168 protein-coding genes and 12 pseudogenes (1 of these 180 only partly in view) are annotated in these 186,441 nt (G+C 73.0%); 77 read left to right on the top strand and 103 right to left on the bottom strand.

Annotated features, from left to right (window positions below):
• The first annotated feature begins 103 nt into the window (after window positions 1-103).
• A complete protein-coding gene (locus AB0G56_RS13805; RefSeq protein ID WP_360968411.1) occupies window positions 104-301 on the top strand; it encodes an alpha/beta hydrolase fold domain-containing protein in 198 nt (65 codons plus the stop codon).
• Between the two features lie 4 nt (window positions 302-305).
• On the opposite strand, the gene AB0G56_RS13800 is transcribed toward AB0G56_RS13805, so the two are convergent.
• From AB0G56_RS13800 to AB0G56_RS13780, 5 genes are read right to left on the bottom strand one after another with little or no spacing between them, the layout of a single operon-like run.
• Window positions 306-1,970, bottom strand: coding sequence for a ricin-type beta-trefoil lectin domain protein (locus tag AB0G56_RS13800; RefSeq protein WP_360968366.1), 1,665 nt, complete (start codon window positions 1,968-1,970; stop codon window positions 306-308).
• A 57-nt stretch (window positions 1,971-2,027) separates the two neighbouring features.
• Entirely contained in the window at window positions 2,028-4,118 is a 2,091-nt protein-coding gene (locus tag AB0G56_RS13795; RefSeq protein ID WP_360968364.1) for a sugar-binding domain-containing protein, read from the bottom strand.
• A gap of 57 nt (window positions 4,119-4,175) precedes the next feature.
• Entirely contained in the window at window positions 4,176-5,117 is a 942-nt protein-coding gene (locus tag AB0G56_RS13790; RefSeq protein WP_360968361.1) for a carbohydrate ABC transporter permease, read from the bottom strand.
• A 2-nt stretch (window positions 5,118-5,119) separates the two neighbouring features.
• Window positions 5,120-6,052 (bottom strand): sugar ABC transporter permease, encoded by a 933-nt coding sequence (locus tag AB0G56_RS13785; RefSeq protein ID WP_360968358.1) that lies wholly within the window; start codon window positions 6,050-6,052, stop codon window positions 5,120-5,122.
• Window positions 6,049-7,410 carry an extracellular solute-binding protein gene (locus AB0G56_RS13780; RefSeq protein ID WP_360968355.1) on the bottom strand — a complete coding sequence of 454 codons (1,362 nt, stop codon included), beginning with the start codon at window positions 7,408-7,410 and terminating at the stop codon, window positions 6,049-6,051. Before AB0G56_RS13780 ends, AB0G56_RS13785 begins: the two co-directional genes overlap by 4 nt.
• 276 nt (window positions 7,411-7,686) lie before the next feature.
• On the opposite strand from AB0G56_RS13780, the gene AB0G56_RS13775 reads away from it, so the two are divergent.
• Window positions 7,687-8,712, top strand: coding sequence for a LacI family DNA-binding transcriptional regulator (locus tag AB0G56_RS13775; protein WP_360968408.1), 1,026 nt, complete (start codon window positions 7,687-7,689; stop codon window positions 8,710-8,712).
• A 21-nt stretch (window positions 8,713-8,733) separates the two neighbouring features.
• On the opposite strand, the gene AB0G56_RS13770 is transcribed toward AB0G56_RS13775, so the two are convergent.
• The 4 genes from AB0G56_RS13770 to AB0G56_RS13755 all read right to left on the bottom strand — a co-directional run bounded on the left by AB0G56_RS13770 (window position 8,734) and on the right by AB0G56_RS13755 (window position 11,903).
• A complete protein-coding gene (locus tag AB0G56_RS13770) occupies window positions 8,734-9,282 on the bottom strand; it encodes a hypothetical protein (RefSeq protein ID WP_360968352.1) in 549 nt (182 codons plus the stop codon).
• A 64-nt stretch (window positions 9,283-9,346) separates the two neighbouring features.
• The gene (locus AB0G56_RS13765; protein WP_360968349.1) at window positions 9,347-10,528 is read right to left on the bottom strand and encodes a DUF2306 domain-containing protein; all 1,182 of its coding nucleotides are present in this window, start codon (window positions 10,526-10,528) and stop codon (window positions 9,347-9,349) included.
• Window positions 10,529-10,665: 137 nt separating this feature from the next.
• A complete protein-coding gene (locus tag AB0G56_RS13760; RefSeq protein WP_360968347.1) occupies window positions 10,666-11,208 on the bottom strand; it encodes a PadR family transcriptional regulator in 543 nt (180 codons plus the stop codon).
• 125 nt (window positions 11,209-11,333) lie between these two features.
• Complete coding sequence (locus AB0G56_RS13755; RefSeq protein ID WP_360968344.1) at window positions 11,334-11,903, bottom strand: TetR family transcriptional regulator; 570 nt, start codon at window positions 11,901-11,903, stop codon at window positions 11,334-11,336.
• A gap of 37 nt (window positions 11,904-11,940) precedes the next feature.
• Between AB0G56_RS13755 and AB0G56_RS13750 the strand changes: the two genes are divergently transcribed.
• The 7 genes and pseudogenes from AB0G56_RS13750 (at window position 11,941) to AB0G56_RS13720 (ending at window position 18,216) form a co-directional block, all read left to right on the top strand.
• Window positions 11,941-13,188 (top strand): epoxide hydrolase family protein, encoded by a 1,248-nt coding sequence (locus tag AB0G56_RS13750; protein ID WP_360968342.1) that lies wholly within the window; start codon window positions 11,941-11,943, stop codon window positions 13,186-13,188.
• 97 nt (window positions 13,189-13,285) lie between these two features.
• Window positions 13,286-13,843, top strand: a complete 558-nt coding sequence (locus AB0G56_RS13745; protein ID WP_360968339.1) for an MOSC domain-containing protein — start codon at window positions 13,286-13,288, stop codon at window positions 13,841-13,843.
• Window positions 13,844-13,973: 130 nt separating this feature from the next.
• The gene (locus AB0G56_RS13740; protein ID WP_360968336.1) at window positions 13,974-14,786 is read left to right on the top strand and encodes an isocitrate lyase/phosphoenolpyruvate mutase family protein; all 813 of its coding nucleotides are present in this window, start codon (window positions 13,974-13,976) and stop codon (window positions 14,784-14,786) included.
• A 183-nt stretch (window positions 14,787-14,969) separates the two neighbouring features.
• A complete protein-coding gene (locus tag AB0G56_RS13735; protein WP_360968333.1) occupies window positions 14,970-15,914 on the top strand; it encodes an amidohydrolase family protein in 945 nt (314 codons plus the stop codon).
• Between the two features lie 298 nt (window positions 15,915-16,212).
• A pseudogene (locus AB0G56_RS13730) lies at window positions 16,213-16,623 on the top strand (phosphotransferase); the annotation flags it as partial.
• 62 nt (window positions 16,624-16,685) lie between these two features.
• Window positions 16,686-17,210 (top strand): MarR family transcriptional regulator, encoded by a 525-nt coding sequence (locus tag AB0G56_RS13725; protein ID WP_360968330.1) that lies wholly within the window; start codon window positions 16,686-16,688, stop codon window positions 17,208-17,210.
• A gap of 106 nt (window positions 17,211-17,316) precedes the next feature.
• Window positions 17,317-18,216: a LysR family transcriptional regulator gene (locus tag AB0G56_RS13720; protein ID WP_360968328.1), complete on the top strand. Its 900-nt coding sequence runs from the start codon at window positions 17,317-17,319 to the stop codon at window positions 18,214-18,216.
• Window positions 18,217-18,350: 134 nt separating this feature from the next.
• Here AB0G56_RS13720 and AB0G56_RS13715 read toward each other — a convergent pair whose 3' ends face one another.
• From AB0G56_RS13715 to AB0G56_RS13700, 4 genes and pseudogenes are all read right to left on the bottom strand, one after another.
• A complete protein-coding gene (locus tag AB0G56_RS13715; RefSeq protein ID WP_360968326.1) occupies window positions 18,351-19,127 on the bottom strand; it encodes an SDR family oxidoreductase in 777 nt (258 codons plus the stop codon).
• A gap of 447 nt (window positions 19,128-19,574) precedes the next feature.
• Window positions 19,575-19,928: a beta/gamma crystallin domain-containing protein gene (locus tag AB0G56_RS13710; protein WP_360968324.1), complete on the bottom strand. Its 354-nt coding sequence runs from the start codon at window positions 19,926-19,928 to the stop codon at window positions 19,575-19,577.
• A gap of 257 nt (window positions 19,929-20,185) precedes the next feature.
• Window positions 20,186-20,466, bottom strand: a pseudogene (locus AB0G56_RS13705) (ATP-binding cassette domain-containing protein); the annotation flags it as partial.
• A 143-nt stretch (window positions 20,467-20,609) separates the two neighbouring features.
• Window positions 20,610-21,605 carry an MBL fold metallo-hydrolase gene (locus tag AB0G56_RS13700; RefSeq protein WP_360968321.1) on the bottom strand — a complete coding sequence of 332 codons (996 nt, stop codon included), beginning with the start codon at window positions 21,603-21,605 and terminating at the stop codon, window positions 20,610-20,612.
• 349 nt (window positions 21,606-21,954) lie between these two features.
• Between AB0G56_RS13700 and AB0G56_RS13695 the strand changes: the two genes are divergently transcribed.
• Both AB0G56_RS13695 and AB0G56_RS13690 read left to right on the top strand, forming a co-directional pair.
• On the top strand, window positions 21,955-22,842 hold the full coding sequence (locus tag AB0G56_RS13695) for an AraC family transcriptional regulator (protein ID WP_360968318.1): 888 nt from the start codon (window positions 21,955-21,957) through the stop codon (window positions 22,840-22,842).
• Window positions 22,843-23,028: 186 nt separating this feature from the next.
• The gene (locus tag AB0G56_RS13690; RefSeq protein WP_360968316.1) at window positions 23,029-24,843 is read left to right on the top strand and encodes a VCBS repeat-containing protein; all 1,815 of its coding nucleotides are present in this window, start codon (window positions 23,029-23,031) and stop codon (window positions 24,841-24,843) included.
• A gap of 139 nt (window positions 24,844-24,982) precedes the next feature.
• On the opposite strand, the gene AB0G56_RS13685 is transcribed toward AB0G56_RS13690, so the two are convergent.
• Window positions 24,983-25,516, bottom strand: a complete 534-nt coding sequence (locus tag AB0G56_RS13685) for a MarR family transcriptional regulator (RefSeq protein WP_360968406.1) — start codon at window positions 25,514-25,516, stop codon at window positions 24,983-24,985.
• A 72-nt stretch (window positions 25,517-25,588) separates the two neighbouring features.
• Here AB0G56_RS13685 and AB0G56_RS13680 point away from each other — a divergent pair, with 72 nt between their 5' ends.
• From AB0G56_RS13680 to AB0G56_RS13670, 3 genes are read left to right on the top strand one after another with little or no spacing between them, the layout of a single operon-like run.
• On the top strand, window positions 25,589-26,422 hold the full coding sequence (locus AB0G56_RS13680; protein WP_360968314.1) for an alpha/beta fold hydrolase: 834 nt from the start codon (window positions 25,589-25,591) through the stop codon (window positions 26,420-26,422).
• Window positions 26,419-26,979: a cysteine hydrolase gene (locus AB0G56_RS13675; protein ID WP_360968311.1), complete on the top strand. Its 561-nt coding sequence runs from the start codon at window positions 26,419-26,421 to the stop codon at window positions 26,977-26,979. Before AB0G56_RS13680 ends, AB0G56_RS13675 begins: the two co-directional genes overlap by 4 nt.
• A gap of 36 nt (window positions 26,980-27,015) precedes the next feature.
• Complete coding sequence (locus AB0G56_RS13670; RefSeq protein WP_360968309.1) at window positions 27,016-27,351, top strand: lysine transporter LysE; 336 nt, start codon at window positions 27,016-27,018, stop codon at window positions 27,349-27,351.
• Between the two features lie 88 nt (window positions 27,352-27,439).
• On the opposite strand, the gene AB0G56_RS13665 is transcribed toward AB0G56_RS13670, so the two are convergent.
• From AB0G56_RS13665 to AB0G56_RS13640, 6 genes are all read right to left on the bottom strand, one after another.
• Window positions 27,440-27,985 (bottom strand): AAA family ATPase, encoded by a 546-nt coding sequence (locus tag AB0G56_RS13665; protein ID WP_360968307.1) that lies wholly within the window; start codon window positions 27,983-27,985, stop codon window positions 27,440-27,442.
• 184 nt (window positions 27,986-28,169) lie between these two features.
• The gene (locus tag AB0G56_RS13660; RefSeq protein ID WP_360968403.1) at window positions 28,170-28,403 is read right to left on the bottom strand and encodes a DUF6234 family protein; all 234 of its coding nucleotides are present in this window, start codon (window positions 28,401-28,403) and stop codon (window positions 28,170-28,172) included.
• On the bottom strand, window positions 28,403-28,915 hold the full coding sequence (locus tag AB0G56_RS13655; RefSeq protein ID WP_360968304.1) for a flavin reductase family protein: 513 nt from the start codon (window positions 28,913-28,915) through the stop codon (window positions 28,403-28,405). The genes AB0G56_RS13660 and AB0G56_RS13655 overlap by 1 nt, the downstream gene beginning before the upstream one ends.
• Entirely contained in the window at window positions 28,912-31,071 is a 2,160-nt protein-coding gene (locus AB0G56_RS13650; RefSeq protein ID WP_360968301.1) for a tetratricopeptide repeat protein, read from the bottom strand. The genes AB0G56_RS13655 and AB0G56_RS13650 overlap by 4 nt, the downstream gene beginning before the upstream one ends.
• Complete coding sequence (locus tag AB0G56_RS13645) at window positions 31,068-32,267, bottom strand: hypothetical protein (RefSeq protein WP_360968298.1); 1,200 nt, start codon at window positions 32,265-32,267, stop codon at window positions 31,068-31,070. The genes AB0G56_RS13650 and AB0G56_RS13645 overlap by 4 nt, the downstream gene beginning before the upstream one ends.
• Window positions 32,268-32,339: 72 nt before the next feature.
• The gene (locus tag AB0G56_RS13640) at window positions 32,340-32,465 is read right to left on the bottom strand and encodes a hypothetical protein (RefSeq protein ID WP_360968295.1); all 126 of its coding nucleotides are present in this window, start codon (window positions 32,463-32,465) and stop codon (window positions 32,340-32,342) included.
• Window positions 32,466-32,742: 277 nt separating this feature from the next.
• Between AB0G56_RS13640 and AB0G56_RS13635 the strand changes: the two genes are divergently transcribed.
• The 6 genes from AB0G56_RS13635 to AB0G56_RS13610 all read left to right on the top strand — a co-directional run bounded on the left by AB0G56_RS13635 (window position 32,743) and on the right by AB0G56_RS13610 (window position 39,322).
• Entirely contained in the window at window positions 32,743-33,216 is a 474-nt protein-coding gene (locus AB0G56_RS13635; protein WP_360968292.1) for a helix-turn-helix domain-containing protein, read from the top strand.
• A 45-nt stretch (window positions 33,217-33,261) separates the two neighbouring features.
• Window positions 33,262-33,861 carry a ParH-like protein gene (locus AB0G56_RS13630; protein WP_360968290.1) on the top strand — a complete coding sequence of 200 codons (600 nt, stop codon included), beginning with the start codon at window positions 33,262-33,264 and terminating at the stop codon, window positions 33,859-33,861.
• On the top strand, window positions 33,854-35,107 hold the full coding sequence (locus AB0G56_RS13625) for an MAB_1171c family putative transporter (protein WP_360968287.1): 1,254 nt from the start codon (window positions 33,854-33,856) through the stop codon (window positions 35,105-35,107). The genes AB0G56_RS13630 and AB0G56_RS13625 overlap by 8 nt, the downstream gene beginning before the upstream one ends.
• 466 nt (window positions 35,108-35,573) lie before the next feature.
• Window positions 35,574-36,452, top strand: a complete 879-nt coding sequence (locus tag AB0G56_RS13620) for a hypothetical protein (protein WP_360968285.1) — start codon at window positions 35,574-35,576, stop codon at window positions 36,450-36,452.
• Window positions 36,453-36,543: 91 nt separating this feature from the next.
• Window positions 36,544-37,278, top strand: coding sequence for a trypsin-like serine protease (locus AB0G56_RS13615; protein WP_360968282.1), 735 nt, complete (start codon window positions 36,544-36,546; stop codon window positions 37,276-37,278).
• Between the two features lie 517 nt (window positions 37,279-37,795).
• Window positions 37,796-39,322, top strand: a complete 1,527-nt coding sequence (locus tag AB0G56_RS13610; protein ID WP_360968279.1) for an SDR family oxidoreductase — start codon at window positions 37,796-37,798, stop codon at window positions 39,320-39,322.
• A gap of 49 nt (window positions 39,323-39,371) precedes the next feature.
• Here AB0G56_RS13610 and AB0G56_RS13605 read toward each other — a convergent pair whose 3' ends face one another.
• Complete coding sequence (locus AB0G56_RS13605) at window positions 39,372-40,328, bottom strand: helix-turn-helix transcriptional regulator (protein WP_360968277.1); 957 nt, start codon at window positions 40,326-40,328, stop codon at window positions 39,372-39,374.
• Between the two features lie 187 nt (window positions 40,329-40,515).
• Between AB0G56_RS13605 and AB0G56_RS13600 the strand changes: the two genes are divergently transcribed.
• Window positions 40,516-40,923, top strand: coding sequence for a cupin domain-containing protein (locus AB0G56_RS13600; RefSeq protein ID WP_360968274.1), 408 nt, complete (start codon window positions 40,516-40,518; stop codon window positions 40,921-40,923).
• 166 nt (window positions 40,924-41,089) lie between these two features.
• On the top strand, window positions 41,090-41,416 hold the full coding sequence (locus tag AB0G56_RS13595; protein WP_360968272.1) for a carboxymuconolactone decarboxylase family protein: 327 nt from the start codon (window positions 41,090-41,092) through the stop codon (window positions 41,414-41,416).
• An 88-nt stretch (window positions 41,417-41,504) separates the two neighbouring features.
• Here AB0G56_RS13595 and AB0G56_RS13590 read toward each other — a convergent pair whose 3' ends face one another.
• A complete protein-coding gene (locus AB0G56_RS13590) occupies window positions 41,505-42,695 on the bottom strand; it encodes a YbfB/YjiJ family MFS transporter (protein WP_360968400.1) in 1,191 nt (396 codons plus the stop codon).
• 133 nt (window positions 42,696-42,828) lie between these two features.
• Between AB0G56_RS13590 and AB0G56_RS13585 the strand changes: the two genes are divergently transcribed.
• Together AB0G56_RS13585 and AB0G56_RS13580 are read left to right on the top strand one after the other, a co-directional pair.
• A complete protein-coding gene (locus AB0G56_RS13585) occupies window positions 42,829-43,680 on the top strand; it encodes a LysR family transcriptional regulator (RefSeq protein ID WP_360968269.1) in 852 nt (283 codons plus the stop codon).
• A 113-nt stretch (window positions 43,681-43,793) separates the two neighbouring features.
• Window positions 43,794-44,360, top strand: a complete 567-nt coding sequence (locus AB0G56_RS13580) for a MarR family transcriptional regulator (protein ID WP_360968265.1) — start codon at window positions 43,794-43,796, stop codon at window positions 44,358-44,360.
• A gap of 87 nt (window positions 44,361-44,447) precedes the next feature.
• Here the strand turns inward: AB0G56_RS13580 and AB0G56_RS13575 are convergent, their stop codons facing one another.
• From AB0G56_RS13575 to AB0G56_RS13525, 11 genes and pseudogenes are all read right to left on the bottom strand, one after another.
• Complete coding sequence (locus AB0G56_RS13575) at window positions 44,448-45,479, bottom strand: aromatic ring-hydroxylating dioxygenase subunit alpha (protein ID WP_360968262.1); 1,032 nt, start codon at window positions 45,477-45,479, stop codon at window positions 44,448-44,450.
• A gap of 1 nt (window position 45,480) precedes the next feature.
• On the bottom strand, window positions 45,481-45,717 hold the full coding sequence (locus AB0G56_RS13570) for a recombinase-like helix-turn-helix domain-containing protein (protein ID WP_360968397.1): 237 nt from the start codon (window positions 45,715-45,717) through the stop codon (window positions 45,481-45,483).
• A 23-nt stretch (window positions 45,718-45,740) separates the two neighbouring features.
• A complete protein-coding gene (locus AB0G56_RS13565; protein WP_360968259.1) occupies window positions 45,741-46,691 on the bottom strand; it encodes a PDR/VanB family oxidoreductase in 951 nt (316 codons plus the stop codon).
• Between the two features lie 213 nt (window positions 46,692-46,904).
• On the bottom strand, window positions 46,905-48,539 hold the full coding sequence (locus AB0G56_RS13560) for a thiamine pyrophosphate-binding protein (RefSeq protein WP_360968256.1): 1,635 nt from the start codon (window positions 48,537-48,539) through the stop codon (window positions 46,905-46,907).
• Between the two features lie 11 nt (window positions 48,540-48,550).
• On the bottom strand, window positions 48,551-49,342 hold the full coding sequence (locus AB0G56_RS13555; RefSeq protein ID WP_360968253.1) for an SDR family oxidoreductase: 792 nt from the start codon (window positions 49,340-49,342) through the stop codon (window positions 48,551-48,553).
• 38 nt (window positions 49,343-49,380) lie between these two features.
• Window positions 49,381-50,157 carry an SDR family oxidoreductase gene (locus AB0G56_RS13550; protein ID WP_360968250.1) on the bottom strand — a complete coding sequence of 259 codons (777 nt, stop codon included), beginning with the start codon at window positions 50,155-50,157 and terminating at the stop codon, window positions 49,381-49,383.
• Entirely contained in the window at window positions 50,150-50,671 is a 522-nt protein-coding gene (locus AB0G56_RS13545; RefSeq protein ID WP_360968248.1) for a cupin domain-containing protein, read from the bottom strand. Before AB0G56_RS13545 ends, AB0G56_RS13550 begins: the two co-directional genes overlap by 8 nt.
• 5 nt (window positions 50,672-50,676) lie before the next feature.
• Window positions 50,677-51,501, bottom strand: a complete 825-nt coding sequence (locus tag AB0G56_RS13540; protein WP_360968245.1) for an alpha/beta fold hydrolase — start codon at window positions 51,499-51,501, stop codon at window positions 50,677-50,679.
• On the bottom strand, window positions 51,498-52,301 hold the full coding sequence (locus AB0G56_RS13535) for an aspartate dehydrogenase domain-containing protein (protein ID WP_360968242.1): 804 nt from the start codon (window positions 52,299-52,301) through the stop codon (window positions 51,498-51,500). The genes AB0G56_RS13540 and AB0G56_RS13535 overlap by 4 nt, the downstream gene beginning before the upstream one ends.
• Window positions 52,302-52,531: 230 nt before the next feature.
• Window positions 52,532-53,476: pseudogene (locus tag AB0G56_RS13530) on the bottom strand (VOC family protein); the annotation flags it as partial.
• Between the two features lie 23 nt (window positions 53,477-53,499).
• Window positions 53,500-54,987 carry an aldehyde dehydrogenase family protein gene (locus AB0G56_RS13525; RefSeq protein ID WP_360968239.1) on the bottom strand — a complete coding sequence of 496 codons (1,488 nt, stop codon included), beginning with the start codon at window positions 54,985-54,987 and terminating at the stop codon, window positions 53,500-53,502.
• Between the two features lie 472 nt (window positions 54,988-55,459).
• Between AB0G56_RS13525 and AB0G56_RS13520 the strand changes: the two genes are divergently transcribed.
• Complete coding sequence (locus AB0G56_RS13520; protein ID WP_360968237.1) at window positions 55,460-56,959, top strand: MFS transporter; 1,500 nt, start codon at window positions 55,460-55,462, stop codon at window positions 56,957-56,959.
• 162 nt (window positions 56,960-57,121) lie between these two features.
• Here the strand turns inward: AB0G56_RS13520 and AB0G56_RS13515 are convergent, their stop codons facing one another.
• A complete protein-coding gene (locus tag AB0G56_RS13515) occupies window positions 57,122-57,727 on the bottom strand; it encodes an epoxide hydrolase N-terminal domain-containing protein (protein ID WP_360968234.1) in 606 nt (201 codons plus the stop codon).
• Window positions 57,728-57,875: 148 nt separating this feature from the next.
• Window positions 57,876-59,081, bottom strand: coding sequence for an erythromycin esterase family protein (locus tag AB0G56_RS13510; protein WP_360968231.1), 1,206 nt, complete (start codon window positions 59,079-59,081; stop codon window positions 57,876-57,878).
• 68 nt (window positions 59,082-59,149) lie between these two features.
• On the opposite strand from AB0G56_RS13510, the gene AB0G56_RS13505 reads away from it, so the two are divergent.
• Window positions 59,150-59,938: a TioE family transcriptional regulator gene (locus AB0G56_RS13505; RefSeq protein WP_360968228.1), complete on the top strand. Its 789-nt coding sequence runs from the start codon at window positions 59,150-59,152 to the stop codon at window positions 59,936-59,938.
• Window positions 59,939-59,995: 57 nt separating this feature from the next.
• On the opposite strand, the gene AB0G56_RS13500 is transcribed toward AB0G56_RS13505, so the two are convergent.
• From AB0G56_RS13500 to AB0G56_RS13480, 5 genes are all read right to left on the bottom strand, one after another.
• Entirely contained in the window at window positions 59,996-61,195 is a 1,200-nt protein-coding gene (locus AB0G56_RS13500; protein ID WP_360968226.1) for an MAB_1171c family putative transporter, read from the bottom strand.
• Window positions 61,185-61,529 carry a hypothetical protein gene (locus AB0G56_RS13495; protein ID WP_360968223.1) on the bottom strand — a complete coding sequence of 115 codons (345 nt, stop codon included), beginning with the start codon at window positions 61,527-61,529 and terminating at the stop codon, window positions 61,185-61,187. Before AB0G56_RS13495 ends, AB0G56_RS13500 begins: the two co-directional genes overlap by 11 nt.
• Window positions 61,530-62,000: 471 nt before the next feature.
• Complete coding sequence (locus tag AB0G56_RS13490; protein ID WP_360968220.1) at window positions 62,001-62,477, bottom strand: hypothetical protein; 477 nt, start codon at window positions 62,475-62,477, stop codon at window positions 62,001-62,003.
• 157 nt (window positions 62,478-62,634) lie between these two features.
• A complete protein-coding gene (locus tag AB0G56_RS13485; protein WP_360968218.1) occupies window positions 62,635-64,065 on the bottom strand; it encodes an MFS transporter in 1,431 nt (476 codons plus the stop codon).
• 32 nt (window positions 64,066-64,097) lie between these two features.
• On the bottom strand, window positions 64,098-64,511 hold the full coding sequence (locus AB0G56_RS13480) for a RidA family protein (RefSeq protein WP_360968215.1): 414 nt from the start codon (window positions 64,509-64,511) through the stop codon (window positions 64,098-64,100).
• Between the two features lie 300 nt (window positions 64,512-64,811).
• Here AB0G56_RS13480 and AB0G56_RS13475 point away from each other — a divergent pair, with 300 nt between their 5' ends.
• Window positions 64,812-65,582: a winged helix-turn-helix domain-containing protein gene (locus AB0G56_RS13475; RefSeq protein ID WP_360968212.1), complete on the top strand. Its 771-nt coding sequence runs from the start codon at window positions 64,812-64,814 to the stop codon at window positions 65,580-65,582.
• Window positions 65,583-66,015: 433 nt separating this feature from the next.
• Here AB0G56_RS13475 and AB0G56_RS13470 read toward each other — a convergent pair.
• From AB0G56_RS13470 to AB0G56_RS13455, 4 genes and pseudogenes are all read right to left on the bottom strand, one after another.
• Window positions 66,016-67,420 (bottom strand): annotated as a pseudogene (locus AB0G56_RS13470) (FAD-linked oxidase C-terminal domain-containing protein).
• Between the two features lie 247 nt (window positions 67,421-67,667).
• A complete protein-coding gene (locus AB0G56_RS13465) occupies window positions 67,668-68,666 on the bottom strand; it encodes a hypothetical protein (protein ID WP_360968210.1) in 999 nt (332 codons plus the stop codon).
• A complete protein-coding gene (locus tag AB0G56_RS13460) occupies window positions 68,663-69,544 on the bottom strand; it encodes a ThiF family adenylyltransferase (protein WP_360968207.1) in 882 nt (293 codons plus the stop codon). Before AB0G56_RS13460 ends, AB0G56_RS13465 begins: the two co-directional genes overlap by 4 nt.
• A gap of 112 nt (window positions 69,545-69,656) precedes the next feature.
• Window positions 69,657-70,835 carry a CapA family protein gene (locus AB0G56_RS13455; RefSeq protein WP_360968204.1) on the bottom strand — a complete coding sequence of 393 codons (1,179 nt, stop codon included), beginning with the start codon at window positions 70,833-70,835 and terminating at the stop codon, window positions 69,657-69,659.
• Between AB0G56_RS13455 and AB0G56_RS13450 the strand changes: the two genes are divergently transcribed.
• The 6 genes from AB0G56_RS13450 (at window position 70,834) to AB0G56_RS13425 (ending at window position 79,050) form a co-directional block, all read left to right on the top strand.
• Window positions 70,834-71,022: a hypothetical protein gene (locus AB0G56_RS13450; RefSeq protein ID WP_360968201.1), complete on the top strand. Its 189-nt coding sequence runs from the start codon at window positions 70,834-70,836 to the stop codon at window positions 71,020-71,022. The genes AB0G56_RS13455 and AB0G56_RS13450 overlap by 2 nt on opposite strands.
• Before the next feature lie 186 nt (window positions 71,023-71,208).
• A complete protein-coding gene (locus AB0G56_RS13445) occupies window positions 71,209-71,397 on the top strand; it encodes a hypothetical protein (protein WP_360968198.1) in 189 nt (62 codons plus the stop codon).
• A 104-nt stretch (window positions 71,398-71,501) separates the two neighbouring features.
• On the top strand, window positions 71,502-74,627 hold the full coding sequence (locus tag AB0G56_RS13440) for a lantibiotic dehydratase (RefSeq protein WP_360968195.1): 3,126 nt from the start codon (window positions 71,502-71,504) through the stop codon (window positions 74,625-74,627).
• Complete coding sequence (locus tag AB0G56_RS13435; RefSeq protein ID WP_360968192.1) at window positions 74,624-76,015, top strand: lanthionine synthetase C family protein; 1,392 nt, start codon at window positions 74,624-74,626, stop codon at window positions 76,013-76,015. Before AB0G56_RS13440 ends, AB0G56_RS13435 begins: the two co-directional genes overlap by 4 nt.
• Before the next feature lie 607 nt (window positions 76,016-76,622).
• Window positions 76,623-76,769, top strand: coding sequence for a hypothetical protein (locus AB0G56_RS13430; protein WP_360968189.1), 147 nt, complete (start codon window positions 76,623-76,625; stop codon window positions 76,767-76,769).
• Window positions 76,770-76,917: 148 nt separating this feature from the next.
• Window positions 76,918-79,050 (top strand): FG-GAP-like repeat-containing protein, encoded by a 2,133-nt coding sequence (locus tag AB0G56_RS13425; RefSeq protein WP_360968186.1) that lies wholly within the window; start codon window positions 76,918-76,920, stop codon window positions 79,048-79,050.
• Window positions 79,051-79,186: 136 nt separating this feature from the next.
• Here the strand turns inward: AB0G56_RS13425 and AB0G56_RS13420 are convergent, their stop codons facing one another.
• Complete coding sequence (locus AB0G56_RS13420) at window positions 79,187-80,404, bottom strand: MFS transporter (RefSeq protein WP_360968183.1); 1,218 nt, start codon at window positions 80,402-80,404, stop codon at window positions 79,187-79,189.
• Window positions 80,405-80,507: 103 nt separating this feature from the next.
• Here AB0G56_RS13420 and AB0G56_RS13415 point away from each other — a divergent pair, with 103 nt between their 5' ends.
• The gene (locus AB0G56_RS13415) at window positions 80,508-81,341 is read left to right on the top strand and encodes a helix-turn-helix transcriptional regulator (protein WP_360968181.1); all 834 of its coding nucleotides are present in this window, start codon (window positions 80,508-80,510) and stop codon (window positions 81,339-81,341) included.
• Window positions 81,342-81,359: 18 nt separating this feature from the next.
• Here AB0G56_RS13415 and AB0G56_RS13410 read toward each other — a convergent pair whose 3' ends face one another.
• Window positions 81,360-81,695, bottom strand: a complete 336-nt coding sequence (locus AB0G56_RS13410) for a hypothetical protein (RefSeq protein ID WP_360968179.1) — start codon at window positions 81,693-81,695, stop codon at window positions 81,360-81,362.
• Window positions 81,696-81,949: 254 nt separating this feature from the next.
• Between AB0G56_RS13410 and AB0G56_RS13405 the strand changes: the two genes are divergently transcribed.
• Both AB0G56_RS13405 and AB0G56_RS13400 read left to right on the top strand, forming a co-directional pair.
• Window positions 81,950-84,118, top strand: a complete 2,169-nt coding sequence (locus AB0G56_RS13405; protein WP_360968176.1) for a hypothetical protein — start codon at window positions 81,950-81,952, stop codon at window positions 84,116-84,118.
• 5 nt (window positions 84,119-84,123) lie between these two features.
• Window positions 84,124-85,743, top strand: a complete 1,620-nt coding sequence (locus AB0G56_RS13400) for an amino acid ABC transporter substrate-binding protein (protein ID WP_360968173.1) — start codon at window positions 84,124-84,126, stop codon at window positions 85,741-85,743.
• A gap of 23 nt (window positions 85,744-85,766) precedes the next feature.
• On the opposite strand, the gene AB0G56_RS13395 is transcribed toward AB0G56_RS13400, so the two are convergent.
• The 4 genes from AB0G56_RS13395 to AB0G56_RS13380 all read right to left on the bottom strand — a co-directional run bounded on the left by AB0G56_RS13395 (window position 85,767) and on the right by AB0G56_RS13380 (window position 90,134).
• Window positions 85,767-86,465, bottom strand: a complete 699-nt coding sequence (locus AB0G56_RS13395) for a DUF4097 family beta strand repeat-containing protein (protein WP_360968170.1) — start codon at window positions 86,463-86,465, stop codon at window positions 85,767-85,769.
• 302 nt (window positions 86,466-86,767) lie between these two features.
• On the bottom strand, window positions 86,768-88,534 hold the full coding sequence (locus tag AB0G56_RS13390; protein ID WP_360968167.1) for an amidase family protein: 1,767 nt from the start codon (window positions 88,532-88,534) through the stop codon (window positions 86,768-86,770).
• A 137-nt stretch (window positions 88,535-88,671) separates the two neighbouring features.
• The gene (locus tag AB0G56_RS13385; protein ID WP_360968165.1) at window positions 88,672-89,286 is read right to left on the bottom strand and encodes a TetR/AcrR family transcriptional regulator; all 615 of its coding nucleotides are present in this window, start codon (window positions 89,284-89,286) and stop codon (window positions 88,672-88,674) included.
• Window positions 89,286-90,134 carry an oxidoreductase gene (locus AB0G56_RS13380; RefSeq protein ID WP_360968162.1) on the bottom strand — a complete coding sequence of 283 codons (849 nt, stop codon included), beginning with the start codon at window positions 90,132-90,134 and terminating at the stop codon, window positions 89,286-89,288. Before AB0G56_RS13380 ends, AB0G56_RS13385 begins: the two co-directional genes overlap by 1 nt.
• Before the next feature lie 414 nt (window positions 90,135-90,548).
• Here AB0G56_RS13380 and AB0G56_RS13375 point away from each other — a divergent pair, with 414 nt between their 5' ends.
• Entirely contained in the window at window positions 90,549-91,058 is a 510-nt protein-coding gene (locus AB0G56_RS13375) for an N-acetyltransferase (protein ID WP_360968159.1), read from the top strand.
• 27 nt (window positions 91,059-91,085) lie between these two features.
• On the opposite strand, the gene AB0G56_RS13370 is transcribed toward AB0G56_RS13375, so the two are convergent.
• The 4 genes from AB0G56_RS13370 to AB0G56_RS13355 form a co-directional block, all read right to left on the bottom strand.
• A complete protein-coding gene (locus tag AB0G56_RS13370) occupies window positions 91,086-91,838 on the bottom strand; it encodes a glucose 1-dehydrogenase (RefSeq protein WP_360968156.1) in 753 nt (250 codons plus the stop codon).
• A 91-nt stretch (window positions 91,839-91,929) separates the two neighbouring features.
• Entirely contained in the window at window positions 91,930-92,361 is a 432-nt protein-coding gene (locus AB0G56_RS13365; RefSeq protein ID WP_360968394.1) for an Rrf2 family transcriptional regulator, read from the bottom strand.
• A 231-nt stretch (window positions 92,362-92,592) separates the two neighbouring features.
• A complete protein-coding gene (locus tag AB0G56_RS13360) occupies window positions 92,593-93,951 on the bottom strand; it encodes an APC family permease (protein ID WP_360968153.1) in 1,359 nt (452 codons plus the stop codon).
• Entirely contained in the window at window positions 93,944-95,635 is a 1,692-nt protein-coding gene (locus AB0G56_RS13355) for an amidohydrolase (protein ID WP_360968151.1), read from the bottom strand. The genes AB0G56_RS13360 and AB0G56_RS13355 overlap by 8 nt, the downstream gene beginning before the upstream one ends.
• Window positions 95,636-95,765: 130 nt before the next feature.
• On the opposite strand from AB0G56_RS13355, the gene AB0G56_RS13350 reads away from it, so the two are divergent.
• From AB0G56_RS13350 to AB0G56_RS13340, 3 genes and pseudogenes are all read left to right on the top strand, one after another.
• Window positions 95,766-96,365 (top strand): TetR family transcriptional regulator, encoded by a 600-nt coding sequence (locus AB0G56_RS13350; protein WP_360968149.1) that lies wholly within the window; start codon window positions 95,766-95,768, stop codon window positions 96,363-96,365.
• A gap of 75 nt (window positions 96,366-96,440) precedes the next feature.
• Window positions 96,441-96,788: pseudogene (locus AB0G56_RS13345) on the top strand (GNAT family N-acetyltransferase); the annotation flags it as partial.
• A 4-nt stretch (window positions 96,789-96,792) separates the two neighbouring features.
• Window positions 96,793-97,065: pseudogene (locus AB0G56_RS13340) on the top strand (hypothetical protein); the annotation flags it as partial.
• Between the two features lie 36 nt (window positions 97,066-97,101).
• Here the strand turns inward: AB0G56_RS13340 and AB0G56_RS13335 are convergent.
• The gene (locus tag AB0G56_RS13335; RefSeq protein WP_360968146.1) at window positions 97,102-98,229 is read right to left on the bottom strand and encodes an ABC transporter substrate-binding protein; all 1,128 of its coding nucleotides are present in this window, start codon (window positions 98,227-98,229) and stop codon (window positions 97,102-97,104) included.
• A 397-nt stretch (window positions 98,230-98,626) separates the two neighbouring features.
• Here AB0G56_RS13335 and AB0G56_RS13330 point away from each other — a divergent pair, with 397 nt between their 5' ends.
• The gene (locus AB0G56_RS13330) at window positions 98,627-99,388 is read left to right on the top strand and encodes an SDR family NAD(P)-dependent oxidoreductase (RefSeq protein WP_360968144.1); all 762 of its coding nucleotides are present in this window, start codon (window positions 98,627-98,629) and stop codon (window positions 99,386-99,388) included.
• A 309-nt stretch (window positions 99,389-99,697) separates the two neighbouring features.
• Here AB0G56_RS13330 and AB0G56_RS13325 read toward each other — a convergent pair whose 3' ends face one another.
• Window positions 99,698-100,219, bottom strand: a complete 522-nt coding sequence (locus AB0G56_RS13325) for an adenylate kinase (RefSeq protein WP_360968141.1) — start codon at window positions 100,217-100,219, stop codon at window positions 99,698-99,700.
• A 164-nt stretch (window positions 100,220-100,383) separates the two neighbouring features.
• Window positions 100,384-101,463: an alkene reductase gene (locus AB0G56_RS13320; RefSeq protein WP_360968139.1), complete on the bottom strand. Its 1,080-nt coding sequence runs from the start codon at window positions 101,461-101,463 to the stop codon at window positions 100,384-100,386.
• 131 nt (window positions 101,464-101,594) lie between these two features.
• Here AB0G56_RS13320 and AB0G56_RS13315 point away from each other — a divergent pair, with 131 nt between their 5' ends.
• Window positions 101,595-101,969, top strand: coding sequence for a MerR family transcriptional regulator (locus AB0G56_RS13315; RefSeq protein ID WP_360968136.1), 375 nt, complete (start codon window positions 101,595-101,597; stop codon window positions 101,967-101,969).
• A 36-nt stretch (window positions 101,970-102,005) separates the two neighbouring features.
• Here AB0G56_RS13315 and AB0G56_RS13310 read toward each other — a convergent pair whose 3' ends face one another.
• Window positions 102,006-102,575, bottom strand: coding sequence for a GNAT family protein (locus AB0G56_RS13310; protein ID WP_360968134.1), 570 nt, complete (start codon window positions 102,573-102,575; stop codon window positions 102,006-102,008).
• Window positions 102,576-102,787: 212 nt separating this feature from the next.
• On the opposite strand from AB0G56_RS13310, the gene AB0G56_RS13305 reads away from it, so the two are divergent.
• Both AB0G56_RS13305 and AB0G56_RS13300 read left to right on the top strand, forming a co-directional pair.
• Entirely contained in the window at window positions 102,788-103,066 is a 279-nt protein-coding gene (locus AB0G56_RS13305; protein WP_360968131.1) for a hypothetical protein, read from the top strand.
• Window positions 103,066-103,464 (top strand): hypothetical protein, encoded by a 399-nt coding sequence (locus AB0G56_RS13300; RefSeq protein WP_360968129.1) that lies wholly within the window; start codon window positions 103,066-103,068, stop codon window positions 103,462-103,464. The genes AB0G56_RS13305 and AB0G56_RS13300 overlap by 1 nt, the downstream gene beginning before the upstream one ends.
• A gap of 15 nt (window positions 103,465-103,479) precedes the next feature.
• Here the strand turns inward: AB0G56_RS13300 and AB0G56_RS13295 are convergent, their stop codons facing one another.
• Window positions 103,480-104,592 carry an ADP-ribosylglycohydrolase family protein gene (locus AB0G56_RS13295; protein WP_360968126.1) on the bottom strand — a complete coding sequence of 371 codons (1,113 nt, stop codon included), beginning with the start codon at window positions 104,590-104,592 and terminating at the stop codon, window positions 103,480-103,482.
• Between the two features lie 477 nt (window positions 104,593-105,069).
• Between AB0G56_RS13295 and AB0G56_RS13290 the strand changes: the two genes are divergently transcribed.
• From AB0G56_RS13290 to AB0G56_RS13280, 3 genes and pseudogenes are all read left to right on the top strand, one after another.
• The gene (locus tag AB0G56_RS13290) at window positions 105,070-105,714 is read left to right on the top strand and encodes a dihydrofolate reductase family protein (RefSeq protein ID WP_360968123.1); all 645 of its coding nucleotides are present in this window, start codon (window positions 105,070-105,072) and stop codon (window positions 105,712-105,714) included.
• A gap of 293 nt (window positions 105,715-106,007) precedes the next feature.
• A complete protein-coding gene (locus AB0G56_RS13285) occupies window positions 106,008-106,535 on the top strand; it encodes a hypothetical protein (RefSeq protein ID WP_360968120.1) in 528 nt (175 codons plus the stop codon).
• Between the two features lie 86 nt (window positions 106,536-106,621).
• Window positions 106,622-106,741, top strand: a pseudogene (locus tag AB0G56_RS13280) (nuclear transport factor 2 family protein); the annotation flags it as partial.
• 224 nt (window positions 106,742-106,965) lie between these two features.
• On the opposite strand, the gene AB0G56_RS13275 reads toward AB0G56_RS13280, so the two are convergent.
• A complete protein-coding gene (locus AB0G56_RS13275; protein WP_360968119.1) occupies window positions 106,966-107,385 on the bottom strand; it encodes a hypothetical protein in 420 nt (139 codons plus the stop codon).
• Between the two features lie 609 nt (window positions 107,386-107,994).
• Between AB0G56_RS13275 and lanKC the strand changes: the two genes are divergently transcribed.
• Window positions 107,995-110,652 carry a class III lanthionine synthetase LanKC gene (lanKC, locus tag AB0G56_RS13270; RefSeq protein ID WP_360968116.1) on the top strand — a complete coding sequence of 886 codons (2,658 nt, stop codon included), beginning with the start codon at window positions 107,995-107,997 and terminating at the stop codon, window positions 110,650-110,652.
• Window positions 110,653-111,183: 531 nt separating this feature from the next.
• Here lanKC and AB0G56_RS13265 read toward each other — a convergent pair.
• From AB0G56_RS13265 to AB0G56_RS13255, 3 genes and pseudogenes are all read right to left on the bottom strand, one after another.
• The gene (locus AB0G56_RS13265; RefSeq protein ID WP_360968113.1) at window positions 111,184-113,874 is read right to left on the bottom strand and encodes a YfhO family protein; all 2,691 of its coding nucleotides are present in this window, start codon (window positions 113,872-113,874) and stop codon (window positions 111,184-111,186) included.
• Window positions 113,875-114,236: 362 nt separating this feature from the next.
• Window positions 114,237-115,580: a polysialyltransferase family glycosyltransferase gene (locus AB0G56_RS13260; protein WP_360968391.1), complete on the bottom strand. Its 1,344-nt coding sequence runs from the start codon at window positions 115,578-115,580 to the stop codon at window positions 114,237-114,239.
• Between the two features lie 768 nt (window positions 115,581-116,348).
• Window positions 116,349-116,690: pseudogene (locus AB0G56_RS13255) on the bottom strand (glycosyltransferase family 2 protein); the annotation flags it as partial.
• A 509-nt stretch (window positions 116,691-117,199) separates the two neighbouring features.
• Here AB0G56_RS13255 and AB0G56_RS13250 point away from each other — a divergent pair.
• The 5 genes from AB0G56_RS13250 to AB0G56_RS13230 all read left to right on the top strand — a co-directional run bounded on the left by AB0G56_RS13250 (window position 117,200) and on the right by AB0G56_RS13230 (window position 123,160).
• A complete protein-coding gene (locus AB0G56_RS13250) occupies window positions 117,200-118,807 on the top strand; it encodes a helix-turn-helix transcriptional regulator (protein ID WP_360968110.1) in 1,608 nt (535 codons plus the stop codon).
• Between the two features lie 13 nt (window positions 118,808-118,820).
• A complete protein-coding gene (locus tag AB0G56_RS13245) occupies window positions 118,821-119,576 on the top strand; it encodes a TIR domain-containing protein (RefSeq protein WP_360968107.1) in 756 nt (251 codons plus the stop codon).
• 167 nt (window positions 119,577-119,743) lie between these two features.
• Entirely contained in the window at window positions 119,744-121,567 is a 1,824-nt protein-coding gene (locus AB0G56_RS13240) for a hypothetical protein (RefSeq protein ID WP_360968104.1), read from the top strand.
• Window positions 121,564-122,673, top strand: coding sequence for a hypothetical protein (locus tag AB0G56_RS13235; protein WP_360968101.1), 1,110 nt, complete (start codon window positions 121,564-121,566; stop codon window positions 122,671-122,673). Before AB0G56_RS13240 ends, AB0G56_RS13235 begins: the two co-directional genes overlap by 4 nt.
• Window positions 122,663-123,160 (top strand): hypothetical protein, encoded by a 498-nt coding sequence (locus AB0G56_RS13230; protein WP_360968098.1) that lies wholly within the window; start codon window positions 122,663-122,665, stop codon window positions 123,158-123,160. The genes AB0G56_RS13235 and AB0G56_RS13230 overlap by 11 nt, the downstream gene beginning before the upstream one ends.
• A gap of 16 nt (window positions 123,161-123,176) precedes the next feature.
• On the opposite strand, the gene AB0G56_RS13225 is transcribed toward AB0G56_RS13230, so the two are convergent.
• The gene (locus AB0G56_RS13225) at window positions 123,177-123,560 is read right to left on the bottom strand and encodes a helix-turn-helix domain-containing protein (RefSeq protein ID WP_360968095.1); all 384 of its coding nucleotides are present in this window, start codon (window positions 123,558-123,560) and stop codon (window positions 123,177-123,179) included.
• A 93-nt stretch (window positions 123,561-123,653) separates the two neighbouring features.
• On the opposite strand from AB0G56_RS13225, the gene AB0G56_RS13220 reads away from it, so the two are divergent.
• The 5 genes from AB0G56_RS13220 to AB0G56_RS13200 all read left to right on the top strand — a co-directional run bounded on the left by AB0G56_RS13220 (window position 123,654) and on the right by AB0G56_RS13200 (window position 131,151).
• On the top strand, window positions 123,654-124,493 hold the full coding sequence (locus AB0G56_RS13220) for an NAD(P)H-binding protein (protein WP_360968092.1): 840 nt from the start codon (window positions 123,654-123,656) through the stop codon (window positions 124,491-124,493).
• A gap of 1,393 nt (window positions 124,494-125,886) precedes the next feature.
• Window positions 125,887-126,198, top strand: a complete 312-nt coding sequence (locus tag AB0G56_RS13215) for a hypothetical protein (protein ID WP_360968089.1) — start codon at window positions 125,887-125,889, stop codon at window positions 126,196-126,198.
• A 23-nt stretch (window positions 126,199-126,221) separates the two neighbouring features.
• The gene (locus AB0G56_RS13210; RefSeq protein WP_360968388.1) at window positions 126,222-128,186 is read left to right on the top strand and encodes an ABC transporter ATP-binding protein; all 1,965 of its coding nucleotides are present in this window, start codon (window positions 126,222-126,224) and stop codon (window positions 128,184-128,186) included.
• A 256-nt stretch (window positions 128,187-128,442) separates the two neighbouring features.
• On the top strand, window positions 128,443-129,918 hold the full coding sequence (locus AB0G56_RS13205; RefSeq protein WP_360968086.1) for a methyltransferase: 1,476 nt from the start codon (window positions 128,443-128,445) through the stop codon (window positions 129,916-129,918).
• 30 nt (window positions 129,919-129,948) lie between these two features.
• Window positions 129,949-131,151, top strand: a complete 1,203-nt coding sequence (locus AB0G56_RS13200) for a bifunctional class I SAM-dependent methyltransferase/NUDIX hydrolase (protein WP_360968083.1) — start codon at window positions 129,949-129,951, stop codon at window positions 131,149-131,151.
• Between the two features lie 87 nt (window positions 131,152-131,238).
• Here AB0G56_RS13200 and AB0G56_RS13195 read toward each other — a convergent pair whose 3' ends face one another.
• Window positions 131,239-132,336, bottom strand: a complete 1,098-nt coding sequence (locus tag AB0G56_RS13195) for an FAD-dependent monooxygenase (protein WP_360968081.1) — start codon at window positions 132,334-132,336, stop codon at window positions 131,239-131,241.
• 277 nt (window positions 132,337-132,613) lie between these two features.
• Window positions 132,614-132,982, bottom strand: a complete 369-nt coding sequence (locus AB0G56_RS13190) for a VOC family protein (RefSeq protein WP_360968078.1) — start codon at window positions 132,980-132,982, stop codon at window positions 132,614-132,616.
• Between the two features lie 63 nt (window positions 132,983-133,045).
• Here AB0G56_RS13190 and AB0G56_RS13185 point away from each other — a divergent pair, with 63 nt between their 5' ends.
• Entirely contained in the window at window positions 133,046-133,504 is a 459-nt protein-coding gene (locus AB0G56_RS13185; protein ID WP_360968075.1) for a MarR family transcriptional regulator, read from the top strand.
• A 57-nt stretch (window positions 133,505-133,561) separates the two neighbouring features.
• Here AB0G56_RS13185 and AB0G56_RS13180 read toward each other — a convergent pair whose 3' ends face one another.
• The 5 genes from AB0G56_RS13180 to AB0G56_RS13160 all read right to left on the bottom strand — a co-directional run bounded on the left by AB0G56_RS13180 (window position 133,562) and on the right by AB0G56_RS13160 (window position 139,712).
• Window positions 133,562-134,740, bottom strand: coding sequence for a PP2C family protein-serine/threonine phosphatase (locus AB0G56_RS13180; RefSeq protein ID WP_360968073.1), 1,179 nt, complete (start codon window positions 134,738-134,740; stop codon window positions 133,562-133,564).
• 157 nt (window positions 134,741-134,897) lie between these two features.
• A complete protein-coding gene (locus AB0G56_RS13175) occupies window positions 134,898-135,386 on the bottom strand; it encodes a GNAT family N-acetyltransferase (protein WP_360968070.1) in 489 nt (162 codons plus the stop codon).
• Window positions 135,387-135,705: 319 nt separating this feature from the next.
• Entirely contained in the window at window positions 135,706-136,899 is a 1,194-nt protein-coding gene (locus tag AB0G56_RS13170) for an anhydro-N-acetylmuramic acid kinase (RefSeq protein ID WP_360968067.1), read from the bottom strand.
• Window positions 136,900-137,013: 114 nt separating this feature from the next.
• Complete coding sequence (locus AB0G56_RS13165) at window positions 137,014-138,585, bottom strand: sodium:solute symporter (RefSeq protein WP_360968064.1); 1,572 nt, start codon at window positions 138,583-138,585, stop codon at window positions 137,014-137,016.
• A gap of 2 nt (window positions 138,586-138,587) precedes the next feature.
• Window positions 138,588-139,712, bottom strand: coding sequence for a BadF/BadG/BcrA/BcrD ATPase family protein (locus tag AB0G56_RS13160; RefSeq protein ID WP_360968061.1), 1,125 nt, complete (start codon window positions 139,710-139,712; stop codon window positions 138,588-138,590).
• 211 nt (window positions 139,713-139,923) lie between these two features.
• Here AB0G56_RS13160 and AB0G56_RS13155 point away from each other — a divergent pair, with 211 nt between their 5' ends.
• Window positions 139,924-140,865 carry a MurR/RpiR family transcriptional regulator gene (locus AB0G56_RS13155; RefSeq protein WP_360968058.1) on the top strand — a complete coding sequence of 314 codons (942 nt, stop codon included), beginning with the start codon at window positions 139,924-139,926 and terminating at the stop codon, window positions 140,863-140,865.
• A 91-nt stretch (window positions 140,866-140,956) separates the two neighbouring features.
• On the opposite strand, the gene AB0G56_RS13150 is transcribed toward AB0G56_RS13155, so the two are convergent.
• From AB0G56_RS13150 to AB0G56_RS13135, 4 genes are all read right to left on the bottom strand, one after another.
• Window positions 140,957-141,259, bottom strand: coding sequence for a hypothetical protein (locus tag AB0G56_RS13150; RefSeq protein ID WP_360968055.1), 303 nt, complete (start codon window positions 141,257-141,259; stop codon window positions 140,957-140,959).
• 624 nt (window positions 141,260-141,883) lie between these two features.
• On the bottom strand, window positions 141,884-142,546 hold the full coding sequence (locus AB0G56_RS13145) for a response regulator transcription factor (protein ID WP_360968052.1): 663 nt from the start codon (window positions 142,544-142,546) through the stop codon (window positions 141,884-141,886).
• Window positions 142,543-143,730, bottom strand: coding sequence for a sensor histidine kinase (locus AB0G56_RS13140; RefSeq protein ID WP_360968049.1), 1,188 nt, complete (start codon window positions 143,728-143,730; stop codon window positions 142,543-142,545). Before AB0G56_RS13140 ends, AB0G56_RS13145 begins: the two co-directional genes overlap by 4 nt.
• 209 nt (window positions 143,731-143,939) lie before the next feature.
• Window positions 143,940-144,749 (bottom strand): helix-turn-helix transcriptional regulator, encoded by an 810-nt coding sequence (locus AB0G56_RS13135; protein WP_360968046.1) that lies wholly within the window; start codon window positions 144,747-144,749, stop codon window positions 143,940-143,942.
• 82 nt (window positions 144,750-144,831) lie between these two features.
• On the opposite strand from AB0G56_RS13135, the gene AB0G56_RS13130 reads away from it, so the two are divergent.
• On the top strand, window positions 144,832-145,548 hold the full coding sequence (locus AB0G56_RS13130) for an SDR family oxidoreductase (RefSeq protein ID WP_360968043.1): 717 nt from the start codon (window positions 144,832-144,834) through the stop codon (window positions 145,546-145,548).
• A gap of 138 nt (window positions 145,549-145,686) precedes the next feature.
• Here the strand turns inward: AB0G56_RS13130 and AB0G56_RS13125 are convergent, their stop codons facing one another.
• The 3 genes from AB0G56_RS13125 to AB0G56_RS13115 form a co-directional block, all read right to left on the bottom strand.
• A complete protein-coding gene (locus AB0G56_RS13125) occupies window positions 145,687-146,409 on the bottom strand; it encodes a hypothetical protein (protein WP_360968041.1) in 723 nt (240 codons plus the stop codon).
• A gap of 321 nt (window positions 146,410-146,730) precedes the next feature.
• Window positions 146,731-147,942 carry a SpoIIE family protein phosphatase gene (locus AB0G56_RS13120; protein ID WP_360968038.1) on the bottom strand — a complete coding sequence of 404 codons (1,212 nt, stop codon included), beginning with the start codon at window positions 147,940-147,942 and terminating at the stop codon, window positions 146,731-146,733.
• Window positions 147,939-149,660: an ATP-binding protein gene (locus AB0G56_RS13115; protein WP_360968035.1), complete on the bottom strand. Its 1,722-nt coding sequence runs from the start codon at window positions 149,658-149,660 to the stop codon at window positions 147,939-147,941. Before AB0G56_RS13115 ends, AB0G56_RS13120 begins: the two co-directional genes overlap by 4 nt.
• A gap of 120 nt (window positions 149,661-149,780) precedes the next feature.
• Between AB0G56_RS13115 and AB0G56_RS13110 the strand changes: the two genes are divergently transcribed.
• Together AB0G56_RS13110 and AB0G56_RS13105 are read left to right on the top strand one after the other, a co-directional pair.
• Complete coding sequence (locus AB0G56_RS13110; protein ID WP_360968033.1) at window positions 149,781-150,140, top strand: hypothetical protein; 360 nt, start codon at window positions 149,781-149,783, stop codon at window positions 150,138-150,140.
• Between the two features lie 3 nt (window positions 150,141-150,143).
• Window positions 150,144-150,575 (top strand): response regulator, encoded by a 432-nt coding sequence (locus AB0G56_RS13105; protein WP_360968031.1) that lies wholly within the window; start codon window positions 150,144-150,146, stop codon window positions 150,573-150,575.
• A 43-nt stretch (window positions 150,576-150,618) separates the two neighbouring features.
• Here AB0G56_RS13105 and AB0G56_RS13100 read toward each other — a convergent pair whose 3' ends face one another.
• From AB0G56_RS13100 to AB0G56_RS13090, 3 genes are all read right to left on the bottom strand, one after another.
• Window positions 150,619-151,515, bottom strand: a complete 897-nt coding sequence (locus tag AB0G56_RS13100; protein ID WP_360968028.1) for an AraC family transcriptional regulator — start codon at window positions 151,513-151,515, stop codon at window positions 150,619-150,621.
• A gap of 152 nt (window positions 151,516-151,667) precedes the next feature.
• Window positions 151,668-152,366 carry a metal-dependent transcriptional regulator gene (locus AB0G56_RS13095; protein WP_360968026.1) on the bottom strand — a complete coding sequence of 233 codons (699 nt, stop codon included), beginning with the start codon at window positions 152,364-152,366 and terminating at the stop codon, window positions 151,668-151,670.
• An 8-nt stretch (window positions 152,367-152,374) separates the two neighbouring features.
• Window positions 152,375-152,914, bottom strand: a complete 540-nt coding sequence (locus tag AB0G56_RS13090; RefSeq protein WP_360968386.1) for a YbhB/YbcL family Raf kinase inhibitor-like protein — start codon at window positions 152,912-152,914, stop codon at window positions 152,375-152,377.
• A gap of 143 nt (window positions 152,915-153,057) precedes the next feature.
• Between AB0G56_RS13090 and AB0G56_RS13085 the strand changes: the two genes are divergently transcribed.
• Window positions 153,058-153,786 carry a GntR family transcriptional regulator gene (locus AB0G56_RS13085; RefSeq protein WP_360968023.1) on the top strand — a complete coding sequence of 243 codons (729 nt, stop codon included), beginning with the start codon at window positions 153,058-153,060 and terminating at the stop codon, window positions 153,784-153,786.
• Between the two features lie 24 nt (window positions 153,787-153,810).
• Here AB0G56_RS13085 and AB0G56_RS13080 read toward each other — a convergent pair whose 3' ends face one another.
• The 3 genes from AB0G56_RS13080 to AB0G56_RS13070 form a co-directional block, all read right to left on the bottom strand.
• Entirely contained in the window at window positions 153,811-154,821 is a 1,011-nt protein-coding gene (locus tag AB0G56_RS13080; protein ID WP_360968020.1) for a hypothetical protein, read from the bottom strand.
• Between the two features lie 303 nt (window positions 154,822-155,124).
• The gene (locus AB0G56_RS13075; RefSeq protein WP_360968018.1) at window positions 155,125-155,514 is read right to left on the bottom strand and encodes a darcynin family protein; all 390 of its coding nucleotides are present in this window, start codon (window positions 155,512-155,514) and stop codon (window positions 155,125-155,127) included.
• A 10-nt stretch (window positions 155,515-155,524) separates the two neighbouring features.
• Window positions 155,525-156,418, bottom strand: a complete 894-nt coding sequence (locus AB0G56_RS13070; protein ID WP_360968016.1) for an NAD(P)H-binding protein — start codon at window positions 156,416-156,418, stop codon at window positions 155,525-155,527.
• A 139-nt stretch (window positions 156,419-156,557) separates the two neighbouring features.
• Here AB0G56_RS13070 and AB0G56_RS13065 point away from each other — a divergent pair, with 139 nt between their 5' ends.
• The 3 genes from AB0G56_RS13065 to AB0G56_RS13055 all read left to right on the top strand — a co-directional run bounded on the left by AB0G56_RS13065 (window position 156,558) and on the right by AB0G56_RS13055 (window position 158,899).
• Entirely contained in the window at window positions 156,558-157,568 is a 1,011-nt protein-coding gene (locus AB0G56_RS13065) for a LysR family transcriptional regulator (RefSeq protein WP_360968014.1), read from the top strand.
• Window positions 157,569-157,734: 166 nt separating this feature from the next.
• A complete protein-coding gene (locus tag AB0G56_RS13060; protein WP_360968011.1) occupies window positions 157,735-158,370 on the top strand; it encodes a class I SAM-dependent methyltransferase in 636 nt (211 codons plus the stop codon).
• Between the two features lie 28 nt (window positions 158,371-158,398).
• A complete protein-coding gene (locus AB0G56_RS13055; RefSeq protein ID WP_360968009.1) occupies window positions 158,399-158,899 on the top strand; it encodes a DinB family protein in 501 nt (166 codons plus the stop codon).
• A gap of 23 nt (window positions 158,900-158,922) precedes the next feature.
• On the opposite strand, the gene AB0G56_RS13050 is transcribed toward AB0G56_RS13055, so the two are convergent.
• Complete coding sequence (locus AB0G56_RS13050) at window positions 158,923-159,717, bottom strand: SDR family oxidoreductase (RefSeq protein WP_360968006.1); 795 nt, start codon at window positions 159,715-159,717, stop codon at window positions 158,923-158,925.
• On the bottom strand, window positions 159,714-159,944 hold the full coding sequence (locus AB0G56_RS13045) for a hypothetical protein (protein ID WP_360968003.1): 231 nt from the start codon (window positions 159,942-159,944) through the stop codon (window positions 159,714-159,716). Before AB0G56_RS13045 ends, AB0G56_RS13050 begins: the two co-directional genes overlap by 4 nt.
• A 21-nt stretch (window positions 159,945-159,965) precedes the next feature.
• Here AB0G56_RS13045 and AB0G56_RS13040 point away from each other — a divergent pair, with 21 nt between their 5' ends.
• Complete coding sequence (locus AB0G56_RS13040; protein ID WP_360968000.1) at window positions 159,966-160,580, top strand: TetR/AcrR family transcriptional regulator; 615 nt, start codon at window positions 159,966-159,968, stop codon at window positions 160,578-160,580.
• A gap of 42 nt (window positions 160,581-160,622) precedes the next feature.
• Here the strand turns inward: AB0G56_RS13040 and AB0G56_RS13035 are convergent, their stop codons facing one another.
• The 3 genes from AB0G56_RS13035 to AB0G56_RS13025 all read right to left on the bottom strand — a co-directional run bounded on the left by AB0G56_RS13035 (window position 160,623) and on the right by AB0G56_RS13025 (window position 162,610).
• Window positions 160,623-161,129: a DUF4232 domain-containing protein gene (locus AB0G56_RS13035; protein WP_360967997.1), complete on the bottom strand. Its 507-nt coding sequence runs from the start codon at window positions 161,127-161,129 to the stop codon at window positions 160,623-160,625.
• A gap of 249 nt (window positions 161,130-161,378) precedes the next feature.
• A complete protein-coding gene (locus tag AB0G56_RS13030; protein ID WP_360967995.1) occupies window positions 161,379-161,954 on the bottom strand; it encodes a TetR-like C-terminal domain-containing protein in 576 nt (191 codons plus the stop codon).
• Between the two features lie 53 nt (window positions 161,955-162,007).
• Complete coding sequence (locus tag AB0G56_RS13025; protein WP_360967992.1) at window positions 162,008-162,610, bottom strand: TetR/AcrR family transcriptional regulator; 603 nt, start codon at window positions 162,608-162,610, stop codon at window positions 162,008-162,010.
• A 213-nt stretch (window positions 162,611-162,823) separates the two neighbouring features.
• Here AB0G56_RS13025 and AB0G56_RS13020 point away from each other — a divergent pair, with 213 nt between their 5' ends.
• Together AB0G56_RS13020 and AB0G56_RS13015 are read left to right on the top strand one after the other, a co-directional pair.
• Window positions 162,824-163,987, top strand: a complete 1,164-nt coding sequence (locus tag AB0G56_RS13020) for an NAD(P)/FAD-dependent oxidoreductase (RefSeq protein WP_360967989.1) — start codon at window positions 162,824-162,826, stop codon at window positions 163,985-163,987.
• A 43-nt stretch (window positions 163,988-164,030) separates the two neighbouring features.
• On the top strand, window positions 164,031-164,903 hold the full coding sequence (locus AB0G56_RS13015) for a helix-turn-helix transcriptional regulator (RefSeq protein ID WP_360967986.1): 873 nt from the start codon (window positions 164,031-164,033) through the stop codon (window positions 164,901-164,903).
• Between the two features lie 22 nt (window positions 164,904-164,925).
• Here the strand turns inward: AB0G56_RS13015 and AB0G56_RS13010 are convergent, their stop codons facing one another.
• A complete protein-coding gene (locus AB0G56_RS13010; RefSeq protein WP_360967983.1) occupies window positions 164,926-165,660 on the bottom strand; it encodes an SDR family oxidoreductase in 735 nt (244 codons plus the stop codon).
• Window positions 165,661-166,072: 412 nt separating this feature from the next.
• Window positions 166,073-166,672 (bottom strand): annotated as a pseudogene (locus AB0G56_RS13005) (LysR substrate-binding domain-containing protein); the annotation flags it as partial.
• A 45-nt stretch (window positions 166,673-166,717) separates the two neighbouring features.
• Here AB0G56_RS13005 and AB0G56_RS13000 point away from each other — a divergent pair.
• Window positions 166,718-167,644 (top strand): class I SAM-dependent methyltransferase, encoded by a 927-nt coding sequence (locus AB0G56_RS13000; RefSeq protein ID WP_360967981.1) that lies wholly within the window; start codon window positions 166,718-166,720, stop codon window positions 167,642-167,644.
• On the opposite strand, the gene AB0G56_RS12995 is transcribed toward AB0G56_RS13000, so the two are convergent.
• From AB0G56_RS12995 to AB0G56_RS12975, 5 genes and pseudogenes are all read right to left on the bottom strand, one after another.
• Entirely contained in the window at window positions 167,614-170,370 is a 2,757-nt protein-coding gene (locus AB0G56_RS12995; protein ID WP_360967978.1) for a bifunctional YncE family protein/alkaline phosphatase family protein, read from the bottom strand. The genes AB0G56_RS13000 and AB0G56_RS12995 overlap by 31 nt on opposite strands.
• A gap of 4 nt (window positions 170,371-170,374) precedes the next feature.
• On the bottom strand, window positions 170,375-171,778 hold the full coding sequence (locus AB0G56_RS12990) for an ABC transporter permease (protein ID WP_360967975.1): 1,404 nt from the start codon (window positions 171,776-171,778) through the stop codon (window positions 170,375-170,377).
• Between the two features lie 170 nt (window positions 171,779-171,948).
• Window positions 171,949-172,881: pseudogene (locus AB0G56_RS12985) on the bottom strand (ABC transporter ATP-binding protein); the annotation flags it as partial.
• A 112-nt stretch (window positions 172,882-172,993) separates the two neighbouring features.
• Window positions 172,994-173,359 (bottom strand): WhiB family transcriptional regulator, encoded by a 366-nt coding sequence (locus AB0G56_RS12980; RefSeq protein WP_360967972.1) that lies wholly within the window; start codon window positions 173,357-173,359, stop codon window positions 172,994-172,996.
• 184 nt (window positions 173,360-173,543) lie between these two features.
• Complete coding sequence (locus AB0G56_RS12975; protein WP_360967970.1) at window positions 173,544-174,428, bottom strand: alpha/beta hydrolase; 885 nt, start codon at window positions 174,426-174,428, stop codon at window positions 173,544-173,546.
• Between the two features lie 368 nt (window positions 174,429-174,796).
• Here AB0G56_RS12975 and AB0G56_RS12970 point away from each other — a divergent pair, with 368 nt between their 5' ends.
• Window positions 174,797-176,806, top strand: coding sequence for a BTAD domain-containing putative transcriptional regulator (locus AB0G56_RS12970; RefSeq protein WP_360968383.1), 2,010 nt, complete (start codon window positions 174,797-174,799; stop codon window positions 176,804-176,806).
• 76 nt (window positions 176,807-176,882) lie between these two features.
• Here AB0G56_RS12970 and AB0G56_RS12965 read toward each other — a convergent pair whose 3' ends face one another.
• Window positions 176,883-177,734, bottom strand: a complete 852-nt coding sequence (locus tag AB0G56_RS12965; protein ID WP_360967967.1) for a helix-turn-helix transcriptional regulator — start codon at window positions 177,732-177,734, stop codon at window positions 176,883-176,885.
• A 126-nt stretch (window positions 177,735-177,860) separates the two neighbouring features.
• Complete coding sequence (locus AB0G56_RS12960) at window positions 177,861-178,379, bottom strand: MarR family transcriptional regulator (protein WP_360967964.1); 519 nt, start codon at window positions 178,377-178,379, stop codon at window positions 177,861-177,863.
• Window positions 178,380-178,511: 132 nt separating this feature from the next.
• Between AB0G56_RS12960 and AB0G56_RS12955 the strand changes: the two genes are divergently transcribed.
• Window positions 178,512-178,754, top strand: a complete 243-nt coding sequence (locus AB0G56_RS12955) for an SgcJ/EcaC family oxidoreductase (protein ID WP_360968380.1) — start codon at window positions 178,512-178,514, stop codon at window positions 178,752-178,754.
• A gap of 181 nt (window positions 178,755-178,935) precedes the next feature.
• Here AB0G56_RS12955 and AB0G56_RS12950 read toward each other — a convergent pair whose 3' ends face one another.
• On the bottom strand, window positions 178,936-179,706 hold the full coding sequence (locus tag AB0G56_RS12950) for a sulfite exporter TauE/SafE family protein (protein ID WP_360967962.1): 771 nt from the start codon (window positions 179,704-179,706) through the stop codon (window positions 178,936-178,938).
• 171 nt (window positions 179,707-179,877) lie between these two features.
• Entirely contained in the window at window positions 179,878-180,909 is a 1,032-nt protein-coding gene (locus tag AB0G56_RS12945) for a GntR family transcriptional regulator (RefSeq protein ID WP_360967959.1), read from the bottom strand.
• A gap of 263 nt (window positions 180,910-181,172) precedes the next feature.
• Between AB0G56_RS12945 and proS the strand changes: the two genes are divergently transcribed.
• Window positions 181,173-182,585, top strand: a complete 1,413-nt coding sequence (gene proS, locus AB0G56_RS12940) for a proline--tRNA ligase (protein WP_360967956.1) — start codon at window positions 181,173-181,175, stop codon at window positions 182,583-182,585.
• 137 nt (window positions 182,586-182,722) lie between these two features.
• Here the strand turns inward: proS and AB0G56_RS12935 are convergent.
• The 3 genes and pseudogenes from AB0G56_RS12935 to AB0G56_RS12925 form a co-directional block, all read right to left on the bottom strand.
• Window positions 182,723-182,967: pseudogene (locus AB0G56_RS12935) on the bottom strand (hypothetical protein); the annotation flags it as partial.
• A gap of 538 nt (window positions 182,968-183,505) precedes the next feature.
• A pseudogene (locus tag AB0G56_RS12930) lies at window positions 183,506-184,112 on the bottom strand (AAA family ATPase); the annotation flags it as partial.
• A 2-nt stretch (window positions 184,113-184,114) separates the two neighbouring features.
• Window positions 184,115-184,573 (bottom strand): Lrp/AsnC family transcriptional regulator, encoded by a 459-nt coding sequence (locus AB0G56_RS12925; RefSeq protein ID WP_360967953.1) that lies wholly within the window; start codon window positions 184,571-184,573, stop codon window positions 184,115-184,117.
• Between the two features lie 62 nt (window positions 184,574-184,635).
• Here AB0G56_RS12925 and AB0G56_RS12920 point away from each other — a divergent pair, with 62 nt between their 5' ends.
• From AB0G56_RS12920 to AB0G56_RS12910, 3 genes are all read left to right on the top strand, one after another.
• Window positions 184,636-185,379, top strand: coding sequence for an AzlC family ABC transporter permease (locus AB0G56_RS12920; protein ID WP_360967950.1), 744 nt, complete (start codon window positions 184,636-184,638; stop codon window positions 185,377-185,379).
• On the top strand, window positions 185,372-185,701 hold the full coding sequence (locus AB0G56_RS12915; protein ID WP_360967947.1) for an AzlD domain-containing protein: 330 nt from the start codon (window positions 185,372-185,374) through the stop codon (window positions 185,699-185,701). The genes AB0G56_RS12920 and AB0G56_RS12915 overlap by 8 nt, the downstream gene beginning before the upstream one ends.
• 96 nt (window positions 185,702-185,797) lie before the next feature.
• Window positions 185,798-186,441, top strand: the 5' portion of a protein-coding gene (locus tag AB0G56_RS12910) for a hypothetical protein (RefSeq protein WP_360967944.1). The gene runs 145 nt beyond the window's last position; 644 of the gene's 789 nt are visible here — the first part of the coding sequence; the start codon lies at window positions 185,798-185,800; its stop codon lies beyond the right edge, outside the window.

The following is a 186,441-nucleotide window of genomic DNA, read 5'->3' as shown; positions in this document are numbered from 1 at the left end:
CGGATCAACGTGCTGTTCGCGATGCTCCGCGACGGCACCTTCTACGAACCCAGAACCCCACGCCTCGCTTGACGAAAGACATAGAGGCACCCCCCCCGCCGTCATCGCCACCGCCGAACTCGACCCCCTGCGCGACCAGGGCGACCACTACGCCCGCGCACTGGCCGGCGCCGGCGTGCCGGTCCGGCACCTCCCCGTCGAGGGCGCCGTCCACGGATTCCTCTCCTTCACCGGATCCGTGCGACTCTCCCGGGACGTGCTGAACCAGCTCGCCGACGCCCTGGCCGCGGCCTTCGAGTGACCTGTTACGCAGGCAGGTTCCACTTCTGGGTGCCGAGCCCGTTGCAGTCGTAGATCTGCAGCTTCGTGCCGTTGGCCGTGGCGCCGGACGGGATGTCCAGGCAGCGGCCGGACTGCGGGTTCAGCAGCGAGCCGTCGGGCTGGTGGCGCCACTGCTGGCCGCCGACCCCTGGCGCGCAGTCCCACAGCTGCACCTTGCTGAAGTTGGCCGTGGCGTTGGCGTCGATGTCCAGGCACTTGCCGAACGCGCGCAGGGTGCCGTCCGGGGCGACGGACCAGCGCTGGCCGGTGGCCGTGTTGCAGTCCCACAGCTGGGCGGCCTTGCCGTTGCCGTTGGTGTTGGTGTCGACGTCGAGGCACTTGCCCGCCGTCCACGGCGTCGTGACCCGGCCGACCGGGCCGCCGAGCGCACCGGTCCCGAAACGGACCTGGCACTGGTTGCCGGTGCCGAGCCAGGTGGCACTGAGGTACAGGAAGGACGTGCCGTCGGCGCCCGGGACGATCGGTGAGCTGTAGCCCGGGCAGGAGGGCTCACCACTGTTGTAGCCGCCGGTCGGCGCGGTCAGCACCGGGGCCTCGACCTCGGTCCACTCCCCCTTGCCCAGGCCGGTGTTGGCGAACACCACGGTGCCCGACTCGGCCATCACGGCCTTGTTCCCGGTGGGCCCGGTGACGACGCGCTGCCCGGACAGGAGCAGGGTGCCCTGCGGTCCGCCGCCCGGGGTCCAGGCCAGGTAGGGGGTGTGCAGCAGTTGCCGTCCGTCGGCGGTCTGCACCAGGGTTCCCGGGTTGTCGGCGGGCGCCCAGTTCAGGCCGTCGGGGCTGGTCTTGGTGTACACCTCGCAGGCGTGGTCGGCGTCGGTGGCGTCCCGGCACATCTCGTACGCCATCATGTACGTCCCGTTCGGCAGCGGGACGACGACGGACATGCCGGGCCGGGCGAGGTTGTCGGCGGGGAAGGCGACGTCCTGGGTGAGGGCGCCGCTCCAGGTGTGTCCGCCGTCGGTGGAGGTGTAGTGCCCGATGACCTGGTTGTTGGTGGGGCTGTTCGCGGGCCGCTCGTCGGAGATGAAGCAGGCCAGCGTGTTGTTCGGGGCGAGCAGGAACCAGGGCTCCCAGATGCCGTGCCCGATGGTGTTCGGCAGGCCGCTGGTGCGGGTGCAGTCGGACAGGTACTGCCAGCTCTGCCCGTGATCGGTGCTCTTGAAGACCTCGATCTTCTGCGTGGTGTAGTCGCCGGCCTTCCAGGCGGTGCCGGCGGCGAGCAGGTCGCCCTGGTTCAGGCCGTTCGCGGTGCGCGGTACCTCGTACAGGACGGGCGCCTCGATGTCCCATCCGGCGGTGTGCGAGGTGATCGTGGAGATGGGTGCGGCGCTCCAGGTGCGGCCGCCGTCGGTGCTGCGGTGGATCGGCAGCACGTTGACGGCGCCCTGCTTGCGCTGGGCGTAGGTGGCCAGCATGGTCCGGCCGGACGAGCCGTCGTGGTCGAGGCGGACGGCGCGCGGGTAGCTGTCGTCGCCCTGCGGGTGTGCCGCCAGGTCGGGGGAGGCCAGTATCTGGCCGGCGGGGGCGGCCGAGGCGGGCTGCGCCCACAGGGACAGCAGTGCCACGAGCAGGGCGAGGACGCCGAGCAGGGCGGGTGATCTGCGTCCGGGTGACTGCGTACGCACGGATCGACTCCTTTCGGGGGTGACGGATGGTGTCGGGTGGTGCTGGATGGTGCCGGGTCAGCCGTCCGTTCTGGCGGCCGGGTCGTCGCCGATGTGCGGCTCGGTGCGGATGTCCACGTCGACGGCGGTGCGGGCGGCCACGGTGCCGTCCACGACCAGCGCCAGGTGCAGACGGCCGCTGGTCCAGCCCTCGGGCAGGACGGCGGGCACGGTCACGGGTGCGCCGAGGACGTACGGTTTCGCCTCCGCGCGGCAGCCGGGGACGGCGCCGCCCGGGTCCTGGGGGGCCGGCGCGTACACCGGGGTCCAGGCGGTGTGCACGGCGCCCTCGACCGGGTCGCCGCCGTGGTGCGAGACGCGCAGGTCCACCGTGAAGTCGGGCGCGGGGGTGAGCAGGTCGCGGCCAGGGGCGACCGGTGTGACGTCCAGGACGAGCGTGGTCGGCGCGTTGACGTGCGCCGGGTCGACGCCGGCCAGGTCCTTGGCGGCGCGCTGGAAGTCCCACAGGCCCGCGCTCTCGTGCTCGATGTCGTACAGCTCCGTGTAGACGTAGCCCGCGAGCCGGTCGTGGCGGCGCAGTTCCTGGGTCTGCCAGCGCAGGTGCCAGGCGCGCTCCAGGCCGGTGAAGCCGCCGCCGTACTCGCTGTTGAGGTTGGGCAGGCCGCGCAGCGGCTGGGTGGGGACGGCGAGTTTCTTGTGGACGACGTAGTCGGGGCCGAGCTTGACGGGGAAGTCGTCGCGCGCGCCGGAGAGCAGGTCGGCGACGGTGGTGGCCCAGGAGGCGGCGCTCTCGTCGTAGTAGTGCCAGTCCAGCAGGTCCGTCTTGACGTGGGTCCAGCCTGAGTTGTCGACGACCGGCCGGGTGGGGTCGAGGGCCTTGATCCGGTCGTAGGCCTCGGCCGTGGCCCGCTGCTTGGCCGCGTCGCCGGGGATGTCCCAGTCCAGGCCCCACTCCTCGTTGTACAGGCCCCAGATGACGATGGCGGGGCTGTTGCCGTCGCGTTCGACCATCGGCTCGATCTGTTCGGCGAACGCGGTGACGGAGGCCGGTGAGAAGTGTCCGGGCGAGGCGGGTTCGGCCCACAGGAGCATGCCGAGCGTGTCGGCGTGGTGGACGAAGCGGGGGTCCTCCAGCTTGAGGTGCTTGCGTACGAGGTTGTAGCCGGCCTCGGCGGCGAGTTCGAGGTCGCGGCGCAGTGCCGTGTCGTCGGGGGCGGTGATGCCGGTGTGCGGCCAGTAGCCCTGGTCGAGGACGCCGCGCACGAACAGCCTGCGCCCGTTGAGGTACAGGGTCTCGCCGTCGACGGTGATGGTGCGCAGACCGGTGTAGGAGGCGACCCGGTCGGTGCCGTCGGCGGAGGTCAGCTCGGCGTCGACGTGGTAGAGGTGCGGGTCCTCGGGCGACCACAGGCGGGGGGCGGCGAGCGGGAGTTCGGCGCGCAGCCGCCCGTCGGGGCCGGCGGTGGCGGTGACGGCGGTGGCCTCGCCGCGCACGCGCAGCTCCAGCGACGCGCCGCCGGCGGCCGGGCCGTCTACGGCGGCCTCGACGTCGATGCCGGTCAGGTCGTGGTTGGGGCGCAGCCGCAGGGAGGCGAGGTGGGTGGCGGGGCGGGCCTCCAGCCAGACGCTCTGCCAGATGCCGGAGGACGGGGTGAAGCAGACGCCGTCGTAGTCGGTGCGCGGCATGCTGCGCTGCTTGCCGTGGGCGATGTCCCGCTTGTCGGCGGGCGCGTGGACGCGCACGGTGAGCAGCTGCTCCCCGTCGGTGAGGGCGTCGCTCACGTCGGCGGAGAAGGGGGTGTAGCCGCCCACGTGGTGGGCGACCTCGGTGCCGTTCACCCAGACCGTGGCCTCGTGGTGGACGGCGCCGAAGTGCAGGACGACGCGCTGCCCGGCCCAGTCGGCCGGCACGGTGAACGTGCGCCGGTACCAGGCGGCCCGCAGCCAGTGCGCCGCGATGCCCGAGGCGGCGGACTCCCAGGCGAAGGGGACGGTGATCCGCTGGTCGTAGCCGTCACCCGAGTCGGCGCCGTGCCGCCCGTCGGGGTCGGCGCGGAAGTCCCAGGTGCCGTTGAGGCCGAGCCAGGCGTGGGAGCGGTCGAAGTGCGGGCGGGGGTACTCGGGACGGGGGATGCCGGGGGTGGGCATGGGGTGGGTGTGCTCCGATCGGTGCGCGGGGGCGGGGGGCGGTGGGCGAGGAGGCGGTCAGCCCTTGACGCTGCCCGCGAGGATCCCGTTGATGAAATGGCGTTGCAGCAGGACGAACACCACGAGCACGGGCAGCATCGCGATGCTGCCGGCGGCGAGGAGTTCGCCCCAGACGGTCGCGAAGTCGGCGCCGACGCGGTTGCCGGTGACGTTCTGCGCGAGGGTGGACAGGACGACCTGGAGGGTCTGGTGCCGCTCGTCGTTGACGGCTACGACGGGCCAGACGAAGTCGTTGTAGATGTTCATGGCGGTCAGCACGCCGAGGGCGGCGATGCCGGGCCGGATGACGGGCGCCACGATCCTGGTGAAGATGCGGAACTCGCTCGCGCCGTCGACACGTCCGGCGTCCAGGAGTTCGTCGGGGACCGCGGCGATGGTCTGCCGCATCCAGAAGATGCTGAAGGCGTCGATGCTGCCGGGCAGGATGAGCGCCTGGTAGGTGTTGACCCAGCCGAGCTGGCTCATCTCCAGGAGCAGCGGGATGATCAGCACCAGCGTCGGCAGCATCAGGGTGAGCATCAGGACGCCGAAGAGCAGGTCCTTGCCCGGGAAGCGGTACTTGGCGAAGGCGTAGCCGGCCAGCGGGCAGAAGAACATCGTCATGGCGCCCTTGACGGCCACGACCAGCACGGTGTTGAGGAATCCGGTGCCGATGGGCACGTCGGCGAACATGGCCCGGTAGTTGTCGAGGGTCAGGGAGCCGAGGGAGAAGTGCAGCGGGTCGCTGACGATCTCGGCCGGCGGCTTCAGCGAGGAGCTGACGGCCCAGAAGATGGGGTAGACGAACACCACGGCCAGGACGCCGAGGACGACGTACTGGAAGGCGCTGGGCCGGGGCCGGGAAAGGCTCTTGCGCGGCTCGCCCCCGGCGCCGTCGCCGTTCTTGCCGCTCGCGCGTTCGCCGGTCCGCCCGGTCGCGGTCACTGTCTGGCTGGTCATGGTCACTCGTCCCGGGAGCGCAGGAGACGCACGGACACCAGGGACAGGGCGAACACCAGCAGCACCAGCAGGAAGGAGTTCGCGGCGCCGGTCCCGAGGTCGGACGTCGTGATGTGGTTGTAGAGGTACAGGCCGCCGGTCGTGGTCGAGCCGTACGGGCCGCCCTGGGTGACGACGTGGGGCTCGGCGAACATCTGGAACACGGCCAGGGTCTGCACCACGACGAGGAAGGCGATGCTGCGCCGTACCAGGGGCAGGGTCAGCGACCAGAACTGGCGGATGCGGGAGGCGCCGTCGAGGGCGGCGGCCTCGTACACGTCGGAGGGCACGGCCTGGAGTCCGGCGAGCAGGATGATGATCGCGAAGCCGGTGGTCTTCCACAGGAACAGCAGGGCGAGCGTCGGTTTGGCCCAGGCGGTGGACTGCAGCCAGTCGATGTCAGGCAGGCCCACCAGGCCCAGCAGGTGGTTGACCAGGCCGTAGTCCTTGTCGAAGGCCACGATCCAGACCTGGGCCATCGCCACCAGCGGGGTGACGAACGGCGCGATGAACGCGACCCTGAACATGCCGCGCAGCCGCAGTCTGGCGTTGGCCAGCAGCACCGCGGCGGCCAGGCCGCCGACGATCTGCACGGGCACGATCAGCAGCCACATCACCGCGCTGTTGCCCAGGGAGGACCAGAACTCCTCGCTGGTGAGCAGGTAGGTGTAGTTCTCCAGCCCGATGAAGCGCGCCGCGCCCGCGCCCTTCCAGTCGGTGAAGCTCAGCTGGAGGGCGAAGACGAGCGGGTAGAGGCCGAAGGCGGCGAAGACGACGTAGAACGGTGCGACGAACAGGTAGGGCGCCAGGAAGGGCCTGCGGCGGGTGCGGCCGGGGCGCGGCGGCGCCGTGGCCCGCCGCTCCCGGCGGGCCGGCGTGAGGAGCGTGGGTGTCATGCGCGGTCCACCAGGTTGCGCTGGATCTTCTTCGTGGAGTCGTCGATGACGTCGTCGGGCGTCATCTTCCCTTCCATCAGCCGCTGGAGGTTGTCGCCGAGGTAGTCGACCGACTTGTTCCACCAGGCCGGGATCGGTGCCGCGGCCGGCACGGACGCGGCGGCGTCCACGGCGACCTTCCACAGGTCCTGGCCACCGAGCGCGGCCACGGGCTTGATCAGCGGCTTGTCGGGCCGCAGGGCGGGTGTGTAGCTGGGTACGGAGGTGGTCAGTCCGCCGGGGTAGATGTCGCTGGGGCCGTAGACCGCGCTGTAGCCGGGCTCCTTGAAGCACAGGAACTCATACAGCAGCCAGGCCAATTCGGGGTTCTTGGCCTTGGCCGGGATGATGAAGCTGCTGCCGCCCATGGCGCCGCTGCGCGCGCCGCCCGGAGTCCAGGCCGGCAGGGGCGCGGCCCGCCACTTGCCCTTGGTCTTCTTCAGCAGCTGCTGCGGCGCGAAGGACCACCACACCGCCCAGGGGACCAGGGCCTGCTGGCCGTTCTCCAGGGCGGCGAGGTCGGCCTGCTTGAGGTATTCGGCGTGGGTGACCAGGTCGTCGTCGACGGCGTCCCTGATCCAGTTGAGGATGGTGCGGTACTCCTTGGAGTCGAGGCGCACCTTGCCGTGCGCGTCGGCGAGGCTGGTGCCCTGCTGGCCCGCGAGCATCTCCAGCCACAGCTGTCCGAGGAAGGGGTCCTTCTCCATGTGCAGCGGGCGGGCGGCGGGGTTCTTCTCCCTGAGCGAGCGGGCCGCGTTCAGCAGGTCGGCGTAGGTCTTCAGGCCAGCGGGGTCGACGCCCGCGGCCTCCAGCAGGTCCTCGCGGTACCAGAGCAGGCCGGGGTCGAGGTCCCACGGCACGCCGTAGATGCGGCCGTCGACGGTGTTGACGGAGAGTTTGTACGCCGAGGTCTTGTCGCGGTAGGGGGCGATCAGGTCCGTCAGGTCGTACAGGTGCTCGGCCTGGCTGCCGATCTTGGCGTCGTCCCAGAAGCTGCCGTCCGGCAGGTCGGTGCCGCTGATCAGCGTGTTGGCGAGCTTGTTGTCGATGTCGACGGCCTGGTGGTTCACCTTGACGTTCGGGTACGCCTTGCGGAAGGCGTCGATGGCCGTGTCGAAGACCTTGAAGAGGTCGCCCGAGCGGTTCCAGATGGTGATCTCGCCCTTGGCCGAGGCGCCGGGCGTACCGGTGAGTTTGCGCGGTGCGGACGCCGAGGAGCCGGGGGCGCAGGCCGCGAGGGGGCCTGCGGCGACGGCGAGTGCGCCGGCACCGAGGGCGCCGCGCAGGACGCTGCGGCGCGGGACGGACGGTCTGGACATGTGTCGGCTCCTGGTGTCGGAAGTGCGGGAACGCGGTCGCGGGGGGCCGGCCGGGCCGGGACGCGTACGCGGCGGACCCGAACGCGCGCAGGCGTCATCGGCACGGCAGCCCGCGGTCGCCGCCAACTGCTCTGCAACGATGCAGAGATGATGCTGCGCATCTTGCAACGATGCAATACCTGAGTAACATCAACCTGCGTCAGCGGTGGTCCGCACCGGTGCCGACCAGCGATACTGCCGAGGGAAGAGCCCGTGAGGGCTGTGAGGGGGAACTGGATGGCCGGCTCCACGCTCCGCGACGTCGCCCGACGCGCCGGGGTCTCGATCCGCACCGTGTCCAACGTGGTCAACGGCTCGGTGCCCGTCTCCGACGAACTGCGCACACGGGTGCAGGCGGCGCTGGACGAACTCGACTACCGGCCGAACCTGGTGGCCCGCAACCTGCGCCGGGGCCGGAGCGGGATGATCGCCCTCGTCGTACCGGAACTCGACGTGCCGTACTTCGCCGAGCTGGCCCGGGAGGTCATCACCGCCGCCCGCGCCCACGGGTACGTCGTCATGCTCGACCAGACCGACGGCGACGGACAGCGCGAACGGGAGCTGCTGGGCCGGGAGTCGCGCGCCACGATGTTCGACGGTGTGCTGCTGAGCCCGCTGACCATCTCGGCGGAGGAACTGCGCAGCCGCACAAACCGGGTGCCCATGGTCCTGCTCGGCGAGCACATCTTCAACGGCAGCTTCCACCATGTCGCGATCGACAACATCGCCGCGGCCCGGGAGGCGACGGAGCACCTGCTCGGTCTCGGCCGGCGGCGCGTGGCGGCCATCGGCGACCAGCCCTACAGCACCGGCGAGACGGCCCAGTTGCGTACGATCGGGTACCGCCAGGCGCTGGAGCGGGCCGGGCTCGCCGTCGACGAGGAGCTGATCGTCCCCACCCAGCGCTTCCACCGCCACCTCGGCGCGCAGGCCGTGGAACGTCTGCTCGCCCTGCCCGAGCCGCCCGACGCGGTCTTCTGCTACAACGACCTGCTGGCCATCGGGGCGATGAACGCCCTGACGCGCGCGGGCGTACGAGTGCCCGACGACATCGCCGTCGTCGGGGTCGACGGCATCCAGGAGGGCCGCTACAGCTCGCCCTCCCTGACCACCGTCGCCCCGGACAAGACCGAGATCGCCCGCAGTGCCGTCGGCACGCTGCTGGGCCTCATCGACGGTTCGGCCCCGCCGCCCGCCGACACGAGGGCGCCGCACCGGCTGCTGGTGCGGGAGAGCACGGTCGGGGCGGACGCGGGGAGTTGAGCGCGCGCCCCGGCCACCGGGTCATCGTTCGCGTACCAGTTGGTAGGTGTCGTCCGCGAGGTGCAGCCGGTCCTTGTGGTCCACGTGGCAGTCGAGGCGTTCGGGGAGGCTGCGCAGGTAGGCGACGGCGGCGCCGGTCAGGCGGAGCCGGCCCTTGCCGAGGTGGGTGACGCCGCCGGGCTCGTCGAGGTTGGCGAGCCAGACGGCCTGGTCCCGGTCCACCGTGGCGGTGTAGGTCGTGGCGACGCCCGACGCGTCTTCCAGGTCGGCCATGATGTCCCCGTAGTGGGCGTGGTCGAGGACGGCACGCAGGGCGTCCTCGACGCCGGGCAGCCCCGCGGCCACCTGCTCGGTGCCGAAGGGACTGTCGGGGCGCACCCGGGCGAACGCGAGCCACGCCACCCCTCCGGCCACCGACGTGACGTGCCCCACCGGGAACCCGCCCGGGTGCCCGTCGTCCACGCACACGTACACGATCTCCCCTGTGCGGTCGGTCCGTTCCGTCTTGAGGAAGAGCTTCCGTCGCTTCAGCAGCTTGCGGACGGAGCCGTCGATGGCGTCCGGGTTCATGTGCGCTCCTCGAGAGGGACGTTTCGGGTTCGGGATCAGGCGGGTTCGGGATCAGGCCTTCGGGTCACGCCGTGGGAGAAGGGGCACGGGAGCCGGGGTGCGCGGCGGGGACGGTGGTGGTCCTGCGGCGGACGGCGCGGGCGCGCAGGAGGCGGAGGGCCACCACCGAGGTCGCCGCGGTGGCGAGCACACCGCAGCCGATGGAGACGCCGGCGGTCAGCGCGGTGGCCCGGTCGAGACGCAGGGTGTGCTCGAACGCGGGGGCCGCGCCGGCTGACAGCACCGGGGCCAGGCACAGGGCCGTCAGGTGCAGCCGCCACTCCTCCCGGGCCCAGGCACGCCCCTGCCGCCCCGCACGCCGGGCGCCGGCGGCCATGACGGCGTAGGAGACGGCGTAGGGCAGCAGGTACGCCGTCAGCAGTCGCCGGCCGGCCGCTCCGGAGCCGAGGTAGAGGTGCACGATCCAGGTCAGGGCGGCCGCGCCCGCCACATGGGCCGCCGCCAGCACCGGCGGCGGCGCCCAGGATCCGCTCATCCCCGTGATCGTCCTGCGCCGGTCCCGGCCGCGCGAGGCGACGAGCGCGCCGAACACGGCCACCGACCCCAGGTGCGTGAGGGCCACCTGGTTGATCTCGGCCATGGAGAGTCCCGGCAGCAGCCGGGGCAGGCCCGCCCACTCCAGTCTCAGCAGGGGCGCGGTCAGCAGGAACGCGTAGCACAGCATCATCCACCGCTGGTGCAGGTCGGGGAAGCCGCGGACGGCGGCCAGGATGCCGCAGGTGACGCTCGCCACGGTGCCCACCAGCAGGGTGGCCAGCACGATCCAGAAGGCCGCCCCGCTGAAGGCGTCCGCGGGAGCGGTACGCGCCAGGTAGAGGCCCGCGCCCGCCATCGAGGCGTACACCGTGACCGCGAAGGCCACGCCGAGCGCGCGGTGCAGACGTGGGCGCCGCCGCGCCGCGGTCAGCAGTTGCGCGGGTCCGAGGAGCATGAGCAGGCCGCCGAGTACCGAGTGCAGGATCATCGGCAGCAGGGTGTGCCGGTAGGGCGCGATCCGGCCGGCCAGGGCCTCGGTGGCGTAGCGGGGCGAGACGGCGCGGGACAGCAGCCATTCGCCGAACGCCGGGGCGCCGGGGCGCGCGTAGGGCCACAGCCCCGTCATCGCGACCGGCGCGTAGGCGACGCAGACGACCGCCACCGTGATCGCGGCGCCACGACGCCAGTTCCTGCTCGTCGGACGACGCACGGCGACCTCCTCCTGGTGGCCGCGCCGGTGACAGCGACACGGCCGGCGCGCCCGTCACTCGCCGGCGCCCCATAGTCCAACCTGGACTATGGAGACGGTAGAGCGGACCGCTGCCGGGGTCAACGGTCCGTCTCGGATCAGGAGTCGCCGGCGGCCGGGGCGCGGAGGTCCTCCCGGCTGCGCACCCACGTCCAGAAGTCGAGCATCATCTGTTCGTACCGGATGCCGAACTCCAGCGCCTCGCGCTGCCCCGGGGTCAACAACTCGCCCACTTCCTCGGCGAGTTCGGCGTACGAGCGCAGGGTGCCGCGATGCGCTTCCAGCTGCGCCGGGGCCAGCACCTGCGGCCGTCCCCCGAACCACAGCTTGAGGATGCCGCGCTCCCTGGCCTCCACCGGTACGAACTCCGGGTCACCGAGCCACGCGCGCAGGGCGGTCCGGCCCTGCTCGGTCAGCGCCAGGACCCTTCGGTTGCGCCCGCTCTCCTGCCGTACCTGCGCCAGCAGCCCCGCCGCCAGCAGCCGTTCGCACTGCGCGTACACCTGGGCGTGCGGCACCGACCAGAACGGCGCCACCGTCGCGGCCGCCTCCACCTTCACGTCATAGGCACTGGCCTCGCCGAGTTTGTCGATGATCCCGAGGACGAGGTAGGAGGAGGTCGTCAACCGCACGTCAGCCATGGGGCGACGCTACCGCCCCCGGTCGCGGCGGCGGAGGCGGGAGTCCGGGGAAGGGGGCGTACGCCCCACGCCGCTCGACCGGCGTGCATGGCCGGCGACGGACTCGTCCTTCCTGCCGCCGCGGGTCACCCGTCGGCGAGGCGCTGGATGGTGGTGCTCAGCCAGGCCTCGAGTTCGGCGGGGTCGCCGAGTTCGTCCCGCAGGACCCGGCGGCGGGTGGAGACGCCGAGCACGAAGGCGTCGATCGCCGCGGCCCGGCTGCGGGCGTCCGCGTCGTCGAGGCCGCTGTCGCGCAGGTAGCGGTGGAGCGGCTCCAGCGAGTTCGTGTCGAGGAAGGAGGCCAGCGCCTCCGCCGCCTCCGGGCGTTCGCCGGACGCCCGTTGCAGCACGAGCAGCGGATCCTCGCCGGCCTCGCCCGGGGCGCCGAACCAGCGCCGCACGATGCTCGCCGCCAGGCGCGCGCCCAGCGTGGACCGGTCACCGTCGAAGGAGTCGGCGACCGGGATCTCCACCTGGGTCGCCGCCAGGAACAGCCCGTCCTTGCCGCCGAAATAGCGCGTGATGAGGTTCGGCGACACCCCGGCGGCGTCGGCCACGCCCTTGACCGTGGTCGCCGCGTACCCCTGCTGGGCGAGCCGGCGTTGCGCGTGCTCCAGGATCCGCCGCCTGGTGGCGGCCGCGTTGCGAGTGGTCATGTGTACGAGCATACACATTATGTGTACGCTGATACACATGACGGGCGGAACGAGGGGCGACGAGGCGATGGACGAGAAGGCACTGGGCGCCGAGACGACGAGCGGCGAGGCGATGTCCGACGGGGCGACGGACGACGGGGCAGGAGTCGCCGAGACGGAGGGCGGCAAGACGGAGAGCGGCAAGACGGGGAGCTGCAAGGTGGAGGGCGACAAGGTGGGGAGCGGCGAGGAATCGGCCCGTGACCTGCGGGAACGGCTCCGGCGGACGCGGCGTGTCGCGACCCCGTGGAAGGACGACGGGGCGCGCGGCATCCGCGGCACCCACCTCGACGAACTGCTCGAACTCTGGGCGGACGGATACGACTGGGCCGTGCACGAGCGCCGCATCGGCGCGCTCCCCTGGGAGACCGTGCCGGCGGGCGGCACCGAGCTGCGGGTGATCCACCAGCGGTCCGCGGATCCCGGCGCCCCGGTCGTCGTCCTCCTGCACGGCTGGCCGGACTCGGTGCTGCGGTTCGAGCGCGTCCTGCCGTTGCTCGCGGACCTGAACGTGGTGGTCCCCGCGCTGCCGGGCTTCCCGTTCGCGGCCCCGCTGACCGAGCCCGGCATGTCGGCCGACCGGATCGCCGGGATCGTCGCGGAGGCCCTCGCCGCGCTCGGGTACGCGCGGTACACGGTCTCCGGCGGTGACGTGGGCGGCACCGTCGCCGAACTCCTCGCGGCCCGGCACCCGGACCGGGTGGCCGCCCTGCACCTCACGAACGTCGCCCCGCAGCGTGCGCTCACGGCGGACCCGGCCCGGCTCGCGCCCGACGCGGTGGCCTACCTCGGCCGGGCGGCGCGGTGGTTCCGGGCCGAGGGCGGGTACATCGCGGAGCAGTCGACGCGGCCGAACACGCTCGCCGTCGCCCTCGGTGACTCACCCGCCGGCCTCGCGGCGTGGATCGTCGAGAAACTCAAGTCCTGGTCCGACGAGGCGGCCTTCACCCCGGACGAGCTCCTCACCTGGGTCAGCGCGTACTGGGTCACCGGCACGATCGGCACCTCCTTCGCCACCTATGCCGAACCGGTCACCCTCCCGCACCGGATCGACACGCCGACCGTGTTCTCCGTGTTCCCGCGCGACACCAAACCGGAGCCGCGGAGTTACGCCGAGGCGTTCCTGAACGTCCGCGACTACGTGGTACACGGGGCCGGCGGCCACTTCGCGGCCTGGGAACAGCCCGGGGCCTACGCCGACGACGTACGTCGTGCCGTCAAATTCGGTGGACCGCAAGGGACTTGACGCGCGTGCGGCCTGCCCCGTCGGCGCCGTGAGTGCGCGGAGCAGCCCATCGGCTAGGGTCGTGGCTGATCGACGTCACCGAAGAGGGGATCGGGAGATGAGCGGGACCACGCCGAGCGGGACGGTGGCCGCGGTCAGCAGCAACGGCGAGTACTCCTTCACCAAGCCGAACCGGGGCAGCATCACACTGCTCGCGGGGCTCGGTGTGGACGGTGACGTCCACGCCGGTGTGACGGTCAAGCACCGCTCACGAATGGCGCAGGACCCCACCCGGCCGAACCTGCGCCAGGTCCACCTGATCCACGAGGAACTCTTCGCCGACGTCAGCGCGGAGGGGTTCGAGGTGACGCCCGGCGACCTCGGCGAGAACATCACCACCCGGGGCATCGACCTGCTCGGACTGCCGGTCGGCACGTTGCTGCGGGTGGGGGTCGACGCGGTGCTGGAGGTGACCGGCCTGCGCAACCCCTGCCTGCAGATCGACGCCTTCCAGGACGGGCTGCTGAAGCAGGTCGTCGGCCGCGACGAGGCCGGGAACATCGTGCGCAGGGCCGGAATCATGAGCATCGTGAAGGCGGGCGGCGTGGTGCGCCCCGGCGATCCGATCGAGGCGGAGCTTCCCAGCGGGCCGCACCGGCCCCTGGACCGGGTCTGATCTCCTCGCGGCGGCCGGGGGTCCCGGTTGTGTCCGCGCCGTTCGCCCGCGAGGATTGCGATGTCGCCGTCCGCTCACGCCGCGGCCGGGGCCCGGCCCCGGCCCGTACGACCGAAGGGGTTGCGCCGACGTGTCGTCGTTCCATGAGCTGCACCGCGCCGGCGAGGTGCCGTTCCTCCTCCCCAACGCGTGGGACGTCGGATCGGCTCTCGCCTTCGTCGAGGCGGGTTTCCCCGCGCTCGGCACCACCAGTTTCGGGATCGCCGCCGCGGCCGGCAGTCCGGACGGCCGGCACGCGACACGTGAGGCGACACGTGATCTCGTCGCCCGGCTGCGCGCGCTGCCGGTCCACGTGTCCGCCGACATCGAGGACGGTTACGCCGAGGACCCCGAGCAGGTGGCGGCCTACGCGGCGGGCCTCGGAGCGGCCGGTGTCAACATCGAGGACAGCACCGCCGACCGCCTCGTGCCCGCCGACGTGCTGGCGGCCAAGGTGGCCGCGGTCAAGCGACGGGCGCCGGGGCTGTTCGTCAATGCCCGGGTGGACACCTACTGGGTGGGTGAGGACGCCACCGTCGAAGCCACCCTCGCCCGGGCCCGCGCCTACGTGGCGGCCGGCGCCGACGGCATCTTCGTGCCGGGTGCCACCGACCCCGGCGACGTGCGCGCGTTCACCTCGCAGCTCCCGGTCCCGGTGAACGTGCTCGCCGTCCCGGGTGTCCCGCTCGAGGAGCTGGGCCGGCTCGGCGTCCGGCGGGTCAGCACCGGTTCCCTGCCGTACCGGGCGGCGGTCGAGGCGGCCGTGGCCGTCGCGGAGGCGGTCCGCGACGGGGAGCAGGTCCCGGCGGCGACCCCGTACCGGGACGCCCAGCGGCGCCTGTTGGCGTACGAGGCGCGCCTCGGCGGCGCTGGTACCGCGCCGCCGGCCGGCCCTGTCGCCTGACGGCTCGTCAACACCGACCCGTAACGCCGGGCAGGCGCCCGTGCGCCGCCGCGGGCCGCCCCCCGAGACCTGCCCGCGCGCCCGCCGACGGGACGACGAGACCACCGGGTTGCCCCACCCCTGCCCCTACTGTTAGCTTACTAAGGAAGTAATTAGCTCGCTAACCTTTAGAAGGCTAGGATCATGGACGCTCCCGCCCGTATCGACGTCCACCAGCACATCGTTCCGCCGGTCTGGGCCGACGCCCTCGCCGCACGCGGCCTGGACTCCGGCGGCTGGGCCATCCCGGCCTGGAGCCCGCGCAGCGCGATCGCGATGATGGACCAGCAGGGCATCGCCACCGGCATCCTGTCCGTCACCGCGCCCGGCGTGCACCTCGGCAGCGACGGTGCCGCCCGCGACCTCGCCCGCGCCGTCAACGAGTACGGCGCCGAGGTGGTCAAGGACAACCCCGACCGCTTCGGCCACTTCGCCGGCATCCCGCTGCCCGACATCGACGCCGCGGTGGCCGAAGCGGTGCACGCACTGGACACCCTGCACGCCGACGGCGTCGCCCTCATGTCCAACACGCACGGCCGCTATCTCGGCGACCCCGGCTTCGAGCCGCTGTGGGCCGAGCTCGACCGCCGCGCGGCGAACGTCTTCGTCCACCCCGCCCAGCCGCCGATGGCCCTGCTGCCCGGCACCCCCGCCCCGCTCGCCGACTACGTCTTCGACACCACCAGGACCGCCCTCGATCTGGTGCTCAACGGTGTCATGAGCCGCTACCCGAACGTGCGCGTGATCCTCTCCCACGGCGGTGGCTTCCTCCCCTACGCCGCCTACCGCTTCTCCGGCCTGACCTCCACCGTCGTGGACCCCGACCGCACGGCCGAAGACATCCTGCGCGACCTGAGGCGCTTCTACTTCGACACCGCCCTGTCCGCCAGCCCCAGCGCGCTGCCCGCCCTGCTCGCCTTCGCCGAACCCGGCCACATCCTCTACGGCAGCGACTGGCCCTTCGCCCCGCAGGCCGCCGGCACCTACTACAACAGCTACCTGGGGACGTACCCGGATTTCGCGCCCGGGCAGGCGGAGGCCGTCAACCGTGACAGCGCCGAGTTCCTTTTCCCCCGCCTCGCCCGCTGACTCCCGGCCCGTCACACACGCACGCGGGGCACGGGCGGCACCACCACCGGGTCCACACCGCCCGGACCCGGCCGCGCACCTTGGCCCCGCACCCGCCTCCCGCGACCCGGGACCCGAAGCCGGGGCCCGACGGCCGCACCACGCCCGTGCTGCGCCGTCACTCCCCTCTCCGGCGGTTTCCGCCGCCTCCGCCAGGGCCCTGGCCTGCCGTCCCGACGCTGCGACCGTTCCGTCACGGACCGGCCGTTGACGTCGCCCGGAAACCCACAGGCCACCCCTCCCCCTACCGTTGCCGCGCATGACAGCCACCGAGACAGCCGGTGAGAAGGACATCACGGAGGAGTTGATCCGGGCTCCGCTGCGCGAGCAGCACCCCGACCTGGCGGACCGCCCCCTGAAGCTCGGAGCGCTCGGCTGGGACAATCAAGTGTGGCGGCTCGGTGACGACCTCGCCGTCCGCTTGCCGTGGGCGACGCGGTCCGCGGACGCGCTGCTGCGCAAGGAGCACGCCTGGCTGCCCCACCTCGCCCCGCGTCTTCCGCTGCCCGCCCCCGTCCCGCAGCGCCTCGGTGAGCCCTCCGAACGGTTCCCCCGGCCCTGGCTCGTCACCACCTGGGTCCCGGGCGAGCCCGCCGACCGCGCCCCCGCGACGCGGCCCGCGGAGGCGGCCACCGCCCTGGCAGCCTTCCCGACCGCTCTTCACCGCCCACGCCGCACTGCGCCACCTCACGGGCACGGCACGGCCAGCAGTCGTTTAGTAAGCTAACAGTCATGAAGGAGACACACGCGTCCGAGACTCGTGGCGCCCCCCGGCCGCGCGTCGAGCCCGGGGTCGAGGATCTGGCGCAGGCTGCCGATCGGCTCTTCTACGCCATGCGCCGCTCGCGGGCCGCCACGGTGGGGCGGTCCGGGGGTGGGTTGTCCATGTCGCAGCTGGCTCTGCTCACCGCGCTGGGTGCGGACGGCCGGGGCGAGGGGCTGCCGGTCAGCCGGCTCGCCGCCCACGCCGAGGTGAGTGTTCCCACCGCCACCCGTATGCTCCAGCAGCTGGAGGGCAGGAACGTGGTCACCCGGCGGCGTGCTCCGCACGACGAGCGCCAGGTCCTCGTGCGGCTCACCGAGGAAGGAGCGGAACGCCTCGCCGCCATGCAGAGCGAGCTGCGCGCACGCCAGTACGCCGCCCTGTCGCACTTCGCGCCGCGGGAACGGCGGGAACTCGCCGCGCAGTTGCGCCGTCTCGCCGGCGTCATCGACGAGGCCGTTCCCGGGGCGGGCGGGCCGGCGGGCGAGGGCTGACCAGCCGGGGCCCGGCGGAACGGGGTCCGGACGACGGCAGCGGGCCAGGGGGCTCCCCCGCGTCTCGCCTACCATCACGAACGATGAACGAGAGGGGGCGGGGCCGATGAGCCTGCGTCAGTTCGAGTACGCCCTGGCCGTTGCCGCGGAGGGTTCGGTGACGGCGGCGGCCGAGGTGCTGCATGTCGCCCAGCCGTCGGTGTCCCAGCAGATCCGCGGCCTGGAGCGGGAACTCGGCGTGGAACTGTTCGCCAGGACTCCGACCGGGCTGGTGCCCACCGCGGTCGGCCGCGCGTTCCTGCGGGAGGCCGAGGCCGCGGTGAGCGCGGCACGCAGGGCTCGGGCGACGGCCCGGGCCGGCGCCGAGGAGCTGGTCGGCGAGCTGGTCGTCGCGGTGCAGATGGGCTTCGGCACCCGCCAGCTGCCGGTCGCGCTGGACGCGCTGCGCCGCCGTTACCCGCGGCTGGAGGTCACCGTCTTCGAGGAGCCCAGCTCCGCCGAGCTGGACCGGCTGTGCCGCCGGGGCGTCCTGGACCTCACCCTGATGGCGGCGTGCGAGCAGAGCCCCGCCGACGCCCACCACCTGGGCGACGAGGAGTTCGCCGTGGTGCTGGGCGCCGGGCACCGTCAACTCGACGCCGAACGGGTCGAGTTGCGTGAGCTGGAGGGCGAGCCGTGGGTGCGGTTCGACCGTGACAGCGCGCTGGACGGCGTACTGCTGAACGTGCTGCGGGAGAACGGCCTGACGCCGGCCACGGCCGCCCGGGTGTCCCAGACGGCCACGGCCGTGCGCTGGGCCGCTCACGGGCTGGGGGTGACGCTCGTCCCGGCCTCCGCGGTGCCCGACGGTCACGAGCACCTCGTCCGCCCGGTGTTCCCGGTCGTGTCCCAGCCCGTCATCGCCGTGCTCCGGCGCGGTGCGGGCCCGGCGGAGACGGCCCTGCTCGAACTCCTGCGTCAGCAGAACTGGTCGTCCGGCTCGGCTTCCGTCTCATCGGTTTCCTGACGGCGCACGGCGCACCGGGAAGGAAAATGAGGCGGGGCCGTCTGCATTCTTCCCGTCAAACCGGAACCGGAACCGGAAATAGGAATAGGAATGGGAATGGGATTCGCGATCGGCGTCGTCGGGTTCCGTCGGCGTCAGCCCCTCGGGAATTCACCGCCGTCCACGATGACGTTGCTCCCGGTCAGCCAGCTCGCCCGGTCGGACACGAGGAACAGCACCGCCTCGGCGATGTCCTCGGGTCGGCCGTCGCGCCCTAGCGGGGTCGTGTCGTCGGCGTTGACCTGGGCCGGGCCCCCGGCAAGGCGCGCCCACTCCTCCCGCGTCGCTTCGCCGCCGGGAGTTGCGACCCGGCCGGGCGAGACGGTGTTGACCCGGATCCCGAACGGCGCCAGCTCCAGGGCCAGGCCCTTGCTGTAGTTCTCCAGCGCCGCTTTCGCCGCCGTGTAGTGCAGGAACGGCCCGATGGGGGTGAGCACCGCGGCAGAGGAGACGTGCACGATCCTCCCCGAACGCCGTTCCCGCATTTCCGGTGCCAGCAGCGCGTCCAGACGCACCGCCGCGAGGTAGTTCAGTTCCAGCGCATCCTGCCACTCCTCGTCGGGGATGGCCGAGGCGTCCTGGTGGGGTCGCGCGCCGCCCGCGTTGTGGACCAGGATGTCCACCCCGCCGAGCGCCTCCCGCGCCGCCGCGGCGAGCGCCTCCGCTCCCGCCCGTGTCCGTACGTCGGCCTCCACGAAGGCGGCCCCGTCCGGCACCGCGCTCGTCGCCGACCTGGCGGTCGTGAGCACCTCGGCGCCCGCGTCCAGCAGCCGGCGTACGACGGCCGCTCCGATGCCGCGAGAACCACCTGTGACCAGGGCCCGCTTTCCCGCGAGTTCCCGCGTTGCCGGTTCGTTCTCGATCGTGGTCATGCCACTGTTCCTCTCGGTCGTGCGATCGTGCGATCGTGCTCGGTCATTCGTTCACCCGCTCGACGGAATGAAGAATTGCGTGCGCAGGTGCGTATGCACGGACGTACGCGCGGAAGGGCGCAGAGCTTGAATATCCGGGATTTGCCTTTGGGGATATCGCGCTGAGCACCTTGTCGGGCGGTTTCACGGTAGGGCCGGGAAACGACGAGAGGCAAAGACGTAATGCGAGCAGGGGCCATAGGGGTTTCCTATGGGCTCGGCCGTTGCAGACGCTCACGAGGGCGATGCCGGCTGCCGGGAGTCGCCGGTGCCGGGTCACGTCCCCGGAAGGAGACGTGACCCGGCGGGCCCCACCGGTCGGCCGGGGGCGGCCGGAGCGCAGGGCCGCCGGCCCGCCGGGCCGTTGGAGCGCCGGGGCAGCGCCCTCGTCGGCCGACCGTCAGGCGGTCACAGGATCTGGATGGCGGCGACCCTCGGCGGGCGGTTCGGGAAGGTGATGTCGTGCCAGCGTTCGATCTTCACCGAGTCGCCGTTGACGTCGTAGTAGATCAGGTCGTTGTTGCCCGTGGAGATCCGGTCGACCCACCATCCGCCGAAGTCGGTCCGTCCGGCGTTCGCGTAGCAGTCAACGCTGTCGCGGCCGTCGAGGTGCGACCAGATCTTCAGGAAGTTCTCGCCGCCCACGCACTGGACGTGGTCGATGGCGAAGGCGGTACCGCTCGGCACGCTGACGGTGAACGCGGCTGCGGCGGCGAGCGCCACGGCCACGGAACCGAGGGCCCTCTTGCTTTTCGAGATCACGGATTCTCCTCGCGTCGGAAATGCTGCGCGCCGACGCTCCCACAGCGGAACGATTCGCCGCCTAGAAGAATTTGATGCGTGATCGCGTTCTTTGTCCGAGAAGGCGCGTTTGGTCGATGTGTGGCGCGCCCGGGCTGGGCCGACCCGGCTCAGCGGTTCGGCGAGGTGACGTGAACGGAAGTCCCCATTGTGAGTTGTCCACCGTGATCACGTTGACGGGACGCGGTGAGCGTGGCGCCGGGGCGGGGCGTCGGCGTCTCCGTACCGCCCAGGCGTACGGAGCCGGACGACGGCCGGTCGAGACCGGCGGCGCACTGGAGGAAGGTGGACTTGCCGGAGCCGGAGGGGCCGAGGGGCCCGTCACGGGGGTGAACGTGCCGCGTGGCAGGGCGAGATCGATACCCGCGAGGGCGTGCACGGCACCGGCGCCGCGACCGTACCGCCGCCGTACTCCGCGCAGTTCGACGGTGAGGGCGGGGGTGCCCTGCACCTCCGGCCGGTCGTCCGCCGCCTGCCGCTCGCCGCCGCGCAGCCTCATGGCCCGTCCTTTCACGATCCTTCCCAGCCGATGACTCGACGCTACGGATCGCGGCCCTCGCGGAACATGGTGGCTGCCGCCGGACCCGGGGCGGGGGTGTCCCGAGGGCGCCGATCACGGCGGCTCGCGCGGAGAACGGCCCGTCAGGGGCGGAGGAACGGCCGGCCGAGGTGGGCGGTCGCCAGGAGGTGCCCGTGGTCGCGGGCTTCGTCGAGGACGTTCTGACGGGTGCGGCGGGCCGTGGCCTGGTCGCTCTCCAGGCGGTACGCGACGCTCGGCGCGGCCAGTTGGACGGCGTGCACCAGGACATCACCGGTGATCATGATGCGTCCCCGGCCGCCGCCCTCGACGAGCACGGACTGGTGTCCGGCGGTGTGCCCGGGTGTCGGTACGGCGGTCAGTGAGGAGTGGCCGGGACCGCTCTGCACCCTGACCCGGCCGTCGATCAGGTGCAGCAGGCCGGCCCGGCGCAGCGGCTCGACCACGTAGGCCGTGGCGCTGTCGTCGGCGGCCAGGGCCTCGATCTCCGCCCGCTGCACGACATGGCGGGCGTTGGGGAAGAACGGGGTGCCGGTGGTGTCGACCGTCCAGCCGTAGTGGTCCTCGTGGAGGTGGGTCAGCACGACGGTGTCGACGTCGTCCCGCTCGATGCCGGCGAGCCGCAGGACCCTGGGCAGGTGGCCCGGCACCGGGGCCCAGCTCGCTGCCGGGCTGCCGACCGGGCCGATGCCGGTGTCGACCAGGGTGATCCGGCCGCCGGGCCTGCGGACGGCGTAGCAGCGGAAGTCGAGTTCCCATGTGTCGTCCGGGCCGAAGGCGGCGGGGTCGAGCCGCTGTGCCCGCGCCCAGTCGGAGTCGCCGGCGTCGGGGAACCAGTCCTGCCGCTTGCCGGGGAAGGTCCCGTGGGCGTCCCGCAGCGCCATCACCTCGTAGGGGCCCGCACAGCGGGAGACGATGCGGGCGGTGCCGGCGCCGCCGTGGGAGGCGGCCGCGGCGGGGGTGCCGCCCGTGCCGGCCCAGGCGGTGAGCGCGCCCATGCCCACGGTGGCGGCGCCCCGCAGGACGCTGCGGCGGCTCGGCGGGGCGTCCGTCGCCGGAACACCGGACGGAGCGGGGCGAACCGGGTGAACGGGATGCACGGGATGCACGGGATGAACGAGGTGAGCGGCACGGTGGTGGGTCATGGTCTCCCCCTGCGTCGTCGGTGGTGGCTGGTGTCCACCACCATGCGGGGGCCGGCACGCCGGGGCTTGTACTTTCGTGTCCACTTCGGGAAGGCCCCGGCAAGAGGTGCGACCAAGAGGTGCGACGAGACGCGCCTGAGGGTGCGCCGAGGGGCCGACAAGGCAGGAGGTCCCACAAGGGCCTTCAAGGAGGCCCTTGTGGGGGTTCGCAAGGGGCCCGCGTGGGAGGTTCGCAAGGGTGCCGGGGCCGGGGACCGGGATCCGCACCGGGTCCGACGCGGGCCCCGGCGCCTACGATGGGCGCATGGCCGACGACCGCAGGGTGTACCTGAGCGAGGACGACGTCCACCTCGCCGACGTGCGCTGCGGCAGCACGACACGCGGCTGGTCGCAGCCGCGGCCCGCTACCGTGTTCGGCCTGGTGCTGCTCAGGGACGGCGTGCTGCGCGGCCGGGTCGACGGCGTCGAGCACGTGCTGGACGCCGCCAGCGTGCTCGTCGAACGCATCGGCACGGAGCAGCAGTTCGCCCATCCGCAGGGGCCCGACACGTTCACCGAGATCGTCCTCTCCGAGCCCCGCGTCGCGGACCTGCTGGGCGGTGACCCCACGGTTCCGGAGGGTCTGGTCATGGTGACGCCGCAGCTGGCCCTCACCCACCGGATGCTGCTCTCGCGCGCCCGCCAGGGTGCTGACGACTTCGAACTCGGCGAGTACACGGCCCGGTTGGCGGCCGACGTCTTCGCCCGGCTCGCCCCGGCCCGCGTCGCCTGCGGCCGTCCCGCCTCCGCCGCCGCTCGCCGGCGCCTCGTCGACGACGCGCGGGCCGCGCTGGCCGCCGAACCCACCATCGGGCTGGAGGCGCTGGGCCGGGCCGTGGGCGCGTCCCCGCACCACCTGAGCCGGGTCTTCACGGCCGTCACCGGAACCACGCTCTCCGCCCATCGCGGCCGGCTGCGCCTCGCCCGCGTCCTGGACCGCCTCAGCGAGGGCGAACGTGATCTCGCGGGGCTTGCGCGCGAACTCGGTTACACCGACCAGTCCCACATGACCCGCGCCGTCCGCCGCGCGGCGGGGCTCCCTCCGGGCCGCCTGCGCGCCCTGCTGACGTCACCGGGACCGGCGGCCGGGACGAACGCGCGCGCCCTCGCGGACCTACGTCTCACCGCCGAAGGACGGGGCAGCGGTTCCTGATCCGCGGCGCCGGGCCGGGTGATCGCACCGGGACGCGCCCGACTCGTCGTGGAACCGTCCGCCGTCGCCGGGAGGCCGCCGCGGACCGCCACGGTTCCCGTACAACCCATTCACCCGCCCGGTGGTCGCACTCGCGGGGGGCGCACGTGGGGCGTCCCAGCCCGTTCGTGCAGGAGGAGACGTTACTTGCTGTCCCGACACACCGGCCGGCGCCGTCTTGGCACCGCCCTCGTCACTGTCCTGGCCGTCACTCTCGGCGCGGGCGCGCTGACCGCCGCCCCGGCGGGTGCGGCTCCGTCCTCCGCCGGGGCGGCGGGGGCGAGCGATCTGCTCCCGTCGGTGCCCGCCGCCCGGCTGGCATCCGCGGGTTCGCTCGGCTTCATCACGTACGTCCCGCACGACGAGGAGGAGGCGAAACTGCGGTGGACCCCGTACGCGGGCGGTGCCACGCGCGACACGCTCTACGACACGATCGACGGGCTCGCCGAGACCTCCGGGGACACGGTCGTCCTCACCACCGGCAACACGTACGGTACAAGGGTCCTGGACATGTCCACCGGCACCGAGTTCGGCATGCGGGAGATCGACGACGGTCTGGACACCTTCTACTCGGGCGTGGCGGGTTCGGCCCTCTTCATCCGCGGGGCCACGAAGCTGTGGCTGAAGACCAAGGACGCCGAACCCCGGCCCGTTCAGGGCATGCCGGAGGGGGCCTCCTACGACCGGGTGCGGCCGGGGGACGCCACGCACGGCCTGCTCAGCGTCCGGACGGCGCAGGGCGAGCAGCGCGCCGGCCTCATCGACCTGACCGACGCCACCCTCGCCTTCCCCTACCCGCAGCAGGCGCGGAACCCCGTGGTCTCCGGCAACCGCCTGGCCTGGGTCGAGGACGACACCGCCACGAACACCCTGCGTGTGGTCGTCCGCGACCGGACCACCGGCGCCGAGACAGCCGTTCCCGTGCCGGGGACCACGGCAGGCGCGGACCTGGAGATCGGGCTGCTCGGCGGCTGGGTGACCTACGGGACGACGGCCCTGCACATCAGCACCGGCGAGAAGGTCCGGTTCCTCGACCGCGCGGACATCTCGTCCGCCACCCCCGACGGCGCCGCGCGGATCGTCCAGGGCAGCAGCTCCGCCCAGGGCAGGGGCTTCTACCGCGTCTTGCTCGGCGCGGACGGCCGACCGGCCGTGCGGCTCCTCGCGCACGCCGGCACTCCCACCTCCGCCCTCCACGACTTCGACTACGACGGCCTCCCCGACCTGCTGGGCCGGGACGCCTCGGGAGTGTTGTGGCGGGACAGCGCCGAGGACGGGCGCCCGCGGGCGCGGATCGGCGGTGGCTGGCAGACCTACGACAAGATCGAGACCGTCGGGGACGTCGCGGAGCCGAGGATCCCCGGCTCCACGCCGGAGCTGATCGCCCGTGACATGGACGGGGTGCTCTGGCTCTACTCGGGCCAGGAGGACGGCAACTTCTCCCGGCGCGTGCGGGTCGGCCCGGGCTGGCAGACGTACGCGCACATCACCGGCGGCAGCGACCTCACCGGTGACGACCGCTCCGACGTGGTCGCCATCGACAAGAGCGGTATCGCCTGGCTCTACCGCGGCACCGGCAGCGTGGCCCGCCCCTTCCAGGCCCGCGAGCGCATCGGCCACGGCTGGGACGTCTACAACCAGCTCGTCGCCGTCGGAGACCTCGCCGGAGGGCCCGCCGGCGACCTCGTCGCCCGCGACCAGGACGGCGTCCTGTGGCTCTACCTCGGCAAGGGCGACGGCACCTACGCGCAGCGCACGCGCATAGGCGGTGGCTGGCAGGCGTACTCCCAGCTCGTCGGCGCCGGCGACGTCGACCATGACGGCAAGGCCGACCTCTTCGCCTACCAGCCGGGCACCAAGACCGTCTACCTGTACTCCGGCACCGGCGATCCCTCGCGCCCCTTCGAGGCCCGCACGGTCTCTGACGCCCACACCGGCAACGCGTACAACAACGTGAGCTGAACGCCGGAGAACGCCGTCGCTCCGGGCCCGGCACCTGCCGCGTCCGGAGCCGCGGCGAGGTCGGGAGCGGCGGTCGGGACCATGAGCGGCGCTCGGGGGCGCGGGCGGCGGCCGGGGGCGCGGGCGACGCGGTGCTCGCTCAGTCCACGTCGACCTCGGCATCGGCATCGGCATCGACGTCCACCGCCACGTCCACGTCCACGTCGCCGAAGAGCGCGTGCATCGCGCCGAGTACGCGCAGGCAGGCGTCGATGTCCGTCGTGGTCAGGTCGCCGTCCACGCGGCGCAGCAGCGCGAGTTCCCGGGCGCGTACGGCGCTGATCGCGGCCCGGCCCTCCGCGGTGAGCCGGATGAGCAACGAGCGGCGGTGGGCGGGGTTGGCCACGCTCTCCACCAGGCCGTGGCGCGCGGCGTCGTTCACCATGCGCTGCACGAACTGCCTGCTGAGCGCCTGCGCGCGTCCCATCTGCGGCACCGTCATCGGACCGTGGGCGCGCAGGAGGTCGAGCACCGCGCGCACGCCGACCGACAGGCCCTCGATCGGCGCCGTCTGCTCCACCTTCCGGTGGACCCGCCGGTAGAGCGGGCCGACCAGGTCGAAGACCTCCATGAGGCGTTCGGCCGGCGCGTCCTGGGGAGGCACGGGAGGCACATCCGCGCTCTCGCCCGCCATACTCTCGTCCGTCACCCCTCCATCATGACACCTCGGTTGCCAAGTCACTCCGATAATGACACCTTGGTTGTCATGAAAGTCGATCTCGCATCGCTTCCGATCCGTTCCCTGCGCACCGACGGCGGCCGGCTCGCCTACCGTGAGGCCGGTTCCGGGCCGCCTCTGGTGTTCCTGCACGGCGGCTTCGTCGATCACCGCATGTGGGAGGAACAGCTCCCGGTGTTCGCCGCGCGCCACCGGGTCCTCGCGTACGACGCCCGCGGGCACGGCGGCTCGGACACCGCGACCGGTCCGTTCCGGCCCGCCGACGACGTCGCCGCACTGCTGCGCGGCCTGGACGCGGCCCCGGCCGTGCTCGTCGGCGTCTCGATGGGCGGGGCCACCGCTGTCGACTGCGCGCTGGAACACCCCGAGTCGGTCCGCGCGGTAGTGGTGAGCGGGGTCGGCACCAGCGAGCCCGTCTTCGAGGACCCGTGGGCGCTGGACGTCCTGGCGGCCCAGGGCCGGGCGCTGGCCGCGGGCGACGTGACCGGCTGGGTCGACGCGTTCCAGCGGTTCACCGCCGGCCCGCACCGCGACCTCGCCGACGTCGACCCCGAAGTGGTGCGGCGGGTGCGGGAGATGGTGCTCGGCACGCTCGCCAAGCACGCGCCCGGTGAAGCGGACCACCGGGTGCCGGTCACGGCCACCTGGGAGCGCGCGCCCGGGATCTCCGTCCCGGTGTGCGCGATCAACGGCGCCCTGGACGCCCCGGACCACCTCGCCATGGCCGAGCGCCTGGTGCGTCTCGTCACCGACGGGCGCACCGTCACCGTGCCGGGCGCCGCGCACTACCCGAACATGGAGAACGCGGCCCGCTTCGACACGGAACTGATCTCGTTCCTGCGGACGTTGGAGAGGGTATGAGCAGCGCACTCCTCGTGATGGACGTACAGCGGGACGTCGTGGACATCGCCGACGACGGCTCCGGCTACCTGCCGCGCCTGCGCCGGGCCATCGACGCCGCGCGGGCCGCCGGCATCCCCGTCGTCTACGTGGTCATCGCCTTGCGCCCGGGTTACCCGGAAGTCGGCCCGCGCAACAGGGCGCTCACCGCCGTCGCGCGCGCCGGACTCCATGTCGAGGGCGACCCCGGCACCGAGATCCACCCCGATGTCGCGCCCCTTCCGGGCGAGGTGGTGGTCACCAAGAGACGCGCGAGCGCCTTCTCGGGCAGCGACCTCGACATGGTGCTGAGGGCACGCGGCATCGACAGCCTGGTCCTCACCGGCATCGCCACCAGCGCCGTGGTCCTGCACACCCTGTGCCAGGCCAACGACCTGGACTTCGGCCTCACCGTCCTCGCCGACGCCTGCCTGGACCTGGACCCCGGGATCCACCGGTTCCTCACCGATACGCTGTTCCCGCAGTGGGCGGACGTCGTCACCGTCGACGACTGGACGAACGCGCTCACCCCGCGGTAGGGGCCGGGGAGCGTGAGGGGCTGAAGGAGGAGCAGGGTGAGGCTCCGCAGCACGGCGAAACACGTCGGCGACTTTCTGATCGAGTCGGTCGGAGAAACCGTCGGCGAGGCGATCCTCACCCTGCTCGCCTGCGCCTTGCTCGCCTTCCTGGTGCTGATCGCCTACCTGAGCTGGTCCTTCAGCCCGCGCCTGACCGTCGCGGGAGCCGCACTGGTCAGCCTCCTGCTCGCCCACGGCGCCTGGCAGGCGTTCCGCTCCCCCGCGCGGGGCCGCCGCCGGGGCCTCGCCGCGGTGACCGCGGCCGTCTTCACGCTGACGACCGCCACGGCCGGCCTCCTGCTGTTGTACGCCACCGACTGCCACTGCCTGTGAGCACGCTGTCCGGAACCACTGCTGCTGGAGGAGTGGCGGCCCCGGAAGCGTCGATACGTGGCCGAAGGGGCCTGCGCCGCCTTCCTTTTCACCGGTGCGCTACCGCACACGCCCTCGTGAGCACGGCCTCCGCCAGTTCGCTCGGCGGCAGTTCGCCGTCCAGGAAGACGGTGTCCGGCGGGAGTACGTCAGCGGCCGCCAGGCAGGCGGGGATGCGGGACTTGCACCACGCGCGGATCCGCTCGTCCCGTGCCGGATCGTCCGGGGTGAAGCTCCGGCCGTCGATGCGCTCGACCAGCACGTCCCGCGGTACTTTCAGGAAGAAGTGGAGGACGTCCACGCCCGCGTCCGCGAGTACGCCGAAGATCTCACCGAGATACGCCGGATCCACCAGGGTCATGGGCACCAGGACCGGCCGTCGGTACTCTTCGACGAGGTCGACCGCCATGGCGGCCACCTGACGGCGCCACAGCCGCAGGTCCTGGAAGTCGCCGGTCGGCACCTCCACGATCTTCCGGAGCACGAATCCGACCAGCTCCGGGTCGAACACCAGCGCATCCGGCCGGCGGGACCGCAGTTCCTCCACCAGGGTGGTCTTGCCACTGCCGAACGCGCCGTTCACCCAGACGAGCACAGGCCTTCCTCTCATCGGCTCGCAGCAGCGCGGTGGCAGGACCCGCCTGGCACCGCTGGGGTCGGGGACAGTTCACTTCGGCCGGCCACCCTCCCCATCCTGCCATCCGCCGGCGGCCATGCGCAGGGCACCGGTCACAGCCGACCCGGCCAGCTCCGTGCCCTGTCGGCGAGTTGCGGCCTTCTCAGCAGTTCGCGCTGTAGCGGACACATCCGGGCGGCGGGCGGTGGCTGTGGTCCCCGTCGTGCCGGACGGCCGCCGGCACTCCGCCTGCCAGGAGTGCCACGAGCAGGTGTGCGGTCACCGTCCAGGGGGCGCGGAAGACGGCCGCGAGGAGCGACGGGCGCTTGGCGGGGCGCTGCGGCGGACGGGGCCGGTCTCCGGCGGCAAGGCGGGCCCTGCCGCCGGCCGGCGGGATCAGGAGAGCCGGTGGTAGCGGCCGTCGTGGTGGACCAGCGGTGTGCCGCCGGTGTGGCCGGCGTCGACGACCTGGCCGATGACCAGCACGTGGTCGGCGACGGGCTGGGTGGTGAGGGGGCCGAGGACCAGCCAGGCGAGGACGCCGTCGAGCAGGGGGAGTCCGAACGGGCCGGGGCGCCAGGCCACCGGGGGCGCGAACTTGTCCCCGCCCGGGCGGGCGAAACCCCGTGCCAGGTCCTCCTGCCCGTCGGCGAGCAACTGGACCAGGAAGTGAGGGGAGTTGTGCATGGCCGCCCAGGAGGACGAGCGCAGGCCGACCGCGAAGGAGACCAGGGGTGGGTCCGCCGAGAGGGAGGTGACGGACGTGGCGCAGAAGCCGACGGGCCGGCCCGGGTGGGCGGTGATGACGGCGACGCCCTTGGCGTGGTGGCGCATCGCCGCCCGGTAGGTGTCCGGTGCCAGCAGGCGGGCCGTGCCCTCGCCGCGGAGCTGGTCGGTGACCGCGGTCACGCCGTACGCTCCAGGTCGATCTCTGCGGCGAACGGCGACACCTCACCCGGGCCGTACGCCGCGAGGTGCGTGCGCCAGTCCGCGTCGGCTCCGTCGAGGTCGCCCAGCGCCCGCCGGCTGGCACCCCGCCGGTAGAAGAGGTCCGGGTCCTCGTCCCCGAGCGCGGCGATCGCTATGTCCAGGTCGGCCAACGCCCGCCCGTGGTCGCCGAGTTCCTGGAGCGCGAGGGCGCGGTTGGCGTGCAGGGCGGGGTCGGGGTCCAGGGCGATCGCCCGGTCGAGGTCGCCGGCGGAGTCCGCGGGGCGGCCGGCGGTGTAGTGCAGGACGGCGCGGTTGGCCCAGGCCGCGGTGAGCGTGGGGTCGGCGTCGAGGGCGGCGGTGAAGCTCGCGAGGGCCGCGTCGGAGTCACCGGCCTCCGCGAGCAGCGCGCCCCGGGCGGCCAGCAGCCGCGCGTCGGCGGGTTCCAGGGCCAGTCCGGCCGCGATGTCCTCGGCCGCCCGGTCGAACAGGCCGAGGTCGAGCAGCAGGTCGGCCCGGTTGGTCAGGGAGTCCAGGTGGGTGGGGTCGAGGAGGACGGCGTAGTCCAGGTCGCGCAGGGCGCCTTCGTGGTCCCCGAGTTCGCGCAGCAGGTCCGCCCGGTTGAAGTGGGCCTGGTGGAAGGGCAGGCTCAGCCGGATCGCCTCGGCGTAGTCCGCCAGGGCGTTCTCGGGGCGGCCGAGCGCGCGGTGTTCGGCGGCCCGTTCGAAGTAGTAGTCGCCGTAGTCCGGGTCGCGGCCGATCAGCTCGTCGTAGTCGCGCAGCGAGTCCTCGTGCTGCCCGAGGTTGGCGAGGATCTGCGCCCGGTTGTACAGCAGGACGGAGCGGTGCAGGAGCTGCTCGTGGTCCTCGAGCCCGGTCTCGACGCGTTGCATGGCCTCGTCGACCAGGGCCAGCGCGCGGGGCACGTCCGCGCGGTGCAGCTCGATCAGGGCCCGCGCGTTGCGCATGAACGCCCCGAAGAAGGCGCGCTTGTGAGGGTCGGGGTCGCGGTCGGCCAGGGCGATCGCCGTGTTGATCCACTCCACCGCGCGTGTCTCGTCGTGCTGCTCCTTGGGCAGGTGCCGGGTGTAGAGCATCGCCATGTTGTAGCAGGTGTTCATGTGGATGACCGGGTCGGTCGTCCCGGCCCGCAGCTCGGCGAAGCAGCCCTCGCTGTCCTCGCCCTGGCGCAGGTAGGACAGGCAGGTCCCGGCGAGGATGGTGAACGTCCAGTAGTGCTTGGGCCGTGCGGTGCCGAGGGCGGCCCGGCCGCGCAGGCAGTAGTCCAGGGCGGCCTCGTAGAAGCCGCGCAGGAAGGCGGTCTCGGCGGCCTCGGCGAGGGCGTCGGCGCCGGCGCCCGCCGGGTCGATGCCGCGCTCCAGGTGGTAGGGCAGGGCGCCGAGCCGTACGGCGGGCCCGTCGGCGGCGGCGAGGCGGGCGGCGCGTTCCTCGTGGAGCCGGGCCCGTTCGTCCGCGGACAGGGCGTCGTAGGCCGTACGGGCCGCCGCGTCCCGGCTGGTGCCGTCGGAGTCGACGAACAGCCGGGCCGGATCGGGTCCGGCCGCTGTCGCGGACGCGGCGCCGGGCTCCGCCGGGTGGGGCCCGTCTGTCCCATCGGTCCCGTCGGCCACGTCCGTCACCTCGGTCACGTCGGTCACGTCGGTCACGTCGTCCATCACGACGGCCACGTCCGTCACGTCCGTCACGTCCGTCACGACGGTCAGGACGGCCGGGTCGCACCTGCGTCGCAGCACGTCGACCAGTTCGTGGTCGGTCGGATCGGCGTCGTCGAGTTCCCGCAACGCGACGACCGCGCCGCCGGGGTGGCACACCCGGGCCCAGTCGAGCAGCAGTTCGGCGAGGCTGTGGGCGAGGCGCCGGGTGCGGGAGACGGAGTACAGCCGGGTGCGTTCGCCGCGTTCGGCGGAGTTGGTGAGCGTGCGCGGCGCCGTGCCGGCCAGGTGGGCCAGGTCCGGGGCGATGGCGACCACGGCGTGCGCCCGTGCCGCCACGGCCTTCGGGTCCCGCTCGGCCAGTTCCGGTACGACGCTGCGCAGGAGCGCGCCGCCGCCCGTGTACGGTCCGCGCAGCCGACGGTGGCAGCGGACGGTGAGGTGGGGCGTCGGTGACGTGGTCATCCAAGGGCTCCTTGTGGTGAGGTGCGGCCGGCGCGCCGGTCCCGTACGGCGATGTAGCCCAGCAGCCCGAACTGCAGTGCGGTCAGGCCGAGGAAGCTGACGGCGTCCACGACGCCGGAGGTGGAGGCCCCGCCCCGGAACCGGTCCACGAGCAGCGTGCCGAAGTGCACGGTGGCGGGGAGGGCGGCCCACAGCAGGCTGCCCAGGGAGAAGCCGTAACCGGCCACCAGGAACGGCGCGTACACGCGCGCCATGGCGCGGTCCCGGTCGGTCCACTGCTCGTCGGGTTCCGCGACCGGGCGGCGCAGCAGCCGCCGCAGGAGCGTGCGGAGGTAGGACCGGGTGGCGTTGTGCAGGTCGGAGCAGCGCAACGCGTTGGCCATGACGAAGTAGAGGTCGGTCTGCAGGTAGAACATCAGCTGCCAGAGCAGGCGCAGCACGCAACTGAAGGCCGTGGCCAGGCAGAGCGCCGGGCACCAGGCGGGCAGGGCGGTGCCGCGCAGGGCCGGGGCGAGGAGGGTCATCGCACAGATGATCAGGACGTCGGCCAGCATCCCGGCCAGGAAGGGCAGGTAGCGTCGCCTGCGCGGCACGCTGAGGAGCGAGTCGAGCCGCGTCTCGGCGACGATGAAGTACAGGCGGCGGCTGATCCGGAGCGTGGAGGGCAGGCCGAGCCGGCGGCCGGCCAGCGCGTGGAAGGCCTCGTGCACGAGGATGCACGGGATCTGCACCGCGGTCATCGTCAGGGGGATCAGCGCCAGGTGGTCGGTGAAGAACACCTGGTGGTAGGAGGGGCGCAGCGAGTCGTCACGCGCCATCGCGACGACGGCGGCGACCAGCAGCGCGACGTAGCACAGCCAGGCCGGCCCGGAGAAGGTCCAGCGGCCGAGCCGTCGCCAGCGCACCCGTGGCCGAGTCGGCTCGGGCTCGCCCTCGGCCCGCAGGAAACCGAGTTCGTCGAGCGTGCCGAGGAAGTCGTCGACGTCCAGCGTCTCCTCGCAGGTGTGCCGGTACCACTCGGCCACCGCGGCGACGGTCGCGCCGGAGTCCAGCATCCGTAACGCCTCGGCACCCTCCGGTGGGAACAGGGCGTACGAGGCGGTGTCCGGCCGGCCCACCATGACACCGTCGTCCTCGTCGATCATCGTCAGCCGGTGCAGGCGGACAACGCCGCCGCCCGATGCGGTCGCGGTCATGCGGCGAGCTCCCTGGGCGCGAGCGGTGGGAGCCGGTCCGGCGCACGGCCCGGCTCCCACCGCGGCGGGTTGCTAGTTGGCGAAGCAGCAGTAGTAGCTGGCGCAGGCCGAGGTGAGGCGGATGGGGCCGGCCTTGCGGATCGACATCTTCTTCATCGTGATCCCTCCTGAGCAGCGATGGACAGCGGTGTACCTCATGGCAGCTGACGCGTCTGCGAGTCACATTCACCTCAGCTGACGAGGAGTCTGCGGCAGGGCTTCGCGCGGTGTCAACTGAGATGAATGAATTGCGTTTCGCTGCACACCTGAGCTGATCATCCGAGGGTGTGGGCAGCGGTGCCGAGACCGGCTCCGGGACGGGAGAAGGCTGCCTGGCCCACCGCACAGAGGTTCCGACAAGGGGTGCACAGGGGCAGCTAGGATGTATCCGAATGCGGTACGTTCCCACATCGGCTCATGGAAGGGGAGGGCGCGGATGACCGGTTCCGAGACCGCTCCGTCAAGCCTGGCCGACAAGATCGAGGCCTTGTTCCGGATCGTACGGCGGCCCAACCGGGAGCAGTTCAGCAACGAGGAGGTCGCCCGGGCGTGCCGGGAGACCACCGGGGCCAGCTTCTCGGCGACGTACCTGTGGCAGCTGCGCACGGGACGGCGGGACAACCCGACCAAGCGTCACCTGGAGGCACTGGCCCAGTTCTTCGACGTGCCGGTGGCGTACTTCTTCGACGAGGAACAGGGCAAGGCGATCGCCAAGGAGCTGGAACTGCTCGGCGCGCTGCGGGACGCGGGGGTCCGCAACGTGGCGCTGCGCGCCGTCAACCTGTCTCCCGAAGGGGTGAGCACGATCAGCGACATGATCGACGTGCTCGCCCGCCGCGAACAGGCCGCCGGCAGTCACCGTGACCGGGGTGGCACCGCGCCGGACGCCGGGGACGGCACCAGCGGCTGACCGGCCGCGACGTACCGCATCGACTGACGCGAGAAGGGGTGGCTCGTGGGGGCTGATCGGAGTGCGAGACGGTTATGGCGGCGATGTTCCCGCCTGGTCGACGGGCTCGACCTGCCCGCCCCCTTCGACGCCGGCGCCTTCATCGCGCTGGTGGCCAGGACCCGCGGCCGGGACATCCAGCTCATGCCGGTCGCCTACCGCCCGCACACCCCGTGCGGACTGCTGATCACCACCGACCACGCCGACTGCATCCTGTACGCGGCGGACACCACGCCCCTGCACCAGCAGCACATCCTGCTGCACGAGGCCGCCCACCTCGTCTGCGGGCACCACGAGACCTCCCCCGCCGCCTCGGCCGCCGCCGAGCTGTTACTGCCGCACCTCCCGTCCGACCTGGTCAGACGTGTCCTGGGCCGCACCGTCTACACACTGCCCCAGGAAGCCGAGGCGGAACTGGTCGCCTCCCTGATCCTCAACCGCGCCAGCCGGCTGCAGCGCACCCAGGACAGCGCGCCGCCACCCGGCCAGGACGAGGCCCGGCTGCGGTCACTGTTCGGCACGCCGCCACCCGCCCCACCCGGCGACACGGCCGGCGCCCGGCCCGGGCGGCAGCGCCGCACGCCGGACGGTTCCACCCGTGGCTGACCTCTCGGCCTACCTCGCCGCGGCCGTCCTCCTGGTCTTCGCCGGGCACCGGCTCATGATCACGCGCGGCGACGGGGCCGACCCCGCGCAGCGCCACGTCGCCGGGTTCGCGCTCTGCCTCGGCACCGCGCTGCTGTTCAACGCCCGCGCGACCCTGGCCACGCTGGACCGTCTCCTCCCGCCCCGCTACGGGGACCTGCTCGTCACGCACGAACTGAAGACCGCCGCCCTGACCTTCCTGGTCCTCGTCGCCCACGCCCTGACGCCACCGGCCTGCGACCCGGACAGGACGCGGCGCGGCAGGCGGCGGCAACTCCTGCTCGCGGTGGGTGTCCAGGCGGTGTCGGCCGGTCTCTTCCTCGTCGCGGGCGTCACGGCCGACGACGCACGGGAGACGGTCCGGGCCGACCGCGGCTGGGCGCTCGCCGCGTACAACGCCGTCTTCGCCTGCTACGGCTGCTTCTGCCTGCTGGTCCTGGTCCGCGCCCTGGCCCGCCACGCCCGCCGCACCACCTCGGGGCAACTGCGGGCAGGCCTGCGGATGATGATGCTGGCCGCCGCCTCCGGCGCCCTGTGGACGCTGTGGGCGTTCAAGGACGTCGCCACCGACCTGTCCCGGGGAGAACAGGGGCTGGGCGAGGACCTCGTCTCCGCCGTACTGGGCGCCGTGACCGCGCTGCTGGCCACCGGAGGTGCCACCACCAGCCTGTGGGGCAGCACGCTGGCCGCCCCGCTGCGCTGGCTGCGCGCCCACCGCACCTACCGGGCGCTGGAACCGCTGTGGGCCGAACTGCACGCCGTGCTGCCGGAGATCGCGTTGGGCCGGTCGGCCGCCGCCTGGCGCCGGGGGCCGCGGCACGCGGAGTTCGCGCTCTACCGGCGGGTCATCGAGATCCGCGACGCGCACCTGGCGCTGCGCCCGTACCAGGAGCCCGATGTGCCCGACCGGGTGGTCCGCGCCCTGGCACGGGCCGGCGGGCCGGATGCCACCGATCGGCACGCCGTCGTGGAGGCCGCGGTCATCGCCGTGGCCCTGGAGAACAAGCGGGCGGGCCTGCGGCAGGCAGCAGCCCGGGCGGGCGGCGCCACGCCGGTGCCGCTGCCCCGGACCGTCGAGGCCGAAGCGGCCTGGCTGCTCAAGGTCACCGGCGCGTTCACACGGTCGCCGACGGTCGCCCACATCCGCGCGGGAGCCGGCGCCGGCGCCGACACTCACATTGCCGCGCCCGCGTCGACGGCCGAGTGAACTGCCTTGGCCTGAAAGGGAGTTGTATTGCCGGACCTACCGGTGGTGTCGCGTGGGCCCCGGCTCCGTCAGAGCGGTCCGCTCGACTGGACGCACTCGGCTCCGAGCGCGTCGAGCAGCGCGGGCGCCTCGGCGCCACGGGACCCCGCAGGGGCCGTGCGGAGCACGAGGCGCTGGTCGCGGTCGGTGAGCGCCGGCGAGGCGCCGAACCCCCGCGAGTCGCCGAGGTGGCCGCGTGCCTGCTCAGCGACCGGGCGTCGGTGGTCACCGGGGCGAGCGTGCCGGTGGACGGAGGCGCCGGTGCGTGAAGGGGCCGCCGTCGGCGGCCCGGAAGACGTCGCTGCCGCCCGGAAGACGTTGCGGTGACTCGTAAGACGTTGCGGCGACCGGAGGGGGGATGTTTCATGTCAGTCACAGATCCCGCCCGGCCGGGAGAAGCGCCGGGCCAGGACATCACCATGATCTGGTGGAGATTGCCGAGCTGGTGCTCAAGTACCTGCAAACCCTGGCGTGGCCCGCGGTCGCGTTCGGTGCGCTCTGGAGTCTGCGCGTCCAGTTACGGGCGGCCGTGGCGCGGATGACGCGTGTGGAGACTCCCGCGGGTTCGATCGAGTTCGCCGCGGAGGTCCGGGACGTGCTGCACCAGGCCGAAGGCGCCGCGACCGGCGCCAGGTCGCCGCTCCCGCCCCCTCCCCCGCTTGCGGACATGCCCCCCGCGGACTCGTGGGGGCGGCCCGCATCGCCGTGGGACACGGGCACCGGCACTACGGCGGGGGCATCCGCCGACGAGGACGAGGCGCCGGACCCGGAGCCGGCGTACGCCGCACCGGGTGACGGGACCGCGTACGACCCCACGGCCCCGCCCGTGTCCGCGGTACCCGCGCCCCGCACCCCGGATCACGGGGACCACTGGGGGCCTGCCCTTCCTTCGCTGCCCGGGCCGGCCGGGCCGAGAGGCGGGGGCGCGGAGGGGACCGGCCCCACCGTCTCGCAGCGGCTGGAGCGTCTGCGCTACGTGCGGGACACGGCCGATTCCTCCCCTCGCACGGCGATCAGGACGGCCTGGCTCCTCCTCTCCGGTCTCTGCGAGGACGTGGTGGGTCCGCTCGTGGACGGCAGGGCGTTCGGGCCGCCCTACTTCGCCGGCGGCGCCGAGGCCGGGTTCAGCCTCCGCCTGGAGCGGATCGGATTGTCGCCCGGTTCGGTCGTCGCCTTCGACCGGCTGCGGAAACTGCACGACCGGGCCGGCACCGGCGACACCGGAGTGACCCCTCTCGCCGCTCGCGACTTCGTCGACAGCTGCCTGACCCTGGCCCGCGAGATCGCGGCGCTCGCGAACCACTGAGGACACCGGTGCCCCCACGTGGAACCGGCCGGCGCGGCGCGCCATCTCACCAGGCGGACGGCCCGTGCGCCGACGAGAGGAGCTGTTCGCGATGGTGCGTCGAGTTCGGGTGCTGCTGCTGAGTGCCTTGCTGCTGGTGACGGGTGCGGCCATGTCGACCGCGCCGGCCTCCGCCGTCATCGGCGGGTCGAAGAGCGGCTACGGCCCGTGGGCGGTGCGCATGCTCGTCGACGGCAGACCGGAGTGCACCGGGACGGCGGTCACCTCCCAGTGGATCATCAGCGCGTCGCACTGCTTCTTCGAGCAGGGGCAGCCGATCGCCGACAAACGGATCTCGTTCCGGGTGGGCAACCTCGACATGCGCAAGGGGACCACGGTCCGCCCGGTGCCCGGCAAGCGCGTCGGGAGCGCCCGCGCCGACATGATGCTGATCAAGGTCCCGCCGATGAAGGTCCGCACGGCGCGCCTGGCCACGGCCCACGTCCGCCCGGGCCAGGTCGTGCGGCAGTACGGGTGGGGCGCCACCTGCACCGGGGACGAGAACACCTGCCAGTCGCCCGTGCTCAAGCAGTCGGACCTGCGGGTCGTACGGCCGGACGACCCCCGGTGCGACGGCTACACCGCCCCGGGCGGCTCGGACTTCTGCATGGCGAAGGTCTCCGGGATCCCCGCCGGCGGTGACTCCGGCGGCCCGGTGATGAGCATCGCCCCGCGCGGTACGGAAACCCTCCTCGGCGTCTTCGACGGCTCCGACCGGCAGGACATCGCCGAGGCGGGGGAGGTCGCCCGGCAACTCACCTGGATCCGCTCGGTCGTCCGGCGATAGCCGCCGACCGCCTCGGTGTCCGCCCGTCAGATCTCCGGCGGTCCCTGCCCGTCACCTTCCCGGCGGCCTGCCCGTCGGTCCGTCCGCTGGTGCTGTGGCCGGAAAGGTTTGCTCTACCAGGTCCGGCGGACGCCGGTGCGAGCGGCGGACCGCCCGGGCCTTCACCCCGGCCGGGGCGCGGGCGATGGCCGCTGCACCGACCGACGCGGCCGGACCGACTGCGGGCGCACCACCGCCGCGAGCGGTTCGGCCACCGCCGGTGCGGCGGCGCCGGCCGGCACCCCGCTCGGCGCGCCCGGCGCGGCCGCCGCGGCCCGTTCCACGACGCATCACCCGATCGCCCTGACCGGGCACCGCTCCCGCCCCGGGAAGCGCCTGCTGGTCGCGTCGCGGCAGGCACCGGCGCGCCTTTGAGCCGATGATCGAAGGAAAGGGCCGGACATGCGGCAGAGCGTGTCATCGGACAGCACGTCGTCGGACAGCACGTCGTCGGACCGACCGGTTGGGAGCTGCGCGCGTGAGTGAGGACGGACGGCGAAGCGGAGAACGCCTGCACTGCCTGGTCACCGGGGCGTCCGGGTACGTGGGCGGGCGGCTGGTGCCGGAACTGCTGGAGGCGGGCCACCGCGTCCGCTGCCTGGCCCGCTCCCCCGGCAAACTCCGTGACCACTCCTGGGCGCGGGACGCCGAGACGGTCCGCGGCGACGTCACCGAGGCCGCTTCCGTCGCCTCGGCCATGCGCGGCATCGATGTCGCCTACTACCTGGTGCACGCGCTGGGCACGGGCTCCGGGTTCGAGGACAGGGACCGTCGCGCGGCCCGGATCTTCGCCGAGCAGGCCCGGATCGCCGGGGTGCGGCGGGTCGTGTACCTCGGGGGGCTCACCCCGCGAGGTGTCGCGGAACGGGACCTGTCCCCGCACCTGCGGTCCCGCGCGGAGGTCGGACGGATCTTCCTGGAGGGGCCCGTGCCGGCCACCGTGCTGCGGGCGGCCGTCGTCATCGGCTCGGGCTCGGCCTCGTTCGAGATGCTGCGCTACCTCACCGAGCGGCTGCCGGTCATGGTGACCCCCAGCTGGGTGCACACCCGCACGCAGCCCATCGCGATCCGTGACGTGTTGCGCTACCTCGTCGGCTCGGCCACCATGCCGCAGGACGTCAACCGGGCGTTCGACATCGGCGGTCCCGACGTCCTCACCTACCGCGAGATGATGGGCCGGTACGCGGCCGTCGCGGGGCTGCCGCGCCGGCTCGTCCTGCCGGTGCCGGTGCTCACGCCCCGGCTGTCCAGCCACTGGGTCGGCCTGGTCACGCCGGTGCCCGCCTCGATCGCCAGGCCGCTGACCGAGTCGCTGCGCCACGAAGTGATCTGCCACGAACACGACATCGCGGCCCACGTACCCGACCTGCCGGGCCGGCCGCTGCCCTTCGACGAGGCACTGGCCCTGGCGCTGCGGCGGGTGCGGGAAGCCCAGGTCGCCACCCGGTGGTCGTCCGCCGGGGTGCCCGGGGCGCCCAGCGACCCGCTGCCCACCGACCCGGACTGGGCCGGCGGCAGTCTCTACCAGGACGAACGGGAGCTGCCGGTCGACGCGGACCGGCAGGCGCTGTGGAAGGTGATCGAGGGCATCGGCGGCGACAACGGCTGGTACTCCTTTCCGCTCGCCTGGGCGGCGCGCGGCTGGCTGGACCGCTTCGTGGGCGGTGTCGGCCTGCGCCGGGGACGACGCGACGCCGAGCACCTGCGCGTCGGCGACTCCCTCGACTTCTGGCGGGTCGAGGAGATCGAGCCCGGTCACCTGCTGCGGCTGCGCGCCGAGATGCGGCTGCCCGGCCTCGCCTGGCTGGAGATGTACGCCGAGACGGACGGCGCGCAGCGCACCCGCTACCGGCAGCGCGCCCTGTTCCACCCGCGCGGCCTGCTGGGCCACGCCTACTGGTGGTCGGTCTCCCCCTTCCACGCCGCCGTCTTCGGTGGCATGGCCCGCAACATCACCCGGGCCGCGTCGCGGGGCGGGAGCGCGCGGGCCGGCGTCCCGACCTGACGCCGTCGCCCCGCACGCTCCCCGGTGCTCATCGGTCCTGCCGGTTCCGTCACTCGTGCCGGTCCTGCCGGCCGGAGGGGCGCCCGGCGGGCTCGGTGTCCTCGGCGTTTCCGTTGTCCTCGGCGATTCCGTCGTCCTCGATGTTCGTGTTGTCCTCGATGTCCTCCGTGGCGGCCCAGGCGGCGAGGAGTTGGAGGGCGTCGTGGTCGGCGGTGGCCGGGGCGGCGCTGTAGGCGGTGAGGGTCAGTCCGGGCTGGGCGGGCAGGTCCATGGCGTCGAAGTCGAGGGTGAGGACGCCGACGTCCGGGTGGCGGAAGGACTTGCGGCCGGTGTGGTGCAGGCGCACGTTGTGCTTGGCCCAGGCGATGCGGAACTCCTCGCTGCGGGTGACGAGTTCACCGATGAGCCCGGTCAGTTCGCTGTCGTGCGGGGCGCGGCCGGCCTCGGTGCGCAGCAGGGAGACGGTGGTGTTCACCGACTCCTCCCAGTCGGGGAAGAAGTCGCGGCCGTCGGGGTCGAGGAACTGGAAGCGGGCGATGTTGGGCGTCCTGGTGGCGCTGTCGGAGAAGAGGGGCGAGTACAGGGCGCGGCCGAGGCGGTTGACGGCGAGCAGGTCCAGGCGGCCGTTGCGGATGAAGGCCGGGGAGTCGGTCATGGACTCCAGGACCCGCAGGACGCTCTCGGGCAGCGGTCCGCGGCGCCTGGCCCGGCGGACCGGCCGCTTGGCGGCGGCGCGCGCCAGGTCGTGGAGGTGGGCGCGTTCGGCGTCGTCGAGCTGGAGGGCGTTCGCGACGGCGTCGAGGACTTCCTCGGAGGCCCCGGCCAGGCGCCCGCGCTCCAGCCGGACGTAGTAGTCGATGCTGACACCGGCGAGGAGGGCCACTTCCTCGCGGCGCAGGCCAGGCACGCGCCGGTTGCCGCCGTAGGCGGGCAGTCCCGCCTGCTGCGGGGTGACCTTGGCGCGGCGGGAGGCCAGGAACTCGCGGATGTCGCTCTCGGTGCTCACACCTTCAAGGCTAGGCGGCCTGGGAGTCGGCCGGGGGGCCCTGGCAGTACCTGTAACGGCAGGCCCTTCTCCAACCCTCCTGCCCGCGGTTTCCTCGGTAGCGAGGCGTTCGGCACGGCACGGGGCACACCCGGACCCACGCCCCGCTCACCCTCCGATCCCTGATCAGAGAAGGACACGAGGACCCATGGAATTCGTCAGGCAGCAGGCCACCGTCAAGGCGCCCGCGCACTGGTTCACCGGAGACGTCTGGTTCGACGTGCTCTACGCGGGCAAGGAGCCGTCCCGGATGCGGGCCAACATGGTCCGCTTCTCTCCCGGTGCCCGTACCCACTGGCACTCCCACGTGCTGGGCCAGACCCTGCACGTCGTCTCGGGCATCGCCCTGATCGGCACCCGTGACGGCACGGTCCTCGAAGCCCACCCGGGCCGGACGGTCACCTGTCCGCCGGGCGAGGAGCACTGGCACGGCGCCGCCCCGGACCGCTTCATGGAGCACATCGCCCTGTGGGAGGGCGAGGGCGCCGGCGGCGAGGAGACCACCTGGAACGAGCCGGTCACCGACGAGCAGTACCAGCGCCCCCGCACCCGCTGACTGCCTGATCTACCTGATCTACCTCACGGGCCTCACGGGCCTCACGGGCCTCACGGGCCTCACGGGCCTCACGGGCCTCACGGGCCTCACGGGCCTGACGGGCCTGACGGGCCTGACCGAACCGGATACGAGCGAGCCGCACCGCGGCGGACCGAAGGGACCATCCATGACCGACCAGCCGAAACAGATCGGCGGAGGTCGCCGCGCCATCGGCGACTTCGCGCCCAAGCTCGCCGAGCTGACCGACGACGTCTTGTTCGAGGACGTGTGGAACCGCACCGGGCTGGCCGCCCGCGACCGCAGCCTGGTCACCGTCGCCGCCCTCGTCACCGGCGGCGACGCCGACCAGCTCCGCTTCCACCTCGGACGGGCGAAGGAGAACGGCGTCACCGAGACCGAACTCGTCGAGGCGATCACCCACCTCGCCTTCTACGCCGGCTGGCCCAAGGCCATGACGGCGATCACCACCGCGAAGCAGGTCTTCGCCGCGTGAGCCGGACCTGAAACCGGACCTGAACCGGGCCTGAACCGCCTCGACCCCGCCGCCTCGACCCCGCCGCCTCGACCCCGCGGCCTCCGCGTCAGGCCGCCGCCGAGGCGGCGGGGTCGAGGTGGTGCGGGAAGCGGACGCACACGGCGGCCGACGCGAGGGCGGCGAGGAAGACCATCGCACTGCCCAGCAGCAGCGCCGGGTGGTAGCCGTGCCGGAGCAGGGGGGCGGCGAGCAGCGGGCCGAGTATCTGGCCGGCGCTGTATCCGGCGGTCAACAGGGCGACGGCGCGCGGCACTTGCAGGTGCGCGCCGATGGACAGTGCCATCGTGCTGACCCCCATGAAGGTGGCGCCGAACAGCACCGCGGACACGAGCGCGGGCGTGGCGCCGCCGAGCAGCGCCGGCAGGGCGATGCCCACGGCCTGGAGGATCAGCGAGGCCAGCAGCAGGGCCGGGCGGGACCAGCGGTGGCCCAGCCTGGTCCACAGGGCGCAGGAGGGGAGCGCGGCGAGACCGACCACGATCCAGGCCCCCGAGCCGAGCCAGCCCCGGACACCCTCCTGGATCGCGGCGACCAGGAAGGTGCCGGCGATGATGTAGCCGATGCCCTCGAAGGTGTAGCTGGCGAGCAGCGCGAGGAACCAGCGGTGCGTACGGGGCCGTTCGGTCCGTGTGTCCGTCTCGGCGGCCCCGGGTTCCGGCTGCGGGGCCAGCGGCCAGGCGACCGCGGTGAGCAGGGCCGCGAGGGCGGCGCAGGTCCACCAGGCCGCCTGCCAGTCGGCCACGGCCTGCACGGCGACGACGAGCAGCCCGGACAGGGCTATGCCGGCGCCGACGCCGCCGAAGGCCCAGCCGACCAGGTGGTGCGCGTGCGCGCGCAGGCCGGAGAGCATGGCGCTGACGGCGATCACGAAGGTCAGCGCGCTGGCGGCACCGGCCACCAGGCGCAGCAGGAACCAGAGGGTGCCGTCGTGGGTGGCCGGCATGAGCGCGAGGGTCGCCACCAGCACGACGAGGGAACCGCGCAGGGCGGTGGCCGACCGTACGACGGCGGGTGCGGCGATGCCGGCCAGTGCCCCGGCGAGGTAGCCGATGAAGTTGGCGGTGGCCAGGCGCGCCCCGAGCGCCGAGGTGAGTCCGGCCTGGGTGTGCATGAGGGGGAGGATCGGGGTGTAGACGAACCTGCCGATCCCCATTCCCGCGGCGAGTGCCGCCGCCGCACGGGCGACGATGGTCCAAGGGGAGTCCGCTCGTGCGCGGGGCGGGGTTGATGACTGCACGGTCCTGGGTGCCTTCCGGGTCGCGTCCATGGGGCCGCTTCTCACGCTAGGCAGCGCGGGTGCGCCTGGGAAATGCCGGTTAAGCTGGGGCTATGCGTGGCCGGCATGGATGGGGTCCGGAGATGTGAGGGGCATGGACGTCGAACTGCGCCACCTGCGGGCCTTCGCGTCGGTGGCCCGCTGCCGCTCGTTCTCCAGGGCCGCGGAGGAACTGCTGATCACGCAGCCCGCGCTGAGCCGTACGATCGCGCAGTTGGAGGACCGGCTCAGCGTCCGTCTGCTCGACCGGTCCTCACGGCACGTCGAGCTGACCGCCACCGGGGCCGGGTTCCTCGTCCACGCCGAGCGGGTCCTGGCCACCATGGACCAGGCCCTCGCCGCCGTGAGCCGCCGGGTCAGCCTGCGGCTCGGCTTCAGCTGGCTGCTGCCCGACCCGTGGGCCCAGCGGACGATCAGCCGGTTCGAGGAGAGCACCGGCGCGTCGGTCGCCCTGGTCCGCACCGACGATCCGCTCCAGGCGCTGCGGCAGCGCGGCGTCGACATCGCGCTGGTCCGCGGGGACGTCGACGTGCCGGAAGGGGCGCGGGTCGTGCCGCTGGCCGACGAGCCGCGCGTCGCCGTCTGCTCGGAGAACTGCGAGCTGGCCCGGATCGGCCGGCTGGCGTGGACGGACGTCCACCGCTGGCCGCTGGTCGTCAACACCGTCAGCGGCACCACCGGCCCCTGGTCGTGGCCCGCGGACCGGCGTCCGGACCGGATCGTCAAGACGGCCAACTACGACGAATGGCTGGAGACGGTGGCCGCCGACCGCGGGATCGGCATCGTCCCCGAGGTCGCGCGGCGCCGTACCCGGCATCCCGCCCTGCGCTTCGTCCCGCTGACCGGTGCCCCGCCGAGCCCGGTCGGCCTCGTCCACTTCCCCGACGCCCCCGGCGCGCTGGTCCGCCGGTTCCTGGAGGCCGCCGTGGCGGAGCTGCCACGGTGACGGCCGGGGTCGCGGCCGGGGCGCGGTCCGGGCTTGTCTCAGGGCTAAGATTTCAGCGGGTGCGCGGATACGGAGCCCGTGTCTCGCGACGAAACGAGCCGCGAGGGGATGACATGACTCAGCGCAGGGCGGGGCGGCGGCCGGACGCCGTGGCGGGGATCGTCGAGGACTGGGCGCGCGAGCGGCCGGGTCTGGACACCGCACCGCTGGAGGTGCTGGCCCGGCTGCACCGGGCGTATCTGCAGTACCACTCACGGCTGACCGCGCAGATCGAGCGGCACGGGCTGTCCGTCGCCGGCTTCGACGTGCTGACGGCGCTGCGCCGCTCCGGGGCGCCGTACCGGCTCACCGCGGGGCAGCTGGCGGCGTCGGGCCTCATATCGTCGGCGGGTGTCACGCTGCGGCTGGACCGGCTGGAGAAGGACGGGCTGCTCGTGCGGGAGCGGGACGCCGAGGACCGCCGTGTCGTCTATTCGCGTCTGACCGAGGCCGGGCTGCGGAAGGTCGACGAGGTGTTCGGCGCGCACCTGGAGAACGAACGGCGGATGCTCGGCGGGCTCTCCCCCGCCGAGCGCCGCCAACTGGCCCGGCTGCTCTCCTCTCTGGAGCGCTCCATCGTCGAGTCCGACGAGGCGGCGCCGGATGCGGAGGAGGCGGCGCGGCGGGCGGAGGCCGGTTGAGCGGCGGCAGCTGAGCGAGAGCCGGCCCGAGCGGGGGCAGGCTGAGCGAGGGCCGGGGCGGCGGTGGGCGCGCCGCGGCCGGCGCGGTCACGCCTCCCGGTTCGTCCCTCCCGCCGTGGACTGCTGCTCGGCCTGCGCCTGGTAGAGGCGGCGCAGGCGGACCACGCCGAGGTCGTGCTGGTAGAGGTTCTCGCGCTGGTCGGCGTCGGCGGGCATGGCCTCCAGCATGACCCGGTCCTGCTCCAGGACCTCCCAGTGGCGTTCCTCGATGAGGGTCCTGTAGAGGAAGTGCCAGGTGTCGCGCTGCCAGCCGGAGACGTTCCGGTAGCGCCAGAAGAAGACGCCGGTGCGCCCGGCGTCCACCGGGCAGGCCATGCCGACGATGCCGAACGGGCCGCCCGGTCCGGCCGACGGCGGGTACGGGATGGACAGGTCGACCCAGTCGACGCCGGTGCGGCACAGTTCGACCCAGTCGAAGTTGACGCCGCGCTGGTCGGTCTTCTCGAAGAAGTAGCCGCGGTCGGTCTCGCGGATGCGGAACTTGGCCGTGGTGTCGCCGTCGTACATGGTGTGCGACTCGTGGTGCAGGAACGCGCCGTGCATGGGGTCGAGCAGGTTCTCCATGGCGTAGCGCCACGGCACGTTCCACTCGGCGTAGCACAGGATCGCGGAGGTGCCGGGGTCGGTGAGGGGTTCGGGCAGGGTCAGGTCGGCCGGCTCGGGGTGCTCCTCGTCGCCGAACCAGGCCAGGATCGCGCCGCCGACCTCGCGGACGGGCAGGGAGGTGACGAGCTTCTTGCCCTCCAGGTTGCAGCCGGGCAGGCCGGGTACGGAGGTGACCGTGCCGGAGCCGTCGACCTCGACGCCGTGGTACCAGCAGGCGATCCGGTCGCCGAGGTGTTTGCCGAGGGAGAGCGGGGCGCCGCGGTGCGGGCACCGGTCGGCGAGCATGGACAGGGTGCCGTCGGCCCGGCGGAACAGCAGCCAGCTCTCGCCGAGCGCGGTGACCTTGCGCAGGCCGCCGGGCTCGACGAAGTCGGAGGGCACCACGGGGTGCCACTGGTTGCGCAGGCCGTGGGCGAGGATGTGGGCCGCACTGTCGCGGGTGGAGAGGGTCATGTCAGGCTCCCAGGCGGTGCATCTCGGCGCGGAAGGTGTCCTCGGTCCACGGCTCGCCGCCGGGGGTGTGGACCTGCCGGGTGTTCAACCCGGCCACGACGTCGGCCAGTTCGTGGCCGTCGTGGGTGAAGATCTCCTCCAGGGTGCGGGCGAGCTTCAGCTCGTAGGGGGTGGGTGTGTGGTTGCGGCTCTGGTGCGGGTCGAGGTACGGCCGGCTGGTGGTGGCGTCGGTGGGCATGGGTGTCTCGCTCTCGGTGGGGGTCACAGGTCCAGGACGAGGCGGTCGGAGGCGCACCGGGAGACGCAGATCATCATCGTCTCGCCGGCGGCGCGCTCGGCCTCGCTGAGCAGGTGGTCGCGGTGGTCGGGGGTGCCGGCGAGGACGCGGGTCTCGCAGGAGCCGCAGATGCCGTCGCGGCAGGAGGAGGTGACGGCGAGGCCCGCGTTCTCGGCGGCTTCGAGGACGGAGGTGGCGGCGTCGACGGTCAGGGTCACGCCCGACGCGCGGCACTCGACCTCGAAGGCGGTGTCGTCGCCGTCGCGTGCGGGGGCGGCGGGCGCGGCGAACCGTTCGACGCGCAGTCGGCCCGCGGGGCAGGCCTCTTCGGCCGCGTCGAGCAGCGGTTCGGGGCCGCAGCAGTACACCAGCGCGTCGTCGCGGAGGTCCCGCAGGGCGGCCGCCAGGTCGATGTGGCCCTGCTCGTCCTGCGGTACGAGGGTCACCTCGCCGCCGGTCAGCGCGGTCAGCTCGGCGCCGAACGCCATGGTGGCGCGGGACCTGCCACCGTGCACGAGCCGGTAGGGTACCCCGTCCCGGGCGGCCTGGCGGGCCATCGCCAGGATCGGGGTGATGCCGATGCCGCCGGCGAGGAAGACGTAGAACGCGGCGGGCTCCAGGGCGAAGTGGTTGCGCGGGCCGGCCACGCGGACGCTCTGGCCGGGGCGCAGCTTGCTGTGCACGTGCCGTGAACCGCCGCGTGAGGACGGTTCGTCGAGGATGCCCAGGCGGTACGTGGTCGGGTCGGCGGGGTCGCCGCACAGGCTGTACTGGCGTACGTGCCCGCCCACGTGCAGGTCGAGGTGGGCGCCCGGCGTCCAGGCGGGCAGTGGTTTGCCGTCCGGGTGGGCCAGGTCGACGGAGAGGACGCCGTCCGCCTCCCAGGTCATGCGGCGGACGAGAAGGTCGAGTTCGTGCTCGCGGTCGGCGGTCATGGCGGTGGCCTCCTCAGGGCCTCTCGTTTGGATCATGCCGGGCTCGCGGGCCCTGGCACGCGCATCTGCGGCGTTGTCGTCGGTCGCCGACTCCCCCAAGCTCTCGACTTCACTCGAGCAGGGGGACCCCCATCGCGTCGACTCCCTCCTCCGCCTTGCAGCTGCACGCACCAGACCCCGCTCCCTGATCCGGCCTGATCCAAACGAAAGACCCTACGCCGTGGGGATCGTGACGGGCGGGGTGAACGGGTTCTTCATCGGGCCGAGCGCGTCGAGGTCGACCTCGACGAGGGTCGGTCCGTCGGAGGCGAGGGCGGCCTCAAGGACCGGCGCGGCGTCCGCCTCGGCCGCTATGCGGGCGTAGGGCAGGGCGCAGGCGGCGGCGAGCGGCGCGAAGTCCGGGGTGAACAGGTCCACGCCGGAGCGGCGTTCGCTGTACTTGTCCTGCATGTTGCGCAGCACCCCGTAGCCGCCGTCGTTGAAGACGATCAGGGTCAGGCGGGGGCGTTCTTGGCCGACGGTGAGGAGTTCGCCGAGGTGCACGGCGAGGCCGCCGTCGCCGGCGATGACGACGGTCGGCTCGTCCGGCCGGGCGAGCGCGGCGCCGATGCCCATGCCGAGGCCCTGGCCGATGCCTCCGCCGCGCGGGAAGACGTTGGCGCGCGGGTCGTGGATCGGCAGGAGCCGGTTGCCCCAGGACGAGGACGGGATGGTGACGTCGCGGGCGACGACAGCACCGCGCGGCAGGGCGGCGGCGAGCGCGTCGCAGACGGCGGCCTGGGGGCCGATGTCGCCGTGCCAGGTGGCGCGTACGTCCTCGCGTACGGCGGTGACCCGGGCCGACCAGGCGGCGTCGGCGGGTACGGCGGCCTCGGTCAGGGCGGGCAGGACGCCGGCCGCGTCGCAGTGCAGGGCGTGCCGCGCCGGGTACACGCGGCCGAGCGCGGCCTCGTCGAGGTCGATCTGGATGTGGGCGGCGGGGAGTCGCAGCGTGTAGTCGGCGGTTTCGTTGGAGCGGAAGTGGGTGCCGATGGTGAGGAGCACGTCGGCGTCGGCGAGGAGGGCGCGGCCGGGTGGGGTGGTGGTGAAGTTGCCGATGACCAGCGGGTGGTCCTCGGGGACGCTGCCGCGGCCGGAGTTGGAGGTGAGCAGCCCGGCGCCGGTGGCCTCCAGCAGGGCGAGCAGTTCCTCGCGGGCGGTGTTCGCACCGCCGCCCGCCCAGATCAGGGGGCGCCGGGCCGAGGCGAGGAGTTCGCGGGCGGCGGCGAGCGCGGCGGGGTCCGGTTCCGGTGCGGCGGCGGCCGGGGCCTGATCGCCCTCGTCGTGCTGGGCGGCGTACTGGAGGTCGACGGGCCACTCGATGCTCGCGGGGCCGCCCGGTGCGGTGAGGGCGGCGGCCGACGCCTCGCGCAGCAGCCGTCCGGCGTCGTGCGGGGAGGTGACGGTGGCCGCGTACGCCGACACGGCCCGCAACATGCCGAGCTGGTCCTTGGTCTCGTGGATGAATCCGCGTCCGCTGCCCAGGTAGGCCGACTCGACCTGCCCGGTGACGTGCAGGACGGCCGTGCCGGACGCCAGTGCCTCGATCAGGGAGCCGGCCGCGTTGCCCGCGCCCGTGCCGGTGGAGGTCAGGGCGCAGCCGATCGAGCCGCGGGCGCGGCCGTAGCCGTCGGCGGCGCTCACGGCGGTGGCCTCGTGGCGCACCGGAACGAACCGCAGCTCGCGGTCGACCGCCTCGACGAGCGGCAGGTTGTGCACCGACACGACGCCGAAGACGGTGTCGATGCCGAGGGACTTCAGGTGGGCGACGAGGAGGTCGCCTCCGTTGTCGTACTGCCCGTGGTGCATGGGGAGGCTCCTCACAGGATGCCGCGGCCGACTCCGCCGCAGACGTCGATGCTGGTTCCGGTGATGTAGGAGGCGCGCGGGGCGAGCAGCGCGACGACGGCGTACGCGGCCTCCTCGGCGCGGCCGAGCCGGCCGAGGGCGATGCCGCGGTCGGCGGCCAGCTCGGCCTGCCACTCCTCGTAGGTCAGGCCGCCGTCCGCGGCGGCGTGCCGGCGCGTCCACTGGCCGGTGTCGATCAGGCCGAGGCAGACGGAGTTGACGCGGATGCCGTCGGCGGCGAGTTCGCGGGCGAGGGACGTGGAGAGGTTGAGGATGCCGGCGCGGGCGGCGCTGGTGGTGATGAGGCGGGGGTCGGGCTGCTTGGCGAGCACCGCGTTGATGTTGACGACCGAGGCGGCGTCCGAGGCGCGCAGGTGACTGCGGGCGGCGGCGAGGGGGTTGAGGACGCCCGCGAATTTCAGCTCCAGCTCGTCGCGCCAGTCCTCGGGTGTCGTGTCGTCCAGGCGCTTCATGCGGGACTGGCCCGCGTTGTTGACCAGGCCGTCGAGCCCGCCGCCGAAGTGGGTGGCGGCGGCGTCGGTGAAGCGGCGTACGGCGTCGGCGTCGCGGACGTCGCAGGCGCCGGTGAACAGCCGCTCCGGGCCCGCGCCGAGCCGGGCGGCGGCCTTGGCCAGGCGTTCGGGGTCGCGTCCGCAGGTGGCGACGCGGGCGCCCTCGTCCAGCAGGGCGCGGACCGTGGCCAGGCCGACACCGGAACTGCCTCCGGTGACCAGTACCGTGCGGTCGGCGAGGCCGAGATCCATGACGTGCTCCTTGCAGATCCAGTGGTGCGGTGCGGGGTTCAGTGCATGGTGAAGCCGCCGTTGACGGCGATCACCTGTCCGGTGAGGTAGCGGGACTCCTCGCCGAGCAGGAAGGAGACGAGGCCGAGGAGGTCCGCGGGCTGCTGCGGCCGGGAGATCGCCCGGGTGGCGGCGTAGAGGGCGTGGCGCTCGGCCGGTACGTTCTCGGTGGCCTCGACCTCGGTGAGGCCGGGGGCGACGGCGTTGACGGTGATGCCCCGCTCCCCCAGCTCGCGGGCCATGCCCCGGGTGAGGGCGATGACCGCGCCCTTGGACGCGATGTAGTGGGCCAGGCGCGGGGAGCCGTACAGGGCCGCGTCGGAGGCGATGTTGACGATGCGGCCGGGGCGGCCCATCAACGGCAGCAGGTGCTTGGCGACGAGCCAGGGCCCGCGCGCGTTGACCGCCATGAGCCGGTCCCAGACCTCTACGTCGATGTCCTGGAACTCCTTGCCGCCCACCCCGTCGGCGAGGGCCGCGTTGTTGACCAGGCCGTGGACGGGGCCGGTGGCGGCCAGGCGGTCCGCGAGCGTGGCCACCGACGCCGGGTCGGCGACGTCCACGGGGACGAACTCCGCCTCGCCGCCCGCCGCGCGGATCGACCCGGCGGTCCGCTCGCCCCGGACGGCGTCCAGCTCGGCGACGACGACCCGGAACCCGTCCGCCGCCGCCCGGCGGGCCATGGCCTCCCCCAGGCCACGGCCCGCCCCCGTCACGACGACGGTGCGCCGGGCGGACGGCGCGGCCGGCGCGACCGGTCCCGACGCCTCAGTCACGGGTGACGCCGTACAGCGGCGAGTACTCCGGGTAGGTGGGCACCTGCGGCTTCTGCGTGCCGATGATCACGCAGAACAGTGCGTCGGTGTCGCCCTCGTTCTTCAGCGAGCGGGTGACGCCGGCCGGTACCACGATCATGTCGCGGTAGCCGAGGGTCCGGTACTCGACCTCGTCGGGGCCGCGGTGGACGCCGACGCGGACCTGGCCCTCCAGGACGAAGAAGGCCTCCTCCACGTCGTGGTGGGTGTGGGCCGGGCCCTCGGCGCCGGGCGGCAGCAGCATGTTGGAGAAGGTGAAGCCGCCGGAGGGGATGATCCGGTTGTCGCCCTCGTGGTTGCCGGTGGCGCCGGAGCCGACGTAGCGGATCTGCGCCCGCCGGTACTGCGGGCCGGCCTTCTCCTGGAAGGACAGGGTCTTCCAGTCGGGCTCGCGGGAGTCCTTGGTGGCGATCAGGGAGTCGGTGTACCGGGCGAGGTCGCCGCCGTTGTCGTACTCGGTGGTGGTGACAGGCATGGTGGTCAGCCCTTCGTGCGGGGTGTGCGGGGGTCGGGTGTGCGGGGGTCGGTGGCGATGTGCAGGTGGGACAGGAGCCAGGCGTTGACACGCTCGGGCTGCTCCTGGTTGGCCAGGTGACCGGCGTCCTTGACGATCACGTACGCGGTCCTGTGCAGACCGCCGGCCAGGACCTGTGAGCTGTCGGGACCGGTGACGCGGTCCTGGTCGCCGCACAGGACGAGGGTGGGCGCGGTGACGCGGTGCAGTTCGCCGCGCAGGTCGGTCGCGGCCATGGCCTCGGCCGCGTGTGCGTAGCCGGGCAGGCGGACCGAGGCGGCCATGGTGGCGGTGACGCGCTCGACGAGGTCCGCGGGGGCGTCCGGGGAGACCAGGCGCGGGGCGCGGGCGGCGGCGAAGGCGTCCGGGCCGAGCCGGGCGAGTTCGGCGGCGCGGGCGCGCATCCCGGCCGCCTTCTCCGGGTCGGTGCCCGAACCGGACGTGGAGTCGAGGACCATCAGGGAATCGACGAGGCCCGGGTGGCGCAGCGCGAGCCGGAGGGCGATCACGCCGCCCCAGGAGACGCCGAGGACGTGGGCGCTGCCGCCGTACGCCCGGATCACCTCGGCGGCGGTGTCGGCGTAGTCGTCCATCGACAACGGGCCGTCCGGGTCCGCGGACTCGGCGTATCCCGGCGCGTCCCAGGCGACGACCCTGAACATGTCGCTGAGAGCCGCGAGTTGGGGTGCGAAGGCCGCCGAGGACGATCCGATGCCGTGCAGGCACAGCAGCAGGGGGCCGCTGTCGCCGGCCCGTTCCAGGTGGAGGCCGGAGAGGTCGTAGGCGCTCACAGGATCTGCCCCGTCCGTCCGGCGAGTGCGGCGAGGGAACGCAGTACCGCGTAGGGGACGACCTGGCTGGTGGCCGGGTTGGCGGCATCGGGCAGGTGGCGTACCTCGAAGCGGTAGGCGCCGTGCGGGCCGCTCGCCTCGATCACGTGCGAGGTGTGCCGGGCCGCCGGATCGGCGACGACGCTGACGCGGACCGCGTCGGGGTCGCCCACGGCGAGGGCGACGGAGGCGGCGACGTTGGTCGACCTGGGGAACCTCACCGGCACGTCCCGGGCGGTGCCCGCCATCACCTCGACCGGTCCGGTGGCCGATCGCATCCGGGTGAGCAACTCCTCGTCCATCCAGGGCTGTTCGAGGGTGGCGGGCAGTTTCGTGGTGGTCAGGCGGACCTCGTCCAGGGGGCCCATGGCGCGTACGGCCTGAAGGAGGTCGAGGCCGCCGACCGCACCGCCGGTGAAGTAGACGCGGCCGGGACCGGCGTGCAGCAGCCGCTTGGCGAGGTCGTCGTCGGTGAGGGCGCCGGTGGAGGCGACGAGCAGGTCGGTGCCGGAGCCGAGAACGCTCTCGCCCCACTCGCGCACGACGCCCTGCCCGGCGGCCTCGACGATCAGGTCACAGTGGCGCAGGGCCTGTTCGACGGTGTACTGCGGCACGGGCGCGGAGTTCCCGAGGGGCCGGTTGTCGACGACGCACACCAGCTCGGCGCCGGGGATCCCGCCGGCCGCCAGCGCGCCGCCGACGACGCGGCCGATGGCGCCCCAGCCGATGAGACCGACGCGGCGGGGGGTGTCCGTGCTCATGCGGGGACTCCTTCGGCGTCGGCGGCGGCTCGCGTCCGGGCTCCTGTCCGGGCCTGGGCTCGGGCTCCTGTTCGGGCTTGGGTTTGCGTTTCGGTTTCGGCTTCTGTTCGGGCTTGGGCTTGCGCTTCGGTTTCGGCTTCTGTTCGGGCTTGGGCTTGCGCTTCGGTTTCGGCTTCTGTTCGGGCTTGGGCTTGCGCTTCGGTTTCGGCTTGCGCTTCGGCTGCGGCTTGGGCTTCGGCGTCGAGGGGCGGGGCTACGGGCCTGCCGTCCGGGGTGCCCGCCATGTGGGCGCGGATCAGCTGGGAGGGCGGCCCGGCGGTGCCCCACAGGTCGGACAGTTCGGGGACGCGCCGCCACACCTTGCAGATCCAGGCGTCCTCGACGACCTGGGCGACCTCCGAGGTGTACTCGCAGACCAGGCCGGTGGGATCGGTGAAGTAGGAGAAGGTGTTGTTTCCGGGCCCGTGCCGCCCCGGCCCCCATGCGGGGGTGATGCCGTGGTGGCGGAGGCGCCCGAGGCCGCGCATGAAGTGGTCGACCGAACTCATCTCGTAGGCCACGTGGTTGAGGGACACCCACGGTGCCTGGTTGAACGCGACGCAGTGGTGGTCGGTGTTGCAGCGCAGGAACGCCATCTGGTGCTCGGACCAGTCCGAGACGCGCATGCCGAGGACGTCCCTGTAGAAGGCCACCGAGGCGTCGATGTCCGGGGTGTTGAGGACGGCGTGGGTGACACCGACCGGCACGGCGGCGTCACGGCCGCGCGGGGCGACCGCCCAGGTGTCCGCGGACAGTTCGATCAGCCGGCCGTCCAGGTCGTGGAACCGCAGTCCGTAGCCGCCGCCCACCTGGTCCAGCGGTCCGGGTCCCGCGACCGGGGTGATGCCGCGTGCTTCGAGCCGGCGGGCCGCCTCGTCGATCTCGGCGGGGGTGGCCACGGCGAAGGCGAGCCGGCCGAGGCCGATGCGGTCGGCGCGGGTGAGCTGGAGGGCGTGGTGCTGCTCGCCGGTGCCGCGCAGCCAGCTCGCGCTGTGCCCGGACTCGACGACCTCCAGTCCCCATGCCTCTTCGTAGAAGTCGGCGGCCTCGGCGAAGTGCGGGGTGAGCAGTTCGACCGAGCGCAGGGCGCGCAGCCGGGCGATCGGCGGACCAGGGGGGCCAGGGGGGTGTGTCATGGTGAGGGCCTTTCGGGAGTGGGTCAGTTGGCCCAGGGCAGGGGGGTGGCGTCGGTGCCCCAGTACAGGGACTTCTGCCGCTGGTAGGCGCGGATGAGGTCGCGTCCCTTCTCCGTGCCGAGGCCGCTGTCCTTCATCCCGCCGAAGGGGGTGGAGATGGAGAACTGCTTGTACGTGTTGATCCAGACCGTGCCGGCCTCGACACGCCGGGCCAGCCGCCAGGCGGCGCGGGCGTCGCGCGTCCAGATGCCGCAGGCCAGCCCGTACACGCTGTCGTTGGCCTGGCGTACGAGGTCGTCCTCGTCGTCGTACGGGAGGGCGACGAGGACCGGGCCGAAGATCTCCTCCTGGCAGGTCCGGGCGGAGTGGGGCAGCCGGTCGATGACGGTCGGCAGGTAGTAGGCGCCGGCGGCGTACTCCGGGCCCTCCGGTACCGTGCCGCCGCACAGGACGCGTCCGCCCTCCGTGCGGGCGAGGTCCACGTACGCGGCGACGGCGTCGCGGTGCCGGTGGTGGACGAGCGGGGCGACCTGCGTGCCGGGGTCGGTGCCGGGTCCGAGGCGCAGTTTCCGTACCCGTTCGACGAGTTCGCCGAGGAAGGAGTCGTACAGCGACCGCTGCACGAAGAGCCGTGAACCGGCGATGCAGGACTGGCCGCTGGAGGAGAAGATGCCGAACATGACCCCGGCGAGGGCCTGTTCGACGTCGGCGTCCTGCCTGACGATCGTCGGGGACTTGCCGCCGAGTTCCAGCGAGGCGGGGACGAGTTTGCCGGCGGCGGCGCGCGCGACGGTGCGGCCGGTGGCGGTGCCGCCCGTGAATCCGATGCGCCGCACGAGCGGATGGCTGACGATGGCGTCCCCGACCACGCTGCCCTCGCCCGGCAGGACGGACAGCAGCGCGGTCGGCAGAGCGGCCTCGGTGAGGGCCTGGTGGACCAGGCGGCCGAAGGCGAGTGAGACCAGCGGTGTCCACTCGGCGGGTTTGAGCAGGACCGCGTTGCCGCCGGCGAGGGCCGGGGCGGTCTTCTGCGCGTCGGAGGCGATCGGCGAGTTCCACGGGTTGATCGCCCCGACGACGCCGATCGGTTCGTACACGCTCATCGTGACGTACGGGCCGCGGGCGGGGGTGAGGGAGTCCTCGGCGGTCTCCAGCGCGGCGGCCGTGTAGCGGAAGGTGCCGGCGGCGCTGTGGGCGAGCGCGCGGGTCTCGGTGAGGGTCTTGCCGGTGTCGGTGGTCTGCAACGCGGACAACTCGGCCGCGTGCTCCTCGATCAGGTCACCGATCCGGTACAGGAGGCGGGCGCGCTGATGGGGCAGCAGGTCGCGCCAGGCGGGGGTGGCCGCGGCGTCGGCGGCGGCGCGTGCCGCCTCGTCCACGTCGGCGGGAGAGGCGGCGTGGACGGTGGTGATCAGGGTGCCGTCGGCCGGGTTCACGGTCCGGATCGGGCCGCCCGCGCCGCGCCTGGAGCGGCCCGCGATGAGGATCTCGTCGGCTGGGATGCGCGGCATGGCGGAACCTCCGGGCGTGAGGGGTCGGGAGAGATCTCCGCGGGCGGCCGGGGCACGGACCCGGGGGCCCGCTCCGGGATGAGCCCGGGATGGCGAAGTGCTGGAAATCTAAGGGCTTAAATATCTACCCCGCAAGGGGTCGGGCCGCACGACTTTTTCCCGCCGGTCGGCGCCGAACCCTTGACGGCCCCCGACGCGCAGGCGGTAGAACCTAAGCACTAAGAGATTCAGCCCTTGTCCGAATCGGGCCGGAGCGGTGAGACCTGCCGACACGGCGGTTGTGCCGGCACGCTCGCCTCTTCCCTCTCCTTCCGCCCCCCTCGCCCCTCCCACCCCCCGCCCTTGCCGTCCTGCCGTCCCTCACCGCCCTGCGTGCGTGGAGCCGTCCGGCCCCGCGCGGCACGGCCCGAACCCTCCCGTGCGCGCCGGCCGGTCCCTCGGTCCGGGCGCCCGGGAGCCGGAGGACCTCTCCATGACGATCGACGCCCCTCGTGCCGGCGCGGCCCACCGCCCCGGTACCGCGGCGCTCGCCGCGGCCATCGGCGCCCGCTTCGAACGCCTCCCCCTGTGCCGCTGGCACGTCACCGTGCGCCTCGTCATCGGCGCGGTCACCTTCTTCGAGGCCTTCGACCAGCTCCTCATCGCCTACGCGCTGCCCCAGTTGCGCGCCGCATGGCACCTCGGCACGGGGCAGACCACCGCCCTGATGACCGTGGGCTCGGTGGGCATGCTGGCCGGAGCGCTCCTGTCCGGCCGCCTGGCCGACCGCTACGGCCGGGTCAGGGTCATCGCCGTCTGCATCGGCGTGTCCAGCCTGTGCAACCTGGCTCTCACCCTGTGCACCTCGCCGGCGCCGTTCATGGCCGCGCGGTTCCTCCAGGGCCTGGCCATCGGCGGAGAGGTGCCGGTCGCGGCCACCTTCATCGCCGAGATCACCCGCACCCACCAGCGGGGCCGCTTCGTCCTGCTGTACGAGCTGGTCTTCCCGGCCGGCCTGACGGCGGGCGCGCTGCTCGCCGCGTGGCTGGTGCCGCTGCTCGGCTGGCGCTGGATGTTCGGCCTCGCCGCGATCCCCGGCGTCCTGTGCCTCGTCATCGCCCGGTACGTGCCCGAGTCGCCACGCTGGCTGGCCGACCACGGCCGCCACGAGCAGGCGCTCGCCACCATGGCCGCGATCGAGGAGAAGGTCGAACGGATCACCGGCGAGCCGCTGCCGGACCCGGCCCCCTCAGCGCCGCCCGCCCCGAAGGCCACGGGCAGGGACGCAGGTGGCGGCGGGCTGGAGGACGGGCGCGGAGGCACAGGTGGCGGCGGGCTGGAGGACGGGCGCGGAGGCACAGGTGGCGGCGGGGGCGGTCTGCGGGAGCTGCTGTCCGGTCGCTACCGCAGGCGCACCCTGGTCGTCGGCGTCCTGTGGTTCACCGGCTACTTCGTCAACTACGGCATCACGTCCTGGCTCCCCACCATCTACGGCACCCGCTTCGGCCTGGACCTGTCCACCGCCCTCGGCTACTCGACGGTCACCTCCTGCGCGGGTCTTGTCGGCTGCCTCGCCGTCGCCCTGACCGTCGACCGCGCCGGCCGCCGCCGCACCGTCATGGGGTGCCTGGGCGGCTCCGCCGTCGCCCTGCTGCTCCTCGGCCTGTTCTCCGGCGGCTCCGCGACCGGTGTGCTGGCCTGGACCTCGCTGGCGAGCGTCTTCCTCTTCGGCGCCAACATCTGCCTGTACCTGTACACGCCCGAGCTGTTCCCCACCCGGATGCGGGCCCTGGGGTCGAGTGTCGGCGGCGCCATGAACCGCGTCGGCGTCATCCTCGGCCCGATCGTGGTAGGCGCGGTCTACGCGGACGGCGCCGACGGCGCGCTCGGCACCGTCTTCGTGACGCTCGCGGCCGTGGCCCTCGTCGGCGCGCTCACGGCGGTGGGCGCCGAGGAGACGAGCGGGCGGCGGCTGGAGGACGTGGCCCCGTAGGCCCTGCCGGAGCCGCGCGGACGGCTCCGGCCGGCCGGCAGCCGGCGGCCGCGGGAAGAAGGGGCGGGGCGGTCGGATTCGAACCGGCGTCCTCCGAGATGATGTCGCGGCGCACTACCTCTGTGCTACGACCCCGCCTTGCCGTTGATCACAGTCCCCCGGTCACGGCATGCGCTCCCCTGCCAGGCGGCCGGCCCCGAGTGACGTCACGCCGCGGGGCGGCGGTGGTCGCGGAAGAACTCGGCCATGTCCTCGGCGAGCAGGCCGGGTTCCTCGTGGGCGGCGAAGTGGCCGCCGCGCGGCATGTGCGTGTAGCGCGTGACGTGGTACGTGCGCTCGGCCCAGCTCCGGGGCGGCCGGCTCAGGTCGGCCGGGAACAGGGCGACGGCCGTGGGCCGCGTAGCGCTCGAAGCCGAGTTCGTCGCGCATCAGGCGGTGCCAGAGGTCGTGGGTCTGTTCGGCGCCGGTGAGCGTGGGCCGCTGGGGGGAGAAGGCGAAGCCGGGCAGGGAGGGGACGATCACGGTGAAGGCGCCCTCGGGGCGTCCGCCGTGGCACGACGGGTTGACCAACCGCTCGGCGAGATCGGTGAGTTCAAGGACCGTGCTGGGCCAGCCGTGGGTGAGCACGATCGGCAGGGCGTCCGGGTGTTCGCCGTCGTAGCGGAGGTAGTGCACGGGCGTGCCGTCGATGTCGGCGAAGCGGGAGGGCAGGGCGTTGACGGCGGCCTCGCGGCCGCGCCAGTCGTAGCCGGAAGCCCAGTAGGACACGAGGCGGCGGAGCCTGCTCGTTCGGCGTGGCGTCCAGGTGGCTCCCGCCGCCGGGGTACGGCGGCGGTGCCGGCCGCGGTCGGGCAGGCCGGGCGAGAGCGCGAAGAACCCTGCTCCGGCGGCAATGCGGCCGGGCCACCGCGCCGGTCTATGCCGCGACGGCGTCCTTGACGAACACGATGCCGTCCGCGTCCGTGAGGTGGGCCGGGTCGAGCGGGGCGTAGCCGAACCAGGGGGACACGCGGGGCGTGGGCCGCGGGTCGCCGAGGGCGGTGGCCAGTTGCCGGGGGTCGATGACGCAGCGGTCCTCGGGGAGTGCGTACAGGAGCCCTTCGAGGGTGTCCGGCGGCGGCGTGTCCACCCCCTGGTGCCGGATCGTGCCCAGCGCCGTGGCCATGAAGGCGTACTCCGCGCCGAGCCGGGCGCTCACCAGCGCACCGGCGCCCCACCACCGCACCGGCCCCTCCCACATCCGCACGGTGCTCTTCGCGCGCTGGAGGTGGGAGTTGTGGGCGTGGACGAGCGCCGGTCCGCGCGCGGCAACGGCGAGGAGGTTGCCGGCCATCATCGCGGCCCGCAGTCCGCCGAGCCGGGCCGTGCGGACCGGTGAGGTGTCGGCCATCCAGTAGTGGTAGCGCAGCAGGCCGGTGGCGGTACGCCCGTACAGGCACGCACGCTCCCAGTCGTCCCGCGGGGCCGTCGCGAGCAGGTGCGGTGTCTGTTCGTCGAGCAGCGCCACGAGTTCGTCGGCGAGCAGTCGCAGCTCCGCGGCCCCGGCCGACCGCCCCACGGACCGGGCCGGGTCCAGCATGGCCGCGGGATCGGTCCACCGGTCGTCGGCGCCGAGCAGCCGGTCGAGCGTTTCCGCGGTGCAGGGGAGCAGGGCCGCCTCGCCCCGGGCCGACAGGTAGCCGTGCAGGGCGGTGAGGGCCTGCCGGGGGCTCTGGGCCTCGGTCATCTCCAACGGGCCGTCGAAACCGGCGAAGCGGAGCCGGTCGGACGCGGGCCGGCCGTCGTTCCAGGCGCGCATCCATTGCACCAGTTCACGGTTGGGCTCGGACGCGTTGAACCACTCGTGGCTGAAGCCGCGTCGCATGACCTCGTCGAGGGTGCCCGTGCCCGAGGTGACGTAGTCGTCCACGAGCAGGCCCCGCACGCAGTCGCTCTCGATCGCGATCGTCCGGTAGCCCTCCTGCTCGACGAGTTGCCGGAAGAGTTCGTTGCGCAGGCCGAGCAGGGTGTCCTCACCGTGGGCGGGCTCGCCCAGGGCGAGCAGCCGGGGCCGGGCCGGGAGGAGTTCCACGAGGGCGGCGGGGTCGACGGGACGGGCGGTGTCCCTGAGGTCAGTGGCCATGGATTCAACGGTATCGTTGATGCTTCGGTTGAAACTTTTTCGCGATACGGGCAGGAGTACAGCGCTTCATGGCGCGGAACCCTCAAAGTACCCACCCGCAGCGGGCTGATCGGCTCAGGCCGGTCGATCTGGCTCGCGGGCACGGGCTGTCGACCCAGGCCGTCAGGAACTACGAGGAGGCCGGCATCCTTCCGGCCGCCGAGCGCACACCCCACGGCTACCGCGTCTACACCTCGCTGCACGCGGGGGCCCTGCGCGCGTTCCTCGCCCTGGCACCCGGCCACGGCCACCGTTCGGCCGCGTCGGTCATGCGGGCCGTGCACCGCGGCGCGGCCGACGAGGCGTTCCGCCTCATCGACGAGAGCCACGCCCGACTCCTCGACGACCGCAGGACCCTCGATGCCGTGGAGAAGGCCCTCCGCGACCTGGCACGCGCCCCCGCGCACGACCACCTCGCCCCCGCGCACCACCCCGCCGCCACGCACCACCCCGGCACCGCACCCGGGCCCGGCGGCGGCACGTTCATCGGGCCGCTGGCGCGGCAGCTCGGGATCCGGCCCGCGACGCTGCGCGCCTGGGAGCGCGCGGGACTGGTGCGGCCGCGCCGCGATCCGCACACCGGGTACCGGGTCTACGACGACGCCGACGTACGGGATGCCCGGATGGCCGGTCAACTCAGGCGCGGGGGTTACCTGTTGGAGCAGATCGCCCCGCTGATCGCCCAGGTCCGGTCGGCCGGGGGGCCGAAGCCGCTGGAGGCCGCGCTGGGCGACTGGCGCGGCCGGCTGTCCGAGCGCGGGCGGGCGCTGCTGGCGGGGGCCGCCGAGCTGGAGGCGTACCTGCGCGAACGCGGGTGAGGCGCCCGGCCGCCCCGCCGCGCGGAGACGGCCCGACGCGGACGTGCACGGCCGGCTTCACGCGGCGGGGCGGCTCGCGGCCTGTGCCGGCAGGGGGTGCGGCGGGACCGGCCGGCGGTAGGCGTCGGCGACCCTGGTCAGGAAGTCCGTCTCCGCCGCCACGTCCGCGCAACTGGGCTGGGGCAACCGGCCGGAGTGCCGGTGCGGCGGGCGGCCCGCGAGTTTCGCGCGCCGGGCGGTGTGCAGCATGCGTGCGACGGCGACCGCCTCACGGTCCCCGCCGGACGGGAGGGGCCTGCGGGCGCCTCGGGGGGCCGGGGTCTCGCGGTCCCCGGGCGGCACGAGTCCGTCCTCGGGGACGTACGCGCGCAGGACGAGGATCGCGTCGCGGATCTCCACGATCTGCCGGTAGACCATCAGGTCCCTGGGGCCCCGCGGCCAGAGCGTCTCCAGCAGGGGGTGACGCGGCGCGTACAGGGCGACGGAGGGCACCGCGTCGATCAGGTCCCGCCACAGCGGGGCCAGCCTGCGCAGCACCTTGATGTCGGCGGCGGCGCGGCGCGCGTCGAGGAGCGTGGGGACGACTATGGAGGCGGCGCGCAGCAACCCGTGCAGGCCCATCGTCACACAGAGGCATGCCGGGATCCACGGTGAACGCACCTGGATGTACAGGAGGTCCGCGATCCAGAACAGGCCGGCGAAGGCCGTGCCGATGCTGAACAACGCCAGGCTCGTGCGGGACGGCCCGGCGTTGCCCCGCAGGCTGTAGCGCCAGCACACCACGACACAGGTGCCGTCGGCCGCGAGGTGCATGGACACCAGCGTGAGCCAGAAGACCAGGGAGGGCTCGGGTGCGCCGTGCGGGCCGATGACGTCCTGGGAGTGCGCCGGTGCCGAGACGTCGAGGGCCAGCAGCGTCAGCAGGCAGAACACGCCGCCGATGTGCAGCCAGGGCCGGGGCGGGCCGCCGCCCGTCACGGTCAGGACGAAGTCGAGGACGACGATGGCGGAGAGCGCGCCCAGCAGGTGCATGGCCAGTTGGGTGGCGCGGGGGTCGCCGGTGAGGAGGTCGATGGCCTTGGCGACGGGGCCCAGGCGCAGGGCCATGGCCGCCGCGGCCGCGGCGACCGCCAGGCACAGGCCGCGCTGGCGGCGGTCGCGCCGGGCCGCCGGTATCCGCAGCAGGACCGCGATCCAGACGGCCGCCGTACCCGCGTCCTCGACGAGGCGGGCGGCCCCGGTCAGATCAGTGCGCATGCGGACCGCCGACCCCGAGGGCTGCCTCCAGGTTGCCCAGCACTCCCGTCGGCGGCGAGCCGCCCTGCCGCTCGGTGGCGGTCCTGATGAGGCTCGCCAGCATCTCGGCCTCTTGCTCCTGGACCGTCGTGTAGCTGGTGCGGCCCAGGAGCCGGCGCACGGTGGCCGGACTGAGGTCGGTGAACAGGTGCGTCAGGTCCACCGCCAACGAGGCCTGCGAACCGTGGTCGAAGAGGAGATGGGCGATCTCGTGGAGGATGATGTGTTCTTGATGGAGCGGTGTGGTGTGCGTCTCGAAGAAGATGTGGTCGCCGGTTTCGGTCGCGAGCCACATTCCGCAGGCTGTCTGGCCCGAAGCCGCCGGCGGAAAGGCGTGCAGACTGATCGGGCGCCGGCGTTGCCGGGACAGGTGCGCGCAGAAGGATTCGGGGGAGAACGGCCGAGGAAGGTCCAGGTCGTCGACCACTGCTTGGCAGCGGCGGCGCAGTGTACTGAAGTAGTGCGGCATGGGGGTGTCTTCACCTCGTGGGGGGATGATGACGAGAAGCGTGCACTCTCCGGGTCGCTCGTCCTGCAAAACGTCAAGGCCGCACATGCTTCGGCACGGCACCGAACCGGGTCAACCGAGTGATCACCGTTGCGGTGGGATTCGGCCAACCGGCGACGGGTCCTGGCCCGCTGCGACCGGACCGGACGTGACCGCACCTGCGGCTCACGTCCGGCTGCCCGGGTCTGATCCGGCCTGTTCCCGCCGCAGGACCGGGAGCGGGACCGGGACCGAGCCCTAAGGCCCTTCTGACGGGCCCTAGCTGTCCGGCTCCGCCTCGCCCGGCGCGGCGACCTCCGGCAACTGCTGGATCCTGCGGGCCTCGTTGACCATCGTGAGCAGGGCGTCCAGTGTCTGGGGGGAGAGCCCGTCGGCGCGCATGGCCAGGTTGCGCACGCGGGCGTCCCGCAGTGCGGAGGCGAGCTTGAGCTGCGCCCTCACACGTTCGGCGGCCTCGTCGTCGAAGAAGTACTCCGGCGGTACCCCGAAGAACTCGGCGAGGACGTCGAGTTGCTCCACGGTGAGGTTGCGCTTCTTGCCGGTGGCCAGCTCCCACAGGTAGGTCGCCGAGATCGTGCCGCCTGTGCTCTGTCTGATCTGCGCGGCGAGTTTGGCGTACCCCGGCCGCTGCCGCTCGTCCGGGTAGAGAGCGACGATCAGGGCGCGCAGACGCTCGCCGAACTGGGCGAGCAGCGGGCGCCCGCCCTGCCCGCCGGGGAGGTCGCTCTCCTTCATCGGCCGTCCTCTGCTGGAGACCCGGCCCCGGGCGGGGCCGTCCGCTGTACCGATCGATGCTACCGGTCGGCGGAGGGACGGTGCCTCGGTGACGGACAGGACGACCGGTGGCGGCGGCCTTCCCGGTCCACGGGCCGCGGCTGCCCAGGGGCGTGGGTCAGACGGCGCTCACCTGTTCCTCGGGCGCCCGCCCCACCGCCGTCACGGCGACCAGCACGCCCGCCAGGAAGCAGCAGGCGCTGATCACCGACCCCACGCGCATGCCGGTCTCGAAGTGTGCCTGGGTGGCGACGAGCGAGCCGAGCAGGGCCACTCCGATGGCGCTCCCCACCTGACGGCTGGCGTTGAGCACGCCCGAGGCCACGCCCGAACGCTCCGGTGGCGCCGATTCCACGACCGCGGCCACGGCCGCGGGCATGGTGAACGCCGTACCGAAGCCGATCGCGGCCAGGGGCAGCACCAGCACCCAGTACGGGGTCGAGCCCCCGGCGGCCAGCAGGGCGAAGAAGCCTGCCGTGCCGACCAGCAGGCCCAGCGTCATGGGGGTCCGCGGGCCGGTGCGGGCCGTCATGCGTCCGCCGAGGGCGGAGGCGAGGCCGGCCATGGCGGTCTGCGGCAGGATCGCGAGCCCGGCCCACAGCACGGCGTAGTGCCGGTACTGCTGGAAGTAGAAGGTGACCACGAACAACTGCCCGTAGAAGCCGATGTTGAGCAGCAGGCCCACGGCCGTGGCGCCGGAGAAGGAGGGATGGCGGAACAGGGACAGCGGCAGCATGGGGTTGCGGACGCGTCCCTCGACCAGCAGGAACGCTGCTCCGCACCCGGCGAACAGGACGAAGGCGGCCACGACCAGGGGGGCCGACCAGCCGCGGTGGCCGCCCTCGATGATGGCGAGGGTGAGGGCACCGAGGGCCAGGATGCCGAGGACCTGGGCGGGCAGGTCCAGGCCGCGTTCGCCGCTCGGCCGCGGCGCGCGCACGTGCCGGGCGGTCAGGTACATGCCCAGCAGCCCGAAGGGAAGGTTCACGTAGAACACCGAACGCCAGCCGAAGGCCGCGACCAGCAGCCCGCCGAGCACCGGCCCGGACGCCGCCGCGATGCCGCCGATGCCTCCCCACGCCCCGATGGCGCGCGCACGGTCCTCCTTGCGCGCGTACGAGGCGTGGATGAGCGCCAGCGACGTGGGAACGACCAGCGCCGCGGACAGGCCCTGCAGCAGGCGCATCACGACCAGGAACCACAGGGACGGCGCGATGCCGCAGCCCACGGAGGTCAGGACGAACAGGCCGAGCCCGGCCTGGAACACCGGTTTGCTGCCCAGCCGGTCACCGACCGACCCCGCCGAGAGCAGCAGCCCGGCGAACACGATGGTGTAGCCGTCGGCGACCCACTGGGCGCCGGTCAGGTCTCCCCCGGTGGCGAACTCCTTGCCGATCGGCGGCAGCGCGACGGTCACGATCGTCGCGTCCAGCATGACCATGAAGAAGCCCAGGCAGAGCGCGATCAGCGGCAGCCGGGACGCGGTCCCCGGCGTCCGGGGAGCCTCGCTCGCCACCGCGGCGGAAGAATTGACGTCGTCGAGGGACATCGGCGTTCCTTCGTTTCGTTCCGGGCCCGGCATCAGGCCAGTCGTGCCTTCACCTCGGCCGAGTCGCGCACGGCGATCGCATCGAGTTCCACGGCCGCGCCCAGCGGCAGCCGCTCCACCATGAAGGCCGTACGGGCGGGCGGGTCCGTCTCGAAGAACTCGCCGTACACGGCGTCGAAGGCCGGCATGTCGTCGTACGTGGTGAGCCACACGCGCATGCTCACCACGTCCGCGAGGCCCATCCCGGCCGCCTCCAACGTGGAACGCAGGTTCTCCAGTGCCCGGCGCCCCTGCCCGGCCACCTCGTCCGCCACCAGTTTCCCCTCGCCGTCGACGCCGAAATGACCCGCCAGATAGGCGGTGTCACCGACTACGACACCCGGCGAATAGCGGTAGCCGGGTACCTTTCCCCGGACGATCAGCTCGCGGCCCATCAGCACCTCCACGAATAGACGGTGATACCCCGCGGACCAGGGCCCCGGCCTGCCGGGGCGGTCCGCACGAGGGGGGATGCGGTCGTTCGCCAATCTAGTCCCCGAAAGCTTCGGGCCGGGTCGAAATGTGCTGGCAGAGCGTGTCTCACGCCTCGCCGCGGGGTGTGGCGGCGCGGCGGGCGCACCGTGCTCGGGCGCGGCGGAAGGCGGCGCGAAATCGACGCGGAGAACGCGGCGGCGGGTCGGCTGTCCGCGGATCGGTGACAGCATGGAGAGACGTGAAGGCCACTGCACCGACCATTCGGGAGAGTCATGCGCGACTTGGCGGGAGACGCGAACTTCCTCACTCCGGCCTCCCTCATCGGGGACAGGACCAGGGCCCGGATCCTGCTCGCCCTCCTGGACCAGCGGGCGCTTCCGATGACGATGCTCGCGGCGGAGGCCGGCGTGGCACCGTCGACGGTCAGCGGCCACCTGGCGCAGCTGGTCGACGGCGGACTGCTGACGGTCCGCCGGCAGGGCCGCCACCGCTACTACAGTCTCGCCTCGGCCCAGGTCGCCCACGCACTGGAGTCCCTGGCCACCCTGGCGCACCCGTTCACCCCGCGGTCCCTGCGGTCCGGGACGCGGGCCGCCTCCCTGCGCCTGGCCCGCACCTGCTACGACCACCTGGCGGGCCATCTCGGGGTCGGCCTGATGGGTTCCCTGCTCGAACGGCGGGCCCTGGTCGGCGGTGACGGGCTGCACGACCCCGCCCATTCGGTCCGCGACCGGCTGTCCGCGCCGGGCTGGGACCTCACCTACGAGGTCACGAAGGACGGTTGGCGGACCCTGGACGAGGTCGGGGTGAAGCCACCGCGGACCGCCCGGCCCACCGTGCGCTACTGCGTCGACTGGACCGAACAGCGCCACCATCTGGCGGGCGCGGTGGGCGCCGCGCTGCTCAGCCGGCTCCTCGAACTCGGCTGGGTCGTCAGGGCCTCCGGCAACCGGGTGATCAGGGTTCCGGAGGAAGGGGCGCGCGGCTTGCGGGACTGGCTGGGCCTGGACCTCCAGGAACTCCGCACCCGCGCGGCGGCCTGAGGCTGCGCCCGGCGGGGCGACCTGAGGCTGCGCCCGGCAGGGCGGGGCGGTCCCGGGGGGCGTCGGGGCGGAGGAGCGGCGGCTCGCTGCGTTGACGCACCGGGGGCGGCGCCTTGTCAGGGCGGCGACGCGCCCGGGGCCGCGGCTCGATCCGGCGCCGCGGCATGTTCCGGTCCGGAACGGGCCGCCGGCTCCGGATCAGGCCGCGCCGGTGTCATGGGACGGCGCCGGGGGCGGTTGACGGGTTCCGGGTGTGCGGCGCGCAGGGCCGCGCGGGCGACGGCGGCCGCGTCGCCGAGGAGCTGCGAGCCGGTCCCGGGGCGGCCGGCCTCCGCGGTCAGCCGGTGCACGCCTGCCTCCACAAGCGATCGCAGGCGAACGGCGGGAACACCGGGGCCGGCGCCGGCGCGACGGAGCACTGGCTGACGGGACGTCAGTTCGCTTCGGCAGCCAGTACCTTGCCCGGGTTGAACAGGCCCCGCGGATCCAGTGCGTGTTTCACGGCGTGCTGCAGCGCGAGGGAGGCAGCGCCGGACTCGCGCCGCAGACCACCGCGTTTGAGCAGGCCCACGCCGTGCTCGGCGGTCACGGTGCCGCCCAGGCAGAGGGCGGCGTCCATCAGCTCCTCGAAGACGCCGTGCACCCTCGCCAGGGCCGCGTCGTCCGTGCCGGGCACGATGATCAGGGGGTGCAGGTTGCCGTCCCCGGCGTGCGCGATGTTGGCCACGGGGACGTCCCGGGCGGCGGAGATCCCGGCGATGCGCTCCAGCATCTCGGGTACGCGGCTGCGGGGCACGCACACGTCCTCGGTGAGCACGGGCCCGCGGCGGGCCAGTGCGGGGTAGGCCAGGCGCCGGGCCTCGAAGAGGGCGTCCGCCTCCACCGGGTCGGTGGACACGTCGGCCCATGTGGCGCCCGCGCCCCGGAAACAGTCCAGCAGTGCCAGGCCCTCCTCCTCGGCCGCACCGCCGGACGCGTCGCTGCGGGCGAGCAGCAGGGCCGCGGCACCGGGCCGCAGGCCCATGCGCTTCCACTCGTCCACGGCCTGGAGGCAGTGCCGGTCGACGAGTTCGAGGGCCATGGGGGTCAGCCCGCGGGCCGCCACCGACGCGACGGCCCGTCCGGCCGCGGTCAGCTCGTCGAAGAAGCCGACCACGGTCACCGGCGGCTCGGGCCTGCGGGCCCGCAGCCGCAGCGTCACCTCGGTGATCACCCCGAGGGTGCCCTCGGAGCCGGTGAACAGCCCGCGCAGGTCGTACCCTGCCACCCCCTTGACGGTACGGCCGCCCAGCCGCACGGCCGTACCGTCGGCGACGACGGCTTCCAGCCCCAGCACGTAGTCGCGGGTGACCCCGTACTTCACACAGCAGATGCCGCCGGCGTTGGTCGCGACGTTGCCGCCGATCGTCGACCACGCGGAACGCCGGGTCGGGCGGGTACCACAGGCCGTGCTCCGCGCAGACCCGCTTGAGGTCGTCGTTGACGACACCCGGCTGCACGGTGGCCGTGTGGTCGTCCACGTCGACGGAGAGCACCTGGTCCATCCGTTCGGTACCGAGCACCAGACAGCCCTCGACGGCGTTGGCGCCGCCGGACAGCCCCGTGCCCGCGCCGCGGGGAACGATCGGCACGCCCAGTCCGGCGCAGGTGCGCACGATGGCGCACACCTCCGAGGTGTCCCGGGGCAGGGCCACTGCCCGGGCCCGCCCGAAGGGCGCCCCGGCCGCCTCGTCGCGCAGGTGGCCCTCGGTCACCTCGTCGCCGGTCAGGACGCGGCAGCGCGGGGCGCCGGCGCGCAGCTCCGCCACCAGAGCATCGCCCAACGGGTCGTCGGACATGGGGAGTTCCTCCTGTTCGAGGGGCCGAAGCGGCAGGCACGCGGGAGCGGTACCGGCGGAGCCGTGCCGATGGAGCCGTACCGGTGGAGCCGTGCCGACGGGCCGTGCCGGTGGAGCCGTGCCGACGCGCCGTGCCGACGGAGCCATGCCGACGCGCCGTGCCGGTGGACCCGTGCTGGGGCGGGCGGCCACGGCACGGCCCGTCGGTGCTCCGTACCCACGCCGGCGGCATGTGCCGCGCGGCGCGCTACCGGCGGCGGTGTTCGGCGAGCAGCTCGGCCAGCAGGGCCGCACGGAGGTAGACGCCCTTGGTGACGCCCTCGAAGTAGTGCACGTTCGGCACGTCGTCCGTCTCCGGTGGCAGCTCCGGGCCGCGGGGCCCGGTGTGGACCACCGGGACCCCCGTACCCGTCCGGCTGAGCAGCGCGCCGTCGAACACGAACCGTTCGTCGAGCCGTGCCGACCGGCTGTGGGAGCGTACGGCGCTCTCGTGGAAGTCGGACAGCTCGAACGGGATGATGGTCACCGCGTCGACGCCGCGGAGCAGTTCCGTGGCCGACCCCGCCGTGCGCCGCGTCATCCCGGCCCGGGCCAGGGTGCGCTGCACGTCGCCCGGGACCTTGGCCCCGTCCGGGGAGAGGAAGACGATCCCCGCGGCGTTGAACGCGGCGAGCCCGTGCACGAGCGAGCGGGCGTAGCGACAGGCCGGGTCGCCGACGTAGCCGACGGTGACGCCCGTCAGGTTGCCCAGCTTGGAGCGGAGCACCCACAGGTCGAGCATGGCCTGGGTCGGGTGCTCCCGGTCCCCGGTGCCGGCGCTGATGACCGGTACGGGGGAGACGGCCGCCGCGCGCTCCGCCGCGTCGTCGTCGGTGTGCCGCAGCGCCAGGACGTCGGTGTAGGAGCCGACGACGCGCACGGTGTCCTCCAGGGACTCCCGGTAGAAGTCACCGGCTCGTGTGGTCGTCGCGTCGGAGAAACCGACGGACGAGCCTCCGATGCGGCGGGCCGCCACCTCGAAACTGAGCCGGGTGCGCGTGCTGTTCTGGTAGAAGAGCACCCCGAGCAGTGTGCCGGGGGCCGTGCGGGCCAGGGTCTCGGTGGAGCTGCCCAGCATCCACTCGGCCCGCTCCCACACCCGCTCGTAGTCGCCGCGCCGCCAGGAGGCCAGTGACACGGCGTGGCGCGGCAGGCCGGTGCCCGCGGGTGCGGACGGCCGGGCGGGGGACATCGTCTGCTCGGTCACCACCACGGGCCCTCCACCGTCTTCGCCACCCACTTCTGTGTGTCGAGCATCGCGTAGCCGGGCATGACGGGCAGGGGCGTGGAGCCGGGCAACTGGTCGAGGCCCGTGATGGCTTGTCCCAGCCGGGAGGCGAGCATGCCCTGGGCCAGCGGCGGAGTGCCGGCGAAGATCGGGCACTCGCGCTCCTTGACGAACCAGTCGTCCAGCACGGAGCGGTCCGGGTAGTCCGGCATTTCCGGGATGAACCTGCTGATGAGCTGCTCGGCGTTCTTCTCGTTCATCTCCTCGCCCTCGGGCACGCCGAAGTACTCCTCGGCCGTCATGGACTCCCGCGTCCACTTGAAGAAGAACGTGCGGTGTCCGAACACCGGGGTGCACATCATGAACCGGCAGCGTTCGGAGCGGCGGAAGGCACGGTGCAGCGTGTAGCGGGCCTCGACCTCGTACAGCTCGATCTTGTCCAGGACGTAGTCGCAGCCCTCGAAGAACTCGTCGACGACGTCCTCCGTGATGCCCTCGGGGTACACGTCGATGTTGACGTCACGGGTGGTGTTGTAGACGGCCTCGGCGACGACCTCGGCCTTGTTGCGGCCGACGGTGTCTATGCTCGCGCCGTACTGGCGGTTGATGTTGGAGACCTCGAAGGTGTCCGGGTCGGCCAGCTTGAGGTTCTGCACCCCCATGCGGACCAACCGGTCCGCCGTGGCCCCGCCGATCCCGCCGACGCCGGCGATGCCGATGACCGCGTTCTTCAGCTTGAGCTGGCGTTCCTTCTGCTCCTCCAGTGTGTTGCCCAGCCAGCCCAGGTTGCGGCGCACGCGTTGCCAGTAGTAGTCCTCGCCGGTTTCCGTGGCGGTGTAGCGCTTGCGATCCGACATGGATGACCTCTCTCGTGTCCGTGTCCGTGTCCTGCGGACCCGCGCCGCGGCGCTCGGCCGGTGCGGGTCGGAGGTGGTGCGGTGCGGGTCGGAGGTGGTGCGGTGCGGGCGGTCAGTCACCGGGCCGTACGGCGGTGACGGGGATGCCGTGGAAGGTGAAGGCGTCCCGTTCGAAGCGCGTGGGCAGCTCCTCGTATGCGCAGGCGCGCTCCAGGTAGTCGATGACCTCCTTTCCTTCGGGGGTGGAGGCGGCCACCGGGCGGGGGCTGTTGTCCGGGCCGAGGACGCACGGGGCGAACCCGGCACGGACGGAGCCGCCGGCCCACCCGAGGAGGGCGAAGCCGGTGAGCCGGCCGTCGGGGTGGAAGGGGAGCAGCGGATGCCCCTCGCGGGGGCCGATACGGAACTCACCGAAGCGGCGGGCGCTCTCGCGGCGCAGCCTCGCGTCACCGCGGCCGAGATAGGCGGACTTCCGCAGCCGTTCCTCAAGGCCGGGCAGGTCGAACGCGAAGTGCCCGAGACCGTAGAAGATGGGCCTTCCGTGGTGGAACTCGATCCCGCGCAGCAGGTGGTGGTGGTGGCCCAGGACCGCGTCCGCGCCGGCGTCGATGGCGGCGCGGGCGGTGCGCACCTCGTGGTCGGTGAGGACGTAGGGCCGGGTGAAGTCGCCCCAGTGGAAGCTGGCGAGCACCACGTCCGCCCGGTCCCGGGCTCGGGCGATGTCCTCGCGCAGCGCCTCCATGTCCCCTTCGTCGGGGACCGTGGTGACCCGGGGCAGCAGGCCCGGGTTCCGCTCGTTGGTCTCCCAGGGGGCGTAGAGGGTGCTCGCCCGCAGCGGGGCCAGCCCCGGCACCCCGGGGCGGGCCTCGTACCCGCAGGGGAAGACGGAGGCGTAGGCGAGGACGGCGACGCGGCCCCGGCCGGTGTCGAGCACGGCCGGCCGGTGCGCGTCCTCGGCGTTCTCCCCGGCTCCCGCCGTCGCCACCCCGGCGCTCCGCATCAGCTCGCGGGTCTCCAGCAGGGCGAGTGTTCCGCCGTCGAGGCTGTGGTTGTTGGCGAGCGAGACGACGTCGAAGCCGGCGTCGGGGATGCCGCGCGCATGGCGGGGATCGGCGATGACGGGGACGCCCGCGCTGGGGGCACGCTCCTGGGTGGTGCAGTAGACACCCTCCAGGTTCGCGAACGTCGTGTCCGCCTGCCGGAAGGCGCCGCTGACATGCTGGAACGCTTCCTCGGGTTGTTCACGGTGCACGAAGACGTCCCCTACGGCGACGATCTGCAACTCGTCCATGGACGGCACGGCCCCCTTGACCATTTCGGCGTGGTGTTCGCTGACCATTGGCGTGGCGTTCGCTGACCATTTCGGCGTGGTGTTCGCTGACCTTTCGGCGTGGTGTCCGCCGGGCGTTCGCCAGGTACTCGATGAGTGCGCGATGAAGTCGACCGCCAAGTCGACCGCCATTCGCTATAGCGGATGACGCTGAGGGCGAGCATAAGCACGACCCAGCCACCGCTGGCAACAACGGCAGGCGACTTCCGGGAACTTGGCGCAAAAGGTATCCACTCCAGCGGATGGAACACACTTCGGCCCGGACCGAAGCCGAAGCTTCCTAGCATCGCTGTCACTCGATCCGAGATTTCAGGAATCTCAGGAAGGAGACGACATGGCCCGCACAGTGAGCCCGGAGGCCGGCATGGTCCGGGACGTCGGCCAGGACATCGACCTGGACCTCGACATCGACCTGCGGCTGGACGTGGAGGCGGAGGACGTGGCCGGGCCCGGCCCGCAGCCCGCGACCTCCACCGGCACGGGCACCTGCCTGCTCTGCCCGCCCACGTACTACCGCTGCTGAACCCCGCGTAGAGCCCGATGGGGGGTGGGTGCCGGACGCCGGTGCCCACCCCTCCCGCCGGTTCGGCGGTTCTCCCCCGACCAGGATGGAGGCAGACCCCACCCATGGGCCACATCACCGTGTTCGAGGCCGGGAGCGGCATCCTGCTGCGGGCCGCGGCGCTCCCGCTCCCGCTCCCGCACCGCGCGGGGACCACCTGCGAAGACCTCGACGACCCCGCCGCTCTGCGCACGCGGCTCGCGCGGCTGGCCGGCGATCCGCTGTTCGCCGCGGCGGTCCGGCTGGCCAGCCCGAGCCTCGCCGACGACCTGGCGAAGAGCGCCACGCGGGAGGCGGTCGCGCCCCGCAAGCTGCGGCGGACCCTGCTCTCCGCACTCAAGTACCACCTGCGCATGACCCATCGCCCCACACCTTTCGGCCTGTTCGCCGGTGTGGCACCCGCCTCCCTCGGACCGGCCCCCCACCAGGCGGTCGGCACCGCGCACCACGCCGTCAGCCGGCCCGACGCCACCTGGCTCGACACCGTCCTGGACGGCCTGCTCGACTCCCCCGGCCCCGTCGCCCGCTCGCGGCTGGTCACCAACCCCCTGCACGTCGTCCGCGACGGCCGGGTCGTCCTCGTCGACCACCACGACGCGGACGGCACCCGGCGCCGCGCCCACTCCGTGCGCCACACCCGGCTCGTCGGCAGCGCCCTGCACCACGCCGCCGCACCCCTCGCCTTCCCCGCCCTCGTCCGGCGGCTCCACGAAGACTTCCCGGGGGCCACACGCGAGGGGATCGGCCAGGTCCTCGGCCGGCTCGTGGCGGGGCGTTTCCTGCTCTGCGACCTGGTTCCGCCGCCCGACTGCCTCACCCCGCTCGACCACCTCGTGGAACGGCTCGTCGGATCCGGCCACCCTCACGCCGAGGCCCTGGCCGGTGTGCGCACCGCGCTGCGCGCCCTGGACACCGCCCCGCTCACCGAACACGGCCCGCAGGCGGCCGAGGTGACCGACCGCATGCGCGCACTGGCGCCGTCCGGCCACCTGATCCAGCGCGACCTCGCCTTCGACGCGCGGCTCGTGCTGCCGCACGTGGTGGGAGAGGAGGCCGAGCGTGCGGCGACCGTCCTGTGGCGGCTCACCCGCAACCCGCCCGGCATGGCCGCTCTGCGCCCGTACCACCGGGATTTCCTGGAGCTGTACGGCACCGACCGGGCCGTGCCGGTGCGCGAACTCCTCGACGAGGCACGCGGACTCGGCCTGCCCGCCGCCTACCGGACGGGCGCCGGCACCGAGATCCCACAACCGGCCGCCCGCGACGGGGACGGCCGGAACGCAGCCGCGCGGGACGGGCTTCTCGGTGAACTCCTGCTGGCAGCCGCCCGCTCCGAGTCCGACGACATCCTGCTCGACGACGTCACGGTCGCCGCCCTCGCCCCCGACCGGCCCCACCAGCCACCGCCCTCCATGGAGTTGGGCGCCGAGATCGCGGCCACCGGATGGGACGAACTGTGCGCGGGCCGGTTCGCGCTCGTGCTCGGCGCCCATCTTGGCTCCCCCCGGGCCGGCGCCACCTCCGGCCGCTTCGTCCCCGCCCTGGAGGGCGGGGAGCCGGCCGTCCGGCACACCGTCCTGCGCGGCGAGGCGACGACCTGCTCCCAGGAGCCCGTGCCCGAGACACCGGCGGTCGTGGCCTACCGCCCCCGTGTCGTACGGTCCGGCAACGTCACCGCCGTACCCCAGTGGCTGCCGCACCGCATCCCCCTCGGCGTCGGCCCGGCCGCGGCCCACGTCACCGACCTGCGACTGGAGGATCTGGCCGTGTACGCCGACGGCGACCGCCTCCGCCTGGTCCACATGCCGACCGGCACCCTCGTACGGCCGGTCTCGTACTCGATGCTCAACCCGGCCTCCGGCCACGTACCCGCCACGGCCCGCTTCCTGCTGGACCTCGGCCACGAGGGTCGCGGCTGGTGCGCTCCCTGGGACTGGGGCCCCTGGGCGCAGGCGCCGGCCCTGCCGCGCGTCCGCCACGGACGGACCGTGCTCTGCCCGGCGCGCTGGCTGCCGGACCGGGCGCTGCGCGAGAGCGCCCGCCGGGACGAGGGCACCGGCGTCCGCTGGCACCGCGAGGTCGCCCGCTGGCGCGAACAGTGGCGCGTCCCCCGCCACCTGCGGCTCACCCGCGCCGACCACCGCCTGACCGTGGATCTCGACGACCCGCTGCACCTGCTCCTGCTGCACGAGGAGCTACGGCGGCCCGCACCGGCGCCGATGACCGAGTGGTACGGAGGCCCCGCCGGCTGCCGCTGGCTCCAGGGCCCGAACGGAGCGCACGCGGCCGAGCTGACCCTGCCGCTGTTCGCCCGCCGGCCCCGTCCGGAGCCCCGCCCTGAGCCCCCTCCCGCGGCGACGTCACCCGCGCCGCCGCCCACCCGCCGCGTCCCGCGCCCCCCGGCCGGCGGGGGCGCCGAACTGCCGGGCGGGGAATGGCTGTACGCCAAGCTGTACGTGCCTTTCGCCCTCCAGCGACACGCCCTCACCCGGCACCTGCCCACGCTGCTGCGACCGGACCTGCTCGACGAGGCCGGCGCCGACCGGTGGTTCTTCCTCCGCTACGCCGACCCGGACCCGCACCTGCGCCTACGGGTCCACGGCACACCCCAGGGCCTGTGGCCGGTCTTTTTGCCCGCGCTGCGGACCTGGGCCGGGAGCCTGCGCGAGGCCGGGCTCATGGACCGCCTCGTCCTCGACACGTACGACCCCGAGACCGAACGCTACGGCGGTCCGAGGGCCCTCACGGAGGCGGAGCGGGTCTTCGCGGCGGACAGCGCGGCCGTTCTCGGCCAACTCGCCACGCCGGACGCCGGATCCGACGCCGCCCCGGGCATCCTCCACATCCTCACCTCCCTGGGCACCCCGCAGGAGGCACTGGACTGGCTGAGCGTCCCGGAGATCCTCGCCCGCCGCTCCGGCGTCTCCCGGACCCGCAAGGAGGCCGTGGCATCCGCCCTCACGCCGACCGGTACCCCGCACGCGCCGACGCCGTGGAGCGGCCGTTCCGCCGCACTGCGCCGCCTGCGGGCGGCGCTCGCCCCCGAGAGCCGGGCGTCCGTCGCCCTCAGCCTGGCCCACCTGCACTGCAACCGCCTGCTCGGCACCGACCGCGACGCGGACCTGCGCGCACACGCCACGGCCCGCGAAGGACTGCGCCTGCGCCTCGACCGGACCCGGCACGGCCGATGACGCCGTCCCGCCCCAGCCGCCACCTCGGCGAAGCGGCACTCGACACCGCGCACCGGGTCGCCCGCGCCCTCCGCGACCCTCTCCACGCCGCGGCCCGCACCCGCGCGGGTCTCGCCGCGCTGCCCGCGGACCTGATGCTCCCGGCCTGGCAGGGCTCCTCGGTCCTCCTCGGTCACAGCGGGGTCGCCCTGCTGCAACTGCGCTGCGCCCGGCACGACCCGGCCGCGCTCGTGGCCGCCCGCGCCCACCTCGTGGCGGCGGCCACGGCCTGTCCGGGCGCCGGGGCCGCCTCGGCGGGCGACCTGGTCCTGCCCGCCCTGCTGTACCTGCGGCACACGGGTGCGGGCGGGAAGCTGCCCGCCCAGGCCATGGACGCGCACACCGCGGCCCTCGTCTCGCGCACGTCCCGGTTGCGGGCACCCACCGACCGACGACGCGACGGACCGGCGTACCACCACTACGACGCGATCACCGGCCTGTCCCGGCACGGCCGGATCCTGCTCCTGGCCGCCGCCACCGGCCATGCCCGAGCCTCCCGTGTCCTGGCCGACGTCCTCACCCACCTGGTCGAGCTGACCCGGCCGGCCGAGGTGGACGGCATACCGGTCCCAGGCTGGTGGTGCGCCCCGGAGCACTACCTGGTGCCGCGCGACCGGGAGACCTTCCCGCGCGGGGATTTCAACACCGGTGCGGCACACGGCATCTGCGGCCCCCTGGCGCTGCTGTCCCTGGCCAGACTGGCCGGGTACGGAGTGCCGGGCGACGCGGACGCGATCCGGCGCGTGGTCGACTGGCTCGCCGAGCACACCCACCGCGGCCCCGAGGGCGAACCGGCGTGGCCGGGACGGATCTCCTACGAGGAGCAGACCGCCGGCCGAGCCGGACGGCCACGTGCCCTCGCCTCCGCCGGGTCGGCGCACCCCGCCCGGATCCGGCCCGGCTGGTGCTACGGCACCTCCGGCGTCGCCGGGGCCCTGCACCTGGCCGGCCGGGCCCTCGCCGACCCGGCCGTGACCCGGACGGCGGCACGCGCGCTACGGGGCCTGCTGCGCAGGTCACCCGAGGAACTCGCCGCCGACCAGGACCCCGGCCTGTGCCACGGACTGGCCGGCATCCTGCACGCCACCACGCTCATGGCCGCCGCGACCGACGACCCGGCCCTGTGGAACGGCGCCGACCGCCTGGCCGACGCGCTCCTGGCCGCCTACTCTCCCGACACCGCCTTCGGCTACCGGCGTCCCGTCCAGGGCACCACGCCCCTGACGCGCCTGGACAGTTGCGCCCTGCTCGACGGCGCCACCGGCGTCGCCCTCGCCCTCGCGTCGTACGCCGAGCCGTCTCGCCCCGCCGACCCGCCCGGCTGGGACGCGGCACTGCTGATGAGCTGACCTGTGGCGGCTCTCGGGCCCGAGCCCGCCCGGCACGCCGACTGCCGAGCGTGCGGCCCGTGCGGTGCCGGGCGTGCGGCAGTGGGTGCGGTCGTCGCCGCCCCGCCGCGCGGAGACCGGACGGAGACCGGACGGAGTACGGTCGCCCCCCGTGCCGGAGGCCCGGTCCGGGCGGCCCTACGCGCCAGGCGTCTTCCCGTCCGCGTGCGCGCCCGCCCAGTCCTGTGGAGTGAGCGGGACATCGCAGGCCAGGGCGTCACTGAGCCGGCCACTGCACGCCACGGCCCCACCCGGTGCAGCGCCGCGATCTCCTCCGAGAACAGCAGCGTGCCGGGGGCCTTATCCCGCTCGGCATTCGGTCCATCCTTTCCCGGCGCGCGGCCGGTCATGCATACGGGGCGCAGGTTCGGCGGTGCCGGCCCGGCCGGGGTGGTCCCGGCGGTGCGCAGGTCGGGGCGCGGGGAGCCGTACGGTCATGTCTTCGCTGGTGAAAGGGGTTGAGTCACCTTCACGGGATTCACCCATGTGCTTTACTTTCGCCCGGCGAGGCCCTTGCGTCTCGCGGTGCCCGCACTCCGCTCCCTCTCGGCTCCGAGAAAGGAATCACATGGCGACAGGTCGTGCCTCCGGGACGCTGCTGCCCGGCTCCGCCTGCGTTCTGACGGAGTGTCCGAAGGCCACCGGCCGGGCCACCGGCGATGCCCGCGGCTCCGGGCGGCGCCCCGTCCTCGCCGAACTCAGCGCCACCGGCTGACACATGCGCCTGCGCTGAGCCCCGCCGAGGTGCTCCAGGGCAGGTCCGCCGTCGTCATCCGCCTTCTCGCGCGGCCGGTTCCACCAGCCTGCTCCGGTGTCCTGGCCGGGCCGCCCGCGCACTGCGACCCCAACGGGAGAGGTTCATCGTGTCAAGACCCCGCTCAACCTCCGCGAGGAGCGCCGGCCTGCTGGCCGCCGCGGTCCTCGCGGCCGGCTGCCTGACCGTGTCGGAGGCACACGCCGTCACCGGCCCCGCCGTCACCGACAACGGGTTCGCCTTCGCCGCGCGCCTGGACATCGGCGACGGGCAACGTGCCTGCTCGGCGGCGCTGGTGGCCCCGCAGTGGCTGGCCGCGTCCGCGCACTGCTTCGCCGATGACGGTGCCGCCCAGGTGCCCGCGGGCAAGCCGAAGTGGAAGACGACGGCCACCATAGGCCGCACGGACCTGACGAGCACCGCCGGTCAGGTCCGTGAGGTCGTCGAGCTGGTTCCGCGCAGCGACCGCGACCTGGTCCTGGCGCGGCTCTCCTCGCCTGCCACCGGCATCACCCCGGTGGCGCTCGCCTCGACGCCGCCGGCCGCCGGTGACGAGGTCACGGTGGCGGGGTTCGGCCGGACCAAGGACGAGTGGGCGCCGCTCAAGCTGCACACCGGGACCTTCAGCGTCGACTCGGTGAACGGCGGCACGCTCGCCCTGCACGGCAAGACCGCGGCGGACGCCGTCTGCGCCGGTGACGCGGGCGGCCCCATCGTGCGCCAGAAGGACGGGAAGACGGAGCTGGTCGCCGTCAGCAGCCAGTCCTGGCAGGGCGGTTGCTTCGGCACCGACCCGGCCGAGACCCGCAACGGCGCCGTCTCCACCCGCCTGGACGACGTGGCCCGCGGCAACGTCCTCGCCTCCGGCGGCGTCCTGCTGCCCGGGGACACCCTGACGTCCAACTCCGCACGTCTGACCATGCAGGACGACGGCAACCTGGTCGTCGTCTCCGACTCGGGCCAGACCCGGTGGTCGACGAAGACCGGCGGCCACCCGGGCGCCCGTGCGCGACTGGACGCGAACGGCGACCTGGCCGTGGTCGACAGCGACGGGACCACCGTCCTGTGGCACACCGGCACCAGTGCCGCCGGCGGCTCGCTCGTCCTCCAGGACCGCGGCAACCTCGTCCTGCGCAACGCCAAGGGCGAGGCGCAGTGGGCCGCGGGCACGACGGTCCGTCACGACTACAACGGCGACGGCCGCAGCGACATGGCCGACTGGTACGACTACGCCGACGGTCACGACACGGTGCACACCTTCCCGGCGAAGGCGGACGGCGGCTTCGACAGCCCGGCCGAGGGCTGGTCCACCGCGGCCGGCAACTACTGGGCCGAGAACATGAAGCGCTTCACGGGCGACTTCAACGGCGACGGCATCGCGGACGTGGCCACCTTCTACGGCTACTCCACGGGCGAGGTCGCCCTGATCACCTGGCTCGGCAAGGGCGACGGCACCTTCTCGGCCCCGCAGCGCTCCTGGAGCGCCGCCACCGGCTGGACGTTCTCGCGGATGACCGTGAACGCGGGCGACTTCAACGGTGACGGCCGCGACGACGTCTCCGTCTGGTACGACTACGCCGACGGCCACGACACGCTGCACACCTTCCTGGCCCGGCCCGACGGCGGCTTCGCCAGCCCCTTCACCTCCTTCGACCGCGCCAGCGGCAACTGGGACGTCAGCCACATGAAGTTCACCACCGGTGACTACAACGGCGACGGCCGCGACGACCTCGCCGCGCTCTACGGCTACGCCACCGGCGAGGTCAAGCTCTTCACCTTCCCGGCCAAGCCCGACGGCGGGTTCGCTGACCCGGTGGCCGGCTGGAACTCGCCCACCGGCTGGGAGTTCGCCCGCGCCACCCTCGTCTCCGGCGACTTCGACGGCGACGGCCGTGACAACGTCGCCGCCTGGTACGACTACGCCGACGGCAGCGACAAGCTGATCGGGTTCTCCCCCAGCGGCCCCAACGGTGTGTTCGGCAACCGCACGGAGCTGTGGGCCACCCCGGCCGGCAACTACTACCGCGAGAACATGCAGCTCGTGACCGGTGACTACAACGGCGACGGCCGCGACGACCTGGCCACGTTCTACGGCTACTCCGACGGCAGCGTGAAGACCATCACCTGGACCGCGAAGGCCGACGGCACCCTCGACGCCCCGGCGGGCAGCTGGTCGGCGGCGAAGGGCAACTGGACCTTCAGCCGCGCCCACATGATCGAGCGCTACAACAGCCCCTCCTAGCAACGGCTGTCGACCGGCGGGCTGCCCCGCCCGCCGGTCGGCCCGCCCCATGACGCCAGGGCCTCTTGACAGCTCGCGGACATCGAGTCCGGCGAGTCGCAAGAGGCCCTGGTGTCGTATGCCCGCCCGGGTGGCGTCAGTTGCCGGGCTCGGTGGCCGGGCGGGGGATCAGGGCGTGCACGACGCCGGCCACCACGGCGATGCCGACGCCGGTCAGGCACAGGGCGCGGGCGGTGATGTCGTGGTCGACGAGGATGCCGCCGAGGGCCGCTCCGAGGGCCTGGCCGAGGTAGATGCCGGAGGAGTTGAAGGAGATGACGACACTGGGCAGCGTCGGCACCAGCTCGGTCAGCCGGTGGTTGTTCGGAGTGGCCACGGCCCAGCCCGCGGCGCCGTTGAGCGCCATGACGATGACGACGGGCACCAGGGAGGTGCACACCGTCAGCAGGGCGAGCGTGACGATGAGCAGGGCGACGGCGCAGGTGAGGGTGCGGGCCGCGCCCAGCCGGTCGGTGAGGAAGCCGCTGCCGAAGGAGCCGAAGATGCCGCCGAAGCCCCAGGCGAGCAGCGCGGCCGCGAGTGCGGTGCCGTGGATGCCGGCGATCTGGGCGAGCACGGTCGCGGTGTAGGTGTAGACCATGATGCTGGCGCCGCTGGCCAGGAGCATGAAGACGACCATCACCACGACCCGGCGGTTGGCCAGGACGGCGAACCGCTGCGCGAGCGGGATGGACGGCGGGATCGGCAGACCGGGCAGCACCAGCAGCACACCGAGCAGCGCGACCGTGCCGACGGCCGCGACGAAGACGAGGCTGGCCTCCCAGGACACGTGCTGGCCGATGGCCGTGCCGACGGGCACACCGAAGACGGTGCCGACGGTCAGGCCGCCGAGGATCACCGAGAGGGCGCGTCCGCGGGCCGCGGGCCCGGCGAGCGCCGCCGCCGCGGCGGAGGCGTTGGGCGTGTACAGGGCCGCTCCCAGGCCCGCGACGACCCGCGCCACCAGCAGCAGCGGCAGGTTCGGTGCGGCGGCGGAGGCGAGGTTGGCGAGGACGAACAGGGCGAGCGCGACGGCGAGCAGGGGCTTGCGGGGCAGCCGGCTGGTCAGTACGGCCAGGAAGGGCGCCGCCAGGCCGTAGGTCAGGGCGAACGCGGTGATGGTCTGCCCGGCCTCGCCGGTGGAGACGTGCAGGCCGCCGGCGATCTGGGGCAGGATGCCGGCCAGGACGAAGGAGTCCGTGCCCATGGCGAAGGAGCCGAGGGCGAGGACGGCGACGGGCCTTCCCCAGGCGGGTGCGGCCGGCTGCGCCGCGGTGGGGCTGTTCGTTCCCGTGGTGGTCGATTTGGTGGTCACACAAGAAGAGTGCGGCTTCGCGCGAAGGGGGTACAGAGGGCCAATCATGCTGGTGTAATGACCACCAGGACACGGCCCGGAAGGGGATGCTTGGATGGCCGGCATGCAGCGAGAGCTTCTGGCGGCGTTCCTCAGGTCCCGGCGGGAGTCGCTCTCCCCCGAGCGGCTCGGACTGAGCCCGGGACCGCGGCGCCGCACCCCGGGACTGCGCCGCGAGGAGGTCGCCCAGCTCTCCGGGGTGAGCCTGACCTGGTACACGTGGCTGGAGCAGGGCCGGGACATCCGGGTGAGCCGGCAGGTCCTCGAAGCCCTCGCCCAGACGCTCCAGCTGACCCCGGCCGAGCGGCGGCACCTGTTCACCCTGGCGGAGACGGCGCTGCCCACCGAGCCGGCGCGGCCGGCGGCGGTGAACCCGACCCTGCGCAAGCTGGTGGAGACCCTCGACCCGAACCCGGCGCACGTCATCAACGACTGCTGGGACGTGCTGGCCGCCAACCGGGCCTACGCCTCCCTGGTGGGCGGCCTCGAACAACTGCCGCAGGAGGAACGCAACAGCATCTGGCTGCTGTTCACCCGCCCGCAGATGCAGTCGCTGCTGGTCGACTGGCAGCACGAGGTCCGCGACATCCTCGGCCAGTTCCGCATCGCCGTCGGCCAGCACCCCGACGATCCGCGGACCACCGCGCTCATCGACACGCTGACCAGGTCGAGCAGCCAGTTCCGCGCCCTGTGGTCCGAGCATCCCGTGCGGGCGTTCCGGCCGACCATGAAACGCTTCAGCCACCCGGCGGCCGGGCGGCTCGACCTGAACTACACCAAGCTGGACGTGGCGGAGGCGCCCGACCAGCATCTGGTGGTGTTCATGCCCGCCTCCGAGACGGACGAGCGCGCGCTGGCCCGCCTGGTCGCCGAGTCCCCGCAGGAGGCCCTGCTGTAGTCCGGGGCCGGGCCCGGATCACTCCGGGTGCCCCAGGGCCTCCTTCTGCAGGCGCACCGCCGCGAGCAGACTCAGCTGCGGCTCCGCCTGCCGCAGCGCCTTCAGCGCGGCCATGGACGCGAGGTCCCCGGTGAAACCGGCCTCGGCCAGCCGGGAACGCACCCAGTCGGCGCGCAGCCCGCTCTCGGTGGCGGCGGCGGTGGACCGGACGAGCGCTGCGGCTCGTTCCAGGCCCGGGCGCTCCTCGGCAGACGCCTCGGCCAGCGCCTGCCGCAGGGCCGCCGCGACCACGTCGGCGTCCCGGATGACCAGCACGTAGTCGTGCTTCTTGTTCAGTCCCGCGAGTGCTGCCATGCGCATCACCGTGCCGGTCGCACGCGCCCCGCGGCAAGCCACTTGAGGATTTCCAGAGGCTCGGTCCGCCCCGCGCCTCCGGCCGCCCGTTCCCAGCTGTCCGTTCCGCGCCGCCCCCGCGGTTTCCAACCCCCCGTCACCTTCGCATCGTTACGTGACTTTGTCCGTGCGGATGGCCCGGTATTCCAGTAATCTCCTTCCACCACAACGATCACCGCCCTGCCGCGGGGAGCATCCATGGGGGATCCGGATCAGTGTGCGAGGACCTGGGGTTCGAACGACTCCTGGACGAAGAAGGCTTCTTCGCGTCCCTGCTCGGCCGGTCGGCCTCGGGTGCCGGCCGGGAACCGCTGTACGGCCCCGATCTTCCCGTCGTGCTGCTCACCGGCGGCCCCGGCATGGGCAAGGGCCGGCTGCTGCGCGCCGTACGGGACCGTTTCGGCGGCAAAGTGCCGGTGATCTACCTGGACTGCGGCTCGCCGGTGTACGCGGACCGGGCCGAGCCCGAGCCGGACGCGCGCTCGGCCGCGACCGAGCTGCTGGCCGAGACCGCCCGGCGGCTCACCACCTGGCACGGCACGGGCGGCTCGTTCGCCTTCCCCCGTCTCTTCGCGGGCCTGGCGATGCTGGCGACGGGCATCGCGGACGGCAGCCCCGCCGCGGTCGCGGAGGAGGTCGAACGGTACGAGGAGTTACCGCAGCGGCAGCGCCTGCGCGGCCTGGGAACCGGCGACTTCTGGCGCGGCGCGCTGCTCGGCGCCGGCCACAACCTGCTGACCACCCTGGCCGGGCGCGCCCTCGACCCGTACTCGGCTTCGGTGAGCACCGCCCTGCTGGACGCCCTCTTCGCGAACCTGGCGCCCCGCGGCCGTACGGAGCTGGCACGGATCTACGGCGCCTATCCCGGCGCCGCCGGCCAGCCCGAGCACGGGCTGCGCGCCCTGGCCGCCGACTTCCAGGCCGGCGGGGAGGACCGGGAGCTGGCGGAGAGCTTCCTCTTCCGGGCGCTGCGCGAGGACCTCGAAGCGGCGTACACGGGCATGGTGGGCTGGCTGCGCCGGGTCGGCCGCCCGGCGGTCCTCCTCGACCGCGCCGAACAGCCGCTGGGCGAGCAGTTGCTGCGGGCCGTGCTCGCCGACCGGCGGGGCGGGCAGCGCGACCGGGTGGTGATCGTGGCCACGGCCCGCCGTGCGGACGGCGGCGCCTTCCTGTACGGGGGGCTGCCGCGCGAGGAGGTGTCGCCACCGGCCGAGTTCCGGCCCGCCGACGGCGTCCCCGACCGCTGGGCCCGGCGGGCGGACCCGCAGCCCGAGCGGGCCCCGCTGGCCGACGGGGTGCTGCTGCTGCGCATGCCCTTCCTCACCGGTGACCAGCTCCGCCAGGAGATCCAGCGCGGGCGGCGGCGCACGGACGCGGAGGGCGGGGCGCACCGGCGCCGGATCGACGCCGCCGTGGCCCGGCTCAGTGGCGGACGGCCGTACACGGTGATCCGGCTGGCGGCCGCCGCCGCGGCGTTCCGGATGCCGGCGGACGCCAACGACCGGGACATCCTGGACGCCCCGCTGCGCCTGCCGGACGACGGCGAGCGGGAGCGCCCGGTGGCGGAGGCGCTGCTGCGGGGCCTGGTGCTGGACCAGTTGCCGGTGCGGTTGCCGGGCGAGCACCACGACCAGTGGCTGGACCTGCTCACCCATCTCTCGGTGGCGCACGACGCCGAGTGCGCGGACGTCCTGCTCCGTCACCACCAGGCCTCCCGCGTACACCGGCTGACGGTACATCAGATCACGCAGTTGCTCGTCGACACCGGGTGGCCCGGCTGCGAACGGCACTTCATCGGGGACTTCGGGCTGCGCCAGCTGCTGGTGCACCGGTTGTACGGGCTGCGGCCCGACGGCGCCGCCTGGTACGCCGACCAGCGGTTGCTGTGCGACCACTACACCGCGCGCACGGCGCAGGAGGGGGCGGCGGCGGGTGAGGCGTTCCGTTCGGTCACGGCGCACCGGATGAACCACCACCTGGTGTCCGGCGGCGTCGACGACGTGGTGCGCCACCTGGCTGCCACGCTGCCCGGCCGCCCCCGGCAGTGGTGCGCGGAGCTGCTGGAGATCGCGCAGGCACCCTACCCGGGCGGGGCGGACACCCGCCGGGACCGCGCGCAGGGCCTGGTCGCGGTGGACGGTCCCGCGCTGCGCCGCACGGTCGACCAGCTGCTGCACGCGGTGTGGCTGTGCGAGGAGCGGACCAGGCCGACCGGCCGGGAGACCGCCCGCACGCTGGCCAAGCTGCTGGACCTGCTGTCGATCATGGAGTTCGACGGCGCGGGGGAGCTCGGCAGGACGGCCACCGACTGGAGCGGCCTCGCGGAGAACGAGCAGCCGCTGCTGCGGTGTTCGTGCACGGACCAGCTCGGACGGAGGAGGTAACCGGGGTGCCCAGGTGGAAGAAGATCCTCTACACGCTGCTGGCCACGGCGCTCGTCGTGGCCGCGGCCCTGTACGGCGTGTACGTGCTGAACCGGCCGGACACCTGCGCCGCGGGGGTCGAGCGGATCGGCGGCGAGTGCGTCGGTGTCAACGCGACGGGGTACGACTTCGGCACCCCGGAGATCAAGGCCGTGGCCGAGGCCATCCGGCAGGAGAACGAGAAGATCGCCGGCCAGCCGCACGTGACGGTGGCGGTGATGCTGCCGCTCCAGTCGGACACCCCGGCGCTGCGGCGGGAGATGCGCGCCGATCTCCAGGGCGCCTACCTGGGGCAGCTGAAGGCCAACGCGGGTGAGGGCGAGCCGCCGAAGATACGGCTCGTGCTGGCCAACCCGGGGCGGGAGTACGGCCATCAGGCGAGCGTCGTCGACACCCTGCTGCGCATGGCGGCCTCCGCCACGGACCGGCTGCGTGCCGTCACCGGGATCAACCTCAGCCTCGACGAGACCCAGGACGCGGTGCGGCGGCTCACGGAGCACAAGGTGCCGGTGCTCGCCTCCCGGATCACCGGGGACCAGATCGCGAACGAGGACACGGCGGACCGTACGGCGAAGCCGCGCTATCCCGGCCTGGCCCGGATCATCCCGACCAACCACGACGTGGCCCAGGCGCTGGCCGCGTTCAACGGTGCGCAGGGCCGGGAGGACCGCAGGACGGTACTGGTCTACGACAGGCGCCCGGACAGCTACAACCAGTCGCTGGCCAAGGCGTTCAGCGGGATAAAGGAGACCGGCCCGCCCGGTCCCGACGCGATGCCCTTCACCTCGCCCGCGATCGACGAGGCCGGGTCGACCGGCAATCAGTTCACGCAGATCGCCAACAACATCTGCGGCAGTTCGGCCGACACCGTCTACTTCGCGGGCCGCAGCCTGCACCTGAGGCTGTTCGCCCTCAAGCTCGCCCAGATGGACTGCGGCAACCGGCACTACACCGTCGTCAGCGGCTCCGACGGGGCCTCGTTGCGGCAGAGCATGTCCCAAGCCGACTGGAAGCAACTGCGCGACGCGGACGGCAGCGCGAAGGTCACGGTGCAGTACGGCGCCCCCGCGCATCCCGACTCCTGGGCCGCCGAACTGGCCGCCTGGACGAAGCGGTGGACGTCGGCCCACCACCGCGCGCCCGCCGCCGCGGACCTGCCCCAGTACCTCACCGAGCCCGAGGCGGCCCTGAACTTTCTGAAGGCGCTGATCGAGACCACCCGCCACGACGGGACGGGCCTTGGCGCCGCGCCCGACCTGGAGGACTCTCGCACGATGCTCGTCTACGACGGCCTGGTCACCATCGGCACGGCCCTGCACCAGGTGCAGAACGGCGACGCGGGCACGATCCCCACGCTGGAGGACGTCGGCACCGAATGGTCCCAGTTGCAGTCCACGCACCGGGTGCCGGGCACGAGTGGCCTGATCTGCCTGACCGCCGCCGGGAACCCGTACGACAAGCCGGTCGCGGTCGTCGAACTGGATCCCGGCCAGGCGGGCCAGGGCAGGCTGCGGTTCGTCGGCCTCGGCTGGCCCACCGGCCACCCGCAGCCGGTGAACTGCGTGATCCCGAGCCGCTCCCGCTGACGGGCGCCGTCCCGCAGGACCGGCTAACCTGCCCGCTTCACCGTCAGGTCGCCGTTGGTCGTCGACAGGTCGAGGCGGTACGTTCCCGAAGGGTCGTTCTCGAAGGCCACTTTCCGATGGCCGTTGGAACTGTCCGCCGAGACCTGGTACTTGGCGGTCGGCGCGGTGACGTCGAGGCCGCCGTTCGTCGTACGGGCCTTGATGTTCTGCGGGGTGGCCGTCTCGATCGACACCTCGCCGTTGGAGGTCTGCGTGTCGATGCCGCCGCCCTTGACGTCCTTGACGCGGACGCCGCCGTTGGACGTGCGCAGCTTCACCGGTCCCCTCGCGCCGTCCACCGTGATCCGGCCGTTGCTCGTGTGCACGTCGACCGCGCCCACGCCGGTGAGGGTGAGGCCGCCGTTGGACGTGCCCCCGCTCACCGGGAGCCCGGCGGGCACGGTCACGGCATAGTCGATGCCGCAGTTCTTGCCGCAGCCGGACAGGGTGAGGACGCCGTTGTCGACCCGGACGGACGTGCCGCCCGGCTTGTCGCCCCGGTAGCTGACCTTGCGGTGCACCGAGACGGCGGAGGCGTCCGCCGAAGTGCCCACCTCGACCGTGCCGTCGCTGTTGTCGAGGCGGACCGAGGTGACCTTCTGGGACACCTCGGCATCGTCCTCGAAACTCTTCTGTTCGATGACCGAGCAGGCGGAGAGCCCGCCGGCTGCTGTCGCGGCCAAGGCCACTGCTGTGACGGCGTAAGCCGGTCGGCGTCGCATGGAATCCCCCGTACGGAGCGAATCGGATCGATGATCAGTGCCCGTGACCGGCCATCGGTGCCCGGTGGTCGGTGACCGGGGACCGATGGCCCGTGATCGGTTCCCGTGATCCTACGCAGCGACGGAGCCGCGTCCCATGGGGAAAACCCCCGAGTCAGGGGCGGCAGGGTACGCGTGCCCGGACTGGTTCCGTGTGCGGCGGGGGGCCGCGCCGTGGCCGACGCCCGGTGTCCGTGTCCGGGCGCGGCCTCGGCGTGCGCGGCTCAGCGGGAGTGGGAGCGGGAGGCGGCGGGCGGGGACGTGGGCAGGTAGCGGGGCGCCCGGCGGGCGTCCAGGCGGTGCTCCACGGCCGCCCCCAGCGACAGCAGTTCGGCGTCCTGGTGATCGCCGCTCATCAGGAGCAAGCCGACCGGCAGTTCGCCCACGAACCCGGCGGGCACGGACAGGGACGGGTAGCCGGCGACGGCGGCCGGGGTGGAGGACGGGATCACGTCGTTGTCACCGCGCGCGCAGTCGGTCGTCCACGCGGGCGGGTTCGTCGGGGACGCGATCGCGTCCAGGTGGTGGGCGGCCAGGGTCTCGTCGATGGAACGCCGGGAGAGGTCCTTCAGTTCGGCACGCATGGCCCGGTACCCCGGGTCCGTGGTCGCCGGCGCGGCCAGCGCCTCCTCGAAGAGTTCCTGGCCCGCGAAACAGGTCCGCTCGGCCGCGTGCGTACGGTTGAAATCGATCAGCCCGGCCAGGTCCCGCGGTCCCTGGCGGGTGGCGAGGTAGGAGTCGATGTCCCGGTGGAACTCGCTCAGCAGCGCCGGGAACTCGAGTTCTGCGAGGCGGTCCTGATAGGGCGGGGTCACCTCGACGACCTGCGCACCCGCGGCGCGCAGCCGCGCCGCCGTCCGGGTCATCAGGGCATCCACGTCCGCGCCGAGCGAGGGCAGCCGCCACAGGCCGATCCGCTTGCCGCGCAGCGCGGCGGGCCGCAGCGCCGCGTCCGTGAGGCGGGCGGCGTCCGCGGTGCGCGCGGCGTGGGCGGTGTCGCGGCCGGAGGGTCCGGAAATCCCGGAGTGTGCGGAAATCCCTGAGGGTCCGGAATTCCCGGGGAGTTGGGAGAGCACGGAGAGGGTGAGCGCGACGTCGGTGACGTTGCGGGCCATGGGGCCCGCCGTGTCCTGCTCCGCGGAGATCGGGACGACGCCCTTCTGGCTGACCAGGCCGAGGCTCGGCTTGTGACCGACCACCCCGTTCATCCCGGCCGGGCACACGATGGAGCCGTCCGTCTCGGTGCCGATCGCCACCTGGGCCAGCGACGCGGCGAGGGCGGCGGCCGACCCCGAGGACGAGCCGCAGGGGTTGCGGTCCAGAACGTAGGGGTTGTGGGTCTGGCCGCCCACCGCCGACCAGCCCGACGTGGGTTTCGCCGCACGGAAGTTGGCCCACTCGGACATGTTGGTCTTGCCGAGGATCACCGCGCCCGCCGCCCGCAGCCTCTGGACGAGGACCGCGTCCGCGCCCGGCGGCTTCCCGGCCAGCGCGAGCGAGCCCGCCGTGGTCGGCATGTCGCGGGTGTTCACGTTGTCCTTGAGCAGGACGGGGATGCCGTCGAGCGGCCCGCGGGCCGCGCCCCGGCGGTGCCGCACGTCGCTGGCAGCCGCCTGCCGCAGGGCCGTCGGGCTGGTCCGCAGTACGGCGTCGATCTTCGGATCGACGGCCTTGATCCGGCGCAGGTACGCCCGGGTCAACGCCGTCGAGGTCAACGACCCGTGCTGCATGCGTGCCTGTAATTCGGGGATGGTCACCGTGTCGAGATCGACGCCATCGACGCGTGGGGCCTGGCGGGGTGACGGTGCGTCGGCGGAGGGCGGGGCTTCGTGGAACAGCGAGGCGGCGAGGGCCGGCGGTGCGTCCAGGGAGGGCGGTGCGGCGCCACCGCCCGGTTCGGCGGCTTCCGCCCGCTGTCCCTGCGCGCCCGCCGCCAGGAGGGGCGCCATCGTCAGGGCCGCGGCCAGCGCCGCGATGCTTTTCCTTCTCATGCCCGACAGCCCACTACAGGCGCCTCACCCCCCGCAAGCCCGCCCCCGCCCGCCCGCTGCTTTCGGCCGGTCGCGGAGCGGCGAACGGCTGGAAATCCCAGCTCGGTTCCTGGGCTTCACCGTCGGTGCCAGATGTGTCAGGCGGTCAGACCGGCGCTGGTCAGCCAGATGTGTTCGCAGGTCGAAGATGCTTTTTGCAGCTCCTCGCGGGAGACTTGCGAGGCGTGGTAGAAGGTCCGCTCGATCATCCAGCACAGGGCGCGGGCCATCGCCGGAGCTTGCTCCGGTTCGGTGCCGGCCCGCACGCCGGCTCGTTCCAGGACAGCGGTGATGGCCGTGATGAACAGGTCAGCAGTATGACTCCACAACTCACCGATCTCCGGCACGGTCAACGACAGGTCGATCGCCGTACGCATGACCAGGCCGTGCTCGTTCCACAGCTCGACCGTGCGCCGCATCGCCTCTGCGATGGCCTGGCGCGGCTCGTCGGCCTGCGCGGTGGCCCGGGACCGCTCCCACAGGTGCTCGACGGTCCGGGCCACGAGCGCCGTGACCACTTCCTGCTTGGAACCGAAGTAGAAGTACAGGGCGCCGCGCGTGATGCCGGCGCCCTGGGCGAGGTCGCCGACGGTCATGGCGTCGTAGCCCTTCTGCGCCAGCAGGGCTTCGCAGGTGTCCAGGATGGCCCGCTCCCTGACATCGCCCTTGCGTTCGGTGGCGCGCCGGCTCCGCGCGGGGTGGTGGCCCGGCATCAGAGCTGGGCCCCCTCGGCGAAGTCGGTCGTACGGGAGAGCGTCTCCCACGCGCGGATGTCCTCGTCCACGGCCGTGCGTGCGGCGGTGACCAGCCGCAGCGCGTCCGAGCCGAGGACGAGGTGGGCCGGCGGCTGGTCGACCGACGCGATGTGTACGACGGCGTCCCCGGCCTTGGCCGGATCGCCCAGCTGGTTCCCGCTGGCCTTCTGCCGCGCTTCGCGGATGGGGGCGAACAGCTCGTCGTAGTCGTCGACGGACCGCGCGGCGCGTGTCATGGACCGTCCGGCCCAGTCGGTGCGGAAGGAGCCGGGCTCGATCGCCGTCACGTGGATCCCGAACTGTGCGACCTCCTTGCCCAGCGCCTCCAGGATGCCCTCCAGGGCGAACTTGCTGCCGCAGTAGGCGGACATGCCGGGCACGGCCATGAGCCCGCCCATGGAGGTGACGGCCATCAGGTGTCCGCGGCGGCGCCGGCGCATGTGGGGCAGCGCCGCCTGGAGGGTGGCCACCGCCCCGAACACGTTGACCTCGAACTGCCGCCGCACCTCGGCCAGCGGTGTTTCCTCGAAGGTGCCCTCCAGGCCGTAACCGGCGTTGGCGATGACGACGTCCAGGGGGCCGACGCTCCGCTCCGCCTCCGCGACCACGTGCGAGACGGCGTCACCGTCGGTCACGTCCAGGATGCGGCCGTGAGCGTACCCGGGTTCGAGCTCTTCGAAGGCCCGCAGGTCATCCTCGGAGCGGACGGTGCCGACGACGGTGTGCCCGGCCGCCAGAGCGGCTTGGGCGAAGGCACGCCCCAGGCCCGTACTGACGCCGGTGATGAGCCACTTCTGTTCCTGCACTGCTCCTCCAGGGAGTACTCGAAGGGAGCTGGAGCGCCCCCCTGGAAAAACTCTACACGACGTCGATTTTTACCATCGCCGTGTAGGTTCTGGCGGCCCCACGGCCCCACGGCCCCACGTCTCCGCGGCCCCGTCGACCGCCCCACGCCGGTCTCCCCGAGCGCGATGCGGTGAACGGGGCGGTCCCGGACGAGTCATTGCGCTATGGTGTCCGGCGTTCGTGTCCCAACCGGATCGAGAAAGTCGGGAGGTGAGGGTCGATGACCGCGCTCAAGGCCACTGCCCTGTGCTCCGCCCGGACCACCCTCACGTCCCGGGCCGTGGCCTGACCTCGTCCGAATTCGCCTCGCTGGGAGCGTGAGCTCGCGAGGCGACACCGATACGAACCAGCCATGGAACGGATCTCCATCCATCGTGAGCATCGACTGGATCACGCGCGCTGAGACCAGCGCCGACATCTCCACCATCCGGGACATCAGCCTCGCCGCGTTCGGCACTCCCTCGGAGGCCGACCTCGTCGACGCCCTGCGCGCCGACCCCTCATGGATCAACGGACTGTCCGTCGTCGCCGCCGGCCACGACGGCAGGCTCGTCGGCCACGCGCTGCTGACCCGCTGCCACATCGACGACACCCCGGCCCTGTGCCTGGGTCCCGTCGCCGTCCGGCCCGAACACCAGAGGACCGGCGCCGGCTCCGCGGCGATCCGCGCCTCGTTGCGGGCCGCCGAGAAGCTTGGCGAGCACTTCGTCACCGTCCTCGGACACCCGGCGTACTACCCGCGGTTCGGCTTCACTCGCGCTTCCGAGCACGGCATCGGACTCGGCATCGACGTCCCGGACGAGGCCATGATGGCCCTCACCCTCGACGCCGGCCGCCCGCTGCCCAGCGGCACGGTCCATTACGCCGCACCGTTCGGCATCTAGGGCCCTTCTGGTGGACTCTGGTGGACCCTAGAGCTGCGTGGCGCCGCCGTCGACGAACAGTTCCGCGCCGGTGGTGAAGGTGCTTTGGTCACCGGCCAGGTAGAGGGCGGTGGCGGCGACCTCGTCGGGACGGCCGACGCGGCCGAGCGGGGTCGGTGGGGCGGGCTCGGCGGCGGTGGTCCGATCGCCGTGCGGGAAAGCGGCGCGGAGCTCGTCCCCGCCCGGGGTCTCGACAGGGCCGGGAGTGAGGGTGTTGACGCGGATTCCCCGGCCGGCCAGTTCGGCGGCCCAGGTGCGGGCGAGGCTGCGGATCGCGGCCTTGGTGGCGGCGTAGATGCCCAGGCCCGGGACGGACCGCAGGGCCGCGCTGGAGGAAAGGAGCACCACCGAGGCGCCGGCCGTCAGCAGCGGCAGCGCCTTTTGGACAGTGAAGACCGTGCCCTTGAGATTGATCGAGGTAGTGCGGTCGTACTCCTCCTCGGTGATCTCGCCCAGCGGGCCGTAGTCGCCGACCCCGGCGTTGGCCACCACGATGTCCAGGCGGCCACTGCGGTTCGCGACCTCGGCGAAGAGCCGGTCGAGGTCGCCGAGGTCCGAGGCATCGCCCTGGACGGCGATGCCTCGGGCGCCGACCTGCGCGACGGCGGCGTCCAGCGCGGCCTTGCGGCGCCCGGTCAGGTAAACGGTCGCCCCCTCGGCGGCGAAACGGCGGGCGATCGCCAGGCCGATGCCGCTGGAGGCGCCGGTGACGAGAGCGGTCTTGTCGTCCAGCTGTCCCATGAGACTCTCCGTTTCTTGATGTAACCATTTTTGTTACATCGATGGGTGCGGAATGCGATCCCCTCGGTCAGGGGAAGTCGACGGTCCGAGGTCAGGCGGCTTTCAGGACGTCCCGCAGCACGTCCTCCAGCGTGGTCTTGGCCAGCTCCCTGCGCAGGGCGGCCTCCACATCGTCGTACACGGCGGACATCGCCGGCCCGATGCCGTGGCCCACGACGCACTCGGGGTCCGGTGTGGCTCGATGCAGGGCGAAGACGGGGCCCGGTTCGATCGCCTGGTAGACGTCGAGCAGGGTGATCGCCGCCAGGTCCCGCGCGAGCCTCCAGCCCGCCCCCGCCCCCCGCCGTGAATCGGCCAGCCCCGCCTTGCTCAGCTTGGCCAGCAGGCGGCGGATCACCACCGGGTTGGTGTTGACGCTCGTCGCGATCTGCTCGGAGGTGGCGACCTCGTGGCCACGCCGCTGATACAACCCGATCCACGTCAGGGCGTGCGCCGCGATGGTCAGCCTGCTGTTGGCACTCACGCCGGACTCCACCTCCCTCACCCCTCGGTTCTTGTCGTAACGATAGTTGTTACAACTGCGCGCGGCAAATACTGCGGGGCCTGCCGGGGCAGGCGGCGGCGTCAGCTCGAACATCGCGGCGATCGCCGCCGCCGGCTCGTCCCGGGTCGCCACCGCCTCGCGGGTGTCCGGGGTGTCCGGGGAGCCGCCCCCCCGTGGGGCGGTCCCCTGAGTCGTTCCGGGCGCCCCCGCTCACTCCTCCAGGTTCAACGTCCGCGCCGGCCTGCGGAATCCGCTCGTACGGAAGGCGAGGACGGTCACACCCGCCAGCGCCCAGACGACGCCCACCACCTTGGCCGGGGTGTCCAGACTGATCCACAGGGCCACGTTCACGAGGAACCCGAGGGCCGGCAGCAGCACCTGCAGCACGGCCGCGACAGGGCCCCGGGCCTCCGCCCGCCCCGCGCGCCGGTCGCGTACCCAGAAACCGATCACCGCCAGGTTCACCGCGGCGAAGGCGACGTAGGCGCCGAAGTTGATCAGTGAGGCCGCGCTGCCGAGGTCGAGGAAGACGGCGGAGGCGGCGACGAGGCCCACGAGGAGCACGTTGAGGGCGGGGACACCGGTGCGCGGGTCGAGCCGTCCGAAGACCGCGCGCGGCAGCATGCCGTCGCGCCCCATGGCGAAGAGCAGCCGTGCCGCACTCATCTGCTGGGTCAGACCGCAGCCGAGCACCGCCGTGAGGTAACCGCCCACGAACACCGACTGGAACGCGGCACCGCCGATGTACTTGGCGATCTCCGGTGAGGCGCCCACGATGTCGCCCACGGCCGACACGTCGGGGAACAGCGTCTGCATGGCGTAGGTGACGGCCAGGAAGAACACCCCGGCGGCGACCACGATGAGCAGGATGGCCCGTGGGATGTCCCGGCGCGGCCGCTCGGCCTCCTCGGAGAGCGTGGAGACGGCGTCGAACCCCAGGAAGGACAGCGCCAGCAGCGACGCGCCGCCGAACAGGTCGGGCAGCGACACCGTGGCCGGGTCCAGACCGGTCGTCCCGAAGGACTCACCATGGGTGAGGACGGCCCGCACCGCGAACACGAGGAACGCGAGGGCCACACCGGCCTGGATGACGACGAGGGCCACGTTCACCTTGGCGGCCATCTTCACGCCCACCAGGTTCAGCGCCGTGCACACCACGACGGTGGACAGCACCCACACCCACGCCGGGACGCCCGGGAGCACCGCGCCCATGTAGATCGCGGCCAGCAGGGCGTTGAGCATGGGCAGCAGCACGTAGTCCAGCGTGGCGGACCAGCCCACCAGGAAACCCACGGGCGACCCGAGCGCCTTGCCGGCGTAGGTGTACACGGATCCGGCTGAGGTGATGCGGCGGGCCATCCGCGCGTAGCTGAGCGCGGTGAGTCCCACCGCCACGAGGACGGCCAGGTAGGCGAGCGGCACGTGGCCGTCGGTCGCCTCGGAGACCAGGCCGAAGGTGTCGAACACCGCGAGCGGGGCCATGAAGGCCAGGCCGAGGAAGACGATGTGGCGCAGTTTCAGGCTGCGGCGCAGCCGTGCGCCGCCCTCGCCGGGAGAGAGGTCAGGCATGGGCATGGCCGCCTTCGGCGTGGGCGGAGCAGGAGGTGAGCGCACCGTGGTGGCCGGGGGTGGCGCGCGCCGTGGCGGCCTCGTGGACGACCTCGCCGCCCACCCAGGTGGTCTCGGCGCGCTGCTCCAGCAGGGCAGCCGGGTCCGCTTCGAGCGCGTAGAGGTCGGCGGACCAGGCGACGAGGTCGGCCTTCGCTCCCTCGCGGACGACGCCGTACTCGCCCTCCCGGTGCCAGGCCCATGCGCCCTCGGCGGTGTAGCCGCGCAACGTGTCGTCGAGTCCGATGCGCTCCTGCGGGGTCCAGGCGTCCTTGCCGTCGAGGCCGGCCCGGGTCAGGGCCGAGTAGAACCCGACGAGGGGGTCCATCTCGCCCACCTGCCAGTCGCTGGAGAGGGCCACGTGGGCGCCGGAGGCCATGAGCGAACGCAGTCGCCAGGCGCGGTCCCAGCGGGCCTCGCCGATGTTCTCCATCCAGGTGCCGGCCACGAGGTCCGGGGAGCAGTGGCGCGGCTGCATGGCGGCGGTGACGCCGAGCCGGGCGAAGCGCGGCAGGTCCTCCGGCGCGAGGCACTCGACGTGCACGATGCCGTGCCGGCGGTCGCGGGTGCCGTTGGCGCGGGCGGCGTGTTCGATCGCGTCCAGGGCGAGGCGGATGCCGCCGTCGCCGGTGGCGTGGGTGTGGGTCTGGAAGCCGAGGCGGTCCAGTTCGGTGATGACCTGGGTGAGTTCGCCGAGGGGCGCGGAGGGGTGGCCGCGGTGTCCGGGCCGGTTGGCGTAGTCCGCGAGCATCCAGGCGTTGTGGGGTTCGATGACGTCGTCGGCGTAGAGCTTGACGGGGCCGAACGCCAGGCGGTCGCCGCTCGGGGCGGCGTCGGCCGCCGCGCGCAGCCGCTGCCGGAAGGCGCCGTCGGACCCCATGGGGTGGAAGAGCGCCGCGACGACGCGGGAGCTGAGGCGGCCTTCGTCCCGGGCGCGCCGGAACAGGTCGATCTCCGCGAGCGGGACCTGGGGCTCCACCACGGTGGTGATGCCGGCGGCGGTGGCCATCTCCAGGCTGCCCAGCAGTTTGCGGTAGCGCCGCTCGGGCGAGTACATGGGGATGTCGCGCTGCAGGCCGGCCAGGCCCGCCGTGGTCATGGCGCTGGTGTAGAAGTCGGTGACCCACCCGGTCGCGTGTCCGTCGGCGTCCCGCTCCGGGCGGCCCCAGGGGATGTCGCCGCCCTCGTCCAGGCCGAGTGCGCCTACGGCGGCGTCGTTGAGCCACACCGAGTGCTGGTCGTAGGTGGTGACGAAGACGGGGCGGGAGGTGAGTCCTGCCAGGTCGCGGGCGGCGGGGCGGCGGCCGGGGACCACGGAGTACACGGCGTTCTCGGCGCAGATCCAGGTCAGGTCGGGACGGGCGTCGGCGAGTTCGGCGATGCGGCGGCGGACCTCTTCGAGGGTTTCGGCGCCTTCGAGGCTGACGGCGTCGGGGTCGAAGCCGAGGAGCAGGTGGTTGTGGCTGTCGATGATGCCCGGGGTGAGGAGGCCGCCGTCCAGGCGGCGGTGCTCGCGGGCCGCGGGGGCGTCCGCCTCCTCGCCGACGAAGGCGATGCGACCGCCGGTGATGCCGACGGCGCCGGCCCAGGGCCGGGCGTCGTCGAACGTGCGCACACGAGCGCCGGTGATCAGGGTGTCGAGCATGGTGGGTCCTCGGTTCTGGGGGCACGCCACGTGGGGGTGGCGAAGGCATGCCGAGACGGTGCGCGCGTTATTTGTCATCGGCGTCAAAGAATGGGTCGAGTCTCATGAGGATCTCGGCTACTGTCAAGGCATGGCCCGCCCCAAGAACCAGGACGAACGCCGCGCCCACCTCATCCAGGCGGTCATCGACACGACCGCCACCACCGGGCTGCGCTCCCTCTCGCTCGCGGACGTGGCCCGCCGGGCGGGGCTGACCCGCGGGGCCGTCCTGTACTACTACGACGACCTGGACGCCCTGCTCAGGGAGGCCTACCGGGCGGGCATGGAACGCTTCTGCGACCGGCGGGACGCGCTGCGGGGCAGCATCGAGGACCCCGCGCGGCTGCTGGGCGAGACGATCCGCGCGGGGCTGCCGACGGGTCCCGACGACGCGCTGATGCGCCTGCTGTACGAGTTCGACGTGGTGGCGGGAACCTCACCGCTGCACACCACACTGGTCGAGTCGATGTACGAACGGCAGTTGGCCACGTACCGGACCGTGCTGGAGCACGGCGTCGACACCGGCGCCTTCCGCCTGACGCTGGACACGCCGACGGCGGCCCTGAACCTCGTGGCGCTGGAGGACGCCTACGGCCTGCACATCGTGGCCGGCAACGGTCAGATCAGTGTGCGGCGGGCCGTCGAGGCGATGTTCGCCGCGGCAGGGGCGTTCGGCGCACCGGCCGCGTGAAGGGTCTGCAAAACGGGCCGGTGGACGGGCCGGTGGACGGGCCGCGGCGCCGTCGCCGGCAAGCCCGGTACCTACGTCATCTCTGACAAGGAGACCGACCGGCTCCTCGGGACCCTCGTGCTCGACCGACGCACGGCCGACCTGCCCGGACACGTCACCGCGGAGGGCGGCGAGCTGGAGCTGTCGTACCTTCTGCGGCACAGCAGCCAGGGCGCGGGGCTGGCCTTCGAAGCCACCACGGCCGCCCTGCGTGCCGCCGCCGCCGAACTGCCCGACCAGCCGGTCCTGCTGGTGACCCGGACCGCCAACTCCCGCTCCCTCCGACTGGCCGCCCGCCTGGGCTTCCGACGTGTGGGCACCTTCGAGGCGTACGACGCGGAACAGACCCTCGCGGCGGCCGAGCTGCACTCGTTCACCACCTGAAGCCCAGATCGGTTACCTACGTGCGGCAGGCCGATGGGCCGTGAGCGAGGTCAGCAATCACTCGACCGGCTACTGCCCGGACGTCAGCTCCTGGTCGACGGTCGCCCGTGCGCTGGACGGCGCCGGGCTCGGGCGGCCGTCCGGCTTCACCCATCAGGTGGTCTTCCGACGGTGTCCTGACTGCCAGGAGCACGACATCGTGCGCGAGCACCACTTCGTCCGTGTCTTGTGCGGCAGCGATCTGCCTGAGGCGTGGAACGTGGATCCCATCGCGTGACCACGCTCAGGTGAATGACGGCCGGCCTTCATGTCGTCATGGAGTCCGCACGGGGACGTGACGGGTTCGGAAGCGGTCAGGTCGTGTGGGGTCCCGGTCGACGACCTGAACCGGGGCCCCGGCCCACTGCCACACGCTGATGCCCGGGACGCGGGAGAAGCGGACCGGCCCGCGGGTGCCTTCTACTGCGACGCGCGTCCAGGAGCCGGCGGTGCGCGTGCCGTCCGGGCCGTGCGTACGCAACACGTCCGCGAGGACGGCGATCGTGTCGTAGCCCTCGAAGGCGACGAAGGAGGGTGCTTCGGCCAGCCGCTCACGCAGGGCCGCCCCGACCCGTTCGCCCAGTGGACCGAGGCGCTCGGGCAGGTAACGCAGGAACGGGACCTCGGCGCCGTCGGCGCCCAGCAGCGTCGCCCATTCGGCCAGCTCCGGCTGCCCGGCCGGAGCGCCGATCAAGGTGTCGGCCAGGCGTTCGTCGCGGCGTACGGCCTTGACGATCGAGACCGCCGGTTCCGGGTGGCCGACCAGCAGCAGGAGGGCCGTCGCGCGATGCTCGACGAGCGCGTCGCACACCGCCGCGGGTGTGAGCGCGCCCATGTCGAGTTCTACGACGCTGCCACCGCGCGGAGCGAGGTGGTCGCGCAGGATGCGGGTCCCCGACGCCCAGTAGACGCTCGGTACGGTCGCCACGGCGATACGGCTGTGGCCCGCGCCGAGCAGGAAGTCCGCGTAGATCTGCCAGCCGCGGGACTGCGGCGGGGCGAGGCGCGCGACGTGGTCCGTCGGCTGTTCGGTGAGCGCGTCGAGAACCGCCGAGGAGCAGAGGAACGGCAGGCCGAGGGCGTCGGCCCTGGCCGCGGCGGCGCGGGCGACGACGCTGTGGTATTCCCCCGCCAGGGCGGCCACGCCCAGGTGAGCCAGTTCGTCCACGGCCACCGCGGCCCGCTGCGGGTCGGCCGCGGTGTCCCGGACCACCAGCTCCAGTGCTCTTCCGTCGACCCCCCCGGAGTCGTTGACGTCGCGCACGGCCAGTTCGAGTCCGGCCAGCAGGTGTCGACCGGCCTCGGCCCAGCCGGGCCGGGTCAGCGGCACGAGAGCGCCGATCCTGACGGCCGATGCCTCGGTCCGCTCCGCTCCGGACGGTGGCGATGCTGGCCTGTTCATGTGTCGGCGTCTCCCGGGTGGCGATCCGGTCGCAGCCCGACCGGATCGCTGAGTTGACATCAGTGGCGCCGAGAGTAGCCGAATCGAGGACGACCGCCCCGGCCGCGGGGGTGCCGCCCGGCACCGCACACAAAGAACGTGCAGGGGGACGGATACGGAGACCACATATGAGGGAGGCGGTCCCTTGAGTCCCTTGAGACCCTTGAGGCGAGTACGGACGTCGTACGTGTCGGTCGGTGAACGGCACCGCGTCGGCAGGGTGGCCCTGCCGGACCCCCGGGAGGCGGGGGCCCTGCCTCCGGCCGGAGAACAGGTCCACGCTGAGGAACGTCACCCGCACTCATCGACCGCGGCCACCGGTTCCTCGCGGCCGGCGGCCCCAGCAGGAGCACAGCCCATGGACATCACCCACCGCACCGTCTTCATCGCCGGCGCCACCTCCGGCATCGGCCTCGAACTCGCGCGCCGCTTCGCCGCGGCCGGCAGCACCGTCATCATCGGCGGACGGCGCACCGACCTGCTCGACCGGCTCGCGGCCGAGGGGTTCGGCACCGTTCCCCTCGACGTGACCGACCAGGACAGCGTCGGCCGCGCCCGCGACACGGTCCTGGCCGGCCACCCCGATCTCGACACCGTCGTGACCATGTCCGGCGTCATGCTCCCCGAGGACCTGCGCGACCCCGCGCACTTCAGCGTCACGGAGCGGACGGTCGACACCAACCTCCTCGGCACCATCCGCGTCGTCGACGCGTTCACCCCGCACCTGATCGGACGCGGCGCGGGCACGGTCGTCACGGTGACGTCGGGCATCGGGTTCCTGCCGTTCCCGCTCCTGCCGACCTACGCCGCCTCGAAGGCCGGCGTGCACGCCTACTCCGAGGCGCTGCGCGCCCAACTGGACGGCACCGGCGTCGAGGTCTGCGAACTCGTCCCCCCGGCGGTCGCCACCACGCCGGAGCAGGCACGGCTCAACCCCCGTGCGCTCGGGCTCGCGGAGTTCGCCACCGAGGTGATGGACCTGCTCCGCGGCGAGCCCACTCCGCGCGAGGTGCTCGTCAAGGGCGTCCTGATGCACCGGTGGGCCGAACGCGACGGCACCTACGAGGAGTTGGTCGCCCAGCGCTCACAGGCGCTCGCCACGCTCCCGAGCCGCCGGTAACGCGGCCGGCAGCCGCCGACGAAGCGGCTCGGCAGCCGATGGTGCGGCGGCTCGGCAGCCGCGGGTGCGGCGGCTCGGCAGTCGACGGTGCGGCGGCTCGGCAGTCGACGGTGCGGCGGCTCGGCAGCCGCGGGTGCACAGACCCGGCCGCCGCCGCTGAACCGGCTCGGCGCGAGCGCGGCTCGGCGCTGACGCGCGCCGACGCGTCCCGCTGCTCCTCTCGCTCGAAAAACAGACCCGCGGTCCGTATCTTCAAACCAGACCAACGGTCCGAATTTCCCGTGAGGAGCTTGCCGGCCGGCCTCCCCCTCAGCGGACGGAGGCCAGCCAGGCCGCCGTGTCCTGGGGGCGGCCGAAGCGGCGGGTTTCGAGAGAGGCGAAGCGGGGGTCACGGAGGCGGAGCGCGATGTCGCGGCGGCGGGTCCGGTGCTGGGACCAGGACCACCAGACCGGGTGCTCCCGGCTCAGCCAGCCCACCCAGGTCTCCCTGTTGCCGCCGAAGACGACCTCGCGGGTGACGGTCCGCCGGACGGAACGGCGCAGGACGCGGGGCATGATGACGCGCCTGGTGTAGTCCAGCCATATCACCGTGTCGGCCCGGCCCCACAGCAGGTCGCGGACTTCCGGGTGGCCGAGGGAGTCGATGATCCAGCGCGGCCCGGCGGTGACCCGTGCCACGTCTTCGACCAGCCGGTCGTTGACGGCCCACCCCGGGCCGTTGAAGTACAGCGCGTCCATCTCGTGGTAGGGCAGCCCCAGACGGCTGCCCAGGGCATGGGCGAGCGTGGACTTGCCCGCACCCGTGGCACCCACCACCAAAACCCGTTCCATGAGTGCACCTTAACCCGCGCCGCCGCCGAACTCCCGCGCCGGACAGTGTCGCAGTCGGCACTGACAGCCGCCGCGACGAACGCGGCGCTGACAGATCACATCACTGAGGCGCCCGGCTCCTCCCCCGGCCCGCCCCCGACGCGCCCGCTGTCGCCGGGCACCGCTCAGGCCGTGTGCGCGTACCGGTATGCCGGGTACGTCAGGTATCCGGCGTCGCCGCCCTGGTAGTACGTGGCCTCGTCGACGGGGGCGAGGGGGACACCGGTGCGCAGGCGCTCGACCAGGTCGGGATTGGCGATGAAGCCGCGGCCGAAGCTGATGAGTTCGGCGCCCAGCCCGAGCCAGTGGTCGGCTTCGGCGCGGCCGGTCTGCTTGGGGCCCATGGGCAGCACGGGGTTCATGATGAGGGTGCCCGGCCACGTGCGGCGCAGGCCGACGAGGACGTCCTCCCCGACGGTGGCCTCCAGGTGGACGTACGCCACTTCGAGGCGGGCCAGTTCGGTCAGGAGCGCGGTGTAGAGCGCGGGGACCTCGCTCTCCTCGACTCCCCAGAAGCCGCCGCCCGGGGAGAGGCGGATGCCGGTCCTGGCGGCGCCCACCGCGTCGACGGTCGCGGCGGCCGCCTCGACGGCGAACCGGATCCGATTGGTCACCGAGCCGCCGTAGCGGTCCGTGCGGAGGTTGGCGTTGGAGGAGAGGAACTGCGAGATCAGGTAACCGTTGGCGCCGTGGAGTTCGACGCCGTCGAAGCCGGCCGCGACGGCGCGCCGGGCCGCCTCGGCGTACGCCCGGGCGTGCTCGGGCACTTCCGCGGTGTCCAGGGCGCGCGGGGTCGGCGCGGGCTGGGGCCCGCTCGGGCTGAACACCTCGCCGACGGCGGGGACGGCCGACGGTCCGACCGGCCGCATGCCGGTCGTGTCGGGGTGCGAGACCCGTCCGCCGTGCATGATCTGGGCGAAGATCCGGCCGCCGTTGGTGTGCACGGCGGCGGTCACGGGACGCCAGGACGCGACCTGCTCTTCGGTGTGCAGTCCCGGCGTGCCCGGATTCGACTGACCGACGGGACTCGGCTGCACGCCCTCGGTCACGATCAGCCCCGCCGTGGCCCGCTGGGCGTAGTACGTCGCCATCGACGGTGTGGCCAGACCGCCCGCGGCGGCCCGGACCCGCGTCATCGGGGCCATCACCACCCGGTTGGGCAGCGTCAGGTCCCCGAGCCGATAGCTGTCGAAAAGGGTTGTCACGTCAGGACTCCATCGTGTTCTGCCGTACCCGGATCTCGGGCACGGCAGTTACGCTAAAACCTCACATAGGTGTCAGAGGCAAGCTCTGCGCCGCAGGATTCCTGTGGCGCAGGTCATATTCGGGAGGACGCATGCGGATCGGTGCACTCGCGTCGCGTACGGGGGTCAGCGTCAGATCCCTGCGTTACTACGAGGAGCAGGGGTTGCTCCGCAGCGCGCGCAGCCCCAGCGGGCAGCGGCACTACACGGAGGAGGATGTCGAACGGGTCGCGTTCATCCAGCGGCTGTACGCCGCGGGCCTCTCCAGCCGCACCATCATCGACCTGCTGCCGTGCGTCGACATGCCCAGCGAGGAGACCTCCGACGCCGCGCTGGAGCGGATGGCCCAGGAACGCGACCGGCTCTCCGAGCACATCACCGACCTGCTCCGCACCCGGGACGCGCTCGACACGCTGATGACCACGGCCCGGCAGTACCGGGAGTCATTGCGGTCGACGGCCGCCTGACGATCGCCGGGGGGACGGAACGGGGAGGCGAGCCCGTCAGCCCGGGGCCCCTTCGGTGTCGTCGCGGATCCGGGCATGGAGGTGTTCGTCGTGCCAGCCGTCGGCGTGGAGCAGCGCGCTGCGCATGGTCCCTTCCAGCGCGAAGCCGGCCGCTGTGGCTACGTGGCAGGAGGCCGTGTTGGCCACGGAGTGCGTGATGCGCAGGCGGTGGAGCCCCAGGCTGTCGAAGGCCCACCGGCTGACGGCCACCGCGGCGTGTGCCATGACCCCGCGCCCGCGGCCGGCCGGCAGCAGCCAGTAGACGAACTCCCCGCTGCCGCCCCGCAGATCCAGGTCGGCGAGGCCGATCAGCCCCCTCGGTACGTCGTCGTCCTCGGCCACGACGGCCCAGACGGCGGCCTCCTCGTTCTCCCAGCGCTGTTCCCAGCGCGCGATCCGCTCGCGGGCCGCCGCCTCGGTGGTCAGCCGGCCGGGGCGGTTCCAGTACTGGATGTCCGGGTCGAGACACGACCGTACGAGGACCGGCGCGTCGCCCTCCCGCCAGCGGCGCAACCGCGTGCGCGGGTGCCCGGGGAGCGCGAGGTCCGGCTGCCGGCTCCGTCTCATCCGGCCGGGCGGCACCACAGGACCTGTCGGATCGATCACCAGGTCATCATGCCCACGGAAACGGCCGACCGGTACCTCCCTCTGCCCACCCCCTGTCCGGTGCCTCCCCTGCGACCCCCCTGTCCGGTGCCTCCCCCTGCGACCCCCCTGTCCTGACCGCACCGCAACCGCTTCCCTCTACCACGAGTAGAGGAAAGCGGTACAGTCGGAACATGGCAGCAGCAGACGAGACGAGCATCAAGGTGAGCACGGCCGCGCGGGACCGGCTGGCCCGGCTGGCCGCCGAGCACGGCACGACCATCCGGAGCCTGGTCGAGGAACTGGCACAGGGCACCCCGACCCAGGCCGAGTACGCCGAGCGCGCCGAGCTGGCCCGCGCCGAACTCGCCTCCGCCCTCGGCAGCACGCCGAGCCCCGAGGCCGAGGCGCGGGCCCGGGCCCTGCTGGAGCGTCTGGGAGCAGGCCCGCACAGCCCGCGGGCCGCCGCGTAGTGGCGGCGATCGCGGTCGTCCTGGACCACACCACCGCCACCGCCCTGTACGACCCGAAGGACCCGTTCAACGAGGCCGTCGCCGCGTTCTACGTGCAGGCCTCCGGCGGGCTCGGCAGCCTCTACGCGCCGGTGCTGTCGCTGACGGCCGGCGATGCCGAGCGGCCGGGCCTGTTCAGCTACATCAAGGGACTGCGGTTCATCCGGCTGGAGGCGTTCGACACCGACGCCGCCGTCACCGCCACCGAGCTCCTGCGCTTCGGCCACTCCTGGGCCACCGTCCACGCCATCCACGCCGCCCGGCCGTCGGCCGCCCACCCCACCGGCCGCTTTCTGCTGACGCTGACCCCGAAGGCGTACGCGGGCACCGGCGTGCAGGCGGTCCACCCCGGCGCGTGATCGCCGGCCGGGACGTCACCAGCCGGGATAGCGGTTCCACCACTGCGGGTCCCACCCCTGGACGTACTCGCTGCCGCTGGGCGAGTCGTCGAGTTCCGTGACCAGGTCGCGGGCCAGCGTGTCGAGGGCCCACGCCAGTTCGTGGCGAGCGACCAGGTCCACGGGCAGTGCCTCGGCCCCGTGGACCGCACCGAGCAGCGCGCCCGCCACACAGGCGACGGAATCGCCGTCCGGTGCGCCCGCCGCGAACTCCAGGGCGGCACGGAACTCGGCACGCCCGGGGAAGGAGGCCGCCGTGTAGAGGCCGCCGAGCAGCGCCGAGGGCGCGGTGGCATCCGGCGCCAGGCGGGCCAGCCGTGCCGCGTCCCCGGGCTCCTCCTCCGCGTGCCGCAACACCGTCACGAGTCGGCGGTGCTCGTCGTCGGTGATCGGCCGGCCTACGGACGGCAGGTCCGCGACCCCGGCGCGCAGCGCCGACCGGGCCGATCCGCCGGGCCGGGAGCGCGGGCCGTTCCCCGCCGCGGGATGTGTCAGGCAGTGGTGGGCCAGTACGGCCGCGTGGACGGTGGCGGCCTGGGCGGCGGGATCGCCGTGCGTGAGAGCGGCGACCGCGGCGGCCTGGGCGATGCCGCTGATCCCGGTGACCGCGATCGGAAGGCCCCGGGTCAGGGCGTGACAGCCCCGGCTCGCGGTGGCCATCCGCTCGTAGCCCTCCTCGATCCGGGACAGGGCCGCCACCGTGGCGGGGGCGCTGCCGCGCCGCTCGGCCAGGGCGGGCACGGCGGCGAGCCAGCCGTCCGGCCACGGCGTGCTGCCACCGCTCCACCAGCGGCGCCGCATCTTCGCCGTCTCGATGCCCTGCAGGAAGGCCCACCGGCAGTAGGCGTGCAGCACCACGCCCGGCGCGTGGCAGATGCCCTTGTGGTTTCCGCGGACCTGCGCGCGGATGATGCCCTCCGCGGTGAAGCAGGCCAGCTGCGTGCTGACCCCGGCCCGCAGCGGGCCGCCGGCGGGCAACCCGCCCCGGGCCGCGCCCAGGGTGTCCCCGAGCGCCAGGCCGAGCATCAGCCCGCGGACCCGGGACTGCCGTCCCAGCAGCTGCCTCTGGTGATCCTTCGCATGGGGCACGTCAGCGGACCTTTCACAGATGTTCGGGCAGGAAGCGGGTCTCATGATGCCGTGCCCGGTGCGGCGGGGAGTCCGACGCCGGTCGTCGGCCGCCCCGTCGCCTTGGCGTCCCCGGCGGCTCACCCCCGTCGCTGGGCGTCCCCGGTGGCTCGGTCGACCCTGGTGGCTCAGCGCCCCCGGTGGCTCGGGCGACCCTGGTGGCTCAGCGCCCCCGGTGGCTCGGGCATCGGCGGCACCGGTGAGGAGCCCCGCGCACGGCTGGTGCCCCTCGCCAACGGCTCCGGCCGATGAGTTTTCCCGGCACGAGGAGTCTCCCCCCTGTCAGCTCTCATCCCTCATCCCTCATCCCTCATCCCTCACCCCTCACCCCTCACCCCTCATCTCGCATCCTTCACCCCTCATCTCGCATCCTTCAGTCCCCGTCCGCATCCCTCATCCGCATCTGTCATCGCATCGTCGCCCGCACAGGAGGAGCACGTGGCCCAACTGCTGAGAGTCCAGAACTTCAACGTCTCGAGTGACGGCGTCGCCGCCGGGGAGGACCAGAGCTTCGAGCGGCCGTTCGGGCATGTCGACCCCGAGAGGCTGTTCGCCTGGGCCGGTGCCACGGCGAGCTGGCCCATGCGCACCGATCCCGGCGGCAGCCGGGGCCTCGACGACTACTTCACGCGCGACTACGCCCGCGACATCGGTGCGGAGATCATGGGCCGCAACAAGTTCGGGCCCCAGCGCGGGCCCTGGCAGGACCATGAGTGGCTCGGCTGGTGGGGGGACGAACCCCCGTTCCGTACGCCGGTGTTCGTCACGACCCACCACCCGCGCCCGTCGTTCACGCTCTCCGACACCACCTTCCACTTCGTCGACGGCGACCCGGCCGCGGTGCTCGCGCGGGCGCGGGAGGCGGCCCGGGGCAAGGACGTACGGCTCGGCGGCGGGGTCAGCACCATCCGGCAGTTCCTCGACGCCGGTCTCGTCGACACCCTGCACGTGGTGGTCTCGCCGGTGAAGCTCGGCTCCGGGCTGCGCCTGTGGGACACGCCCGACGAACTGCTCGACCGGTACCACCTGGACGTGGTGCCCAGCCCGAGCGGCGTGACGCACCACCTGTTCTGGCGGAAGTGACCGGCGTTCCGGTGGAGTGACCGGCCGGCCGGACCGCCGCTCGTCCTGTACGAGGTCGCCGCGCAGCCGCTCGTACGCCACGCGGGCCGGGGCCGGCCGGCCCCGGCCCTGGGCGCCCGTACCTCGCTCGGCGCCCACCGGGCTAAGAGACATCCCCGCGCAGTTCAGGTAGCGTATTTGCGGCCGGGAAGGTGGATCTTCCCGGCTCCTTCGCGCGGTGCGGCGGAGGGGGGACCTGATCGTGCGACGTGTGATGCGGCGGCGGTGCCGTCGTCGGGGGAAGTGAGCAACCCATGGCCATGGTGGGCCTGTTCTGGATCGCCGAGGGCGACGTGTACGTGGGGGCGAAGCCGTCCGGTCTGGCGCCAGGGGTCCGACTGACCCCCGAGGGCGTGATGGCCCTGGGTGACGGCCAGGCCGCCCTCCACCTGTGGGAGGACGTACGGGCGCTCACGGTCGCGGACGTCCCCGTGAAGTCCCTGATGCGGCAGGTCGGCGTGGTCAAGGACCTGGCCGTGGACACGGTGATGAACCTGGCGCTGTCCCTTCACCCCGGCCGGGCGGACGAGGCGCCCTCGATGATGACGGTGCGCGTGGAGTCGTCCGGCGGCGAGCACGAGCTGGCGGCCTACGTCGCCGCGGCCGTCGGCTACTCCGCGACCGAGGTCGACCTCTCCCGCGCCCTTCTCTCCCGCCTCACGGAGGGCGCCGCGACCATGGCCACGACGCTGGCGGCGATGTCGCAGTGGGGCCGCAGCCAGGCGAGCGGAACACCGCGCGGCGCGGAGCGGGAGCGGCTGCTGCGGGAGTGGATGGGCTAGATCCTGTCGCGGAAGTGCCGACAGGGCAGCACAACGATGTCTGATTGCCGCCGGCAAGGTCCTGCTCCGGCGCTGATGCTGACGACATGACGGTGTCAACCACTGAAGAGTCGGTGAGAGTCCTCACCGGCATGTACGCGGCTGAGGCGGAGTACCTGGCGGCAGGAGGACCTGGCGAGGCTTCGTTCGACCTGCTCGCCCCCTTCTGGACTTCGTCCTCCACCCAGCGCCGTAGGCGACGCGTCCTGCCGAGCCGGTGGTGCGACGTGCGGTACGCCGCCGGGTCGGCGGCGATCCACGGCCGGAACCCGGGCCGGGTGCGGTGGACACCCACCCCACAAGGCCCGGGGCATGGCTGATGTCAGCGCACGTGTGACGTCACCCCTACGGCCGGTTCCCGCACACGTGTGACGTCACCCCGGCTACGGTGTCAGCGAACCTGGACCTTCACCACTTCCGACGTCCTCCACCGCTTGGGGTGGTGGTCGTGCGGGCCGGTCAGGCTGTACATCACCGCGCGGAACTCGAACGTGCGGTGGTGCCTGCTCTTCAGGCGGACCGTGGCCCGCGCGTCCTTGCCCGTGTCCCTGGCGACCGTGGCGCCGCACGCCACCTGGTGCCACGCGTGCCCGGCGGTGCGCTCCTGCAGACATATCCGCTGGTAGACGGCGTCGTCGTCGGACCCGTGCGCGGAGACCGTGAAGGTCTTGCCCACGCCCGCCTTGTGCGGCGCGGTGATGTCGATGTCGCCCTTGGCGTGTGCGGGCACCGCGGCGAGCGCCAGCGAGGCCAGCCCCAGCGCGCCGGTCACGGCCAGCCGGCGTCGGCTCAGCCCCTTGGTCCTGGTCATGGACGTTCCCTTCCGTGGATCTCCCCCAAGTGACATCCACTGGCCATGTGTCGTCGATCAGTCACTGTGTGGCGGGTGCGTGCTCAGCGGCTCTCGTGAGCGTCCCCCGCGGCCCGCCAACCATCCAGATGGGCGGATCGCCCCACGGGTTGCGTCCGGCGAACACTGTTACGTTGTCACGTCTTCTTGACTGCCGTGACGATCACACCAAGTGCGAGGCCTCCCCCGTGCCCACCGCGAAGGACGCCCGGGCGACCGCGATTTGGCTGGATCTGAACCACCTGGGCGGAGTCGTGGGTCGCGGCCCGCGGTGACCGCGCGGGACAGGTCCCGGCGCCGGCCGCCGCCGCGGCCCGCCGGAGACCGCTGTACGCGGCGGGAATCCCCGTCGGGGCGGCGGCCGGGCACGGCGTGCCCGGATGGTCTGCGTCGGCCGCCGGTTGCGCGGTATTCGGGCAGACGTATCCGATTTCCGGGACATGCGGCGCCGCGCGATAGCCCATGGGCCGGGCCGACGCAAGATCTTGTCCCTCCCGGGCGGCCAGGCATAGAAATCTCCACGCCGCTCACCGGCATGGACGTATGGCGATCCTGGGAGGGGATGGCGGAGTGCGACCGCAGGACTATGAGGCGTACTGCCGGGTCGATCCCGTCTTCTACGACGAGCCCGGCCGCTGCGAGGAATCGGGGGACCTCTTCGAGGCGGCCCGCAAAAGCGTCCCGGACGGCTGGCGCCGGAGCCGGGACGGCGTGTGGGTCTACCTCCACCCCGACGGTGTCGAACTCCCCGAGCAGGGCTGGAAGATCCACGTCTCCGGCGCTCTCGACGAGGCCGAGGCGGTCATCGGCAAGGTGCTGGGCCACTGCCGTGACCACCGGCTGTCGGTGAAGTTCCTGCGCGGCCCCGCCACCGTGCTGGCCGCGAACTCCAAGTACGCGCCCCGCGCCTCCAGCGGGAAGCTGCTCACCCTCTACCCCCGCGACGAGGCGGAGCTGCGCCGCACGCTCACCGCGCTCGCCGCCCGCCTGGCCGGTCACCGCGGCCCGTACATCCTCAGCGACCTGCGCTGGGCGGACAGTGTGCTGTACGTGCGCTACGGCGCGTACCGCCAGATGTACTGCGTCAACGCGGCCGGGGAGACGGTCTCCGCGCTGCGCGACCCGGCCGGCGTGCTCGTCCCGGACCTGCGGCAGCCCGTCTTCTCGGTGCCCGACTGGGTCGAGGTGCCCGACTTCCTGGCCGAGCAGGTCGCCGCCCGCGCCGGTGGACGGCCCGAGGACTTCCCGTACGACATCGAGCGGGCCCTGCACTTCTCCAACGGCGGCGGCGTCTACAAGGCCCGCGACCGCCGTGACGGGCGCGGCGTCGTCCTGCGCGAGGCCCGGCCGCTCGCCGGGCTGGACGACCGCGGCACCGACGCCGTCACCCGCCTGCACCGGGAACGCGGCATGCTGCGCCGCCTGGCGGGACTGGACTTCGTGCCGCGCCTGTACGACCACGTGACGGTGTGGGAACACGAGTACCTGGTCGAGGAGTTCATCGAGGGCGAGAAGCTGGAGCGGCACCTGTTCAACGGGGCCCATCCGCTGCTGTCCGCCGACCCGGACAAGGCGACCCTGGACGCCTACGTACGTACCGCGCTCGACTTCTCCGACCAGCTGACCGCGATGATCGCGGAACTGCACCGGCGCGGTGTGGTCTTCGGTGACCTGCACCCGGGCAACGTGATGGTGCGCCCCGACGGGCGCCTGGCCCTGGTCGACTTCGAGCTGGCCTTCGACGCGGCAGGCGGATCCGCCTGCGGTCTGGGCGCGCCGGGCTTCGTCTGCGCCACCGCCCGGGAGGGCACGGCCGTCGACGACTACGCGCTGGCCTGCATGCGGCTCTTCTTCTTCCTCCCGCTCACCTTCCTCATCGAACTGGACTCCCGCAAGGCCGCGCAGCTCGCGCGGGCCGCCGCCGACCGGTTCGGGCTGGGCACCGGTTTCGCCGACGCGATCGTGCGCGACCTGCGGCGGGCCGCGGGTGGTGCCCTGCCGACCGGACGGATCGAACGCGCCGCCGCACCGCCGCCGACAGCCAGTGCGCCGAAGGCCGGGGGGCTGCCGCCTGTGACGGCGGGTGCCGCACCGGGCGGCGGGGAACCGGCGGACCTCACCTCGCCGGAAGACATACGGCAGGTCATGGACTCGCTGGCCGCCGGCATCGTGGCCGCGGCCACCCCCGAACGCACCGACCGCCTCTTCCCGGGCGACCCCGAGCAGTTCCGCCGCCCGGCCGGCCTGGACGTGGCGCACGGGGCCGCCGGTGTGCTCTACGCCCTGGAGGCCGCCGGTTACCCCGTGCCCGCGGAACACGTCGCCTGGCTGGTCCGGGCCACCGAGGCCCCGGGGGCCACCCGCGCCGGCCTCTACGACGGCCTGTACGGTGCCGCGGTCGTACTGGACCGCCTCGGGCAGCCCGAGGCCGCGCGCCGCACCCTGGCCAGGGCGGGTCAGGTGGCCGGGGAACGCGCCGCACGCGGCATCCTGACCACGGACCTGTCCGGTGGCACCGCGGGCGCCGGGCTGGCCCTGCTCCACTTCGGCCTGCTCGACGAGGCGGCCGGCCTCGGCAGCGCGCTGGCCGAGCGGCTGGGCGCCACGGACCGCCCGCCCGGCCGGCGCCCCGGGCTGCTCCACGGGGCCTCGGGCGCCGCCCTGTTCCTGGCCCGGCTCCATGAGCACACCGGTGAGGAACGCTGGCTCGACCTGGCGGGCACGGCGCTGGCCGAGGACCTCGCCCAGGCCTCGGTCGACGCCAAGGGCATGCTGTTCCGCAACGGCGGGCACCTCACGCCCTACCTGGCCAACGGCAGCGCCGGTGTGGCGCTCGCGGCCCGCGCGGTGCTGCGCCACCGCGACGACGCCCGGTTGCGGCAGGCGGTGGAGCAGATGGAACGCGCGTGCGCGGCGGAGTTCACGCTGATGCCGGGACTGTTCGAGGGCCGCGCCGGGCTCATCTGCTCCCTCGCCGCCGCGCCCGCGCCCGACGCGCCGGACGACGCCCCGGCCGCCGCGGCACGCCACCAGGCGGTCCGGCTCGGCTGGCACCTGCTGCGCCACCGCGGCCACGCGGCCGTCCCCGGCCGGCACATGTTCCGCCTCTCCGCGGACCTCGCCACCGGAGCCGCCGGTGTCCTGCTCGCCCTGCGGGCGGCGCTGGACGGCTCGGGCACGGGACTGCCCCTGCTCGACCCGTTCCCGGCGGACACGGCCCGCCACTGACGGGAGACCGCATCCCGTCACCCACCAGATGTCCCCGGCCGACCCGGTCCGGGGCGCAACCCACCACGAAGGAGGTACGCCCATGTCGTTCATCCTGGACCTGCAGGCGATGCAGGAGGAGTCCGAGTCGATCGTCGAGTCGCTGTGGTGCAGCCACTGGTCCACTCGGGCCTGCATGTGACACCCGGGGTGCCCGCCCGGCCCCCCGGACCGGACGGGCACCCGCCCACCGCACGAACAGACACCACGAGCCGTTCTTCGGCCTCTCGGTGACGCGGGACGGTGCCGAGCAGTACGCCCTCACGTACGCCGGACGGAGAGATCCGCGAGAGCGGGGAGATACCCGGGAGGCGGTACGCCTCCTCGCTCACGCTCTCGCTCTTCCTGCAAAGGCGTCCTCGATGCCCGTCGACCGACCAGCCGCCGGCGCCAGTCGAGCGGGGTGACGTGAACGGCCCGGCCCGGGTCGCCGTTCCAGGCGGTGGGCAGGCCGACGGTTCTGGGCACCCGACAGGTCACACGTCCGGCAGGTCACGGCTCCGACCGCAGTGCCTCCTGCCGCCGGCGGGTGCGCCGGTACCAGAACGCGGTGGCCGCGAGACAGACCAGGGCGGCCACGCCGATCGCTTGGCCCCGCAGGAGACCGGGCGGGCGGAAGTCACAGCTGACGGAGGTCGCCGTGCCGTCCAGGGGCACCGCGATCAGGCCCAGGTAGTTCTTGGCGGGGTGGGCGGGGCCGGCACCGGCCGCGCACGTCCAGCCCTGGATCCGCGGAATCGCGAGGACCGCGGTGCCGGTGCTGCCTGCCGGTATGCGGGCGGTGACGGAGTGCCCGCCGACGTGGACACCGGTGGCGCCCTCGGCGCTCAGGTGCCGTACGGCCTGTTCCAGACGGCTCGCGACCAGGCAGCCGATCGGCTGCCTCGGCAGGTCCAGCCACCCGGTGTGGCGCAGTTCGACCCGGACTTTCCCGGAGGCCGGCACGACGCCGATGTCCTGGAGAGGTGGCCGGACGGAGGGCAGCTTGCCGGTGAAGGCCACCGGACGGCCGCCGTTCATGGTCGCCGTGCCGTTGAACGTCAGCGCCGACAGATAGGCCCGGCTGCCGGGCGTGCAGGTGGTGGAGACGGTGACCGCACCCTTGCCGTGGCGGGTCTTGGTGGTGCGGGCCGGCGGGTCGTACACACGGGCGCCGAGCAGCATCTCCTGGTTGGCGAAGACGGACCCGCCGAAGCGCGCCGCGTTGTGCGACAGGCGCAGCTTTGGCCGGACGGTGACCAGCGGCGGTACGGCGGTGGTGGTGGCCCGTGGCACCTTGCCGCCCCCTCCCGACGGGTCCGGTACCAGGCGGATCCGGGTGCCGATGGAGAAGACGGCGTCGGTGACGGGGTTGTCCAGGCTCATCAGGCGGCGGCCCTTGGCGTAGTAGCCGTAGCCCAGCGCGGTGAGGGTGGTGTAGGTGGTCTGGGCGGTCAGGCTGCTGTAGTAGTTGCCGCCCTGGCCGCCGACCACCATGGGGGCGTTGCGGTCGGAGCCCGCGCCGGGATCGGTGCGCGAGCGCGGCCAGTCGTCCTCGGCGGTGACGAGGGCCGCCGTCTCCCGCACTTGACGGCCCAGCCGCGGCGACAGGGACCTGTTCTGACGCTCCAGCTGCGAGACCCGCATCGCGGCCACCGCCGTCTCGCCCGCCTGGGCGGTCACCAGGAGGGCCACGGCCAGCACCGGCAGGACCCGGGCACTGTTCCAAAAGTTCTGCAAGCGGGGTGCGACGAGCACGGCGGCAGCCGCCAGCACACCGAGGAGCAGCGCGACGGCGAAGAGGGGGTACGACCACCGGTCGACGGCGTACGTGCCATGTGCCGCCAGTACCAGCGCGGCCAGGACCGCCAGGCCGGCGGCGAGCGCGGGCGGCCGGGGCAGCCCGTCGGCGGTGGACAGCCAGGCCGCGATCAGCAGCAGGCCGCACAGCACGAAGGCCTGGCGGTCGGTGACGCCGTTGGGCTCGGCGCCCGCGTGCCAGAGCAGATGGGTGGGCCGCCAGTGCAGCGAGAGCGCCACGAGGCAGATCGCGGCCGGCCAGCCGAACCGTGCCGGGGCGGGCAGGCGGCGGTTGAACGGCATGGTCAGCGCCAGTGCGAGCGCCGGGGTGCCGATGTACAGCGCGGGTGACTCCGTGCTGCTGGTGGCGGGCAGCAGCCGCGCGAAGACGTCCGGCCAGGTGGCCGGGGAGAAGATGACGGGCGGGGTGGGATGGGCGGCCTTGGTGGCCGAGTAGACCACCAGGACCAGCGGGGCGGCCAGCCCGACACCGATCAGGACGCTCCGGGCGGCGTGCAGCACACCGGTCAGTACGCTTCGGGCGGTGGGCAGCATGCCCGTCAGTGCGTTCCGGGCGGCGGGCAGCGCACCGGTCGGCCGCCGGCGGTTCTCGTCGTCGGTGAGCAGCCGTACGAGCAGCACGATGCCCGCGCCGATGGTGGCCATGTAGGCGGTGTAGAAGTTCGACACCCACGCCAGTGCCACGACTACCGGCCCGAGCACAGGGCGCCGTCCGGTGCGCGCCCACTCGCCGACCAGGCAGAGCAGCGGGAAGGCGAGCAGGCCGTCCAGCCACATCGGTACGTAGGTGCCGTTGTCGAGCGTCCAGCCGCACAGCGCGTACCCCGACCCCAGCACCGCCGCCACCGGCCACGGACCGCGGCGCAGCCTCAGCAGCAGGACCGCCATCGCCGCCCCGGCCGCGGTGATCTTCGCCGTGCTGATGACGTAGAGGGCGAGTTCGACGTGGTCGGCCGGGAAGAGCACCACCATCAGGTCGAAGGGGCTGCTCAAGTAGGTGCCGATGTCGGCGAGGAAGTCGGACCCGAAACCGGAGTTCCAGTTCATGAACAGATCGCCGTCGGCGCCGCCGAGCAGTGCCTTGCGCCAGTAGGCGTGGAAGGGCACGTACTGCGTACCCATGTCGACGACGTTGCGGCTGTGCGGTCCCAGCGGGTAACTCCCGGCGAGCAGGCTGCCCAGGCAGAACACCAGGCACGACAGCACGCCGGCGCCGAGGGCCGCGCGCAGCGGCACGCTGCCGCGTGACCAGGCCGCCAGCGTACGGAGCGGGGCGAGGACGCGGTCGGCACGGACGCGGCCGGCGCGGACGCCACCGGTTGCGGTGTCGCCGGCGCCATCGGGTGCGGTGGGGCCGGGCCGGGGCCTGACAGGAGCGGGCACGATTCCTCCGGGGTCTGGGGCAGGCCGCCTCGTACGGGGGTGGGGACTGGGGGGCGGCCGGAGCAGGCGAGCGGGTTCGGCCGCCCACTGACGACAGCCGCCGGTATTCCGACACCCGGCCCGGTCGTCAGTGGCATGACCCGGGCCGTTGGTCACGGGCCCCGGGCGTAAGTGACATGACCGGGCGCGAATGAGCGGCCCCGGGCGTGAGTGACATGAGCGGGCCCGAGTGGGCGGCCCCGGGCGTAAGTGACATGACCGGCAGCGAGTCGTCGGGTCGGCCGCAAGTGGCATAACCGGGACGGGAGTTGCCTGGTCGGCTGCAAGTGACATGACCGGGGCGCGAGTTACCGGTCCGGTCGTCAGTGCCGGGACGCCGTCTCGCGCCGGCCGCGGGAGAGCACCTGCCGCACCAGGGTTGCGCGCCGTTTCCGGCCGCCGGGCAGATCCAGCTCGGTCAGCCGCTCGGTGCCGAAGTACGCGGCGTACGCCCCGTCCCGGTCGGCGCCCGGGTCTCCCGTGACCCGCGCCAGCACCTGTTCGGCGTCGGTGCGCAGCCAGGGGTACCGGGCAAACTGCATGCAGTACCCGACCGCACGCAGCAGCGGCTGGAGGGTGGGCGGGGCTTCGGGCCGCTGTGGAGTCGCCCCGGCTTCGAGGTCGGGGACGACGTGGTCGACGATCACCAGCGGTACGCGGTTGCTGTTCTCGTAGGGTGTCAGCTGGTGCAGCACCGTCCTGGTACCGACGCGGGCGGTGGGGATGCCGTAGTACGCCGCCGCGGTGAGCATCGCGGTGGAGAAGCAGCCGACCACCAGTTCCAGCGGCAGGCGGGCGTAGAAGACCTCGGCGAGCAGCGTTCCGCCGAGTGTCGTCAGCCGTACCCCGGCTGTGGCGGCCTCGCGCTGGAGGGCTTCGCTGTAGCGGTCGGGTGCGGTGGGGTGCGGTTTGAAGGCGACCGAGCGGTGACCGGCCGCGGCGGCGGCGCGCAGCATCCGCACGTGCAGGTCCTCTTCCTCCTCGGCGGTGAGGATGTCCAGCGCCGCCAGGTACTGGCCGAGCAGCAGCGCGCTGGGCGCCGCCTCGGCCGCCCGCGCCGGCTCCGGGTCGCCGGCGGCGGCCAGGGACAGTTCGGACAGCACGGCGCGGAAGGCGTCGTGCGGGACGAGTTCGGGTTCGACGCCGAACTCGGAGAGCAGCAGCGGGCGCAGTCCCGGCACCAGGTCCAGGTGAAGCAGCCGTTGGACGCGGACCGCGACGGAGTGCGGCGGCTCGTCGCGGGTCGGTCCGTAGCTCATCAGGCCGTCGGCGTACACGTGCACCGGAGCACCGGCGAACACGGTGGCGAGGCTGCGGGCCGGGCTGACCTGGATCGACTCCACGACGAGCGTCACCGCTCCGGTGCCGAGCGCCCACCTGGTGCGCAGTACCCGCTCCCACAGGGGCGCGTCGTCCGGGCGCGGCTGCCAGCCGGCCGGGTGGTGCGGGGCGATGGCCTCGTTCCAGTCCTCGACCTGGTCGAAGCGGGTGGCGATCTCCTGGAAGCCCGTCATGTCGGACAGGCGCGGCGCCACCTCGGGGACGGCCGCGTTGTTGGTGATCAGCAGCACGCGCCGGGCCTGGGCGGCGGGACCGAACTGGCCGGCGTCCAGGGCCGCGGCCAGCGTCGCGGCGCCGTACAGCGTGGATGCCTGGAAGATCTGCACCGGTCGCGGCCGGGGCGCGGTTCCGGTTCGGGACCGGTCGGCGGAGTCGGGGGCGCTCGCGGGGCGCGGGGCGGGGCGGGCGGCGGCCGTGGTGCGCGGTGTGCGGAAGACCGGGGGCCCGACCACCGCGGGGGCTGTGCGGGCCGGGTGGGCCTCCCCCGCGTCGCGCAGGCGACGCAGCAGCGTGCTGCGGGCGGTGTCCATCGTCGCGAGGGTCTCGTCGAGGACATCCTGGGGCATACGGTGCAACGCTGCCGTCGACTCGACCTTGAGCTGCCTGGCCACCGAACTCTCGTACTGGTCCGCCTTGTTCATGTGGAAGGCGATCATCGCGCAGTAGGTGCGGACCGCCTTCGGCATGAAACGGTCGCCCTCCGGATCGGCGGCCACTTCCCGCAGGACGGTGTCATAGGCGGGGATGAAATCCAGCTGGCGGGTGTCGGAGATCTGGGTGAGCGATGTTTCCACGCCCCGCCGGTAGAACGCCCCGTGCAATCCGAGGGCCGCGTAACTGCGGGCCCGCAGGTGCAACCGCCACACCCACAGGCGGTCCTCGGCGGTCCGCAGCCGCGTCTCGAACCTGCCCTCGCCGTCTGCGAAGAGCCGGGAACTGTAGACGCCGAAGGGAACGAAGGGGTAGTCCACCATGGTGGCCATGTGGGCGGGCGCGATGCCGTCGCGCGGGTCCATCACGACGTCCCGCAGCGGGGCGGGGGCGTACCGGATCTGCCGCTTGCGGCCGGTGGCCAGCACGTGGTCGGTGCGGGCGAAGTCGCAGTCGAGGCGGGATATGCGGTCCACCATGGCGCGCAGGTGGCCGGGGGCGTACCAGTCGTCCCCGTCCAGGAACGTCACGTAGTCGCCGCTCGCCTCGTCCAGTCCGGTGTTGCGGGCCTGGGCCACACCTTGGTTGGTCTCGTGGTGGATCGCCCGCGCGTTCGGCAGCGTGCCGGTCATGTCCTCGATGATCTGCCCGGTGCGGTCGGTCGAGCAGTCGTCGATGAGCAGGAACTCGAACTCGGGGTCCGCGTTGACAGCCAGACTGCGCACCGTTTCCGCGACATATGCCTCGACATTGTGGCACGGGACGATGACGGAAAGTGTGGACATGTGCGGGTCCCCCCGGGGATTTTCATTCCAAGATCCCGCGCATGCTATCCGCCTCCGAAGTTTTTCCATGGCCTGGAAGTGAACGGCCACGGACCCGAGGGTGAACAGTGCTGGGACCGCGGCGAGGGACGGTGGTCGATGTGAGCAGACGTCACACCTCGGCCCCGGCCAGTGGCGCGCCGGTGGCGATCCGGCGATCAGGCGTCCGCACAACGACCGATGGTCACGCGGTGGCCGCCGCCGGCCCCGCGGATGGTCTGGGGCCCGGCGGGGCCCGGTCTCGCCGGTCGCTCCGGCCTGGGAGACGGAGAGGCCGCCAGTCACACAGGACGTCCACGAAGGGGAAGCCGGTGCGTCGCGCAGGAGTCCGTGGCCAGGGCGCCTCGGCCTTTGACAAGGTGATCGCGCCGGAAGACGTCGCCGGACCCGAGTAGCCGGTGAGGCCGTCCAGCGGGACGCCGCGGGCGAGAACAGGCGACGCCCGGTCCACCGGCCCCGAGCCGCGCCAGGTGCGCGAACCGGCCCAGAACGCAAGGCCCGGTTCCGGCATCCAGCGGCTTCGTCGGCCCATGGACCCTCACCTTCACGTCACGGCTCCAGTCCGGTCGGCCACCGGGCGACCGGTCGACGGCGTCGCAGCGCGGCCGGTGGGGCACGTCACGGCCAGCTCTGTGTCCGGAACGAATTCCAGCGCCCATGAATGCGGCGCCCCGCCGTCGGAGAAGGAAACGGGAAACGACATCGATCTCCTTGTCCGCCCGGAGGACATGCCGCACTCTTTCCTGCAGCGGCAACTCGCCCGGACGGTCAGGTGCTTGGAGGTTTCCGTGCCGCAGCCGTCCGTCGAGTTCGGCGAGGAACTGAGGAAGCGGCGACTGGCGGCGGGGCTGAGCCTTACGGCCTTGTCCGCAGCCGTGCATTACAGCAAGGCGCAGTTGAGCAAAGTCGAGCGAGGCCTCAAGGCGCCCAGCCGTGACCTCGTCCGACTGTGCGACGCCGCCCTCGGTGCCGACGGAGCACTGACTGCCCTGGTCCCCCGGACCGTTGCCGCCACACCCGCCGAACCAGCACTGGGCCACGTCGACGAGGAGGACTGGGTCATGCAGTTGTCACCGGACGGCCCGAACCGATTCCAGCCCGTGGGCCGGCGGGAGGTGATGGGGGCCGGCGTCGCGTCTGTCATGGCGTGGCGGTCGGACGGGGCCCCGCCCTCCCCCGCCGCGGGTGCCGACATGCTGGAGGCCTCCCGCTCACTGTTCACGCATTACCGGAAGCTGGGCCAGACCGTGGAGCCCGGTCTGCTCCTGCCCGTCCTGATCGCACAGACGCACACGCTGCGGGAACTGTCCGCGCAGACCGACACCGGGACATGTAGGCAACTACTGACCCTCGGCTCCCGGTACGCCGAGTACGTCGGCTGGCTGGTGCAGGAAACCGGGGACGAACGCGCGGCACTGTGGTGGACGCAGCGCGCGGTCGATCTGGCGGCTGCCGGCGGCGACCCGGCACTGGCAGGCTACGCCCTGGTCCGCAGAGCACTGGTCACGCTCTACCGGGACGACGCCGAGCAGACGGTCGCCCTGGCCCGCCGCGCACAGAGCGGCACACTGCCATCACGCATCCGCGGGCTGGCCGCACAGCGCGAGGCGCAAGGGCACGCGCTCGCGGGTGATCTCCGTGCCTGTCTGCACGCCTTGGACCGCGCTCGCACGCTCCTCACCCGCCAGGACAAGGACTCCGACGAGCCGGTGATCGGCACCATGCACCTTCCCGACCCGGTCGGCATGGTCACCGGGTGGTGCCTGGTCGACCTCGGCCGGCCGCGGCAGGCGGCCGAGGAACTCGACCGGCAACTCGCCCTGGTCGGCCAGGACGCGGTGCGTACACAGGTGCGGTACGGCGTGCGGCGTGCGCTCGCCTATGCGTCGGCCGGAGAGATCGACCACGCATGCGCGCTGACGGCACCGCTGCTCGACAGTGCGGCGGCAGTGCGCTCAGCGACCGTCACATCCGATCTGCGACGACTGGCACGGGTCCTCGCCCGCCATTCGGATCACCCTTCGGTACTCCGACTGGGGCCACGGCTCGGCACGTTGGCACATCTGTCCATTTCCTGAGGGAGGCACCACCATGCGCGAGGTATTTATCAACTACCGCACCGGCGACGGGGAGAAGACCGCCGCCCTGCTCGACCAGGAGCTGTCGCGCCGCTTCGGCCCGCAGCACATCTTCCGCGCGTCGAAGTCCATCGCTCCCGGCGAGGCATATCCCGAAAAACTGCTGGCCGCGCTGCGGGGCAGCGCCCTTCTCCTGGCCGTCGTCGGGCCGGACTGGACGAACTTCCGGACCCGGCTGAACGACCCGGAGGACTGGGTGCGCAGGGAGATCGAGGAGGCGTTCGCCTGCGAGGTTCCGGTCGTTCCCATCCTGGACGGCCGGAAGACGAACCGGCTGAACAAGGCCCACCTGCCGAGCGAACTGGCCCGGCTCGCCGACCTCCAGTCCGTCCCGTTCGACACCCACGACACCGCGGCGGGTGTCGGACGCATCGGCGACCTGGTGGCTGAAACGGTCCCCGGCCTGCGCGACCTGAGCAAGGACGAAGCGACCCCGCGGGCCCAGGACACCGTGACCAACTCGATCGGCGACGTGAGCGGGACGGCCGTGCAGAGCCGTGACTTCACCGGAGACGTCGGCGGTACCGTCATCAAGGGCTCGCACGGCCCCGTGCACACGGGCCATGGGCACATCTACCAGAACTCCCGCCATGTGTCGGGCGGCCGGCACATCTCGGGCGACGGCACGATCTACTTCGAAGGCGACCACCACGGCAACATCCAGCACCGGTTCGGTGAGCCGGACCAGCGGGAGGACGACGGCCGGTGAGCCCGTACACCAGCACCCGAGTGGAGAACCCTCAGGGCGTCACACACACGGGCTCGGGCGACATCTATGTGGGCGCGCACTCACCGGAGTCCGACAGGCCGACCTTCCGGCGGATCGCCGAGGACGAACTCCGTTGGCTACGCCGTGTGTTGGTCGCCCCGGAAAACATGGGAAAGGCTCGCGCCACGCTCGCGGACACCGGCACCGTCATTCTCGACGGCACGCCGGGCAGCGGGCGAACCGCCGCGGCTCGGGTGCTCCTGCGCGAATACCACCAGGCAGGCGGTGTCTTCCATGAACTGCTGCCGGACGAGGAGGACGAGCTGCCTCTTCACGATCCGGCATTGGTCGAAAACGGCGACCAGCTGCTGCTGGACCTGTCCGCCGCCGACGACACACAGTGGTCCACGGCACGGGCCGGCCTCTCGGCCCTCCGCAGGACCGTCCATGAACAGGACGCACACCTCGTGGTCGTCATGCCACACGACGCCACCCTCGACCCCGGTCTCCAGCACTACCGGGTCGAGATCGGACCGCCCGACGGCCGGCACGTGCTCAGGCGGCACCTGCGCCTGCACGGTCTGCCGTACGAGCACTACATGCGACACGACATCACCGTCGAGGAGTTCCTGGACGAGCCGAGACCGATACGTGAGATCGCGGACTTCGCGGACCTGGTGCGGCGTGCCCGTGAAGCCGCTCGGCCCGACGAGGGGTTCGCCCAGTGGTGCCTTGCAGCCAGGAGAGCGCGCAACGACCGGCGGCGGGAGGTCGCCAGACTCGTCGCCGGGCTGCGCGAGGCACCTCAACGGGCCCTGCTGATCGCCGTATCCCTGCTCCACGGGGCGCACGCCGACGTCATCCACTGCGCTGCCCGCCTCTTGCTGGACACGGTCGACCCCTCGCCGGAAGAGGTCCCGCTGCTTCGGCACAAAGACCTGGCCCAGCGACTCGACGAGGTATCCGCCCGTACCGGACCGGGCGGACACGTGCGTTTCACGGAGCTGGCTCTCGACTCCGCCGTCCGCGCACACTTCTGGGACCACATGCCCGACCTGCGGCCCCACCTCGGTACTTGGGCCGCCGACGTCGTGAGTTCGACCGAGCCGCACCTCACCCGTGCCGTCCGGGACGATCTGGTGACCCGTATCGCCGGTCAGTACCTGCGGACCGGCCGCGCGGAGGGGCTGGCGTCACTCGCCGAGCGGTGGAGTTCCGGAGCGGTGAGCAGGACACGGCTGGAAGCCGCAGCTGTGCTGGCGCTCGCCTGTGGGCTCAATGATCCGGCGCACGGCAGGGAGTTCCGCGAACGTATCTACCAGTGGTGTGCCTACCGGCGCCTCACGGAACCCTTCGCGCAGGTCCTCGTCCAGGTCTGCGCGGATGTCCTCGCGGCCAGTCACCCGGACCAGGCCCTGCTCAGGCTGTACTACCTGGCCCGGCGGGAACGCGGCACCACACGCGCCCTGCAAGCCTTGAAGGTTCTGGTGGTCGGCAGTCGCCGACTGCGCCGACGACTCCTCGACCGGCTGGCGCGCTCCGCTTTGTCGCCGCCCGACCTGGAGATCTTCCTCGGCGTCTGCGATCCGGAGCCGCTGACGGACCCTTCCGGCAGCCCACGCGCGCTGGTGGAGGAGCCCGGTGTTCAACGCTCCCTGACCACGTGCTGGCAGGCGGTGCTGGCCGACCTGCCGCGCCCGACGTGGCAACCACAGGCGGAACGCTGGCTCCACTGGGCGGCGGAGGACGCCGGAGGCCTCCGGGACGTTCTGCTCGACCTGCTCGTCGGTGCGGCCGGACGGTGTGGGGACGGACGGGGCGAGGCCTTCGCCGCGCTGTACGCGAGTGCTCGCGAAGCCGAGCGCACCGCGCCCGACGCCCCCACACGCAGCGCCGAAGCCACCGAACTGCTACTCCACAAGATCAGCGTGGCGCAGGGCATCGGCCCGGCCACCCCACCGCCGGCACCAGCCAGGGGGAAACGACCGTGACGACCGCGCGAAAGACCACAGCCGTCTTCCTCACCGTCCTGTGCGGCCTGCTGCTGACCATCGTAGGCCTGACACAACGGTGGCCCGCATGCGTGTGGCCGGCCCTTGCGGTACTCCTCCTCCTCGTCCCCGCAGCCGCCTTCCGGATCGCCTCGTCGCGCCGCGGCCCGATACCGGCCGGCTTCGAGGAACAACTCACGGCTCCCCCAGTGGAGCGCACGGAGTGCCGTGTCAGCCAAGTGGCGCTGCCGAGCCTCTGGGACGACTACGACTTCGTCTTCTCGGCGACCGTACGGTGGTATCCCGTCGAATCACCCGCCGTCTCCTCCGTCCTCAACCCGGCGGGCCTGGCCGTCGAGGCCGTCCTGAACCGGGCCCGCGCCATCACCGAGAAACGTGAGCCGGGCCAGGCCTCGCTCGTGCAGCACGAGCTCGGCGGCAACCTCAGCCGTATGCTTCTCGACCCCGCGGGGCACCTCCAGGCCATGGCGGAGGACATCAGCCTCACCTTGCTCGACCAGGACCAGCAGCGTTTGGACAGGCTCGCCGACGTCCGCAAGGACAAGGCGGTCTGGGAACACCAACGCACCTACGAGCAGAGCAGACGCCAGTACCTGGGCGAGGACGTGCTCAAGGATACGGGGAGCGCCGTAGTCTGGTGGCTCGCCAAGAACGACGAACATGTGGAGAGGACGGTGGCGGACCTCTCCCTGCTCGCGCAACTCACGTCCGCGGCCAACGACACCGACATCCCCGAGCGGCTTCAGACCCTCCTGCCAGGGCAGTTGGGCGAGCCGACCGCTACGGAGCACCCGCAGGAGGACTGCGCTTCCGCTCCCCCCGAACGCACAGCCGCAGACCATCTCTCGGGTTTCTTCGACGCCTTGGGCTTCCCCGAGGGGGATGCCAGGCGAGCGATGGTGGCCAGGCAGTTCTCCCACATCATCAAACAGCAGAATCGCCACGAGTCGGCCGAGGACCTGCTACGCCGATTCGACCCGCCGACGACCTCCGCCCCCGACGATGAGGAGTCGCATCCCCCCGCCGGCGCTCCCGACAGGGCATCCGGCGTCGCGGCCGATTCGAAGGGCAACCATGGACAGTGAATTGGCCACACTCGCGGCGTCGGGGGCAACCACCTTGGTCTCCCTCATGGTCACCGACTCATGGACGCATGCTCGCGACCTCGTAGGACGAGTGCTGGCACGGACCGGTTCGCACCCCGCTGCGCTGGCCGACCTGGACGACGCCAGGAACCGCCTGCTCACCGCCGAAGCCGCGCAGGGCGAGCAGGCCGCCTCCGACGTCACGGCCCAGTGCCAGGCGCAGTTGCGCCGGCTCGTCGCGGCCGGGCAGGCCACCGGAGACGACCTGCGCGCTCTGCTCACCTCCCTGCGACAGCTGTCCGACGCCTCGGCTGCGCGGGGCGACACCACGCACAACCACATAAGCGGTGGCGTCCAGCACGGCCCCGTCATCCAAGCAGGCCGCATCACCGAACTCACCTTCCACACTCACCGATCCGCGGACCGCGCCGAGGGTGGAGGAAGGGCAGGACACCGAACGGATCAAGTAGCAGAGCCCGACGGGTGAACCGTGCCGCCTGCTCTCAGCGGTCCGGGGTGCCCTTGAGGCCAGGGGGCAGCCGCCGCGTGATCCGGTCGAACAGTTCCTCGAGCGGCTCACCGACGTCCCGGCCGAACTCGGTGAGCCCGTAGGTGACCTGGGGCGGCGTCGCCGGTTCGACCTCGCGCCAGACCAGGCCGTCCTGGACCAGCGCGCGCAGGGTCTGGGCGAGCATCTTCTCGCTGATGCCCTGGATGCTTTCGCGCAGTTCGTAGAACCGGAGGTTGTTGCTCCGCAGCGAGATCAGCACCCAGATGCCCCACCTGCTGGTCACGTGGTCGACCACATCGCGCGCGGGGCAGTCCGTGTGAAACACGTCATACCGCTCCGCCGCGTCGGCCCGTCTGTGCTGCACGCCTCCCGCCACGTCATGAGCTTACCTGAAGGTATGTCCTTACCAGGAGTTAGCCCGTGCTCCTAGCGTGAAGGCCCACAGAAGACATCCGACAAGGAGCAGCTCATGATCGTGGTGACCGGGGCTACCGGGAACATCGGCCGACCGTTGACGCAGGCGCTGGCCGAGGCGGGCCAGCACGTGACGGCGGTGTCACGGCGCCCGGCGGCGGTGCCGGACGGCGTCCGCCACGTGGCGGCCGACCTGGCCGAGCCGGTCGGCCTCAGGCCCGCGCTGGCCGGGGCGAAGGCGCTGTTCCTGCTCTTGTCCGGCGACCTGCACGCCGCTGGAGCCGACCCTGCCGCCATCATCGGCGAAGCCGCGGGCAGCGGGGTCCGCCGAGTCGTCCTGCTCTCCACGCAGGGCGTGGTGACCAGGCCCTTCGGCCCGACGCGAAAGGCGATGCGCGCGCTGGAGGACAAGCTGCGGGGGTCGGGCCTGGAATGGGCCATCCTGCGGCCGGGCGGATTCGCCTCCAACGCCCTGTGGTGGGCCGAGTCCGTCCGCAAGCAACAGGTCGTCGCCGCACCCTTCGGTGACGTCGGCGTGCCGATCATCGACCCTGCGGACATCGCCGCGGTCGCGGCGGCCTGCCTGCTGGATGACCGGCACACAGGCGCCGTGTACGAGCTGACCGGCCCGGAGCTGATCACTCCGCGCCGGCAGGCGGAGGCCATCGCCGCCGCGCTGGGCTCACCGGTGAGGTTCCACGAGCTCACTCGCGACGAAGCCAAGGCCGCCATGACCCAGAGCATGCCGGCGGAGCTGGCCGACGACACTCTGGACATCCTCGGTTCCCCGAACCCGGCCGAGCTGCGCGTCAGCCCGGACGTCCAGCGGGTCCTGGACCGCGCCCCACGTCCCTTCGCCGACTGGGCCGTCCGCAACGCAGCCGCTTTCCGCTGAGCCCGGTCGACACCGCCGGAACCGCTCCCGGTGCTCGGCGATCCGCTGCTGACGAAGGGAGGAACATCAGCCGAAGCCGACGCTGACATGGCCTCCGGCCGGGCCCCGCCCGGCCCTGCAACCGCACTGAACGGCCGAGCAGCCCAACCCTGTCGGCCCGACGAGTCCGGGGACCTCACGGACTGCTCCCCTCCCCGTGGGCGAACGAGCCTGGTCCACCCGCAGGTCTGGACCGACCAACAGTCGGCCCCCCGGCAGAGCCTCGCCCTGGCCGAAGCCGGGGGCGACGCCCCGGGCACCTTCGTGGAGGACGCGGGCACGTCCGGCCACATCCCGGCCCCGAAACCCCACACGGGCCGCCCCGCGCGCCTGGGCGGCGGCCACCCCCTCGGCGGCGCCCAGGGCGGCCCGCCGGTCCCGGCGCGGCGCGAGCACGCCGCGAGTACGCCGCGAGTACGAGGGCCGCGTCAGCGCCCTCGCGGTCACAGCCCGGCCTTGACCCGGTTCAGGGGCCACCGCCGATTCCCCTTCGGATACTCCCGGAGTGCCGTCCCCGCGATGCGGCGCGCCTCATGGGACGCGGACGGCGTCCACCGCCCCGCCGCCGAAGCGGGCTGAGCCGGCTCGTCGCCGAGTTTCGAGGACATCGGCCGGACCGTGTCGTCGATACCGCTGGTCGCCCCCTCCCCGCTGCCGCTCCGCGGCGGCCTCGGCGAGGCCGCCCGTCCTGGAACAAGGGCGCGATCCGGCCTTCTCCACACCTTCGGCGAGGTGCCCCGGCGGACCGTACGCGGGTCCCCTGCTCGACGCCGTCGCCGCCGTGACTTCGACTCGGCGCCTACGCCGGGCGCGAGGGCCGCCCGCGCCGTACCGCCACCCGACCTGCCCTGAGCGCTGCCCGAGCGGGCCCCTCGACGCGGCAGGCGATCACGGGCGACGGGATCGGGGCCCGGCGTCCTGCTCATCGTCGGCCCGCAGTCGCTGTCCAAGCCCGTCGCGCTCGCGGAGACTGGGCTGAAGCGTCCGTTGCTCAACGTCAAGGCGGTACCCGGCAATCCCCCGGAAGAAGTACCGCAACCCACAAGAGTGATCGAACACAGCATCACGGCACGGCATACGCGGCCACACAAGGAGAGAGTCCGGTATTCGAAATCGGGTTCTAGATTTCGCCCGCGCGCACCCGTTACGGCGACAGCAGAACCCCCGTTGTCCGATCGCCTGTCCGCATTCCACACCGAGGAGTCCCCATGCATCCCGTAGGCCGCTCCGCGCTCGTTCATCCTGCGTTCGAAAATCCTGCTGTCTCCTCGGACACCACCACCGCCGCCCGCCCTGCCGCCGACCGTGCGGTACCCGTCGCCGACGGGGCATGCCCGGATACGAGGTACCCGGCATGACGGACTCCGCTCCCCCTCTTCCGCGTTCCCTCGCCTCCCGGGTGGAGCGGGTCCGGCGCACCGTGACCGCCCGCCGTGCAGCCGTTCCTCACCTCGGCACCCGCGACACCTCACCCGCGCGGCGCCGCGTCGCCCACCGCCCAGGACCGCACATCGCCGAACCGGACGGGCAGGAAAGGCTGTTCGGGGTACCGAGGGAGAAGTCCCGGCCGGACCGCCACCCCTGCGCCACCGTCGTCTTCCGCATGCTCGCCCACGGCCCGTCACACCGGGCCCTGAACCGGCCCACCCCAGGAGGCGCCCGGTGAAGAGGTTCTTCGGACCGGTGAAGATGGCCGAACCCCGCGTCTCGGACGCCGAGCAAGAACTGTTCGGCGGACCGCTGCGCTACGACCTGGGCTGGGCTCAGCACGAGCACGCGAGCCTGGACCTGACCATGATGTCCGCGCTGCGCACCATGCCCGCCCTCGTCGGCGCCACCCTGCGCATGGCGTGGCAGGCCGACCGGCGCGCCCTGCTCACCGTAGCGGTCAGCGAACTCGGCCAGGGCATCGCCGCCGCCATCGGCCTGCTCGCCATCAACGCCGTCATGCACGCCCTGCTCGCCGGAACCGGCACCGCCGCCCAGAGGCTTCACGCGCTCTTACCCGGACTGCTGGCCGCCGCCGCCATCGCTGTTGCCAACTCCGCGCTCTCCGCATGCTCCACCTCGCGCGCGGGACGCCTGGAACCGAAGGTGGAACGGATCGCCACCACCCAGTACCTGGCCGCAGCCGCCGACGTGGAGCTGGAGGCCATCGACGACCCCGACTTCCGCCGGCTCGTCGACATCGCCCAGCACGGCCCCAGCTCCGCCCGCCGCATGATCGGCGCCTGCGTCGCCGCCCTGAACGGCCTCATCTCCCTGGTCACCACCGCCGGCGTCCTAGCCGTGCTGCACCCCCTCCTGCTCCCCATGCTGATCCTCATCGCCGCCCCGCGCGGCTGGGGCGCCATGCGCGTCGCCCAGGAGCGGTACGTGTCGGGGATGAGCTGGATCGAGCACGTACGAGCCAGCCGCCTCATCGGCAACCTGCTCACCGAGCGAACCGCCGCCCAGGAGGTCCGCCTCCACGCCGTCGGCGCTTTCCTCCTCAGCCGCTACGAGCGCATGGCCGAGAGCGCCGAAGCCGAGCAGGAGCGCCTCGCCTCCAGCAAGTCGACCACCGAATGGGTGGCCTCCGCGCTGTCCGGTCTGGCGATGGCCGCGACCTACGGGGCCATGTTCTGGCTGATCACAGCCGGGCACATGAGTCTCGCCATCGCCGGCACCGCCGTGATCGCGGTACGGACCGGATCGGCGAGCCTGGGCGCGCTGGTGATGAACATCAACCAACTGCACGAGGAGTCCCTCTACGTCCGCGACCACGGCCGGTTCCTGTCCCAGGCAGCGCAGCGCACCCTCCCCACGGGGGGCGACCCGGTGCCGGAGCGGATCAAGGAGGTCGTCCTCGAAGGCGTCACCTACCGCTACCCCGACCGGGACACGGCTGCCTTGGAACAGGTGTCCCTGACCCTGCCGATGGGGTCGGTCACCGCCGTGGTCGGTGAGAACGGTTCCGGCAAGAGCACACTGATGAAGATCCTCTCGGGCATGCTCCTGCCGCAGACCGGCTCGCTGCGCTGGGGCGAGGCGGACATCACCGGCCTCGACCGATCGCAGGTCTTCGAGCGTGTCTCCCTGCTCACGCAGGATTTCCAACGCTGGCCCGTGACCGCCGCGATGAACATCCGTCTCGGCCGCCCCGCCCACGCCGCCACACCACAGGACCTGCGGCCGTCGGTCGAATACGCCGGCGCCGGCCCGGTCGTCGCCAGACTCCCCGACGGCCTGAACAGTCTGCTGGCCCGCATGTTCCGCGGTGCCGTCGAACTCTCCGGCGGCGAATGGCAGAAAGTGGGTCTGGCCCGCACCCACTGGCGCAGCACGACCTCGCAGGCGGACAGCGTCCTCATCGTCGACGAACCCACCTCGGCCCTCGATCCCGAAGCCGAGATCGAAGCGTTCGACCGCATCCGCCGCCTCGCCGCACCCCACCGGGCCGTCGTCCTGGTCACCCACCGCATGTCCGGCGTCCGCCATGCTGACCGCATCTACGTCCTCAACGCGGGACACCTCGTCGAAAACGGAACACACGACGAACTCATGGCCGTCCAGGGGCGGTACGCCGCGATGTTCGACGCGCAGGCCGCCCAGTACGCCCCCACCGCCGGCATCCCGAACCCCACCGCCCCCACCGTCGCGGATCCCGCGTGACCCGCCCGACGGAGAGGCACTCCGTGAGGCACCTCCTCCCGCCGAACTCGACGAAGCAGGCACACCGCGGCACCAGCTGACCGACCGGCTCGCCGAGGCCGACCACATCCGGACCCCCGCGGTCGGCCTCGGCGCCCTGGCCGCAGGCCGACCCGCTGGAAGCCGTCCGCCTGGAGCCCGGCGACCGCGGCCTGGAAATCGGCTCCGGCGGCTGCAGAGCCCGAACACCGACATCGAGAAGGGCGTACTTCCACCCATGTTCACCACGCAGGAAGAATGGGACCGCGGCTACGCGGAAGGACGGCGTTACCGGCCGCTCACCGACGCCGAACGCTCGCTGCTCGCCGCACATGTGCCTCCCGGTGCCGACGGATGGGCTCTCGACGTCGGGTGCGGGACCGGCGAACTCGCCGCACACCTGTCCTCGGCCGGGTACACCGTGGACGCCGTCGACTGGTCCGAGACCGCGCTCGCCGAGGCCTGCTCCCGGCACGGTGCCGCCGCTCGATGGCTCCGTATCGACGTCGAGGAGGACGACGGGGCCGCACTGCGCGGCCACGGCTACGACCTGATCACTCTGCGATTCGTCGCCCCGTTCCTCACCTGCCGCGACCGTACCCTGGACGCGCTGGGCCGGCGGCTGCGGCCGGGCGGCGCCCTCGTGATCATCACCCCGCTCGCCGCCGACACCCCCGCCGACCGGCGCGGTATCGCCCTGGCCGAGGACGAGCTCGCACGCCTGCGGAGCCGGTGGACGGCGTCGGAACGGCATGACGCCGACGGGCTGGTATTCCTCGTGCTGCGCGGCCCACGCCGGCACCGGACCGCCCCGCACGTCGCAGCACAGCGCACACCGTCCAATGCGCCCGGCGCGGAAGAGGTCATCCCCCGGCGCCCGCATCACTTCCACCTCTCGGGGCGCTGCTACGGGCAGGTGGAGTCAGGGCGCAAGACGATCGAGGTCCGCGTCGCCACGCCCGAGAAGGCGGCCGTCGAAGTCGGGGACACCATCGTCTTCCACGACCGGAGCAGCGACCGGGAACTCGACATCGTCGTACAGCGGATCACCCCGTACGCCTCGTTCGAGGATCTGCTCGAAACGGAGGATCCCGGCCGCATCGACCCGGACGGCTGGCCCGACGCGCTGCTCGTCAGCCTCCGCGACATCTACCCGCCGGCCAAGGAGGCGCTCGGTGCGCTCGCCTTCGAGTTCGACCATCGCACCGCACGGCCCGGACGTCCCATGCCGATGACACCGTCGCAGTACGCGCGGACCGTTCCCCACCACGCGGTGTACGGCTGCCTGTACGTCCGCGACGAGCACGACCGGCCGGTACAGCTGCGCTCGGTCTACGGATCCCGGCTCTGGCAGTTCCCCGGCGGCAACCTCGACGCGTACGGGGAGGATCCACTCGGGACCGCCCGACGCGAAGCGGTGGAAGAGACCGGTCTCGAACTCGGCCTGGGGACACCGAGACTGCTGCTGACCCACTTCCTGCACGCCGGGCCCCGGACGCCCCTGAACAAGGTGGGGTTCATCTTCGACGGCGGTCGGCTCACCACGGACCAGCTGCGCCGGATCCGCCTCGATCCCGCGGAGCACGACATGTGGGCCGTCCACGACCTCGCCGGCTGGCAGGAGTTGATGGCGCCCCGGTCCTTCGCCCGTCTGGACGCCACCGAACGAGCCCGTCGCGGCGAAGGCCCGGCCTACCTCGTCACGCACACCTGATCCGCGTCGCGCCACCACCGAGGAGACACCGTGTCCGCCGACGACATCAACACCCGAGCCTGGACCGTCTACGGCCGACGCCGACTGGCTCACGCCTACATGCCACCCGTCCCCGACCACCTGGCCTGGACGCCCTGGGAGGGGGTCGGGCCGGGTGCCGAAGTCCTCGGTGACATCACCGGACAGCGTGTACTGGACATCGGCTCCGGGGCCGGCCACCACGCCGTTCATCTCGCCCAGGCCCACGGCGCTCACGTCACCGGGATCGAACTGTCGGCCACCCAGTACGAACGCGCGGCCTCCACGCACGCGAATGTCCCCGGCGTGGAATTCACGCAGGGGGACGTCGTCGAATTCCTCGCCGGCGCCGAGCCGTTCGATGCCGCGTACGCCATCGGCACCCTGGCGTTCATCGACCCGCACCGCGTGCTGCCCGCACTGCGCGACGGCCTGTGCCCTGGCGCGCCGCTGATCCTTTCGCTCCTGCACACTGATCTGCGAGGTCGCGGCCCGTCCACGGAAGTGGCACCGCGTGAGCAGATGATCCTGATGCGCGAGGAACCACCCCTGCCGACCCGGATGTGGGTTCTGGCACCGCAGCTGTGGGAGGACCTGCTCACCGAGTACGGGTTCCGCGTCGAAGCCATCGATCTGCTGCGCCATCCCGAGGAGAGTGTCCCGGTCGTCCAGCAACTCATCCGGGCCCGCCGCCTGCCCGGCCGACCGCTGCGGGTTTCCAGCCGCCCCCGCGGCGCCGAGCCCCCTCTGGCGCACGCGGCCGTGGGCGTCGGCGCGATCCTCCTCGGTGAGCAGGGGCTGCTGCTGGGCCGCCATCGTCATGGCACCCTCGAACTGCCCGGGGGAACCGTCGAGGCCGGGGAGTCCTTCGCGGCCGCCGTGGTCCGCGAACTCGGTGAGGAGACCGGTCTGATCGCCCGCCCTGCCGATGTCACGCTCCTGGGAACGCTCGTCGACCACGTCGAAGGCACTCTGCGGGTCACGGTGGGCGCGCTCGTCCATGCCTGGCGTGGCCGGCCGGCCACGCGGCCGGGCGAAAGCGTCGGCGACTGGGCCTGGCATCCACTCGATCAGCTTCCCGGCGGTCTGTTCGTGTGCAGTGCGCAGATCCTGACGGCCTGGCGCCCCGGCCTGCCCATCGACCACACCCCCGCGCACTTCACGCCCTTCGCCTACGACCCACCGCCCTCGGCATCGGTGGACGGCATGGCATGACACCCCGCAAGCCCCCGGCCCCCCGGGCGGGAACCTGGCGTCGGCGCCATGACCTCGGCTGCCGCGGATGACGGTCCTGGGCAGGGATCAGGCAGTGGGCGCGGTGGTGATCATCCAGTGAGTGAAGGCGGCGTAGCGCTCGGCGGACTCGGCGGCCCCGTCGGCGTGCTCGACGGCGGCGGAATGCTCGCGCACCTGCTCGAACCGGAGTCGGCGGGCGCTCTCGTAACGGGCGAGGGCGGCGGGTGTGGCGGATCCGCTCGCCAGTTCGGCGCGCAGCACTCCGGCGTCCTCGATGCCCAGGGTGCCGCCCGCCGCGATGTGCGGGGACAGGCCATGCGCGGCGTCCCCGATCAGCGCGACCCGGTCCGTGGTCCAGCGCGGCAGCTCAGGGACGAGCATGATCTGATTCTCCAGGATGGACTCCTCCGGCGTGGCGGCGATCATGTCCAGAAGCTCGTCGTGCCAGCCGGACTCGGCCACGTTGCGGGCTCGCCGCAGCGCCCGGTCCTTCTTGCTGCCGGCCAGTTCACCGGCGTCGAACTGGCCGACCCACCACATGGTCCGGCCGTGTGCGACTCGTGTGTAGCCGCCTCGGGTCCGCGCGGTGCCGATCGTGACGACTGTGCCCTCCGGCCGCTCGTTCCCGGAGGGCAGCACGGCCCGCCAGGCGTAGTTGCCGGCATGCGCGACCGCCGCGCTGCCGGGCACCAGGGCGGCGCGCACGTCGGAGTACACACCGTCCGCCCCGATCAGCAGATCCGCCTGCAGCGGGGCACCGTCGGCGAGGTGCACCTCCACGTGTGTGTCGTGTTCGGTGAAGCCGGTGACGTGTGTTCCCAGGTGGATCCGGTCCCTGCCGAGGGTGTCGGCGAGGAGGTTGTTCAGGTCCGGCCTCGGCACCATCAGGAACTGGTGAACGGCCGGGTCGTAGCCGGCGGCGCGTGTCGGGTGTCCGGCGGCGTCGAAGTACCAGGCGTCGACGTTCTTGCCCATGCGCCGGACGTCGTCGCCGATACCGAGGGCGTCCAACTCCCGTAGCGCGTTGGGCCACAGGGCGATGCCGGCCCCGGCGGCCCGCACCTGCGGTGCGTGTTCCAGCACGATGACCTCGTGCCCGATCGACCGCAGCGAAGCCGCGGTGGTGAGCCCCACCAGGCCCGCTCCTACGATCACAGTGCGCATCGTTGCTCCCCTTGCCGTCCGGTGCGGTGGTGAGACCAGCCGACGACGGGAGACACCAACCGGGCGCAGGACCGTCGGACTCGGCGAAGCTCACTCTCTTCACACAGCCAACGTAACACTAACCGTTAGTCTTTACTAACCGATTCAATTTCTTATCCGTTAGTGCTGTGGCGGCTCGGCTTCCGCCGTTCCCCGGGCGTGGAGCAGGTGGACATCACCAGCACGCAGCACTCTGCGGATGGCGGTCTTCGGGGGAACGTCGATCCTCGGGGGCTCGTCAGGTGCGGTCGTGGAGAGTGACGTGGTAGCCGTCCGGGTCGGCGAAGGTGAACGTCCGGCCGAAGGGGCCGTCGATCGGCGCGGAGACGATGGTGTGACCGTCGGCGACGAGGGCGTCGTGGATGGCCTGGACGTCGGTGGCGTGGAGCCAGATCGCGGCACCGATGCCGGGCCGGGCAACGGATGCGAGATCGGTGCCGGGAACCACCTCGCGGAGCGCGAACGCGATCGGCTTCGTCTCGAAGACGACGGCGTGCGCAGGTCCGGCCTGCGAGCGGACGAGGCCGAGGTACTGCTCGTAGAACGCCTGCGAAGCGTCGAGGTCGCGCGCCTGGAGCGAGATGAAGTCGGGGCCGGTGACGGGCATGGTGATGCTCCTTCCCTTCGTGTCAGATTCCTGACACGGGCCAAGGTATGTCAGAATCCTGACATGAGTCAAAACGGTGTCGGTGTCGACCTGGACAAGTCCCTGGGCTACCTGCTGAAAGAGGCTTCGAGCGCCCTGCGCGCAGCCATGGAGGAGGTGCTGCGGCCACTCGGGATGAGCGTGACGCACTACTCCTGCCTCGAACTGCTGGCTCAACGGCCGGGCTTGTCGAACTCCGAGCTCGCGCGTGGCGCGTTCGTGACACGGCAGTCGATGAACGTGCTGCTCCAGACCCTCGAACGAGAGGGCTACGTGACCAGGCCCGCGGAGGCGCCCGTCGGGAAGGCCCTTCCCGCGCGGCTCACGCCTCGGGGCCGACGGAGCCTGGAGAAGGCGACCGTAGCGGTCCGGTCCGTCGAGGTCAGAATGCTGGCCGGCATGACCGGGACCGAGCAGTCGGACGCGTTCCGGATCCTGCAGAGCATGATTCGTTCGCTGCGCGACGGCCCCGACGGTGCATAGCTCGTTCCTCGGCGCACGTCCCGGCGCGCCCGGACAGGTTGATCGGCGAACCGGGCTCTACCCGTCTTCGCGCCGCGGACCGTGCCAGTCCAGGATGAGGACAGTGGCATCGTCCCTGAGCTTTCCCCGACAGGCGTCCAGCACCGCGGTGGTCAGGCTGCGCACGGCTTCCCTGGGATGTGAGGTGCGGGTGTCCCACACGAGGGATGCCAGGTCGACGGTTCCGGCACCGCGTTCCTGCATGCCGTCGGTGAGCAGAACCAGACGGTCGCCGGGCAGCAGCTGGAGTTCCTGGACACGGTAGGAGGTGGGGGCTGCCACGCCGAAGGGGAGGTTGACTGCGAGCTGGAGCTCTTCGGCCTCCGTGGCGCCTCTGCGCAGGCGCAGAGGCCGGGGATGGCCTGCGTTGACCAGTTCGCAGGTGCCCGTCGCGAGGCCGACGCACAGCAATTGTCCCGTGGCCAGACCGCGGCTGTGGGTCAGCAGGGCGTCGTGGGCGCGTTGCGCCTGCCGGAGTGCGTCACAGCCGCTGCGGCGGGCGCCGCGCATGGCGCCGACCAGGAGCGTGGCCAGCAGCGCGGAGTCGGTGTCGTGGCCCATGGCGTCGGTGATGGACAGGTGCAGTGTGTCGCGATCGAGTGTGTAGTCGTAGGTGTCCCCGCCGATGTCGTCGGCCGGCACCAGCCCTGCCGCGAGGGTGAACTGGGGAGCCTCGCAGCAGGCGGCCGAGGGAAGCAGTTGGTGCTGGATCTCGGCGGCCAGGCTGGTCCGGGTGGTGCGCCGGCCCGCGTGGTAGAAGTCGGTGAAGCGGCGGTCCGTGACGATGATGTAGGCCAGTGCGTGCGCCGCGTCCTCGATCTGCGCGAGCACGGTGTCGTCGGCGTTCTGCATCGTCGCCTCCAGCAGACCGATGCAGTCGCCGCGGTTGGTCACCGGTGAGATCACGCGCCGCCCGCCTTGGCCGTCCGGTTCCACGTGCTGGCGCTGGCTGCGCAGGACTGCGTCGTAGACGCTGCCCTCCAGGTCGATCCGCTCGGGAGCGCCCCCCATGTCATCCTCGGCCTGTGTGGTCAGGCGCAGCAGCCGCCGGCCCACGAGGTCGACGAACAGGAACGACACACGCTCGGCCCCGAAGCGCTTGCGCAGGTCGTTCGCGAGTACCTCGACGGACTCTCCGGGCGGTGCCGCCTCGGCGGCGGCCAGAAGCTGCCCCAGTTCCAGATCCCCGCCACTCATGACAACCTCCTGTCGGTTGCCGCTCCTTCTTCCCCGTGTTCGCCCCTCTTCACCTGGTACATCCATCACGCCCGCTCGCGGTTCTCTCTTCCGGCGAGGTTCCTGCTTCCGGCCGCCAGGCAGGCGCAGCCGGTGCCCTGTGAACCGGCGCGCCGCGTCATTCCGAAGGAATGCGGAACTCGAATTCGGGACGGTCCCACAGTACGGCGGGCGGAATCGCGAGCGCTGTCCCGATCCGCACCGCACCGACGCGGTGGTAGAAACCCTCGGCGGGAGGATGCGACACGACCTTGACCCGGTCGAGCCCGGCGGCACGGGCCTGGGACTGCATGTGCGCGACGAGGAGTCGTCCGATGCCCCGTCCCTGCGCTTCGTCGGCGACGAACAGCAGGTCGAGCTCCGGCGGAGCGAGGACGAGCGAGTAGAACCCGAGGACCCGGCCCCCATGCTCGTCGGCGTCCACGGCCACGAAGGCGCGATGGGCCTCGATGTAGTCGGGACCGACCCGGTAGCCCGCGACTGCGGCTGCGTACTTGCCCTCGTAGGCGCCTGAGCCACGCACGAGCCGCGTGAGCCGTTTGGCATCCCTCGCGACGGCCCTCCGTATCGTGACCGGCTGGCTGATCGGGGAGGTGCGTGAACCCATCGGGAGAGTATTTCGCACCGGGAGGTGCCTCCGTACGGCGGGTCGGCTGCTCGGGGAGGCGTTCCTGCACCGCTCCGGGGAGCCACTCGCCCAGGCACCTGTGGACGACGTCGCTGCCGCCCGATGGGTCGCCCGCCGGCGACCTGGTCGCCGTCGAACCGGACGGAACCACCTCCGCGCGGGCGGCCGCAGACCGGCAGCGGGCGCCGTCCGCCTGACCACCCGTCCCCGTCCGAGGGCTCCGTCCGCTGACAGCACCGTCCCCGCCTCGGGGGAGTTCGTGGCGGCGCGGGGCAGACGTTGATTCGACGCCCAGCGCCTACGGGGTCACCGGTCGGCGTACGGGGCCCGTGACGCGCAGCCGGTGCGGGGGCCGGGGCGCGGGGTCGGGCAGGCGCAGGGGTCCGCGGCCCGGGGTGATGCTGCCGAGGAGCGTGGCCCGGCGGGCGCCGGTGCCCGAGGGGAGGGTGCCGGGCAGGCCGTTGACGGTGAGGTAGCCGAGGACGGCGAAGGCGAGGGCCTCCTTGGCGTCGGAGGGCAGGCCCAGGGCGTCGCTGGGGCGCAGGCGTACGCCGGGCAGTTCGTCGCCGAGCATGCGCATCAGGACCGGGTTGCGGATGCCGCCGCCGGAGACGACGAGTTCGGTGACCCGGTGGGCGCGGCACGCGTCGGCCACGGTGACGGCGGTCAGCCGGGTCAGGGTGGCCAGGACGTCGTCGGCGCGGGGGGTGGGCGCCGCCTCCAGCGCCCGCTGGAGGTAGGGCAGGTGGAAGTGTTCCTTGCCGGTGGTCTTCGGGGCGGCCCTGCGGTAGTAGGGGTCGTCGAGGAGGACGCGGAGCAGTGCGGGGCTGGTGCGGCCGGCGGCGGCCCGGCGGCCGTCCTCGTCGTAGCCGGCGGCGCCGTCGGTGAAATGGCGTACGGCCGCGTCCAGCAGGGCGTTGGCCGGGCCGGTGTCGAAGGCGAGGGGTGCGGCGCCGGGGGCGACGACGGTGACGTTGGCGATGCCGCCCAGGTTCAGGGCGGCGGGTGTGCCGGGCAGGGCGCGCAGCAGGAGGGTGTCGGTCATGCCGACCAGGGGTGCGCCCTGGCCGCCGGCCGCCACGTCCCTGCTGCGCAGGTCGGAGACGACCGGGACGCCGGTGGCCTCGGCGATCCAGGCCGGCTGCCCGAGCTGGAGCGTGCCGCGGACGGTGCCGTCCTCGACCCAGTGGTGCATGGTCTGCCCGTGCGAGACCACGAGGTCGGCGGCGCCGTCGCACAGCTCGCGCAGGGCCCGTACGGCCGCGTCCGCGAAGGCCTGGCCGATGCCGGTGTCCAGGGCGCAGACGGCCTGGCTGGTCGTGGCGGCCGGCGGCAGGGTGGCCGCGATCAGGTCCCGCACCTGCCGCGGGTAGGGGAGCGAGAGGTGCCCGAGGGGCCGCAGGAGCAGGGTGTCGCCGTCCAGGGCGAGGTCCGCGGCGGCGGCCTCGATGGCGTCGTAGGAGGTGCCCGACATGAGGCCGATCACCCGCACGACGCCTCCCGGCGGGGGTTTGGCCGCGCGGACGGGGAGGCGGACGGGGGCGGCGCCGGGTGGGGGTGCGGCATGGCTTCTCCTCGTGGGTGGTGGGGGCCGGGGGGTGTGCTGTCACTCCCGGCCGGCGGCTGTCGTGAGGCGGCCGGTGCCGGCGTCCGGCTCGTCGTCGTCCGCGGTGCCGTGCTGGAGGTCGGGAGCGCGGTGGAACAGGCTCAGCACCCCGCCGACGGCCAGTGTGATCACCACGCCGAGCGGCACCAGCCACTGGGCGGCGATGGACGTCGGCACGGTGGTCCCGGCCGTGGTGACGTCGATCTTCACCTCGCGCACGACGTACGTCATCACGCCGACCGTCACCAGGAACGCCACGATCGAGTCCGTCTCGCCCGCGCGCCTGACGAGCCGTCCGAGCAGGAAGGCGCCGAGCAGGGCGCCGTAGGTGTAGCCCGCGATGGTCAGGCCGGTGAGGTACACGTTGCCCGTGCTGGTGCTGAAGGCACAGGCGAAGACGGCCATGAGCACCGCCCAGACGAGCGTCATCACCCGTGCGAGCTTGAGCAGGGTCTCCTCGGAGGGCGCGGTGCGGAAGAAGCTGTGGATGATGTCGGCGACCGTCGAGTTCGACATGGAGTTCAGGGCGGAGGACAGCGAGCCCATCGCGGCACCGAGGATGCCGGCCACCATCAGGCCGGAGATCACCACGGGCAGGCCGTGCAGGATGAAGTCCGGGTAGAGGTTGTCGGAACTGGCCAGGCCCAGGTCCGTGAAGCTCCTGCCCTGGTCGTACGACCACAGCAACGCGCCGACCAGGGAGAAGGCGGCGAACTGGAGGGTGACGAAGACACCCGAGGCGATCATGGCCTTCTGGCCGTCGCGCAGGGTGCGGGTGGCCAGGATGCGCTGGACGATGAGCTGGTCGGAGCCGTGGCTGGCCATGGCGAAGATGGCGCCGCCGATGATGGCGGTGGGCAGGGCGAAGGGGCTGGTGAGGATGTGTGCCAGGCCGAAGTCCGTGTCGAACAGCCGGAACCGGCCCGCGTGCAGGGCGTCCGCGAAGCCGGCGCCGCCGACGTGGGAGGACAGCACCGCGAGGGCGAGGACCGCGCCGCCCAGGTAGAGGGTCATCTGGATGGCGTCGGTCCAGATGACGGCCTTGATGCCGCCGAGGTAGGTGTAGACGACGGTGATGACGGTCAGCACGACGATGATGGTGCGGAAGCTCGCGTGCACGCCGAACTCGTCGAGCAGCAGCTTGATCGGGATGGCGGAGGCGAACAGCCGCACGCCCTCGGCGAGGAGCCGGGTGAAGACGAAGGTGACCGAGGCCAGCCCCTGCAGCTTCAGTCCGAACCTGCTTCCCAGGTACTGGTAGGCGCTGACGAAGCCGCCGCGCTTGTAGAGGGGGATCAGGACGGTGGCCACGACGACGCGGCCTACGACGTAGCCCAGCGCGAGTTCCACGTTGCCGAAGCCCTGGCCGCTGTAGGCGCCGCCGGGGACGCTGATCACGGTGAGCACGCTCGTCTCGGTGGCCACGACCGAGAAGGAGACGGTCCACCACGGCATGTGGCCCTCGCCGACGAAGTAGTCCTTCGACGTTCTCTGCCGGCCGGCCAGCCGCAGTCCGATCACGGCGATGGCGACCAGGTAGACGACGACCACCACGAGGTCGAGTTGGCGCACGCTCACTCCTTGGCAGGGGCCGGTGGGGTCACCGCCGGCCGGGTGGGGGCGGTGGGCAGGAGCGTCGTCCGCCGTACGCGGGCGACATGGGGTTCGTGCGGTGCGGCGGCGTCCAGCGCCAGCAGGCGTGCGCCGTCCAGCGGGTCCCCGAGCGGGGGCCGCAGGTGCAACGGACGGGGGGCGGCGGCGAGGGCCGACCGCAGCGGGCCGAGGAGCGGTTCGCCCAGCCCCGTGAGCCCGCCGGTGACGGCGACGGTGAGCGGGAGGGCGCGGCGGCCGCCGGAGCCGCCGGTTGTACCGGTCGGGCCGGTCGCGCCGGTCGTGTCTGCCGGGTGGGCGGCGCGGTCCGTGGCGTCGCCGGCCGGACGGGCCTCGGCGTCGATGCGGTGGGCGGCGGTGAGGACCGCCTCGCCGAGGGCCGTGGCGGCGGCCCGGACGATCGCGCCGGCGGCGGGGTCCCCCGCGGCGGCCGTGCGCGCGACGTCCGGGGCGAAGGAGGCGGCGGTGCGCGCCGGGTTGCCCTCGCGTCCGAGGGCCCCGGGCAGCCGGTCGGGGTCGCCGAAGCGTTCGACGGCGGCGGCCAGCAGCGCGGTGTCCGGGCCCCGCCCGTCGTGGGCGCGCAGCGCCGCCCGCAGCCCGGCGGCACCGATCCAGGCGCCGCTGCCCTCGTCGCCGAGCCAGGGGCCCCAGCCGTCGACGCGGGCGTACGATCCGTCGTCCCCGATGCCGATGGCGACGGAACCGGTGCCGATCGCGAGGACCACTCCCGGGTGCCCGCCGAGAGCGCCGGCGTGCGCGGTGACGGCGTCGCTGGTGACGGCCACCTCGTCGGCGGGAAGGTCCGCAAGGAGGAGTTCGGCCAGGGCGCGGGCCGCCTTTGGGGCGGAGGCCGCCCCGGCGGCCCCCACGCAGACGGCCGCCGCTCTCGTACGGGGCTGGCGCCCCAGCAGGGGGAGGACGGCGGCCAGTACTGCGGCGCGGGCCGCCGCCACTCCGCCGTCGGCGGCGAGGCCCGGGGCGCCTGGCACCTCGTGGACCCCGGGGGCGTCCCCGGCGGGACCGGCGCTGTCCCACAGGACGGCACGGCAGCCGGTCTTGCCGAGGTCCACGGCCACTGCTGATGTCATCCAACACGCCTTCGTGTCTGCGGGATCCGTCGCGTCGGACGGTCACGGACGGCCACAGGGCCGGTGATCGGCGCGGATCGCGGTCCAGCGAGTATCAGAAGGCCGCCCTCCACATGTCAATAAGTAACCTCACGCAACTGAACCCGTAACTTTTTGACGCGCCGCCCGGGCGTGCTTACCCTGTGGCCATCCGCTGAGGAGGCAACGGCCCATGGCCCGTTCGAAGTCGACCTGCGCACCGGTGGCGCAGGACGCGTCACCCGCCGCGATACTCGCGCGCATCCGCACGTCGCTGCCGTCCCTCGCGCCCTCCGAGGGTCGGGTGGCCGACGCGGTGCTGACCGACCCGGCGCAGGCGGCGGAGCTTTCCATCAGCGCGCTGGCCCGTCGGGCCGACACCTCGGTCGCCACGGTCATGCGCTTCTCCCGGGCCATCGGGATCCCCAACTACCCCCAGTTGCGCCTGGCCCTGGCCGCGGCCGCGGCCCACGAGCACGCCCTCGGCGGCGAACGCCGGGTGCCGGCCGGCGACATCAGCCCGACCGACACGCTGAGCGAGATCGTCGGCAAGGTCGTCTACAACGAGGTCCGCGCCCTGGAGGACTCCGGGGCCGGGCTGGACATCGACGTGCTGGAGCGTGCGGTGGACGCCGTGGCGGGGGCCCGGCGGATCGACGTCTTCGGTGTCGGCGCCAGCGCGTTCGTCGGCCAGGACCTGCACCAGAAGCTGCACCGCATCGGCCACATGGCGTTCATCTGGACCGACCGGCACGCCGCGCTCACCGCCACCGCGCTGCTCGGGCCCGGTGACGTCGCCGTGGCCATATCCCACTCCGGGGAGACGGAGGACACCGTCGAGCCGCTCCAGGCGGCCGCCGAGCGGGGCGCCACCACCATCGCCCTCACCAACTTCGCGCGTTCCAGTCTGGCGCGGAGCGCGGACCTCGTGCTCACCACCCGCGCCCGGGACGCGCCCTTCCGGTCCGGCGCGACCGTCAGCCGCATCGCCCAACTCGCCGTCGTGGACTGCCTGTTCGTCGGCGTCGCGCAGCGTTCCTTCGACGCCACCACCGCGGCGCTGCACAAGACCTACGGGGCCGTCCAGCGTCACCGGCGCCCGCAGCAGGGCCACCGCACGCCGCCCGCCGAGTGATCAGACGGCCTCTGTGGTGGTCCTGGCGGCGATCGTCGCGGGGCTGGGCCGGCCGGCCGTGCCGATCGCCCTGAAGAAGTGAGGTGACGGCTCACGTGCCGCCCGCCGCCGTGGACGGCTGCGGCACCGGGCCGCCCTCGCCTCCTGCCGCCTGGCACTCGAAGTCGTAGAGCAGGCAGCTCGCCTCCGGCGTCGGCACCGCGGGCCGGCCGGTGGGGCGGGAGGACGGTCCCGAAGCGGGCCCGGGCATCGGTGCGCGGGACGGTCCGGGCTGCGGGGCGGCACGACCTCCGGCACCGCCGGACGTGAACGCCACGACCCCGGCGGCGACGAGGACGGCGAGGACGCCGACGGCTGCGGTGACGATACGCGGAAAGGGCGCGGGGGCGCTCATGAGGCGGGCTTCCTTCCGGACGGGAGCGGCCTAACGCCGCCCGCCGCCGCGCGGTCACGCCCGCGTCAACCTCCCGTGCGCCGCCGCCCGGCTCTTCACCTGATGGAGCGGCAGAGGCGAGGAACGGGAGAGGCGGCGTGGAGGGAGGCGTCGTGGAGGAGGGAAGCGGGCCACTGGTGCCGCTCGTCACGGCTTCCCGGAGTCCCGCTGCTCCTGGCGCCACCGACTGTCCGCGCTCCGTGGGACACGGAGCGGTCACCGTCGACGTCGGTGGTCACGACCGCTCCTGCGGGCCGGCCGCGACGGCCGCGTACCGGATGCTCGGCCTGGTGGTGACGGCGTCTCGGTGGTGCGCGCCGCCGGCGAGGAGTCCGCGGTGGTCGCCGGCCACGGCTGGGACGCCCGTCTTCGCCGGGCTGGGCGGCGACCTGGACGTCCACGCCGGCGCGTTCGAACGGACCGGCCGGCCCCGAGCGCTCAGCCTCTACCAGCCCATGGACCGCGGCTGGGCCGGGCCGGCCTCGCCTCGCCGCCCACCACCACGCCGCCCTCCCCCAGCCGTCGCTGCTCGTCCGACCGGCCGGGCCGCGGCCCTGCCCGCCTGGCGCACGGCGGTTGGCCGGTTCACTCAGGCGGCCCGACCAGTCCCGTCTCGTAGGCGGTGATCACGAGCTGCACCCGGTCCCGGGCGCCCAGCTTGGTGAACAGCCGTGACACGTGCGACTTGGCCGTGGCCACGGTGATGGAGAGGTCCTGCGCGATCTCGGTGTTGGACCGGCCGCGGCCGACCAGGGTCAGCACCTCCCGTTCCCGTTCGGTCAGGCCCTCGACCGCACGGGCGGGGCGCCGCGGTGCAGCGGCGGGGCGGCCGGCGAAGTCCGCGATCAGACGGCGCGTCACGCTCGGCGCGATCAGTGCGTCGCCCGCCGCGACCACGCGGATCGCCGCGAGGATGTCGTCGAGCGCCATGTCCTTGACCAGGAAGCCGCTGGCACCGGCCCGCAGGGAACCGTAGACGTACTCGTCCTCGTCGAACGTGGTGAGGACGAGCACGCGGGTCGTCCCGGCGCCTGCGGTGATGCGGCGCGTGGCCTCGATGCCGTCCATGCCGGGCATGCGGATGTCCATCACCACGACGTCGGGCACGAGGTCGACGGCCAGCCGGACCGCCTCGGCGCCCGTGGCGGCCTCCCCGGCGATCTCCAGGTCGGGGTGGTCGGCCACGAGCACGCGCAGTCCCGACCGCACCAGCGGCTGGTCGTCGGCGAGCACGATACGGACGGTCACGAGGCCGCCGCCGCCCGGACCGCGGCGGGTTCGGGCAGCGGCAGCCGGGCGGCCACCCGGAAGCCGCCCTCGGGGCGCGGCCCGGCGCTGAGCCGGCCGTGCAGCAGGCCGACCCGCTCGCGCATGCCGACGAGACCGAAGCCGTGCGCCGGGCCGTCCCCGGCGGCGCCGCGCCCGTCGTCGACGATCTCCACGGACAGCTCCTCGTCCCCGTAGTCGACGGTCACCCGGCAGCTCCCGGTGCCCGCGTGGCGGACCACGTTGGTCAGCGCCTCCTGGACGATACGGTAGACGGACAGGTCGATGTCGGCGGGCAGGGGGCGCCGTTCGCCGCTGCGGCGCACCTCGACGCGCACGCCCGCGTCCGCGGTCGCCGCCGCCAGCTGTTCGAGGTCGTCGAGTCCGGGTGAGGGCGCGAGCGCCGCCCTTCCCGGCGCCGCCCCGCCCGGGTCGGCCAGGTCGGCCCGGCGGAGCGCCACCAGGGTGCGCCGCAAGCCCGACAAGGTCTCCCTGCTGGTGGTCTCGATGGCGCGCAGCGCTTCGCGGGCCGCCGCGGGCTGTGTCCGGATGACCCGGTTCCCGACCCCGGCCTGGATGGTGATGATGCCGATGCTGTGCGCGACCATGTCGTGCAACTCCCGTGCGATCCGCAGCCGTTCGGCCGTCACCGCCTCGGCCACCTCCTGCGTGCGCAGCGCCACCGCGTGTGTGCGGCGCTCGCGCACCAGCAGACCGACCATGCAGGACGCGGCCAGGGCCAGCAGGGCGATCACGCCGTCGGCGAGCAGGTCGTTGCCGTGCGCATAGCCGCTGACCAGGGCGGCCTCCATGAGGAACGTCACGGTCACGGCGGTGGTCGACGCCCGCCTGGTACGGGTGGCGACGATGAACGCCAGGACGAGGTCGACCGCGAGGAAGGACAGGAACCGGGCCTGGAACGCCACCTCGTGGCTCGCCCGCAGGGAGCCGACGGGGCCCGCCAGCACGGCGACCGACCCCAGGAGCGTCAGGGCCAGGGCCAGCGACGGCATGCGGCGTACCGTGCCGGCGAGCAGGGTCGCGGCGAGCAGTGCCCCGACGGCGTGGGCGACGCCCGAGGCATGTGTCGCCCCTCCCACGAGCAGGGTCATCAGGAGGAAGTACAGCACTCCGCCCGCCCAGGCCATGGCCTTCGAACCGGTCATCGGCGGTGCGTCTCCTCGGCGGGCAGAGCGCGGGGCGCGGGGCCGCCGTGCGGTGCGGGGCACGCGGACGGCGGCGTTGTCGGTGTGGCGTCCATGCCGTCAGGCTAGCCAGCCGCCGACGCGGCGGCATCGGCCCGGGGACGTACGCCCGGGGGTTGAAGGACGCCGGGCCGTGTCGCAGGAATCGGGGACGTGCGGCCGGAGCGTGTTCAGTGTGCGGCCAGCCTGCTCAGGGTCCGGGCCGAGGGGGAGCCGGGGTCGGCGGTGATCAGGACGACCTCCTGGTCGTCGTCGGGGACGAGGAGGACATCGCAGTTCAGACGCAGCCGGCCCGCGGTCGGGTGGTCGAGGACCTTGGTGCGGTGGCCCGGGGCGTGCACCGGACGCGTCTCCCACAGGTGACGGAACTCCTCACTGTCCGCCTGGAGTCGGTCCAGCAGGGCGGCGAGCCGCGGATCGTGCGGGTAGCGGTCGGCGGCCCGGCGCAGGCGGGCGACCACGATGTGTCCGAACTCCTCCTCGCTGGAGCTTTCGCGCGCCGGTCCCTCGGCGAGGAACCGGCGGCGGGCCAGGTTCACCGCGCCCGTGGCGAGGTCGCCGCCCAGCAGGGCCTGGGCCAGCGGGTTCCAGGCGACGACGCCGTAGGTGGCGTCGGTGACGATCGCGCCGGTGTCCGGCAGGCGCCGGAGCATCCGGGCCACGTGCGGGCGCACGCGCCGTACGGCGCCGGTGGCGGGCGGCGGCGCGCTCGTGCCGGCCAGGCGGAACAGGTGGCTGCGTTCGGCCGGTGCGAGGCGGAGGGCCTGGGCCAGCCCGTCGAGGATGCGGGGCGACGGGCGGGGGCCGCGGGCCTGTTCGAGCCGCGTGTAGTAGTCGACGGACATGTGGGCCAGCTCCGCCACCTCCTCGCGGCGCAGCCCCGGGGTGCGGCGCGGGAGCCCGGCGGGCAGGCCCAGCTCGTGCGGGCGCAGGGCCGCGCGGCGCTCCCGCAGGAAACGGGCCAGTTCCTGTCGCGCCATGACCGCTCCTCCCGCTCGCCCGGTACAGCCTGGTACAGGTTGTCCCTGGCACGGCGGATGCCGCCGGGGGACCGTGGCTGTCATGAACGATCGCACAGCACTGGTCACCGGTGCCAACAAGGGCATCGGAGCGCAGATCGCCCGGCTGCTCGTGGCGGAGGGTTTCGCCGTGTACGTGGGTTCCCGCGACGCCGGGCGCGGGCGGCGGGCCGTCGAGGAGATGGGGGGCGCGGCGCGGCTGCTGGTCCTCGACGTGACGGACCCGGACAGCATCGCCGCCGCCACGGGAGAGGTGGACCGCCTCGACGTACTGGTCAACAACGCGGGCATCTCGCCCTCACCGGCCCCGCCGACCGAGACCGGCACGGATGAGTTCCGGCGTACGTACGAGGCCAACGTGTTCGGGGTCGCCGCGGTCACCAACGCCTTCCTGCCCGCCCTGCGCCGCTCCCCGCACCCCCGGATCGTCAACGTGTCCAGCGGGACCGGGTCACTGACCTGGAGCACGAACCCGAACCCCCAGTTCGCCCCGGGCAGCGGCGGCGCGGCTGCCTACCGGTCGTCGAAGACCGCCCTCAACGCCCTCACCGTCCTGTACGCCCAGACGCTGGCCGGGGAGGGTTTCAAGGTCAACGCCCTCGCCCCCGGCCTGCGGGCCACCGACCTCAACGCCCGTGCGGCCGCGGCCGGCGGGGATCCGGCGGAGGCCGCTCGGGGTGCCGTACGGCTGGCGCTCCTGCCGGACGACGGCCCGAGCGGCGCGTTCTTCTCCTGGGACGGAACGCCCGTGCCGTGGTGACCACCTGCTGGTCACCACGGCACGGGCGGGCCCGGTACGCGATCCCGCGGGCGTGACCGGGCCGGGCCCCCTCGGCTCGGGCGAAGCAGGGGGCCGTACCCGGCCGGTGCCCGGTTCAGGCGCGCGGTGCGCCACGGGTCACTTGACGCAGCCGGGAGCCGGGAATGCGGTCGTGGTGGCGGGGTGGCCGCCGCCCTCCATGTTGGTGACGAGCTTGGGCGCCGGGCCGTTGGGGTCGACGATGCGGGCGAGGAACCCGGCGCTCTTGGGCAGGGCGGGGTGGCTGCGGTCGACGACGCCGGCGAACCGGGTGTGGTCGTCGGCGTCCTCGAAGAAGGCCCGCGGGCCGGCGGGGCCGTTGCTGAGCACGGCGAGGGTTCCGGCGCCGATGGACGCCTCGTGGACGATCGTGCAGCCCCGCGCGTCGGGCGAGCCGACCTTGGGGAGCGCGTAGGTCTTGGTGGCGCCCTTGTCGCTGTGGACCTGCAGCGCGGGGGCGGAGCCGCCCACGCCGGTCAGCTTCAGCGACAGGTTGCCCTGCTTGGCCGTGAGGTGGCCGCGGTCCAGTTCGGTCAGGACGCGGGACATGTAGGCGTCACCGGGCTTCCAGTTCGCCGAGACCGCGCGGATCCACGCCTCGGGGCCGCCCGCCTTCGGGTCGTTGCGCAGGACGGCGACCAGGTTCGGGCCGATGGAGACGGCCTTGCCCGCGTAGCGGGCGCCCGGGTCGGTGCTGACGGCGGCGTGGGCGGTCCGGCCGGCGGCCGCGGCGGAGGCGGCCGGGAGGGCGGCGGTGGCGCCGAGGGCGGTGGCGAGGACGGCGGCGGCGAGGACGGAACGGCGCGCGAACACGGTGGGCATGAAAGTGGCTCCTGGAGACGCAGACGGAGAAGGTCGAAGGACTTCATGCCGCTTCTCACCGGTCGGTGTCCGGTGGTCGGTGAGGGTGGGGGGCGGCGACACCTGAAGCATAGGCAGCCTGCTTCGACGGTTTGTCGCCCGAACTGTCACGGGAGTGCGACAGGAAACGGAACGAGGGCTTCGCCGGAACCGGATCACACCGGTGACCAGCGGCTCCCCCGTGCCCCTCGTACCCCCGGCCCCCAGTGTCTCGTCTCCCTCAGCGCCCTCGGCGCCCTCGGCGTCCTCAGCCCCGTCGGCGCCCTCGTCTCCCGCCCGTCGCTACCGCTCGGCGCGCCAGGTGCCGCTGCGGAGGCCGGACGCGGTGAGGTCCCAGTCCAGGCGCAGGACGGCCAGGTCGTCGGTGTGCCGGTCGGCGTTGAGGGTGCGGGTGCGGGCGATGAGCTGGTCGAGGTGGGTGCCGGGGTCGGGCGCCTGGAGGGTGTCGATGATGCCCAGCAGGCCCTCGACGCCGAGCCGTTCGTCGGTGCTGTCGGCGAATCCCTCGATGAGCCCGTCGGTGTAGGCGACGAGCGCTCCGCGGGCGGGCAGCGCGAGGGTGGTGGCGGCCCACTTGCCCACTCCGGGCGCGATGCCGAGGGCGATGCCGTGGGCGGCGGTCACCTGCCGGGTGCCGTCGGCCGTGACGAGGAGGGGTTCGTGGTGGCCGGCCAGGTGCAGGGTGACGGTGCCGGCGTCCGCGTCCAGGGTGATGAGGGTGCAGGTGGCGAACAGGTCGCTGCCGGTGCGTTCGGCGATGTGGATCTGTTCCAGCAGGTGGAGCAGGTGCTGGTCACGGTGGCCGCCGAGGGTCAGGGCGCGCCAGGCTATGCGCAGGCAGACGCCGAGCGCGGCGGCGTCGGGACCGTGGCCGCTGACGTCCCCGATGATCGCGTGGACCTGCCCGTCGTCGGTCTGGACGACGTCGAGGAAGTCTCCTCCGAGCAGGGCCTGAGCGCGGCCCGGGTAGTAGCGGGAGGACGCGGTGACGGCGGTGGAGGACAGCAGGGGTTCGGGCAGCAGCCCGCGTTCGAGGCGGGCGTTCTCCTCGGCGCGCAGGCGTCCGATCTGGAGGGCGGCGTTGGCGCGCTCGGCCTGCTTTCGCTGGATGGCGTAGCGGACGGCGCGCTGCATCAGGTCGGGGTCGACCTTGCCCTTGACGAGGTAGTCCTGGGCACCGGCGGCGAGGGCGTCGACCCCGGCGCGGGGCTCGTCCAGTCCGGTCAGGACGATGATGGCGGCCCGGGTGTCCGCCTCGATCGCGTGGACCGTCTCCACTCCGGTCGCGTCGGGCAGGTGCAGATCGAGCAGGACGCAGTCGGCGGGGCGGGTGGCGAGCGCGGCGCGTGCTTCGGCGGCGGTGCGGCAGCGTGTGAGGGTGTACGACAGGTCGGTGTCGTAGAGGAGTTCCTCGACCAGGAGGGCGTCGCCGTCGTCATCCTCCACGAGGACGATGCTGAACCGGTCCGCGCGGCCCGTGGCTTGGTCGGTCACGGCTGCGTCCCTCTCTCCACGGACGCGGTCCCGGTCTCGTTCTCCGAGGCGGCCCCGGTCTCGGAAGCGGTACCGGCCTCGGATGCGGTACCGGTCTCGGCACCGTTACCGGCCTCGGCCTCGGATGCGGTACCGGCCTCGGCACCGTTGCCGGCCTCGGCACCGGCCTCGGTCTCGGTCTCGGCGACCGGGAGGGTGAAGACGACGCGGGTGCCCAGCTTGTAGGCGGGGTCGATCCCGATGCTCCCGCCGTGGAACTCCACGACCTTCTTGCACATCGCCAGGCCGATGCCGGTGCCCGGGTAGGCGTCCTTGGTGTGGAGGCGCTGGAAGATGATGAAGACCTTCTCCTGGAACTCGGGAGCGATGCCTATGCCGTTGTCGCTGACGGCGAACTCCCAGGTGTCGCCGTCCCGTGCGGCGCTGATGTGGATGTGCGGCGTGTGGTCGGGGCTGCGGAACTTGATGGCGTTGGACAGCAGGTTCTGCCAGAGCGTGCCCAGTTGGGTGGAGTCGCCGACGACGGTGGGCAGGGGGTCGTGCGTGATCTCGGCGCCGGTCTCCTCGACGGTCACGCTGAGGTCGTCGAGCGTCCTGCCCACGATCTCCTCCAGGTCGACGGACCGGTGGTCGTTGTGCACCCGGCCGACCCGGGAGAAGGCCAGCAGGTCGTTGATGAGGTTCTGCATGCGGTTGGCGCCGTCCACGGCGAACCCGATGTACTGGTCGGCCCGGTCGTCCAGCTGCCCTCCGTACCGGCGTTGCAGCAGCTGTGTGAAGCTGGACACCTTGCGCAGCGGTTCCTGCAGGTCGTGCGAGGCGACGTAGGCGAACTGCTCCAGTTCGGTGTTCGACCGCTTCAGGTCCTCCGCCTGTTCGTCGACCAGCTGCCGGGCCTCCTCGCTGACCTGGAGTTCCTCCACCAGGCGGCGGCGCATGGACTCCACGTCCGCGGCGAGCCGGCGCAGGTCGGCGGGTCCGGTGCCGGTGAGGGAGAGGTCGAAACGGCCCCGCGCGACGTCACGGGCGTCCGCGCCCAGCCGGCTGAGCGGGCCGGTGATGCCGCGGCGCAGCCCCTCGAAGACGAGGACGGCGAGCAGCACGATGAGGACGGCGATGACGGCGAACATCCAGTTGCGCAGCGTCTCCGCCTGCCGCAGCTGCCGGGCTTCAGCCGCGCGTTCGCCGTCCAGATGGGCCTGCTGACCGGCCATCGCGCGCCGCAGCGAGTCGAACGAGGTCTTGCCCTCCGCCGCCCGGTCCGTGGCGAGTCTCACCGCGTCCGCGGCGGAGGCGCCCGAAACGGGGTCGGCGATGCGCCGCTGCCAGGTCCCGGCCAGTTTCTCGACCTCGGCCAGGTCGGCGGCGGCCCGGGGGTCGCCCTCGACGAGGGGCCGCAGCCGTCCGAGGGCGGCCTTCTCCTCGCTCAAGCCCTGGGCGTACGGCTGGAGGAAGTCCGCGCGGCCCGACAGGCCGTACCCCCGCACCCCGGTCTCCTGGTTGACGAGTCCCTGTTCCACGCGCATGGCCTGGATCAGGGCGGCGGAACGCCGGTCGACCAGGTCGGCCGTGATCTGCGACGTGCGCCACATGGCCCAGCCGCCCAGCGACCCCAGCACCGCCAGGACGATCGACGCGGTGGCGACCCCTGTCCGCAGCCAGCGCCGGGTGGTCCAGCCGGCGAACGCACCTCCGGTGTCGGTCGGCTTGCTTCGCATCCCGGTTCGTGTCTCTCCCTCGGTCGTCCCGGCCCCGGTCAGGCGCACGGCAAGCTCACTGTACCCAGGGTCCGACAACGTATGTTGTCCCAGGGGAGATCAACGCCGTAGCCTGGGCCCATGCCCGGTTCCGTCCCCCCTCCCCAGCCCTCCGGAGAGACGGTCGCGCTGGTGACTCAGATGGTGGACGAACTCGCCCGGCATCTGGCACCGGACACCGTCGACCCGCCGGCCGAGCCCCTCGACGCGGCCCAGTCCCGCAGCCGGGCGCTCGAACGTCTGCGGGTGCTGAGCGGCGTCAAGGAGGCCGTCCGGCGTCTGGAGGACCAGGCGGCGCTCACCGCGGCCGCCAGCGGAGCCGGTTATCCCGAGATCGGCCGGGCCGTCAGCATCAGCAGGCAAGGAGCCCGGCGCCGCTGGCCCGGGCTGATCACCACCAGCGCACATCCCGCCCACCGTCCCACACCCCGGAGCTCGTGAATCATGGCTGCCGCCGCAACCCGCCCCTACGACGTGCTGCTGGTCGAGGACGACGTCGCCGACGCGATGCTCATCCAGGACGCCCTCGCCGAGCGAGGCACCCGCAACCTCACCCAGGTCCCCGACGGCATCGCCGCCCTGGACTACCTGCGCGACCCGGGCAACGAACGCCCCGATCTGATCGTGCTCGACCTCAACATGCCGCGGATGAACGGCCGGGAGTTCCTGGCCGTCGTCAAGGAGGACGCCGACCTGCGGACGATCCCCGTCGTCGTCCTCACGACGTCCGCGGCGCCCGACGACGTCACCGGCGCCTACCACCACCACGCCAACGCCTATGTCACCAAGCCGGTGAACCTGGAGGAGTTCGAGGCGGCGGTTCGCAGCATCGACGCCTTCTACCTGGACATCGCCGTCAAGCCCCCGAAGGAGTAGGCGGGGAGCACGGGGGAGCACAGGAGCGCGGCCGTCGGTCCGGTCACAGGTCCCGGCGGTACGCCGCCGGCCTGACGCCCACATGGGTCAGGAACGCCGAGGACAGGCTCCCGGGACCGGAGAAGCCGCAGCGTTCGGCGATCTGCGCGACGGTGAGGCCGGTGTCGGCCAGCAGCCGCCGCGCTCGTTCGATCCGCAGCCCGGTGAGGTACCGGTGCGGTGTCTGACCTGTGGCGTCGCGGAAGACGCGGACGAAGTGGTAGACGCTCAGGTGCACTTCGCCGGCGATGTCGGCGAGGGTCAGCGGATCGGCGAGGCGCTCGCGCATGATCGCGACGCCTTCGCGGACGGCCCTGTGCTCGGGCCCCGGGACGCGGTGGTCCCGGCCGCGCGCCAGCAGGTGCGTCACGAGGAAGGCGGCGGCCGACTCCGCGTACAGGTCACCGGCGTGCGCGGCGGCCGGCAGCGCGCGCACGACCTGTTCGACGACCTCGTCCCCCGCTGACAGCGAGGCGCGGATCGCCGCGAAGTCGGGCGCGGGGCCGCCCAGGTGTGCCACGGCCCGCTCGACCGCGGCCCGCGGTATGTGCACCTGGACGCTCCGCATCGCCGAGACCGCACGGTAACTGCGGGTGGTGGGGCGGCCGGGGACCATCAGCTCCAGGCGGCCGGGGGCCCAGCGGCGCCGGACCGCTCGCCCGCCGCCGGTGCCGTCGCCGTCTCGCACCCGCATCACCGCGTCCCCGCCGACGGCCAGCACGAGGTGCAGGTCCGCCACTCCCGGGAGTTCGAAGGAATCCGCTTCCCGGGCGTGGGTGAAGCACTGGACGAGCATCGACCGCCATCCCCCGGTGTGCCAGCTGCAATGGGCGCGCCGTACGAAGCCGCCGGTGTCGAGATCCGCGTACGGCGCCAGGTCGAAGTCGGGCGAGTCGAACACCCGGCCAGCCTATGTCCGCACGCACCACGACCGCACGCACCACGACCGCACGCACCACGACCGCACGGACCGCGGTGACGGCCCGGTGTCCGGTCGGCGTCCGGTCGCAGTCCGGTCGCCGGGCCGTCACCGGGCCGCCACCGGGCCGGGTCTCACCGCGCGGCCACGAAGACCTGCGCGGCGGTCCGCGTGGTGAGTTCGGCGATCTCCCGGCCGCTGCCGACCGCCACGCCCGCGGGCGAGGACGTCACGCGCACGACCGCGCCGGGCCGCACCCCGGCGTGCCACAGGGTGCGCAGCAGCCGGGGGTCGGTCTGGGCCGGCTCCCCGATCCGCCGTACTACCGCGCTCGCGCCGCCTGGTCCCGGTGCGAGCGCGCTGAGACTGACCACCCGCTCGCCGGGGCCCGGCTCGGCGGCGGCGCCGCGCACGTCGCCGAGTTCTTCCAGGCCGGGGATGGGGTTGCCGTAGGGCGACGTCGCCGGGTGCCGCAGCAACCGCACGAGGTGCCGTTCGACGGCCTCGCTCATCACGTGCTCCCAGCGGCAGGCTTCGGCGTGGACCTGCTCCCACTCCAGCCCGATCACGTCGACGAGCAGGCATTCGGCGAGCCGGTGCTTACGCATCACCCGCGTGGCGGTCCGCCGGCCCCGCTCCGTCAGTTCCAGGTGCCGGTCGCCAGCGACGCGCAGCAGGCCGTCGCGTTCCATGCGGGCGACGGTCTGGCTGACGGTGGGGCCGCTCTGGTCCAGGCGCTCGGCGATGCGGGCGCGCAGCGTTACCACGCCCTCTTCCTCCAGCTCCAGAACGGTGCGGAGATACATCTCCGTGGTGTCGATGAGGTGCGACATGCGGTCCGTCAGGCGGGGGTCTCGGCGGTGGCGGTCAGCACCGCGCGGCCGAGTATGTGCCCGGCCATGGTGAAACCGAGGACGGCCGGGGTGGCGTCGGCCGGGACGCCGATGGACTCGACGTCGAGGGCGTGCACCACCACGAAGTAGCGGTGCGGGCCGTGCCCGGCCGGCGGGGCGGCGCCGATGAAGCGGGCGGCGCGGGCGTCGTTGGGCAGTTGGAAGGCGCCGTCGGGCAGGCCCGAGCCCGTCTCGTCGCCGGCGCCCTCGGGCAGCTCGGTGACGGCGGCGGGGATGTCGGCGACCGCCCAGTGCCAGAACCCGGAGCCGGTGGGGGCGTCGGGGTCGTAGACCGTGACGGCGTAGCTCTTGGTGCCTTCCGGGGCACCGCTCCAGGTCAGCTGCGGGGAGAGGTCCTTGCCGCCGGGGACGCCGAAGACACCCGAGTACTGCTCGGGCGGCCAGGGGGCGCCGTCGGTGACGGTGGTGCTGGTGACGGTGAAGGACGCCGCCTCGGGGAGACGTGCGAAGGGGTCGTTGGCGCGCAACGCGTTGTTCCTTTCGGGTGTTTCAGGCATACGGGATGTTCCAGAGGTTCGTACTGTTTCTGCTATTTCGGCCGTTTCCCGTACCTGCCAATCGACAGTAACACCTAAAATCGATTATCTCCAGGATCGTCTATGCTGAGGGCATGAACGAAGCGGCACACACCTCGGGCTCGCCATCGGGCTCGGCCTCGGGCTCGCCGGGGAAGCGGATGCTCTCCGAGCAGGTCTACGCACTCCTGCGGGACGCGATCATGCGCGGGGACCACGCCCCGGGCGACGCCCTCAAACCGCAGGACATCGCCAGGGAACAGGGCGTGAGCCTGGCCGTCGTGCGCGAGGCGCTCGTGCGGGTGGTCGGCGAGGGCCTGGCCGACCGGCTGCCCAACCGCGGTTTCGCCGTCCCGGCCTTCTCCGACCGCCGCTGGCAGGAGATCGCGGAGGCCCGCCGGACCGTCGAACCGGTCATGCTGCGCATGTCCGTCGAGCGTGGCGACGTCGACTGGGAGGCCCGGGTCCGGGCCGCCCACCACCGCCTCGCCCGCACCCCGGCGTTCGCACCGGAGGAGGGCGAGCACTACACCGCCGTCTGGGCCGAGGCCCACCGGGTCTTCCACCGCACCCTGTTGGAGGGATGCGGCAACCCCGTCCTCATGGAGACCTTCGACCGGTTGTGGACCGCGAGCGAACTCGCCCGCCGCTGGTCCGCCCAGCGCGACCCGCACCGCGACGGCGCCGACGAGCACCGCCGGCTGGAGGAGGCGGCGCTCGCCCGCGACGCCGACACCGCGGCCGCGGTACTGATCCGGCACCTCACCCTGACCGCGGCCGCGCTCAGCGGACGCGCCGGCCACGCCCCGGAGCGGGAAACCTGAGCCCCGGGGCCTCCCCCGTCCGGCTCAGGTGGACGGGGCCTCGTAGGTCCGTACCGTGGCGGCGATCTTCCGTACGGTCGCCTCCGGCACCTCGCCGGACACGCCCTTCGCGGCGAAGAACGACCAGGAGGCGAGGTCTCCCTGGGCGTCCTTGAAGGCGAACGTCCACGCCTTGCCGTCCGTGGAGCACTTCTTCGACCTGTTCACGCCGACCGACCAGGCGCTGCCGAGGCTGCCCTTGATGCCCGAGGCGGTGGTGAACGGTTGCACGGGGCCCGACTTCACCTTGGTCCTGTCGGGCTGGGTGTACTGCCCGTACACCCACGTCCTCGGGTCGGTGGAGGCGATGTCCTCGGTGCTCTTGGCGCCGTTGTTGCGCCGGGAGCCGGCCGCGGCCAGCGGGGAGTGGTCCGGTCTGCCGTCCTTGTCGTCGTCCGAGGAGCACCACTGCTCCTTCAGGAAGGCGGGGGCGCGCATGGCGATCAGGGGCTTGTCGTCGGGGTCGTCGTTGTCGGCCACGTAGGTGACCCAGCCGGTGGAGCGGAGCGCCCACTGCGGTGGTACGTCGAACTTGATCCCCGCGCTCGGGTTCACCACGACCTTCCAGCCCTCGACCGTGGCCGTGCCGGTGTCCGCGGCACGGGGGTTGTCCTGGCTCTGGGACGCCGACGGGGAGGAGGTGGGTGCGGGGTCGGGGCCGGCCTTGTCGTCCTCGCCGCCGCCGAGCAGGGCGTAGCCGGTCACGCCCGCGGCGACCACGACGACCGCCGCCACGGCGACGGCGACGAGCCCGGCGCGCCCGCGGCCCCCGCCCGGAGCCGGCGGCACCGGCGCACCGGACCGCTCGGCCGGCACGGTCCAGGGCTGGGGCTGGGGCTGGGGCTGGGGCTGGGGCTGGGGCCGGCCGTACGGGTTCGGCTGCTGGTACGGGCCTGGCTGCTGGTACCCGGGCTGGTGGGGACCGGGTTGCGGGTACCCGGACTGGTGGGGTCCCGGTTGCTGGTACGGGTTCGGTCGCTGTTGCTGCTCCGGCACCGGCTGCCCGTACGGGTTCGGTTGCGCCCCCGGTACCGGCTGCCCGTACGGGTTCGGTTGCTGCTCCGGCACCGGCTGCCCGTACGGGTTCGGTTGCGCCCCCGGTACCGGCTGCTGCGGATTCTGCCCGCCCCCTGGCGGCTGCTCTCCTGGCCACATGGGCGGTAACCCTATGCGAGGGCGGCTCCGGTCCGTGGTGCGGGGCGGCAGGGGGCGGGACGCCGGTAGGGGGCCGGGCGGTGCCTCGCGGACGCGAGCGCCCGGAAGACACCGGTCCCGTGCCGCCCGTGCGGTGACGGGCCGTCAGGTGGCGATGGTGGCCACCGCATCGACGCCGTACGTGCGGGCGTAGCCGTTCTCGGTGCCGACGAGGAGGTCGACGACCTCGAAGTAGCGGTCCCAGAACGGGGTTTCGCGCAGCGCGTCGATGAGGCGCTGGTAGGCCTGGTGGTCGTCGGCCTCCCACACCCAGACGTCGGTGACGCGGGCGGAGTAGAACTCCGTGTCGTAGAAGCGCGACCGTACGCCGCTCGTCCGGGCCTCGATCGCGGGGACGACCTGGGTGGTGAAGGCGTCCACGCGTTCCCCGGGAGTCAGGGCGAGCCACTCGGGTGTGGTCTTGACGAGCAGGAACGCGGTGACGGGCGGTTCGGTGTTCCCGGTGGTCGTCGGTTCGGTGTTCTCAGAGGTCATGAGGGTGCTTTCAGGAGAGTACGGCGGGCTTGAGGGTCCGGGCGCACCACTGCTCGAAGGTGGTGGCTCCGGTGGTGTCCGGGGTGCGGGTGACTCCTGCGTCGAGTCCGTCGTCCTTGGCCTGTTTCATGTCGGCGATGCCTCGGACGAACGCCTCGTCGAGGCCGTAGCCGACGAGGGTGGTGCGCAGGTCGTCGAGGGACTGGCGTTCGTAGCGGACGGGCCGGCCGAACTGCTCGGTCATGATGCGGGCCAGGTCATCGGGGGACAGGTCCTGCGGTCCGAGGACCGGGACGCTGCCGTTGCCCGTCCAGGAGCGGTCCAGCAGCAGGCGGGCCGCGGCGGCGGCGATGTCGGCGACGGCCACCAGGGGAGCCTTGCGGTCGGCGGCGACGGCGTCGGTGAAGACGCCCTTCTCGCGGATCGAGTCGGCCTCTTCCAGAAGGTTCTCGAAGAAGGAGGGGTTGGCCAGCGCCCGGTAGGCGACGCCCGTCTCCGCGATGAGGTCGTCCATGGCGAGGGAGGCGGTGACGAGACCCGCGCGGTAAGCGACCGGGGTGCCGCGGCCGAGTGCGGAGACACCGACGACGTGGCCGACGCCGTGGGCGGCGAGCGCCTTCGCGGCCGGGCGGGTGAAGCCACTGTAGGCGTCCTCCGGGGTCAGGGAGGCGTCCGGCGGGACGAGCCAGAAGACGGCGTCCGCGCCGTCGAAGGCCCGGTCGACGACCTCGGCGTCGCCGTGCGAGCCGGTGATCACCTCGACGCGTTCGCGTACGGCGCCGGAGAGGCGGGCGGGGTCGCGCACGATCACGCGCAGCCGCTCACCGCGGGCGGGGGCGGAGTCGAGGAGCAGCGGCAGCAGGTTGCGGCCGATGTTCCCGGTGGGGGCAGTGATGACGATCATGAAAATCCTCGTGGATCGTGCCGGATTCGGTACGTCCTCATCCTGCGGAAGGGCAAGACGTTGCCACAATAGGAACTTCGGCATGGAATCATTGCCAGTACTGGAATAACCCAGGTGACCTGGAACGGAACGCCTTCTGATGAACAGCCCCGACTCCCCCGACTCCCCCGACTCCCCCGGCCACCCGGATCACCCGGACCCCCGGGCGCGCCCGGACCACGCGGGCATCGATGCCAACCTCGCCGTCGCCCTGGACGCCCTCCTGACCGAGCAGAGCGTCACCCGCGCGGCCGCCCGGCTGCGCACCTCGCCGGCCGCGATGAGCCGCACCCTGGGCCGCCTCCGCCGCATCCTCCAGGACCCCCTCCTGGTACGGGCCGGGCAGACCATGGTCCCCACGCCGCGCGCCCTGGCCCTGCGTGACGAGGCCGCGGCGGTGGTACGCCGCCTCGGAGCGCTGCTGACCCCGGGCACCGGGGCCGACCCCGCCACCCTGCGCCGCACCTTCACCCTCCAGACCGCCGACCTGGTGGGCGCGGCCCTCGCCCCCGGGCTGCTGCTCCTGGCCCGGCAGGAGGCGCCGGGGGTGTCGCTGCGGTTCCGTACGGAGGAACTGGAGGCCCAGCCGGCGCTCCGCGACGGCCGGATCGACCTGGAGATCGGTTCCATCGACCACGTCGATCCCGAGACCCGGGTCGAGGAACTGGTCACGTTGAGGATGGTGGCGGCCGTGCGGCCCGGCCACCCCCTCACGGAGGGCACCCTGACCCCGGCCCGGCTCGCCGACGCCGACCACGTCACGGTCAGCCGCCGCGGCCGGTTCACCGGCCCCCTCGACACCGCGCTGGCCGAGCACGGTCTGCGCCGTCGGGTGACCGCGGCCCTCCCCAGCCACCTGGCCGCGATGACCCTCGCCGCCCGCGGCGACGTCGTCTGCCTCATCCCCGCCGCGCTCCCGGGCGCGGCGCCCTCACCCCTCACCGACGCCGCCACCACCCTCGGCCTGCGCCTCCTCGACATCCCCCTGCCCCTTCCGCCCCTGACCATCGGCATGGCCTGGCATCCCCGCCACGCCGCGGACGGAGCCCACCACTGGCTCCGCACGGCCGTACGCCGGGCGATCCGTACCCCCGGGGGCCTGGGCCGGTGAACGGGTCAGGGCGGCCGCGGCCGGGGCGGCGCGGACCGTGGTGAACTCCCGGCCCCTCCGCGTGTCTTGCGGAAACGGCAAGATCCCGTGCCAGGTCGCGGCAGGCCGGTCAAGACTCGGACGTGTTCCCCGATGTCCATGTTTCCCCGACCACAGGAGCACCTCGATGAGCACCGACAACGCGGTCACGTTCTGGGACGGCGTCTACGCGGCCCGCCCGGCGGCCACCGATCCGCGCCCGAACGTACGCCTCACCGAGACGGTCACGGCCGGCGCGGGGCTGCCGCACGGCGACGCGCTCGACCTGGGATGCGGCGAGGGCGGCGACGCGCTGTGGCTCGCCCGCCAGGGCTGGCGCGTGACCGCCGTCGACGTCTCGGCCGTGGCGGTCGAACGGCTCACCGGCCTCGCCCGCTCTCGCGGCCTGGGCGACCGGATCACCGCCGCGCGGCGCGACCTGCGCACGTCGTTCCCGCAGGGCGCGTTCGACCTCGTGTGCGCCCACTACCTGCACACCCCCCTCGACCTGGACCGGGCGACCGTCCTGCGCTCGGCGGCCCACGCGCTGCGGCCGGGCGGGCGACTGCTGGTCGTCGACCACGGATCGACGGCTCCGTGGTCGTGGGACCAGGACCCGGACCTGCGGTACCCGACCCCGCGCGAGGTCGCCGCTGACATCGGCCTGGACCCGGCGGCGTGGCCGGTCGAGCGGGCCGCCACGCCCCGCCGCACCGCGACCGGCCCGGACGGTCGCACCGCCGAGGTCACCGACCACGTCCTGCTCATCCGCCGCACCGTCTGAACCGGCCCGGCACCGCGAGGAGTCACCCATGTCCACCGCCCCCCGCCGCGGCCGCCGCGGCGACGCCCCGCCGCCCCGGACCGGGAACAGCGAGACCGAGGTCCTGCGCGGCTTCCTCGACTACCTGCGGGACTCGGTCGCCGCGAAGGTCGAGGGCGCCCCCGAACCGGCGGTCCGGACCGCCGGGGTTCCGTCGGGTACGAACCTGCTCGGCCTGCTCCACCACCTCACGTGCGTCGAGCGGTGGACGTTCCTCGGGGAGCAGGTCACCGACTGGCCGGCGACCTTCCACGCCGCGCCGGAGCACACCGGGGCCGACGTCGTCGCCCGCTACCGGACGTCGGTCGCGCGGGCGAACGACGTACTCGACACGTGCGCCGACCTCGGCGCCCCGGTGCCCCGTCCACGGCTGAACGGCCCCGCGCCGAGCGTCCGTTGGGCACTCACCCACCTGATCGAGGAGACCGGCAGGCACGCCGGCCACGCGGACATCCTGCGCGAGCTGATCGACGGTTCGACGGGCCGCTGACCCCCGGCGTCACCGCTCGGGGATCAGACGAGGCTCTCACCGCCGTCGAGGGTGAGGATCTGGCCGGTCATGTAGTTGTTGGACATGAGGAAGAGGGCGGACGCGGCGGCTTCCTCGGCGGTGCCGAAGCGGCCGAGCGGGGCGGCCGAACCGGCGGCGGCGACCGCGCCGTCGGAGTCCAGTCCCGGCCGCGAACGCAGGAGCGGGGTGTCGATCCGGCCGAAGCGGACGGTGTTCACGCGCAGGCGGGCGGGGGCGAACTCCACGGCGAGGGCCCTGGTGAGCGTCTCCACGGCGCCCACGACCGACAGCGGGGCGGACAGGCCGGGCAGGGGGCGGGTCACGAGGATCCCCGAGGTGAAGGTGAGCGAGCCACCGGCGGGAACCCGGGTCGCCACCGCGCGGGCTGCGGTGAAGGCCGTCTGGAGGCGGGATTCGAAGGACGTACGGAGGTCGTCGGCCGTCAGCCCGGTCACGGGCCCGATGCCGGCCAGGCCGCCCGCGGTGACGAGTACGTGGTCGACGTGGCCCGCCTGGTCGAAGGCGTCGCCGAGGATGTGCTCGTCGGCGCCGTCGCCCGCGACGCCCAGCACGGCGCCGTCGGCGTCCTCGGCCGGGTACGCGTCGCGCAGGTCGGCGACGGCGGCCCCGAGCCGGTCGGGGTCACGTCCGACCAGCACGACGCGGGCGCCGACCGAACGCAGCAGTCGGGCCGCCGCCAGCCCGATGCCCGAACTTCCGCCGACGAGGACTGCGGTCGTTCCTGACAGGGCGCTGGGCAGGGGGAGGCGGAAGGGGATGGGATCCGCGGTGGTCATCGGGAGGGCCTTTCGACGAGGCGGGGCGAAGGGGCACAGCAGGCACAGCCCTGCGGGGCGGGGCCTAGCGGCCCGAACAGGCACAGCAGGCACAGCAGGCACAGCAGGCACAGCAGGCACAGCAGGCACAGCAGGCACAGCAGGCACAGCAGGCACAGCAGGAAAATAAACCATCTGGTTGTTTTAGTGTCGGAGGCGATGCTGCCGCGCCCGGGGAAACTTGTCAACCGGATGGTTTAATTCATGGCATGGCCTATGACGCGGAGGACACCAGGCGGCGGATCTTCACCGCCGCCGCTGCCGAGTTCACCGAGCGCGGCCTGGCCGGGGCCAGGGTCGACCGGATCGCGACGGCGGCCAGGGCCAACAAGCAGGCCATCTACCTGTACTACGGGAGCAAGGAGAAGCTGTTCGCCGCTGTCCTGCGGGCGAAGCTGGAGGAGGTCCGCATCTCCGTCGACCCCGACGCGGTGGCCGAGTCGGTCGGACAGATGTTCGACTGGTATCAGGACCATCCCGAGCTGATCAGGCTGCAGTTGTGGGAGGCCCTTGAGGCCTGCGGCGCCCCCGGCGAGGGCGAGCGGGAGCGTCGGGACGCCTTCCGCGGGAAGGTGCGGCAGCTCGCGAGCGGCGGCATGGGCCCTGCACTGCCCGAGGACGCCCGCCTTCGCGCCGCCCAGGACCTGCTGTTCAGCATCATGAGCCTGATCGCCTGGAACTTCGCGGTGCCCGGGATGTGCCGCATGGTGCTGGACGAGCAGAGCGACCGGGCGGCCCTCGCCCGCCGCCGGGCGGCGGTGGTCGAGGCCGCCCGCACCCTCGCGGCCGCCGCCGGGCGGCTCCGGAGCGGGCTCCCGGAGTGACGCGATGACGCACCAACAGGCCGCGAGGGCGGGGAGCGAAGGTCAGGCCCCTCGCTGCACCGGACCGACCAGCGTGCCGGCGGTCACCGCGAGGCTGCCGTCGGCGAAGGACTCGCCGGGGATCTCTCCGCCCGGGGCCCGCAGCGTGAACGTCACCTCGTCGGCGGGGGCGCCACGGCGGTCATCGGGAACCTGGATGTCGAAGTGCACCGGGTGCCCCGGGCCGAAGGTGACCACGCCCTTCTGGCTGCCGTAGCGGCCCGCGGTGACCCCGATCTCCTTGCCGTCGTTCGAGAAGCGCACGTCGGTGGGCGAACCGGCCAGCTCACACGGCGCGTACCCGCGCGGCGCGGTCAGGGTCACGCGATAGTGGCTGTGCCCCGAGCTGGCGGGCCCCTCGGTGATCTTCGCGAGGTGGTTGGCCGGCCGGCAGGCCGAGGGGGCGTCGGCGCGGGCCGGCGCGGGCGAGGCCTGCGCGACTCCCACCCCGGCGGCGCCCGCGAGCGCGACAGCGGCGGCGGTGACGGCGAACTTCCGGTTCGTACGCATCCTGAACACTCCTTGCCTTGCTGATGGTTCCACGGGTGTTCACCGCGCAACCATGGTCAAGACGATCCCTGCCCCGTCACCGCCACGTGGAATGTCTCAGGATTGACACACCGCGCGGACGCCCAGGACGAGCACTCAGGTCGTCCAGCGGTCAGGTCGTCCAGCGGTCGGGGCGAGCCCTCAGGTCGCCTCAGGCCGAGCACTCAGGTCGTCTCAGGCCGAGCCCTCAGGTCGCCTCAGGTCGAGCACTCAGGTCGAGCGGGGCCTGAGCAGGCTCCCGACGAGGGTGTCCACCAGATCGCGCTGAATGCTCGCCCCGGTCAGGGCGCGGTAGACGATCGGGCCGAGGAGGGCGTTCATCGTGGCGTCGGGGCCGAGGACGGGCGAGACCTCGCCCGCGTCGGCCGCCCGCGCGAGCATGTCGCGTTCCTGCGCACGGCGGGGGGCGAGATAGCGCTCGTGGAAACGGGCGGCCGTACCGGGATCGTGCTGGGCCTGGGCGATGAGCGCGAGCAGGACCTTGCCGGCGGTGTCGCGGGTGAGGAAGCGCGCGAAGCCGCGCAGGTAGGCACGGATGTCCGCCGCCGTGGGCTCCTGTGTCGGGACGGGCAGGCGTTTGCCGCTGTCCTCGATGAGCGTGTCGAGGAGGATCTCCACCTTCGACGGCCACCAGCGGTAGATCGTCTGCTTGGCGACCCCGGCCACAACCGGACCCGCCTGGGCGGACCCGACGCGCCGCTCGACCCCGAGGAGAGCGTGCCGGCCGTCGTCGACGTCCTCGAAGCCGAGGCGGGCGCCCCCGGCCTGCGGTTCCTGGACCGGCACGGCGAGACCGTGCCCTGGTAGTACTCGGGGAAGGGGCCCGCGGGGCCGCGGTGTCAGGCGCCGCGGGCCGCCGTCGGGCCGGCGGGCGGCTTCCAGCCGTGGGTGAGGATGTCGAAGACCTCCTCGACGGCGGCCCGGCGGTCCGGCCGGGCGTGAGTGAGGGCCGGGATCTCCAGCACGAACCGGGCCAGGGTCACACATGCGAGGTCGTCGCGGTCGACACCTGTCTCGTCGGCGATGGCAGCGCCGAGGCTGTCGGTGTGCCGGGTCCACATGTGTTCCGCGTACGCGCGGAGCGCCGGTGTGGACTCCACCAGGGCCGTGAAACCGGCCCGTTGCGGATGCTCCGCGATCGCCGGCCAGGTGCCCAGGACGTGCTGCCGGAGGCTTTCGAGGATGCTCAGGCCCGCGGGCCGCCGCCGCACCGCGGCGATCAGTTCCGCCTCCCGGTCCTCGTCCTGGTCGAAGACCAGGGCTTCCTTGCCGGTGAAGTGCTTGAACACCGTGGTGGTCGACACGTCGGCCGCGTCCGCGATGTCCCGGATGCTCACCTGGTCGTAACCACGCTCCAGGAAGAGCTCCAGGGCTGCGTCGGCGATGGCTTGCCGGGTGGCCGCCTTCTTGCGTTCGCGGCGGCCGGCGGGAGGCGGGGTCATGACGCGAGCATATCCGACTGTTGCCTCGGTGGCTAAGTCACCTCGATGGCCAAGTCGCCCCGGTAACTAAGTTGACTCATTGCACTTTTTAAACGGGTCTGCTTTTCTAGGGCCACGGGCAGCCGGCGGCTCCACACCTCTCGCCCTCCTCTCGGCTCCCCTCTCACCCCTTTCGCCCCTTTCACCCCTCTCTACGACGGACAAGGAATCACCATGGCCTCGCCCCACCCCACTCGCGCCAGGATCAGCATCATCGGCGCCGGGCCCGGCGGACTGACCTGCGCCCGCATCCTCCAGCGGCACGGCATCGCGGTCACCGTCCACGACCGCGATCGCGGCCCCGACACCCGCGACCAGGGCGGCACGCTCGACCTGCACGCCGACAACGGCCAGATCGCCCTGCGCGAAGCCGGACTGCTCGACCGGTTCTTCGAACTGGCCCGCCCCGAAGGGCAGGAGATGCGCCGGATGAACCCGGACGGCGCGCTCACGTTCCACGCGGTCCCGGCGCCCGACGAGACGTTCAAGCCGGAGATCGACCGCGGTGAGCTGCGCACCCTGCTGCTCGGTTCGCTCCGGCCGGGGACCGTGCGGTGGGGCCGTACCCTCGACTCGGTCGGCGGGCCCGCCGACGGGCCGCGGCGGCTGCTCTTCACCGACGGCACGACGGTGGAGGCGGATCTGGTCATCGGGGCCGACGGCGCCTTCTCCCGGGTCCGCCCGGCCCTCTCCCCCGGCGTTCCCCAGTACACCGGAGTGAGCTTCCTGGAGGCGTGGTTCTCCGACGTCGGGAACCGGCACCCGGGCATCGCCGAACTGGTCGGGCCGGGCAGCGCCGCGGCGGCCGACGGCGAGCGCGGCCTGTTCGCCCAGCGCAACGGCGGGGACCGCATCCGTGTGTACCTCATCCGGCGCGTCGCGGCCGACTGGATCACGGCCGGCGGCCTCACCGCCGACGACACGGACGGCATCCGCGCCCTGCTGCTCGACGAGTACGCCCACTGGTCACCGCGGCTGCGCCGGATGATCAGCGACAACGAGGGCCCCTACGTCCACCGCCCGATCCTCGCCCTCCCCGTCCCGCACACCTGGGAGCACCAGCCGACGGTCACCCTGCTCGGCGACGCCGCCCACCTCATGCCCCCGCTCGGCGTCGGCGTCAACCTCGCCATGCTCGAGGCCTGCGAACTCGCCCTCGCCCTCGCGAACGCGGCCACCGTCGACGAGGCCGTCCGCGGCTACGAGAAGACCATGCTCCCCCGCTCCGTCGAGACGGCCAAGGCGCTCGAAGGCGGCACCGAGCACCTGCTGTCGGCCGACGCGCCCGACTTCGGCGGCCCCGCCGCGGAGCCGTCGCCCCCGCGTTCCTGGGAGTGACGGGACCAGGCACGTCCGCGAGGGCGTGAATTACGGTGGGCCCATGAGCGACGAGCCGAATCCGCTGGGCGACTACCTCCGGGCCCGCCGTGAACTCGTCACTCCGGAGCGGGCCGGGATCCCCGTCCTGGGTGTGCGGCGGGTGCCTGGGCTGCGCCGTGAGGAGGTCGCGATGCTCGCGGGCATCAGCGCCGACTACTACCTGCGTCTGGAACAGGGCCGCGACCGCAACCCGTCCGTCCAGGTCCTGGAATCCCTCGCCCGCGTGCTCCTCCTCGACGAGGACGCGACGGCCTACCTGCTCGGTCTCGCCGCCGACCGGCCGCGCCGCGCGCGCCGGCGCCCCCGGAAGGAGAGCGTCCCGACGGGAATCGCCAAGCTCCTGGCCACGCTGCCGCTGCCCGCGTTCGTGGAGGGCCGGTACTTCGACGTCCTGGCCGCCAACCTGTTGGCGAGCGCCCTCTCGCCGCGCTTGGTGGCGGGGGGCAACCGGTTGCGGGACGTGTTCCTCGACCCCGCGGAGCAGGAGCTGTACCCCGACTGGCCCGAGGCCACGCAGGGGCTGGTCGCGGGTTTCCGTGAATCCGTCGGCACCGACACCGACGACCCCCGCTTCATCGAACTCGTCGGTGAACTCTCCCTCGCCAGCCCCCGCTTCCGGCAGCTCTGGGGGCGTCACGACGTCCGGGTGCGCAAGGGCGCGGCCACGCACATCGACCACCCCCAGGTCGGCGACCTCCGCCTGAACCGCGAGAAACTCGGCATCAGTGGCACCGACGGGCAGATGCTCGTCGTCTACCACCCCGACGCCGGCAGCGACAGCGCCGACAAGCTCGCGCTGCTCGCCGCGGCGGCCCTGGCACCGGCCGCACCCCGGAACACGGCGGCCAGGGGCGAAGGCCCGGTCGGGCCGTGACCCTCGGGGCCCCCGCCACGCGTCACCGGGCGCTCGCGGCGGGCCGGACCACGATCTCGTTCACGTCGGTGCCCGCCGGCCGGCCGACGGCGTAGGCGATGGCCTCCGCGACGGCCGAGGCGGGCAGGGCCACGGCCCGGTACGTCCGCATCGCCGACCTGGCGTCGGGGTCGGTGATGCCGTCGGCGAGTTCGGACTCGGTCACGCCCGGGGAGACGAGGGTGACCCGGATGCTCCCGTCGGACTCCTGGCGCAGGCCCTCCGAGATCGCCCGGACGGCGAACTTGGTGGCGCAGTAGACGGCCGCCGTGGGCGAGACCTCGTACGCGCCGACGGAGGCGATGTTCACGAAGTGCCCGCCGCCCTGTGCGCGCATCGCGGGCAGGGCGGCGGCGATGCCGTGCAGCACTCCACGCACGTTCACGTCGATCATGCGGTCCCACTCGTCGGTCCTGAGCGCCGCCAGCGGGGACAGGGGCATCACTCCCGCGTTGTTGACGACGACGTCGATCCGCCCGTACGCGTCCAGCGCGGCGTCGACGAACGCCCGGCTGTCCGCCGCGTCCGTCACGTCCAGGCTGCGGAAACCGGCGGTGCCGCCGGACTCGGTGATCTCCTCGGCCAGCTTCCGCAGCCGGTCCGTGCGGCGCGCGCCGAGGAACACCCGGTGCCCGTCCGCCGCCAGACGGCGCGCGGCCGCCTCGCCGATGCCGCTGCTCGCCCCGGTGACGGCGACGATCTTGCTGATCCGCGTCATGCTGTTCCCTCCTGGCCGAACGGAGCGGCCCTGCACGAGCGCCCCGTTCCGTGTGTCGCCGACGGAGACACCCGCCGTCGGCCGCTGCCCCGAGTCTGCGCACCGCCCGGCACGGCAACCAGGACACCCTGTGCCTGGGTGCGGCACACCCGGTCGCACGAGGTGGTTCCGAGGCCGGCGGCGGCCGGAGGTCACTCGCGTACGCCTGCCGGCTCGGCCGCACCGCGGCGCAGGGCGAGGGCGGCCGGAGCGCGCCGGGACCAGGGCGAGCACCGCGCAGGCGCGCGTGACCTTCGTGAGCGCCGCCCACGGGTCGTCGAGGGACGTCCGCACCGGGAGCAGGGCCGGCGCGCGCCGGGTACTCGCGGTCCTCATCCACCTGCGGGCCTGACCCCGCCCGGCGCGAGCGGGCCTACGTCCTCGGGCCCGCGCCGAGGACGTGGAGCATCGCGCGGGTGGCCGGGCTGGGGTTGAAGCGGCTCCACGCCAGGTACTCGACGCGGCGCGGGCCGTCGACCACCGGGACCAGTGCCAGTGCGGGGTCGCCGGCGGCCGCCGGGCGGATGAACGCCGAGGGCAGCAGGGCCACTCCGAGCCCGCGGGCGATCAGCCGGATGATCAGCTCGACGAGCCCGGCCTCGTAAGCGACCTCGCGGACCAGACCCGCGCCGGCGAAGGCCTGGTCGGACTGGGCGCGGCCGGGCGTTCCCGACACGAAGTCCACGAACGTCTCCCCTGCGATCTCCCGCAGCGCGACCCGCGGGGCGCCCGCCAGCCGGTGGCCGGCCGGCACGACCAGCACGTGCTCGTCGTGGTCGAGGACGAGGGTCTCCACGCCGGAGGGCCGTTCGCCCTCGGGCAGGCCGAGGAAGGCGATGTCCAGGTCGCCGGCGCGGATCGCCGCCACCAGTTCGTCACTGCGTCCCGAGCGCAGCACGACGTGGACGTCGGGGTGGCGGGCGCGGTAGCGCTGCAGCAGCTCGGCCACCGGGACGAGGGCACGTGGGATGATCGGCGGCCGGAAGGCCGAGGATCTTCGTGAGGACGGTGGGCGGACGTGGTGGCGGGCTGGGAGTGGGACGACATGCTGTTCGCGGGCAGCGCCCCGTACTACCGGCGCGGGCGGCTCCCCTACGCCCCCGGGCTCGAGGACGCGCTCGCCGGGGTGCTGGCGCTCGACGGGAGCGGGCGCCTCATCGACGTGGGGTGCGGGCCGGGCACCCTCGCCCTGGGGCTCGCTCCCTGGTTCGGCGAGGTCGTCGGCCTGGACCCGGACGGCGGGATGATCGCCGAGGCCGAGCGCGGCGCCGCCGAGCGCGGCCTGGCCGGGAAGGCACGGTGGGTCCGGGCCAGAGCCGAGGAACTGCCCGCGGGACTGGGCACGTTCACCGTGGCCGTCTTCGCCCAGTCCTTCCACTGGATGGACCGCGACCTGGTGGCGGCGGCCACCAGGGCCGTGCTGCGGCCCGGCGGGGCGCTGGTGCACATCTCGGACCTGAAGACGCAGACCCCGACCGTCGCGGGGCTGCCGCATCCGGCGGTGCCGTACGCGGCGATCGGGGACCTGGTCAGGGACCATCTCGGGCCGGTCCGCCGGGCCGGCCGGGGCGTGCTGCCCCAGGGCACTCCCGGCGGCGAGGCCGGCGTACTCGCCGGCGCCGGGTTCACCGGCCCGCGGCGCCTGGTCGTTCCCGGCGGGCAGCCGCTGGTCCGCACGGCCGACGACGTCGTCGCGGGCGTGTTCTCGATGTCCTTCTCCGCGCCGCACCTGTTCGGCCCGCACCTGGGCGCCTTCGAATCCGACCTGCGCCGTCTGCTGCGCGAGGCCTCCGCGTCGGACCGGTTCTCCGAACGGCAGCCGAGCACCGAGGTGTTCGTCTGGGGAAGGGACGCGGACCCCCCGGCCGGCGTGGAGCCGGCCGGGGGGTCCGCGTCGCGGTCGGGCGGCCCGGGTCAGCCGTCGGACTCCGCGGACGGGATGTAGGCGCCGGGTACGCCGTCCGGGGCGAAGATCCGGTGTTCGCCCGGGTACGGCTTCGTCCACTCGTGCGTCTGGTACCAGGTGAAGTGGTTCATCTGGGCCGGGTTGGCGAAGTCGGGCCTGGCGTCGGGCCCGGTCAGCCGCTGCCGCGCCTTCCACGCCTCCCACTGCGCCGCGACCGCACGCTCGCCCGTCGGCACCTTCGCCGAGGGCGCCGCCGCCGCGCGGGGGTTCTGCGGGGCCGGGGTGTCCACGCCGCAGGCGGGCGGGGTCTTCAGGCCGGCGGTCAGCGGGGTCCGGTTGGGCAGCGCCCTGAACGGGGTGGGGTCCGCCCTGCGGCTGAACGCCCCGGTCATCGGGCTGGCCGCGCTGTCCTTCTGGTTCATCGGGTGGATCCCGAGGATCTGCTCGATGGTACGGACCACCGTGATCTGGGAGTAGTAGCGGCTGTCGACGACGCCGTGCCGGGCCCAGGGGCTGATGATCTGGATCGGGGCGCGGTGGCCGTCGACGTGGTCGAGGCCGGCCTGAGAGTCGTCCTCGACGACGAAGACGGCCGAGTCCTTCCAGTACTTGCTGTGCGAGATCTCGTCCACGATCCTGCCGGTCGCCAGGTCGTTGTCCGCGACCTGCGCGGCGGCGTTCGCCGGCCCGCCGGTGTGGTCGCTGGAGAGCCAGAACATGTTCAGGTCCGCGGGGCCGTTCTTCTCGAAGTCGCGCTTCCAGATCTGGTACCGGTAGACGTCCGGGACGCTGGTGTCGAACTTCGGGAAGCCGTGCACCGACACGTCGTTGAGCGACGGGATCGGCGAGGAGGAGACCATGGGGTAGGCGGTGTCCTGCCCGGTGGCCGCCATGTTCCTGGCGTCGCAGTACAGGTTCTGCCAGCTCGCGCCCGCCGGTTTGGTCAGGAACTGCTGGAACTCGCCGAAGTCGCGCACGGACTTCCCGGCCGCCTGCGCGCCGGTCCACAGGAACCCGGTCCGCTGGTGGCCGAGGGCGTCGTCCTCGGTGTCGTAGCTGCGCTGGTACTCGCCGGCCGAGGACTCGGTGTACTCCGGGTTGTCGGACTGCATCAGCCAGTTGTGGCCCTCGGCGGAGTTGGTGCCGATGTCGTACGTGTTGTCGTAGAGCCCGAACTGCCGGGCCAGCGCGTGCTGGTTGGGTGTGACGTTCTCACCGAACTCGGCGAGCGAGGCGTCGCCGTCGCCCTCCGGTACGTCGCCGAGGACCTGGTCGTAGGTCCGGTTCTCCTTGACGATCAGGAAGACGTGCTTGATCGTCGACGGGTCGCCGAGCCGCGCCGGGACCGGCACCGGACGCACGTGTCCCTTGCCCTTGCTCAGGGTGACGGCACCGCGGTCCCAGCCGTTCTGGCGGAAGACGTCGGCCGTCCGGGCCCGGATGGCGCGGTCGCTCGGCAGCCGGAAGCGCTGCACGCTCGACGTGGTGTCGTGCGTGGCGTGGCCGGCCTTGTTCGTGGGCCTGCGGGCGTCGATGCCGCGGGTGTTGGAGACCAGCACCTGGTCGCCGACGGTGGTGACCTCTGCGGGGAAGTAGTCCGTGGGGAGCAGACCGACGTAGCTGACGGGCTCCTGCGGCGTCGTGTACCGGTAGACGGCGACCGCGTTGGCGCGGCCGAGCGTCACCAGCAGGTGGCCGTCGCGGGTGAGCGTCACCGCGTCGGGCTCGTAGCCGACCGACGCCTCGGGCCACGGCCGGGTGGCGATGGTCTGCACGACCTTGTCGCGGGCGGTGTCGATGACCGACACGTCGTCGCTCGCGGTGTCGGTGACGAACAGCGCCCCGCCCTTGGCGTACAGGGCGGTCGGGTGCAGTCCGACATCGATGCTCGTGGCGGCGGCGGACGGGTGCGCCAGGTCGATGACGCTGACCGTGCCGGTGGTGGCGGCCGCGGTCACCGGGTCGGCGGGCACCTGGGTGTGGTACGAGTTGACGGTGGTGTCGCCTGGCCTGGCGGGACGTCCGCCCTCGTTGCCGACGTAGAGCCGGGAGCCGACGCGGACCAGGTCCCGCGGGGCGTTGCCCACGGCCCAGCTCTGCCGGACGGCGCCGGTGGCCGCGTCCAGGGCGACCACCCGGTTCTGGCCGTTGACGGCGGAGTACACGGTGGAGCCGTCCGGGGAGAACACGGCCTCGCCGACCAGCGCGTGCCGGGGGCCGTCCGCGGGGATCGGCACGGACGTCGGATCGGCAACGCTGCCGTCGGGCCGTACGGTGAACCTGGTGTAGCCGTCGGTACGGCCCAGCCACAGCTGCCTGCCGTCGGGCGAGTAGGTAGGGCCTTCCTGCCCGACGTCGTTGGCGCTGATGCGCAGGTCCGCCGAGGCGTCGGTACCGACGAGCTGCTGTACCTTCCAGGTCTTCAGGTCGACGATGGAGAGCGCCATGCCGCCGTCGGTGACGGAGGCGGCGAGGTGGGTGCCGTCCGGGCTGACCGCGGACGACATGATCTTGCCGTGGTCCAGGACGAGCCGTTCGCCGTACGGGGCGAGGTACTGGTCGCTGGAGATGACCTGGCCCTGCCGGGTGTGCTGTCCGACCTGCTCGGTGCCGAACTGTCGGGTCTGGGCGAAGGCGGTACCGGCCGCGGCGACGGCGAGGGCCGTGAGGCCCGCCGTCGCCAGGGGTATCCGGCGGCCGATGCGTCTGCCGAGAAGACCGGGGCGGTTCTCCCCGGCACGCCTGCGGCGGCGCGTCACCTGCATGGAGTCATCCCTTCGAGGTGGCGTGGAGCAGTTCGACATTGCCGTCGAACTGCCAGAGCGGGTTCGGTGCGTCCCCGGTCGGGGTCCGCACCAGGAAGTAGCCGTTCACTTCCTTCGGTCCGTCGCCGTCGGCCACGAACCGCCCGTCGGCGGTGATGTCGAGCTGGTAGACGGCCGTCCCGGTGGCCGCGACGCCGGGCAGGTGCCAGGTGACGACGCAGCGCCAGTCGTTGCCCGGTCCGTGGGCGCCCGCCGGGACGTCGCCCTTGGTGCACGCCGCCGAGGTCTTCAGCCGGGCCTCGGTGGCGTCGGGCCGGTTCAGCTGCCTCGTCTGCATGCGGTAGAGGTGAGCGAACTCGGTGGCCAGCGAACGCTGCACCTTGTCCTGCTCGATGCCCGAGCCCGTGGGCGCGGCGGCGGTCAGGCCGAGCACCGCCACCGTCGCGGCCGTCAGCGCGGCGAGCGGCAGCAGGGCGACGGCGAGGGCCCGGCGCCCCGAGCCGTCGTCGGCCGGGTTCGTGAAGTCCCGCCGCAGGAACAGGGCGTACGCCAGCGCGGTCGCGGTCACCGCCCACACGAGGCTGACGGCGACACCGATCAGGAGCGGGGCGAGCTGGGGCGGGCCGGTGAACAGGCCGTTCCAGGCGATGAAGGCGTAGCCGGGCAGGGCGAGGCGGACCGCGACGGGCAGCGGCAGCATCTGGGCGAGCTGCAGGGTGAGCGCGAGGAGCGCGGGCAGCAGCAGTCCCATCGGGGAGCGTCCCAGGACGACGGAGCCGAGGAGCCCGACCGCGGCGAGGGCGAGGGTCGGCGCGAGGGCACAGGCCCAGGCGAGCAGGACCTTGCCGGCCGCGTCCCCGGGCGTCAGCAGGTGGCCGTCCAGGCCGACCAGCGGCTCGTCGCCGACCGCGAGCACGCCGCCGGCCGCGCTGGAGCAGACGAGCCCGGTGACGAGCAGCAGGATCACGGTGAGACCGGCCAGGGCCTTCGCCGCGAAGATCCGCCGCGGTGAGCGCACCGCCACGAGCAGGTGGCGCCAGGTGCCGAGCCGGTCCTCGGCGGCGAACACGTCACCGGCGACCACCGAGGTCAGCAACGGGAGCGCCCAACTCCCCGCGAATCCGAGGGTGACCAGAGGTCCGGCCCACCCGGTGGCGTGCATCCAGCGGCCGAAGAGGGTGTCCGTCGGCAGGGTGCTCTGCCGGCTCACCGCGGCGACGAAGAGCGCGGGGGCGATCCAGCAGGCGAGGACCAGCAGGCGGATCCGCCATTGCGAGACGAGCTTGACCAGCTCGAACCGGTAGCCGCGGGCCACGGGCACGCGGGCGGGGCGGGAGCCGCCGGCGGGGGGCGCGGGAGGCGCGGGAGGTTCGGCAGGCGCGGGGGGTTCGGCGAGGGTGGCGCTCATCGCCCTGCCTCCTGAAGTCCGGGCAGGGAAGGGGCCGTCCGCGGACTGTCCGGACGGCCGGTGGGCGGGCTGCCCGGACGGCCGGTGGACGGGCTGCCCGGACGGCCGGTGGACGGGCTGTCCGGACGGCCGGTGGACGGGCTGCCCTGCTGCTCGGTGAGCGGGCTGTCCTGCTGCCCCGTGAGGGCCAGGAACGCCGCTTCGAGGGGGGACACCACCGGGGCCAGTTCGCGCAGGGCGATGCCCGCGTGGACGAGGCGCGCCACGAGTTCGTCGAGGGCCGGTACCCGCGCGCGGACTACCAGCGTCCGCTCGTCCTGCCGGGTGCCGGCCCCGTCGGTGGTGCGGACGCCGGCCGTGGCCTCGGCCAGGCGGCGCGCGGCCGGCGCGTCCGAGGTGAGCAGCCGGTAGTCGAGTTCGCGGCTGCCGGCGGCCAGTTCACCCAGCGGGCCGGAGAAGACGACCCGTCCGGTGGCGAGGATGGTGACCTCGGAGCACAGGGCCTCCAGGTCGTCCATGCGGTGGCTGGAGAGCACGACGGCCGTTCCGCCGGCCGCGAGCCGGGTGAGCACATCGTGCACATGTTTCTTCCCGGCCGGGTCGAGCCCGTTGGCGGGTTCGTCCAGGACGAGCAACCGGGGCCTGGCGAGCAGGGCCGCGGCCAGTCCGAGCCGCTGGCGCATGCCGAGCGAGAAGCCCCGGGTGCGGTCGTCGGCCACATCGGTGAGCCCGACCTGATCGAGTACGTCGTCGATCTCCGCCCGCGTCGTCCGCGCGTCGCGGCCGTGCAGGGCGGCCAGCGCGGCGAGGTTCTGCCGGGCGGTCAGGGAGGGGTAGAGGCCGGGCGCGTCCACGAACCCGGCGACGCCCTCGGGCGCGGCGAGTGCCCGCCCGACCGGTGTGCCGAGGATCTCCAGCCGGCCGCTGTCGGGGACGGCCAGGCCCAGCAGCAGGCCGAGCAGAGTCGTCTTGCCGGCCCCGTTGGGTCCGGCCAGGCCGTGGATCCGCCCCTGCCGCACGTCCAGTTCGACACCGTCGAGCGCGATGACGTCGCCGAAACACTTGGTGATCTGGTGTGCCCGGACCGCGAGGAGTGTGTCCATGATCCCCTTCTTTCGCAACCTTGGGGGACCCTAGGGACAGCACACGACGCCGGCGGGGGCGCCCGGTTGAACGCTCGGGGAACGGGAGGCGTCCCGCAGCCGCAGCCGCCGGTCAGCCGACGGCGGCCCAACGCTCGGCCCAGCGCGGCCGGTCGGCGGCGCGCCGGCCCTGCTGCTCGTGCTCCGTGCGGGCCGTCTCCAGCAGGAGCCGCCACGACGTCACCGTGGGCCGGCGCCGCAGCAGCGCGCGCCGCTCACGTTCCGTCATACCGCCCCAGACACCGTGCTCGATCCGGTTGTCGAGGGCGTGCGCCAGGCATTCGGTCCGCACGGGGCAGCCGCTGCACAGGATCTTGGCTCTGTTCTGGGCGGCCCCCTCGACGAACAGCTCGTCCGGATCGGCGGTCCGGCAGGCCGCCCGCTCGCCCCACTCCTCGTTGTCCGCGTTGCCCGCGTTCCTCGCGTTGTCCGCAACCACCCCGGCGCCGTCCTCTCCCCTTTATGGCCAGCGGTTTTCCACCCTACGTGCGGGCAGGGACGTGACAGTACGGCAGTTCGGCATATGCCGTCAGTTCCTGCCGCTTTCGTTCCACACCTTCGGGTGACCCGGATTGCAGCCGCGTAAAGCTTGGCGGTATAGGGGAGTTCGGGTAGGTGAAGAGTCAGCGGTCCATCAGGTTCCGCAGCGCCTTCGCGATGTCCCGGGGTGCTTCCTCGGCCATGAAGTGGCCGCAGGACACGGTGGAGTGGTCCAGGTCCCCGGCCCAGGCACCCCACAGGGCGGCGGCCTCGTAGCCAAGGGCTGCGCCCCAGTCCTGCTGCAGGACGGAGACCGGCATCGCGAGCCGGTTGCCGTTCGCGCGGTCCGCCTTGTCGTGCTCCACGTCGATGCCGGCCGATGCCCGGTAGTCCGCCACGATGGACGGCACCGCGCCCCGGCAGGCGTCGAGGTACGCCTTGCGGACGTCCTGCGGGACGGCGTCTGGGTCCTTGGCCCACAGGTCGAGGAAGTGGGCGAAGAACGTGTCGGCGCTCGCCTCGATCATCGCCTCCGGCAGGCCGGGCGGCTGGGCCATCAGGTACAGGTGGAAGCCGACCGATGCCGACGTCCCGTGCAGCGCCTCCCACATGTCGAGGGTCGGCAGCACGTCCAGGCAGGCCAGGTGTGTGACGGCGTCCGGGTGGTCGAGCCCGGCGCGGAACGCCACCAGGGCGCCCCGGTCGTGCCCCGCCAGGGCGAAGCGCTCGTGCCCCAGGGCGCGGGCGAGCTTGACGATGTCGCCGGCCATGGTCCGCTTCGCGTACGTGTGCGGGCCGTCCTCCAGCGGCTTGTCGCTGGCGCCGTATCCGCGCAGGTCGGGGCAGATGACCGTGTGGTCGGCCGCCAGGTCGGCGGCCACGTGCCGCCACATCAGGTGGGTCTGCGGGAATCCGTGCAGCAGCACGATGGGAGATCCGCTGCCGCCGACGGCGACGTGCAGTTCCACGCCCTCGTCGACGCGGATCCGCTGGTGGTCGAAGCCGGGGATCGTGGTCGTGTGTGTCATGGCGCTGCTCCTTGGCGGTGGTGACGGATGCCGGGGGAAGGCCGGTGCGCGGGCCGCCCGGCCGGTGGGTCCAGCCTGCGGGGCTTCGATCAGCAACGGATGAACGCTTGTAGGTTGGGTGGTCCGGCGCGGAGTGGGTCGACCGGTCGGAAACGGCGGACCCGTGGGAATCGGCGGACCCGTCGGAAACGGCGGACCCGTCGGAAACGGCGGACCCGTGGGAATCGGCGGACCCGTCGGAAACGGCGGACCCGTCGGACTTGGTGGCCCGCATGGAAAGGGTGGCCCGGGTGGAGCCGGTGGACCGGGTGGAGCCGGTGGGCCGCGTGAGCCGGGTGGAGCGGTGGACGGAAGGGACGGCAGCGAGGGTGCGTGTGCGATTCGGGGTGCTGGGGGCCGTGGCCGCCTGGGACGGGGCGGGCGCTCCGCTCGCGCTCAAGGGCCCACGGCACCGCGCGGTCCTGGCCCGGCTCGTCGTCGCCCGCCGACGGGTGGTGCCGGTGGCCCGGCTGACCGAGGACCTGTGGGACGACCCGCCCGCGAGGGCCGTGGGCACCGTACGCACGTTCGTCGGCGATCTGCGCCGGGCCCTCGAACCCGACCGCCCGCCGCGCAGCCCGTCCCGGCTGCTGGTCACCGAGGGGCCCGGCTACGCGCTGCGGGCCGCGAAGGACGACGTGGACGCCTGGCGGTTCGAAGACACGGTGGACGCCCTCGCGGAGGCGGGACCCGAGCGGGTGGCGGCCGGGCTCGCCGAGGCGCTGGGCTGGTGGCGCGGTCCCGCCTTCGCGGACTTCGGCGACGAACGCTGGCTGCGCGCGGAACGCACCCGGCTCACGGAGCTGCGCCTGCACGCCGTCGAGCGCCGTGCCGAGGCCCGGATCGCCCTCGGGGAGGCGGCCGGAGCCGTGCCCGACCTGGACGCCCACGTGACGGAGCACCCGTGGCGCGAGGACGCCTGGCGGCTGCTGGCCCTGGCGCTGTACCGGTCCGGACGGCAGGCCGACGCGCTGTCGGTCCTGCGGCGGGCGCGCGCCATGCTGCGCGAACACCTCGGCGTGGACCCCGGCCCGCGCCTGCGGCGCCTGGAGGAGGACGTCCTGCGGCACGCCGAGCACCTGGACCCCGGCGCCGGGGCCGGGGTCGACGACGTGTGGAGCCGGGCGACCGCCGCGTACGAGAGTTCCCTGGGCTCGCGGGCGCGGACCCGGCTGGAGTCCACGGCGAGCCTGATGCGCGACCTGGCGGTGACGGGCGGCGGCGGCCTGGAGTCGGCGCGGCGGCACCGGGTGGCGGCCGTCGCCGCGGCGGAACAGTTGGGCGACCCGGAGCTGACGGCGCGGGTCATCGGGGTGTACGACGTACCGGCTGTCTGGACGCGTTCGGACGACCCGGAGCAGGCCCGGTGGCTGGTGGGAGCGGCCGAGCGGACGCTGCGGCTGCTGCCGTCCGGCGGGCACGAGGCGACGCGCTGCCGGTTGCTGGCGACGGTCGCCGTGGAGTCCCGGGGCGCGCTGCCCGCGGACGAGGCGGTGGACGGGGCAGCGGCGCGCCCGCTGCGGGCCGCCCGGCAGGCGGAGGAGATCGCCCGTGGGCTCGGCGACGCCGCCCTGCTCTGTTTCGCCCTGAACGGCACGTTCATGCAGACGTTCCAGCGGGCCGGGCTCGCCGCCCGGCGGGACGCCGTCGGGGCGGAGGTGGTCGCGCTGGCGGCACGGCACGGCCTGGTCCGCCACGAGGTGCTCGGCCATCTCGTCCGCATGCAGGCGCGGTGCGCCCTGTCGGACCTGGCCGGGGCCGGCCGGCACGCGGCCGCGGCCGACGCGCTGGCCGCCCGGCACGACCTGCCGCTGGTGTCCGTGTTCACCACCTGGTACCGGGCGCTGCGCACCGCCATGACCGGTCCGCCGGACGCGGCGCTGGCCGCCTACGAGGCCGCCGCTCCGCGTCTGCGCGGGGCGGGGATGCCCGGGTTGCAGGAGGGCCTGGTGCCGCTTGCGCTGCTGAGCGTGCGGCTGCGGCACGGGCTGCCGGTCACCGCCGACCGGGCCGCCGACCGGGCCGCCGACCGGGGCACGGACTGGGGCCCGTACGAGCCGTGGGTGCGGCCGGTGCTCCTGGCGGGCGAGGGACGGCAGGAGGAGGCCGCGCGGGCGCTGGCGGTCGTGGCTCCGCCGCCGCGCGACCTGATGTACGAGGCCATGTGGTGCCTGCTGGCACGGGCCGCCGTGGCGGTGGGCGACCGGACCCTGATGGCGCGGGCGCGGACGGCGCTGACGCCGGCGGCGTCCGAGGAAGGCGGCGCGGGCAGCGGCCTGATCACCCTGGGCCCGGTCGCGGACCACCTCGCCCTGCTGGCGGCGGGCGGTTCCGCGTAGGCCCTGCCGTGTGGTTCGTCCAGGTCCGCGCGCGGAGTGTCAGTCGTGTGGTTCGTCCAGGTCCGCGCGCGGGATGTCAGGTGCCGTCCGTGCGGCGGGTGACCGGCCGGGTGCGGGTCGCGTGCACGGAGCCGAGCAGGCGCAGCGCCTCCGCGCTGGGGCTGCCGGGCTCGGCCTGGTAGACGATCAGCTGCTGGCCCGGTGCCTCTCGTACGTCGAAGGCCTGGTAGTCCAGGACGAGGGGGCCGACGTCGGGGTGCAGGAACCGCTTGGCCTCGGCGGTCTTGCCGCGCACGGTGTGGCTGTCCCACAGGCGGGCGAAGTCCGTGGACGCCGCGTGCAGGCTGTTCACGAGGTGCCGCAGACGCGGGTTGTCGGGTTCGTACCCGGCCGCCTGGCGCAGGTGTGCGACGGTGGTGCGGGCCGCACGGTCCCAGTCCTGGTAGAAGGTGCGCGCGGCGGGGTCGGTGAAGGTCATGCGCGCCAGGTTGTCCGCGGGCTCGAAGACGGAGAAGAGGGCGTCGGCCAGTGCGTTGACGGCGAGGACGTCCAGTGTCCGGTCGAGGACGAGGGCGGGGGTGTGGGTGGAGCCGTCCATCAGCCGGCGCAGCGCGGGGCTGACCTGGCGGGGGGCGGGGGCGACGGTGTCGTCGGGCACGGTGCCGGCCAACCGGTACAGGTGGGCCCGGGTGCCGTCGTCGAGCCGCAGGGCGCGGCCGAGCGCGTCGAGCACCTGGGCGGAGGGGTGGCGTTCGCGGCCCTGTTCCAGGCGCGTGTAGTAGTCGGCGTTGATGCCGGTGAGCACCGCCACCTCCTCGCGGCGCAGCCCGGGGACCCGGCGCGTGCCGTAGCTCGCCATGCCGACGTCCTCGGGCCGCAGCGCCGACCTGCGGCTCCGCAGGAACTGTCCCAGTGCGTTGTCAGCCATGGCGCCAGGCTACGAGAGGGCCCGCCCGGCGTGCCTGGGTGCGCCGCACCCAGGTTCCCGGCCCGGCCGTCGACGCCGTCGGCCCGCGGGTCGCCGCGGACGGCAGGGATGAGCCCTCGGCCCGCGTCAGGCCCCGGCCCCGCCCCGGCGCGGTCCGCCGGACCGGCCGCGCCGCTGGGCCTGGCCCGCGCGGATCTCCTCCGTAGCCGCGCGGAACGCGGGCGCGGCCTGGCGGAAGTAGTCGAAGAGCAGGGCCCGCTGGTCGGGGGTGTAGCGCGCCAGGACCTCGGCGATGCGGCGGCGGGCGGGGGCGAGGACGTCCTCGATGCGGCCGAGTCCCTCGGGCACCGGCTCGACGATGACGCGTCTGCGGTCCGCGGGGTCGGCGACGCGACGGGCGTACCCGGCCCGCTCCAGGCGGTCGATCAGCCGGGTGGTGGCCCCTGTGGTGAGCCCCGTCCTGGTGGCCAGTTCGCCCGAGGTGAGGCTGCCCTCCAGGGTGATCAGGCTCAGCGCGTACCACTCCGACGTGTGCAGTCCGGCGGCCTCCGCGCCGGCCAGGCCCTGGAGCCCCACCGCGTCCAGGTACTGGCGGAAGGCCACGTGTTCGTCCGCGGCGCCTGCGGGGGTAGCGGGGGTTGCCATCGGTGGAACCACTCCCTGTGTTCATCTGCATGTACGCAGATACTGTCTACGTACAGAATCTGTCCCACTCTAACAAGGGAGGCCGTCGACCACCATGACCAGCACCGATGACGTCACCGCGGTCAGGTCGTACTGGACGAACTCGTCGCGGCCTGGGGTCGGCAGGACGCCGAGGCCTACGGCGAACTGTTCACCGAGGACGCCACCTACCTCACCTGCGTCGGCAGCTTCTACCAGGGACGCCGGGACATCGTCGAGAGCCACCGCACGCTGTTCACTACGTTCCTGAAGGGCACGGAACTGGCGGACGACGTCCTCGGCATCCGGTTCCACGGGCCGGACCTGGCCGTCGTCAACGGACGCGGCGACACCTAGAGGGGCAGGCGGCCGCACCGGCTCAGCAAGATCCAGACATACACGATGGTCCGCCGGGGCGACGGGACGTGGCGCATCGCGGCCTTCCAGAACACCAAGCGCAGGCCGCTGCTGGAGTCCCTCTCCTTCCGGTTCGCCCCGGGCCTGGCCCCGGCGGCCGGCCGGCCGCTCTCCCCCCTGGTCAGCCGTGCAGGGCGAGGTAGGGAGCCAGGGCGAGCAGGGTGAGGACGAGGGCGTTCTTCAGGTGGCGGGTGGGCAGCGCGTGGGCGATCCGCCAGCCCAGCAGGACACCGGCGAGTTCGGGGACGCCGACCAGGGTGGCCAGGGGCCAGTCGACGGAACCGTGGGCGAGGTAGCCCAGCGTGCCCACCGTGGCGATGACGATCGACTGGACCTGGGCCGAGGCCAGGGACTCCAGCACGGGCACGCCGAGCGCGATCAGCAGCGGGACGGTGAGCATGGGGCCTCCGACCCCCACCAGTCCGCTCGCGACGGACACCGCGAGACCGAGGCCGCTCACGGCTGCCGTGGAGGGGTGGGACGGCGCTGCCGCGCCCGTGGGGCGGCGCCGTTCGCGGTACCACACGAGTACGGCCGCCCCGGCCACGAGGAGCCCGAGAACAAGGCCGAACGCCCGTGCGGAGACAACGGTGTTGACCAGGACACCGGCGGGGGTGCCGAGCACGGCGGTGCCGGCCAGTACGGCCGCCGTACGGCGGGTGGCGGGCGCCCGCAGCTGGCCGGAGCGGGTGTAGGCGGCGGTGGCCAGCGCGCCGGTGGCGATGTGCGTGACGAGGGCGGTGCCGGCCACCTCCGCCGGGGCCAGGTCGGTGAGGGCGAACAGCCCGATCGTGGGCAGCACGCCGCCCGGACCGAGCGCGGTGATGCCGATGCCGCCGACGAATCCCGCCAGGCCGAGGGCGAGCAGCACCGGGACCGGGAGCCCGGCCATCACGACGCACCCGTCCGGCGGGTCCGAGGCATGCCGGGTCGGAGGAAGGACACAGGTATCTCCCAGGAAAGGCGAGGGGAAGGGGTGGGTGGCACGGAAGGTGAAATCGGGGGGGTGGGGTGTGGCGGAAGGCGGGGGCGGGATGTGGCGGAAGAGGTGGGGCAGCGCAGGTCAGTCGGCCGACGACAGCGGCGGCGACGCCGATGACCGCGGCGACGGCGGCGACGGCGACGACCGCGGCGACGGCGACGACCGCGGCGACGGCGACGACCGCGGCGACGGCGATGACCGCGGCGACGACGGCGATGACCGCGGCGACAGCGGCGGCGGTGCCGGTGTCAGCGAGGGGCGGTCACGGTGCAGGGTGGCGTGCAGCGTCATCCGGTCGGCGCGGATGCGCAGCGACTCGGCGTCCACGGGGCGGCCGTCGGCCAGCCGGGTGAGACGTTCGATGGCGAAGACCGCGGCCCCGACGGGGATCCCCAGGAGCCCGGCGGTGTCGGGATCGGCGGTCACCGCGTGCACCGCCACCTCGGCCCGGCCCAGCAGGCGGCCGGTGGTCTCCTCGATCAGGGCGAAGACGTCCCGGCCCGCCAGGTCGCCCGCCAGCACCGCGCGCCCCACGTCCGCGGGCAGGTAACTGGTGTCCAGGGACAGGGGTCGCCCGTTCAGGCGTCGCAGCCGTTCGACGCACACCACGGCCGTGCCCGCGGGGAGTTCCAGCCGCTCGGTGATCGCGGCCGGCGGCGCGGTGATGAGTTCGGCCGCCCGGATCTCGTTGGTGACGGTGCCGTGGCCGGTCAGGGTCTCGGCCAGCCCCGCGAGACGGTCGAGCCCGTGCCCGTACTTGGGCGTCTCGATCACGGTTCCCACGCCGCGTCTGCGGCTGATCAGCCCCTCCTCCCGCAGCAGGCCCAGCGCCTCCCGCACCGCGTTCCTGGAGGCGCCCAGTTGCGCTCCCAGCGTGCGCTCGTCGGGCAGCAGGCCGCCGGGGAACAGGCCGGCCGTGATCCGCTGCCGCAGCACATCGGCGACCTGACGCGCCCGCTCCGCACGCGGCCTGGACGACACCCACTCCACGGGAATCCGCCGGCCGGACGGACGCGCCGCCAGCGGTCGCACAGTTCCCCCGGGCACGGGTTCCTCGGACACGGGTTCCTCGGGCACGGGTTCCTCGGGCACGGGTTCCTCGGCATCGCACATGCCCGCAAAACTAGTCTCCCGGTATTACGCCAGAGTTACGCCACCCCCTGTGACCTGCACACCTTCCTGACCAGCCGGTTCACGGAGGGACACGGCCACTCCGCCGGTCCGCCGCGTCGATCCCTCGGCGCGCTTGACACATTCCTGGACATCGGAGACTTCGGCCCGCCTCGGAGCGGCGCCGGGGCCCGCGGGCGGCCGTCACCCCGAGGACCACGTAATCGGTTGGCGCGTGGGCCGCTGCGCGCCCTAGCCTGCGCCCCATGGCAAAAGCACCCGTGCTCACTCCCCGGGCGGACGACTTCCCCCGCTGGTACCAGGACCTGGTCGGCAAGGCCGAACTGGCCGACAACGGTCCGGTGCGCGGCACCATGGTCATCCGACCGTACGGGTACGGCCTGTGGGAGCGGATGCAGCAGGAGATGGACGCCCGGATCAAGGAGGCGGGCGCCTCCAACGCGTACTTCCCGCTCTTCATCCCGCAGTCGTACCTGACGAAGGAGGCCGAGCACGTCGAGGGCTTCGCTCCCGAGCTGGCCGTCGTGACGCACGGCGGCGGCAAGGAACTGGAGGAGCCCGTCGTCGTCCGCCCCACCTCCGAGACGATCGTCAACGAGTACTTCTCCAAGTGGGTGCAGAGCTACCGCGATCTGCCGCTGCTGATCAACCAGTGGGCGAACGTGGTGCGTTGGGAGCTGCGTCCGCGCGTTTTCCTGCGGACGACGGAGTTCCTGTGGCAGGAGGGACACACCGCCCACGCCACCTACGAGGACGCGCGTGACTACGCCGCGCACATCCACCGCGAGGTCTACGGCGACTTCATGGAGAACATCCTGGCCATGGACGTCGTACCGGGCCGCAAGACGGCCAGGGAACGGTTCGCCGGCGCGATCAACACCCTGACCCTGGAAGGGATGATGGGGGACGGCAAGGCCCTCCAACTGGCCACGAGCCACGAACTCGGCCAGAACTTCGCCAAGGCCTTCCACACCCGCTACCTGTCGAAGGACGGCACGCAGGAACACGTGTGGCAGACGTCCTGGGGTTCGACCACCCGCATGGTCGGCGCGCTGGTGATGATGCACGGTGACGACGACGGTCTGCGCGTGCCGCCCCGCCTGGCCCCTGTGCAGGCGGTGGTCGTCGCCGTCAAGGACGACGACGCCGTGCTGGCCGAGGTGCGCGCGATCGGCGCACGGCTGGAGGCGGCGGGGGTGCGCGTGCACGTCGACGACCGCACCGACACACCGTTCGGCCGACGTGTCGTCGACTGGGAGCTCAAGGGCGTGCCGGTGCGGATCGAGGTCGGGCCGCGCGATCTGGCGCACGGCAGTGCGGTCCTGGTACGGCGCATCGCCGGGACCAAGGAGCCGACGGAGATCGCCGGGCTGCCGCAGATCCTGCCCAAGGTGCTCGCGGACGACCAGGCGCTGCTGCTGACGCAGTCCCGGGAGCGCCGTGAGCGGCGTACCGCAGATGTGGCGACGGCCGCGGAGGCCGTGGAGGCCGCGGGCACCGGCTGGGCGCGGATCCCCTGGGCCGCGCTGGGCCCGGAGGGCGAGGCGCGGCTGGCCGAACAGGGCGTGTCCGTGCGCTGCCTGGTCGCCGCGGACGGTTCGGTCCCCGAACGCGACGACCAGCCGGGCAACGTGGCCGTCGTGGCCCGCGCCTACTGACGACCCCACGGCGGCTCCCCCGGCGGAGCCGCCCCGGCGCGCCCCCGCACACGCCCTTGCGCCTGCCCCCGCACGACGGACACCTGGACGTGTCGATCGGCGGCTTCCCGTGCCTGACGGACGGCGCCCCGGGCCCCTCAGCCGATGGTGAGGACCCGCGCCCACGGCAGCGGGTGTCCGGGACGTAGTCAGGGTCCTCCTCGTCCACGGCGCGTTCACCGCCGTGCCGCCGGAAGAGACCTACGACGGTGCGGCACGGCGGCTGTGCTGAGGGCCACGGCGTCTGACCGCCCGTCAGGGCGACGATGACGTCCGGGTGCGGCCGGGAGCGCAGGGCCCGGCGGAAACCGGAGCGCAGGTCCGTCCCGCCGCCGCCGACGAGTGCAGCGCGAAGAGCGCGTCGGCCAGATAGGGCCGCACCTTCACCGCGTGCGACCGGGCGGCCAGCAACTTCTCCATGTCCAGCACGAGCCGCCCACGGACCGTCGCCCCCCGCGAACCGCCGGACGCCACCGGGTCACGGGCCGGTGCGGAGGACCGTACCGAAGGCCGCGCGGGGGACCCGGGGGGCCGTGCGGGGGCGGCGCGCACCGAGGGCTGCACGGGGGCCGGTGGGGCCGGGAGCCGAACGGGAGTCTGCGGGGCCGGGGGCTGCACGGGGGCCGGTGGGGCCGGGAGCCGAACGGGAGTCTGCGGGGCCGGGGGCTGAACGGCGGTCTGCGGGGCCGGGGCCCGACGGCGGTCGGCGGGACCGGGGGCCCGACGGCGGTCTGCGGGGCCGGGAGCCGAACGGGAGTCTGCGGGGCCGGGGCCCGACGGCGGTCGGCGGGACCGGGAGCCGAACGGGAGTCTGCGGGGCCGGGGGCTTCGCGATCCCTGTCATCGGTGTGCGCCCCCGGGCGGCCGGTGCCCGCCGTCGCCGCCGTGGCCCGTCCGACCGAGCGGTCCGCCCGCTGGGCGAGCCCGACCACCGCGGCCAGCCGCTCCACGGCCCGGGGCACCTCCCAGTCGTCGCGCCGCAGCGCGGCCAGCGCGATCGCCGGGGCGACCAGCAGGTCCGGGGCCCCGGTCTCCAGCGCCCGGACCAGGGACCGCCCAGCCCGCCTCCCAGTGCTCCCGCTCCGGCCGCGCCCCGACGGCGGCCACCACCGCCTCCAGCGCCGCCTGACGCAGATCGCCGCGCACCGGCAGCTCGGCGGCGGTCGGGTCGGCGAGCAGTGACTCCGGGTCCGGCAGGTCCATCCGGTCCAGGTGGGCGAGGAGTTCGAGCCCGGGCCCGTCGCCCACCGCGCCCCGCACCAGCAGCGCCAGCACCTCCCGGCAGACCGAGGCCGCCGTGCCGACGGCCAGCAGGGTCAGCGCGGCCTCCCAGCTCCGGGGCGAGGGCCAGGCGCCGCCGCGCCGCGTCCCGGTGGTCGGCAGCCGGTGGATCAATGTCGGCCTGGCCCGCAGGAAGCCGCAGACCGCCCGCCGGGCGAACGCCACCGCCTCCGGCAGCAGTTCCGGTACCAGCCGGGGCAGCTCGGCCGTCAGGGGCCGCCCTTGATCTTCTTCATGGTGAGGTGGGATTCGAGGCGCTGTACGGCGGGGTGGCCGGTGAGCTTGTCCATGACGAAGGCTTCGTAGGCGGGGTTGTCGGCGATGGCGACGCGGACGAAGTAGTGGGGGCTGCCGTACATGCGCCGGAACTCGGTCACCTCGTCGTAGGAGGCGAGGGTGGCCTCGAACCCCTCGATCGTCTTGCGGTCCTGGGCGTAGATCTCGATGTCGACGAGGACTTCCAGGCTGCGGCCGATCGCCTCGGGGTTGATGACGGCCCGGTAGCCGGCGATGACGCCGTCCTCTTCGAGGCGCTTGACGCGCCGCAGGCAGGACGGGGGCGTCAGCCCGACGCGCTTGGCGAGCTCGACGTTCGTCATCCGGCCGTCCTCCTGGAGGTGCAACAAAATTTCACAGTCGATGGCATCAAGCCTTACAGAATTGCCCATGCCGACAGTGTATGGCGGTAATCGGCAATCATAGAAGCCCGTTTCTTTTCTAAAGTTGTGACATGGCTATACCTCCTGTCGTGGTCGTCGACCCTCCTCGCCCTGCCCGTACGCGCAGGCAGCGCGCCGAGATGTTCGCGGGGCTCAAGGACTCCGTGCCGGTCGGGCTCGGTCTGTTCCCGATGGGGCTGGCCTTCGGGATGCTGATCACTCACTCCGGATTGCCGTGGTGGTCGGCGCCGATGTTCTCCGCCGTCATGTACACCGGCACGCTGGAGTTCCTGCTCATCCCGATGCTGCTGGCGGCCGCGCCGCTGGTCACGGTCGTTCTGACCACGCTGTTGGTCAACGGCCGGCACACGTTCTACGCGTTGTCCTTCCCCCTGCACCGCGTGGAGGGCCGCTGGGCCAAGCTCTACAGCACCTTCGCGCTCAGCGACGAGGCGTACGCCATGACCACCAGCGGAGAGGCCCGTACTTGGTCGAGCACCCGCCTCGTGTCCTTCCAAGCGTTCAACCACGCGTACTGCGTCGTCGGCGCGCTGATCGGCGCCCTGGTCGGCTCGCTGATCCCGCCGCGTATCACGGGCCTTGACTTCGCCATGACCGCGCTGCTCGTCGTCCTGGCCCTGGACGCGATCCGTGACCGCCGTCACGACCTGCCCACCCCGCTCCTGGCCCTGCTTGCCGCGCTCATCGCCCGCCTTGTCACCCCCGGCCAGATGCTGCTCACCGCGTTCATCCTGTTCACCACGGCCCTGCTGGTCCGTTACGTCGTCGCCCGCCGGGAGCCCGTCCGTGCCTGACACCCGCTATCTGATCGCCGTCGCCGCTCTGTGCTGCGCGATCACCTGGGGGCTGCGCGCCCTGCCCTTCACCGCTTTGAAGCCGCTGCGCTCCAGCCAGACCTTGCAGTTCCTCAGCGCCCGGATGCCCGCCGGGGTGATGGTGATCCTGAGCCTGTACACCCTGCGCACCCTGCCCCTGACCGAGGTCCGGGCGATCGCACCGCTGGCAGCTCTGGCGGTCACGGCCGGGCTGCACCTGTGGCGCCGTAACGCGCTGCTGAGCGTGTTCGCGGGCACCGCCGTCTGCGTCGCCCTCTCCAGCACCTTCTTCGCGCCATGACCGGCCACCTTTGCCCCGGGCCCGCGACCGCCGCGCGGGCCTTCCGACGAACGCGGGCGCCGCAGGTGCCCGCACCAGAAGAAGAGGATCTCTCCCGTGCTCGACGTCGCGGTCAAGGTCGCGGTCACACCGCTGCTGATCGGCGGTGCCAGCCTCGCCGGGCGCCGCTTCGGCCACCGCATCGGCGGCTGGCTCGTCGCCCTGCCCCTGACCTCCGGACCCGTCGCCTTCTTCCTCGCCACCGACCACGGCCCCGCCTTCGCCGGACGCGCCGCCATCGGCATGCTCGCCGGCACCATCTCCCAGCTCGCCTTCGCCCTCGCCTACCAGGCCCTCGCGCACCGGGGCATCACCGGCGCCCTCGCCACGGGCTGCGCCACGTTCACGGCGGCCACTGCACTCCTGGCCCCCCTGGACTGGTCTGCCGTCGCTACCTTCATGCTCGTCCTGGCCGTTCTGGCCGCCGGGTTCGTCCTCACCCGCCGCACCGCCCCCGCCGCCGAGCCCGTCGAACCGGCCGGCCCACCCGGCTGGGACATCCCGCTGCGCATGATCGTGGCCACCGGGATAGTGATGGGCATCATCGGCCTCGCCCCGGTCATCGGGCCGCATCTGGCCGGCCTGCTGTCCCCGTTCCCCGTGTTCGGTGTCGTGATGGCCGTCTTCACTCACCGCGCCCACGGCCCCGGCGCCGCCAGGGCCGTGCTCGACGGCCTGGTCATGGGCCTGGCCGCGCCCGC

The sequence above is a fragment of the Streptomyces sp. NPDC021356 genome (assembly GCF_040641015.1).
In the GTDB taxonomy this organism is placed as follows: domain Bacteria; phylum Actinomycetota; class Actinomycetes; order Streptomycetales; family Streptomycetaceae; genus Streptomyces.
The sequence above is the reverse complement of the archived record's forward strand: the minus strand, read 5'-3'. Positions and strand labels throughout refer to the sequence as shown.

What these genes read in the sequence shown, in the direction of transcription:
- AB0G56_RS13735 (WP_360968333.1), top strand. Translation starts at nt 14,970, where the DNA reads ATGGACGCTCCCGCCCGTATCGACGTCCACCAGCACATCGTTCCGCCG.
- AB0G56_RS13755 (WP_360968344.1), bottom strand. Translation starts at nt 11,903, where the DNA reads ATGACCACTCGCAACGCGGCCGCCACCAGGCGGCGGATCCTGGAGCAC.
- AB0G56_RS13555 (WP_360968253.1), bottom strand. Translation starts at nt 49,342, where the DNA reads ATGGATCTCGGCCTCGCCGACCGCACGGTACTGGTCACCGGAGGCAGT.
- AB0G56_RS13585 (WP_360968269.1), top strand. Translation starts at nt 42,829, where the DNA reads ATGGACGTCGAACTGCGCCACCTGCGGGCCTTCGCGTCGGTGGCCCGC.
- AB0G56_RS13315 (WP_360968136.1), top strand. Translation starts at nt 101,595, where the DNA reads ATGCGGATCGGTGCACTCGCGTCGCGTACGGGGGTCAGCGTCAGATCC.
- AB0G56_RS13325 (WP_360968141.1), bottom strand. Translation starts at nt 100,219, where the DNA reads ATGGAACGGGTTTTGGTGGTGGGTGCCACGGGTGCGGGCAAGTCCACG.
- AB0G56_RS13475 (WP_360968212.1), top strand. Translation starts at nt 64,812, where the DNA reads ATGCGCGACTTGGCGGGAGACGCGAACTTCCTCACTCCGGCCTCCCTC.
- AB0G56_RS13510 (WP_360968231.1), bottom strand. Translation starts at nt 59,081, where the DNA reads ATGGCCACTGACCTCAGGGACACCGCCCGTCCCGTCGACCCCGCCGCC.
- AB0G56_RS13795 (WP_360968364.1), bottom strand. Translation starts at nt 4,118, where the DNA reads ATGCCCACCCCCGGCATCCCCCGTCCCGAGTACCCCCGCCCGCACTTC.
- AB0G56_RS13640 (WP_360968295.1), bottom strand. Translation starts at nt 32,465, where the DNA reads ATGAGGTACACCGCTGTCCATCGCTGCTCAGGAGGGATCACGATGAAG.
- AB0G56_RS13450 (WP_360968201.1), top strand. Translation starts at nt 70,834, where the DNA reads ATGGACGGCACGGCCCCCTTGACCATTTCGGCGTGGTGTTCGCTGACC.
- AB0G56_RS13675 (WP_360968311.1), top strand. Translation starts at nt 26,419, where the DNA reads ATGAGCAGCGCACTCCTCGTGATGGACGTACAGCGGGACGTCGTGGAC.
- AB0G56_RS13110 (WP_360968033.1), top strand. Translation starts at nt 149,781, where the DNA reads ATGCCCGGTTCCGTCCCCCCTCCCCAGCCCTCCGGAGAGACGGTCGCG.
- AB0G56_RS13360 (WP_360968153.1), bottom strand. Translation starts at nt 93,951, where the DNA reads ATGCCTGACCTCTCTCCCGGCGAGGGCGGCGCACGGCTGCGCCGCAGC.
- AB0G56_RS13105 (WP_360968031.1), top strand. Translation starts at nt 150,144, where the DNA reads ATGGCTGCCGCCGCAACCCGCCCCTACGACGTGCTGCTGGTCGAGGAC.
- AB0G56_RS13770 (WP_360968352.1), bottom strand. Translation starts at nt 9,282, where the DNA reads ATGAACCCGGACGCCATCGACGGCTCCGTCCGCAAGCTGCTGAAGCGA.
- AB0G56_RS13695 (WP_360968318.1), top strand. Translation starts at nt 21,955, where the DNA reads ATGGCCGACGACCGCAGGGTGTACCTGAGCGAGGACGACGTCCACCTC.
- AB0G56_RS13385 (WP_360968165.1), bottom strand. Translation starts at nt 89,286, where the DNA reads ATGCCGGGCCACCACCCCGCGCGGAGCCGGCGCGCCACCGAACGCAAG.
- AB0G56_RS13790 (WP_360968361.1), bottom strand. Translation starts at nt 5,117, where the DNA reads ATGACCAGCCAGACAGTGACCGCGACCGGGCGGACCGGCGAACGCGCG.
- AB0G56_RS13370 (WP_360968156.1), bottom strand. Translation starts at nt 91,838, where the DNA reads ATGGGACAGCTGGACGACAAGACCGCTCTCGTCACCGGCGCCTCCAGC.
- AB0G56_RS12920 (WP_360967950.1), top strand. Translation starts at nt 184,636, where the DNA reads ATGGCTATACCTCCTGTCGTGGTCGTCGACCCTCCTCGCCCTGCCCGT.
- AB0G56_RS13285 (WP_360968120.1), top strand. Translation starts at nt 106,008, where the DNA reads ATGGCCATGGTGGGCCTGTTCTGGATCGCCGAGGGCGACGTGTACGTG.
- AB0G56_RS13775 (WP_360968408.1), top strand. Translation starts at nt 7,687, where the DNA reads ATGGCCGGCTCCACGCTCCGCGACGTCGCCCGACGCGCCGGGGTCTCG.
- AB0G56_RS13525 (WP_360968239.1), bottom strand. Translation starts at nt 54,987, where the DNA reads ATGCCGCGCATCCCAGCCGACGAGATCCTCATCGCGGGCCGCTCCAGG.
- AB0G56_RS13150 (WP_360968055.1), bottom strand. Translation starts at nt 141,259, where the DNA reads ATGAGCGCCCCCGCGCCCTTTCCGCGTATCGTCACCGCAGCCGTCGGC.
- AB0G56_RS13415 (WP_360968181.1), top strand. Translation starts at nt 80,508, where the DNA reads ATGCAGCGAGAGCTTCTGGCGGCGTTCCTCAGGTCCCGGCGGGAGTCG.
- AB0G56_RS13570 (WP_360968397.1), bottom strand. Translation starts at nt 45,717, where the DNA reads ATGCCCACCGACGCCACCACCAGCCGGCCGTACCTCGACCCGCACCAG.
- AB0G56_RS13390 (WP_360968167.1), bottom strand. Translation starts at nt 88,534, where the DNA reads ATGAGAAGGAAAAGCATCGCGGCGCTGGCCGCGGCCCTGACGATGGCG.
- AB0G56_RS12950 (WP_360967962.1), bottom strand. Translation starts at nt 179,706, where the DNA reads ATGGCCGGGCTCCCGGTCCCGGTGCTGCTCGCCCTCGGCCTGGCGGGA.
- AB0G56_RS13495 (WP_360968223.1), bottom strand. Translation starts at nt 61,529, where the DNA reads ATGTGGCTCGCGACCGAAACCGGCGACCACATCTTCTTCGAGACGCAC.
- AB0G56_RS13020 (WP_360967989.1), top strand. Translation starts at nt 162,824, where the DNA reads ATGGCCTCGCCCCACCCCACTCGCGCCAGGATCAGCATCATCGGCGCC.
- AB0G56_RS13580 (WP_360968265.1), top strand. Translation starts at nt 43,794, where the DNA reads ATGACTCAGCGCAGGGCGGGGCGGCGGCCGGACGCCGTGGCGGGGATC.
- AB0G56_RS13355 (WP_360968151.1), bottom strand. Translation starts at nt 95,635, where the DNA reads ATGCTCGACACCCTGATCACCGGCGCTCGTGTGCGCACGTTCGACGAC.
- AB0G56_RS13180 (WP_360968073.1), bottom strand. Translation starts at nt 134,740, where the DNA reads ATGAGTGGCGGGGATCTGGAACTGGGGCAGCTTCTGGCCGCCGCCGAG.
- AB0G56_RS13035 (WP_360967997.1), bottom strand. Translation starts at nt 161,129, where the DNA reads ATGCGTACGAACCGGAAGTTCGCCGTCACCGCCGCCGCTGTCGCGCTC.
- AB0G56_RS13050 (WP_360968006.1), bottom strand. Translation starts at nt 159,717, where the DNA reads ATGACCACCGCGGATCCCATCCCCTTCCGCCTCCCCCTGCCCAGCGCC.
- AB0G56_RS13350 (WP_360968149.1), top strand. Translation starts at nt 95,766, where the DNA reads ATGGCCCGCCCCAAGAACCAGGACGAACGCCGCGCCCACCTCATCCAG.
- AB0G56_RS13135 (WP_360968046.1), bottom strand. Translation starts at nt 144,749, where the DNA reads ATGGCGCGACAGGAACTGGCCCGTTTCCTGCGGGAGCGCCGCGCGGCC.
- AB0G56_RS13245 (WP_360968107.1), top strand. Translation starts at nt 118,821, where the DNA reads ATGCGCGAGGTATTTATCAACTACCGCACCGGCGACGGGGAGAAGACC.
- AB0G56_RS13685 (WP_360968406.1), bottom strand. Translation starts at nt 25,516, where the DNA reads ATGGCGGGCGAGAGCGCGGATGTGCCTCCCGTGCCTCCCCAGGACGCG.
- AB0G56_RS13215 (WP_360968089.1), top strand. Translation starts at nt 125,887, where the DNA reads ATGACGGACTCCGCTCCCCCTCTTCCGCGTTCCCTCGCCTCCCGGGTG.
- AB0G56_RS13335 (WP_360968146.1), bottom strand. Translation starts at nt 98,229, where the DNA reads ATGAACAGGCCAGCATCGCCACCGTCCGGAGCGGAGCGGACCGAGGCA.
- AB0G56_RS13185 (WP_360968075.1), top strand. Translation starts at nt 133,046, where the DNA reads ATGAGTCAAAACGGTGTCGGTGTCGACCTGGACAAGTCCCTGGGCTAC.
- AB0G56_RS13060 (WP_360968011.1), top strand. Translation starts at nt 157,735, where the DNA reads ATGAGCACCGACAACGCGGTCACGTTCTGGGACGGCGTCTACGCGGCC.
- AB0G56_RS13745 (WP_360968339.1), top strand. Translation starts at nt 13,286, where the DNA reads ATGAGCGGGACCACGCCGAGCGGGACGGTGGCCGCGGTCAGCAGCAAC.
- AB0G56_RS13130 (WP_360968043.1), top strand. Translation starts at nt 144,832, where the DNA reads ATGAACGATCGCACAGCACTGGTCACCGGTGCCAACAAGGGCATCGGA.
- AB0G56_RS13155 (WP_360968058.1), top strand. Translation starts at nt 139,924, where the DNA reads ATGGCCCGTTCGAAGTCGACCTGCGCACCGGTGGCGCAGGACGCGTCA.
- AB0G56_RS13485 (WP_360968218.1), bottom strand. Translation starts at nt 64,065, where the DNA reads ATGTCCCTCGACGACGTCAATTCTTCCGCCGCGGTGGCGAGCGAGGCT.
- proS (WP_360967956.1), top strand. Translation starts at nt 181,173, where the DNA reads ATGGCAAAAGCACCCGTGCTCACTCCCCGGGCGGACGACTTCCCCCGC.
- AB0G56_RS13785 (WP_360968358.1), bottom strand. Translation starts at nt 6,052, where the DNA reads ATGACACCCACGCTCCTCACGCCGGCCCGCCGGGAGCGGCGGGCCACG.
- AB0G56_RS13780 (WP_360968355.1), bottom strand. Translation starts at nt 7,410, where the DNA reads ATGTCCAGACCGTCCGTCCCGCGCCGCAGCGTCCTGCGCGGCGCCCTC.
- AB0G56_RS12975 (WP_360967970.1), bottom strand. Translation starts at nt 174,428, where the DNA reads ATGACACACACGACCACGATCCCCGGCTTCGACCACCAGCGGATCCGC.
- AB0G56_RS13085 (WP_360968023.1), top strand. Translation starts at nt 153,058, where the DNA reads ATGAACGAAGCGGCACACACCTCGGGCTCGCCATCGGGCTCGGCCTCG.
- AB0G56_RS12965 (WP_360967967.1), bottom strand. Translation starts at nt 177,734, where the DNA reads ATGGCTGACAACGCACTGGGACAGTTCCTGCGGAGCCGCAGGTCGGCG.
- AB0G56_RS13440 (WP_360968195.1), top strand. Translation starts at nt 71,502, where the DNA reads ATGGGCCACATCACCGTGTTCGAGGCCGGGAGCGGCATCCTGCTGCGG.
- AB0G56_RS13095 (WP_360968026.1), bottom strand. Translation starts at nt 152,366, where the DNA reads ATGTCGCACCTCATCGACACCACGGAGATGTATCTCCGCACCGTTCTG.
- AB0G56_RS13720 (WP_360968328.1), top strand. Translation starts at nt 17,317, where the DNA reads ATGAGCCTGCGTCAGTTCGAGTACGCCCTGGCCGTTGCCGCGGAGGGT.
- AB0G56_RS13635 (WP_360968292.1), top strand. Translation starts at nt 32,743, where the DNA reads ATGACCGGTTCCGAGACCGCTCCGTCAAGCCTGGCCGACAAGATCGAG.
- AB0G56_RS13175 (WP_360968070.1), bottom strand. Translation starts at nt 135,386, where the DNA reads ATGGGTTCACGCACCTCCCCGATCAGCCAGCCGGTCACGATACGGAGG.
- AB0G56_RS13680 (WP_360968314.1), top strand. Translation starts at nt 25,589, where the DNA reads ATGAAAGTCGATCTCGCATCGCTTCCGATCCGTTCCCTGCGCACCGAC.
- AB0G56_RS13075 (WP_360968018.1), bottom strand. Translation starts at nt 155,514, where the DNA reads ATGACCTCTGAGAACACCGAACCGACGACCACCGGGAACACCGAACCG.
- AB0G56_RS13275 (WP_360968119.1), bottom strand. Translation starts at nt 107,385, where the DNA reads ATGACCAGGACCAAGGGGCTGAGCCGACGCCGGCTGGCCGTGACCGGC.
- AB0G56_RS13195 (WP_360968081.1), bottom strand. Translation starts at nt 132,336, where the DNA reads ATGCGCACTGTGATCGTAGGAGCGGGCCTGGTGGGGCTCACCACCGCG.
- AB0G56_RS13240 (WP_360968104.1), top strand. Translation starts at nt 119,744, where the DNA reads ATGGGAAAGGCTCGCGCCACGCTCGCGGACACCGGCACCGTCATTCTC.
- AB0G56_RS13460 (WP_360968207.1), bottom strand. Translation starts at nt 69,544, where the DNA reads ATGTCGGATCGCAAGCGCTACACCGCCACGGAAACCGGCGAGGACTAC.
- AB0G56_RS13220 (WP_360968092.1), top strand. Translation starts at nt 123,654, where the DNA reads ATGATCGTGGTGACCGGGGCTACCGGGAACATCGGCCGACCGTTGACG.
- AB0G56_RS13600 (WP_360968274.1), top strand. Translation starts at nt 40,516, where the DNA reads ATGGAATTCGTCAGGCAGCAGGCCACCGTCAAGGCGCCCGCGCACTGG.
- AB0G56_RS13040 (WP_360968000.1), top strand. Translation starts at nt 159,966, where the DNA reads ATGGCCTATGACGCGGAGGACACCAGGCGGCGGATCTTCACCGCCGCC.
- AB0G56_RS13025 (WP_360967992.1), bottom strand. Translation starts at nt 162,610, where the DNA reads ATGACCCCGCCTCCCGCCGGCCGCCGCGAACGCAAGAAGGCGGCCACC.
- AB0G56_RS13115 (WP_360968035.1), bottom strand. Translation starts at nt 149,660, where the DNA reads ATGCGAAGCAAGCCGACCGACACCGGAGGTGCGTTCGCCGGCTGGACC.
- AB0G56_RS13575 (WP_360968262.1), bottom strand. Translation starts at nt 45,479, where the DNA reads ATGACCCTCTCCACCCGCGACAGTGCGGCCCACATCCTCGCCCACGGC.
- AB0G56_RS13750 (WP_360968342.1), top strand. Translation starts at nt 11,941, where the DNA reads ATGACGGGCGGAACGAGGGGCGACGAGGCGATGGACGAGAAGGCACTG.
- AB0G56_RS13455 (WP_360968204.1), bottom strand. Translation starts at nt 70,835, where the DNA reads ATGGACGAGTTGCAGATCGTCGCCGTAGGGGACGTCTTCGTGCACCGT.
- AB0G56_RS13070 (WP_360968016.1), bottom strand. Translation starts at nt 156,418, where the DNA reads ATGATCGTCATCACTGCCCCCACCGGGAACATCGGCCGCAACCTGCTG.
- AB0G56_RS12990 (WP_360967975.1), bottom strand. Translation starts at nt 171,778, where the DNA reads ATGAGCGCCACCCTCGCCGAACCCCCCGCGCCTGCCGAACCTCCCGCG.
- AB0G56_RS13595 (WP_360968272.1), top strand. Translation starts at nt 41,090, where the DNA reads ATGACCGACCAGCCGAAACAGATCGGCGGAGGTCGCCGCGCCATCGGC.
- AB0G56_RS13055 (WP_360968009.1), top strand. Translation starts at nt 158,399, where the DNA reads ATGTCCACCGCCCCCCGCCGCGGCCGCCGCGGCGACGCCCCGCCGCCC.
- AB0G56_RS13535 (WP_360968242.1), bottom strand. Translation starts at nt 52,301, where the DNA reads ATGAGCACGGACACCCCCCGCCGCGTCGGTCTCATCGGCTGGGGCGCC.
- AB0G56_RS13615 (WP_360968282.1), top strand. Translation starts at nt 36,544, where the DNA reads ATGGTGCGTCGAGTTCGGGTGCTGCTGCTGAGTGCCTTGCTGCTGGTG.
- AB0G56_RS13760 (WP_360968347.1), bottom strand. Translation starts at nt 11,208, where the DNA reads ATGGCTGACGTGCGGTTGACGACCTCCTCCTACCTCGTCCTCGGGATC.
- AB0G56_RS13330 (WP_360968144.1), top strand. Translation starts at nt 98,627, where the DNA reads ATGGACATCACCCACCGCACCGTCTTCATCGCCGGCGCCACCTCCGGC.
- AB0G56_RS13560 (WP_360968256.1), bottom strand. Translation starts at nt 48,539, where the DNA reads ATGCACCACGGGCAGTACGACAACGGAGGCGACCTCCTCGTCGCCCAC.
- AB0G56_RS12995 (WP_360967978.1), bottom strand. Translation starts at nt 170,370, where the DNA reads ATGCAGGTGACGCGCCGCCGCAGGCGTGCCGGGGAGAACCGCCCCGGT.
- AB0G56_RS13305 (WP_360968131.1), top strand. Translation starts at nt 102,788, where the DNA reads ATGGCAGCAGCAGACGAGACGAGCATCAAGGTGAGCACGGCCGCGCGG.
- AB0G56_RS13125 (WP_360968041.1), bottom strand. Translation starts at nt 146,409, where the DNA reads ATGCCCACCGTGTTCGCGCGCCGTTCCGTCCTCGCCGCCGCCGTCCTC.
- AB0G56_RS13190 (WP_360968078.1), bottom strand. Translation starts at nt 132,982, where the DNA reads ATGCCCGTCACCGGCCCCGACTTCATCTCGCTCCAGGCGCGCGACCTC.
- AB0G56_RS13140 (WP_360968049.1), bottom strand. Translation starts at nt 143,730, where the DNA reads ATGACCGGTTCGAAGGCCATGGCCTGGGCGGGCGGAGTGCTGTACTTC.
- AB0G56_RS13645 (WP_360968298.1), bottom strand. Translation starts at nt 32,267, where the DNA reads ATGACCGCGACCGCATCGGGCGGCGGCGTTGTCCGCCTGCACCGGCTG.
- AB0G56_RS13410 (WP_360968179.1), bottom strand. Translation starts at nt 81,695, where the DNA reads ATGGCAGCACTCGCGGGACTGAACAAGAAGCACGACTACGTGCTGGTC.
- AB0G56_RS13520 (WP_360968237.1), top strand. Translation starts at nt 55,460, where the DNA reads ATGACGATCGACGCCCCTCGTGCCGGCGCGGCCCACCGCCCCGGTACC.
- AB0G56_RS13500 (WP_360968226.1), bottom strand. Translation starts at nt 61,195, where the DNA reads ATGCGCACTGATCTGACCGGGGCCGCCCGCCTCGTCGAGGACGCGGGT.
- AB0G56_RS13505 (WP_360968228.1), top strand. Translation starts at nt 59,150, where the DNA reads ATGGCGCGGAACCCTCAAAGTACCCACCCGCAGCGGGCTGATCGGCTC.
- AB0G56_RS13650 (WP_360968301.1), bottom strand. Translation starts at nt 31,071, where the DNA reads ATGACCACGTCACCGACGCCCCACCTCACCGTCCGCTGCCACCGTCGG.
- AB0G56_RS13490 (WP_360968220.1), bottom strand. Translation starts at nt 62,477, where the DNA reads ATGAAGGAGAGCGACCTCCCCGGCGGGCAGGGCGGGCGCCCGCTGCTC.
- AB0G56_RS13430 (WP_360968189.1), top strand. Translation starts at nt 76,623, where the DNA reads ATGGCGACAGGTCGTGCCTCCGGGACGCTGCTGCCCGGCTCCGCCTGC.
- AB0G56_RS13715 (WP_360968326.1), bottom strand. Translation starts at nt 19,127, where the DNA reads ATGACCACGATCGAGAACGAACCGGCAACGCGGGAACTCGCGGGAAAG.
- AB0G56_RS13065 (WP_360968014.1), top strand. Translation starts at nt 156,558, where the DNA reads ATGAACAGCCCCGACTCCCCCGACTCCCCCGACTCCCCCGGCCACCCG.
- AB0G56_RS13160 (WP_360968061.1), bottom strand. Translation starts at nt 139,712, where the DNA reads ATGACATCAGCAGTGGCCGTGGACCTCGGCAAGACCGGCTGCCGTGCC.
- AB0G56_RS12945 (WP_360967959.1), bottom strand. Translation starts at nt 180,909, where the DNA reads ATGTGCGATGCCGAGGAACCCGTGCCCGAGGAACCCGTGCCCGAGGAA.
- AB0G56_RS12925 (WP_360967953.1), bottom strand. Translation starts at nt 184,573, where the DNA reads ATGGGCAATTCTGTAAGGCTTGATGCCATCGACTGTGAAATTTTGTTG.
- AB0G56_RS13010 (WP_360967983.1), bottom strand. Translation starts at nt 165,660, where the DNA reads ATGACGCGGATCAGCAAGATCGTCGCCGTCACCGGGGCGAGCAGCGGC.
- AB0G56_RS13205 (WP_360968086.1), top strand. Translation starts at nt 128,443, where the DNA reads ATGTTCACCACGCAGGAAGAATGGGACCGCGGCTACGCGGAAGGACGG.
- AB0G56_RS13545 (WP_360968248.1), bottom strand. Translation starts at nt 50,671, where the DNA reads ATGCCTGTCACCACCACCGAGTACGACAACGGCGGCGACCTCGCCCGG.
- AB0G56_RS13310 (WP_360968134.1), bottom strand. Translation starts at nt 102,575, where the DNA reads ATGAGACGGAGCCGGCAGCCGGACCTCGCGCTCCCCGGGCACCCGCGC.
- AB0G56_RS13435 (WP_360968192.1), top strand. Translation starts at nt 74,624, where the DNA reads ATGACGCCGTCCCGCCCCAGCCGCCACCTCGGCGAAGCGGCACTCGAC.
- AB0G56_RS12960 (WP_360967964.1), bottom strand. Translation starts at nt 178,379, where the DNA reads ATGGCAACCCCCGCTACCCCCGCAGGCGCCGCGGACGAACACGTGGCC.
- AB0G56_RS13725 (WP_360968330.1), top strand. Translation starts at nt 16,686, where the DNA reads ATGAAGGAGACACACGCGTCCGAGACTCGTGGCGCCCCCCGGCCGCGC.
- AB0G56_RS13210 (WP_360968388.1), top strand. Translation starts at nt 126,222, where the DNA reads ATGGCCGAACCCCGCGTCTCGGACGCCGAGCAAGAACTGTTCGGCGGA.
- AB0G56_RS13445 (WP_360968198.1), top strand. Translation starts at nt 71,209, where the DNA reads ATGGCCCGCACAGTGAGCCCGGAGGCCGGCATGGTCCGGGACGTCGGC.
- AB0G56_RS13230 (WP_360968098.1), top strand. Translation starts at nt 122,663, where the DNA reads ATGGACAGTGAATTGGCCACACTCGCGGCGTCGGGGGCAACCACCTTG.
- AB0G56_RS13015 (WP_360967986.1), top strand. Translation starts at nt 164,031, where the DNA reads ATGAGCGACGAGCCGAATCCGCTGGGCGACTACCTCCGGGCCCGCCGT.
- AB0G56_RS13565 (WP_360968259.1), bottom strand. Translation starts at nt 46,691, where the DNA reads ATGACCGCCGACCGCGAGCACGAACTCGACCTTCTCGTCCGCCGCATG.